Raw genomic sequence first — 230,686 nt, 5'->3', positions numbered from 1 at the left:
TTGCCCTTCCGCATAAGCTGTCGTTCGGCAACTACGAGCATGTATGGAACGTCATTAACTATCCGAAGCTGTTCTTGAACAACTTCATTATTACAGCCCTTGGCCTTGCCGGGATTGTCCTTGTATCTTCAATCGCCGCTTATAAGCTGGCGCGTACCAAATCGAGATGGAGCGGCTTGATCTACATGCTCGTCATCATGCCGATGCTGATTCCGTTCCAATCGATCATGCTCACCGTTCTCAAAATTGCTAGAGATCTGCACATTACCGAGAGCACTTGGGGACTTGGCCTTCTGTACTGGGGCTTCGGCGCACCGCTTGCCGTGTTTATCTACCATGGCTTTGTCAAAGGGATCCCGAAAGAGATCGACGAAAGCGCAACAATCGACGGCGCTTCCGGCTTCCGCCTCTTCTTCCTTGTTATCTTCCCGCTGCTGAAATCGGTAACGACAACGATCGTTATCATCGACGTAATGTGGATTTGGAACGACTTCCTGCTGCCGCTCCTTATGGTTAACGGCTCGCCGGATACGAAGACATTGACGCTTGCGGCTTACACCTTCGTTGGCCAATATACGTCGGACTGGCAATTTGCGATGACCGCGATGGTTATGGCCGTGCTGCCTTCGATCGTCGTGTTTATCTTCCTGCAAAAATATATCGTTAAAGGCGTTGTAGCCGGCGCCGTTAAAGGTTAATTTCAATAAAGTTAATTTCAATAAAGTTAATTTCAATAAAGTTAATTTCAATAAAGTTAATTTCAATAAAGTTAATTTCAATAAGCTTAAGCTTCATGCGAAATGCCCATCTGCTCTCCGCTTGTCTAACATGCGGCTGGCGGATGGGCATTTTACGGTTGCAGGCTTTTTTAGAATCATTATCGTAACTTTCGACAAAAAGTGATAAACTATGCAATAGTAAGAATTAGGAAGGACTTAGGAAGGAGCATCGCCTACTCTTTATGGTCTACACGATCCGGCCCCGCAAAGGCTTCAAGCTATCCTCTATTATTTCTTTTGTCGTTATTTTATCGGTTCTCATTACGATCTTTATCAGCACGATAATCGGGTACAAAACCGAGCGGAAATCGCTCTTTAACAATACGATTGAGATGAACGGCATCGCCGCGTCGAATCTCAGCAAGACGACGGAGTCGCTTGTGTTGTCCATGCAAAATAGTCTCCAGGTGACGGCCGATTACTTCTCCGACATCGAGCTTAGCGACGAGAATGTTCTGTCGCAGCTGGATTTCTTCATGGGGACAAGCCCTTACTTCAACTCGCTTACGATTGTGAACAGCAGCGGCGTCATCGTCTCTACCTCGCCGAACAATCTGAATTTGATCGGGAGCAAACCCGATTCCGAAGCTACGATAGATGCGCTTAAGCTGAAGAAAGCTTCGATCTCGAAGCCTTTCAAAGCCATTACGGGCCGGCTGATTGTGCTTGTGTCCAATCCAATCTTCGACCGCGAGGGCAACTACAAAGGGTTTGTCGGCGGATCGATTTATTTGCAGCAGGCGAATATTTTCCGCGATATTCTGGGCGTTCAGTCCAGCACGGCAAACGGATCTTACTTCTATGTCGTGGATTCCGCTGGCAACCTGATCTATCATCCGGACAAAGAGCGGATCTCCGAGAATGTGAGCGGCAATCCGGTCGTTCAGAAGCTGATGCATGGATTATCCGGCGCGCAGCGGATTATTAATTCGCAGGACCAGAACTTCCTGGCCGGCTTCGCGACGGTTCCGGCTGCAGGCTGGGGCATCGTATCGCAGACTCCCCAGGATCATATTGCCGACCTCTCCGAAAATGTCATTCAGGAAATGGTGAAATTCTCGGCGCCTTTCGTGCTCCTGCTCGTTATTATTTCATTCTGGTTATCTCGCATGCTGGCTCAACCGCTGAACCGGCTCGCGAATTACGCTTCCCGTCTCTCCGTTGAAGGCGAGAACGTGAAGCCGCTGACGATGGATGCCAGCTGGAATTATGAAGCGAATCAGCTCGTCGATACGGTAGCGGTTGCGTTCAACAAGCTGCGGCAGCAGAAGGAAGAGCTTCATGCGGAAGCCAATACCGATGCTCTTACCGGACTGACGAACCGCCGCACGATGGGCGCCATTACGAATCTATGGAAGCAGCAAGGTACGCCGTTCTCCGTTATTCTTATGGACCTCGACCACTTCAAGAGCGTCAATGACCGGTACGGTCACCATATGGGCGACGAGGTTCTGAAGTTTGTCGCGAGCGTGATGCTGCTTGAGAAAGGTGCGGAAGATTATTGCTGCCGGTTCGGCGGCGAGGAATTTACGATGCTGCTCCCGCATGCATCGGAGGGCGAAGCCGTGCAGGTAGCCGAGCGGATCCGGCTGCGGATCGAGCAATCGGTTACGCCGATTGGCGAATCGGTAACGATGTCGCTTGGCGTCGCGACCTTCCCCGATGTATCGGAAGAAGTATTCGAATTGTTCAAATACGCCGACGAAGCTTTGTACCAAGCCAAGCGCGACGGCCGCAACCGCACGGTTGCCTACAGCAGCCTGATGCATATGGCGCGAATATAATCTGTGGAGGCTGCCCCGGTGGAAGAAGAAGACCAGCAATCCATCCATGCTGATGTATTGGCCAATCCAGAGTTACAACAGATGATTCATAGAAGCCGAGCAGAATATAAACAAGGCCTTGGAATGACGACTTCAGAACTTATAAAATCTCTTTCTCCTCAGGATTTTGCAAAATGAATGCTCGAAATATAATCTGGCTGCCGATTGTTAGGAGTAAGCTGATACAGTAAATAAATTTAGCTTAAGTAGGCTGCCGATACAATCGGCAGCCTACTTTTTATCTAGCCGCAAAGCTCGACAAATCACTGTTCATGATACTCCCTCTCCTTCTAACCGCTCATTCCGGCACATACCTATACGTTAGAGACCGATTCTGCGGGGAAGAAGGAGGACTTGCGCCTTGAACTATTATATTGACGTCGAACCGGGAGTCAGCCTGTATGTGGAAGATACGGGCGTTGGGCAGCCGATCCTGTTCATTCACGGTTATCCGCTTGATCATCGCATGTACGAATACCAGGTCAATCAATTGCCCAAATACGGCTACCGCTGCATCCAGCTCGACCTTCGGGGGTTTGGAAAATCGGATTCCCCTTGGGAAAGCTATAGCCTAGACCGGCTTGCGGACGATGTCCGCTGTATTATTGATACGCTTGGCTACAAGGAGCTAACCCTTGCCGCGTTCTCGATGGGCGGCGCCGTAGCCGTGCGGTATATGGGGCGCCATGCCGGGCACGGCGTCAGCAAGCTGCTGCTGTTCGCCGCAGCCGCGCCTTATATCACGAAGCAACCTGGCTTTCCGCAGGGGATGCCGCCCGAAGGGCTTGATGCACTTATTGCGCTCGCGAACCGAGACCGTCCTCAGATGCTGCAGGAGTTCGCCAAGCTGTTTTTCCACAACGAGCCGTCACCAGCGTACCGGGAATGGTTCGATCTGATGCAGCTCGATCAGTCTCCCCGCGCAATTATCGCTTGCGGTTACACGTTGCGGGATGAGAATGTAATGGCCGACCTTAGAACAATCAAGGTTCCGACCTATATTTTCCACGGGGTGTATGACAAGATCTGCCCCTTCGAGCTTGCCATCATCATGAAAGAAACGATCCCGAACTCGATTCTGCTCCGTTTCGACAACAGCGGCCATGCGGTGTTCTACGAAGAGCTCGAGCTGTTTAACGTCTGCCTGCTAGAGGCGCTCAAACATTGATAATACGCGCATTTCCACAGCTTCCGCCGCATGTTGGCGGGGCTTTTTTATGCGGCGGCTCCAAGGACAAAAGTATCGTTTTTGCCGCGTATCATGGAGATTCTGTAAAAATAGGTTTACAATAAAAGAAAACGACGACCTTTTTAGGATGTGACAGACATGACCCAGCCTTACCTATGGAAACGGAATTTGATCGTTTTGTGGATTGGCGTATTTTTCTGCAGCACGGCTTATTCCGTATCCATCCCGTTTATCCCGCTGTTTCTTCATAATGATCTTGGCGTTAACTCGCATCTGGAAATGTGGTCCGGATTCGCGTTTGGCATTACGTTTCTGGCCAGTGCGCTTATCGCGCCTTATTGGGGATCGCTAGCTGACAAATATGGCCGCAAGCCGATGCTCATTCGTTCGGGCTTCAGCTTAGCGGCACTTTATTTCATTACCTTTTTTATTCATGATCCCTACTGGTTCCTGCTGCTGCGGGTGTTCCAAGGCCTGCTCGCCGGTTACGTGCCAGCGGCTATCGCGCTTGTAGCAACCAATACGCCGGAGGAAAAATCCGGTTACGCCCTTGGCATTATGGCCACGTCCGGCGCAACGGGCGGCATTATGGGACCGCTGATCGGCGGTACGGTCAGCCATTATATCGGCAACCGGGAATCGTTTATTTTCTCCGGCTGTATCGTGCTGGTCGCTGCCCTGATCGCCACCTTCTTCGCCACCGAGCATAAATTCAACCGTTCCGGCGTCCGCTCCTCCGTCTTGGATGACTTGAAGCATGCGGCGCACAACAAGGCTTTTATCACGCTGCTTGCGATGTCCGGTCTTGCGATGTTCTCGGTTATGATTCTCGAACCGCTGCTTACCGTCTATGTGCTGCAGCTCGGATCGAATGAACACGATGCTTCCTTGCAATCGGGGATTGTGTTCTCGGCTGTCGGGATCGCTACCCTGATCGCCGCTCCGCAATGGGGCAAGTTTGGTTCCAGAATCGGCTTCTCCAAAGTGCTGTTTATCGGGCTGCTTGGCGGGGGGATCGGCAACTGCCTGCAGTTCTTCGTTGGGCATATCGCGGAGTTTGGGATCTTGCGCTTTGTATACGGTTTGTTCTTCGCCGGGGTTACCCCAGCGATTAATGCCATGATCGTGAAGTCGACCGAGACAAGCTTCCGCGGACGCGCCTTCAGTCTGAACCAATCGGCTACGCAGTTCGCCACCATGCTTGGCCCGGTCATCGGCGGCGTGCTTGGCGGTATTATCCCGATCCGCGCGGTATTTATCATTAACGGCGTTATGCTGATCATGGCCGCCATTCTCGTAAAAAGGCAACATATGGAGGAGAAAATGGCCGCCTCCAAAGCTGCCGCAGAGCAATCCTAAGCCTTAGTCTAGAAGCTAGAATATTCCCCCATCCCGCATATATAATGGAAGAGTGACTTATAAATCCATTATATACACGGAGAGGATTGGTAGAATTGTTCGGAAAAGTAGCTGCCGACTTGCTCGGCCTAAGCGATATTGGGGCGGTCATCCGGCCCGAAAATTACGATAAGGTGGATTCTGATGATTATGTGATGCATGAAGACGGGGAAAAGATTTATTTTCTGATTAAATCCAAGACCGACGAATATTGCTTCACTAACTTTGCGCTTATCCATCTGGACGGTACTAGTGCCGTCAGCAAAAAACGCATGCTGCACCGTTATTCGTACGCCACGCACAAGATCACTGGCGTAGCCCTTGAGACCGCGGGCACGGTAGACCTTGATATTGAAATCAAATTCGCGATTGGATCCGTTCCATTCTCGATTGACGTGAATAAGAAACATATCGAGCAAGTGAAAGACTTGTACAAGACGCTGATCAAGATCTCCGAGATTCATCACGAGAACGACATCAGCCTTGGCTTTGCCCGCCAAAGCCTGGAGCTTGCTTCGTCGACGTTAAGCCACGCCCACAAAGGCGACTACGATGTAGCCGATACGTTCGACAAGCTGAACAAATCCGCATTCGCATGGCTCGAAGGGGCGCATAAGCAATACAAAGTGAAAGACTTCGGCCCGATCTTCGATCGCTATATTAACCTGTAAAAACGTAAAGCCGCCTCCGGAAACGGAAGCGGCTTTTGTTTGTTACATCGTTGATAGAGTCTCCACAGATGAGGCCCCACCTGTCACATTGCACCCCTACACCTGCAGCTCCATATGGCGGATGCGCGAGCTCTCGACTTGGATCGTCGAGTGGCGGATGCCGAAGCGTTCTTCGATCAGCGCGATCGCGGCTTGCAGCACCTTCTGGCAATCCATGCCGTCAGCGACCTGCAAGTGGCAGCTCAAGGAATCAAGACCAGACGTAATCGTCCAAATGTGCAGATCATGTACGTCAACGACGCCTTCCAGCCCGCCAAGCGCGGACCGAACTTCCTTCTCATCCAGATTTGCCGGGGTCCCTTCCATCAGAATATGGACGGTGTGCTTCAGCACGCTCCATGCGCTCTTCACAATTAGCACCGCAACAATAATAGAGATGATAGGATCCGCAATGTTCCAATCGAACAAGTAGATGAGCAGCCCCGCCAGCACCGCCCCCACCGAACCAAGCGCATCACCGAGTACGTGAAGATACGCGCTTCGAACGTTCAGATTGTTGTGAACATCCCCTTTGCGCAGCAGCGCCCATGCGCTTGCAAGGTTGGCCAGAAGGCCAACGGCCGCAATCAGCATCATCGAACCGCTCGCCACCGAAGGCGGATCAAACAACCGTCCGATCGCTTCCCAAATAATAAAGACCGAGATCACAACAAGAGTAACGCCGTTAAATAAGGCCGCTAATATTTCAAACCGGTGGAACCCGTACGTGCGAACCGCCGACGCCGGCCTAGCCGCGAACCAGACGGCCACCAGGCTAAGAATCAAGGCACTTACATCGCTTAACATGTGCCCGGAATCCGACAGCAGCGCAAGGCTGTTGGTGACTAATCCCCCGACAAACTCCAGCACCATAATGCCCGCCGTAATAATTAATGCTATAAACAATCCGGTCTTGTTGCCGGACATATCAAAATGATGATGATGGCCCAAATGCCCGTGATCATGATCATGACCGTGGTTATGGCCGTGGTTATGACCGTGGTTATGACCGTGGTTATGACCGTGGCTATGTCCATGATCATGACCGTGGTCATGATCACCGCTGCAGCTATGCTCAGCGGACTCCCCTGCGGCGTGGGAATGAGCCTTCGTATCCGTATGCTGATGTTTGCCTTCTTGATGATTATGCTCATGACTCATAAGTATGGCACCTCGCTTTGAACATATATGAACAACTATTCATATGTTATGATGCCGCATTTGTTACCCATTGTCAATCCATGGATAAGCTTTTTTGCTTCCCAAACAAGCAAAATCCGCCCGGAAACAGGTCAGAATCAACCAATCGACGGGCGGACCGAAAACCTCAGGTTTTAAGGATTGTTCGTGTGCTGCACATTTTGCAGCTTCTGAGACGCTTTGCCTTTGCCGTAATTTTTATTTTTCCGTTGCTTGGCTTGTGTCTCATGAACCTTCGCTACAAACTCGCTTGTTGATTCCATCGTACGAATCCCTCCTTTGCCATTAGTAGGGTATCCGCCGAGATTTCACCTTATGCGCGTGATCGGCCTGCCGTTACCATTACAACACTTTCGACAAAAACGCCCGCGTCCGCTCTTGCCGCGGCGCGTCAAACAACTGCTGAGGCGTTCCTTCCTCCACAATGACGCCTTGCTCCATAAACAATACGCGATGCCCAACTTCCCGGGCAAAACCCATCTCATGCGTCACGATCACCATCGTCATCCCTTCCGCTGCAAGCTCCTTCATGACGGTCAGCACCTCACCGACCATTTCCGGATCAAGCGCCGACGTAGGTTCATCGAACAACATAATGCGCGGTTCCATCGCCAAGGCCCGTGCGATTGCCACCCGTTGTGCCTGTCCGCCGGACAAAGAGGCTGGATATTGCCCGACCTTTTCCCGAAGTCCAACCTTGCCAAGCAGCGACATCGCCAGCTCCTCTGCCTTGCCCTTAGCCAGCTTCCGAACTTGAACGGGGGCCAGCGTAATATTCTGAAGAACATTCAGATGAGGGAATAAGTTGAACTGTTGAAATACCATCCCCATCCGGGAACGAATCTCCGTTATACCTGCCCCCGCATCCAGCAAGGACCGGTCCTCGATCCGGATCTCTCCGCTCTCCGGTCTCTCCAGCCCGTTCAAGCAGCGAAGCAGCGTCGACTTCCCCGAACCGGACGGACCGATAATGACAACAACTTCCCCTTGCGCCACCTGTACCGATACATCCTTCAATACCGTATTTGCGCCAAACGCTTTATTAACCCCGTTAACCTCAATAATCGGTCCTGCCATCGCCATCAACCCGCTACCCCCTTCTTCTCCAGCCAGCCAAGCAACTTGCTAAGGGAGTAGGTCAGAATCAGATAAATAAACGCTGCCGCCAAATACGGCTCCCATACACGCAAATATTGACCGCGCATGACGTTGCTCCAGTACATTAATTCCGGTGCCGCAATAAGCGCAACAAGCGAAGAGTCCTTGATCAGGACAACAAACTCGTTGCCAAACGCCGGAACCATCCGCCTCACCGCCTGCGGAAGAATAATAAACCGCATTGTTTGGAATCCCGTCATGCCAAGCGACTGCGCCGCCTCCGTCTGTCCTTTATCGATCGACTGGATGCCAGCCCGGTATATCTCTGCCGTATAAGCCGCCGAATTAAGCGACAGCGCGGTAATAGCCGCAATAACGGCATCGGTATGTCCAATGCAGGCGGGCACAAGACCGAAATGCACGATCAAGATTTGCACATATAGCGGCGTACCTCGAAAGAAATGAATATATCCGCTCATTGGCCAGCTAAGATACGGTCTGGAAGACATTTTGCCAAAGCCTACAGCTAACCCCAGAATCGAGCCCAGCACAATCGCCAAGGCAGAGATGCCAATCGTTAGAGCGGCGCCTTTGAGCAATAACGGTAAATAATCCACAATGATATCCCATCGAAAATGCATCGCGCTCGTCCTCCCCAGTTATGACAAAGGCATGCGCAACGGAACCTCATTACGCATGCCTTATGCTTGCTTACTTCGCGTTTAGCACATTATCGACGTTCGGCTCTTCGCCGAACCATTGTTTATAGATTTCCGTATACTTGCCGTTCTCCAGCACCTTCTTGATCGCCGGGTCCAGCTTCGCCTTCAGCTCGCTGCCCGTCGGAAGCAAAATGCCGTAGAACTCCGAACCAAAACTCGCCGTATCTAGAATCCCCTTCAGCTTGCGCTCCGGATTATTCTTCATATATTCGCGGACAATCGCAATGTCGGCTACAACGGCATCCACTCCGCCCGAGTCCAGCTCGAGCATGGCTACCGCGTTGCTGTCGAAACGCTTCAGATCCGTGTTGTCGCTGCCCATAATGCCGGACATGAGCGTATCTGCCGTCGTAGAGCCTTGCACGGCTACCTTCTTACCCTTCAAATCGGCCGCGCTCGCAATCGTGCTGTCTTCTTTCACCATAATCATATTGGTAGATTCGAAATAAGGGATTGAATAGTCATAGGATTCTTCCCGCTCAGGGGTAATCGATACGCTCGAAATACCGGCGTCATACGTGGAGCCGGATTGCACTTCCGTCAGCATCGAGTCCCAGCCGGTGTTCGTGATTGTATATTTCAGCCCCGCTTCATCCATAACCGCCTTCAGAAAATCCGCGTCAAAGCCGGTTATCTTGTCCTTATCCATGTACTCCATCGGCGCATAAGCCGCGTCCGTCGCGAACTTATACACCTTCCCGCTGTTACCGTCGCCGCCGCTGCTGTCTTCCTTGTTAGCCCCGCATGCTGCCATCGTCATGATGAGAATCCCCGCTGCCACAATTACGGATAATCGCTTCCCCATTGTCCTCTCTCCACCCTTCTCAACATTGGCCAAGCCAAAAATGAACTGTTCATGCAATCTATCAATAATCAGCTAGCAATTATCAAGAGTTTAGCAGGTGTAGAAGGGGAGAAGCAATAACTTTATGTAAATTAATCTAACATTAAAATAACATAATCGTTTAAAAGTCCATATGATTGAGCGCTGCATTAACACTCATGGCAGCTTTACTGCCGCCGGCAGCCGCAACAATTAGTTGCGCAGGGGAAATCGTAGCCGCATCGCCAGCCGAATACACATGATCAACCGTTGTTTTCCCATAGTCATCGATGGCCAGTCCTCCGCTCGCATTCAGCTGGCAGCCCAGCTTCTCGGCGAATCGGATCGGCAAATACCAATTTGATGTCACGAATCCGCCTATGCGGGCGACCTCTGTCCCGTCGGCGAACACGATTTTTTGCAGGCGATTGTTTTTCCCCTTCAAGGCGGCAATCGGCTGCTCAAATATCCGCACTCCCCGGCTCAGAAGCTTCGCCCGCTGCTGCCCGTCGAACGTTCCAACGCCATTCGTGCATACGATCAGATCCTTGCTCCAGTTGTACACCGTCGATACCATCGAGTAACGATGGGACTCGTTCTCCGAAATAACGGCAAGCGCCTTGTCCCGAAGCTCCCATCCGTCGCAATAAGGGCAACTGAACAAAGAAGTACCGTAATAATCGGTTATGCCCGTTATGGAAGGCAGCTTCTCCTTGAGCCCAATTGCCAGGATGATCGTCCGTGCCTGAAAGATATCGCCGGCGCTAGTCTGGATCAGAAACAAAGAATGCCCCCGCTTCACCATGTCCACTACCTTTGTCCGAACAAGTTGGACAGAAGGGTACTTGCTCATATCTGTATGCGCCAACCGCCTGAATTCTTCCGGCTTTATGCCGTCTCTCGTAATAAAACCATGCGATTCAAGCGTGACCGCGTTCCTCGCCTTGTTATCGTCGAACAGCACCACGCTGCGCCTTGCCCTCCCGAGCACAAGCGCCGCATTTAGTCCCGCCGGACCTCCGCCAATAATGGCGCAATCGTAAAGCTTCACCGTGCATCACTCCTAACCTTCGGTGCAATTGTTGTTGGAGATACTTGTTACGTATGAAATACCCATTACTAGGGCTTGCTATTCGTTCAGTATGGCTTCTTCACGCAAAAAACAAACCGCGCCCTTTAGGAAGTCTTGCTTCACTAAGTACGCGGTTTGTTCTGGAATTATGCTTGGTTAGGATGAAAAAGGCGGAAAGATTTTATCCTCAAACCGGGTGGAGAGCACAACGAGGGTCGACGAAAATCCGTAAGTATGGCAGGTTTCAAGGAAGCTTTCGAGCGTCTCGCTTGTTTCGGTGACCACCTTCATTAAATAATTATATTCCCCGCTTGTTCTGTAGAAATCGACGATCTCGGGCGCCGCTTCGCAGAAAGTCTCGAATTCCTTGCAGTTATTCGATTTAAACATAATAAAGGCGGTTGTATACTTCCCAAGCTTGGGCAAGGACACATCCGCCCGGTATCCCGTAATGACTCCCTGTTCTTCAAGCTTCCTCATCCGTTCCGTTACGGCAGGTTGTGACATGGCGATTACACGGCTCATCTCCGAGATCGTTATTCTCGCGTTATCGCGAAGAAGGGCTAATATTTTATAATCGATTTGGTCCATTAAGGGAGCACCTCTTTTTCAAAGGTTTAGATCGGGCAACAACTTCAAATTTAAGTTTTCAGACCTCAACTACCTTTATCCTCTTATGTAAATTGTAAGCTCCCTCCTCTAAAATGTCATTATAAACCAGTAAGGGAGAGGGATGACGATGACAGTGACCGTTACAAATGAATTGAATTTTTTCACAACGGGTGATGGCGTTAGGATTGCTTACCGAATCGACGGATCGGAAGAAAAACCGGTCCTTATGCTTGCGAACTCTATCGCGACTTCGCTGGGCATGTGGGAAGGACAAATTGCTGAATTCACGGAGCATTTCCGCGTGCTGCGTTACGATTACCGCGGACATGGCGGCTCGGATACGCCTGCCGGTCCTTATTCCTTCGACCGATTGGGAAGAGACGTTATTGAACTGCTCGACTCGCTTCGGATCGACAGAGTCCATTTCCTTGGGCTGTCGCTCGGCGGTGCCGTCGGACAATGGCTTGGTATCTACGCTCCCGAGCGGATCGACCGGCTTATACTAAGCAACACTTCCTCTTATCTCGGACCGGCTGAGCAATGGTATAGCTTAATCGACTCCGTCCTGCATACCGAGAATTTGACCGGCTTCGCCGACATGTTCGTGAAGAACTGGTTCCCCGCGCATATGCTGGAGACCGAGAATGAGATCGTCTCATCGTTCCACCGCATGGTGCTTGCTACACGCGCCGAAGGGATCGGCGGCAGCTGGGCCGCCATCCGCGACATGGATATGCGCCGGACAGCGGCTCTTATTACAAGCCCGACACTTGTTATCGGCGGTCAATACGATACGGTCACGCTACCGAGCCACAGCGAGTTGCTTGCGAAGACTGTGCCCAACGCGGAACTTAATATTTTCCCAGCGGTCCATCTGACTAATGTCGAGCTTCATGCGGAGTTTATGAGCGCTGTTCTTGCTTTTCTGCTGCAGACAGAGTAAAGAGCTATAAGTTCTTGTCGCACTCGGGAGAATGGCATGATCCGATGCCATTCCCTCACTAAGCCGGGCTTTTTAGCTACGTTGCACGAAGTGCAGCATAATGAGCCAAATTGGCTGATAGGATCAAATATAGGATATAAAATACAGCATATTCCGAGATTTCGGCCCATTTGGGCCTCTTGGAGAGAAATATCTTGCATTCCATGCAGGATATTCGTGGTTACTAGGCTGATACGCGTCCATATGCTGCATTTGGTGCAACGTAATCGATTAAGGTTCCTCGGGTAGGGTACACCTAATTAAACAAAGGCTGCCGATCGGCAGCCTTTGTTGTGCTATATTCTACTTTTATTCGCTTACTTCCAGACTTCATCTGCAATAGCTTTCACATAACGAAGCTTGTCCCACTGCTGCTCTTCCGTCAGTATATTGCCTTCTTCCGTAGAGGAGAAGCCGCATTGCGGACTTAGGCAAAGCTGCTCGAGAGGAACGTAAGCCACAGCTTCCGCAATACGCGCCTTAATCCTCTCCTTATCCTCAAGCTCACCGGATTTGGAGGTGATGAGTCCTAATACGATTTTCAAATCCTTGCGATTTACGTATCGCAACGGCTCAAATCCCCCGGAACGCTCGTCGTCGAACTCCAAGAACAAACCGTCTACATTTAAACCGCCAAACAGCACCTCGGAAGCATAATCATAACCCCCGCTTCCAAAATAATTGGATTTATAATTGCCGCGGCAAATATGCATCGTCACTACTAAGTCCTCGGGCTTGCCCGCCAACGTCTCATTAATCATATCCTGCATCACTTTCAGTTCCTCGGCCGGATCCAGACCTTTGGCGCGAAGCTTGTTATGCCCTTCCTCCGAGAACAGGTCTGCCCATGCGGTATCATCCAGCTGCAAGTAACGGCATCCGGCGTCATAGAAAGCCTGGATCGCTTTCTGATAAGCTTTTATCGTATCCCGATGGTAGGTTTCGCGATCCTTATAGATCTCTTCGTTCTGATCGGCGCGGTACACCAGCATATTAGGGCTTGGAATGGTTTGCTTCGCCACGACATCATCGCCGGCATGTTGCTTCAGAAATTCAAAATGCTGAATAAACGGATGCGACGAGAAATCGATCTTGCCCGTTATGCGAATGCCTTCCTTGCGGGTTTCCATCTTATGAAAGTTCAATCCTGCTTCTTTCTCGTAATATTCAACGCCGTCAAGGCCGCCCAAAAAGTCGAAATGCCACCAGCTTCTGCGGAACTCTCCGTCCGTAACGGCTGCTACGCCATTGTCCTTCTGTTTGTTAATGATACGAATAATCTCTTCATCTTCCACCGCTGTTAATTGCTCCGAGGAGATGATGCCCGATTTATATTGTTCACGCGCCTCTGTTAAACGCTCAGGACGCAATAAGCTGCCAACTTGATCATAGCGAAAAGGTACCATGCCATTCTCTCCTTTGTATCTCTAGGTTGTACTTAAAGTTTAGCATGATTAAATAAGACGGCTATAATAGTTAAAAAATATCGCCCGCTATAGCTATAGGCTATAACGGGCGATAGGTTTGGTTAGAGCTTTATTTTACCGCTAAGTTATCGTTGTCATTTGATCTTAATATCTATATCGCCGTGGATGCGGGTCGGGTAATCTGAGATCGTTAGCGTGAGCGGACTTTGGTAGTCCATCTGCTCCAAGTAATATTGAATCTCCTTCACCCCGTTAGTAATTGTGCTTCCTCCTCTGCTAGAATGAAACGTCTTGCCGGATGCATCCCGATAATCATTGCTAAACGATCCGTTAATTGTATTCTCATCTTTCAGCTCTGTATCTTTGAATCCAAAGAACAAAATTCCTTGATCAAACTCATTCAGAGTCAGCAGATCATCAGGGCGAGTAAGCAGCTTCTTATGCTCGAGATCCACTTTTACCTCCAGCTTATCTTTATCCAATGCCCGGATACTGCTAGCCCGCAGATAGAGTTGCTGGGGCTTGCGGAAGTAATTGCTTTGGAAGTACAAGACCTGCTGATCATCGCTTATGTTTGAACCTGTCACACCATTATTGATCGTACCAAAGGTTTCTCCATTCTCGTCCTCCAGTCGAAGATCGTCGAAGTAAAAAATCCTCTTATTATTTTCAGGATCATAATTCACCTCAACCTCGATTCTCGTCGGGTAGACAGTCATTGTGCCAAAGGTTATCTTCTGGCCTTCAACGGTAACTGTCTTATTGATGTCATGAATCTCCTTTAGTCCTTCAAACTTCGCTTTGTCTACAGGAACGGTAAGCTGCCATTCCGGACTAGTCGTAGCTGTCTCGGTCACCTTGTCTAACACAAACCTCATATTCAAATTATCGGGGATACCTGCCCCTTGGTTTGGATAAAATTCAAAAGTTCCTTGTATACTCTTCCAGCCTTCCTCACTCGGATAGAAAGAACTAGCAATTGAAATATCTTTATTGTCTACTAATTCTACTGTTTTTAGATTTATAACGCTCTTCTGTTTCTCCTCATTCTCTAGCGTGTAGAACACGACAATCCTCGAATCGTCGGCAATAACGCCGTCAATCGTCATCCTAATGCCATCCTGCACTGCAGACAATCCAACCGGCTGCATAAAATCATTTTCGAGCGCTAGTTCAAGTCCTTTATCGTAATGAATCAGTTCGACCAGAGCGCGAAGACCCGGGATCTCGCCCACATAAGCGGCCACAACCGGGGAGAACCTGACGGAAGCAACCGATACAAGAAGCAGGAGGCAAGCCGTATAAGCGGCTAATCTGGTATATATTTTACGCCTTCTGCGTGGGCGGGCGGCGCGAATGCCGTTCCATATGCTCGCGTCGATCCCGGGTGGAATCAGAATTTCATCCGTGTACTCCTTCATCGCTTCTAGCTGCGGCCATTGCCGCTCCTGTTCGTCTCGAAAATCACTCATGCGGCTCCCCCTCCTTTGCCAGTCGTTGCCTGAGTCCGCCAAGTGCTTTGTGCAGCCAGGTTTTGATCGTGCCTTCCGGCTTCTCAAGCGTCCTTGCAATCTCCGTAATCGTCAGGTCGTGATAATACTTCAGCTGAATAACGGTTCGGGCATTCTCATCCAACTGTTCAACCGCGGATTCCAGCATCACCCGCTCGATCAATGCAGCTTCACCGTCTGCGGCATGCGACTCCAAAGCGGCCGCGGCTGCTTCCTGCCCGCCCTTTCTTCGGGCTTTCTTCTTCACTTCGTCCGCGCAATAGTTCATTAGAATCCGAATCAGCCAGCTGCCGAAATAATCCGGCTCCTTCAGCTTGTGAATCTTCATATATGCCCGGCAAGTCGCTTCCTGCACGGCTTCCAGCGCATCGGTTTCATTTTTCAAATAAGAATAAGCGATCCGGTACATCTTCTCTTTGTGTTGCGATATGAGATTATAAAAGGCTGCATCGTCGCCGCGTTTGGCAGCAGCCACAAGTGATTCATTTCCCACACGCTTCCTCCCCTGCCATTAACCCTCTATATGATTAGACTCCTCCGGAAGCCAAACGGTTTTGTTGGCGACAAAAAAAAGCAGACGGATTCCGTCTGCTTGAATTATACGGCTAACCGAACCGTTAAGGAGAAACTTCTAGATGCATGCGCAGCTGCGGTTCGCCTACGGATTGGTAGGTTCCAACAACCACGAACCCCGCCGATTCGTAAAATGCCTTCGCATGTCGATTAGCGGATACTTCTATACGCAAGCCGCGGCGCGCGAGGTCGGCGATGAGCGCACTCGCCACGCCTTGGCGCATCCAGTCGGGATCGGTGAATAGATCTTCAAGCTCCAAATAATCCTCAATTGGAAGCGCCGTTGCAAAGCCGAGGGCTTTGCCGTCGTGCACCGCAACCGTCGCATACGGCAACAAAGCGTCATCCCAGACAAGCCACTCGGGATGAGCGGCGATGAGATCAATATCACCTTTATTCGAGAGCGACGACCGGCGTCTGATGTCTTGCAGCCTATCGATGTCATCTGCAACCGCATTCCGAATCAACAGCTCAGAAGATTGAATAGACGGGACCTTCACGACACGGTCTTCCAACGGATGAAACCACCTTGCTTCTCGCTTCAGCATTTCAATTCGCTCCCGGATCAGCGAAACAAACGGACTCTCGCCCTCGCCATGAACCAGCGCTTTTTCCAAAGCTTTAATCTCGATGGAAAAGATAAATCGCTTAAACTCAGCCGAATCCATATCGCCCCACGCTCCCCGTACAGGTGGACCTCACCGTATACTGGAAGTATATTAACGGGGTTAATCCCTTAGATGCCGCAAGCTCAAAAAGTTTTCTCGCAGCAAAAAACCTCTTTGCCGATATTGGCCATTTTGGTTAAAAGCTTAGTATCAACTCCATGAATCATGTATATCATATGTATATACATCAATAGGGTGGTGAGGTACAATTGGATAATAATGTGAGAAAGGACATGATCCTAATGACGACTGCAACGCTCAGTAAATGGGGTAACAGTAGCGCTGTCCGTATTCCGAACCAACTCTTAAAGCATCTTAACCTGGAAGAAGGTGCTGAACTGCAAATCATGATAACGCCGGAAAACGATATTCTGCTTCGCCCGATAACGAAACCGCCAGAGTCCAACGAGGAACTGCGTTCTCATATGAGGATGCTGCTCTCGAAAATCAAGCCGGATTCAGCGCGTCATAAAGAAATTGACTTGGGGATTGAAGGAGACGAACTGATTTGACAACTCCAGCACGCGGCGATCTGGTTTGGTTGGACTTCGATCCGCATGCGGGTCGAGAACAAGCCGGCCGCCGGCCCGCAATTGTACTATCCGAAGCAGATTTTAATGAGATTACTGGCTTTGCGCTTGTTTGTCCGATTACCAATCAAGTAAAAGATTATGCTTTTGAAGTTCCGCTTCCGGAAGGTCTGCCGTTCACCGGTGTGGTTCTCACGGATCAGTTAAAGAGCTTGGATGTGAAGAAACGCAAGATTAAAGTCGTTGGCAGCGTTCCGGTGGACTCCAATATTATGAAAGATGTCCTCCGCAATACGCGATCCATCCTGGCATAAAAGAGTTTTCGACTTTCCCTTTTACGGGAGGCTGGAGTTGGGACAACAAAAAGCACGTTGCCCCAACCTCGATACTCTCAAGCTTCTCCTCCTGCGAACTAAGCTCCTGAAGTGTGAAAGGAATTTTCTTGTTTCTATGATAATAGTCTACAGGACGCAGAGCTTAAATCTTCTTGATATACCAAGCATCGCATGCAAAATGCTCCGAGCCCGCAAGCGGCGCATCCAGCGCCTCAAAGCCGTGTTTCGCGTAGAAACGGTTAGCGGCATGCATGTTTTGCAACGTTTCCAAATAACACTGCCCATAATGAAGGCGGGCAAAAGTTAATGCCGTATCAAGAAGCTTGGCTGCAATGCCCGTACCTCGCGCAGGCGGGAGAAGGTACATTTTCTGAAGCTCGCATACTTCCGAAGATTCCGCAAACGGCGCGATCCCGCATCCGCCTACCACTTGTCCATCCTGCTCAATGACCCAATAAGCGCGGCCCTCGCGATTATAATAATCGGATAAACGACTCAAGCTGTCGTCTGCCCACGCGAGCCCCTCCCGATTGCCTCCAAATTCAATCAAACACTCTCTTATTACGCGCTCTATCGCTGCGTTATCCGCTGCTTGAAGCTCTCTGATGATCATGATGACATCCTCCGTTTCCTGATGCTAATTATAAGCGGAAAAGGAAGAAAGAAAAAACCGCGTAAAGGAGAGTATCATTCTCCATTACCCGGTTCTTCTGGCTTACGCAAAAATGATTATTTGCCTACGATTGCATTCAATTGAGCACGGCCCGCGATGATCTCTTCGCGATACTTTTGTTGCATCGGTTCAAGAATCGAAGGGTCTCCTTTGAGAGCGACAATCTGCGCGCTAGCGTCGTTCATAACCGTTTTGTACTGCGCGGTGCATTGGTTAAACGCAGCTGTACCCGTCTTGTACAGAACAGTCTTCTCATGCGTGGACGTTAACGTCGTGAATTCAACGGCAATATCCGTCAGGCCGGCTTGGCACTCGTTGCGCAGCTGGAACAGCTTCGCGGAAGTGTCATTGTACACCTTCTGGATTTTCTTCTCCTTGTTGCCGCCGTTTCCGTTGTTGCCATTGTTGCCATTGTTGCCGTTGTTTCCGTTGTTGCCATTGTTACCGTTGTTGCCGTTGTTTCCGTTGTTTCCGTTGTTGCCGTTGTTGCCGTTGTTGCCGTTGTTGCCGTTGTTGCCGTTGTTGCCATTGTTGCCGTGGTTACCGTTCTGAAGGCTCTCTACGACTTTTTGCAGCTCTTGCGCAAAGTTCTGAATCACCTTCTGAATAAACGAATTGGCAAGCGGCTGGAACGACGACTGCGAGAAAAAGCTCGACGTCGCCGCGGCTGTTGGTGCTTTGGATGCCGCTGCCGCGCTGGACGCGTTTACGATAAGCGCCGGCACGAGCAATGCCGTAGCAGCCAGCGTAATTAACGCCCGGAATTTTTTATTCATTGTTTTCTCCTCCTGCATTCCCTGTATTTTCGTGTATAAGGCAAACCTGTACGTTATCCGCCCGGCCGAAGCGGATGTCCATTCAAGCGTCACCCCCTTTCGAGATCAGGATCTGCAGGATTCTGCAGGCATGCCCTTTGGTCCCTATAGGTTCACGGACTTGCGTTCCGCACCCAACTGGTTCACCGGACGGCGGCCCACCGAGTGGTAGACGAAGCCTTGCTCCTCCATCGCTTTCGGATCAAAGCTATTCCGTCCGTCAATGATGATCGGCTGTTTCATCCGGTCCCGGACTTTCGCCAGATCCATCGTTAACACTTCGTTCCATTCGGTCAGGATAACGCAGGCGTCACAACCGGCGGTTGCGAGCTCCGCCGAGTCCATGTACGCAATATCCGCTGGCAGCATGCGGCGCGCCGCTTCCGCGGCAATCGGGTCAAACGCCCGCACAAGAGCGCCTTGCTTCAAGAGCTCCGGAATGATGGTCAGAGACGGCGCTTCGCGCATATCGTCCGTGTTTGGTTTGAACGCCAGACCTAGCACGGCGATTTGTTTGCCCGCAAGGCCGCCAAGCGTCTCGCGAAGTTTGTCCATCACGACAAAACGCTGGCGTTGGTTCGTCTTTATAACCGATTTGAGCAGCTCGAAATCATAACCAGATTTGTCCGCAATATGCGCGAGGGCATACGTATCTTTCGGGAAGCAAGAGCCGCCGTAACCGATGCCGGCCTGGAGGAATTTTTCGCCGATCCGGCTGTCCATGCCCATGCCTTTCGCTACGTCTTCCACGTCGGCGCCGACTTTCTCGCAAATGTTCGCAATGGCGTTAATGAACGAAATCTTCGTTGCGAGGAACGTATTCGCCGCGTATTTGATCATCTCCGCGCTTTCGAGATCCGTCTTGAAGATGCGAGTGTTGAAAGGCGCATGCAGCTGAGCGATCTGCTCCGCCGCCTCCGGATTGTCCGAACCGACAATGGCGCGGTCCATGTTCATGCAGTCCGACAGCGCCGTTCCTTCGCGCAAAAATTCCGGATTGGACACAACGTCAAAGCTTGTCCAAGGGTATTTCTTGTTCGCCTGCACAACCTCGCGAACCAGCTCGCCGGTACCAACCGGCACGGTGCTTTTGTTCACGATGATTTTGTGGCCGTTCAGATGCTCGCCAATCTTCTTCGCCGCCGACATGACGTAACGCATATCCGCTTCGCCGGTCTCCGACATCGGCGTGCCAACCGCAATGTAGACGATGTCCGAAGCTTCGATCGCTTCGCCTACCTCGGTCGTGAAGAGCAAGCGGCCTTCGCTTTTGTTGCGAAGCGCCATCTCTTCGAGACCCGGCTCGTAGATCGGAATAATGCCGTCGTTGAGCAGGTCGATTTTGCGCTGATCCACGTCGCAGCAGATGACCCGGTTACCTACTTCCGCGAAGCATGTACCCGAGACAAGACCGACATAACCCGTACCGATTACTGTAATTTTCCGCATATTAGTTCGCCGCCTTCGTAATAAAATGCTTCTCGTACACTTGCTGCAGGTAGCCCAGCACATCCTTTTGCAGATCGTCGCGCTGAAGCGCGAAGTCGAGTTGCGCCTTGATAAAACCAAACTTATCGCCTACGTCGTAACGAACGCCTTCAAAGTTGTAAGCAAGCACGTTGCGCTGGTCGTTCAGCTTCTTGATCGCGTCGGTCAGTTGGATTTCGTCGCCTGCGCCCGGGGATTGATGCTCGAGAATGTCGAAAATCTCCGGCGTCAGCACGTAACGGCCCATAATCGCGTAGTTGGAAGGAGCGGCTTTCTTCGAAGGTTTCTCGACCAGACCGTCCAGGAAAAAGATCGAAGGCTCAATGGCCGACCCGCGCGGCGCAATAATGCCGTATTTGGATACATCCTCATCGGCTACGCGCTGCACGCCAACAACCGAAGACTGGTAGCGGTCGTGGACTTTGATCAGCTGGCTGAGGCATGGGTCTTCGGATTGCACGATATCGTCGCCAAGCAGAACGGCAAACGGTTCGTTGCCCACAAAGCTGCGCGCGCACCAGATGGCGTGGCCGAGACCTTTTGGTTCTTTTTGACGGATGTAGTGGATGTTCGCCATCTCGGAGATGCCGCGGATTTGCTCGAGCTCCTTCGTTTTCCCTTTCTTGGCCAGCATGTCTTCGAGTTCGTACGTAATGTCGAAATGGTCCTCAATCGCCCGCTTGCCGCGGCCGCTGATGATCAGAATGTCTTCAATGCCGGAAGCAATCGCTTCTTCGATAATGTATTGGATCGTCGGCTTGTCCACGATCGGCAGCATTTCCTTCGGCTGGGCTTTTGTTGCTGGCAAGAAACGGGTGCCGAGACCCGCAGCTGGAATAATCGCTTTACGCACTTTCATGGGACATCCTCCTCGATTTCATATGAATGGTTTGCTTGATGCAGTTGATGACGCGATCCTGCTCTTCCAAGGTGAGACTGGAGCCCGACGGCAGGCAGATGCCATGCTCGAACAACGTATCGGACACGCTGCTTCCCGGCTCATGCGGGAAATAAGGATAATATTGCAAAAGCGGCTGGCGGTGCATCGGCTTCCACACCGGACGCGCTTCGATATTCGCTTCGGTTAATTTCTCTACCAGATCGGCCGGCGTGCAGCCGGTCGTGATCGGATCGATGGTCATCGTCGTTAGCCAGCGCGTTGCCTCGCCGTATTCGGCTTCCGGCATCATCGTGAGCCCCTCGATATCGGCAAAAGCCCGCTTGTAACGGTCGAATACCGCTCGTCTTGCGGCTACCCGTTCGCCCAGCAGTTCAAGCTGTCCGCGGCCAATACCCGCCAGCACGTTACTCATCCGGTAGTTGTAGCCAAGCTCGGCGTGTTCATAATGCGGCTGCGGCTCGCGGGATTGCGTCGCCCAGAAACGCGCCTTCGCCAGCGCCGCGGTATCGTCGGAGACAAGCATGCCGCCGCCGGAAGTCGTAATGATCTTGTTGCCGTTGAAAGAGTAGATGCCGAATTTGCCATGCGTTCCACTCGATTGGCCCTTGTAGGTTGTGCCGAGCGATTCGGCCGCGTCTTCGATGACGGGCACGCGGTACTTGGCGCAAATCTCGTTGATCGCGTCCATGTCGGCGTTCTGCCCGTACAGATGGACAACGATAACCGCTCTAGGCAGCTGCTTGTTGCGATGCGCCTCCTCGAAAGCCCGCTCAAGCGCCTGCGGCGACATCGTCCACGTCTCGGCGTCGCAATCGATGAAGACGGGCACGCCGCCTTCGTACAGCACCGGATTCACGCTAGCGATAAAAGTCAGCGAGGAGACGAAAACGCGGTCGCCGCGTCCAACTCCCAGCAGCTTGAGTGCCATATGGATCGCCGCGGTGCCGGAGGACAAAGCGACTGCCCCCTTCGCTCCTACCTTCTCGGCCAGTTCGCGTTCGAACTGGTCGACGTTTGGACCAAGCGGCGCGATCCAGTTGGTGCGGAAGGCGAGTTCAACATACTCGCGCTCCCGCGTCCCTAGATGCGGCGGGGATAAATAGATTCGACTGTTGTTCACGTCGTACTCAGCTCCTCTTGTGATGCCCGCCGATGTTTGCGGCGGGCTATGTGGTGCGCTCGGCGCGCGTTGGCAACGCCGCGGCGCTTAGTTTTCTTTGTTGTAAGCGGCCTTTGGCGCTTACAGAGCCCGAAGCCGGGCGCCGTGGCGGGTTTGCTGTGCTGTAAGCGGCCTTTGGCGCTTACAGGGTTGGTTTGCCGCGGCAGCGAGGGCTGTAAGCGGCTTTTGGCGCTTACAAGGCCCGAAGCCGGGCAGCGGCGGCGGGTTTACTGTACTGTAAGCGGCCTTTGGCGCTTACAGATTTGGTTTGCCGCGGCAGCGAGGGCTTGTAAGCGGCTTTTGGCGCTTACAAGGCCCGAAGCCGGGCGCCGCGGCGGGTTTGCTGTGCTGTAAGCGGCCTTTGGCGCTTACAGGTTGGTTTGCCGCGGCAGCGAGGGCTTGTAAGCGGCTTTTGGCGCTTACAGAGCCCGAAGCCGGGCGCGGCGGCGGGTTTTCCTGTGCTGTAAGCGGCCTTTGGCGCTTACAGGGTTGGTTTGCCGCGGCAGCGAGGGCTTGTAAGCGGCTTTTGGCGCTTACAGAGCCCGAAGCCGTGCAGCGGCGGCGGGTTTGCTGTGCTGTAAGCGGCCTTTGGCGCTTACAGGGTTGGTTTGCCGCGGCAGCGAGGGCTGTAAGCGGCTTTTGGCGCTTACAAGGCCCGAAGCCGTGCAGCGGCGGCGGGTTTGCTGTGCTGTAAGCGGCCTTTGGCGCTTACAGGGTTAGTTTGCCGCGGCAGCGAGGGCTGTAAGCGGCTTTTGGCGCTTACAAGGCCCGAAGCCAGGCAGCGGCGGCGGGTTTGCTGTGCTGTAAGCGGCCTTTGGAGCTTACAGGGTTGGTTTGCCGCGGCAGCGAGGGCTTGTAAGCGGCTTTTGGCGCTTACAAGGCCCGAAGCCGGGCGCCGCGGCGGGTTTTGCTGCGTATGTAAGGCTGGTTTCAGCCTTACAAAGCGCTTTTCGCCCGGCGGCGGGGCTTGTTAGGCCGATTTCGGCCTTACATGCCCCCATCCCACCTGCTGCTCGGCCGCTTCTTACAGCGCCTGCTCCACGCTGAGGCGCGGGGGCAAGACCCGCGCCGGGACGCCCACGGCGGTTTTGCCGCCGGGGATGTCCCGGACGGCGACGCCGCCGGCGCCCAGCACGGACCAGCTGCCGACGCGGATGCGCGGAATGAGCACCGCGCCGCTGCCGATGTGCGCGCCTTCTTCTGCGGCGGCGGCACCGGCCATGGTCGCGTTCGGCGATACATGCGCGAACGGACCAACCAGCGCGTCATGCTCCACGACCGCGCCGGAATTAATGATGGCGTGCGCGCCAACGACGGCGCCCGGCCCGATGACAACGCTGGGCATAACGACGGCGCCAAGCCCGATGCGAGCATCCTCCGCGACAACCGCGGAAGGATGGACAAGCACCGCGTACGAAGACTCGGGCAGCGCAAGCTTCTCTACAATGCTGCGCCGGGTACGGTTATCTCCGATTCCGATCACGACATGCATACCCGGCTCATCCGCGAGAAAATGCTTCAGCGTCGCGATTGGGCCATACGGCAATCCGCCGCGCAGCTCGACACCCGAGAAGCGGTCATCCAGGATGGCCGCCAGCCGGTAAGTCTTCGATACGCGGGCAATCTCCATCAACACCCGACCATGGCCGCCCATGCCCACAACAATGAGTGGGCGTCTTGCCGGCTCTTCCATTACCCGGTATTGCTCCGTATGTCCGCTAATCATGATGCATTCCCCATTTCTCTGCTTCCCGTAAATTTTTGAACGGTGGCTTGGCCCGCGCTTGAAATGCCGTCGCGCTTCAGCACCTTCCCGACCGTCCGAATCAGAATTCGAATATCAAACCAGACGCTTTGCCGCTCCACATAAGTCAGATCAAGCTTGAACTTGTCTTCCCAGGAGACCGCATTCCGTCCGTTCACCTGCGCCCATCCGGTAATGCCCGGGCGGACATCGTGGCGGTGAGCCTGCTCTTCCGTATATAACGGGAGATATTCCATCAGCAGAGGCCGCGGCCCCACTAGACTCATATCCCCTCGAATGACATTAAATAATTGCGGCAGCTCGTCCAGACTAAGCTTGCGAAGCAGCTTGCCGAAGGACGTCAAGCGCGCTTCGTCCGGCAACGGCTGGCCGAACCGGTCGTTCGCGTCCCGCATCGTGCGGAACTTCAGCACGTAGAACGGGTTGCCATACCTGCCCGGCCGCTGTTGCTTGAACAACACCGGCGAGCCAAGCTTCAGCTTCACGAGCAGCGCAACGACTAGCATAACCGGTGACAATAACACCGCAGCCGGCACGCTTGCCGCCAGATCAAACAACCGCTTGCCAAAGGCGTTAAGCTTAGCTCCGATCCCGCGATTGCGGTCAACCCGCAGCTTCGTGCTCCGGTACAGCCGCATCAGTCGCTCGACAACCCGGGCTTCCGTAAACGCCGCCTCAATCCGCCGGCGTCCCGCCGCACCCATGCGTTTGCGCGCTTCCGGCGTATTCATCATCGCCGCAAGAGATTCGCCAAGCTGCATCGTATCCCGGTAAGGGACGAGCAGCCCCGTCTCGGCATGAGCGACCAGCTCCCGAGTGCCAAGCACATTGGTTGCCACAATCGGCTTGCCAAGCGCCATCGCTTCCATCAGGGAGCGCGGAATGCCTTCTTTTTCCGAAGTTAGCGTTACCGCGTCCGCCATCGCGAGCCATGGAATAATCGAGGACTGCTGGCCGACAAATAACACGTCATCCGCTAGTCCCTGCTCCTCCACTTGTAGCTTCATCTGCTGCTCGAGCGGGCCCTGCCCGGCCAGCACCGTCACCCAGTTCAGAGCGCCGACGCGCTTGAGCTCCATCAAGGCATCCAATAGCAGGCTGTGATCCTTGACCGGTTCAAAACGAGCCGCCATAAACAGCACCTTTTCCTCCGGATCGATGCCATGCTTCCTGCGAAGCACCGCGATCTGTTCGGAAGTCACCTTGCTGGCCAGATGGTCCAAACGATCCAGGTCCACCCCGTTGCCCTCTACAAAAACCGGCCGCCAAGGCGCCATCTTGCGAAGCACCTCCGCGTCCTCTTCATTCTGCGAGGCGAGCGAATGGCAGCATAACGCGCCAAACTTCTCGAGCATCCGGTACAGCGTATACGTCCCTTTCGATTGTCCCTCGTAAAAAGGCAACCCGTGGCTCGTATGAATGACGACCGGAACACCGGCAAGCTTCGCTGCCATCCGTCCGATCAGACCGGCTTTGGCCGTGTGGGTATGCACGATGTCGTACCGCTCGCGGCGGAACAGCTTGTACATCGCCAGAATCGACCGCAGGTCGGCAACCGGCTGGATGGAACGCGCCATGGGCAGCAGCTTCCATTCGAACGGGTAGGCTTTTTCCTGCATCAGCCCCTCCTCTACACCTTCGGGAGAAGTGATGAACGTCACCTGAACCCCCTCCTGCTGCTGAAGCAGCCGAAGCTTGTCGCCCATAATTTTGTGGCTGATGCCGGAGGTGCAGATATGGGCTATTTTTTGAATCATTGTCCCGCCGCCTTTGCCGCCGTTTCCAGGTCGGAATGGACGCCATAATAAGACTTGAACCATTCGGCGAACTTACCGATGCCTTCCTCAATCGTAGTCTCCGGACGGAAGTCCACGTCTGCCATCAGACCGTCGACATCCGCATATGTCGCAACGACATCGCCCGGCTGCATCGGCTTGTACTCCATAAACGCCTTGCGCCCCAGCTTGTCCTCAATCGTGTTAATAAATTTCATGAGCTCAACCGGCTTGTTGTTGCCGATGTTGTACACTTTGTAAGGCGCATAACTGGTGCCGGGATCCGGCTCCATACGGTCCCACTCCGGATTCGGCTTAGGGGCGTTTCCGAGCAGTCGGTAAATGCCTTCCACGATGTCGTCGATATAGGTGAAATCGCGCTGCATTTTGCCTTGGTTAAAGACTTGGATCGGCTCTCCGGCCATAATCTTTTGCGAGAAGCTGAAGTATGCCATATCCGGGCGGCCCCAAGGACCGTACACGGTGAAGAAGCGCAGCCCCGTAGTAGGCAAGTTATATAAGTGGCTGTAGGCATGCGCCATCAGCTCGTTGGATTTTTTCGTTGCGGCGTACAGGCTGACCGGATGGTCAACGTTGTCGCTTACAGAGAAAGGCATGCTGACATTGGCGCCGTACACGGAGCTTGAGGAAGCGTAGATCAGATGCTCGATGCCCGCCTGACGCGATGCTTCCAGCACATGGCCAAAACCTTGCAGGTTCGTCTCCAGATAGGCAAAAGGATTCGTCAGGCTGTAGCGTACCCCCGCCTGCGCCGCCAGATGGACGATCGTCGTAACGCCTTCCTCCCGGATCAGCGAGAGCAGCGCATCGTAATTGACTAGGTCCTGCTCGGCCGCTCTAAAAGATGGCGAAGCCGTCAATTGCGCCCAGCGATCCCGCTTCAGCTGCACATCGTAATAGTCATTAAAGTTATCAAGGCCAACAACTCGTTTGCCTTCCTTCAGCAATCTTGCGCTCAAATGAAAGCCGATAAAACCGGCCGCTCCCGTCACCAAAATCGTCATATAGCCCCCACCCTTTCTCTGCTCTCGTTTGTGCTTGCTTCTGTATTTGTATTAGTGCTTGCGTTTGCGGTTGTGTTAGTGCTTGCGGTTGTATTTGCGTTTGCGTTTGCTGTTGTGCTTGCTGTTGTATTTGCGTTTGCTGTTGTGCTTGCTGTTGTGCTTGCTTCTACGCCTGTGCTTGTGTTCGCCGCATTAGTGCTGACAGCTGGCGTTTCGTTATGCTCGGACATTTCCTCGCGAACCGGCTCCGCCCCCGCTGCAACTTCCCGCAGAGAGATTTGGCCCACCATTTCGCCAAAAGACTGCCAGAACGCCGTCCGCTTCGCATCCAGCCGCTGCTTCGTGAACTGCTTGGACCGGCCAAAGTTACGCTCCGCCTGCTCCTTCAGCCATCTGCGGTCAAATGTCGCGCGTTTGATCTGCTCTGCCAGCTGGTTTACTTGGCCCGGACGGTGCAGGCAGCTCTCGTGGATCAGCTCGGGAATTCCGCCCGCCGTTGATCCAAGCACCGGACAAGCCCGGCTCATCGCTTCAATCGTTGCCCGCGGCAGCCCTTCCTGATAGCTCGGCTGCACATACAGATCGATATTGTCGAGCCATTCGAAGACCGCTCCGCCGCTTGGCAGCACGCCTTCGAACGAAACGAGGCTTCCGATGCCCAGCTTCTCGGCCATTGCTTGCCAGCGAGCCGGATCTCCGTCGCCAAGCACGCGGAATTTCGTTGCCGGCAGGTTCGGTTTCGCTTTCGCAATGGCGCGTAGGGCAATGTCGATTCCTTTCGTTCGGCCGTTTAGCGACCCAATCAAACCAATCGTAAGCGGCGCGTCCGTGCTCATCGCCTGCAGACGCTCCAATCTGCGGGTAAGCACCTCTTCGCCCGGCTCCGGAATTTCCACGTTGGAGCAGGATTCCGTCCGTCCTCCGATATTCGGATAACGTTGCTGCAGGAATTTTTCCGTTACATACAGCGCATAAGGGGCGTCCTTCACGATTGCCCGGGTCTGGTTCAGCGAGAACGGCGCATACAGCTTCCCTTGCAGATTGCCGTAATTCCAGAGGCCGTCCCAAGCGCAGGCTACCACTTCCACGGCGTAAGGCTTGCCCATTCGGCGAGCTACACGGATGGCTTCCGCCCCGATCTCGCTTGGCACGCGCGCAATGACGGCGTCGGCCTTGCCGATCGCCTCCTGCAGCAACTGCTCGATATAACCGCGCTTCGTCATTTTATTAACCGGATTGCTTAGCGACGGAAGCACGAGAAAATCAACATTTGGCCCGCTGGAGAGCGTTTTGCCCGCCATATCGGCATCCGAGGATGCTTTCTTGCCCCTGCCTGCCACGGTAATCTTGTCAAAAACGCCAAGGTACCGCTCCCACACCGCATATGGCAGCTTACCGCCGGAGAAAAATTTGCCCGATTCGTTAAAATAAAACGTATGGTCATGTGCCCAAAGCACGTTCATGCTGGTTCCCTCCTTTGTTTCTATTGCCCGGCCCGCAGCGGCGGTTTGCGCCGCCTCGGGCGGGTCTCTTAGTTCGTTAAGGTCCCCAGGGACCTTAACCACCTAAACTAGCTACTTTTCCCTCGGCTTAAGGTCCCTTACGGACCTTAAATCCCCGACAACTGCTGCTTTTGCTCGACTGGGGCACGTTGCGGACAACGTTAAGGCCCCTCAGGGACCTTAACTCCCCGCGCAATCCCTCAAGCGCCCTCTGGCGCCGGAACCGTTCCCGTCCCGATGCTCTTCACTGGCCGGGCCGGTACGCCGGCCGCAAGCGTGCCAGCCGCGACCGGCTTGTTCACCACGGCGCCGGCGGCGATGACCGCGCGGGCGCCAATCTCAACGCCGGCGAGGATGCGCACGCCGCAGCCGACCCATACGTCCCGGCCGATTCGAATGGCCGAGCCCAGCACGGGATTGTCGCGGATCGGCAGCGACGGATCGTTCCACGTATGCTGGAACGAGACTACCGACGACTGATGCGCGATGGATACTTCATCTTCGATGATGAGTCCTCCGTATGCATCGATGTAACATTGCTTATGGATACTCACATTTGAGCCGATAACCAGCCGTTCCGGATAACGAAGCTCAACCGATCGTCCGATCAGCACGTTATCGCCGCAACGTTTGGCTAGTCTTCTCAGCAGGACGTAACGCATCGCCACGCCCGGCAAATCCGGCAGCCAGTCGCTCAGCACCCACATCCATTGCAGAAGTGGCCTTGGCACCGGCTTCAGCACCGTCTCTGCCATACGAAGCACGCCGCGGAAACGGCCGAATTGATCTCGGCCTCTTTTTTTCGTCTTATGGACACTGCTTCGTTCCAATCGATCTCCCGTCCATTCACCTGCCCTATGTTGTTCTTGTTCCCGCATGTCCTTCAGCCCCCTTTCCTCCAGCAAGCCTTCCCTGCCAAGCCGTTGCACTCGGCTCTAACAACTCTGGCTCGCCTAGTTGATTCTCTTCCGCTAACTGAATTTTCCGATGTTTCTGAACAAACGTCTTGCGGCACCATATGAGCGCATAAGCGCCAATGGTATATAAAAGCGGCAGCACCGGGAGTTTTTTGCGGACCATGTTATCGCCGATCGTTCCGACGCCATAATCAAGTTCCCGACCGGTAATCGTCACGTAGCCGACCAATACGAGCGCGCATGCATAAGTAAAGATCAGCACCGCCGCCATCAGGTAGAACTTCCGCGTCTCCTTGTACACAATGGCCTGGTATACCGAGATCATAAGCACAAAGGCCATAAACACCGCTTCCAGCGTTCGCAGGAGCAGCTCCGGTTCCCAGTTGCCGAAGTTAATCGGATTCGGACTAATAAACAGGAAGACCGACAGCATAACGGCGTTAATGATGCCAAGCGGACCAATCTGCATGAACAATAGGCCGGCGGCGGCTGCCATGACGCAAATCGCCGTGCGAATCCGCATCGTGTACAAGAAGTAGAAGCTAAGCGTGTAAATAATCGCGTAATCCCTAAGCCCCGTCGCATACAGAATCACGAGAATGAACAAGATCCATCTCCGGCGAACCATCAGTTGCGCCCCAAGCAATCCAAGCCATACACAGGTGATATCTTTGGCGAACAAAGAGGACATGTACATCAGCGAAGGGCTCATCAACAATCCGATGACCGAGATAATGATAAACGGCGTTCTCGAGTTGTCCGCATCCGGAAGCGTATAAGCAAAGCGGCTTTCGTTCAGCCGGTAAGAGCTGTTCACGATGAGCAGGAGCAATACCGTGTTGAACAAAATAATCGCCAGCGGATCGTCCAGCTCCAGCCATTTGTAGAATGGCATATACAACAGGCCAAACACCGGGTATGCGGAAACGTTCATCCAGCCGGTCGAGATCTGCTCCATCGCATAAGGCATAAATTGCGACAGCTTCTCGAAGGTCGTTACCTGCTCGTAGTAATGAATCTCGTCCGGTCCGGCCAGCGGATTGACGGTTGCGGCGTAGATCGCCTTACCCGCCAGCGTAGCCGTAAAGCTCGCCATCAGCAGCACCGGCGCATTCGGCCAGCGCATAAGCACGAAGAACGGCAAGAGCAGTCCGGAGTACAAAATCAGCGCGAGCCTTTCATCCGCGGCAAAAGCCCACTTCGCCGTCAGTATGAGCAGAACGGAATATCCGACCAGCATGATTTTCCGCGTATCGATTAAACGGTCAGCCTGCATAGAGACGCTCCAGCTTTGCCGCGCTAACGCGGATATCATAACCGCGCTCGCCTAGCGCCGTTGCCCGTTCCTGCCATTCTCCGCCGCCATGGCCTTTGCGTTCAGAGAGCGTAACCAGCGCTTCCGCCCATCGCTCCGGCGAATCGCTCAGAGCGAGCCGCTCAATCAGACCGATTCGCAAATCCGCTTCCCGCGGCACTTCTTCCGAGATGAGACACGGCACGCCCGCCGCTTGCGCCTCAATAAGGACAATGCCAAGACCTTCGTAGAGCGACGGAAGGACAAAAGCATCAAGCGCGCCAAGCAATTCCGGCACATCCTTGCGAAGGCCGAGAAACTGAACCTTGCCTGCAATGCCTAGCGTCCGCGCCTTCTCTTCCATCTCTGCCCGCAGCGGACCGTCGCCGCATAGCAGCAGCCTCGCGTTCGGACGCAACTTGATCAGGCTTGCGAAGCTGTCCAGCAGCAGCGCATGGTTCTTCTGCTTGCTGAACCGGCCGATATGGCCGATCAGCAGCTCATCCTCAGCGGCGCCGAACCGGCGGCGCAATTCCTGGCGGTTCTCCCGCTCAAGCGACTCGTACGGAGCAAGCGTGATCGCATTCGGGAACACGTCTACGCGTCCGTCCTTCCAGCAAGTGGTGCCAAACAGCGATTCGCAAGCCGCCCGCGAGCAGCCGAGCATATTCGTCGAATAACGGCTAATCAAGCTGCGCATATACGTCCGGTACAGATTGCGAAGCACCGAGGAAGATTTGCTGTCGCTCGTGTTGTGGCTGTGGCTGATCCGCACCGGCACGTCAAGCTGTTCAGCCAGCTTAAGCACATAACCGCTGAATCCAAACACATGGCTATGCACCGCGGCGTAAGGACCGTACTTCTTCATGTTCGCCATCAGCTGCTTGCGGAAGGAGCGGATTCCGTCCTTTGGCGGCGGTTGAACGAAAATCGTTCCGCCAAGCTCGCGAATCTCGTCATCGTAGAAAGAAGGCTCCGCCGACTGCACGGCAAAATGAAACTCGTATTTGTCTCTGTCAATATTCCGGTATACATTCATCAGCAGCGTTTCAATGCCGCCGGGATGCATGCGTCCAACCACATGCAGCACTTTGATTTTGGTATGGCTCATGGCAGTATTCTCCCGATATGTTCATAGAGCTGCAATTTCTTATCGTTAATGGCCGCCTCCGAGTCCGCCATCCGTCCGTCCACCGCGGCGGCAAGCTGCTGCCTGCTATTGCGGAAGTCGATCAGCTGGCTCTTCATGCCCAGATCGGCAAAAATATTTTCAAGCTTGCGGTCCCAGATTAGCCCGTAAGTCGGCTTGCCCATCGCAAGCGACGGAATGCAGGCGTGAAGCCGCTGCGCAATAACGGTATCGCAGGCCGCAATCGAGCCGACCAGCTGTTCAACCGTCGTTGGGTACGGCGAAAACTCTACGCCAGGCAGTCCTCTAAGGCGCGGTTTCACAAACTCTTCGACAAAAGCGTTATCCGATGCCGCGCCATTGGTGAAGAAACTCACGTTAAGGCCTGCGCCAAGCGCCACCTTTGCCGCTTGTTGCCACCAATCCGCGCAAGCTTCGCGTTCCCAGCGGAGCTCGCAATGCCGGTTCATCTCATGCGGGTCCATCACGCCTAGCCCGATGGTTCGCTTCCCCGGCTTCTCTACTCCCGCGGCAGTCTCCGTAAGGCCAAAGGCTTCCGGAGTAAACAGCGCCGGATCAGCCAGCGTTACGGTCTTGCCCTTAAGGCTCGCATCGAGGCCAAGCAGGAACTTCCTAGAATCCTCGTCGCGTACCGCGATCGAAGCCGCATACCGGCAAACGTCCAGCAGCCAGCGTTTTGCTTGCGGACTCCAAGGTCCACGCGCGCCAACCAGCAAAATATGAAGCGGCTTGCCTTGGCGTTTGGCCTCTTCCGCTACTCGGCGGACCGCAAGCGGAAACGTCCAATACGTATCGATGAGCAGATGGCCGCCCCCGATAAATACCGCTTCCGACTCTTCTACCGCCTGCTTGAGCTCGCTGCCCAGCTTCTCGTTCTTGCCCCGGTGAATCCAATAAGCCTTCAGGCGCCGAAGCGCATCGGGCGTCATCTTCTTGCCGGAACCGTCGCTGTTCAGCCTCAGCGCGGGCGCCGTATCCTTCTGCATCACTGCCGAAGCCGGCGCACCCGCAAGCGCGTAATGCAGACTGCCCCGTGCCGAGTAGATCGGCATCGATTGATCGCAGCGGCCGTCCAGCAAGTCGAAATGAATAACCTGATGTTGACCGCGCATGGCGATAATCCGGTTTAACGTATAAGCGATGAGGCCATCGCCCAAATTCGGCGACTTCGGAACTCCCGCCAGCAATACTTTCTTCACGAGTCATTCCTCCTCTTTCTTGCAAATGCCAGCTTTGGCGCCCAGGCCAATGTCTGTACGCCCGGCTTGCGGCTTACGAGCAGCACGGCCGCCGAGTTCCAGACGATAATCGATAGCGTAGCGGCTAACGCTCCGCCTAGCATGCCGAGCATCGGAATAAGCAGCGCGTTAAGCGCGGCGTTCACCACCGCTGCGGCGATTAGAATTTTGGTTAACGCGTTCTGACGTCCCGTCATGGTTGCTACAGTGCCGTTCTGCCCGCAATAAGCGCTGAACAGCTGGCCGAAAGCAAGAATGAGCAAGGACGGGTAAGCCTGCGTGAACTCCGGACCAAACAATCCAAGCGTCCAATGGCCAAGAACAACGAAATAAGCAAATACGACTGCGGCAAAAGCAAACCCGATCCGCCCCGTCCGGATACATACCCGTTGAAGGCCAGCCATATCGCCCTTGGCGAATTTCTCCGATACGAGCGGCGAAGCCGTCATATTAACGGCCGTCAGCATAAACGACACCAGAACCGCCAGGCGGACGGCTGCCGAGAACAAGCCCGACTCGGTCTCTCCCCGCATAAACCCCATCATTAACACGTTTAATTGTCCAAGGATTAAATACATGCCGGCATTAACCATTAACGACGACGATAACCGCAGCCAGCCGCGAGTCTCGTAACTAGCCGCAACGGCCGCCGTCTGCGCGCCGATCCGTTTGTTCAAGACGATTGCGCCGATGACATAGGTGACCGCAGTAGCAAGAAGGTAACAGAGCAGCGCGATGGCTGCGCTAAGTTCTACTCCGGCACCGCCTAATGCCGCGACAAAAGCAATCGTCAGCACCGGACGGATGATTTTCTCCGGCATCTGCGCGAATAGCGCATCCTTCATCGCCTGCAGCGCGCTTTGGCGCAAGGTGGCCAGCGTCAGAAGCGGAATCGCGGCAAAACCCGCGATATACGCAAACGTCTTGGCATGTCCTTCGCCGCTGCCCTGACCGCCGCTTCCCCAGTCCATCCATGCCACAACGGCAATGCCGATGATAGCAGCCAGGATTGAAAGCGTTAATCCAATCTGATTGCTGCGGCGCAGAAGGCCTTTGATAAGCGGCCAATCTCCCTTCACCCGATAGGCGGACACAAGCTTCACCGTCGTTGTATCGAACCCGAGCTTCGCCGGGAACACCATAAACGTGACAACCGTAGTAACAAAAGCGTAAATCCCGTAATCTTTCACGCCGAGAATCCGGGCAAGCGCGATCTGCAGCAGCATCGCCAGTCCCATGCCAATCGAGTTGATCAGGAAGCTGGCTCCTCCGCCGCTAGTGAGCCGCGAAGTAATTAATGTCCTTATGGACCCAGCCCTTGCACTTGCGCCAACACTGGCACCAGCATTTGTACTTGCGCTTGTGCTTGTGCTTGCGGCGGCACCTGCCTCCTTACCGCTGATGTTCATGTTGCACTCTCACTTTCTATCCGGCAGCCGTAGCGCCGTTGTTGCGGTAAGTTGGAACGAGATGCTGCAGAACGGCGCGAATATCGTCCGGATGTTGTCCCAGCACCTTTTCCATCTTGCGAATTTCGAAATCAAGCTCCTTGCGGTTGAGCTGAACGGGCCTGCCGATAAAGATCCGGTTATGCATCGTGGAAGAGAGGCCTTCTTCGTTCGTCAGCAGCTCTTCATACAGCTTCTCGCCTTCGCGCATGCCGGAGAACGTAATGTCGATATCCACATGCGGCTCGTAGCCGGAGAGGCGGATCAGGTCAACCGCAAGATCGTAAATCTTCACCGGCTTGCCCATGTCGAGGATAAACACCTCGCCGCCTTTGGCGAAGGAGCCTGCTTGAATAACAAGCTGAACGGCTTCCGGAATCGTCATGAAATACCGCACCATCTCCGGATGCGTTACCGTCACCGGGCCACCCTTTGAAATTTGATCCTTGAAGCGCGGAATAACGCTGCCGCGGCTGCCAAGCACGTTGCCGAACCGTACGGCCACAAACTTCGTATTGCTATGCTTGTCGAGCGACTGGATAAACATCTCGGCGATCCGTTTGGTCGTGCCCATGACGCTGGTCGGGTTAACGGCCTTGTCCGTCGAGATCAGCACGAAGCGTTCCGCGCCGTAAGCATCCGCGCATTCGGCCACGTTTTTGGTGCCAAATACGTTGTTCTTTATCGCTTCCGCCGGATTCCGTTCCATCAGCGGCACATGTTTATGCGCAGCGGCATGGAACACCACTTGTGGTTTGAATTTAGCGAAAACAGCGTCGATCCGCGTCCGGTCCTGCACATCCGCAATGACCGTTTCTATTTGCAATTGCGGGAACATCCCGCGCATTTCCATCTCAATCGTGTAAATACTGTTCTCGCCATGTCCCAGAAGCAGCAGCTTGCTTGGAGCAAACGGCGAGATCTGGCGGCATAGCTCGGAGCCAATTGAACCGCCCGCGCCCGTTACGAGAACGACTTTATCCTGTACGTAACTAGCGATATGCTCAAGATCCGTACGGATCGGGTCGCGTCCGAGCAGGTCTTCTACGCTGACATCGCGCATGCGGCCCGCCGCTCCGCGGTTATCAATGATATCCTGCAGATCCGGTACAATCTTCAGCTTCGCTTTTGTTGTTTTGCAAAGATTCACGAGCTCGGAAATTTGAGTCTTGGATACCGAAGGCATCGCGATAATAATCTCGTCGATATGATGCGATTCCACGATGCAAGCAATCTCACGGCGGTTGCCGAGCACTTGCAGACCGAGAATATCCATTCGGTGCTTATAAGGGTCGTCATCCACAAAACCTACCGGCGTTACTTTCATGCCGTCGTTCTGCATCATTTCCTTCGCGATCAGCGTACCGCAGCTCCCTGCTCCGATAATAAGCGCGCGGCGGTTGTCGACCGGGTTGCTTACGCTGTACTTATCGCAGAAGATGCGCCATGCAAGGCGCGGTGCAGACAGCAGCAAGAAGGTACCCGCCGCTTGATGCAGCATCAGCAGGAAATGCGCGTCCCCTTGCATGACCCACCAGGCCGCAAACGGAACAACGGCGGAGACAAGCGATACCTGCAGCAAGCAAAGCATGTCGGAGATGCCGGTATATTGCCAGATCCGGCGGTGAAGACGGAGCCGGTGAAGACGCCAGAAACCTACCACTGCCGCTAATGCCCCATAAGCCAGCCATGCTGTTGCTCCGCCCTGAGGCACCGAAGGTTCAAGCGCAAACGCAATGGCGAAGCTGGCCAACACTGCTGCCAGATCCCCCGCCACAATGACTTTTGTTCGATAATGAGCCCGCATTATTAATTCCTCCTAAAAAATCTTATCTATATCTCTGTCTCACGCCGTTGTCGCTTACGTCCGTTCTACGTACTCGTAATAAGGCCCCGCATCGCGCTGGCTGGTCTGGTTAAGAGCGATGCCAACGATTCTCGCCTGCACGAACTGCAAGGCGTTTTTTGCTTTAATGACATGCTGCTTTTTGCCCGTCCGCGCATTAACGACTAGCAGTACGCCGTCGCATCTGGAGGATACGACCTGCGCATCCGCGACCGCAAGCACCGGAGGCGTATCGATCAGGACGATATCGTATTGCTCGCGAAGCTGGGCTAATAGTTCATCCATGCGGGATGAACCTAGCAGCTCCGACGGATTAGGCGGAATCGGTCCGGAAGTGAGGATATCCAATCCCCGGATCCGGCTTTCCTTCACCGCTTCGCTTAAGCCCGCCTGACCGGATAAGACATGGGATAATCCCGTCCGGTTACTAAGACCAAAGGTGTAATGGGCGGTAGGCTTCCGAAGATCGGCATCCACCAGAATGGTCCGTCTCTCCGTCTGGGCGTAAGTAACGGCCAGATTCATAATCGTTGTGGACTTGCCTTCCATCGGTCCCGCTGAAGTGACCATAAGGAGCTGCAGCGGGCGGTCCGTCTCGGCATATTGGAGGTTCGTCCGCAAGGTGCGGTACGCCTCCGAGATTGGTGATGCCGGATTCGCATCCGCGACAACCGGGCGGAAATTAGGATTGGTGCGTGACATTGTCGCCTCCACTCTCCTTTCCGATAGTTGTGGTTCTGCCTTGGGCTAACACCTTCGGCTTCAGATCGCCTTGTTTAATGTTTGGTATGGCTGCCAGCGTAGGAAGGCCAAGATAACGTTCCACATCGGCTTCCGTCCGGAGCGTATCGTCGAAGTAATTAAGAGCGAGTACCAGCGTGATCGACAACATGAATGCGGCAATAAATCCGATGACCGTATTCAGCTTCGTATTCGGCTTCACCTTAACCGGCTGATCGTTCGAATCTGCGGTATGAAGGATGTACACGTTATCCACCTTCATAATGAGCGGAATTTGCTGCTGGAACACATAAGAGACGGTGTTGACGACTTGCGCCGCACGTTTGTAATCCGTGTCCAGATAAGAGATGGTAACGACCTGCGTGCCATTTACCGAGCTGAACCGGATGTTGTGCATCAACTGATCCGTTGTTAGTCCAAGCTCGGGATGTTTCTCCACGACCAGATCCATAATGGCCGGGGTCTTGATAATTTCCTTGTACGTATTAATTAAGCTTAAATTCGTGTTGATCATATTCAGATCCAGCTTGAACGATCCCGCCTGTCCAGCTGTCGAGTTAACGATCAGCTTTGTATAGGCTTCATAGACTGGCTTCATCACCCATGCGCTGTAAGCTCCCGCCGCTGACGCACCGAGTACGGTTATGAGAATGACAAGCCAAAGCTTTTTCCGAACAAGCCACACGATTTCCTTTAAATCCAATTGGCTGCTCAAAACGACAATAACCTCCATCCCTTTCCTCAACATTCGACTCTGATTATGTCACAAGGGTAATTAGGAAACAGGGGAAGAAGGTAATATTTTGAATTAGGCGGCTGTTATCATTTTTTGACTATGATTTGTATGCTGATTTACCTAACGTTTCATATTTCTCATCAAGAATTAATCGTTTATAGATAATAATTACCAGTAATTTCATGAATTATGGAGATGAAAAACGTTAAAATCCAGTTAACTGATACACAACCATAGGCATAGAAACGGGATGACCGGGACAATAGCGTTTTGCCGCGTAACGGCGGGGCTCGCCGGATATGGAAGGGAGAGGAAATTGTGACAATCTGTCGCAAAAAACGGAGGTGCAAGGGACTTTTGCCATATCCTTGTTCAATAGTCGGGATAATACCCGGCCGGGTCCAAAGTATAAGAGTCTTCTCATATTCGCCCGCCCTCCCGGTATACGACCTGTTGACCTAGGTTTGTCGGCATTTTAGAGTCTATGGGCCCCTGAAAAGTCAGGATTATGTTAATTTTGCAAGATGGCGGATTTCTTCGGATTTTTATGAAAGCGTCGTCATTTGTCAGATTGGTCACTTTTGATCGCAAAAGAGCTCATTTTTGCATCATCCCCCCTTTTTAGCTATAAACCAATTGTAAAATAGGCTAGTCCAGCAGTAGGACGATGAGCAGCGGGCCGGCTGCCCGAACCTCGAATTCATCGGTCCCGTAGTCCGGGCGAACCTGTATGTCTGGGCTTTGTTTCGCGCGGATTTGCCGCATAAATCGCCTCTCAAACTGGCCTTTTCCGCCTGTTTGGGCATGTTGCATAGCTAGCTTTATTACCCTCCGCCGGGTACGCTGCATATCCAGTCTCTCCGCTTCCCCCCCGGGCTACGTTGGATTCGGTACAGTAAAATGGAGTTACAATCGAGGAGGCTTGATGCTACGATGGATTTAGTTCATGCTGTATAAACTCCAACGTAGCCTAAGGAGAGAAGTGAACCGGATGAATCCTATCGAGATTACACCTTTTACTCCAGCTGATCTGGACTCTGCTTACCACCTTTTCAAGCGGTCTATTCCCGATACCTTCGAGAAAGAAGGGTTAACAGCTGCTTTTACAGATGAGATCCAGCAAGAAGTTGACGGTAAAAAGCAAATGCTGCACGATGCTATAGTGGATGAGGCTAGCGTACGCTTTCTAGTCGCACGAATGGATGGGAATGTGATTGGCGCTATTTCAATCGGTCCATGCAAAGAAGACGTTATTCGCTGTACCGAAGGCAAGCTGAGTAACATTCTGGAGCTCGGTAGTTTGTATGTAATGCCTGAGTATCAAGGACAAGGAATTGGCTCCGCCTTAATTCACGAGATGATAACTTCTCTTGCTGAAAGAGGAATTGAGCATTTCTGTCTGGACTCCGGTTACCGAAACGCTCAGATGAGGTGGCTGCGCAAATTCGGAAAGCCCTACGTAACGGTCCAAGATTATTGGGGTCCGGATCTGCCCCATATGGTCTGGCACTGTAACGTGGCTGATTACTTAAGATAATTGGAGATAAAGGCAAAAACAGCGGCAGCCCGGGATCTGTCCAGACCCCGGGCTGCCGCTGTTTTTTACAAGCAGGCGATTAGTTGTTCGTATCCATTAGCGTCCCTGCAGACGATGAATCATTCATCGCTTGCGAATGTTTTCTTCTAATTAATATAGCCACAGATCCGAACCCCATTACCAGCATACCGGCCAGGACGAACAAGGCAGGAACGAGATGGTCGCCAAACGCATCCGGTGAAGTAATTGCGCCGCCGCTCTCGAATACGAGTCCGCTAATCGCTACGCCAAACACTCCGCCAAGCTCGCGGGACGCATTGCTGAGGCCGCTTGCCTCGCCAGCCGCATGGTCGGGCACCGAAGTCAGAATTCCGTGGGACAATGGAGTAAAGCTGAAGCCCATGCCTGCCCCGGCGGCGATCATTGCGGGAACCATATAGCCAAACGGGAACACCGCGCCTTGCCCGATAATCATAAACGCAAAGTAGAGCATCGCCGCGATCTGCAGGAACAGGCCAAAGAGCAAAATTTGCTTGGTACCGTAACGGCCGACTAATAGGCCAGCTAGAGGAGCGCAGATCATTGTGCAGACCGTCCATACCATCTCCCTTACTCCCGCGCCAAGAGCGGAGTAACCTTGAGCTTGCTGCAGGAACAAGGTTAGCAGGAATATCGCGCCGAAGATTCCGGCATTCATCCAAAAGCCCGCCGACAAATAAGCGCTATAGTTGCGGTTGCGGAAGTAGGCAAATTGCACAAACGGCTGCTTGCGGCTTCGTTCCCAGTAGTAGAAGGCAAGCAGCAGGATAACGCCTCCCGCCATCGACCCCCAGACGGTAAATGAATCCCAACCTTCCGAGTTGCCGCGCATTAAGCCAAACACGATACCAAACAAGGAAGCACCCAGAAGTACGATACCTAGGAGATCGAGCGGTTTGCGTTCTCCCTTCGACTCCGTCAGCCACATCGCGCCAAGAATAACGGCAACGATGCCGATCGGCACATTAATCCAGAACACCATTTCCCAAGGCGCGCCGTTGATGATAATGCCGCCAACGAGTGGCCCAATCGACAACCCAAGTCCGGATATGCCGGACCATAAGCCGATCGCCGCGGCACGTTTTTCGGGAGGGAACGCGGCATTTACAAGCGTTAGGCTGAGCGGAATGATCGCCGCGCTGCCTATTCCCTGCAACGCCCGCGATAGTGATAGCTCGATGGAGCTCGAGCTTAACGCGGAGGCAAGCGAGCCAATCGTGAACAAAACGATGCCGAGCAGGAATATTTTTTTGCGGCCAAATCGGTCTCCCAGCGCGCTAAACGGTATGAGCAGAACAGCAAACGCCAACGTGTACGCGTTAAGGAACCATTGCAGGTCGGACATACCGGCATGAAAATCCTGTTGGATGGACGGCAGCGCCACCCCGATCACCAGATTGTCGAGCATCGCCATAAAAAGCGCAATACAAGTAATAACAAGCAGCCGAACACGCGAAGCTGTTGATGGCATGTGTAACTCTCCTTTTATTGGATATTTATTTATTGATTAATAAATATAAGTTTAAAAAATTGTCTGCCTTATGGTGGTGGTGGTAGTTGCGGCGGATACGCTGCACGGCGGCGGCAGCTGGTTGCTCCTCCTTTTTCGGTAGTTTCTTTATTTATTAATAAATAAATGAATCCTCTTTAAAAAATCCGTCTGCGGCGGCGAGTACGGATTTTGGAAGAAAGCTACGGCTGCTATACTACTCGATATGACCTAGATGCCCTAAGTCTGCCAGCACGGGTAGATTAAGAATTTCAGACATGGTGATTACCATCCCGCAGGCGATGAAAGTCGAAGCTTGTTGACTCGAATTCGGCATTCCTGCCTTCTCAAAGCGTTCTGCGATCAACTGGTGGACCTCGGCGAATCGTTGTTTTACAACCTCCCGGACATTGGGCTCCGGTGTTGTGTAGGACTGCATGCAGAGCAGCGTTTCATCGCGATGATTGGCCATCAGCTCGTTGAAGGCTTCCCCCATCTGATGGTGGAGCATCTCCGGCGATGCATCTACTTGGCTGAAGGCGTGCAACAGTCTTTTTTGCGCTCGCTCCAGGACAGCCAGGTACAATACTTCCTTCGACTTGAAGAAGTGGAACACGTAAGGCTGCGTTACCCCTACCTCCGCGGCAACCATGGCGGTAGTCGTCTTGTAATACCCATTAATCGCAAACAGCGAGGCGGCTGCATCTAGGATCTGTTCTTTCCGGTTCGTTACGGCTTGGAAGTCTTTTTCTCTTGGCGTCATAGGCAACCTCGTTTATTTATTTATCAATAAATTACTGTATAGGATTGGAAATGTCAACTGGTTTTGTGCGAAAAAATCGTGGAACGGGGAAAAATGGGCTCTTCGGCGAGTGGTAGGGCGGCTGTAGCAGGCTTTTTGCCTGCTGCATGGTTTGTTCGGGCTCGCTCTCGAGCGGGGGAACAGCTGTAGCAGGCTTTTTGCCTGCTGCATGGTTTGTTCGAGCTTGCTCTCGAGCGCGAGACTAGCTGTAGCAGGCTTTTTGCCTGCTACACGGTTTGTTCGAGCTTGCTCTCGAGCACGAGACTAGCTGTAGCAGGCTTTTTGCCTGCTGCACGGTTTGTTCGGGCTCGCTCTCGAGCGACTTACAGTGTAGCAGGCTTTTTGCCTGCTACACTGTAAGTCGTTTAGCTACTTCCGCCACACGTTTGCGCATTCGGCCACCAGTAGCACGGTTTTTTCCTCTTATTGTGCTCGGTGCGGCAGTTAGACGGCTTCTTACACCTCTGTAACTCGGTTTTTTCCTCTTATTTAGCTACTTCTGCCCCACGTTTGCGCATTCGGCCACCTGTAGCATGGATTTTTCCTCTTGTAGTGCTCGGTGCAGCTTATTGCAACTCGTCGAGCAGCTGTTCGAACCAGCTGGCTCGCTCCAGCGCAGCGGGGATATCGCCGACGCCGTCTTCGTCGCACCATGCGGTGGACAGCACCGCATGAGCGAACCCCCACGCCAGTGTCCTGGCGTGGTCCAAACCAAGGGCGCCGCATAACAACTCCACGCGGCGCCGGATCACTTCCAGCTGCCCCTTCGGCGGCAGCTGGTTCAAGAGCAGCGGAATCGTTCCGTATTCCGCCTCTCCAACCACACCCTTCGGGTCAATGGCCAGCCATCCCGGCTCGCCATGACCCGAAGACAAAATATTCCCATGGTGCAAGTCACCATGGAGCAGCAACAACGGCCTGCCGCCATCAAGCAGGCGGCGAAAAACCTCCTCCGCGCGTCCGACCACGCGCTCCGGCAATGGCCCCGTGCCGCCGCCATGCCGCTGGCGCAGCCGGGCGAGGCCCGCGGCCCAGTCCGCTACGGACGGGAATTCTCCCCCGTCCGGCGCGGGAACCGCCAGCCGCCGCATCACCTCGGCGGCGGCCAACGTCCTGGCTTCGTCGCCAAGCTCCGACTCCGCCAGCGTCAACCCCGGCTCCACGCGCTCGATCAGCAGCGCGCCCCGCTCCTCATCCTCGGCGAGCAAGCGCACCGATCCGCGCCCATCGTACAACCGCAAAGCCGCAAGCTCCGTGCGGATTTCCCTGCTAGGCACGCCAAGCTTTAGCACGGCACGCGTCCCGTCCCGCATAACAACCGGGGCCACAAAATTAAAAGACAAAACAAAAGGAGACGGCATTTCTACCGTCATCCCCCATTTTTCCTCGCAATCAAGCAGCAAACGGTCGAATCCTTCCAGCCATTGCTCGCCTTTTTCGCCGTGAACCGATTTGATCGTCTGATACAAATGCTCTGGAATCCGCATCTCGCACTCTCCCCCGGCACATCTTTAATAACATTGATCTACTATTCCAGCCACTGCCCGCCTTTTTCGCCGTGAACCGATCTGATCGTCTGATACAAATGCTCTGGAATCCGCATCTCGCACTCTCCCCGGCACATCTTTAATAGTACTGATCTACTATTCCAGCCACTGCTCGCCTTTTTCGCCGTGAACCGATTTGATCGTCTGACACAAATGCTCTGGAATCCGCATCTCGCACTCTCCCCGGCTACTCGTCATGTCGCTGCCTATACGCATAGTCGACCCTCGCTCAGAAGCTCAGGCCCACCCTATGCACTCTGCACCAACTTCGTTAACGTCATTAAACCCGTACCGGAATCACGCATACCGGTTGGAAAATCTCAATCGAATAGCCCGTAAACACCGGCATACCCGACTCGCTGATCCGGAATACCGCTACATTATTGGTATCTTTGTTGGCCGTAATCGCAAACTGGCCGCCCGGCACAAGCGCAAAATGTCTCGGATGTTTTCCTTCCGTCGACACATGTCCAACCAGCGTGAGCTCACCGCTCGCCGCGTCTACGGCAAATACGGCAAGGCTGTCATGGCCGCGGTTAGAGCCGTAGAGGAAACGTCCGTCCTCGGAGATCGCAATTTCCGCCGTGCCGTTCGCTTCAGCAAATCCTTCGGGCAACGTGGATACGGTTTGCACCGCTTCAAGCGCGCCTTGGTCTGCATCATACCGGAACGAATTAATAGTAGAATCGAGCTCGTTAATAACAAAAGCAAACTGGCCATTCGGATGGAACGTCATATGACGCGGGCCTGCGCCAGGTTGAACAACGGTCTCGCCATGGCGAACCAGCTTGCGGTTTTCTTTATCCAGCGTGTACGCAACGATCCGGTCAATTCCGAGATCCGGTACAAAAATATACTTGCCGTCCGGGCTGAAGTTCGTGCTGTGCGGATGCGGCGTTTTCTGATTCGGATGCGGACCGCTTCCTTCATGCTGCTGAATGTCGAGAATCTCGCCGATCTCGCCATTATCCGTAAGCGATACAAGGCTGATACGGCCGCCATGATAGCTGCAGAGCAGAGCAAATTCACTACTCGCATCACGCTGGATGTGGCACGAAGGCGCCGTAATCGCAAGTTTCCGGTTCAACTCTGCAAGGCCGCCGCCTTCGATCGAAAAAGCAACCGCGTCGCCAACCTTCGCCCCTTCCGCATCCGCACCTTCCGCGATGGCGTATAGTCTGTTTTTCGCGGCATCAACGTTCAGGAAAGTTGGATTTTTCAGCCCCGATGCCTGCTCCTTCAAAGCAAGCGTTCCTTCTGCAGGATCAAATTCGTAGCGGTATACGCCGCTGTTCTCGCTCTCCGCGTAAGAACCGATAAATACCGTTAATTTTTCATTATGTAAAGTCATTAATGATTTCCTCCTCTTTCTATAAATCGCTCTTTATATTGTACCCGCTCGCCTTGCATAAACCAAGCTTGACGCTTCCGCATGGACAATAGCCGCAAATAAGCCTACACTGTCTTTAACGAATCCACTATGGAGGAAAGGGGTAGACAAGAACTTTGGCTATTAACCGTAAACTTTTCACCGACCCGGACTTTGAAGAGGCCGTGTTGCGCAAATATCCCGTACGCGTCTTTCAAGATGATTATATTGTGAACAACGGCGGTACCGTCATTCGGTTCGACGACAGCATCGTTGTCATTCAATCCAGCGTAAGCGACCTTGTCTATTATAACCGTTCGGATTGCGAGTTTTTTGAGGTTCGCAAACGATAACGGCAGCGCCATCCAAAGCGGATGCAATGACAACCGTCATTATTTAGCGCTATAATCATTTATTGCTAAGATAATTTGCAAGCATGATTAATCACGCTATACATTTATACCATTAAGGAGTTTGCAGCATGAGCGAAAATGGAAAAATACTCGTCATGACCGCCGTAGCGGTCGAACGGGATGCCGTTCTGCGCGGCCTAAGCGGCGACGACCGCTTCGAGGTTCTGGAAGCCGGCGTTGGTCCGGTGGAAGCCGCCGTCAGCGCGGCAACGGTTCTGGCTCAAGCGGGACCTGGCGCCTATCGCCTCGTGATTTCAGCCGGCATCGCCGGCGGATTCAAGGAGCGCGCCGAGGTAGGTTCGCTTGTTGTGTCGGATGCGATCATAGCCGCGGATCTTGGCGCGGAGACTCCGGAAGGCTTCCACAGCGTAGACAAGCTGGGGTTTGGTTCCGCTCGCATCGACGTCGATGTTGAGCTGGCGGGACGTCTAGCAGCGGCGCTTCAAGCTGCCGGCTTGCAGACTGCTCTTGGTCCCGTGCTTACTCTTTCCACAGTAACCGGATCTGCCGAGACCGCTGTCGAACTGGCCGCAAGAATTCCCGGTGCCGCCGCGGAAGCCATGGAAGGGTTTGGCGTTGCCGCTGCTGCCCGCCGCGCGGGTCTGCCGGTGCTGGAGCTTCGGGCGATCTCGAATCCGGTTGGTCCGCGTGACCGCAGCGCTTGGCGAATAAAGGATGCCCTGCAGGCTCTTGAAGCCGCAAACTCCGTATTACGGGAGGTAATCGTATGAAAATCGCTTTTTCCCCGTGTCCTAACGACACGTTTGTCTTCCATGCCCTAACGCATGGACATGTTCCCGGTGCGCCGGAGTTTGAGATCATGTATGCCGATATCGACATAACGAACAATCTTGCGGCAAGCGGCGACAGCGATCTGGATGTGCTTAAAATTTCTTACGCAGCTCTTCCTTGGGTATTGAAAGACTACGCGCTTCTGCCATGCGGCGGAGCTCTTGGCCGGGGCTGCGGCCCGCTTGTTCTCACGAAAGACAAGCTGGAAGACCCGTCTTCCTTAAGCGGCAAACGCGTTGCCGTTCCTAGCGAACGCTCGACGGCCTACCTGCTGTTCCGTCTATGGGCAGCGCAAAATGTTCCCGGCGGCGTAGGCGAAATCATCGTCATGCCGTTCCATGAGATTATGCCTGCCGTGAAGGACGGCCAGATCGACGCCGGACTTGTTATTCACGAAGCTCGCTTCACGTACCAGAATTATAACCTGTCCATGCTCGTTGACCTAGGCAGCTGGTGGGAATCCGATACCGGCCTCCCAATCCCGCTTGGCGCAATCGTTGCCCGCCGTTCGCTGGACCTTAAGGCCATTGCCGGTTGGATCGAACAATCCGTCGAATATGCCTGGAAGTATCCCGAAGCATCGAAGGAATATATCATGCTGCATGCGCAGGAGATGGATCCGGCCGTTGCGCAGCAACATATTGACCTGTACGTGAACGACTTCACGGGCAACCTCGGAAGCAGCGGTTACGCCGCAATCTCCACCTTGCTGAACCGCGCAGCCGATGAAGGCCTTGTGCCGGCAATCGACCCGGCTCTGCTCGAGTTCCCGGGCTAAACTACAAAAAGGGAGTCCCAACTGCCACCATGGCGCAGGGACTCCCTTTTTCTATGTATTCTCTTTTCTGAAAAACAAACTTATCGTCAGCATGATACCAAACGCCATCAGGAAATAACCCGTTAGCAGTGCCCCTATTGCATGATATTTGATGACAATAGCAATCCCGACCAAGGTGATTTGCAAGGCTAGAAGGGCAACCTTCCATTCTTTCTTGTCCCATAACGCGATAATAGTAGTCGGCAATACGATTACAAAAATAATAAACGCGAAAAAAAACAATAACAGCGGAGTCAGCGGTATCACCTCGCCTTATTTTTTTCTTGCTATTACAATAGGCTGGTAATAACCCGATTCCGATGGCAGAAGCCACTCGATATCCGAGAATCCAACCGTACTAAGAATATCGGTAAGTTCATCTCGCAATAAAGCTCTGTACCTTGTTGTGCTCTGTTTGGTTACCCATTGCCCATTCTCTTGCTGCATCAGAAAGTGGTTTGTCAGATACGTTTTCGAGTCGTCTGCCCAATCCCACACCTGAAAAACAATGCGCTGTCCCTTATCGAAAACACGCGGTTCGGTAGCTCTAGGCTTCGTAATTACTAACTCATCGTAATCTCTCATTGTAAGAAGAAGAATGCCGTCATCTTTAACTTTTGCATACATATTTCTTGCGGCCTGATATAAATCTTCATCCGTCAGAAGATGCGGTATTGCATTATCCGCCGAGAGAACGACATCAAACACTCCGCAAACATCATCTTCTAATGAACGAAAATCGGCCACCTTAAAGTTTATTTCAACTCCGAATGATTCGGCCTCTTTTCGGGCTCTCTCAATGGATACCGCGCTTAAATCCGATCCTGTTACTATAAATCCATGATTAGCTAAACCAATAGCTTGCGTGCCGATGCCGCAGGAGCAGTCTAGAAGCGAGACTCCCGCCATACTCGGACTCTCGAGTTTCGAATCAATGATTTGGCTCAAAACTTCTCCCTGCCATGTTATAGCATGTTTCCAATCAACAAAAATGAGATGGTACGATTCGGCTAGGTCATCGTAAAAATCAACAACAGACTCAACCATATCACTCACCGCCTATTGTTTGGGATGACTGCTGGTTAACCACGATTAAATCGTATGCATCGACGGCATTTAAAATAGATTTCCCTGCCCCGCTCCCTCCGTCTATGGACACGACCAAGGGACTGGTTCGGCTTAATAATAAGCGTTGCTTAATACCGGAGACAATTGCCTTAACGGCTTCCCTTGATTCATGGGTTAGCGTGTTCTTGTCCAAGGATATTTCTCCACCTCTTTCCCTTAAATTCTTATGTCCACTCAAGTCCTCTCCGCGCCGCAGCCAAACGAAAAAGAGCCGCCCCTTACGCTTGAGGCAGCTCTTATCTATTCCAGTACGGTCCGACTAGACGTCGGAGTCGTCCCATTTTTTCGAGTATGCTTTCTTTGTGACCCACAGGGTCATCCAGGTGAGTATAATAACAATGATGGCAGCAAAGATCCAAACTCCAACAGGAACGTTCATCTGTAACTCCCCCCTTCTCGCCTATTACTTCTATCATAACGGACAATCGGGGTGCTTATGCAGCTCAAATATTAACAATTTGCAACGGTTTCAATTGCTAAGCCTACCGGAACGCGCGAAGGAACTCCACGGCCTTGCGGATATCTTCCTCCGGACGTTGGCCCACTTCCCGCTCGATGGTCAGATAACCGTTAAACCCGATGTCCTGAAGCGCCTTCAGGTAGCGGTCAAACGGAACGCTGCCTTCGCCAAGCGGTACTTCGCGGAACAACGCGCCGTCCGTCGCCATATCGGCGATGATGTCATGGCTCATCCCCTCAAAGCCCAGGTAACCGTACACGACGCGCGGATCAATCTCCGCTGCCAGCTTTAATCCATCCTTGGCATGCGTATGTACGATATAATCCTTAAGCAGATACACGCCTTGAACCGGATCATCTCCCGTTACCATAACCATGTTCGCCGGGTCGAAGTTAACGGACACCCCGTTGGTCGACAAAGAATCCAGGAAAGACTTGAGGCGCGCAGCCGGCTCCGGCCCCGTCTCAATGGCGAAATAAGCGCCCATGTTGCTCGCATAGTTGCTTAATTCTTCGCAAGAAGATTGCATCGCGGCGTAAATCGACGATTCCGTATCTTCCGGCACGATCCCGATATGGGTCGTTACGATCTTGGTGCCAAGATCAAGCGCCAGGTCCAGAATTCGCTTCGACTTCTCGATCTTGGCCGGGTTAGCCGCACTATCCTGGAAGCCGTGTCCGCCAAGATCGCCGCATAACGCGGAGATTGTAAGTCCTAGCGATTCAATCCGGTCCTTCAGTTCGCGACGTCCCGCCGCCGTCAGATTCGCCGGATCGGTCTCGCCTTTTACCGCGTAGATTTGTACGCCTTCCGCTCCAACCTCGACCGCCTTGTTCAAGCCTTCATGCAGGCCAAGTCCAAAGCTCTCCACAATAACGCCAATCGGATTATTTACCTTTGTTCTCACCAAATCCGTCATCGATTATACGCCCTCCCGAGCTGCAGCGGCTGCAGATGCCGATGCGTCCTTGTTTAAAGTTACTTCCTTGCCAAGAGCTGCCGATTCGTAAATCGCCTGAAGCATCCGCATCAGCTCTACGCCGTCTTCCACCGGACTGATCGGCTCAGCTTTACCGTAGCAGCAATCGACGAAATGCGCAATTTCAAGATCGAAGCTGTCCTGGAACTGGAACGCCAGATGATCCAGCTGCGGCTCGACGTTAATGATTTTATTGAACTGCTCCGTTACGATCACGAGCTTCGGATCAAGCTCGGCGCCGCCTTTGGTTCCGTAGATCTTGCTGCTCATTTCGTTTTGCGCGGCATGCAGCGTATAGCTGATATCCACATACAGCGAAGCGCCGTTCTCGAACCGGATAAGCGCATTGGCCATATCCTCCACATCATTCAGGGAAGCATCGTAATCCGCCGCTCTATAAAAGCTCAGACCTTCAATATGCGAACGGTTGCCAAGCTTCTTGTACGTATTGCCGCTTACCGAAACCGGCTTTGGCTTGCCCATCAGGTACCAGCACAGGTCAATCATATGTACGCCAATATCGATCAGCGGGCCGCCGCCGGAGCGTTCGGCATCAGCGAACCAGCCGCCCGGATTGCCGAGGCGCCGGATTGCGGAAGCTTTCGCATAATAAATATCGCCGAGCAGTCCGTTATCCGCGTATTGCTTCACCAATTGCGCCTGATCGGCATACCGGCGGACGAAGCCGACAAGCAGCTTCTTGCCGGAACGCTTCACCGCTTCTTGTACCGCAAGCGCCTGCTCCACCGTTTTTGCAAGCGGCTTCTCGCATAACACGTGTTTGCCCGCGTACAGAGCCGCAACCGCAATTTCGGCATGGCTGTTATTCCATGTACAAATGCTGACCGCGTCGATCTCCGGGTTGGCCAGCAGATTAATATAGTTATCATAAACATGAGGGATGCCGTATGCTTCGGCTTTTTCCTTCGCGCGCGTTTTGTTCAGATCGGCAATCGCCGTAAGCTCCACCTCAGGATGAACCGAATAACCATGCAAATGCGAGCCCGATATCGATCCTGCGCCAATCACTCCAACCTTTAACTTCGCCATTGCCTGCATCTCCTCCATGTTTCCTATAATCAGTTGCAACCTGCCATACGTTCAATTTATCATGAGAGTAAAAAGAGAGGAATGAACAGCATGGCCCAATTCATGGATTATATGATCAGTCCCAAACCGCTTCGAATTGTCGATTTAAGGCTGGATCCGGCCAAGCTGTCCGTTCGTTCCCTCGTCATCCGAACGGCAGGGCATTTGCCAGGAAGAACGCTTTTTCGACAGGGAGCCGTATTCACCTATTGGGCCATCGTGTATATTGCGGGAGGTTCAGGGTCCTATAGGGTCAACCATGGAGAAGCGCAGCCGGTCGCGGCAGGCAGCTTGTTCCTGTTCCAGCCCGGCGACCGTTACGATTATGGTCCTGATCCCGGCGGCTATTGGGACGAGTATTATTTCACGATTGAAGGAACCAGGTCGCAGGAATGGTTCGAACATTGGCCGATTCAGCCAAATACGGTTATGCATCCCGGCGAGGACGTATCTTCGCAGAACAGGATTGACCGGATTTTCGCGCTGATGGACAGCGGTACGCCGGCCAATGCGGACCGGGCATCCCTGGTGCTGGAATCGCTCCTCTATGAATGGGTGCAGCTATGCCAGGCTTCCCCCGCTGCTCAAGGCAAAACAACCCGTCTTGCCATGCTGCTCGAAGCTTTGTCCGGCACCCTCTACGAACCGTTTGATGCGGCGGCATTTGCCGAACGCCATCATTGGGCGTTATCGACGCTCCGGCGCACGGTCAGCGAATATACCGGCTTTGCGCTGCATGAATACGTCCACCGGCTCAAAATGGCGGAAGCCAAAAACCGCCTGCTCAATACCGAGCAGACGGTCAAGGAAATCGCGGCGGCGCTTGGCTACGGCGATGTGTTTTATTTTTCTAGGCTGTTCAAGAAAATTACCGGCGAAGCGCCTCAGCTATTCCGCAAAAACATGCGGTCGTCATGAGACAACCTCTAGCGAAGCTTTGTATTACACGCCTACCGGATAACGTCTTCCCGTAGCCGCAATCTGCTGCAGATGCTTGAAGTTCGGATGAACGACCAGGTCGTCGAGGTATGCCGATTGCGTGCTGAACGGCTCGCGCATTTTGTTCAACGCGTTAATGATCTCCTCACTCGTCTCAATGCCGATGCCATGGCCGAAGAACAGATCCTCGGATAACTTCACGACATTCTCCCCTTGCCATTCCGGCGTGTCCCGGTCGTGGTCCGGATTGCGGAAGTACATGACATCGCCCGGGTACGATTCGTTCTTGTTTTGTGTCGTAATGAACCACAGGTCGCTGTCATGATTCCAGTCGCGCAAATACAGCGGATTAAACAGAGAGTTGAACATCTGCGCGCCAATCGTGTCGAGAACCGCTTTGTATAAGACGATTACTATCGCCGTTGCGCACTCGAACCCGTATAACTCGCCATTCTGAAAAATATCGTTAATCGCATCCGACGGCTGAACGCCCGGATTCATCTGGAATCCGCCGTTATCCGTTCGCGTCCAAAATTGCGGATTGCATCTGGAATTGCGGAATACCGCAAAGTCCGCCCGGCTGTTCTGCAGCATTTTCGCCGCGTTGACCGTGCGATCTCTCAGACGAAGCTCGAACCGGAGCGCGTTCATTGAGTCGTATTGGTAGACGACCGGACTACTTTGCTTGCCTTGCAGCACTTCCCGCTCCACCGGCGTTAACGCAGACGGGTCAATCTGCCCTGCGTCGCTACCCGAAATCTGAAGCATTTCCCTACCCCTCCCATGATCATGCCATGGGTTATTGTACGTGTAAGGGGCAGGTTTGGTGCTCTTCCACCGGGCAGCGCTTTATGCCGTATGGGCTAGCGACAGGGCTAGTGGCTGAAGAATCCGATCTGGATAAAGAATAGCACCGCAAACACGTAGAAAATCGGATGAACATCTTTGGCTTTGCCGCGAATGACCTTCAGAATCGGATACACGATGAAGCCAATGCCAATGCCCGTCGCAATGCTGTACGTCAGCGGCATTAGAACAACGATCAGGAACGCCGGGAACGCTTCTTCAATGTCGCTCCATTCGATCTTGCGAAGCACGTTCATCATCAGGAAACCGACGATAATAAGCGCCGGAGCCGTAATCGCCGGAATACCCGCAAGAACGGCAACCGTTGGCGAGAAGAACAACGTCAGAGCAAGCAGCGCGCATACCGTAATCGCCGTTAGGCCCGTTCTGCCGCCAATCGCAACGCCGGAGCTCGATTCGATATAAGCGGATGTCGGGCTAGTGCCAAACAAGGCGCCGGTTGTTGTGCCAATCGCGTCCGCAAGCAAAGCGCCGCGGGAACGCGGGAATTTGTTGTCCTTCAGCAAGCCCGCTTGCTCGGCAACGCCAAGCATGGTGCCGGTTGTATCGAACAAGGTAATCAGCAGGAAAGTGAAGATGACGGCATACAAGCCATTATGGAACACGCCGCCAATATCGAGCTGGAATGCTGTCGCGTTAAGGCCGGAAGGCAGCGCAGCCCAAGACTCGGGCATATGCATCTGGCCGGTAATAACCGCGATAATCGCGGTGATGATCATGCCGATGAACAGGAAACCTTTTACCCGGTAAGCCATCAGAATGAGTGAAATAACAAGACCAACAACCGTAAGCAACGTCATCGGCTGCGACAGATCGCCCATCGTAATGAGCGTAGCCGGCGAAGCCACGACGATTTTTGCGTTTTGCAGACCGATAAACGTAATAAATAAGCCAATCCCCGCCGTAATCGCATGCTTCAGGCTGGATGGAATCGCATCAAGCAGCATGTAGCGGAATGAGGTAAGCGACAGAAGAATGAAGATAACCCCCGCGACAAAAACTGCGCCAAGCGCGGTTTGCCACGATACGCCTTCTCCTCCGACGACAGAAAACGCGAAATACGCGTTAAGCCCCATACCCGGTGCCAGCGCAATCGGATAGTTCGAGAAAAGCCCCATAATAAGCGTTGCTACGATACTTGCGAGTACGGTCGCGATAAAGACGCCGTGGAAGTCCATTCCCGCTTCGCTTAGTACGCCCGGATTTACGATAACGATATAGACCATCGTCAAAAAAGTCGTAATCCCCGCAAGAATTTCGGTTGTGAACGTCGTACCCCGCTCTTTCAGTTTAAACAGGCGATCCATTGCTTGTTCCCTCCATATGGTTGTCGATAAAGTCCGGAAGCGTGCTTTTACCTATTGTCTCCTTGATTGCAGAGGATTAATAAATTTGGAAAACAAAAAAATCCTACGCCGCGAATAAGGGGAAGACGGTACACGAATCCCTTATTCGTAGTTAGGATTTTTGGCTCCTTGTAGAGACCCTCACGCCATATAGATGAGGATATACGAATGTGTTTAGGTTTAAAGTTGTTTGAAATTAACCTTCATAAGGTTACTGGACAAACCTAACCACTGTCAATCCCTTTTTTACGAAAAATATGATCTATTCACGAACTATTTAATAATGGAAATAATTAATGTTCGTTTTCTGCTCGGTTTGTCGGACACTGGCGCCGATTGATGAATATTGCCCGAATGTCCCGGCAATTGCGAATTCGATCGGATGAACACTTCTTTTAGCGATATACCACTACCTTTGTCAGGCGGGCAGGGAGAAGAGTTTGGGGGGCGAATAAGTCTCGTAATAGACAAATGAATGAGGTGATGAAATGACGTTGCTTAAGACAAAAGAGGCGGCCCAGCAGCTGGTCGTCAGCGAAACAACCGTCAGGCGTTGGGTATCCACCTTCCAGGCATCCTTCCGGAAGGATATGTTCGGGCATTATATTTTTGACGCGCCGGCTATGGACAAGCTCCGGAGGATCAAAAGCCAGCTTGATTCCGGGACCGCTTTGTACGACATCAAAATTCCGACGCTCGCGGATGAAGATGCATTGGCTGCTCTTGCCGCAGAAGTGATGAATAACGGAGCTGCGGCTGCATCCGAGAATTCGGGCAAGCTAGTCGTCGATGAAGCCGGAAATGTTCATGCGGCCGAGCAAGGCGCAATAAGCGCGGGAACTTCCGGTCTTGGCCGGGGCGGCGGCGCGGGTGCTCTTGTGGTGGATAGTTCGGGCAAGGTGCATGCCGCTGGCGGCAGCCCCGTTGCTAGAGAAGCTTCGAAAGGGAACCATGCGGGAGCTTTGATTGTGGATAGCGCCGGGAATGTCTATACCGCCGGCGGAGGTATGTTAAGCGGCGAAGCCGGGGCTTCCGAAGCGTCGGCGGAGATTACGGCCGGCATGCAGCATGCGGCGGCGACCGCCCAAGTAGCCGGCAACGATCGGCTCGCTCCTTCTCCAGCTAACCCAGTCTCCCAACCGCAACAAACTTCGCAAACGTCCGTCCCTTCCGCCGCCCCGACACACCATTCATCATCTCTATTCGACGAAACGGATCACGAGACCGACCCGATGCTCGAACGTCTTGATGCCATTGAAGCCGCCTTGTCCCAAAAAGCCGACGAAGTCGTAACCGTCCAACTGCTTCATCATCGCAAAGAGCTGGAAGAGCTCCGCAAATCGTTGACCGAACTCGCCGCTACCATCGAAGCATTGCGAACTCCACAGCAGGAATTGGCTGCCTTCAGCGAAAGTGCCTCTCCGGACAAACGCAAAAAACGCGGCCTGAGGTCGTTCTTTTTCTTCTGATACCGCCTGCCACTGAGCAGGTGGAAAAATAGGAAGGACCTAGTCCAGCTTCACCCGCACCGGGTGAAGCTGGACTAGGTCCTTTTTGGGTTTTAATGCTTTGGCCTTGTGGAGGCGGGTTTGAGCCTTACAGCCCTCAAAACGGCAGCATCCAACCGTTATAAGGCTGATTTCAGCCTTACGACGAACCAAACTACTACCTGTTAGCCTCGTTTGGCGCTTACAAGCTCAACTTTTCACACATTGCTGCCACTGTTAACCGCCTTAGATGCTTACAGCTAGCCGTTTCCACTTGATCTAGCCTTATCTACTACCTGTTAACCTCGTTTGGCGCTTACAAGCTCAACTTTTCGCACATTGCTGCCACTGTTAACCGCCTTCGATGTTTACAGCTATCCGATGCCACTTGATCTAACCTAATCTACTGCCTGTTAACCTCGTTTGGCGCTTACAGTTCAACTTTTCGCACATAGCCGCTACTGTTAACCGCCTTTGATGCTTACAGCTATCCGTTTCTACTTGATCTAGCCTAATCTACTGCCTGTTAACCTCGTTTGGCGCTTACAGATCAACTTTTCGCACATAGCTGCCACCGTTAACCGCCTTAGATGCTTACAACTATCCGATGCCACTTGTTCTAGCCTAATCTACTACCTGTTAACCTCTTTCGGCGCTTACAAGCTCAACTTTCGCACATATCCGCTACTGTTAGCCGCCTTTGATGCTTACAGCTATCCGATTCCACTTGGTCTAGCCTAATCTATACTGCCTGTTAGCCTCGTTTGGCGCTTACAGATCAACTTTTCGCACATAGCTGCCACCGTTAACCGCCTTAGATGCTTCCAACTATCAGATTCCACTTGGTCTAGCCTAATCTACTACCTGTTAGCCTCTTTTGGCGCTTACAGATCAACTTTCGCACATTGCTGCCACTGTTAACCGCCTTAGATGCTTACAGCTAGCCGATTCCAATTGATCTAGCCTAATCTACTGCCTGTTAGCCTCGTTTGGTGCTTACAAGCTCAACTTTCGCACATATCCGCTACTGTTAACCGCCTTAGATACTTACAGCTAGCCGATTCCACTTGATCTAACCTAATCTACTGCCTGTTAGCCTCTTTTGGCGCTTACAAGCTCAACTTTTCGCACATTGCTGCTACTGTTAACCGCCTTTGATGCTTACAACTATCCGTTTCCACTTGGTCTAGCCTAGTCTACTGCCTGTTAGCCTCGTTTGGCGCTTACAAGCTCAACTTTCGCACATAACTGCCACTGTTAACCGCCTTAGATGTTTACAGCTATCCGATTCCTCCTGATCTAGCCTAATCTACTGCCTGTTAGCCTCGTTTGGCGCTTACAGCTCAACTTTTCGCACATATCCACTACTGTTAACCGACTTTGATGCTTACATCTCGTTTAGTACTTCTGTTTAAGCGTAGCGCCACTTAGCTTGATTTGAGGGGGAGGGAGAGCACCCGGATCACCTAGTCCCGCCGATCGACAGCCTATCCGTGTAGTCCATTGCCGCTTGGGCGATCTGAGACAGGTCCTTCCCTTGCGCCAGCAGCTGCTCATTATTGAACAAATAATAGGCAGGATATTCTCTGCTATTGGATTCTAGCTGCTGAGCAGCTTGTTTCCCTTCTACCGTCCGCACATCGTAAACGACCGGCGTGAACCGGCCTGCCATCGCCGCCATCATATCATTGACGGTACGCGTCTCTTCCCGCACCTTGTCCTGCACCAGCACAACTAAACGCAGCTCCCCTTCTCCCGCCGTCAGAAACGGCGAATAATCCGGTGTCCGCCCAGCCCCCTGCTCCTGCTCCTGCTCCTGCTCCTGTTTCTGTTTCTGTTCCCGCTCCTGCTTCTGCTCCTGCACCTGCTCCCGCTTCTGCGCCTGCTCCTGACGCTGGCCGCAGCCAGTCAGAACGAGGACAATGATGCACATAACCATAGCAACTCGATAGAACAATCGATTCACTTCCTTGCGCCTGATCTAACAAACAAAACGGCGGCCCGCAAGACGGGCACTTAGGCGATATGCCCAAAATGTGCCTGCCTCGCGGACCGCCGTCCGGGAAACTGTATTACTCCGCCGTAACCTTCACGTCCTGCGGATGAGGATCGCTAACGAGCTGTGCGGCAAGCGCATTGGACGCTACCTGCTCCGGATCCTTGCAGCCCGGAATAACGGCCGTCACCGCCGGATGACGCAAGCACCAGGCCAGCGCCCAGCTGGCCATGTCGACGCCTTGCGGCACTTCCTCGCGGGCAATGCGCTCGACTTCCTTCAGCTTCTCCAGCGTGCTCTCCGCATCATGGCGATGGCGCACGTCCGTGCTGCTGAACACCGCGCCCGGCTTGTACTTGCCGCTCAGGTATCCGCTCGCCAGCGGTACGCGCGCTAATACGCCAAGGTCTTGCCGCTCGCAGGACGGGAATACCTGCTCCTCCGGCACGCGGTCGAGCCGGTTGTACACGACTTGAATCGCGCGGGAGCCCACTTTCGTCGAAGCTTCCGTCTGATGAATATTCGCATTGCTGCCGATTGAGGTACCGAGATAGCGGATTTTGCCCGCTTGTACCTGCTTGTCCAGCGTTGTCCATAATTCATCGTTATCGAAGACGTTGTCAGGTCCGGAATGGAACTGATACAGATCAATGTAATCCACTTTTAATGCCTTTAAAGACGCATCCAGCTGCGCGATTACACCCGCCGGATCAAAAACATCCGTACGCGTGAACCGCTCATGGAAGTGATGGCCGAACTTCGTTGCAATAATCCAGTCCTCACGATTGCGGCGGCTGATATAGTCGCCAATGAGAGATTCCGAGAGATGATCGCCGTAACATTCCGCGGTATCAATTAGATTGATGCCCAGCTCATGCCCTTTATCGAGAATCGCATCGGCTTCGCCTTGCGTATACTCTCGCCCCCATTCTCCTCCGAACTGCCATGATCCGATGCCAATGACAGATACGTTAAGCTCCGTGCTTCCGAGTCTCCGGTATTTCACAATCGCCACTCCTTCCATTACTCAAACTAAACTGCATCCTCATTTTACCACATAGCATTTATAACTTTCGAGTTGCCCAGACCGCTACACGCCCGAGTAAGCCATAAAGCCGCCGTCAACCGGAACGGTAATGCCCGTCACGAAGCCGGACACGCTGTCATCGGCCAGCCACACGAGGGTGCCAAGCAAATCTTCCGGTTTGCCGAAGCGGCGCATTGGGGTATGCGTCATGATTTTGTTCGAGCGTTCAGTGAGCGAGCCGTCTTCGTTCGTAAGCAGCTTGCGGTTCTGCTCCGTCAGGAAAAAGCCCGGCGCAATCGCGTTCACGCGGATGCCTACGTCCGCCATATGAACGGCCAGCCATTGCGTGAAGTTGTTGATCGCAGCTTTAGCCGCGCTGTAAGCAGGCACCTTCGTCATTGGACTAGGAGCGCTCATCGAAGACATATTGATTACCGTTGCGCCAGGTTTATTGATCATTTGCTGCGCGAACACTTGCGTAGGAATCAGCGTGCCGAGAAGATTCAGATCGAATACGAATCCAAAGCCTTCTTTTTTCAGATCAAAAAAGGACGTTACGTCTGGGTTCTCCAGATCATCCGGGTGGAACGTCTCTTTCGTCGTAATACCGTCCGGATGGTTGCCGCCGGCGCCATTGATCAGAATGTCGCAGCTGCCCAGCTGTTCAAGCACAACTCTGCTTGCTTCCTTCACGCTGTCCGCGTCTACCACGTTGCACGCTACCGCGATGGCCACTCCGCCTTCTTCGCGAATGTCGCGCGCGACGGCCTCTCCCTTCTCCGCTGTACGGTTCAGGATTGCTACCTTCACGCCTTGGCGGCCAAGCTCTCTAGCCATCTCCGCGCAGAGCACGCCGCTTCCTCCGGTAATAACGGCAACTTTGCCGGCTAAATTCTCATGATTCGGTACTTTCACCATGTTAGGCATTCCCCTTTCTGATTCTCTCAAGTCCGTCCCATACGCCCCACAAATACATGATGCCAAGCGCGCGGTCATACAGACCATAACCCGGACGGCATTGTTCATCCCAAATATGACGGCCGTGGTCCGGACGCACATAACCTTCAAAACCGCTCTCGTGGTAAGCGCGCACAACTTCGGCGATATCTACCGTACCGTCGTCCGATTTATGCGAAGTCTCAATGAAATCGCCATTCTCATACACGCGCACGTTACGGATATGGGCAAAAGGAATCCGGTCAGCGAATTCCCGCACCAGCGCCGGAATATCATTGTTCGGGTTCGCGCCAAGCGAACCGCTGCACAGCGTCAGACCGTTCGAAGGGCTGTCAACCAGCTTCAGCAGTCTCGCCAGGTTATCGCGATTGGTCACGATGCGCGGCAAGCCAAATACCGAGTATGGAGGATCATCCGGGTGAATCGCCATTTTGATGCCGTTCTGCTCGGCAACGGGAACAACTTGCTCCAGGAAGTATTGGAGGTTGTTGAACAGGTCTTCTTCCGTAACATCCTTATACGCTTCAAATAGCGGCGCAAGATGCTTCAGGCGCTCCGGCTCCCAGCCTGGCATCGAATAAGCGGAGTTGCCGGCGATGTTGTTCACCAATTCTTCCGCACTCATGCTGAGGACCTTCGCTTTATCGAAGAACAATGCAGTCGAGCCGTCTTCCATCTCTTTGAACAGATCCGTCCGCATCCAGTCGAAGATCGGCATGAAGTTGTAGCAGATGACTTTTACGCCAACCGTCGCAAGCTTCTCGATCGTCCGTTTGTAGTTCTCGATGTATTTGTCGCGCGATGGCAGGCCAAGCTTAATATCTTCATGCACGTTAACGCTTTCAACTACTTCCAAATGGAAGCCGTATTCATCGGCGAGACGTTTGTACTCCATGATTTTGTCCATTGGCCATTCCTCGCCCGCCGGAACGTCATGCAGTGCCCATACGAGGCCCTCTACGCCTGGAATTTGCTTGATTTGCTTCAGACTTACGGAATCATTGCCTTCCCCGTACCAACGAAAAGTCATCTTCATATTGATCGTCCTCTCCCCAATGAAATTAGTGAACAAAATAATCCGGATGCGCCGTCCGAAGTTCCGGCAACTCTTGGTCCAGCTTGCGGATATGCTGAGCCAGCAATACCGCTACCCGCTCTTCGTCTCCGCTTCGGATCGCGTCGTACAGCCGCCGATGCTCTTCTACCACTTGATCCATATGGCCAAATTGATCCATCGCCAAATATCTGGCCCGGTTCAGATGAGCGCGCATGTAATAAATCATCTGCATGAGCGTTTCGTTGCCGGCAATTTCTAGAACAGCGCGGTGAAACGCTTCGTCAAGTCTTAGGAAAAGCGCGACGTCTTTGTCTGCCGCCGCTGCTTGCTGTTGCAGGAGCAACGCTTCCAGCGAAGCGCTTTCAGCCGATCGGTCGCGGTCGCTCCATTTGGCCGCGGCTAGCCGGAATGCGCCAAGCTCCAGCTGCTCCCGGATAAACCGCGCTTCGCTAACCTTACGCGCCGATATTAAGGCGATTCGCGTACCCCGCTGCGGAAGCACCTCGAGCAGCTGTTCGCTGACGAGCAGCCGGATCGCTTCCCGCACCGGCGTGCGGCTCACCTTCATCGAGTCGGCTAACTCATTCTCGTAGATCATTGTCCCCGGCTCTAGCCGGAACGAAACGATGCTCTCGCGAATCGATTCATAAATCTGCTCGCCTAGCGACTTGCGCTGCTTCTGCGGCTCTAGCGGTGGAATGATGGTCATTCAGGTCTCCTCCTTCCGCGCTTGTTTCTTAGTTATACTTTACTTGTATTCTTGTATACAAGTAAAGCCCTAAATTAAAAAAAGGACCAATGGCTACTTCGTCCGGTGCAATGTCCCCCGGCCAAGCTCCATTGGTCCTCTATGTTTTGTGTCAGGTTAGCCGTAATACGTCACATTAACCGTTGAACCAACCGGCATCAATTCTTCGGCGTAATGCCGAATTTTGCTTTTGGCGATATCGGTGAACGGGGAGTGGCTGAACGCAGCCAAGTGGACGGTACCCGTCCGTACGTCATACCGGTTGAAGGAAACAACAACTCCTGCAAACAGGCCATTTAGTACGGCAAAGACGGCCGACTGGTCTAATCTGCCGCGCAGCGCAGTCTTGACGAGGTCTTCATCCGGCGAATCGCGGGGGACCTGATCTGCGGCTGCCTCATTGTAGGGCTTCACCGATACGCAAATGTCCGGTGACATCCATTCGCTGGCATACCGGTGCAGCTTGGCCGCATCCGCCGTGGACAACTCGAGTTGGTCGTCCCATGCATAGATCGTCGCTTTATGATGACCGCTGCTGCGAATGGTGACATACCGAATATGCGGAAAACGCTGCCTGACCGCCTGCTCCCACCAAAGACGAGTTCCCATCGCAATACCACCTTTACCCGAATATTGAGCATCCCACCATAGTTGATAGCGCTTACAATATTGTATGGCTCCCCGTTCAAACTATTCCAAGAAGAGGGGAATGGTTCGGCTAACGTTTCTTGCCCCACTAGAGAAAGGTTCGACATGCGCCTCCCCTTTCCCTTCCGTCATCTTGCTTCCTCAATATGGATTTAACAAGTGATCCCGGTTGTGGATCAAGTCCGAGACGGTTACCATCTCGTACCCTCTCCGCTGCAGCTCCGGCAATATCAGCTTAAGCGCTTCTACCGTCTGCACCGACCGCGGAACGTAGTCGTGGAGCAGAATAATATCTCCGTTTCGGGCATTGTTCAGCACCTTGTTCACAATCTTCTGCACGCCGGGCGCGCGCCAGTCATTCGTATCCTGATGCCAGGACCACAATACGGTGGTATAACCGTATTTCTTGGCGACTGCCAGCATGCGATCGTTATAAAAGCCGCCAGGAGGGCGGAACAATAAGGGCTTTTGGCCAATGACCTTCTCGAGTGCCTGCTCGGTCCGGACGATTTCGTCCTGCACCGTTTCCGTGTTTTTTTGCTGCAAAAAATAATGGTTGAACGTGTGGTTCGCGACCTCATGCCCTTCGGCAACTTCCCTCTTCACCGTCTCCGGGAACCGCTCGACCCGGGTGCCGACCACGAAAAAAGTCGCCTTCGCGTTATATTCCTTCAGCAGATCTAGAATCGGCTCCGTTGTCTCCGGGTAAGGACCGTCATCGAAGGTCAAGGCGATCCGCTTGTTCTCGCCCGGGACTTCCCAGATAATCTCGCCGCGGCTCTCGTAATACGCTCTGTCCTTCGTCTCCTCCGGAGCAGCAAAGCCGCATAACAGCGCCGATACCGTCACGCCCAATACGAATCTTCTCATAGCTGAAGTAACTCCTCCTTGGGATGGCATCACAGGTATTATTCCTCAATTGTGCCGCCGTATCCCTGTCGGAAGAATTACTTCCCTTGCTCCTTCGCGAACCGTGCCACTTCTTCGTCCGTTGGCATGCCGGTTTGCGCGCCAAACTTGGTCACCGAAAGCGCGGAGGCCATCGATGCGTAATCTACCGCTTCCCCTAGCGCCCGGCCCGATGCTAGCGCTACGGAAAGCGCTGCGTTATAGCAGTCCCCCGCGCCCGTAGTATCGATAACCGGCATGCGGTACCCTGCAATTCGCTCGAGCTCTCCAGCCTCGTTCAAATAAGCGGATCCGCTGGCGCCAAGCGTCGTTACGACATGGGAGGCACCAAGCTCCATCATCCGGCGAATAGCCGGTTCAAGGGCATCTCCGTCTGCGTCGACGCCCGTATATTCGCTCAGCTCCGTACGGTTTGGCGTTAAGTAGTCGACCAGCCCAAACAGCTCTTCCGGCAGCTGCTGCGCAGGCGCAGGATTAAGGACAACAAGCTTGCCCAGCGATTTCGCTTTGCGCGCTGCGTACAAAACCGTCTGGGCCGGAATCTCCAGCTGCAGCAGCACGATATCCGCCTCTTTCAGCTTGTCTTCGCAACGGTCAATATCGGCCGGCTCGACAAGACCGTTAGCACCCGGAACAACAACGATGCTGTTATCCCCTTCCGCCACATAAATCGAAGCAATGCCTGACGCGGTTCCGGCAACTCGCTTCACGCCGGCAATATCCACGCCATCCTTCCGAAGGGCGGAGAGAAGCTCGTCCCCAAACGCATCATCCCCAACCGCGCCAATCATCGTTGTATCCGCGCCAAGCCGCGCTCCGGCAACCGCCTGATTCGCGCCTTTGCCGCCCGGAATAAACCGGACGCGTTCGCCGGTAATCGTCTCTCCTACCTGCGGGTAAGCGTTGGTCTCCACGACAATATCCATATTCAAGCTGCCGATGACGACCAGCTTTGGTCTTTTATGCTCCATAAATGAGTCCCTTCCTTCATCCTTAATTGCGGCGAATATACCATAGCATATGGAAATTAGCAATCCAGCCTTGCCGCCCGAACCAACACTTCGGCTTCATCTCATCCGGGCTGTTTCCTCAATTACGAGACTAGTAGTCTCGAATCTAGTAACTTCTTGCTCCGGATGCATATTCTATTAACATAGTAGATTCCATTAACCTGCTTAAATAAACGAAGATTGTCGCTAGAGTGAGTGCCAAACATTCGCTATCTTGCTGGTTGATGACACTGCTTATTCCCCATAGAAAGGTAGTGATTAATCAATGGCATTTTATTACGTGTATTCCACTGGTCCCGTTGAGAACGCATTTGGCATTGCCGAACCCGGCGTTGCGACCAACGTATTTGTGAAAGCCCTGAACAACGGCTGCAAGCGAGCTAGAGTTGTGATCAAGCTGTATCGCCTGAACGGTACCAAAGTACTTGTTGAAACAAGAACATTAAGTTTGGCGGCACGCGCTTCCGGTTTCGTCGATCTGGATGTGTCGACTCTCCTCCAGTACGAAATTCAAATTACTACGTTCAGCAAAAAAGTGCTTGTCTCCGTATGGGGCAAAGACGCTGACGGCGCTCCGCTCGCTTCGCAGCGCTTCACGCAAGCCGAACTGCACAAAACCGTGAAAAAATACTGCAAAAAATAAAGCCCCTGGGGCAAAAGAAGACCCGGCACCTCCGAGCCGGGTCTTCTTCCTTGTCCAAAACGTGGACTAGCATTAAAACAGCAGCCCGGCCAATTCCTCATAGCTTGCTGCCGTATGAGTAGGTGTATGCGTGTCGGTCTCCGGATTCGCAGACCGGTGGTTGAACCAAATGACGGACCAGCCGGCGTCAAGCGCGCCAATGACGTCATTGCGCCAGGAATCGCCGATATATACGCAATTCTCGGGTCTTGTGCCGGTTGCTTCATTCACATGGCGAAATACCCGCGTATCCGGCTTGTCCCAGCCCACCTTGCCCGAGATGAACTGGCGCTCCGGCGGAATCAGATGATCCAGCTCCATCGCCCGGATTTTGCGAAGCTGATGATTCTCCGCGCCATTCGTGAGCAAACCTACGACAATACCGGCTTTCACCAGCCGCTTGATCAGCTCTTTGGCGCCGTCGAACATCGTAATGTTGAACTGGCAGCCGATATAAGCCGCCTGCATGTCCGCGGCCTGCTTCTCCGTCAGCTTCACGCCAAATTCAGCAAGGGCCAGCTCGAAGCGCTTCCGGCGCATCAGCTCCGTGCTCGAGTCGTTCTCCATGACGCCCGCCCCGCCCATCTCCAGCGACAGCTTGTCGCTATAGTACCTCATCCGGTGATACGCCTCATCGTAAGGGAAACCTTCACGCTCTCCGATGACGGCCGCAACGGCTTGCCGGAAAGGGGATAAATGATCGTACAAAGTATCGTCTACGTCAAAAAAGACGCCTTTTCGTTCCATAATCTGTGTCATGCGTAAATGTCTCCGCTCCTCTCTAGCTATGGCTACATTGTATCATCCCCGCAGCAAAAGACCCAGCCGCAAGGGCTGGGTCCGTCTTCATCCTGTTAGGACTCCGGTTCCCTGTGGTCGGGATCCGAATCGGGAGGAGCAACTTCCTTATCCTCTTCCTCTTCCTGTTCTGCTCCGTCATCCTCCGTGGCGTCGGCTTCCGACTCCTCCTCCGCCTTGGCCGAAGCATGCGGAGTAACGCTTACCTTCACCTCGGAAGGCTCCGGACGGGATCTGCCGTACAAATCCATGTAGATCTGCTCGATTTCCTCGCCGGTCAAATCGCCGCGCAGGAGCAGCTCTTCGGCAATCTTGTGCACGAAATCGGCATGATCCCGCACCAGCTTTTTCACCTGCTGCATCTGATCTTTCAATAACTCATTGATCTGCGGACGCAATGACTTCAAGGCGTCCATGCGCGAGCCGGCCGCGAGGAAGCTGTATAGCTCATCCCCCATCCCGACCATGCCGAGATAAGCGCCGGCGCTTTCGGTTGCCTGACGAAGATCGGACGTCACTCCGTTCAGTTTCTTGCCGAGGAATTCTTCCTCTACCGCGCGGGCGGCCAGACAGACCTGGATGTGGGCCAGAATTTCGCTGTCGCTCCGGTTATACCGCTCATGGGTCGGCTTCGTAGCCGCAAGCCCAAGCGATCCGCCGCGCCGGATAATGGTAACCTTCCATACCCGTTCATGCGGCTTGAGCAGGAACTGCGCCACCGCGTGCCCCGCTTCGTGATAAGCCACATTCCGCTTCTCGTCATCCTTCATGGAACGAAGCGGCTGCTTGAGACCCCATTCGTACGTCTCCATCGCGGCGCGGAAGTCCTCATAACCCGCTTCCGTTGCGCCCCGCTGATGCGCAATTACGACCGCTTCATTAACGATGTGCTTAATTTGCGCCGGGCTATACCCGATCGTATCCAGCGCTGCTTTCTCAGGTGTTAGCGTGGCGTCGCATTTCACCTTCTTAAGGTAGTAACCAAACACGTCGATCCGTCCGTCATAATCCGGCGAATCTACCCACAGCTGCCGGTCGAACCGGCCCGGGCGGAGCAAAGCCTGATCGAGGACATCGGGCAGGTTGGTTGCCGCAATGGTCAGCACGGGCGGCCGTTCCGCCTTCTTGCGCAGCATGCCCAGCTGACGAAGAAACTTTTTGAATTTCGAGCTGTCGAGGTTAGGAGGGTCCATTTGAAGGAGCAGCTCGTTAAGCAGCCCCGTGCCGCCGCCCATTCCGAACATCCCCATGCCTCCACCGCCGCCTTGCCTGCTCATGCCGATGGCATCTACTTCATCAATGAAGATAATGCAGGCGCCGTAAATATTGGCCAGCTTCCGGGCCTTCTTGTAGATGCGCATGACCTTCAGGTTGCCGACGCCAAAAAACATGTTCTGAAAGCTTGGAGCCGAAGCATACGCAAACGGCACTTGGGCTTCGTTCGCGATAACCTGGGCTAGATAGGATTTCCCCGTTCCGGGCGGTCCGCACAGCAGGAGACCCCGAATGGCCTCGCCGCCCATCTTTTTGAAATCCTTCACGCCCTTCAGCAAGCTGACGATCCGCTTGGCATTCTCGACGATCTCCGGGTTGCCCCTATAATCGTCCCAAGTGGCGCCCGTCTCTCCCGGCAGTACCCAATACGTTCGACCTCTCGCGAGGAACCAGAATAACGCAACGAATTGAATAATGATGAAGATGACGGCAAACAGCATCTGAAACAAAAAGGATGCTACAACAAGCGCAACATTCCAAGCCGTTGGTCCTCCCGACCACAATAACGTAACAAGGATGATGAGGACTACGAGCCTGAGGAGGAATCTACGCCACTTGATCCACTGATAACTCCTCATGGCTTCACTTCCTTTTAAGGTATGCCTTATTCTATGAAATGGCATACCGCCCCATGACTAACATTCTTAAGAATGCCAGCGGGCAAGAAGACTAACGCCTGTTGTGAGAAGGACGAACACAAGCTTAATAGCCAAGCTCCTTCAGAATGCGGGACAAGGTGCGAAGACGTTCGCCGTTCAGCTCATCGTCATCGCTCAGCGCTTGGCTGAACAGCTTGATGTCCTGATTGATTTTCTCGTTATCCGTACATACTTCGACGGTCATCGCATCCCCTTGCAGACCAATGCGGTCGATGACCGGCTGCTCCGGATCATACAAATTCTCGTACCGGTACGACTCCTCGCGGAAATGCTGCATCGAGCGAGCTACGAGGATCGCCAGATCAAGCACGCGGTGCAGCGGCAGCTCCTCGGATTGGCGCGACCATTTCTCCCCCGTATAACGCCATACCTTCGCCGAGATTTCAACCTTGCCCCGGTCATTCCATTGCGCAAGCCCAAGAGACAACCCCTTCGCGTCGGTATGTTCCGCGTAACGCCCGTCCACTTGCTCGTAATTCTCGGATACGATAACCGGTTTATGCTTTAATGTAGTAGGAATTCTCATCGTTATGCTCCTCCAGATTCATTCATAAATGTATATGATATAAGTTTACTAAATTACTAAATTAGTAATTCAATTATACTGCGATTGTCTTATTAGCGTCAAACAAGCCTATCGCGATCTCATCTGCCTTTTTACAAAAAACGTACAACCCTGAAGCAAGTCTGCTTAGTCTATTGGGCCCATTTGAGCATAGTTATCAGTATTTGCGTAAAAAGGAGGCCACAGCATGCCTTTTGTAAACCGATTTTTCTTAAACCGTACGGGAGGAGCAACCTTTACCGGAAACACGCTTGGCTTAAGCCGGTCAGAAACGGTCGGCGTACCGGGAACGGTGGATAGTATCGGCGGGTTTGTCACGACCAATACGGCTCTGACATTCGGTACTTATCCTGCGGGAACAACCGGCAACTATGCGCTGAACAGCTCTTCTGCCGTACTGGTGTTGCCTGCGGGAGCAACGATTCTGTACGCCGAGCTGATTTGGGGCGGTACGTACCTGAACAACGGCGTTGATTTGAGTGCATTCATTAATAATGCCGTTAGCTTCACGACCCCTGCCGGAACCTTCTCCATCAGCCCGGATCCTGCTACCTCCCAAGAAGTTGCGCTTAGCGTTGGAACCAATGCTTACGTGCGTTCGGCTACCGTTACTTCGCTTATATCGGCGGCGGGAGCCGGAACGTATACGACCGGCGGGGTAGTCGGCACGATCGTCATTCCGGATCCGACCTCCAACCATGCCGGCTGGACGCTTGCCGTCTTCTACGAAGATGCCACTCAGCCGCTTCGAAATCTCTCTTTGCGGGTAGGAGCGACCGTCATCCAAGCTTCGCAGGGTCCGGTAGATACCGTTATTACGGGATTTGCCACTCCGTTTGTCGGGGCACTGAACGGCAGAGCATTAGTTGGTGCGCAAGAAGGCGACGCGAACAAAACGGGCGACCGGATGTTGTTCGGACAAAGCGCTGGCACCCTTTCGCCATTGTCGGGTCCAAACAACTTCTCCACGAACTTCTTCGCATCGCAAATCAATAACAACGCAGGCAACCTTGATACAACAGGAACCTTTGGAACGCGCAATCAGATTAACGGAACTCCGGGCTCCAATATTATCGGCGGCCGTCAGGGCTGGGATATTACGAATGTCACCGTTTCCTCTACGCTGGTTAACGCGCAAACCGCTGCCGTATTCCGGCTAATCACAAGCGGGGACGGTTATCTGGTCGATTCCGTCGGTCTGCAGATCGATATCCAGCAGCCGCAAATTACGGTCGTCAAGTCTGCGGATTCCATAGCTACCGTCATTGGGGATACCGTGGAGTATACGGTTGTCATTACAAACACCGGAACGGTCGAAACGACCTCCGTCGTTATGTTCGATACGGCGATTGTCGGGTCGGAGCTGGTACAGGGAAGCGTCACGTTAAACGGAGTGATGGTAGATGCTGATCCTGAGATGGGCGTTCCGATCGGCACCCTTGCTGCGGGGCAAGTAGCAACCGTTAAATTCAAAGTACTTGTGACCTCGTTGCCTAATCCGCCTTTCTTGAAAGATCAGGCAACCGTAGCGTATACTTTCAAGCCGACGCCGGATGCTCCTCCAATCTCGACGGTCGTTCCTTCCGACGTCGTGGAAATCCCTGTATTCCTCCCGGCTCTCATCGTCCATAAGGAAGCCGATCTGGCTACTGCCATGGTTGGGGATATCATAACTTACACGCTTACGATTACAAATATCGGCAACATCGACTTCACGGGAATTGTTACCGATCCGCTTCCCGTCAGTACCAGCTTCGTTGCCGGCAGCGTGTTTGTTAATGGCGTGAACCAACCTGGAGACAATCCGAGGCTTGGCATTGATATCGGCGTGCTTGATATCATTCAGGTCGTCACCATTACGTATCAGCTTCTCGTGGAATCCGTTCCGCCTGAGAACATCGTTCGCAACCGCTTTGATACCGCTTATATCGTCACCTTGCCGGACGGCCGGATTATCACGGGTAACGAGCCGTCAAATCTGGTCGAGATTCCGGTCACCTCGCCGATGCTGACAACCGTAAAGGAAGCCGATCTGCCAAGCGCGGTCGTAGGCGAAATTATTACGTATACGGTGACGGTCACCAACACCAACCCTACACCTCTCACGAATGTCATCTTAACGGACAATATCCCTGTCGGCAGTTCTTTTGTGGCGGGCAGCGTTACGATTGACGGCGTACCGTTCCCAAGCGCCAGCCCAATCGCCGGCATCCCGATTGCGGTATTACCGGCTAATACTAGCGTCGTACAGACGTTCCAGGTAAGGGTCGATTCCCTGCCTAATCCTCCGGTTCTCGTCGACCAGGCCGTCGAAACGTTTACTTCAGGTACTTTTACCGGCATTTCGTACTCCGAAGAGGTTACGGTGCCCGTCGTTCAGCCCGGCATCTCTCTCGTTAAGCGGGCAGGCGTCACGGTAGCCAATGTGGGCGATATCGTCAACTACTCGGTAACGGTCACAAATACGGGTAATATCGAGATCATTCCTATCTTGTTTGATCCGCTCAACGCCTACAGCTCGTTTGTTGCCGGCACGGTAATGGTTAACGGTACAGTGAATGCCACGGCAAGCCCGATTACCGGCATTCCCGTAGGACCGGTGGCGCCTGGCGCAGCGGTCGTGGTGTCCTACAACGTTATCATGACAGCCGTGCCGCCATCCCAGTTCTATGTCAACCAGGCGAACGCGACGTTTACCTACACGCCGCCGGGCCGGACGCCATTAGCGGGAACCGGCGTATCCAATGAAGTCCTTATTAAAAATCCGATCTATACGCTCGATGTCGTGAAATCGGCTAGCGTAACGAGCGCCATCGTTGGCCAGATTGTTGATTATACGATTGAAGTGACAAATAACGGGCCTATCCCGGCTACCGATGTCATTGTCACGGACAGAGTAACCCCAGGTACTTCCGTCGTTTCGGGATCCATCCGGGTTAACGGTCTCCCTGCCATTGGGGACCTCACAACAGGCGTAAATATTGGCACGTTGGCATCAGGCGCAACCGCTACCGTTACTTTTCAATCCTTAGTCACTTCCATTCCCGATCCGTTCCCAAGAATCGACGATTTCGCGATCGTTACGTTCAATGAAGACGAGATAGATCAGACCCCAGCGGTATCCAATACGGTATCGATCAGGGTTACGCAGCCTATCATTACAGCCAGAAAAAGCGCCCTGCAATCCACTGCATTCGTGGGAGAATTTGTCTATTACACCATCGAGGTCGAGAACTCCGGTTCCTACAACGCCTTGGCTACATGGTTTGACGTACTGCCGGAAGGCTCCTCCTTCGTGGCCAATGGCTTGACGGTGAACGGATTCTCCGTACCTGGTGCCGATCATTATCAAGGGTTGTTCCTCGGCACGATGATCGCCGGAATTACCAATATCGTTACCTTTATCTTGAAGGTCGAGTCTTATCCGCCAACGGGCGTACTCGTCAACCAGGGGGATATTTTGTTCCAATTCGAGCTGCCAAATGGCCAGCTGGTCGATCAGCGGGTCCGCACGAATCCAGTGACGGTTACCATTCTGAGACCGCCAACCGTGGTTAAATCCGTCAACGTCAGCGAAGTGTTCGTTGGTGATTCCGTCATCTTCACGCTTGTCGTGAACAATCCTGAGAATACAACGCTCAGTGGAGCCGTGTTGCAGGACATTGTACCTGCCGGTCTGGCGTTTATTCCGGGCAGCGTCACTATCGACGGCGTAAGTTCGCCTGGCGCGAACCCGGCTATCGGCATTCCGCTTGGAGCGGTTGGAGCCTTCCAAACGATCCGCGTTACGTTTGCCGCCCAAGCGGTATTCGAACCGGAAAATCCGCTCACGGTTAACCGTGCTAGCCTCGCTTTCAACTATACGACTCCTCAAGGAGTGCTTATCCCGGGCAATGTCATTTCTGATCCGGTTACGGTGCTCATCAACGATCACGAAGAATAACCTATATAACAAACAAAGCGGCCTGCTATAGGCCGCTTTGTTTGTTATTAATCCTCTAAATTATTAAGCACGTTATCCTCAAGCGCGGCTGCTTTCGAGCCGTACTCTTTAATAATATGCAGCTCGCCCCAATTGCATAAGGAATCCAGGATCGGGCGAAGACTATCCCCATATGGCGTCAGCTCGTACTCAACTTTTGGCGGAACCTGATTGTAGACAATCCGGTTCACGATTCCGTCTTGCTCCAGCTCGCGCAGCTGCTGGGTCAACATTTTTTGCGTGATGGACGGCATAAGCCGTTTGAAGTCGCTTGTCCGCTTCTTGCCATGCGTAAGATGGCACAGAATCACGCATTTCCACTTACCTCCGATCACTTCGAGCGTTGCTTCTACGGAGATGTTGTATTTTTTCGCTCCCATTAAGGTCACTTCCATTCCATAGGCACTTTTTAGTGCCTATATTACTTTTTAGTATCTATATTACAAAATAGTGCGTACTGGTCATAGAGATGGATTGCCTCCATAATAGCACTTACCGGCCGATCAATACAACATTACGAAACGGAGAGTGTTAGCATTATGGTTAACAAACAGAGCCGCTCGGCACTTGCGCTGCTAGCGCTAGCCATCAGCTCTTTTGCCATCGGAACAACGGAGTTCATCAGTGTTGGACTTCTGCCCTTAATCTCGGAAGATCTGGATATATCCGTTACGACAGCGGGATTATCCGTTACTTTATATGCAGTTGGCGTTACCGTCGGAGCTCCGCTCCTTACGGCTCTTACCTCAAGAGTGCCGCGCAAAAGTCTTCTAATTGCCATCATGATTGTATTTATTCTCGGCAACGGCCTTGCCGCCAGCGCAAACACCATAACAATGCTGCTCATTGCCCGCGTGATATCATCCTTCTCGCATGGCGTATTTATGTCCATCGGTTCGACGATCGCGGCTGAGCTTGTCTCGGAGGACCGCCGGGCCAGCGCGATTGCGATGATGTTCTCCGGCCTTACGGTTGCGACCGTTACCGGCGTGCCGCTTGGCACCTTGCTGGGGCAACATGCCGGATGGCGCGCCGCATTTGTTGCCATTGCCGCGATTGGCGTTATTGCGCTTGTCACTAACCTGCTGCTCGTGCCTAATAATTTACGCAAGGGCAACCGGACGAAGTTAAGCGAGCCTTTCAAAGTATTGAAAAACACTCGGCTGCTGCTCGCTTTTGCCGTTACCATGCTCGGCTATGGAGGCACGTTTGTCGTATTTACCTATCTGTCTCCGTTACTTCACGATATCACCGGGTTTAAGGATAGTACGATTGCGGGTATTCTGGTCTTGTACGGAATCGCCATCGCAATCGGCAATCTGATCGGTGGCAAAGCGGCTAATCGCAAGCCGTTATCGGCTTTGTTAGTCATGTTTATTATGCAGGCGGTTATTTTGCTTGTTCTGACGTTCACGGCGCCTTACGCGGCCGCTGCATTAGTAACCATTACCCTGATGGGCCTCTTAGCCTTTATGAATGTACCGGGTCTTCAAATGTATGTCGTCCTGCTCGCGGAACGTTATGCGCCTAAATCCATCGATGTCGTCTCGGCTCTTAACATCTCGGCATTTAACGCCGGAATCGCAATTGGAGCCTATGTCGGCGGGATCATCACCGATGGGCTTGGCTTGATTCATACCCCTTGGATTGGCGCGATTATGGTGCTTGGCGCCGTCGTTCTGACCGCATGGAGCCGTAAGCTCGAGAAGAAAGATAGCTCAGGAAATGAGCAGTTGCAAGCTTCCGCTTAAGCGGAAATAAACTAGATGAAATTAATAAAAGAGGAGATTATCTATCATGACAACTACAGCACAACATTTAAACGATAAAGTTACTTTGCACAACGGTGTCGCTATGCCTTGGCTTGGCCTTGGCGTATTTAAAGTCGAGGACGGCAGCGTAGTCGTTAATTCCGTAAAAGACGCGATCAAAAACGGTTACCGCAGCATCGATACGGCAGCCATTTACGATAATGAAGCAGGCGTTGGCCAAGGCATCCGCGAAGCGATAGCCGAATATGGCGTAACCCGCGAAGAACTGTTTATCACATCCAAAGTATGGAACGCGGATCTGGGTTATGAATCCACCCTGGCGGCATTTGAGACAAGCTTGAACAAGCTTGGTCTGGATTATCTCGATCTGTATCTGATCCACTGGCCGGTTGAAGGCAAATACAAGGACGCATGGCGCGCGCTTGAAACTCTCTACAAAGATGGCCGCGTCAAAGCGATTGGCGTCAGCAACTTCCACGTACATCATCTGCAAGACGTAATGAAGGATGCGGAAATTGTTCCGATGGTCGATCAAGTGGAATACCATCCGATGCTTGCCCAGCGCGATCTCCGCGCTTTCACTCGCGAGCACAACATCCAGCTGGAAGCTTGGTCCCCGCTTATGCAAGGCCAGCTGCTCGAACACCCCGTACTCGGCGGGATCGCGGCGAAACACGGCAAATCGGTAGCTCAAGTGATTTTGCGCTGGGATCTGCAGAACGGCGTCGTAACGATCCCGAAATCGATCAAGGAAGCGCGTATTATCGAGAACGGCAACGTCTTTGATTTCGAGCTGTCCGCGGACGAAATGGCTGCTATCGATGCCTTGAACGAAGACAGACGCGTTGGTCCGGACCCGGACAACTTTGATTTCTAATATCGAGTTATGATTAGGATAGCTGCCCCAAAGCCATTGGCTTTGGGGCAGCTTTTTTATTTTCATTGTGGCAGATCGATGAATTTACGCTTAATTGACTTGCTTTGCAATTTATCAATTGATAAAATAACTTCCATAAAGATAATTTATCACGCGATAAATTAATAGCTAAAGTATTTTCAGACAGAAGGGAATCCTGCTCGATGGGACGCAGAAAAAAACAACCGTTAGACGAAGCCACCCGCGCCATGATCATCCATACCGCGCATGACCTGTTCATGGAGCAGGGCTACCGGTCGGTCACAACCCGTCAAATTGCCGAAGCATGCGGGTTGACGCAGCCGGCGATGTACCATTATTTTGCGGACAAAGAAGCGCTCTATACCGAGGTGCTGCGAACCGTTACCGAAGATACCAAAATCGCCATGAATAGCCTTGCCGCAAGCGAAGGCAAGTTGCGGGAACGGCTGGTTAAGCTCGTCGCGTACATTTTGCAACACATGCCCGATGATCTCAGCCAAATGGAACGGGATATTCGGCACGAGCTTAAAGAGGAGAACCGGCAGCTCATTACGCAGTGGTGGCGGGAATGTTATCTGCTCCCTCTCTCGTCTTTGTTCGTAGAGGGCCAGCAGACCGGACAAATTCGGACGGCGGAGCAACACGGGCTTGATCCTTTTGCAGCCTCCTTCACCCTGTTGAGCATGATTCAACGAAAGCCGGGAGGCCCCGGAAGCAGCGCAAGTCCGATACCGGTTGAGGCGCTTGCCACCCGGACGGTTGACGTGCTGCTGTTTGGCCTGGCTTCCGAGGCTGGAAGAGAAGAAGCAACTGTTCAAATTAAAGGAGATGAGAATGGATGAATGGATTAAAACGGATCGCCGGCGCCGTAAGCGGCAACAAAGGAAGATGGATTACGCTGGTTGTGTGGATCGTCATCGTTGGCCTCGCCAACGTCCTCTTGCCGTCTTCGAGCGATCATAAGAACGATGCGGCGGCGAATCTCGAGAGCAGCGCCCCTTCCGTGCAGGCTGATGCGCTTAATGATCATAACGGCATTCCGGCGATTATCGCCTGGCACCGCATCGCTGGTTTGACCGATGAAGATATTGCCCAGATTCAAGCGTTATCGCAAAAGCTGGCGGACGACCCGCTTCCTCATCAGACCGAACTTCCGCCGCTTCACCAAATGCCGCTGCCTGCGGTGAAGGCGATGTTGTCGGAAGACGGCACAACCATGCTGCAGACGGTTGTTTTTGACAAGGAAGCTTCCTCCGATGAGCTCAAAATCAGCCTGGAGCAGCTGCAGGCTGACGCGGAAACGATTTTTACAACCAAACCGTTTGATACCGCTCTTGATGAAGAAGGTTTGGTCGGGCGGATTACCGGACCTGCGGGCATTGGCGTGGATGCCACCTCTTTGTTCAAAGGGGCCGATGTTTCGCTCCTGATCGCAACCACCCTGCTTGTCCTCATTATTCTTCTGCTGATCTACCGTTCGCCGATTCTCGCCCTTATTCCGCTGGTGGCGGTTGGGTTCGCTTATGGCCTGACAGGCCCGATTCTCGGCTGGATGGCGGATGAAGGCTGGATTACGTATGACTCGCAAGGCTTATCCATTATGACGGTGCTGCTCTTCGGCGCGGGAACCGACTATTGCCTCTTCCTGATCGCCCGCTTCCGCAGCGTGCTGACAACAGAGTCGAATAAGCGGCAAGCTTTGCTCAAAGCGCTTAGCGATTCCGGAGGCGCGATTACGATGAGCGGCTTGACCGTTGTGATGTCATTGCTCGCCCTGCTGCTGGCGCAATATGGCGCGATTCACCGCTTTGCGGTACCGTTCAGCTTGTCGATTCTCATCATGATGATCGCAAGCGTAACGCTTGTACCTGCCCTGCTCGCGATTCTCGGACGCGTCTCCTTCTTTCCGTTTGTGCCGCGTACGCCGGAGATGCTGGCCGAACGTGCCGCACGGAAAAACAAACCGCTGCCGGCAGCGAAAACAAAGCCAAGCTTTGGCATCCGCTTAGGCGAAGCGATTGTGAAGCGTCCAAAAACGATTGCCCTTTCGACGCTTGTTGTGCTGGGGATTACGGCTGCTTTTTCCGCCCAGATCAAATTTACGTACGATACGCTATCTACTTTCCCGGAAGATATGCCATCCCGTGAAGGGTTTACCCTGATTGGCGAACACTTCTCCGAAGGCAGTCTGGCAAAAGTTCAGGTACTGGTGAAAACGGGCGGTCAGGATGTGCCGCTTGGGCAAAAGCTCGGGGAACTCGCCAACATCAGCAACGTATCCGAACCCGTAGCGAATACGCGTGATGCGGGCATTGTTTCTTATAATGTGGAGCTGGCGATGAACCCTTATTCCATTGAAGCGCTCGATATGATTCCGGTCATCCGCTCGGCAGCTGAACAGTCTCTTACGGATGCAGGCATTGCCGATGCTAAGGATAACGTCTGGATCGCGGGAGCTACGGCAGAGCAATACGATACACGCCAAGTAACCGGCGACGATGCTTATAAGATTATTCCGGTCATTATCGGCATGATTGCGTTGCTTCTGCTGATCTATCTGCGTTCTTTCGTGGCTATGCTGTATCTGATGGGAACCGTGCTGCTCTCCTACTTCAGCGCGCTTGGGATCGGCTGGCTCGTGCTGCATCACTTATTTGGCGCTGACGCCATCCAGGGACTTATTCCGCTGTATGCTTTTGTCTTCCTGGTTGCGCTTGGCGAGGATTACAACATCTTTATGGTGTCGAGCATCTGGAAAAAGAGCAAGACCATGCCACTGAACCGAGCCGTTGTAGAAGGCGTCGCTCAAACCGGCGGCGTCATCACCTCGGCCGGTCTCATCCTTGCGGGTACGTTCGCCGTTCTGGCAACGCTGCCGATCCAAGTGCTCGTCCAGTTCGGCACCGTGACGGCCATTGGCGTCCTGCTTGATACGTTTATCGTCCGCTCCTTCCTCGTACCGGCACTAACGGTCTGGATCGGCAAGTGGGTATTCTGGCCGTCGAAGCCAGAAGCTGCGTCCGCCGCTAAGGAGGATGAAAGGCCGCTGACGAGTTAAGGTCCCTCAGGGACCTTAACGGCATTACTTGACCTCGGATTTACGCAAATAAGACCCTCACGGGGTCTTATTTTGCTTTTCTCGGCCAAAACCGGTCGGATAAGACCCTGAAAGGGTCTTATCCGGTTCTGCTCTGGCGGATTCCCTCTCGGCTCAGCCAATTCCCGCTTAGCTGAAGCGCATTATCGCTCCGCTTACGCGAATGCAATCCTTCGCCGGCGCCACCGCGCCGTTCCCTATGTCGTGCCAAACGTCACGCCGAGCTCGATCAGCCAGCGGCGGTAAGCGACGGACAGCGAATCCGCCTTGTGGTTGAGCTCCAGCTGCAAGTCGAGCGGCAGCAGCTCGGGCTTTTGCGTCTCGATAATCCATTTATCCTGTTCGAAGACGGTGTCTTGGAATTGTACGAACTGTTCATCCGGCACGTCGAAGCCGTAGTTCCGGGAGACGGACATATAGACGAGGCATTCTTTCTCCTCCACGGGCAGCACCGTCAGCAAGATCCATAACGTCTGGCCGGTAGCCGCATCCCGCTTCGACAACCGGGCCGCGAGGGGACGGAATACTTCCTTCACATACACGTACGTCGTGCCTTCCTCCATCTCGGAGCCGGAATGGGCGATCGGCTGGAAGATCGGAACGTCGCTCGTATAGACGCGCCCCTTCTCCTTGAACACCTTGAAGTCCGGCAGCTCCGCGTAATCCGGATGGCCAAGCAGACCGCCGTGCACGAACATCAGATGGGCAAAATCCGTAAAGTTCTCGATCACGCGGGTTCCAGCCGCATGCACCGTATACGGGCCGCACGCAAGCGGACGGTAATCCGGATTTTCGAATTCCTCGAAATAAGGAAGATCGCTCACCGGGTCGCCAAGGCATACCCACACCAAACCATACTTCTCTACCGCATGGTATTTCGTCGCCCGCGCCCGCGCCGGGATCTTATCCGTCTTCGCCTGAGCCGGAATGCAGACGCATGCCCCGCTGCCGTCATACTTCCAGCCATGGTAAGGACAAACAAGCGTCTCTCCTTCCACTCTGCCCTTCGAGAGCATCGCGCCGCGATGAACGCACAAGTCGCGCAGCGCGTACACCTGACCGCTCGCCGCACGGTACACGGCGACCCGCTCGCCCAATACGATAACGGAGACAGGCTCTTCCTTCAGATCCTTCGCAATATAAACGGGATGCCATTCCTGAAACAAAACGGTATCTTTCACGGTTGCTGTCAGCATATGAGCCACTCTCCCTTTTCTATTGGTTGCCGATGACTTTGTCGCCGGATTTCAACGCATCGATAATGGCGTTCATCTTATCTTTAATGTCTTGCGAGATCTTATCTTCAAAGCCGTGGAACGGAGCCAGATAGATCGCGCCGTCCTTCACGCCGAGCAGCTGCGATTCCGCCTTCATCTTGCCCTGCGCAATCCGCTCCACAACAACCTTCATCGCTTCCGGATAGTCCTGAATGACGCTCGTAACGACCGTATCCGGCCCGCTGGCGTTCTGATCCTGGTTGGAGCCGATGGCAAATACGCCTTTTTGCTGCGCTGCTTCGATCCCGCCTAGTCCCGCTTGGTTCGCATTCGTCATGACGACGTCGGCGCCTTTCTCGATGAACGATATCGCGGTTTCCTTCGCTTTGGCTACATCGCTGTCGCCGCCCAGCATCGTAGACAACACTTTAATAGAAGGAACGGTTTCCTTGGCACCTAGTTCAAAGCCTTTCACCGAATTCGTAATGGGAGGGATATCCGAGCCGCCAATTGCCGCAACCGTGCCGGATTTGGACAACAGCGCCGCTATTGAACCCATGAGATAACCTTGTTCGCTGTTGTTCAAGCTGAGAGAGGTGAGGTTAGGTTCTTGGGAGATCGTGGAGCTGTTAACGAGGAACCAAGTATCCTTGTAGTCCGGAGCAATGTCCTTCATAATGTCCCCGTATTCAAAGCCATGTCCGATAATAACGTCATAACCATCATCGGCATATCCGCGAATGAACTCAGCCGCATCGGAGTTGCTTACTTTCTCGGAATAAGCCGTTTCCGCGCCAAGCTCTTCCTTAATCTTCATCAGCCCTGCGTATGCCGTTGCGTTCCAGCCGTTATCATTCACCGGACCGGGCGTTAACAGCGCTACCTTCAACGCCTTGCCGCCGCCCGCAGCCGCCGTCCCTGTACTCTCCGCCGTGCCGCCTTCCGACTTATTGCCTCCGCTGCCGCATGCCGCGAGCACCATCATCAACAAACATACGCCTACTACCGCCATCGATTTCGCCAGTTTCCCCATTCTCATCCTAACCCCTCCCAATTGGAATGATATGTTCCTTCTATATGGCACAAGAAGTATCCGGGCGGATCCCGGCCATCAGCCTGCCGATACGATCCAAATCCGCCGCTTCTCTATCCATCGTGTCCAGCAGCTCTCCCTTATACAGAACCGCAACGCGGTCCGACAAAGCCATCACTTCTTCCAGTTCCGTCGAGATAAGCAAAATCGAACAACCGCGCTCTCTCGCTTCAAGCAGCCGCTTATGGACATATTCCGCCGCGCCTACGTCCATCCCGCGAGTCGGCTGCATCGCCACGATCACCTTCGGATTCAGCATCAGCTCCCGGGCCAAAATCACCTTCTGCTGGTTGCCGCCCGACAGCCTGCCGACCGGAACCGCTGCCCCGGAAGTTCTGATGCCAAAGCTTCCAATCTGCTCTTCCGCGCATTCCCGGACCTTTCTTCGGCTGATCCAACCGCCTTGGCTGAACTTGCGCTTCCGGTATTCCTTCGCAATCAGATTCTCCTCCACGCTCATCTGCAGCATTAGCCCTTCCTTATGCCGATCTTCGGGGATATACGCGACGCCGCGCTCCGTCATCCCTCGCGGGTGCTGGCGGTGCAACTCCTCTCCGCCGAGTTCGATGACGCCCGAATCCTTCTGCCGCAGGCCAAACAACACCTCGCTAAGCTCGCGCTGTCCGTTCCCGTCAACTCCCGCTATGCCAAGAATCTCGCCTTCCCGAATGTGAAAAGCAAGCTCCCGCAGCACCCGCGCGCCGTCAACGCTGGCATGCAGCCCCTTCACGCTAAGACGGATGTTCCCGCTTGCTACTCCTGCCTTCCGGACCGGAGCAACCACATCGCGGCCAACCATCATGCGGGCCAGATCCGCCGGCGTAGTCCCGGCCAAATCTTGCGTCCCGATCAGCTTGCCAAGCCGAAGCACCGTGACCCGGTCGCAAATGTCCTGCACCTCTTGCAGCTTGTGGCTAATAAAAATAATCGTCTTCCCTTGCGCCTTAAGCGTCCGCAGCACCCGGAACAGATCTTTCACCTCGGCAGGCGTCAACACCGCCGTCGGTTCATCCAGAATAATAAATTCCGCGCCGCGCACCAGCGTCTTGACGATCTCGACGCGCTGCTGCTGGCCTACCGACAATTCGCTTACCCTTGCCTCCGGCTGGATATCAAGGCCAAACCGGTCCGACAGCTCCCGAATTTCCGCACAAGCCTTCTTGAAGCGGAACAACGGCCCGCGGCCCCGCTTCATGCCTAGCAGCACATTTTCCGCTACCGTCAACGCCGGGATCAGCATGAAATGCTGATGCACCATTCCAATCCCCGTGCTCACCGCCTGCCGGGGAGAGGCGAACGCAACCGGCTTGCCTTTGAAGAGGATCTCGCCCTCATCCGGCTCCAGCATGCCCGACAGCATATTCATGAGCGTGCTTTTGCCCGCGCCGTTCTCGCCAAGAATGGCGTGAATCTCGCCCTGCCGGATCGCCAGGTTCAGCCGGTCATTGGCCACAAACGAACCAAACCGCTTGACTAACCCGCGTATTTCCACAATCGGCTCCATCGTTTCTCCCCCTAACTAAACTAACTGCTCCGATCTGCGAGACTTTTATAGGAAGCGGCCGTTGCCGCAGGCTGTTTGCTCTTGCCCGAGAACCAGGCGAGCGCCACCATCGTAAGCAAATAGGGGAACATCAGCATGAACTGGTACGGAATCTTGATCCCAAACGACTGGAATCTTAGCTGCAGCGCGTCCGCTCCGCCGAACAACAACGAGGCGCCCATCGTGCCAAGCGGCGTCCATTTGCCGAATATGACGGCCGATAGAGCGATAAATCCGCGCCCCGCCACCATGTTTTCCGTGAATTGATTCAAGATGCCAAGCGATAACGAGCAGCCGGCTACCCCGGCCAGCATGCCGCCAATGAGGCAGCAGATATACCGGATGCGGTGAACCCGAACGCCAAGCGTATCCGCCGCGAGCGGGTTCTCGCCTACCGAACGCACTTGAAGCCCCCAATTCGTCTTGTAAAAAATAAACGCGGCAGCAGGCACGAGCAAATAAGAGACATAAGCGAGCACGTTCTGATTAAACAAAGCGTCGCCGATATACGGAATATCGCTCAGCAGCGGAATCGGCACGCTCGGAATGCCTTTTACCTGCACCGCCTCCTGTCCCATGCCAAGCAAACTCCGGCCAAACACCGTTGTAAGCCCTAAACCGAACAGATTCAGCGCCGTTCCGATCACCACCTGATCCGCCCCCGTCGTAATGACGAGGAAACCAAACAGCAGTCCAACAAGGCCGGTTACGAGAATAGCTAGCAATACGCCAGCCGGAGCGCTATCGAAATAATAAGCTCCAACGACACCCGACAATGCCCCGATAAGCACCATACCCTCCATGCCGATGTTCAAGATCCCGCTTCGCGACATGAACAAAATCCCGAGGGCGGCAAGCAGAAGCGGAACCGACAGACGGATCGCGGAGGCCAAGAAACTGACAATCACTTCCTCGTTCATCTCGCTTCCTCCCCTTTATTGAAGCTAATCTTCACCTCGGATGCCGAATGCGCCGTTTGCAGTTCTTCCGGGAGACGCCGGCTGCCGTACCGGTTCACCAGCCAAGCGATCAATTGCCGCTTCCAACCGCCGAACCAATACCGGTTGCACACGACAAGCACGATAATGGTCGCTTGGATGACGTATACGAGCGAAGTCGAGGTGCCCGTCATCCGTTGCATCGCGTTAGCGCCGCTCCGCAAGCCGCCAAACAAAATCGCAGAACCGATATTGCCAAGCGGATGCGCCCCGCCAACAAGCGCAACGGCAATGCCGTCATAGCCATAACCCGGCGAGAAGTTCTGGAACAATCGGTTCTGTACCCCGGCAATCTCCACAAATCCGCCAATCCCGGCAATTGCTCCGCTCACCAGCATCACAAGAAGCAAATTGCGGTTCACCGGAATGCCCATCACCTTCGTCGCTTGCTTATTGAAGCCCACCGACCGGATCTCATATCCCCATACCGTCCGGTTCAGCACAACGTACAGAATAATCGCGAGCACAACGGCCAAGACAAATCCATAATGCAGCCGTGAATCAAACAGCTTCGCAAGCAGTGCCGATTCCGGCAGCCTTGCGGATTGCGGCAGCGTACCGGAAGGGTCCTTCATCGGCCCGGTCACCATATAGCTGACCAGATAAATGCCTACATAATTCAGCATGATCGTGTTAATGATCTCGCTGGCGCCTTTGAATATTTTGAGCGCGCCGGCAATTCCAGCCCAGAGCGCTCCGCCAACCGCGCCGGCTACGATGCACAGCGGAAGATGTGCGTAGCCCGGCAACCCCGGCACGTAGAGGGCGGCCATCGTACCGGTCATCGCCCCGATATAAATCTGGCCTTCGGCACCGATATTAAACAACCCGCACCGGTAAGCAAACGTATAACAAAGTCCCGCGAACAATAGCGGAGTCGCTTTGACGAGCGTCTCCTTCACGCTGCCCGCGTCGCCAACAGCGCCATCCCAGATCAGCCGGTAAGCCTCCAGAGGCGAGACGCCTGCCGCCGCCATGACCAGTCCTCCGGCGAGCAGCGCAATAAACACCGCCCCGCCATAGAATAGAACTTCAATCACGGCCTTCACCCATCGTTCCGATGCCAGGTTAACCTTCCTTGCTTCCCTCATGAATAACCGCCCTCCGCCCTTTATTCCACCTTGCTGAATACCGGATAAGCCGTACCTAATCGTTGCCTTAGCACATTCACCCTCGCTTGCGCCCGGCGAATAATCTCCTCTTCATCCACAAGCGTGCATTTGCCGCGATGGACAACAAGTTCGCCGTTTACGAATACGGAGTCCACATCATTGCCGTTTGCGTTATAGACGATAGCCGAGCTTACCCGGTGGATCGGCGCAATATGGGCTTTTTGCAGATCAATGACAACGATGTCGGCTTTTTTCCCTGGCTTTAGACTGCCTAGATCATGCGCTCTTCCAATCGCTTTCGCCCCGTTAACCGTCCCCATCTTCAGCACCTGCATCGGCGGCAACAAGGTTGAATCCAGCTGATCCACCTTATGGAGGCAAGCCGTGAACTTCAGCACCTCGAGATTGTCCTGGCAGTTGTTGCTTCCCGGTCCGTCCGTGCCTAGCGCCACATTAATCCCTCTCTCCAGCATTTCCGGCACGCGCGCGACTCCGGAAGCCAAATACATATTGGATACCGGGCAATGGATGACGGTCGCCTCATGCTTTTGCAGCAAATCCAGTTCCGCATCATCCAGCCAAACCCCGTGTACCACCTGCGTATGCCGGCTTAACAGCCCTACCGCTTCCACCAACTCCAAATTCCGCAGCCCAAACCGCTCCATCGTGTTATCGATCTGGTCCCGGGTCTCCGCCACGTGAATATGGGTAATCAGCTTGTTGCGCTCGCAGTATTTGGCCGCCTGCTTCAAGAAGCTTTCCGAGCAGCCATACAGATTAAGCGGCCCGAGCGCAATGGAGATGCGGCCTTCAGCCGCTCCTTGCCAGTGGTCCAGCAGGTCATCCGTACGGTCAAAAATCTGCTCGATCGTCTCGCTAAGCCTAGGCTCATAACTGAGATCAACCCCGCCTCTAGCCATATGGCCCCGGATTCCCGATTCCCGCATAGCCCGCAGAACGCCGTTATCGTTGCCGGCGTGGGTGTGTACGTAGTGATGGTCCATGATGTAGGTCGCGCCGGATTTCAGATTCTCGATGCAGCCAATCATCGCCGCCAGATAGAAATCCTCTTCTTCCATTGCAAGCGACGCCGGCCAAATAATTTGGCGAAGCCACTCTGCAAGCGGCAGATCATCCGATACGCCGCGGATAAACGTCTGGAACAAGTGCGTATGCCCGTTCACCAGTCCGGGAATGACCGCTTTGCCCGCAGCATCCACGACAAGATCAACTTGCCCGAGCAAACTATCTTTGGAGCCGTCCGCTGGCCACTCTCCAACCTCTGAAATGAGATCTCCCTCGAGGAGAACGTAACCGCCCGGAATGACCTGCATTTCCTCATTCATCGTTATGACCGTCCCGTTACGAATCAGCTGCCTTTTCACGCGTATCACACCCTCATGTAAGTTGAATAACCGGTATTTCGAAGGTTTTCGTAACCACTTTGCATGTTTTTGGTTTACTGTGTAATGTTTTATGACATCAGTATAAGAAGGACTCCTAGGAGCGTCAACCACATCGCAACCAAAAACCCGCTTTTTGGGTTCTTTTTCATCTCTTCTATAGACCACTTTGGTTACTAATGTTATATTAAGTGACATAAAAACAACTTTTTTGAAAACCTATACCTGACATGTACTTATCGTAAAGTAGCAAAGCGTGATATTTTACAAGAATGAGGAAAAGGGAGTGGTTCGATGCATTTACCGCACATGGACGAGACGGATCAGGAGATTATTCGGCTGCTGCACGACAATGGACGGATGTCATACGCCAAGATTGGCGAACGCCTTAATCTATCGAGGGTAGCGATTCAGAAGCGCGTTGACGCCATGGTAGACAACGGCATAATCGAGAACTTCACGATACGGCTAAATACCGCAAGGCTTGGCAAATCGATCTCCGCATTCTTTGAGGTGGAGGTGGAGCCGAGGTTAGTCGAGCAGGCCGGCGCTCTGCTCTCGGATGAGCCCGAGGTGATCAGCATCTATCAGATGACGGGACCAAGCTCGCTGCACATGCATGCGTTATTGAAAGACGAAGCATCTCTGGAGCATTTTCTGTTCAAGAAAATTTATGTATTGGAAGGCATCGTAAACGTGAATACCCATATGGTGATCAAACGGTTCAAGCAAGGGACCGGACTCGAGCTGTAGACACAAAAAAAGCCTTAACCCGGCTGGCGGGCTAAGGCTTTTTGTTATTTTTTCAGATGGTACGGAACCGTTGTAATAATGACATCCTTCCGGTAGAGAAGCTGGGTACGGAGCATTAAGCTCGTTTGGTTGTGCAAAATGTTATGCCAGCCTTTCTTCGGAATAAACTGCGGGATCACGACGGTTACTTGGTAGTTGTTCTCGCTCGCCTTGCGCTGCACCGTATCGATAAACTTGAAGAGCGGATTCGAGACCGAGCGGTACGGCGAATGCAGGGTGACCAGCCGAACATCCGGCATGAACTTCTCCCATTTCTGCTCGAACACCGTTTCATCCTCTTTCTCAAAAGGAACGTAAACGGCGATGATCTGCTCAGCCTTAAGCGACTTGGCGTATAGAATCGAATGCTCGACAACATGCGTAATCCCCGAGACCGGTAAAATCATCACGTTGCCTTCAATCGGCATAACCGGCTCGCAAGTCGCAAGACGGAGCTGCTCGCCAACGGCCTCGTAATGCTTCTTGATCCGGTGGAACACAAAGATGATAAGCGGCAGGAAGATCAGAATCGACCATACCTGCTCGAATTTCGTCAGGAAGAACATCATCGAGACGATAAAGCTGATTAACGCGCCAATCGAGTTGATGATGAACTTGCCAACCCAACCCTTCGGCCGCTGGCGGAACCACTTCACGAGCATCCCCGTCTGGGACAACGTGAACGGTACGAATACGCCAACCGCGTAGAGCGGAATCAGGTGCTCGGTTTTGCCCTGGAACGCAACGATCAGAACGATCGACAGAATCCCGAGGCTGATAATCCCGTTCGAATAGCCAAGCCGGTCACCGCGTGCCGTGAACATTCTTGGGATAAATTTATCTTTGGCCAAGTTAACCGCCAGCAGCGGGAAAGCCGAGTAACCCGTGTTGGCCGCCAGAATCAAGATAAGTGCCGTAGTACCTTGGATAAAATAGTACATAATATTGCGTCCGAATATACCCTCGGCAATCTGCGATACAACCGTTACCTCATCCTTCGGCGAAACGCCGTAGTAATAAGCCAGCACCACGATACCCGAGAACAGGATCGACAACAGGATGCCCATGGCCGCCAAGGTTTTTGCCGCGTTGTTTGGCGCGGGATCCTTGAAGTTCGGAATCGCGTTCGAGATCGCCTCAACCCCGGTTAGAGCCGAGCTGCCTGACGCGAAAGCCCGAAGCAGCAAGAACAAGCTGATGCCGGCTACCGGCGTGCCTACCGCCGTATGGAGCGCAGGCGATACATCGCCGGAGGCGATTTTGTATAGCCCTACGATAATCATGATGACGATGGCCAGCACGAACAAATATACCGGATAAGCGAGTATTGACGCTGATTCCGTCACGCCGCGCAAATTCAATATCGTAATGCAGAGTACAAAAAATACGGAGATGAGAACCGAATGCTCATGCAAGCTAGGAAATGCCGAAGTGATGGCATCCGTACCCGCCGAGACGCTAACCGCTACCGTTAAAATATAATCGACCAGCAGTGAACCGCCCGATATAAGACCCGGGAATAATCCGAGATTTTCCTTCGATACCACATACGCTCCCCCGCCATGCGGGTAGGCAAATATAATTTGCCGGTAAGACAAGATAAGTGCCGTTAATAAAACCAGCACCCCGATCCCAATCGGAATGGAATACCAAAACGCTGCCGCGCTTACGGTCATCAGGACAAGCAGGATCTGCTCCGGTCCGTAAGCAACGGACGATAAAGCATCCGAGGACAAGATCGCGAGCGCTTTTGTCTTGATTAATTTTTGTTCCCCTAATTCCGTGGATTTGAGGGGACGTCCGATCAGCAATCTTTTGATAAGAGTAAACACACAGGTCACCGCCAACATTGAAGTGAAATAACATACGTCTGATCTTGGGTTACGCGGGCACTTATCAGTGCTAATGTAACCACCTTTACTTTCTTTTACGCAAAAAAAGACCGCAGAGCATCCTCCGCGGTCTTAGTAAAAAAACCGAAGTTCACCCTCTCTACACACGCTTACAAGGTTAGCTGACGGATTCGGACGTCTAGAGATTCGCCCTACAGCCGGCTGCTCATTTGTGGTTGGCGGCCTAGCTGATTCACCCCGGCGACAAGCGCATGTTGCTTGCGGCTTTATCGCAATTGGTTCCCCTGCTTTCCGATTGAATCGGAAACTCAGCGATTATCGAACGTATGATGTTAAGTTGCAGATTTGATCATAGTCTCCTCCACCCTTTTCTGTAAACCGCTATAAATTCGCATATTCAAGCGGATTTGGCTGTTTTGCGGTCATGAATGCGGATACATAGTGGATTCGCGCGGAGAATGTCCGGCAATAACCGTCATGCTTTCTTTTTTAATGCAAACGGGAGGTATCTCCTAGATTTTGGAGGAGATTGGCGAGTTCCTCTAAGACATAGCCTTACATCAGTCGCCGTTCGTAAAAAAAGCGCAAACCCGCCGTTGGCGGATTGCGCTTTTTTGAATTATTTTTGCAGGCGGAAAGCTTGGGGCTCCCCATCTCTGCTATTTGGTCCAGCAAAAACATGAAATTCGCCTGCATCGCTCTTATGTTGCAGATCCGCATGATAATAACGAAGCTGCTCTTCGGTGATGTCGAACGTAACCGTCTTGGTCTCGCCCGGCTGCAGCTTGATCTTCCGGAAGCCCTTCAGCTCCTTCAGCGGACGCACGACTTCTCCCGCGACATCCCGCACGTACAGCTGAACCACTTCTTCGCCAACTGTCGCACCGGTATTCGTCACGTTCACCGATACTTGTAGCGTATCTTCCGCGTTCAGAACGGCGGTCGACAAGCTTGCATCACTGTAGGAGAACGTTGTGTAGCTGAGGCCGTAACCAAACGGTAATAGCGGCGCGTTAGGCATATCCAAGTATTTCGAAACGTAACGTTCGTTTGCGTTCTGCGGCGTAAGCGGTCGGCCCGTATTGTAATTGTTGTAGTAGACCGGAACTTGGCCAACGGAATAAGGGAAGGACATCGTCAGACGACCGGACGGATTCACGTCGCCAAACAAGACATCGGCAATCGCATGGCCGCCTTCCGTTCCCGGGAACCAAACTTCGAGAAGCCCATCCGTCTCTTCAAGCACGCCATGCAGATCAAGCGGTCGGCCGTTAAACAGCACCACTACCATTGGTTTGCCGAGCGGCTTCAGCTTCTGGATCAAATCAAGCTGCGCTTGCGGCAGGCGGATATCGCCGCGGCTTCCCGCTTCCCCGCTCATCTCGGAGCTTTCGCCAAGGGCGAGCACAATCACATCGGATTGCTTGGCGGCAGCGATCGCTTCTTGCAGCTGCTCTTCGGTCGCGAATTCGATATCGCAGCCCCTAGCTACGATAACCGCATCTTCGCCAGCGCGCGCAGACAGGCCAGCATACACTTGCGCCGCTTCTTCCTGCTTGCCCCAAATCGACCACGGCCCCAGAATATCGCCGTTTTGGGCGAATGGCCCGATCAGCGCCAGCTTTTGCCCAACGCGAAGCGGCAGCACTTGCTCTTCATTCTTCAGTAGGACGAAAGACTTAGCCGCGATCTCGCGGGCTGCTGCCCGGTGCTCGTCGCATAACAGGACTTCTTTCTCCCGCTCCTCGCTTGCCGCGCGGTACGGATTCTCGAAGAGACCTAGCTTGTCCTTCAGCTTCAGAATGCGCAGCACGGACTCATCAATCAGCTTGATGTCCACTTCGCCAGCTTCTACGAGATCCTTCAAATGATTGGCGTAATTGGACGTCATCATCTCCATGTCAACGCCGGCTTCAATAGCTTTCTTGGCTGCCTCTGCCCCATCCGCCGCAACGCCATGCGGGATCATCTCGCTTACCGCGCCCCAGTCGGAGATCAGCATGCCGTCAAAGCCCCACTCCTCGCGAAGAAGATTGCGCATCAGCCACTTGTTGCCGGTCGCTGGGATGCCGTCCACCGTATTGAACGCCGTCATGACCATCTCGCAGCCTTCCTCCAGCGCGGCTTTGTAAGCCGGAAGATAAGTCTCGCGCAGTTGTCTCTCAGACATGTTCACCGTGTTGTAATCGCGTCCGCCTTCGGCAGCGCCGTAAGCGGCAAAATGCTTCACGCATGCCGCGATCCGGTCCATATCGCCGGCGAGATCATCCCCTTGGAAACCTCTTACGAAAGCCCGGGCATATTCGCTGTTGAGATATGGGTCTTCGCCCGTCGACTCCATCACGCGGCCCCAGCGCGGATCGCGGACCAGGTCCACCATCGGCGCGAAGGTCACATGAATGCCGGTTACCGCGGATTCTTTCGCGGCAATCGCGGCGCTTTTTTCCGCCAATTCCATGTCCCACGTGCTGCCGATTGCCAGCGTAACCGGGAATATCGTGCGGTAACCGTGGATAATGTCCGCCATAAGCAACAGAGGAATGCCTAGACGGCTGTTCTCCATGTATTGTTTCTGCAAAGCGATTGTTTCCTTCGCACCAACGGCGCTCAGGACGGAACCAACGTTGCTTGCCATGTTCTCCGTTACGCCCATCCAAGCAAGCGGCCCGGTCAGGTTTGCATCGTCTTCGCTCAGGAAATTCGGGGTCAGCTGCATGAGCTGAAATATTTTTTCTTCCAATGTCATCTTCTCGAGTAAAGCGGTCAGGTTTGGCACTTGATTAACCCTCCAATAAAATAATTTTGCTACTCTTTTATTATATCGACTGCCGCACGGCAGCAACATATCGATTGTAGCCGAAAACATCAACAATCTGGCTAAAGTGAGGGGCCGGAAGGCTTCTTCACTTTAGCCAGATTGTTGTTTTTGAGGGCTTGCTGGCCGGATCTCGCTGCGCGAAAGGCATACTCCTTCGATCGCTGTGTACCCCGGATTTCCTGGAACTTACCGCTATAGCGGTAGAAATCCGGGGCACAAAGGCGCACGCTCGCTTCGAGAGGAGCATGCCTTTCGCTCCGCTCGCCGGGCCGGCGCCCCGCCCCAAACCCCTGGCCACCTCGCCGCCATCCGGCTGGGAGGGGACCTCTTTGTTGCTCGCAGGCCCGGTGGGCCGCATAGCTCGCTGCCGCAAGAGCCCAACTAATACACCCTCATTGTTACTTCACCCTAAACAATCTGCTACATTGCACCAAGTACAGAATAATTGCCCCAATTATGCAAATAAGCCGTTTATACTGTACGGAATACAGGATATTCGCCTATTTTAGGCTCAAAATGGCCATTTTCGGCATATATCCTGCACTTTATACAGGATATATCTGGTGAATAGGCTGACAGGGTCCAACATGCTGTATTTTGTGCAACGCGGCGGTGGAGGGACTTGAGTGACTAGTTAGTTCACCACGGTTCAACACACGCAAAGCTGGTTAAAGATATGGAAGAGGCTTCTATGTTCTGCCATAATCTCGGTGCAATATACATAGGGATCGGCAGAGCCGTACATGTACAAATAAAATTATTTTAGGCCTGAAACTTTTTTATACGTTGATCCGTCTACTTGTTGTCTTCATCAATCGAACCTAGCCTAGGAGGCCACCCACCATGAAAAAACCATTCAAAATGCTTACGATCGCCGTTGCCGGCTCCTGCCTGCTTGCCTTTACGCCAGCTCTCGCAATGGCTGCCCAAGAAGCAACGCCCGTTACCGTAACTGCACAACCGATTACAGCCGTGCCAATCAGCGCGACGCTTCCCGATACGCAAGCAGTAAAAGTAACGACAAAAACAATTGACGAAACTTCCGACTTGCTCACCGTCAAAATTTCCGTACCTGTCATCAGCGGCATGCTCGACACGGCTTATCAAGATAAACTCAACGCCAGCATCGAGCAAAAAGCGACAAAAGAGGTCGACCGCCTCAAAGCGCTCGCAGCCGAAGATAAAAAATCCGCTGAAGAGAACGATTATCCGTTCCGCGCTTATGAATTTAACGTATCCTACGAGCTCAAAGCCGACGGCAGCACCGCTACCAAAGGGATTGTGTCGTTCACCGTTTCTACTTATGAATTCACCGGCGGCGCTCATGGCGGAACAGCCGTAGAAGGCTACAATATCGTCAACAGCCAGCAAGCTGCCGAGCTCACGCTTGAGCAAGCGCTTGGCGATGGCGGGTTTGCGGCCGCGAACAGCGCAGTGCGTTATACAATCAGCAAAAACCCGGATAATTTCTTCTGGGATGCGAGCACAACATTCAAGATCGACGCCGATCATACTTACTTCGTCGATGGCAAAGGCATTGTTAATCTGGTCTTCCAACAATACGAGATTGCGCCTTATGCCGGCGGCATTATCAATATCCCGGTAGACGAGACGACATCGGTTGGCCCATCCTTCACGCTATCGACCAAAGATTTGGCTGCCGGCCCGAACGGCTCGCATTTCGTACCGCTCCGCAAAGCGGCAGAGGCACTCGGCTACAAAGTGAAATGGAGCAACAAAACGCAAAGCGCGGAAATTTCCCGCGATGCGCAGTGGACATCCGTCACACAAGGCAAAAACAGCTACATCATCAATAAAATGGCTCCAATCGAGCTGTTTGCCGCTCCTAAATTCATAAAAGGTTCGCTTTATGTGCCGGATGAGTTTTTCAGCAAGATTCTTCAGCTTGATCTGAAAAACAACACCACCGACAACTCGGTTACCATTGCAGGTTAAACAAAAGAAAAGAAGGCCATCTCCCCAACCGGGCAGATGGCCTTTCCTTCTTCATAATTATCGCTTAGTCTTCTTGCTCCGCTAAGCCGTTCTCGACGAGATAATCCATCTCCATATCGAGAATTTTCTCAACGGTTAGTTCATCGAGCTTCACATCGCGCTGCTTCAGCACATAATCCACCAGCTCATCGCTGTCGATATCAACTATCTCGCCTTTGGCCGAGCTTTGCGCCTTTTCAATAAAAGCCTGCTCGTGCTTCAGCACAAGGCTAATCGTTGCAGCAGGTACCTTCGTACGCTCCGCAAGGTAACTCACTAATTCTTTTTCGTTTAATTCGCTCATTGGTATGGACAACTCCTCGAAAAATTCAATTCTTGGACTATTGTACCATTCCGGAGGTCAGATTCAAAAAAGCCCGTTACTGCGCGGTATAACCGCCGTCTACCGTCAGCGTTGTTCCCGTTACGAATGAAGCGTCATCACTCGCAAGGAAAAGCACGGATTTCGCGATTTCCTCCGCTTTGCCGAGACGGCCCATCGGATGCAGGCTCACCAGATAGTTGCGCGCTTCATCGCTTGCGTCTTTGAGAAGCGGAGTATCGATATAACCCGGACAAATCGCGTTTACGCGAATGTTTTGCTGTGCATACGCTATGCCGTTGCTTTGCGTCAGCAGCTTCACGCCGCCTTTTGCCGCCGCATAAGCCGGAATCGTATTACGCGCCACATGGCTGTGGATCGAGCCGCAGTTTACGATCGCTCCGCCTGTCCCTTGCTTCAGCATTTGAGCAATCGCATACTTGTCGCTTAAGAACACGCCGGTCAGGTTGATATCGATCATCCGCTGCCAATCCTTCAGCTCCAGCTCATGCGACTGGCCTTCGGCGCCGATGCCGGCATTCGCAAACATAATATCCAGCTTGCCGTATTTCTCAACCGTTGCATCTACCATCGCTTTGACGCTATCTTCATTCGTTACGTCCGTTTTGACGAAATAGGCATCCAGCCCTTGTTTGTTCAGCTCTTCGGCTACCTCTGTGCCACGCTCGGAAAAGTCCGCAATGACGACTTTCGCCCCTTCAGCCGCGAAAGCGCGAACGGTCGCTTCCCCAATTCCGCTAGCACCGCCCGTTACAACCGCTACTTTATCTTGAAAACGCATATCTAGTTCCTCCTCTTGTATGAGCAATATGAATTATTGAGTTATAAAAAAGACTTATCTAGCCATCGCGCCGCCGTCGATTACCATCTCGGTGCCCGTCATATAGGACGATTCGTCCGAAGCCAGGAACAGAACGAGATTCGATACTTCATCCACGTTTCCTACGCGGCCAAGAGGCGAAACGGCTTGTCCCAGTGCTTCCTTATCGCGATGCGTTGTTGCCGCCGCGTAGTCCACCATAGCCGTATTAATGTACCCCGGATGGATCGAGTTGACCCGCACGCCTTGCGTTGCAAACTCCATGGCTACGTCTTTGGTCATCGTCCGAACCGCGCCTTTGCTCGCGCCGTACAGAACATGGTTTGGAGAACCGCCAATTCCTGCGATCGACGAAGCATTAATAACCGAACCGCGCTGTTGCTTCAGCATCACCGGAATGACATGTTTCATGCCGAGGAAGACGCTCGTCACGTTGATGTTCATCAGACGGTTCCAGTCTTCTACCGTTGTATCAAACAGAGGCTTAATGACATAAATGCCCGCGTTGTTGAACAAGACATCAATCGTTCCGTACGTCTTAACGGCTTCTTCCACCACTTGAACCCAATTGTCCTCGCTGCCTACGTCATGGCGTAACGCCAGCGCCTCGCCTCCCAGCTGTACGATCTCGTCAGCGGTCTGCCGCACGCTTGCCTCATTAATATCCGTAATAACAACCTTCGCTCCTTCTTTGGCGAAACGAAGAGCCGTCGATTTGCCAATCCCGGTACCCGCACCCGTAATTACCGCAACTTTGCCTTCTAGACGCATACCAAGCACCATCCTTCTCTATATTGTCATTCGCGTGGAAATAAGAAATGTAACTTACAATTCAAGTATAGGACGGTTTAGTGTAATAATAAATTTAGTTAAATTTACGGTACGTTAAATAAAATTGAAGGAAAGAGGATCCGATTATGAATATCGACCAACTGGAGTATGTTCTCGAGGTAGCCAAAGTCAAATCCATCTCGGCCGCTTCGAACAATCTGCATGTTACGTTGCCCGCCATCAGCCAATCCATCACTCATCTGGAGACCGAGCTTGGCGTGAAGATGTTCACAAGGTCCAGGCACGGAACGTTCCCGACGGCGGAAGGCATCATTCTGATCGAGAAGGCAAGCGAGATTATCGAAAAAGTGCGAGAGCTCCGCGAAGAAGCACAAAGCTTCACCAATACGGTCAGCGGCGAGCTTCGCATCGCAACAATCCCCGGTCCGATGTCGCTGCTCGTGAAGACGGTTGCGGCATTTAAGCGGGATTTTCCGAATATCCGGATTGAAATCTCGGAGACTCATTCCCAGGAGATGATCACAAGCATCCACCAGGACAAAATCGATCTTGGTCTGCTTGTCCTCTACGAGGATCTCCAGCCAAGCGTTGAGGGACTGAAGTTCACCAAAGTAATGGATGTCAGGATGGCTTGCTGCGTTAACAAAACCAGTCCGCTTGCCCTGCGCGACCGGATCACGGCGGAAGATCTGTTGCGGTACCCGCTCGCGCTGTACAACGAGGATTATATCGACTGGTATATCAAGCACCTGAACGAACGTTACGGCTCAGCAAGCGTGCTGTTCACGACCAATAACATTGAGGCCATCCGGCAGGCGATTGACGATCAGCTCGCGATTACGCTCGGACTGAACTATTCGTTCAACTACGGCAATTATCAGAACTATCCCACCTATAAAGTGCTGGACATTGATTTGCCTACCGCCCCTCCCGTGCCGCTTGGCTGGATGCAGGCGAAGAGCAAGACCAGCTCCAAAATCATCAAAACTTTTATCCAAAGGCTGCAACTCCAGTTCCCCGCCTCCTCCAATGAATTGAAATGAAGAAATGCGCATAAGAACGACCGATTTGCTTCAACCTGTATAGAGGTAGGAAAGAACAGGAAGGAGCTGCACCATGACCGGATCGGAACCGACTGTGCTCCAGAAGCCATTGGACGATAATCTGAACGTCATCATGCAACGTTTTCACCATACGACCGATTTGAAAATACGGGATCTTCAAGTTGCCCATTTGAAGGCTTCTATTCTCTACATAGACGGTTTAATCGACAGCGTACGGCTGCAAGAATCGGTCATTCGCCCTCTTCTGCATATGTCGCCCGTGGAGCGCGAGTTGATCGACTTTATTATGGCCAGCGTGATTGAAGCTACGGATGTCTCCGCTACCTATGAGTTCCAAGAGTTATCCGATGGCCTCATACAGGGCAAAGCCGCCTTGCTCTTGGAAGGGTACTCGAAAGCCATTATCGTGGATGTCGCGGAGTGGAAGGAGAGAGGTATCGCGCAGCCGATATCCGAGCGCGCTCCCCGAGGCCCAATTCTAGGTCTCACGGAGAAAATGACCTCCAACATCAATCTGCTCCGGAGTTTCATCAAAACACCGGATTTGTGCGTAGAAACGAGTCAGCTTGGCACCTTGTCCAAAACAAATATTTCAATCCTGTACATTGACGGCGTTGTAGATCAAGAGATCTTGAAGTTCGTCCAGAAACACATCGACAGCTTGAAGGTGAAATACGTACCGGAATCCCGAATTGTTGAAGAAGCGCTGGAAGCGCGAAAAAGCTTATTTCCACTTAGCAAAACAGCGGAACGGCCGGACACCGTTGCGACTTCCCTCTATGAAGGAAGAGTCGCCATTCTTGTAGACGGCACGCCTCGCGCCATTATCGTTCCTTCGCTCTTCATGGATAACATGCAAGCTCCTGACGATTACTACACCAAATACGGCAAATTGTCTAACCGTCTGATCCGGTTTTTCGGCTTTTTTATGGCGATTTATACACCGGCCGTGTTTGTTACGATAACCATGTGGCATAGGAGCGAAATTCCGGATGCCGTGGCGAAAGCTCTTCTCCCCAAAGGAACGTTGCTTAGCCCGATATTTGAAATGCTTCTGCTCATCCTGCTGTTCAAGGTTTTGATTGATATTACGTTCCGCCTCCCGCAAAGCGTGGTGCTCTTAGTCTCTTTGGTCGGTACGATTACGATTGGCGACTCTCTGGTCAAAGCGAAGTTAACGCATCCCTTTGCCTTAATTATCGTGGCCGTCACCTTCTTGTTCACCTTCCTGATTGCCAACAAAGTATTGGCGGCCATCACCATTCTAAGGGTTGCTTTTCTGCTTATTGGAGCCTTTCTGGATTTCCCCGGAATCATCGTGGGGAGTACGCTGCTGGTCTTCTATATGGTTCAGCTCAAAAGCGCCGGCGTCCCTTATTTGTCGCCGCTCATTCCGTTTAAGCCGAGGGAACTGAAGGATACGCTATTCCGCGGGGATCTGAAGAAGCTGCTTAACAGCAAGCATTCGTATACAACCGAAGACGATTAGCCCCATGAAAAGAGGCTGCCCAGTACTCAACTGGACAACCTCTTTTTTCATACCCACTCCACGCGCGTGACAATCCGGTGTTTCATCAGCTGCAGCACGAAGTCCGTATAGTAATCCCGTCTCACAATCGCGCTATACCGGTGATCGGGAAACGAATAAAACAAAGCATCCGTGTACACTTCATTGTCCTCGAAATGCCTCCGAACCGCCTTCAGTCTCGGCACCATGTCCTCATGATCATCCAACAGCCCAAGCGTAAATTCGATATCTTCCTCGTTGGCGCTCTCCTCCATTGTCAAGATTCGAGGATCGTAATGGTAGACCAGCTTCATGCCGTTCACCCTTCCTTCATCAGATTAAATTTCCTTGATCAGATTAAATACCTTAGATAGATATACCCGCTGCATAAAACAATGGATAACAGCATTAGCGGAAATGCGATTTTGAGATAAGCGACGAACTTGATCGGATACCCTTCCTTCGCGGACATCCCCGCCGCAATGAGATTGGCGCTCGCGCCAATCAGCGTGCCGTTGCCCCCAAGGCATGCGCCAAGCGCCAGGCTCCACCAGAGCGGCTCCAGATTATCTACCCCCATGTTGCCCATCTCCTGAATCATCGGAATCATCGTTGCCACAAACGGAATATTATCGAGGAACGCCGACGCAATCGCGCTGAGCCATAAGATAAGCATCGATGTTGCGACCGGATCGCCGTCCGTTACGTCGATGGCTTTGGCAGCAAGGTCCGCAATAACTCCTGTCTCAACGAGTCCGGATACGAGGACAAACAATCCGATAAAGAAGAAGATCGTCGTCCACTCGACCTTGGTGAAAGCTTCTTCCATCCGGTGTTCACCCGTCATGAGCAACAGCAGGAACGCTCCGGCCAAAGCGACGGCCGCCGACTCCACATGAATAAGCTGATGCAGGAAAAACGTCATAATCGTCAGTCCCAATACGACCAGACATTTGATAAGCAGTTTCTTGTCATTAATTAGCCCCGTTAATTCCAGGTCCATAATATTCTGGATGCGTTCCGGGGTCGTTTGGATTTTTTTTCGGAAGATCAGAATAAAGAGCGGTATGTAGACCGCCATAATCACAACGACAATGGGAGCGAGATTGCTGATAAAAGCCGCAAACGTAAGCTCTTTGACCGCACTGCCAATCATAATGTTTGGCGGATCTCCGATCAGGGTAGCCGTCCCCCCAACGTTCGAGGCAATCACTTGCGTAATCAGAAAAGGAATTGGCGTTACTCTAAGCTGCCTCGTAATGCTGAAGGTCACCGGTACCATAAGAAGAATGGTCGTCACGTTATCCAGGAACGCCGAGCCAACAGCTGTAATAAGCGCCAACACAATCATGATTGCGACGGGTTTTCCTTTCGCTTTTTTCGCCGCCCATACGGCTATGTACTTGAACAATCCGGTATCTGCCGTAATCGAGACGATAATCATCATCCCGATCAATAATCCGAGCGTATTGAAGTCGATATGATGGAGCGCCGTTTCCTGGTCCACAATTCCGAACCCAACAACGAGCAGCCCTCCAATCATCGCAATAATGGTCCGGTGAATTTTCTCCGAAATGATAAGCGCATAGGAAACAAGAAAAATAATAATAGCCCAAACAGCCTGTTGTTCCATCGTTGACCCTCCCGTTGTAGCTCGCTACTACATTTATTATTCCCCTGTATCTCGTGTTACGTTATCGAAATTCAAATGGGATAAATTGTAAAATAAACAGCAAAAAGGAGCCTGTTGTGACAGGCTCCTCCGGTGACTTCCCTATGAAATTAGTTACCTAAGTATAGTTCATTCAGATAAAGCTGTAAAGAAAATGGAATTAGTGCGCAGCTGCCGTGGCGAGAATATCGCATTTTCTTGTTTCGCGTTCTTCATCCGTCATACGCGGGCAAGTGTAGCATTTCGTGCCGTTCTCGCGGCGGTCGTACATGCAGCAAGAGGAATGCATCAGCCATTTCTCCTCCGGATTATACGGGTTCTCCACATAACGCGGCTTCACCAGCACATACGGATTCCTCCTGCGGTTGAACAAAGCAGGGTCGAGGAATTCCGCGAGCAGCTTGCCGTCTTCCAGGAACTGTTCCGTGAGAGCAGGCATGTTCATATGCTCCGCGATAAAGTCCTGCGTCATCTTCAGATGACCGCTGAACTGCTGCCAGATCGCATCCGGCTTCAACTCTCCGGCTTCCGCAATTACTTCAATGGCAGGCGTAACGAAATTCGTGAAGAACTCCTCCCAATGCTGGAGCAGGAAAACTTTGCGCTCTTCAGGATCAGTTGGAACCGATACGAAGCGAAGCTCTTTTATTTGATAGCCGATATGGGCATGATCGTCATGCAGCTCAAGCTGGTAATTCAAATTATCCGGATACATATCCAATAACTGCTGATACATCGATACGAATAGCAGCTGTACAATGCTTACTTTGCATAACGACGTTCCGATGAACGAAGCCGGAAGCGCATTCGAGATCGCTTGCACGGAATCTCCCGTCCGCTTCAGTGCCTCTTGCAGGATGACAGGATCAAAAAAGCCCGTTGCCGGTATTTCATAAATCGGATGATCCGCCCCCTCGGGCGAAATATGATAATACATCTTCACGATTGAAAAATCGAACAACAGCTCCGACCTCCGTTTCATTAATCCCATGGGCTTAGAGCCCATAGACCTGCCTTTTCCATCCTATGTATATAATCCTCTTATATGATAACGATTCTCAAAAAAGCTGTCAATTTGTTCCGCATAAGAATGGGGACTTTGCCTCAAGCTGTTAAGAGAGGTGAACTTTCGATATGGAGATTATTATAGGCGTAGGATTAGCGATTGGTGCTGCTATTGTGGGTTGGATCAGTTACCGAAGCGATACGGGAAGGAAGCTGCTTGGCGGCCTTGCCGCAATAGCGATCTTCCTCGCGTCCACCGTCATCGCCACATCCGCTACTCGGACGATTATGGACAATACGGTGTACATGACCGAGATTCATTCGGTGCTGGAATCGCCAACTTTTATTATTAGTACCGGGTATTTGATGGTGTACGGATTGGCGCGTGTAGCTGCGGGGATCGGCCGCGGCGTGGCGGCGAGGTAGAAAAAAAAGCATCTCCTTCAGCGAAGGAGATGCTTTTGAGCAATTTATTTCTGATGGCTGAAGCTCGTATTCGCTACGACAGCCAGCATTCTTTCTTCTTTGACCATGGGGGATTGGCATAGGAAGCATACCGGCGCTTCGGACAAGGAGAAGTTATCCCTCATCCAGCCCTTGCATTCCTCGCTTGAGCATGACCATACTACTGTCAGTTCAGTAGGCAGTTCTTCAACCGTCTTTTTCCGAGAATACATCGTATCCCTCTTCCCTATGATCTGTTATCGTAATGAATGAAAAAAGCCCCAAACCTTTACGATCCGGGGCATTCTTGTGCTTGTCTTACAGTTTTACAACGTTCTCAGCTTGTGGGCCACGGTTGCCTTGAACGATGTTGAATTCTACGCGTTGACCTTCGTCAAGGGATTTGAAGCCGTCGCCTTGGATTGCGCTGAAGTGTACGAATACATCGTTGCCGCCTTCAACTTCGATGAAGCCGAAACCTTTTTCTGCGTTAAACCATTTTACTGTACCTTGTTCCATTTCTAATTACCACCTTGTATATGATTTACATGACATTCTTATTTTGTGCTAACAATAAAAAATTCACATATCGTACAGGATTATTTCCTCTGAACAAAATAACCCTCTACGTTATGTGAATTCAGGTCACGTGTTTGTATAAACCTATTGTACCACATTCAGATGGAAATAGCTAATTCCAATGGAATCCATTAGGAAAAAATATTTAATTCGCCTAACTGGCAGGCGTTTTCCCGAAAAACACAGGCGTAACGCGGGATTAGAGGCTTCTTTTATCTATATCTTAACTCCATCTTGCGGCTTCTTAGCTGTAAGTAATTAGAAAACTTCGTTAGATCCGAAAAAATTTTTTCGCCGTCCGCGTCGTCGCGCTGGCCACTTCTTCCGCCGGTTTCCCCACACACTCCGCAACCGTCCGCAAAATATGCGGAAGGATAGCTGGTTCATTCCGTCCATCGGCCGGCTTTTCCTTCAAATCCCGGGGCGTCAAGAATGGCGCATCCGTCTCGAGCATCAGTTGATCAAGCGGAATGATCCGCACCAGCTCACGGAGATGCCTGCCTCTCCGCTCATCGCAAATCCAGCCCGTAATCCCAATATGGTAACCCAGTTCAAGATAGGCTTTGAGTTCGGCTTCAGTACCCGTGAAGCAATGAACGACCGCATGTTGCACACCATGTTCCTTCAGCATCCCAACAAAGTCTCCCGATGCCTCCCGTTCATGGAGAAACAGCGGCATATCCAGCTCAAGCGCAAGACGAATCTGCTCTCCGAACCATCTCCGCTGTACGTCCCTCGGCGAGAAATCCCGGTTATAATCCAGTCCGCATTCTCCGACCGCAACCACCTGCGGCAACGCCGCCAATTCCCGCAGCTTGCCAATCGTTTCTTCATTACAGTTCTTCGCGTCATGCGGATGTACGCCTGCCGTAGAATATAACTTGCCGGAATGTTGTTTCGCATATTGCGCGGCATCTACGCTATTTCTAAGGCTTGTGCCCGTAATGATCAATGGCGTTACATGGTTCTCGGCCGCTCTCGCGACAACTTCGTCGCGATCCTGATGGAAGGAACGGTGCATCAAGTTGACGCCGATATCAATAATAGGATTGGTCATCTGTATCTACTCCTCTTTCTCCAGTTCGGCAACCGAGCAGCAATCTGCCGGAACACGGTCCGCTAGCCATACCTCGTTGCCAGCATAATAGAAGACGATACCCGCTTCTTTTACACGCGATGTATCGATCTTCAGAATGACCAACTCTCCCCTACGGCTTCCCGCAAGCGTTGCAAAACCGGTGCCCTCCGACAAATGCACATACTGGCGGTTCATCGGTTCTAGCCCTTTCAATAAGATGGATGGCAGAGCATTTTTATTCGTCCCATGATAGAGAACAGCCGGCGGATGGCCCGCCGTATATTGCACTCGATCATGACTATGCCCATATCTTGCCCGGATTCGCCCGCCTTCGATGGCAAAACGTTGCTTTTCCGAGTTGCGGACAACCTGCTCGATGTCTTCGGTTGTAATTCCAGCCCATTTGGGCTGAGCTTGTATCGCTTCTAATAGAACATCTATCGGACACGAACCATCCTCAGGGTTAAGACTAACGCCAAACTGCGCTGGCGTATGCCGGAGGATCTTCGTCATTAACTTGCTTATGCTTTGCTCCATGGCTGGATTCAGCATGGCTTTCACTTCGCTTTCTTCATTAAACTACCTCTACATTCATTATAGCCTCATCATATGGGACGCGGGCTGGATGATTTGGATTTAATTAAACGTTCCTTCGAAAAAAGCCTGAACCATTGAATGGCTCAGGCTTTCGGTTAATGCGGAGCGGTAACGGTTATTTCAAAATCGTATCGGCCTGAACCTAAAGTGACGATGATGTCGTTCTGATCCGATCTCCAAGGGATGGAATCAGGAGATTGGTCGGCATTAGATGAAGGCCATATCGTAAGGTTGTTGCCTTTTTCGAAAATGGATGAGATAAGAGCGCCGCGGCTTTGCTGCGGGAAATAGACTTCTGCCGAGCAGTTAGGCGGGATTTGAATCTCGCATGTCCAGTTGCTGCTATTTTCTCTCGACCAACTGATGGCGTACTGCCCGCGAATAGTATGAACCGATGCCGAAGCATGGTTTAAATTCGCCACTTGGAACGGTTTGAAGACCGTTTGTTTAAAGGCAATGGATTCGGGATGCGGTGCTATCCCTGCCACATGTTTGTAGAACCAAGCGCTGACGCTTCCGAACATCGGATGATTATGGGAGTCATGGCCGTCCCAGGATTCCCATAGAGTTGTGGCACCTTGCTCGATCATGTAGCCGTAGCTAGGATGATCTTTTGCCGTAACCATCTGGAGTGCCAGATCCGTCTCTCCCCGCTCGCTTAGCAGATCAAACAAGAAGAAAGTGCCGAAAATACCCGTGTCCAAATGTCCGCCAAGATCATCACGGTAATGCCTGAGCACCCGCTCCCACACTTGATCTTCATATTCAGCGGGAACGCAGCCAAGAGCAAGCGGGAACAAATCTGCTCCTTGCCGTCCAATGGAGTAAGTCGCGGTTGCGGGATCGAAAAACGCATCATTAAATGCGGCGCAAATAGGTTCAAACAGCTCCGCATAATGATTGCGATCCTCCTCATGACCTAACACGCCGGCGATTTCGGACATCATCCTAACCGTGTAGGCATAATAGAACGTACTCACCAGCGCAGGAGGAAGCTCATTGGAACCCGGAATACACCAATCCCCAAGGAACCAGCTATCCGGTTCTTCGAACTCAACTAGATAACCTCCTCCGCGATTGCGCGTACTCAGATAGGTGAGCCAGCTTTTCATCCCGTCATAATGCTCCGTTAGCAGGCGCCGATCCCCATACATGCGGTACATCGTCCACGGCATGATGATATAGGCGGAACCCCAAGCGACACCACCTCCGCCCCCATTGAACGGAGCCGTGTGCGGAACAAAGCCAGTCTGCTTATTCTGCGAGTCGCTGATGTCGCCAATCCACTTCGCATAAAAAGCAGCCATATCAAAGTTATAACTCGCCGCCTCCGCGGTCAGGTGCCCATCACCGGTGTAGCCAAGACGCTCGCGATGCGGGCAATCGCTTGGCACGCCGCCATGCATATTCGTAAGTTGCGACCACCGATAGGCGCTCTGCACTTTATTCAGTAGAGGCTCTGAGCTAGCGAAATGACCTGCCAATTCCACAGAAGTATGAACCACGACGCCCTCGAGATCAGATAAGGTGGGCACTCCGGGATAGCCGGCGACCTCTACATAACGGAGACCATGCCAGACGAATCGGGGTTCGTATTGCTCTATTCCTTGGCCTGTCATGATGTAGGTATCGGACTGAAGTTGGCCGTCTCCACCACAGCTTAGCGTATCTAGCGTTCCATTGGAGTCGAGATTTTCCGCAAACTTCAGCGTTACCTGCTGACCGGCAACATCGCTTCGAATCTGAATGCGAACCCAGCCGGAGAAATTTTGACCGAAATCAAAGATGTAAGTTTGAGGCTGGGGTTCGGATCGCGAGATTGGGGCGAGTGTGCTGATCTTTTTGTCCGGTGGAGACGTCTGAGCCGTCAGTTGCCCCTTCGGAGCACGAACCAAGCTGGTCTGTTCCCAGGACGAATCGTCGAAGTTGGTTCCCGACCAGCCAAGTTGCTCTAGCCTCGCATCATAAACTTCTCCGTAAAACACGTTATTGAACGTAATGGGTCCGGAGCTGTATTTCCAGCTGTCATCGCTACAGATGTGCTCGATTGTATCGTCTTCGTATGTAATGGCCAGTTGAAGGATGAGCTTTGGAGAGCCATATTTCATTTTTCCTTCAATCGTTCTCTCCGCCTGATTGTAGAAGCCGTTCCCGAGCATCACGCCAATCGCATTATCACCCTGCTGCAGCTGATCGGTCACCGCATACTGAAGATAGTTAACCCGCTTAGAAGTCTGATCGTCGAAAGGATACAGCAGCCCCTCAATCTGGCGATCATCATAATCCGTCCAATTTGGAACAAGGACATGGTCGCCGACTCGTTCGCTATTCATGTATAGCTCAAAGTAGCCAAGACCAGATATCGATAAAGAAGCTTGCTTGATAGGCTTATTAATGTAGAAAGACTTTCGGAATAACGGAGCGGCGATTGCCTCCTCTGCCCCAATCCATTGCGCGAGCCATTCATCAGGGCTGAGAATCCCCATCTCGAAGAAAGCTTCTTCCTCCGTTTCGTACAGCTCCCCATCCTGATCCCAACATCTAACCGTCCAATAGCAGCGTTGTCCACTGGTTAAAGGACTGCCTTCATACTCTATGTGGAAGGTTTCCGCAGACTCCACCCTGCCCGAATCCCACAACTCACCGAACCCGGCCAGCGCGCTTTCCTCGCATTCGGATACGATGATTTGATAGGCAGCTTGGTTACAATTGCGTTTGGTGGACTCCAGCTCCCAGCTGAAACGAGGCTGAGTTGTTTGTATCCCGATAGGGTTATGGTTGTATTCGCAGCGAAGTCGATTGATTTTATTCATGATCGTAGTCCCCTTTTATTGATGGATGAGTGACTATGTATTCGCTTTCAACAGTAAGTATGCAACGATTTTAGCATACGCACCTTAACCCAACAAGAGAAACGGAATAATAGTATACTAAGATAAAATCCTATATTTCCTATCATTATGAAGAAAGCACCTTGAGATATTTCTTATCGTCAACAGATAAAAGTATAATAAGCTACCAATTTGACATACGAATATATCCAAGTATCAACACGAAAAAGCCCGAATCAATTACTGATTCAGGCAGGACCCTTGGTAAAACCACTGTTCGGCTACTGTACGCTTTACTCGGTTACTTAAAATCCCTTTAATATTTCTAGCTGCTGTGTAAGATCAGATTCCTCTTCACGCAAACTCTTTAGTTTATTCTCGTATTCTATACGTTCAGAAGTAATGGCCTTAAGGCGATTTTCCAACTCTTGAATAAGCCTTTGATTCATCCCCAACATCTCCTCTCTATCTCTGCTCTCTGATCCACTCACTATCTTTCGATTCTCTCCAGGCAACCCAACCAAAGGGAAGATTGGCGAGCTTAATTAAACCCGGATCTATATCAACCATTTGTTTTAAAGATATAAGACGGGCCTCTTCTTGGATCACGTCATCACCATCTAGAAACTGCCACATTCCATCTTCTTCATCATGTGTTACGTATAGAACTGGGCTTTCACGCTTCATTATTTTATCCATGGTCATAACGGCCACACTTTTAGGATCTTCAAATGCCCATTTTCTTTTGAACATATCTTCACCCTTTTTATTAAAAATTTTGGATTTTGCATGGTTTAACCATTAATGTTCTACAGCTTAGACATATTTCCTGTAAGTCACTCCCATAAAAAAAAGCTCAACCATAAAAATATCAATGGCTAAGCTTTTAATACGAATCTCCTACACCTTATACCTCGCCGGGCCTCTAAACACCTCTCGGAAATGCCAATGAACGAAGTTATCCTTCGGCATATAGTCCGGGTTAATCGGCTCGCGAACCTTGTGACCATGGAATTTCATAAGCCACTCGTTAAAGCCATTCGTGCCATGGGCTTGTTCAGCAACAAGCAGCTCCCGCTCCTCGGTTATCGTAAATACGCCGCGGTCAAACAGCTTATGATGCAAGGAGCATAAGGCAATCCCATTATCCTCTTTGTCCGGCCCACCGGCCTGGTGCCATTGGATATGGGCAGCATCTATAGCGACCAGATTGTTACCGAGCCGTACATTGAAACCGCACACCGCGCAGCTGTATTCGTAAGCCTTCAGGATGCGATCTCTGAATTTCGGATCACGTGGCCTTTTCCGTTTAATCGAGAAGTCGAGACCAATCTCGTCCATAATATCCTGATGAATACTATCCGGAAAATGTTCCGTTAGCAAGATCTCCGAGAGCTCCTGAATAAGCGAGTTATTATTGCGAAGAAGCCGGAGCACCTCGTTGTTAAAGCCACCGGATATATGCTCCGTTAACAGCATCTTATCCGAGAAGTTCTTCTTATCTACAGGCTGACTAAGCTCCCAAATCCCGTCGGTAGAAAGCCTCACAAAAGGCTCCTCCGGATGATAAGACTTCCTCGCCGGGCCAAACTCGATGAGTAGCTTTTTCAGCTTCTCCCTCACCATCTCATAAGGCAAAGCGGTATGCTGCTGTTGGAATTGAGCCAAACTTAACAGGATTAACAATGGCTTATGCGGAGCGCGTTGCCCGTTCTTTTTCCAAATGGATAAGTTCGCGATTCTTTCCTTAAGCTCATTATCCTCCATGTGGCTTCCCTTCTTCCAACATCTCAACAAATGGGATATCCGCTGGAGCAAACGCAAACTCCCCGAGTTCTGCTGCGGTGATCCAACGGTACTCATCATGATCCACCAGCACGATCTCACCACTAACGAACGTCGCTTTATAAGCGATCAGCCGAATGTGACTTGTACCATAGTGATGATCATTAACGCCGTAGTAAGCATATGGAGCGATCTCGATATGCATCTCTTCGAGCAGCTCTCTTTTTAGGCAGGCTTCTGCCGTTTCGCCCGCTTCAATCTTCCCGCCGGGAAACTCCCACAAGCCCGCTTGAGACTTTCCTTGCTTCCTTCTCGCGATCAGAATCTGACCTTGTCCATTCTCAATAATAGCTGCCGCAACCTCGATCATGTTATTCACGTCCTAAACAATCGCTTTATTCGCCGCTGGCACGAGGGCTGGCGGCATTTCGGTCTTGAGCCTCCACACGAAGCTCATCGGCTTATTGCCTTCATGTCTAACATACTCCGCTTCGCCCAGGAAAACAAACGGAGACGTGTAGTTATTCTCCTCCTTGTATTCTCGAACAAACAAGCAAATACGAGTCCCTAATTGTCTGTGATGGATGTAGCGTTGGGCCGTCTTCGACTCTTCCGACGTACGGCTCTGCGTTTGCCAATGGAACAACCGCTCGTTAATCGCATAATCCTCATAAAGCGTTGACGGCGAAAAATCTTTATCCGACTTATTTAATGTGATGAAGAAAATATCCGTTTCTTTATCGTCGAAATATTTTACGCCTTCTCGGAAAGCCGGTGACTTCGCCTCATTCCAATATCCAAACGCAGCCAGCACCTGATCCGTCGAATAGCTGCAATGCACATCGAGCGGACAAGCATAAGGGAAGGCATTCGACTCATCCACGAAGCTAATATGCGACTCGTTATATTGCAGAATCTCTAGCAACTCTTCACGGAACTGCGGACAAGCCACAATGGCTTGAATGCCATGCTCGATGCTCTCGAAGCCATTCTTCTTAGGCTCAGACCGGTAAAACGTATAATAGAAAAGATTCAGCATAAGCCGCTCTTCTTCGCTACTTGCTTGTTTCTCTCCTGAGAGATAAGCGGTGAGGAAGCTCAGCAACCTCCGGGAATTGAGGCTTAGGAGCGCAGGAATTCGCTTCGTTAGATAATCGCCATTTTCGAACTCGAATGGTTCAAGAAGCTCCGCTTCCACCATCAGCCCTCGGAAAGTACGGTTACCCGTTCGGCCTCCGTAAAGCTCATAAATGCTCATGCTGTGATATCGCAGGAAATTCGCGAGGGTAAGCTTTTGCCCCGAATCACCTTCAAAATACTTCATCTTATGAATGAGACTACGACGATTATTTGTCGCTTGCTTCAGATTCCGCAGAATGTAGTCGCGAGCGACCTTCTCTAGCTGAATAAAGCTGCCTCTAGGCAGGCTCGAAAAGCCATGTTCCACATAGTGCTGGACGGAATGCTTGGTTTTGCCGAGCAACGCCCGCAGCTTGTCGTGGAAGTTATAATCCTTGTGAGCTTGTCCGATAAAATCGAGGACGGTCAGGCATTCTTTGCCCTCGGCTAAGCGAAGTCCCCTGCCCAATTGCTGCAGGAACACGGTCAAACTCTCCGTTGGGCGAAGGAACAGTACCGTATTCACCTCTGGAATGTCTACGCCTTCGTTGTACAGATCAACAACAAAGACCATTTTTATCTCGCCGCGAACCAGCCTGCCCTTCACTTGATCCCGATCCTCATCGCTGGAGCTGCCATGCAGGGCAATCGAAGGAATGCCGGCTTCATTGAAAACCTTAGCCATGTAGAGAGCATGCTCAACGCCAACGCAGAATCCGAGCCCTTTGACCTCATCCAAGTCGGTCACATACTTCCTCAAGCTATTGAGAATTTGCGTCGCCCGGATTTTGTTGTTCGTAAACAGATTTTCCAGCTCGGACTGGTCATATCCCCGTCTGGTCCACTTCACCTGCGAGAGATCCACATGATCACTCACGCCAAAATACTGAAAAGGACTTAACAGCTTCCGATCGATCGCATCGGTCAGCCGGATCTCAGCCGCAATCGTATCGTCGAAGTAACGCAGCACATCCTTGCCGTCCATTCGCTCCGGCGTAGCCGTTAAGCCTAGCAAGATCCGAGGCTCGTAATGAGCAAGCAGCTTCTGATAGGAAGGCGCCGCAGCATGGTGGAATTCGTCCACGATGATGAAGTCGTAGTAATTAGTTGTAGTGATTTCAGTAAGCTTCATGGAATTGAGACTCTGAATGCTTATAAAAAGATGCTCAAGCGACTTCGCCTGGTTGCCGCCAACATGGAGCTCACCAAAGTTCAAATCCTTCAGGATAAAACGGAACGTGTCCAAGCTCTGCTTCAGAATCTCTTCGCGATGAGCCACGAATAGGAGACGTGCACGTTGCGGGTTACGCTGAGCAAATCGGCGATAGTCAAAAGCCGAAATGACCGTTTTCCCGACACCTGTTGCTGCTATGAGTAAATTCTTATGCCTACCGTATAAAGTACGTTCCGCCTCCAGCTTCTCAAGAATCTCCTTCTGGTAATCATAAGGCTGGATACTGAACTTGAAGAACAGAGCGTCTTGGGCTTGGTCTTTTGAGTAGTTTTTGCCTAGAGCTTGTTTGAGTTGCTCCTCATGGGCAGGATTGTCCCCTGAGAATTCGGAAAACTCCCGGTCATTCCAATAGCTCTCGAAGGTTGCTTCGATCTTCTTGAGGACATCGTAGGAATCCTTCTCCGTTACTTTTAAATTCCACTCGAGGCCGCTCGTAAGAGCCGGGTTGGAGAGATTTGAGGAACCTACGTATGCCGTCGTAAACCCAGTGTCCCGTTTGAAAACATAGGCCTTTGCATGAAGTCTCGTCCGAGTGGAGTCGTAGGAGATTTTGATCTCCGTATTCGGCAGCTTGCTGAGCTCCATAATGGCTTTAAAGTCCGTCGCTTCCATATATGTAGTCGTGATAACCCGCAGTTGCCCACCTCTTGCCGTAAACTGTTCGAGTTGCTCGATCATACAACGGAGACCGCTCCATTTGATGAAGGACACTAGGAACTCTATGCGGTCCGAAGTTAGGATCTCGTGCTTCAGTTCACTGAGCATGTTTGGCTCAGCGTGTGAACCCGTGAAGAGTGAACTTTGGGAGAGTGGAGTCGTCGGGCGAAGCACCTTCTCTTCCTTAACAGCACGAATAGAGTTGAGCTTCGCATAAACATAGGTCAACACTTCCCCTTGTTCAGCGAGCTGCAACTCTTCATAATCTTGCTGGTCTAATGTGTTTTTGAGGGTCGAGATAATGTCGTTACACGCACGAACCTGTGCGAGCACGGCTTCTTCGTCGGTGTCGGAGTTTTCTCGAACAGCCTTCAAGGCCCGGCGTGTAACGGTAGCAATATAGTTAGACAGCAGCTTGCGTGCTTCTTCTGGATCGAGGGCCTCTTTGCCAATGTCAAAAGCAGAGGTGTCCAGTGAAGCTAGCTGCTGTAAGGTTACGTTGTTGATGAGTTGTTCGTAGAGACCTTGTTTCATGGGGGAGCACCTCTGAACTCAAGTCGATGCTATTTTCTTATAAGTGTATTCGATTCCCATATAACATCTAACACCATTTACTTAATACTCGGTTGGTACTAGTTCATGTGTTATGTTACTTCCCTTAAAAGAACTATTTTTTTTTTTATAAACATACTTGTAATTGAAGATAAGAACTAAATCAGGACAACTAGTCCTTTGCCTTAATTCTGATTGCAATTTAAGCTTTAACAATTCATATGCCTCCGTCTTTTCAGGCATATTCACTATTACTCTTTCCCTTTTGCTATTTCCCGTATTTGAGTTATTAAACGTTATATCTGCCTCATCAACATTTAATTCTACCTCAAATAAATATTGCTTAATTATTGGAATTGCTGTTTTCTTTAGTATTGAAATAGACTTACTTTCTTTAGATTCCCTAATAATTTGCACTGCATATATAACGGCAACTGGAATAAAGGCAATTGCACTTAACATAAAATACTTCTTATTGATTTCAAAGTGAATTACCCAGTAATAATTCAAAATAGAAAATAGAAGAGGGGCAAATATGAATTTGTAACCCCAAATAATAAGTTCATTAAAAAAGCCATCTTGCACTTTTAATAATATATAAATAGTCATTAATATTATAATTGAACTTGTCACTGAAGTTACATACATAATCATATTTACACCTCCCCTTAACAATGAATTACCTAATTGTAATTTCTTCTGTGGTAAGTTCTTTTGTATAATTACCCTTAACTTGTATTACTAAATCAACTGAATGAAGTAATTGAGGGGTCCAATACTCACTTAAAAACTCTCTAAGTTCAACAACATTAAATTGTCCAAAATACAAATTTGATTTTTCATCAAATGAGATTTTTATTTCTTCTTTCGAAATAAAATCATCATCATTAAACGTCGTTTTTACGAGTGCTGTTAATTGCAAATCAGTAACTTCCCGCTTTGAAAGAAGATTAATTACTTTGAACTTAAACAAATATGATTCTTCCTTTTGAACTTGAATGTCTTGAGTAAAATCATGGAATGAAACTAAATAATCGCTACTCTTATAAACATCAACGCTAATATTTCCTTTTTCCACAAAAATGTGCTTTGATTTCTGTATAGTTTCTTTTGTAATTTTTCTAAATGCACCTTTTCCTTCGTGTTTATGAAGTATTATATAGTCATATGGTGCAGTTATTCCAAGTTCATTTAGAAACTCATTAAGATTTTTATCATCCCCTCCACCTTCAAGAACTGCCCTTATAGCATTCTCATTAATAGTTGGATTATATTTATGAGTCTCTCCAAATACATCTTGATAAGACAAGCTCATAACTCTTTCTCGATCACGATACATGATTTCAAGCTCATGTAATCGATTAATAACATCATATCTGACAAAAACGTTTTCTTCATCATCAATATTTACGTTGAACCGCGGTCTAGCTATTCCTAAAGTTTCATACAATATTTCATTATTATCTTTGACAATTACATTATACTGATGGTGGAAAAATTCTAAGCTTATCTCTGGTTCTACTCGTTCAATATTATAAATAATTAATCGTTTTTTTTCACCAGTACTCCCCATGGAATCAACTGCAAGAACCTCTAGTTCATTTCTTCCAGGGCTTAATTCAAGTAATTGCTCTACCTCAGCTTTAATTAGTCTATGATCTGAATTATTCACACTATAATATAGACCACTAATAGGATACGTCCCTTTAAATATATCATTAACTATAAAGGTTACTTTACCCGAAACTATTAAGCTACCTTCTAATTGTGTAGGAATAATTTTCTCTGCACTTACAGAAAATTCGACTTCTGGAAGCACTAATTCCTCTACTTTTTCAACTGATACAACATCTGGTCGCATTGGAACATCATCTTTATCTGTTTCTTTGACTATCAAACTAACTTCCTCTAAAGATTTAGCTAAGTTTAATTCTAAACTTATTTTAGGGTTAATATTGATTGTTTCAAATGTACCTATATTACTTGTTGTACCATTAAGGTAACTTTGAATTGCTATAGAAGTTGGACCTTCATCAAAAGCCTCTACTATAACTTTTGGGGTGTTGGCTTGTTCGGTGGTACTAGCTGCACTTGGGATAAAAATGTATGTTGTGTTACCAATAGTAGAAACTTCATATATGTCATCAAACAAGTCCTCAAAGTCCTCATCGTCTACTACCTCAATATTTCCATACACAATATCTCCATTTTGATTTGTAATAGAGACAGTAACAGGACAACCGATTTTCACTATAAATCCACTAAAAGCAACATCACGAACTTCATCGAAACTGCGTTTAATTGAAACATCGTCAGGCACTGGATCAGCTAAATCATTAACAATATTTAAAACTAAATTCATAATGCCGTAATTCTTAGGCAATTTATTATGAGTTGTGTTAACAAAATATTTATTAGGTGTTTCAGAAACTGCACTTATTATGGGAACTGTTCCATCACCATTGTCAAACTCTAACCCTGGTTCATTAACAGAGAAATCCTTTATTGTATATATTGTCTTTTTTCCATATCCAATGATTTCATGGTGTTCAACATTCATTTGCCGATGGAGGAGTTCTTGAAACTCTAATACAATTTGACCATAAGGCTCTCCGCCTAAACCAGCATTAATTAATGGTACAAATAAATCACTTTCAATATCATTCCAATCTGTAACAGGAACACCATTCGATTCATAAAAGTGAGGTTTATTAAATTGAATTGTTCTTTGATGATATTGTTCATTCGGTAAAAGTTGATAAAGACTTGGAAAAGATGGCGCTACTGCTTTTGAAGTTACTGTTGTTAATAATATTGGAATTAATTCAGGTATATTAACACCATATTTAATAGCCTTATAAGCAAACGGCGCTCCATTCCAAGGAGTGCCTAAGGTAATAATTTTTTTGATTTTTTTTATAACCTCATCTTCTGAATACTGATTTATAAATAATCTTGCTAATATTCCTCCCATACTGTGTGCGACAATATATACGTCATCCCCTAGATTTTCCAGTTCACCTTTTAGAATTTCAAGATGACTTGGATTACTAGCTCTCCAATCATATGGGAATGTAGTAACTTTTAGTCCGTTTCTCTCAAGATAATTTTCAATTCTTCTGTAATACAGCCACAAACTATCGTGTGCATCTAAATTATTTTCAGGATATACTAGATCTTTGTAACTATTTACTATTGAAGCATTAGGCCAAACTGTAAGTTTCTCCTCTTTCTTTTTCAACCGACTACCCATAAGCCCGGGAAGTAAAAGTATTTCTTTTGCCACAAGTCTCTTCCTTTCTTCCTCCAACAATCGTAATTTGCATATTTATTCTATATTCTCATTAAATGACCTCCATTTTCAACAAGAATTTACACACAATATCTCTATTAGATTAATATTCCTTAGTGTGTTCTTGTACGATATATAAGCCTATAGCATAGGCCTATTATCCTAAGTAACAGACTACCGGAAGTCAATTACGGATGCTAGAGTAGACTCATTTCCACTTCATACCCGCTTCGGCAACAACTTCGCATACTTCCTCCGCAACCGATGCAGCTCCTCACTCCCAGCAAGCGCAGCTTGCTCCCGCTCTTTCCCTACCGCGACGATTAGCGCCTCTATGACGGCGATCGGCGCCACCATCGAGTGGAACTCCCAGAGCTGGCCGCGGGCGGTGAAGAGGGAGATGTCTGCTTTGGCGAGCATGGGGCTGACGGCGAGGTCGGTGATGAGCAGGGTGCGGCAGCCGCGTTCGAGGGCGAAATCCAATAAAACGGACATCTCCGGGGATTCGGAGACGAAGCCGAAGATGACGATGACGTCCTCCGGACGGATCGGCACCATGCTCTCGAATAGCTCGTGGCCACCGCGGTCCAGGCGGCGGACATCCGCTCCGAAGCGTGATAACCTAAAGTTCATTAACGCCGTTAAGCATTCGGCGGAGCCGGGGCCGTAGATGTGGACGGTGCCCGCTCCGGCGAGCATCGCAGCTGCCGCATCAAAATCCGCCTGATCGATACGATCGGCGGACTGCTGCAGGTAGTCTGCTACGCTCAGCACATTAGCGGCGGCGCCGCTCTCTCCGCCAACCTTGTCAAAGGCAGATTGCAGCTTCCGGGCAGGAGAAAGCAGCGCCTCGTCTTTGACGCGCTGCTTGAATTCCTTCAGGTTCTTCGAGCCGACCTCGGCCCAGAAGCGAGAGACGGTGGAGACGCTCACGCCGCATGCCGCTGCGATATCTTCTTCTACCATGAACGGGACATCGTCCATGTTCTTGCTTATATAATCCGCGATCCGCTGGTGACCGCGTGTCAGCTTCTCCGTCTCAACTCCGAAAACCATACGATTCTCCTCCGTCTGCACCCTGTTAGACTACAACTTCGACTTTCTTCTTGAGCAGCTTCTTCACGTAATTCGCCGCACGTACCTGCAAGTCAAGGCTTGGCGTGATGACACGCTTGTAAGCCCCTGAACGAATCGCTTCCTTCAACTCGGCTACGGTCTCGAAGTCTCCATCGAACTGGTTATATACGCAGCCCACTTGGAACATCTGGTGCGCGTCGCTTCCCGCGATAACCGGTACGCCAAGCTCGGCGCCAAGCGTTAGTACTTTCGCGATATTTTCCTGGATGCCGATCTCATGCAAGTCTTTGCCGTTCAGGTCGAACGCATCGAACCGCTTGAGCAGTTCCTTGTCGATATGGTAGAGATGGTTGGATTCGCGGTATGGGTGTCCGCCGATGACCATCAGGCCGCGCGGGTGACACAGTTCGAACAGACGCTCCAGTCCGATAAAACGATCCGCTGTCAGGTGATCTTCCAGCACTGCGCGTACTTCAAGCAGCTTAGCCTTCGGACCGCTAACGAGGATATGGCCGCCTTCAGCTACGTCGACTTCCATGCCCGTGAACAGCTTGAAGCCGTCGACATTGTAGTAGTGATTGTTGCAAGGATACATCTTATCGAGCGTGCCGTATACGTCCTCGAAGCGGTGCGTGTTGAAATGCTCGGTCAGCGTTATGGCATCGAGTCCATGTGCTTTTGCTTCATTAATCATGCTATTAAAATGTTCGATCTCAAAGTTGGTTTTCTTCGAAAGTTTAACGTGAATATGAAAGTCGATCTTCATGAGTGGATTCCCCCGGTTCATTGTTGTGTGTTACATATTGTAATTCCATTCGGATACCTGTCTTCTTATCGTAAGCGTTCATCTGCTCCTGGCGAAGCACGGCATATAGGGTGGTGCCCGGTTCATACTCGGACTCGCCGATGACGCGGGCCATCAATGACATGCCTGCGGTGTCCAACTGGACAAGCGTCTCTGCACCGGATGGGAATACCGCCGACACCGACATCGCGATGCTGCCCGGACGGCGCTCCTCGTACAGCCGGATATCCTCCGGCCTAACGGTAAGCACCACTTCCTGCCCGTCTTGCATAGTGGATCCATCACCTCCAAGAGGAATCAACACCACCGGCGTCTCCAGCCAACTGAGTCCTTCCTCGTCTGTACGGACAACTCCCTCCAGCCGGTTCATTTGCATCCCCGCGCTTCCGATAAACTCGGCGACTTGAAGCGTGTTTGGACGCTTATACAGCTCGCGCGGTTTATCTAGCTGGACGATCTGTCCGCCGAAAAAGACCGCAACCTTCGTCGACAATGTCATCGCCTCATGCTGGTCATGCGTGACGTAGATGACGGTCGTGTTCAGCTCCTGATGGAGCCGCTTCAGCTCGGCGCGCATCTCGACGCGCAGCTTGGCATCGAGGTTCGACAGCGGCTCGTCGAGCAGGAGAATATCCGGCTCGGTGACAATAGCGCGGGCGATGGCGACGCGTTGCTGCTGGCCTCCGGACAGCTCGCTTGGGTAGCGGCCGGCAAGCTCGGCGATGCGCATTTTGCCTAGCGCAGCCTCGACCTTTTCGCGTACAACCGCCTTCGCCAGCTTCCGTACTTGAAGACCAAAGGCGACATTTTCGTAGACGGTCATATGCGGCCACAACGCATAACTCTGGAAGACCAGGCTTAGCCTGCGCTTCGACGGCTCCATATGGAATTGCGTCTCGCCGTTTGCGACTTCGCGTCCACTGATCGTGATCGTTCCGGCGTCGGCTTTTTGCAGGCCGGCGATGGTGCGGAGCAGCGTGGTTTTGCCGCAACCGGATGGCCCGAGGAACGTCATGAAGTCCCCTTGCTTGATCGTTAACTCAATATTGTGAAGAACCTGCTTTCCATCCAAAGCGACATGGATGCCCTGCAGCTCGATTGCATTCATGGTTATTGCCCTCCAATCCCTTGCGTCAGGTCGGCTTTGCCGAATTTCACCGCGAGGAAATATACCGTAATGACGATCGCAATAATGATCATCAGGATGACATTCGTCAGCTGCTCATAACCCTTCTCGGCATAATAGAAGGTAATGGTCGTCAGCGTCTCCGTACGCGGAGTGATGAGCAGAATAATCAGCTCCATCTCCTTCATCGCCCCGATAAATACGAGGAGGAACGCCGACATTAAGCTTTTCTGATTCAGTGGCAGCAGTATCCTTCGGAACCTCGTAAACCACGAAGCCCCGCTAATCTGCGCCGCTTCCTCCAGCTCCTTCCCGATCTGCATCATCGAAGCGCTGCCCGCTTTGACGGTGAACGGCAGTTCTTTCACGACGGTAATTAAGATAAGTAACGTAATTGTCCCGTACAAAGCCGGAATAATTAAGGTTGGTTTCGCAAACATCGAGATGTAAATCGCAGCAAGCGAGATGCCCGGAATGAGATACGGCAGGAAAGACACCTGATCCACCATTCGCCCGATCCACGACTGTCTGCCCCTCGCTACTACATAACCGAGCACAAGCCCGATCACCGCCGCAATGACGGAAGCGACCCCCGCGATATACAGGGAATTTTTGAGCGCGAGCATAAAAATATCGTTGTGCAGGACGCCCTTCTCACCGGTGTTAATGTCCGGATCGGAGCCGCCCCACCAGTAATGCGTGGTGAAATTGCTGAGCGAATAGACGCCTTCCTTCAGCATAAAAGACTGGAACAGCAGCACGAGCAGCGGCACCACGGAGATCAGAATCATCACAACCGCCGCCGTCCCCGCCGCCGGATATCTCCACCGTCCAAGAGAAGTCAGCGTTCTGGCGCTGTCTTTGCCCGTAACCGTGACGAAGCTTTTCCTCCGCCCCACTACCCGCTGGTTCAGATAGATCGTCAGCATCGAGATGATCATCAGCGTCAGGCTAAGCACATTGGCTTCGGTCGTCAGCCGCGAGCGCATGCTGGAATAGAGCATCGTCGAGATCATATAGAAGTTGACGGGCGTACCGAGCAGAGCCGGAACCCCGTAGGAGCTGATGGCCTTGGTGAAGATCAGGATAAAACCGGATAAAATCGACGGCAACACCAGCGGAAACACAATCCGCCGCAAAATCGTCCACCGAGCCGCTCCCGTCACGCTTGCCGCCTCTTCGAGTTGGCTGTTCATCGAGCTTAGCGCCGCCCCAACGATGAGGAAGAAAAACACGCTGTCGTGAATGGACAGGGACACCACGATTGGCACAAAGCCGTAGGACAGCCAGTCCGGCGGAGACACATGCAGGAGAGCTTCCATAATGCCGGGCGTTCCGCCGATTTTGCCGTTTTTGAAGAAGGTGAGCCACGCCTGCGAAATAATCCATGATGGCAGCAGGTACGGGATGACGGCCAGGAAAGCGATCGTTTTTTTCCACGGAACATTCGTCCGCACGACCAGCCACGCCAGACCGCACCCGATCAGCATCGACAATGCCGAGACGGCGAAGCCAACGCCAAGCGAATTGAGAATCGGCTTATAAAACAAATTCATGCTCATATCGCTCGCCAGCACGCGGGTCCAGTGATACAGCGTAAAATGCCCCGGGTTCGCCTCTCCCGTCAGACGGACATCCTGCTGCCTCCATAAGAAGGTCGTATACAGGATTTTCATGACCGGCCAAGCGATCGTGTACGCCAGGAAGAGTAACGCCGCCAGCCCGATCAAATGAACGGGGCTTCTCAGCCAGTTAGTGAGCCCGTTATAGAACCGCGTGCTTCTCACGGTTAGCGCCCGTTTGTTCGCCAATTCTCTCTCCACCTTGCGTCAGTTATTTTTGCTTAATCCAGAAGTCGCGTACTTTCGGTGCGGTTTTGTACAACGCATCCCCATCGAACAGCCACAGGTTGAGCGATTCGAACGAGATATCGTTCTTCGTCTTCACGTCCGAACGCGGTACCCATGAGCCCACTTCGTTGAACGGAGCCAAGCCTTCGCCCGTGCCTTCCTTCTCGCCCATCATCCAGCGGATGAACAGCTTCGCGGCTGCTTCGTGAGGAGCTTTGTTTGCGATGAAAAAGTACCCGGAATCCGGAACCGATGTTTTCGGCTTAATGTCATAGATCGGGGCAATCGTCCAGCCCTTCTCTTCGTTCTTCGATACGTCGCCGGATACCGCCAGGCCAAGAGCGTCGCTCTTTGCTTTGCCGATGGCGTCGAGGACGTCGTCGCTTCCTTTTAACACGATAAGGCCGTTGTCGAACAACTCTTGGATGAACTCGTAGCCCGCATTGTCCGTACCGTTCAGGACGATGTCCTTGCCGAACTTCTCTTTGTAAGCCGCCGCCATGTCGTCGCTGTTAATGACCATCGTCGTGAACAGGTCCATAAACGCCGGGGAGCTAAGCGGATCGGCCGTGTACACTTTGCCTTTGAACTCCGGAGTCGTCAGATCCCACCAGTTCGTTACGGGCGCTTCCGCGTATGTAGATTTATTGTAGAAAAGAGTTCGGAACTCCACGTAGTTCGCATAAGCTTCCGCTTGCGTGCGGTAAGGCTCGTCGACCATCGGCGCGATATCCTCCGGCAAGTATTTGAGGTAGCGGCCCGTCATGACCATCTCTTCCTCAACCGCCCCGCTAACTTCCTTCGTAATAATAACGTCCGGGTTGAACTGTCCCGCGTCCTGCTCTTTGCTTACCTTGTCCATCATCTCGTCGGACTTCACCTTGCTGACCTCAACCTTAATGCCCGGGTATTGCTTCATAAAAGTTTCCGCCGCGTCGTTCGCGCGTCCGGAGGTAGAATAAACGATCAGCTTGCCATCTTCCTTCGCTTTCGCGTACAAGTCGTCGACCGACTCGGCTGCCGGAGCAGAGGATGCGTCCGCGGCAGGCGCCGTTGATGCGTTAGCGTTAGTATCCGTGCTGGCCGGCGGATCTGTCGGAACGGCGTTCGAGAGTGTATTCGAGCTGTTGTCTGCTCCGCATGCGGACATGATTGTCATAGCGGATACGGCTGTAAGTAAGACTAAGGCTGGCTTTTTCTTCGGGAAACGGTTCAACATAAGGATAGCTTCCTCCTAGATAGATGGGCTCTCCACGGCCTCATCCTCATATGTTTTTCTCTACATGTCAAATCATAGAGCCCGAATGTAAGCCGCATGTTATGGGGATATGGAGGTTTAGTAAAAAACTATTATTTTTCGTATGATGAAAGTTTTCGTTCATTTTTGAGGGGGGGGATTTGAAGGGGGAAAGCATCTTACAAATAAAGGAACTCCCTATTGTGGACCGAATATTTATATGAACTAAACCGATAAGCAGAAGGAGATAAGCGCCTGTGACTAGATCTATCATCCATATTATTTCAAGTATCGTATGCCTTTTGTTGCCGATCATCTTCTCGCTATATATGTTGTGGGATATGCATCAACCGAAAATCGGACCCGTTGGCGACGGCAAATCGCATTACTTCACTTTTCCTCAAGTAGTGCCATTAATTAGCTGCTTCCTTATGGGAGCCTTGAATTTACCCGTTGCCATTGCGCGTTATCGACAACAGAAACGGATTCAGGAAACCAACAAAGACAATGAAATCTAGAAAGGGTGCATATGCACTCCTCTCACTCATGTTTGGATTTCATCCAGCACAAACTCCACACTTGGACTGCCACCCTTCCCCACACTTGATCGGAAAGAAGCATTTCTCTTAAGCCCTATAAAGCACCCGCCCTTATTGCCTGCGTTGCACCAAATGCAGCATATGAGCGCTCGAGAGCCCAGTAACCCGGTTTATCCTGCATGGATTCCAGTATATTCCGCGTATATCGGCCAAAATGAACCAAATTCCCGATATATACTGCATTCAGTGCAGCATATTCGCTCCTCCCCCCTATTTCGGCCCATTATGCTGCACTTCGTGCAACGTAGCTCAATCTCGGTAGTTAGTTTGTTTGATAGCTAGCTCGGTTAGCTCGGTTAGCTCGGTTAGCTCAGCTTGCTCGGTTAGCTCGGTTAGCTCGACTAGCTCGGTTAGCTCAGCTAGCCCGGTCCTCATTAGCTAGTTGGCGGCAGCCGGCGCGCTAACGCAAAAAAGCCCCCGGAGAGCATCACGCTCCCCAGGGGCTTCCCGTTCTTACAAGCTCAGCTTCGGCTCATCCGTAAGGATAATCGAATCCGCAACTTTACCGTCCGATTCAAATACGATAATCTCGTTCTTGCCCACTCTCAGGATTGGTGCAGGCACGTACAGGCGCGCTTGCGGGCCAATCTCCCAGAAGCGGCCGATGTTAAAGCCGTTCACGACTACGAACCCTTTGCCCCAGCCCGTTACATCAACGAAAGTATCGCCCGCTTCTTCCACGTCAAACTCAAAACGGGAGAAGCTTGGCTGGCCTTCACTGTACCCTTTGGAGAAATCCACTTGGTCCAGGTTGTCCATCGGCAAGCTGAACATATCCCACTCGCTATGGAAAGCTCCGTTCACGATAACGCCGTCTTTGATGCCCTTATGCTGATGGTTCATCTTCACGGAATAATTGACGCGTCCCATGTTCTCAACGAGAATGCCCAGTTCATTACTAGGGGCGGTCAGTTCCAGCTCCTGCTTAACGCCGATCTCATGATCGTATTGCGTCAGCTTGAGCTCGTTATTAATGAAGGTATGCGCACGGTCCATACACGTGATCAAGCGGTAATCCTCAATGCGGCGAGCTGGACCAATGTTGCTGCGATAATAAATATAACCCGTGCTCTGGTTCAATTCTTCCATCGTCAGCGGATAAGCGGAATGCACGCCCGCGCTCAAAGTATCTAACGTTGCGAATAAAGATACCCGATTCGTTACCTTCAACTCGCCATAAGCGGCTTTCTTAATAACCGTCGACAACGGAAAATCCGGGATCTCCGCATGCTGGCTAATTACCTTTTTAAACAATTCATACTTCGGCGTAATGTCGCCCCACTCGGTCAGCAAGGCATCGTAATCATAGCTTGTTACGTCCGGAGCCAGCTTCTCGTAGTAGTTCGCGCCACTTGTGAAGCCAAAGTTCGTGCCGCCATGGAACATGTAGATATTAACCGAACCTTCTTCGAGAATATCCGCAAGCTCTTGTGCGGCACTGTCCCCGTCGGTTGTGTGATGCTTCTCGTCTCCCCAAGCGTCAAACCAACCGATCCAGAACTCCATAACCATAAGCGGTTTTTCCGTGCCGTGGAACTCCCTTAACCGCTTGAAATGCTCTTTGATCTTAGAGCCGCAGTTAATAGTAGGAAGAGCTTGATCCGGGATCGAACCGTTCTCCAGCATATCATGCCACGGACCGTCCGATGTGACCAAAGGCACGTTCACGCCTTTTTCAATCATTAAGTCCGCTAATTGTTTCATGTAAGTCTTGTCGTTCGCGTAACCGCCGTATTCATTCTCCACTTGCATCAAGATAATCGGTCCGCCATGCGTAATTTGCATGTCCAAGACTTGCGGAAGCAGATGTTCGAAGTAACGGCTCACTTTCTCCATGTAAGGCGGATAGCTGAACCGCAGCTTCATCATAGGATCCTTCAGCAGCCAATAAGGCAAACCTCCAAACTCCCATTCCGCGCAAATGTAAGGCGCCGGACGCAAAATAACGAACAACCCTACTTCTTGCGCCGTTGCGATGAACTCTCTCAGGTTAAGACCATCCTCGAAAGCGTAACTTCCCTCTTGCGGCTCGTGCATATTCCAAGGCACGTACGTTTCAACCGTGTTGCATCCCATGAGCTTCAGCTTCTCGAGACGGTCACGCCAATACTGCGGCACGACGCGGAAATAATGAATTGCTCCCGAGATGATTTTGAAAGGCTTATCGTTCAAATAAAACTGCTCTTTGATTTCAAATTTACTCGCCATAACTCCCAAATGCCCTCCTGTTAGATCGTGGATCCAAGAATCTCTACTATTGTACCAACAATATGAGCATCCAGCTTGCGGCTCTCCAAATTTCTAACGACTTTGGAGAAGTTCGGTTCCCCGCAGATCATGTTGTATAATTCCAGCTTCAGGTTAAATTCGATTTGAGCCCGATGAAGGAAATCATACACCCGCTTCAACTTGTCCCGCTCTTCTACCCGATTATGCTCTAGCGTCACTTGAATCATATCGGTATTTCGAACGTTCTTCAATAGAATGGTCAATTCTTGCTTGCTCCATTGGTATTCCGCCTCTACCAACTCGTTATTTACCGTTACCGTTACTTGCTGCTGCGGCACGTTAACGAGCACAATCCGGTAATCGCGATATTCGGGCGCAACCGCCAGCTCCCCTTGAGCCGGATGGATCGTGAAGGTCGGACGCTCTTGCCAAGCCAGCTCATACTCCGTTCCTAACCAGCTTTCTTGACCGTATTGTTCGTTATTGTGATCTTCCCACATCGTGAATTGTCCGGAAGCGCCGGCGAACACCCGCAGTTCCAACTGCGAAGGATTGTTAATGGCATTAGTAAAGGTCGTTAAATCCGCAAGAGGCACGATGCTGCCCATTCTCGCAAGCACCGGAATTTCGTTAATGCCCCGGTAGAACGTAACGCGCGTATTGCCGGAGTAGATTTGGCCCGTGAAGAAATCGACCCAATCGCCTTCCGGCAGCCAAGCGCTAACCTCGGCAACTTGCGAACGGCGTTCAACCGGTTCGGTAATTGGCGCTACGATAAGCTCCGTTCCGAAATAATATTGATTCTGAACCTGATAGGCATCTTCATTCCAAGGATTGTTATAATACATCGGCGCGACGATTGGCTTGCCTTGTTCGTGAGCACGCTTGTTCATGGAATAGAGATACGGAATCAGGCGATGTCTGAGACGCAGGAATTTCTCCATCGCTTGTTCAAACGGCGGTGCGTAATTCCATGGCTCTTTGCCGGAAAATACGTTATCCGAGCTATGCAGACGGTTAATCGGCGAGAATACGCCGAATTGAATCCAGCGGGTCACCATTTCATCGTCTTTGTAGCCGTACATATGCCCGCCGATGTCATGACTCCACCAGCCGTATCCGATATTGCTCGCGTTAGCCGTGAAATAAGGCTGGAATTGCAGCGACTCCCAGGTCGCATGCGTATCGCCCGAGAAGCCAATCGGGTAGCGATGGCTGCCCGCTCCGGCATAACGGGAGAACGTTAACGGCCGCTTGCCATGCTTCGCATTGTCGAGATAATGATAGTGGTTCAGCATCCAGAGCGGATCTAGCCCTTCGACCTTCGAATGAGCTCCTTGCTGCCAATCGATCCACCAGAAATCTACGCCCATCTCTTCGTACGGGTGATGAAGCACTTTGAAATAAGCATCCGCAAAGGTCGGATCAGTGAAATCAAATGGAATCATCGGATTCCGTTCGCCTTCGATGCCAAGCGCCGCCTTCATTTCCGGATACATCGCTTCGCTTGGACGAACGCCGTCCGCCGGATGCAAATTGAGCGTAACCTTCAGGTTCTGGTCATGCAGCCAGCCCATGAAGCCTTGCGGATCGGGGAACAATTCTTTGTTCCAGGTATAGCCGGTCCAGCCGCTTCCGTACTTCGGATCAATCTTCGTTATATGCCAGTCCATATCGATAACCGATACCGCAAAAGGAATTTCCTTGTTCTTGAATTCGGTCATTAACGTTTTGTAGTCCTGCTCGCTATATGGATGATAACGGCTCCACCAGTTGCCAAGCGCAAACCGCGGCAAGAGCGGCATCGCGCCCGTGAGATGGTAGAAATCTTTCAACGCCTGCCAGTAGTCTCTTCCGTAACCGAAGAAATATAAATCGATGGTCTGCGTCAGTCTCGGAGAAATCCAGCCGTCTTCGGTACTCTCGAGCGATTTGCTGTCGTCCAGAAGCGCGTACCCTTCCTTTGATAAAATGCCCGGCTCGAGCGGAAGTGCGCCGTTAATATCGTCAAGCGTCCGGGCGGTCCCCTTCAAATCTTTCGGTACTTCGCCGTAATGCCAAGTTTTCATATAGCGGCCCGAAATGTCGTTCACATGAACGGAAAGGCCATTGCCCGAGAAGGCTTTTTTGTCGTATTTAAGCAGCAGTTCGCTGGTTTGGATCTCCAAATACTCCTCTGTCTCGTACACTTCAAATGCCGGCGTTGCAAAATCCCGGTTAATGACCGTTTGCGAAGGCAAATCTTCGAATTTGCCCTGCTCGTTATATTCCATGCGGATCAGACGGCTTGTTAATACGGTAAAACGATACTTCTCTCCAAGGAGGATTGACTCGCTCCGCGCAATCGGAGCCGTTGTTAGACGTTGCTTCGTAATCATGATGTTCTCCTTCTCTTCTATTGAAATAGAAAGAGCTGTCCATTCAGTCATGGATTGACTAAACGGACAGCCCTTTCTCATGGCAGATCAATTTCTTCTCAAACTAAGCTACGGGTACCCAAGTGCCTGTCGCGCCGCCAGCCAAAGTTACAACCGCGCCGGACGTAACTACGCGTTCTACGCCTTCGCTAGTAAACTTCCATTCCGAGCCGTTCGGATGAACCGCGCTCAGATCAACCTCAAACGTGCGTTCTTCCGTTCCCAGGTTCGTCAGACGGAAAGCTTTCTCTTCGTATTCGTAGCTCAGCTGGTATTCGCTTTGCTCCAGCACGACTTTACCGGTCTCAACCAATCGCGGAGCGATTTGCAGGTCCGCTGCGAACGTCTGGCGAATGCCCAGGTATTCATGAATAAGTACCCACGAATAAACGCAAGGATATTCATAATAATGAGCCGCGCCATGCCAATCTTTATCGTCAATATAATAGACATAGTTCATGTCGTAACGTTCGCCCATAATGTAGCCTTCTTTGGCTGCTTGCTCGGACACGCGCTTCAGCTGCTCCAGCAGCATGTTGCCGTTTTTCTTCCATGTCCAGAACGCCGCATCCCAGCACCAGTAACGGCCAGCCGCGCACAAGTCGTATGGACCGCCATCGCCAATCTCGGAATCCGTATATTGATCGATATGGGCGGCAAGGAAGGTCGGGAAGCGTTGGAATTGGCTAAGATGCTCGTTAACGAGTGCCATTACGCTCTCTTCTTGCTCCTTGGACGTATAGCCGAACAGGACAGGCAGGATGTTGGCAAGCAGATGAATATGGTCATGCGAATCGCCGTTGCGATCTACCCAATCGACGAACCGGGAGTTTGTCTCATCCCAATAGCCCATTGGAAGAGGTTTCGCCAGACTGCTTCCAAGCAGAGCTGCCACTTCTTTGTAATGCTTCTCCCGCTCTTCGCGGCCGAGCTGCTTCTCCAGTTCAGCGAGCAAGTTGAAGGAATGTGCCGCCAGTGCCGTCGCGAACGTCTCGCGACCGTCTTTAATGACTTGATCCTCGTAATACACATCGGACCACAGGCGGCCGAAGCGGTCCATCTGGTCTTCGATGCACGAAGCAGCGCCTTCCAGCTCCGCAATATGTTGTCGCAGCCAGTCCAGATCTTTCGTCGCAGCCGTGTAGAGCCATGCCGATTCCAGAATTTCTACGTTGCCGGTAATAAGGAACATAATCGCGTTCTCGCGGCCGTCCATGCTGCTGCGGCGAACATGGTATTCCCGGTCGCCGTCCGGCTGAATCGCGCAAGGATTGCGCCACAGACCTTCCGGATCTTCTCTCATCATTCTGAACTGCAGTTCCATCATCCGGCGGACAACGTCATAGTCCAGGTTATTGCCCCAGCTCATGCGTCCTTTAATTTGGAACTCATGATCAACGTCCGGATAAGTGCCGCTATATTTCGAATGAAGCGTACTTAGTACATAACCTTCCGAATCCGGATATTGCGAAGCGCGGGTACGCTCGATGACCGATGGAAGCATCGTTCCCCAGTAGAGAGAAGCGAGGGTATGCCCCAGCTGCTCTCCATGGCCGAACTCCAAGCGGAACCGGTTGCCGAACGTATCGGCTTGCGGCCGGCTCTCGTAAGCAACCAGCTCGCATGATTCTGCATGGACACGGACTACGACGGATTCCTCCGTACGGGTAATCGCAATCTCGCCGTCCGATTTAATGAGCCAAGAGCCGTTCGCGGAATCGGGATCCGCGGGAAGCACCCATGCATAACCTTTGCCCGCAACCGTTTGATGTTCCGCGTCCATCGGCAGCACGTACCAGTCCTTATTGCCGTTGCTGTCGTCTAATACGAACGATGGCCCTTGCGCCATTTCCAGTTCGATTGTTCCTGTATCTTGCGCGGTAAGCTTGTAAGATTGGCCGTCCAATTTCTCGCTTATTGCGTTCATTCGTTTGATAATTCCGTTTACCAATGTGTCTACCGTCACTGTGTGACACCTTCCTTTATCTCATTGCCTAACGACGGGTTATTTGCCCATCCGCTCCGCATTCTTTTGATAGTTCGCCGTCCAATAAGCTTCAACCTGCGGGAGTCCCAAGGAATCTGCTTTTTTCAGGAATTCTTCGTAAATGCTCATGCTCTCTTCTTCCGATTTGGCAAAAATCATCTTAACGCCATATTGCGAGTACAAGTCGGATACGCGCTTCAGGATAATGCCTTCTTTGCTGTTTGGCATCGGATCGAGGTTCTCAAGCTCCGGCACGTATTTCACTTTGTCGCCGAACATCTTGTTGTATTCGATAAACGCAGGGTCCGTGTTGTTCCATTCCGGTTCATTCCACCAAGCCGCGTTTGTTGCGAACCAATACTCGCCAAGACCGTTCTTGGAGGATACGCCGGACCAGTCCTTTTGCTTCACTTCCCAATATTCAGGCAGATAGAGCGGTTTGCCGTCTACCATGCTGTAATGCGGGCCGTTTACGACATCGCCGCTGAACTTGTCGCCTTCTACGCCCCACTTCGCTACCATATGGCCTTGCTTGGAAGCCATGTAAGCGAGGAAACGAATCGTGCGTTCCGGATGTTTGTTGGACTTCGGAATACCAAACGCGTTCCAGCCGCCGCCCGTTCTGTATTGCGTATACGAATCAAACGGAGCCATCACTTTGTAGCTTGTATTTGGGTTGTCGGAAGGCGTCTTTGTGCCTTCGCCGATTGCCCATGCGTAGGAAATCGTTTTGCCGCTGTTGATTTTCTGAGTGAAGATGTCTTTCGTATCGATAAACGTATCTTTCGTAAGCAGATCAAGCGTGTTCAGCTTGTTCATGAACTGCAGTTCTTGCTTGAACTTGTCGCTGCGGAAGCCGGCTTCGATCTTATCGCCGTTGATGCTGTAACGATAGTTGCCGAACATGTTGTTTGTTCCGAGTTGGAAGTCCTTGTCGTTCACGAGATCTCCAACATTGGCGTAGTAACCCATTTTGTCCGGGTGCTTCGCTTTAATTTGCTCAAGAGCGGCTGTAAAAGCTTCCGGCGTGCTGATGTCCGGGTTGCCGATTTCTTCGAGGTAATCTTGGCGGATCGACCATTCCGGCTGATTCGTGCCGACCAGGGCATTGTATTTCTTCACTTCTTCTTGGTATTGCTCGCCTTCGATGAAGTCAACGTACATGTACGTATGTTTGTCGTCCGCTACATAGTTGGTGAACGCTTCTTTCGGCGCGTCCTGCAGAAGCTCCGGCGCATATTGGGCAGCCAGCTCGTCCAGCGAATACAACATGCCTTTCTCTACCATCAGATTCCAAGCCGGGCTGTTCTTGTCGGCCATAATAATATCCGGCAGCTTATCGCTCGTAATCATCAGGTTCAGCTTCTGGTCATCGTCGTTAACCGGCTTCGAAATCTTAACGGATACGCCCGTTTCCTTCGTAATCTCTTTTGCCGCTGAATCGGTCCAGTTGTTGGCGAACCAGGAGAAGTTTAAATACGCGTCAAGCGTAATCGGGGAAGTGTCCACTTCCCAGCTTTTTTTGCCGTCCGGAATAGCTGCTGCGGTCGGAGTAGCCGATGGCGTCGAAGACGCCTCGTTGCCCGCGTTATCATTTGAATTGGAGCATGCGCTAAATACCGTTGCGCTTACTACGCAAGTTGCCAATAGAGCCATACTGCTTTTCCACTTTTTCATAAAACATGTACCCTCCCTGGATGTATAAGTTCTCTGTTTATTAAGCTTTAATCGCTCCTACAAGCATGCCTTTCACGAAAAACCGCTGCAAGAACGGATAAAGAATGGTAATTGGCGCAATCGAGATAATCAACGTCGCGTATCTCATCGATTCCAGCGTTACGCTTGAACCGGTGTTGTTACCGATATACCGCTGAATCTCTTGCTGGGCTTCCGACAGCGACAACAGCCTGATTAAGATAACGGGCAGCGTCTGCAGGCTCTCGGTCGTAATAAAGAACGAGGAAATAAAGTAATCATTCCAATGGAATACCGCAACAAACAGCGATACGGTAGCAAATACCGGCATGGACAACGGGATAATGATTTTCCAATAAATCTTGAATTCGCTTGCCCCGTCAATAAGCGCCGATTCGGTAAGAGCCTCCGGGATATTCCGGAAGAACGACATGAATAACAGACAGTTGAAGAAACCAAACAGATAAGGAACGATGTATACCCAGAAGGTATCCAGCAAGTGCAATTTATTAAGCACCAAGTACAGCGGGATTAGACCACCCGAGAAATACATGGAGATAGCCCCCATCGATACATACACTTTGCGCAGCTTAAGGTTAGGTCTCTGAAGCGCATAAGCAGCCATCGAAGTGACAAATACGGTTGCCGTAGTGCCCACGATCGTGCGGAGCAAAGTGTTTTTCAGACCGGTCAGGAGCAAGTCCTGTTTGAACACCAGCTGGTAGTTCTCGAGCGAGAAGTCGCGCGGGAACCAGTAGATCGGCGCTTTCGCGGCATCCGCCCCATCATTCAACGATTGAATGAGTACGAAATAGAGCGGATAAAAGGTTGCTGCAAGAACGATTAGCGAAAGCCCCCATACAAGGGTGTCGACGATAATATCTTCTCTGCTTTTTCGAAATGAGTTGTTCATAGATGCCTCCTAGAAGATATTGCTGCCATTGATTTTTTTGGCTACCCAGTTCGTCAGCAAAAGCAGCGTTAACGAAAGGGTAGAGATGATCAGATCGGCAGCAGCGGCGAAGGAATACCGCATTTGAATGAGGCCGTTATCCAGCGTATAGTAACCTAGCGTGTACGAACGGTCCGTGTTGAACATGTTGCCGAGCAAATAACTTTGGTCGAAGTTGGAGCCGCCGTAGAACAGATTGCCGATGTTCAAGATCAGCATAACCATGATCGTGCTGCGGATCGCCGGTAGGTTAATGTGCCAAATGCAGCGAAGCCGTCCTGCTCCGTCCATTCGGGCCGCTTCGTAAACTTCTCCGTTGACGCCCGTGATAGCCGCGAGGAACACAATCGCTCCCCAGCCGGTCTCTTTCCAAAGATCCAACGCGCTGCCGAGTCCCCAGAACCATTTGGCCTCCGCCATAAATTCAATAGGCTCCTTCGTTAGATGCAGCGACATTAAGACGTGATTCACAATGCCTTGCGGATCGAGGAAGATCAGACAAAGCGTGGCCACAATAACATAAGACAAGAAATGGGGCAGCGTGCTAATCGTCTGAACCACTTTCTTGTAAGCGTTTGAGCGAATCTCATTCATAATGAGAGCGAATAATATCGGTGCGGCAAACGTAATGACCAGCTTCAAGATACTCATGCCGATCGTATTGTGCATCGCCATCCAGAAACGGTCATCTTCGAAAATCTCTTTGAAATGGGCAAAACCAACCCATTTGCCTCCGAATATCCCATCCGTGAGATCCGTTTCTTTGAAAGCAATCAACATGCCGAACATCGGCATGAAATTAAAGATAACCATCGCGAGGACAGCCGGTAACACCATCAGCTGCAATATAACCTGCGGACTAGAGAGCTTTCCGCGCAAGCTTGCAGAGCCTGGCCTCCTGTCGGTCGCCATCAAAGGTTTATTCATTCCTATCACTCCATCATGTTGTGTATGCTGGATCTGGCGGAGCTTGATCCTTTGCTAGGTTTAATGATACCAACATGCCTATTTAAATTCAGTTTCCGATCTTTCGGTTTAGTGTACGATTTTTATGAATCGGCTAAACTTACGTAAGTACCAATAAATTCCGCACTAACTACTCCTGCCGTGCTGTACTATAATTAGCCTATTGATTTTTAAAGGAGCAGAACATGAAGAAGAAACGAATAAACCTGCTGCGCAAAATGAGTTTTAAATCCAAAATATTTTCCACCTATCTGTTGCTCATCCTTATTCCGATCGTAGGGAGCAGCATCTGGATTTATCAGAATCTGATTCAGGATGTCAGCAAAGAACGCGATTATGTGAACAATCAACAGTTGTTATATGCCGAGACGGATATATCCAATAAAATCGACGAAGCGGAAAGAATCGGCTATATGATCTCCGTCAACACCACGCTTAATGATGTGCTGACCCAGCCCTATTACGATGCGGTCGATTGGATCTCCGTCATGAACAAGACGGTCAAACCGATGGCTTCCTGGATCGAAGCGACAACTTCCAACATCGGGTCCTTTCGCATCTTGGTCGCTGATGATGAAGTACCGGAAAGCGATTTTTTCACGCATGCCTCTTCTCTTCGGCAAGAGCCTTGGTTCCAGGACATGAAGACCGGTACCGAGCAAGGACAGGCTTATTGGCGGCATGATGCCTCGGGCCAATACTTTCTCTACTATCCGCTCAGCAACAGCGGGTACAACAATGGCGGAGGTTATCTGGAGCTTACGGTGCAAGGATCCTATTTGTTCGAGAGCTTTGAGACGAAGGAAACTTTGGGTTCCGGCATGCTGGTCGTCTTGAATAATCAAGGGCAGCTGCTATACGGAGGGACGGCAACCGAGCCATTCCCTAAGCAAATGGACTTGAACGCATCCGGTAGCGGAAGTTCCAACATGACGATTGAGGAAACGGACTACTCCGTAATGAGCAAGCCGATTCGGTTGCCGGATGCCGTTCTCGTCAGCTTAACGCCAAAAAGCGTCATGATGATGCATTGGATCAAATCCCGGAACGTCTTTTTTATCATTCTTGCCTGTTCCATTACGATTCTTGCCATTTCCGCCTATTGGATGGCGATCTTTCTCATGCGGAGAATCAAGCAGATTCTGATCAATATCCGCAAAATCCAAAAAGGCGACTTCAACATTCAAATTCCCGTTCATGGCGAAGACGAGATTGACATGGTCGCCCATGACATTAATATTATGGCTTTCAAAATTAACGAATTGATTGAACGCGTATATAAGACGGAAATTGCGCAACGCGAAGCGAAGCTGTATGCCCTTCAGGCTCAAATTAACCCTCACTTCCTCTTTAACGCGCTCGAAACGATGCGCATGATGGCCGAATACAACGACGAAGAAGAGTTGTCCGAAGCGATCGCCGCCCTCGGGAGCATTATGCGATACAGCATCACGCACAGCCAGAAGGACACCTTTGTATGGAAAGAGCTCGAGCATTTGAACGATTATTTGCATATTCAGAATTTGCTTCACAACGGACGCATTCAGTTGGATATCGATATTCCGGAACCGCTCCATCGCCTGCAGGTCCCTTCGTTCATCTTCCAGCCGATTGTAGAAAACGCCATTAAACACGGCTTCCGCAATCAAACCGGCATTCTTAGGATTGGGATTTCCATAGAGAACAACGACGGGATTTTATTGTGCCGAATTTCGGATAACGGTACGGGGATGGATGCGGAACGGCTGTCGATCATTGGGCAAAGGCTGAAAGAAGAAGTTGATGAAGTGTCCACGCTTCAAGCTTCGGAGAACGGCGGCGTAGGTCTCTTGAATTTACAGCAGCGGATTCAATTCAATCACGGCAAAAGCTTTGGGCTTGAAATCGACAGCGGAGCATGGGGAACGGTTGTAACCGTGCGCTTCCCTGCCCTATAGGAGGACAATCTCGTGTATAGCTTATTAATCATCGAAGATGATGACATTATTAGACGAGGCATTATTAAAATCGTATCGAAAATGGACTTGCCCATTTCCTCTATCGAAGAAGCGTCAAATGGGCAAGAAGCGCTGGAGAAAATCCGGCAGCTGGTTCCGGACATCATCATTACGGACATCATGATGCCTTTCCTTGACGGCCTTAAATTATTGAAGCAGATTCGGGAATGGGGACTCCCCTGCCGGACCATTATCATAAGCGGTTTCGACGAGTTCAGTTATGCGCAGGAAGCGATCGTCTATGGGGTTAACGCTTATTTGCTTAAGCCCGTTAAGAAAGACAAGCTGTACCAATCGATCAGCAAAATCATTCAAGAGTTGGACAAAGACGAGACGAACCGCAAGCCTTCCGTGAACCACTCCCAATTCGGGCATGATATCGGCTTTGTCACCCGTTACCTGGAGGAGCATTATGCCGAAGATATCGACTTGAACAAAGCCGCAAGCCTCGTCTTCATGAGTCCCGCCTATTTCAGCAGCTTATTCAAAAAGACGACCGGGGTCAGCTTCATTCATTATCTGCAGAAGATCCGCGTAGAAGAATCCAAGAAGCTGCTTGTTAACGAGCATTTGAAAATCTACGAGGTAGCCGAAAAAGTAGGCTTCACCGACGAAAAGTATTTCTTCCGCGTGTTCAAGAACACAACGGGACTTACTCCTAACGAATTCCGATTAATGAAATCGAAATGATTCCAACGCCGGGGAGAGTGAGCGGAATATGAACAAAACCGATCGGCACCTCGCCATCTTGCTTGAACTTCAGCGCAGCAAGGTTGTCAAAGCCGAAGATTTGGCCTCTCTATTCGAGACGAGCGTGCGAACGATCTATCGGGACATTCAAGCCTTGAGCGAAATGGGCATTCCCGTCTTTGGGGCTCCGGGTCAAGGTTACTCCTTGATGGAAGGCTATTTCCTTCCGCCAATCGGATTTTCGGCTGAGGAAGCAGTGGCCCTGCTCATGGGCGCCGACTTTATCGAGCAGCGGCTGGATGGCGACTACGCTAGTGTAGCGAAGGCCGTGAAAAGCAAGATTGAAGCCGTCCTGCCGGAAACTGTACGCGAGGAGTCCATACGCGTCCGGGAAACGATGCGTCTCCTTAGCGCCGGTGAACCAAGAACCGGATTACATGAGAAAGAGAGGCTCCGATTAGTAAGGCGCGCCATTCTGGAGCGCCGCAAAATAAGCTTCTCCTATAAGAAAAAAACGCCGGAAGCAGACGGCAACCGGGAAAGCGTCCGCGAGGTGGAGCCATACGGATTGGCTTTTGTCCAAGGCAATTGGACGCTGATCGGACATTGCGGCCTGCGCCAGGATATCCGCCATTTCCGGTTATCGAGAATGGCGGAGCTTGTAGCGTTGGATACGCCGTTTGCGATGCCGGATGGGTTCAACCTGAACCATTACCGGCCGCAGGATGACCGCAATGAGCATATATGGTTGCGGGCCAACCCCGAAATTGCCGATAAAATCGCCGAGTCCGGACAATTTTATATCGAATCGGCCGAGGAACGCGAGGACGGTCTTTGGGTACAATTGCGCGTTCGTACGCCGGAGGAAGTTCTTTCTCTTATCCTTAGCTGGGGCGGAGACGTTGAGGTCATGGAACCGGAATCTCTACGCTCGCGCGTTAGAGAAGAAGCCGAAAAAATGTTCAAACGCTACTGACACACTGTTGTCAGTAGCGTTCTTTTATAGTGGAATTATCCGAAAGATTGAAGGAGTGTTGGCAAGATGAGAAGCACAATAGAAGCCTTGCAGGCGTTTGAATCGGCGGTTGAACGGTATAGGGAGGAACTGGGTCCACTCCGCATGGAGCAATTGCTTGCTAAGCCAAGCGAGGAAGAATGGTCCGTTGGACAAATGGTTGTCCACTTGATCCGGTCAGCCCAATACATGCATCTGCGCAACGTGGATCAATGTATCGCGGGAGGCGATTTGGTACTAGCAGGCACAGGCGTCAAAACCGAGAACGGCAAAGCTGCCTTTGAGCTTGGAAGCTTCCCGCCCATTCGAATCCGGGTGCCGGCATCTCCCCAGTATACGCCTCAGCAACCGGACACTAAGGAGCAGCTGATCGAGGGACTTCGGGATGTATGGGAACGAATGAAACGTACGGAACCGGAATTAATCCGCGCGCCGTTAGAAAATACAGTTCCCCATCCGAGCTTTGGCGCTTTAAATGCCGTTGAGTGGTTTCTATTAATCGAGATGCACTACCGGCATCATTTCTTGCAGCTGGAACGGTTGAAAGATTTTTTGGAGATCTGATGATTACGCATGACAATCAGGGTTGCCCTTCTAGTAGGGCAACCCTGATTTGTTATATCGTTAGATCCCTCTACTCGCCGGCGTTTGTGGAATTGCCCTTCGCGAAGAAAGCCCTCGTGTCCTTGCGCCTCTGCGCAGGCAATACCCGATCCAGCTCCTCCTCGAGCCAAGACAATGTTTTACCTTGCAAATAACTCCGCATCGTCTCTTCGGCTTCGAGCATGACTAAATTAATCGTGCAGGAAGAGTCTGCACAGTCCGAACAATCACGGTCGCGATAGAGATAGCCCTTATCCTTGATGTTCTGGCACTGGAAAATCGGCTTCTTCCCCTCTACGGCTTCGACCACATCCCAAAAGGAAATATCGCCCGGATCGCGCGCGAGTTTGAATCCGCCTTTAACGCCGGGCACCGACGAGATGATACCCACTTTCGTAAGTTTCGTGAAGATTTTGGATAAATAGGTTTCCGGAATGCCTTGAAAAAAAGCAAGCTCCTTGATACCAATCGCGGATTCGTTGGGAATTAAGTAAACCAGGCAATGCAAGGCATATTCGACTCCGACACTATACTGCATCATAACTCCTCCCATTTTTGCATGGGTCAAATACTATAAATTTAATGATAACCAAGCCCCTTGTCAACCTGCGGTTTTCCATAAAAATGGATTTGACTTCGCCGGCATGAGGCCGTATATTATAGTCAAATCTAATCGGCGATTAATATTGTCGCCAATAAGATAATAGAGATATTATAGGAGTGGAATAATGGAAAAGCTGCTTGTTATCAATGCGCATCCTGCCGTGGACTCCCCTGCTTCTGTCAGCCTTCAAGTCGGCAATCATTTTATCGAGAATTACCGCAAGATGAATCCAAGCGAATCGATCGAGCAGATCGATCTTTATAGCGAAGAAATCCCGGAACTAAATAGCGCCGTTCTGGGTGCCTGGGACAAGTTAACGGCCGGCGGAGAGTTGACCGAAGAAGAGAAACGCATTACCGGCAGAATGAATGAAATTTTGAGGCAGTTCAAGAACGCAAAGAAATATGTCATTATCATGCCGCTTCACAACTTCAATATCCCTTCTCGGCTGAAAGACTATATGGATAACATCTTGATCCCTCGCGAAACCTTTAAATATACGGACAACGGCAGCGTAGGCTTATTGACCGACGGCCGGAGTTTGCTCGTCATTCAAGGAAGCGGCGGCATCTACACAAATAACGACTGGTATACGGAAATCGAATATTCGCACAAATACCTTCAGTCGATGTTTACCTTCCTCGGCATCGAGGATTATCAGATTATCCGCGCGCAAGGCACCAACGTGCTGGACACTACGGAAGTGCTGGACAAAGCGTTCAAAGAAGCGCACGAAGCCGCAGCGCGTTTAGCAAATAAAGCAGTAACGGTCTAACATTTGAAGCGAATGAATGGGAAGAGAGGGGATTAGTCCATGTCGACTTTTATTGCGGATATAAAGATTCCCGATAGCAAGCTGGCCGTCGAGGCAGCCGAGCTGTTGCGGGAGCATGGCGATGATTTACTGTGGAACCACTCGAATCGGGTATTTCTGTTTGCGGCTATGAAGGGCAACCTGAATCAAATCAAATATGATCCCGAATTGCTCTATATCAGTTCGCTCTTTCATGATATTGGACTTACCCCCAAATTCCGAAGCGACGACAAACGTTTTGAGGTTGACGGGGCTAACGCTGTCCGGGATTTTCTTAGCAGCCGCGGCGTTTCGGAGGAGTTTATTCGGCTGGCATGGGATGCCGTAGCCCTGCATTCCACAATCGGAATCGTCGAATATAAGGAAGCCGAAGTCGCGCTTATGAATTTTGGCGTTGGATTCGATGTTGTAGGGAAGAACTTTGATCTCATCTCAGCGGAAGCTCGGGAGCTAGTGGTCAAACATTTCCCTCGCGACAATTTCAAGCATGGGATCCTGCATGCCTTCTTGGATGGCTTCAAGCACAAACCGGAAACAACATTCGGCACCATTAACGCCGACGTTTGCGAGATGCTGCTCCCGGGATTCAAGAGACCCAACTTCTGTCATAGCGTTCTTCATTCCCCTTGGAATGAGTAGTAGATACGTCTTCCATTTAGATAAAGGACGAGGATTGCAAAGTTTTCTTTGCAGCCCTCGTCTTTTTTTGTAACGTACGATTTCGTCAGAACTCCCCCATTTTACAAATTTTGTTCAAAATCATATTGACAGGACACCAAAAGGTGTCATATACTAAAATCACAAAAGGACACTAAATGGTGTCCAATAAATGAATAGCCAATCCGCTCACAAAGTCGCAGCTTGCATAGCACAAAACCCAAATTCGAGGAGGAAATACACATGAGTAAATCAATTAGCACGGTAACAACGGTACCTGCCGGAAAAGCAACAACGAAGGTTCAAGGAAAAACAATCGCTTATTGGTCCGTCACGGCACTGCTCGCAGGAGCCCTTACGTTAAGCGGTCTCGGGCAGTTGATGAAACTTGGCGGCAACGTTGATCTCGTTGCAAACCTAGGCTATCCCTTGTACATCATGCAGATTCTAGGGGTTTGGAAGCTGCTTGGCGTCATCGCCATTCTTACGCCCCGATTCCCGCGGCTCAAGGAATGGACGCATGCCGGAATCTTCTTCTTGATGACCGGTGCCGCCGCGTCTCACCTGCTTGATCAGGACTATGGCAGTGGCGGGTTTAACGTCATCCTCCCGCTCTTCTACGCAGCGCTTAACGTTGCATCGTGGGCACTGCGTCCGGAGAGCCGCAAGCTGTAGGGACTCTTCAAGAAGCTTGAAATACCTAAACAAAACAGCCCCCGGAGAGCGTTATGCTCCCCGGGGGCTGTCATTTTCCACTTACCTATTGCAAAATTCCTATTTCAGGATTTCGTCCTGCGTCGCCTTCTGATCCTTCACGATTTGGAAGATATCGTCCGGCATAAGCGCCGTGTCTTTGTTCGCCGTGTACCATTCTTGGTAGAATGCGTCCAGCTTAGCGCCGTTAAACTTCGCCCAGAGCTTCTGTGCATCGGCAACTGCGCTGTCCGGTGTAATTTTCGAACCGCTTACGATCGCTTTCGTAATCAGGTTGTTAATTTCAGTATTGGCATTTTGGAAGTCTACCAACAGATCTTGCGGAACGGATGGCAGATGCTCAAGGTGAGTCAGGCCAGGGAACTTCGCGCCTTGATCGATCATGTTGTAGAAGATGTCCATGTTTTCCTTGAACTTGTCTTTCGCGAACTTCTCGTCCGGCTTATCCGGGTTGAAGCTGCTAGCCGTGAACGAACATTTGCCGCCGCTAACAACCGAGAAGATCATGTTGTAGTCTTGACCCAGGTAACCGAGTTCCGTCTTGTTCTTCTCTTGATCGATCGGGTTCGGACAGCTGGTTGGACCAGCTTCCCAATGCACGCCCTCAATACCATTCGTCAGCGTTCTGCCGGTAGTTGGCTCGGACAGGAAGTCAACGTATTTCATAACGGCTTCCGGATTTTTCGCGTTGCGGTTCACGACAGCCGTCAGCTGAACCGGATTGTTAATCCAGTTAATGAACTGGCCGCGCGGAGATTTCGGATATGGCATAATTTCCAGCTTAGCGCCAGGCGAATTCGTTTGCAGCGTTTTATAATCCGAAATCCACAGTTTGTTCCAGAAGCTGTAGTTCGACTGAACAAGGAACATGCCCGTCTTGCCGTTCAGGAAATCCTGATTCGCTTTGGCTCCGTTATTGTCGGTAATGTAGTCTTTATCGATCATGCCTCCGTCATAGAGACGTTTGGCGAAATCGATGTATTCCTCGAAGTTGTCCCAAGTGCGGACCAACTTGCCGTTCTCATCCGTATAGGAATTGCTCAAGTTGATGCCGCCGAAAATATCCCCAAGGCCCGGGCCCATATTCAGGCCGTACGTATCTTTCTTGCCGTTGCCGTCCGGATCTTGCTCGGTGAACGCTTTGGCCACCTGATACATCTCTTCCGTCGTTTTTGGCATCGTTAAGTGCAGCTTGTCCAGCCAGTCTTGGCGAATCACGATAATGAACTGCGGAATCGCTTCGTTCAGCTTGCCGAATTCATAGATTTTGCCGTCCGATTTCGTGGATACCTGCTTCAGAATCGGATTGTCTTCGAGCAGCTTCTTATAGGTTGTGCTGTACTGATTGATCATATCGTCAAGCGGCATCAGCTGCTTCTGATCATACAGCGGGTTCTTGATGTTCGGGTCGAATTCGAAGATCAGGTCCGGCGCGCTGCCGGAAGCAAATAGCGTATTCAGCTTCTGTTTCGACTCTGTCCGCGGAATCGCCGTGAACTTGACGTTATCCGGGCCGTTCTCGTTAATCCATTTCGTCCAGCGGTTTTTCTCCATCGTGCCTTCGGAAGCCGCAATTGTTCCGCGGTCGTAGACCGTTGCGCTAATCGTCGGCTTTTTGCCGCCGCTGCTGTCCCCGGATTGCGCGTTGTTACCCGCATTATCATTATTCCCGCATGCTGCCAGTACCCCTAGTAGCGTCAACGAAGCACCTGCAATCAAAGCATTTCTTCTCGTCATCTTCAGCATATATCTATTCCCCCATCGATCTAATGTAAAGTTACCCTTTCACAGACCCAAGCATGACACCTTTGACAAAATACTTCTGTAAGAACGGATAGATCAGAACCATCGGCAAGATCAATACGATAATACCGGCCGACTGAATACCTTCAGGTACGATATCAAGCGCTGACGTATCGTTGGCGAGCGTCTCGGTAAGCAACGACTGGCTTGAAATCATCTGCTGAATTAATACGGTGATTGTATATTTTTCGGTGGAGTTGATATAAATCAGTACGTTCATGAAATTATTCCAATATCCTACGCCGTAGAAAAGAATCAGCGTCGCAATAACCGGCATCGATAAAGGAAGGATGATTCTAAAGAGCAAGGACATCTCCTTGCACCCATCGATTCTCGCGGCTTCCTCAATCTCCGGCTCAATGCCTTCGAAATAAGAACGCATAATGAGCATATTATACGTGCTGACTGCGCCAGGCATCCAAATCGACCAATACGAGTCGATGAGGCCTAGGCTTTTGACAACTAGGTAAGTAGGAATAAGTCCGCCGGTGAACACCATCGTGAACAGCAGCATAAGCGTAAACGTTCTTCTGCCGTAGAAGTAACCCTTCGACAGCGGATAAGCCGCGCAAATCGTAAACACCATCGAGATAATGACGCCGCCTACTGTCATAACAACCCCGTTCCAAAGGGATGCCAGCACCCGCGTTCCTTCGAACAAAGTATGATAACTTTGCGTCGAGAAATCTACCGGCCAGAGTAGCACCTTGCCCGTCTCAACGGCTTGCTTGCCGCTGAAGGAAATGGACAGAATGTTAATAACGGGCGCCAGACACGAGATCGAAATGAGCAGCAGGAGAACCGAAATCACTATTCTTGTTATTTTATCTCCGTTAGATTCTCTCATGTCGTCACCTCAGAACAGATTGTTGTTGAACTTCTTGGCGATCAGATTCGCGGTCAGTATAAGAATAAAGGCCACTACCGATTCGAACAGACCAAGCGCAGTCGTGATGCTGAACTGTCCGCCTTGAATACCAAGCGTGTAAATGTAAGTACTAATAACCTCGGAAATATCCGATACCATCGCATTGCGCAAGTTGTAGATTTGATCGAAACCAACCTCTAGAACTCGTCCCATGGAGAGAATCAATACAAGGATGATTGTGCCTCGGATGCCGGGCAGCGTAACATGCCAGGTTTGTTTCCATTTCGTTGCCCCGTCGAGGGCGGCCGCTTCATACAGTGCCGGCGAGATCGACGTAAGAGCAGCCAGATAAATGATGGTACTGAAGCCCATCTCCTTCCAGACGCCCGATCCAACGAAGATCGTTACCCAGGAACCGGTTTTGTACAGGAACGGATAAGGTTCGCCGAATTTGTCGGTGATCCAATGGTTCAGGAAGCTCGATTCCATCGAGAACATCGTGATAACCATGCCGCCTACAATTACCCAAGAGAAGAAATGCGGCAAGTAAACAACCGTCTGAACGAATTTTTTATACCATGAACGTCTAACGCTATTAATCATAAGCGCCAAGATGATCGGTACCGGGAAGCCAACAACCAGATTGAGTACGCTGAGCCATAACGTGTTCCAAATAATCGTAATCGTTTTATCATTGCTGAACAGCATTTCGAAGTTTTTGAAGCCTACCCAAGGGCTGTGGAATACGCCATCGAAGAAGTTGTAGTTCTCAAATGCGATAACCAAGCCGCCTATTGGCAAGTATCTAAAAATCAAGTAATATGCAAGTGCCGGAGCAAACATCACCATAAGAGGCACGTTTTTCTTGAACAGAGCTTTCTTAGATGCTGATTTCAAGCTATTCCCTCCCTTCTGATTAACCTCTGCCTGTATCTGATTGTATCCGGTTACAACGGGTACTTTCTTTAACTTTAATTGGAGGAACTTTAGCTTAAATTAGATCTTGCAAGGAGGCTGCCATGCCATTTCACACCAAAAGTCTCGTCGTGAAGCTTATTCTCAGCTTGTCTCTTATCGTTATTCTGACCTCCTCCATAACGGGAATTATCGTGTACCGGTCGAATCAGAAGATGTTTCGCGAGGAAATCCGAAGCCAATTTCTGCAAAATAACAAGCAGGCGCTTCAGCGGATCAATCAGAATATTCACGAGGTAGAGCGAAGCTCGCAGACGATCGTGTTCCATCCGACCGTCGTGTCGATCTTGACCAAATCGTTAACGAATGAAGATAGAGTCGAGCAGCTGCAGCTCATGTACGACATGGTCTCGCAGGTCAAGCTCGATGCTCCCCATGTCCGGGCGATGTTTATCTACAACTTGCGGGGAGAAAGTTATTACAACGCCAACTTCGGCGCCGTATCGATGCTGGATCAGTCTACGCGCAGCCGCATTAATGAAGAGCTTGAAGGGACCAACGGGGCATTAACCTGGTTCCGGATGAAGCTGAAGAGCACGGCCGATCCAAGCGGTTACCGGAATATGGTCATTGCCGCGCGCCAGATGAAGAGCACCTATCAGGAAACGTACGGCACGCTGGTGCTGGTGCTGGACGAAGGGTTCTTCTCGGAGGTCATCGACGATATCGGCGAGGATAACAACATCATTTATTTGCTGGACAACAAGGACCGTCTTCTATTCAGCGAGAAGAACGAAGATGATCTCGATTACGAGCCCGATGTCATTCCGCTCCAGCATGAAGAGAATGAACAAACCTCCGTCATTCAGGCAACCGATCAGGGCAACTATTTGTTTGTCAAAAACATCTCCGATTCCGGCGTGTTTAAGCTGATTAGCGGACTTGGCCTGAATGCGCTCGACAAACGCAACGCAGACATCTTGAAGACGATCGCGATCTCCGGTCTGTCCAGCATTCTGCTGACCGGTCTGCTGTTGACGCTCACAAGCACAAGGCTTCTTCGCCCGCTTGGCAATCTCGTATCCGGGATGCGGCGGCTAAGGTCCGGGCAGATGAACGCCCGCGTTGAAGTCCGCTCGAAGGACGAGCTGGCCTTCCTTGGGGAGTCGTTTAACGATATGGCGGATCATATTCAGACGCTGATTGACGAGGTATTGCTCAAGCAGCTGCGGGAGAAGGAAGCAGAGCTGAGGGCGATCCAAGCGCAGCTTAATCCGCATTTTCTCTATAATATATTGAACGAAATCTACTGGAAGCTGTATCTCCAGAACGCGAAGGATACGGCCGGCGTCATCCAGTCGCTCTCCAAAATCCTCCAATATTCCTTGAAGCCGATCGAGCAGCCAAGTACGCTCCGGGAGGAACTGGAGCAGCTACGGAGCTACATCAATATTCAGATGGCGCTGTTCCATCCCGATCTGGAACTGGATATGCAGACGGATGAGCATTTGCTTGGCATAGACATGCAGAGGCTGCTGCTGCAGCCGGCGGTGGAGAACGTCTTCGTTCATGCGTTCGCCGATAAAACTACCGCGGACAAAAAGCTGCTGCGGATCCATGTATATCAGGAGCAGGAGCATTTGAGAGTGGATGTGACGGATAACGGAAAAGGCATTAAGCCCGAGAGGCTGCGCCAATTAGAGGCCGGCGAACGCGATCCCCACGGCAATCATCTGGGCATCCATAACGTGGAGCGGAGAATTCAGCTCGTATATGGCGCTCCTTATGGCCTTCAGTTTGTGAGCGAAGCCGATGCCGGAACGACCGTCAGCTTTATTTTACCGATCAGCAAGGAGGGCTTCATATGAAAGGAACTGTCTTAATCGTCGAGGATCAGCCGAATTTCCGCGAAGGGTTAAAGTTTTTTATTCGCGAGAATATGGCGAACTGGACTGTTATCGGAGAGGCCGAGACCGGACTTGAGGGCTGGGAGAAAGCTCTTGCGCTGAAGCCCGATCTTATCCTGATGGACATCCATATGCCCGTCATGAACGGCATTGAGCTTGCGGAGCGCATACACTCGCATGGACTCGATACGCTGTTTATTATCATTACCGGCTTCCAGGACTTCCAATATGCGCAATCGGCCATCCGTTACGGGGCTATGGATTTCTTGCTCAAGCCATGCTCCGACGAGGATATTACGCGTATTCTGGGCATTGCCTCCAAGAAGCTGCAAGCGAAACGCCGGGATCAGCAGACCGTAAGGGAGCATCTTCTACGTTCTATATTGCTGAGAGTGCAGATGAATCAGGAGTTAACATCGCATTTCCTGCGTTTGTTTGAAGACAGCCAGCTATGGCTCATTACCATCACGGATTATTGTCCGGAGGGCAAAAACTACGGGGCAGACGATCTTTATGTGCTGCAATACGGTATCTATAACATCCTTCAAGAGCTGGCGCTTGCTGAAGATGCCGGAGCCAAGCTGCTCATTCTGAAGGAAGACCAGTTCATCCTGTCGGTATCGTCCGGTCTTGCGACCACCTGCTGGAGAGATCATGCGGAGCTTGCGGTAAGCGAATATTTGGGCATCACGATCGACAGTACGCTGCTTGGCTCAAGCACCGACATTGACCAGCTTGTATCCGCCTATGCCGATTATGATGAACAACGCGTTCTTCCAGCCAAATTGATGCCACTGACGGTAGACCACACAGGGAAACCCCATACTGTCGAAGCGGTCAAAAACGAAATCATGTCGCTTATTATTTCCGGCGATCTTCCTGCTCTGCACGACTACTTCGAGAAGGTTGGCGGACAAGCCGCCTCTCTTCAACTGACAGACGGCAAAATACTCGTGATCAACCATGCCCTTGCGCTCCATCAAATCTCGGAGGTGCTAGGCTTGTTCGCCCAGCAGGGCAAGCCGGCGGAGCCGCCGTTGCAAGCGGTCGATCCGCTTACGAGCAGTCCAGAGCTGAAGAGTTGGTTCAAGGCAGCGTATCAGGATTTCGAGAACCGGATGGACCGGTGGAAGCAGCAAGCGAACCCGTACGTGAACAGCATCCAACAAGCGATCGACTATATCGAAGAGCATTATTTGGACAGCGAGCTGACGATCAAGCAAGTAGCCGAACATATCCATTTGAACCCCAGCTACTTGAGCACATTGTTCAAGAAGGAGACCGGCGAGACATTCACCGGCTTTGTGACCAAACTCAAGCTGCAAAAAGCACAGGTATTACTGCGCAATACCGATCTGAAAATCTCGGAGATCTGCCAGACCGTCGGCTTCGACGACTCCACCTATTTCTCCAGCGTGTTCAAGAAGCATTTCCAAGTCTCGCCGAGCGAATTCCGGCAACAGCATTAGCTGTGCTGCCTCGGCGAATAAGCTCCACCACAAAAAACAGCCCCCGAGGTGCTGCGTGCTCCCCGGAGGCTGTTCATTTTCTATTACCCTTATTGGGCTACAATTGAACCCATTGACGCTGAGGCCAGCGGCGAGAATCCTTCCGTTGGTTCGCCGACCGGCTGATTAACGGTGAAGAGGAAGCTTGCGCCGCCTACCGTCTTCACGATAACTTCCTTCGTTAGCTTATTGCTCGAAGCTTTGAGCATAAGGTCGAAGTCGCCTAGCATGGAATTCGAATCCTTCGGATCAATCGTCTGCACGTCGCCTACGGTTGCGAGTTCTTTTTCCGCGTCGGCTTTCACGTCATCCAGCTTGAAGCCTTCCGGCAGCTTGCTAATCTCTACGTAATAATTGTTGTCGACGTTCATGATCAGCTTGCCTGCCGACGCGTCGAATTTGAACTGCTCGAAGATGTAGAGCGCGTAACCGTCGCCTTTGGCCAGCGTACCGGTACGAGTCTCCTCATTGCCCTCCAGCTGGAACTTGAAGTCCTTCGTTGCCGGAAGCTCCGTAGCCGGGGCATCTCCGCCAGCCGACTTCTCGATCTTCGTGATCGTCAGCACTTTCGCTGCCTCGTCACCCTCTACCGCTTCCTCCGTGTAGTCGAAACTTACATTGTCGCCTTCCTTCAAGTCAGCCACGGCCGTGTCCATTCCTTCGCCCAACTGGTAAGCAGCCGCTTCGCCATCTACCGTGATTTCAACCGTATGAGAGTCGGCCAAGCCGACAAATACACCTTTGCCTTGTTTGCTCTCCGCCTCAGGCGAAGCAGATGCCGACGGACTTGGCGATGCCGATACCGTTGGACTTGGCGACGAGTTCACATTCGAATTCGAATCATTGTTGCAGGCCGACAAAAGGCAAGCCGCAAGCACCGTACTGCTCAGCAGAACCGTCCATTTCGTCGTGATGTTCTTGTTTTTCATTGTGGTACACCTCCTGGAAAGAGTAACGCAGCAATTACTCCGTAAGCATTGCCATACTTATAAACGAGACCACATCCGGAAAGGTTACATTAGTTTTATGAATAACATCACCTAATATCAGGGAAACCTTGTCATATCACGCCATTAATGGCTTCTCCTTGCATCGACAACTCTATGATTTTGGAGCATAATGAGAGAAATATGAGAAAAAGATTGTAATTCCGAGTAATCCGATGTACTATTACTAGTATCAGAAATCAGCACAGAAAAAACTGGAGGATGGCATCATGCGCAAAAGCATTCCCGCTTTACTTACCCTCATTATTTTAGCAGTAGTGATTAGTGCTTGCAGCGGTAACAACAACGGCAATAACGCAGGCAACAATTCGGCAGCATCCCCTTCGAACACGGCGGCAGCCGATCAAGCGAAGGACGGCGGCAACCTGATTCTAGGCGTACAATCGGATCCGGTTATCCTTAACCCGATCTATGCAGGCGACCGCGTCAGCCTGACGATCGACCAAGCTCTCTACGCTCCGCTGTTCCAAGTGAACAACGGCAAAAAAACATTCTACCTGGCTGACAGCCTTGAGCCTTCGGCTGACAACCTTACTTATACCCTGAAGCTGAAAAGCGGCCTGACTTGGCATGACGGACAGCCCCTTACGGCAGACGACGTTGTCTTCACGTTTGATACGATTCTCGACGAGAAGCAAAACAGCATGTTCCGCGAGAACCTGATCATCGGCGGCAAACCAATCAAAGCCGTAAAGGTTGACGACACGACGGTTGAATTCCAACTGCCGCAAGTGAACCCGGCGTTTGAAGCAACACTCGTGCAATTGACTCCGATTCCTAAGCATATTTTCGAAGGCGAAGCGAACATCGAGAAAAGCACGAAAAACAATACTCCGGTTGGTTCCGGCGCATTCAAATTCAAAGAGTACAAAACAGGCGAGTACGTAACGCTTGAGCGTTTCGATAACTACTTCGGCGGCAAGCCTCATCTGGATTCGATCACATACCGTGTAGCAAAAGATGAGAACTCAGCAAACCTGGCTCTGCAAAACGGCGAAATCAATGTGAAATACTTGACTCCGCAAGATGTATCTACCATTGAGAGCACTGGCAACTTCGATATCCAAGCATACTCCGAAGGCCGTCTGGCTTACCTGCTCTTCAATGAAGACAGCGACACAGGCGCTCTGAAGAAAAAAGAAGTTCGTCAAGCGATCTCTTACGCCCTGAACCGCGATGAGCTGATCCAAACGGTATACGGCTCCAGCGACTATGCCGATCAGGCGAAATCGTTCGTTACACCGGATGGTCTGTTCCACACCAATGACGTTACTTCTTACGATAACGATGTGGCAAAAGCAAAAGAATTGCTTGCTTCCGCTGGCGAAAGCAACCTGAAGCTCCGCTTTATCGTATCGAGCGGCAACAAGACGCAAGAAGCGGCTTCCCTGTACATTCAGCAAAAGCTGAAAGCTGTTGGCATTACCGTTGAACTGCAAAGCATGGACGCATCGGCGTACGGCCAAAAGTTTGTTGACCTGAAGTCTACGGATTATGAATTGTCCTATGCAGGTTACATCATGGGTTACGACCCGGATGCTTACCGGATTCTGTACACAACCGGTTCGAACTCCAACTATGCTCGCTACTCCAACCCTGAAGTAGACAAGCTGTTCGAACAAGGCGCTGGCGAAGCGGATGCAACAAAACGCGGCGAAGCTTACGGCCAACTGCAAAAACTGATCGCGGACGACGCGGTTATCTACCCAGTCGGCTACACAAAAACAATCGTAGCGATCGACAAGCGTTACGGCGGCCTGGATGAGGCAGTTCTGAAACCAGTCGTAATCTTCGAAGATCCATCCAAGCTTTACATGAAGTAAGAAAACCTTTATCGAGATCATGAACTAAATATGGATACAGGCAAAAAATAGCTGGGGTTAACCCAATGTCATTACATGAGGCTGAGGCTAACTTCATGACATTGGGGGTTACCAGTTATTTTTTGCCGTAATAAGCATAGGAGACAATCGCATGAGACAACTCATCGCTAGACGTTTACTGCAGACGATTCCGCTCTTGTTCTTCGTCTCGATCGCCTGCTTTGCCTTGGTTAAGCTGGCTCCCGGAGACCCTGTTCTCTCCTTCGTGACGCCGAATATGCATCCCGAAGACATTGAACGCATTCGTCACAACCTTGGGCTGGACAAGCCGGCCTATATTCAATATTTCATATGGCTTAAGGAGCTGTTCCAAGGCAACCTGGGCTATTCGCTTGTGAATCATCAGCCGGTTTTGGATCAAATCCTTGACCGTTTGCCTGCAACAGCCGGGCTGATGGCGAGCGCCATCGCACTCGCCGTTCTCATTGCTATTCCGCTTGGCCTAACCGCCGGTGCGAACCGCAACCGCTGGCAGGACAAGGTCATTAACATGATCTCCTACGTCGGCATTTCCGTACCTTTGTTTTACATGGCTATTCTACTTATATATTTATTTGCGATTAAGCTGCACTGGCTTCCGATCATGGGCATGCGGACGATAGGCGTCCATTCCGCTTGGGATGTGATCAAGCATGGAATCTTGCCGTGCGTTGTTCTTGCCTTTGGCTTCTTGTCCGTCTATGTGCGGTACATCCGTTCCAGCACAATCGGTCAGCTCAAGGAAGATTACGTTCAGATTCAATACGCTTTTGGCGCTTCGCGCAGACAAGTACTGTTCCGGCACGTGATGAAGCATGTCTTGTTGCCGGTCATTACGCTGCTTGGCATGTCGATGGCGGATCTGGTTACCGGCGCGATTGTAACCGAAACCGTCTTTTCCTGGCCCGGCATCGGGTCGCTTGGCATGACGGCCGTTAAAGGGATGGATTATCCCGTTATTATGGGCATTACGCTGTTCTCCGCCTTGTTCCTGATCCTTGGCAACTTGCTTGCGGATATCTTATACGGATTCGCCGATCCGAGAATCAAATCAACGAGGTGAGCTCATGAATCGGACCAAATGGCGAAATGCGGGCCTCGAGCTCGTACGCAGCAAAATGGGAATCGTCGCAATTGCGATTCTCGGTATTTTCATATTGGGAGCGGTCTTTGCTTTCCTCTCCCCTAAAGATCCTAACGCGCTGGATGCCTTGCAGCGACTGAAGTCGCCAAGCTCCTTGCACTGGTTCGGCACCGACGACTATGGCCGCGACTACTTCGCCCGCGCGCTCTACGGCGGTCGCGTCTCGCTGATGGTTGGCTTCTCGGCCATGATTCTGGCGACTACGATCGGCGTGATCGTCGGAGTAGTCAGCGGTTACTTCGGCGGTTGGATCGACAACCTGCTGATGCGTTTGCTGGAAGTGATTTTGTCGATCCCAAGCTTCCTCGTTATGCTGCTGCTCAGCGTATTCCTGAAGCCGAACCTGACGAGTATCGTCCTCATTATTGGACTTCTGATGTGGATGAACATGTCCCGTATTATACGGGCCGAGACCATGACGATTCTGGAGCGCGAGTACGTGCTGTACGCCAAAGCGTCCGGCCAGAATCACTTGGGCATTATTTTCCGTCATATATTCCCGAGCCTTGTTCCGGTCATCATCGTTAGCGCAACGAATAACGTGGCTTCCGCGATTATGATGGAATCGTCCCTCAGCTTCCTTGGATTTGGGGTACAAGCTCCAAACGCCACATGGGGAAGCATGCTGAACAACGCGCAAGGCTATATTGCCCAAGCGCCTTACCTTGCGTTGTTCCCGGGTTTATTTATACTGCTGACGGTGCTCAGCTTTAATATTCTAGGCGATCTATTGCGCGTTGGCTTCGAGCCGAAGCTTGGCAAGCGGTAACGCGTGCTTACTCGAAAGGAGCGAACGTTAGATGGCAGACCGACTGCTTACCGTCCATAACCTACAAGTGTCTTTCCATACCAGAAGCGGCGAAAACAAAGCGGTTCGCGGCGTCAGCTTTCATATCGATCAAGGAGAAACCATCGGTATCGTTGGCGAATCCGGCAGCGGCAAAAGCGTCACCGCCAAAGCGATTATGGCGATGAATCCGCCTCCGGGCGAGATGATCGGCGGCGATATTACGTTTGCCGGCGAAAGCCTGAAAGGCTTGTCCGAACGCAAATGGCGCCAGATCCGCGGCAACCGGATCGCGATGGTATTCCAGGATCCGATGACCTCTCTTAACCCGGTTAAGAAAATCGGCGACCAGATGACGGAAGTCATCCGCCGGCATCGCGGACTAGGCAAGGATGCCGCTTTGAAAGAAGCGGTCGAAATGCTTCGTCAGGTCGGTATCACCGAACCTGAACGCCGCGTCAAGCAATACCCGCATGAATTCAGTGGCGGCATGCGTCAGCGCGTTATGATCGCGATGGCGTTATCCTGCCAACCCGAACTCCTTATCGCCGATGAGCCAACGACGGCTCTCGACGTAACGATTCAGGCGCAAATTCTGGATTTGCTGAAAGACTTGAAAGAAAAGACAAGTGCCTCTATCGCGCTCATTACCCACGATCTGGGCGTTGTCGCCCAAGTATGCAGCCGCGTAATCGTTATGTACGGCGGTATGGTGATGGAAGAAGGCACCGTGGAAGATATATTTTTCAATTCGAAACATCCGTACACGCAAGGATTGCTGCGTTCGGTTCCGCAGCGGCAAGGCGGCTCGCGCGAGCGGCTCGTTCCGATCGAAGGCTCTCCGCCCGATCTGCTTGACCCGCCTACGGGCTGTCCGTTTATGGAACGTTGTCCGCATGCCATGCCCAAATGCGCGGAACTTCCGCCGCATTTCCAGATCAGCGAAGGCCATCGTGCCCTCTGCTGGCTGAACGATGCCGAAGTTCAGGCTGAACTTGCGCGCCATCCGGAGATTGAAGGGAGCGCTGCGCATGTCAGAGGATAAAAAAGTGCTGGTGGACGTTCAGCAGCTGAAGAAACATTTTGTGAAAAGCCGCGATACCTGGGGCCGTACTTCGGAGGTGCTGAAAGCCGTTGACGGCGTCAGCTTCCAGATCAACAAAGGCGAAACCTTTGGCCTTGTCGGGGAATCCGGCAGCGGCAAATCAACGGTTGGCCGCTGTATTCTGCGACTGTACGACTACACGGACGGGACGGTCAAGTTCGACGGCCAAGATCTTTCGAAGCTTGGCGAGAAACAACTGAAGCCGTTCCGCCGGCGGATCCAGTCGATTTTCCAAGATCCGTATTCGTCGCTTAATCCGGGTATGACCGTGCTGGACTTGATCGGCGAACCGATGAATATTCACGGTCTGTATAAGAACGTTGAGGAACGCAAAGAAGTGGTTGCTTCCCTGCTGGAGAAGGTTGGTCTGAAACGCGAGCATCTGTACCGCTACCCGCATGAATTCAGCGGCGGCCAACGCCAGCGGATCTCGATTGCCCGCGCTCTGTCGGTACGTCCGGACTTTGTCGTCTGCGACGAGCCCATCTCGGCTCTCGACGTATCCGTGCAAGCGCAGGTCGTTAACATGCTTGAAGATTTACAGGCTGAATTTGGCCTGACGTATTTGTTTATTGCCCATGACCTGTCGATGGTACGGCATATTTCCGACCGGATTGGCGTGATGTATCACGGACGCCTCGTGGAAGTCGCGGACAGCGATGAGTTGTACGACAATCCGCTTCATCCGTACACGAAGGCACTGTTGTCCGCTATTCCGGTACCGGATCCGCGCGCTCATGTTGAACGCGTGATCTACAAGCCGGATTCGGCTGCCGAGGAAGCGGCCGTATTGCGCGAAGTAAGTCCGGGACATTGGGTAGCACTGCCGTAAAGGTTTTTGAATGAGAGAGCTAAGCTAAGGGAGGCTGAAACCACATGACGGATATCGTAAAGCTGTCGCAATGGGATGCCATGCTAGTCGAATCGCTTCGCAAGGGGCATGGCTGGTCGGATGACGAGATTATTGAACGCGTGAAGGCCGGAGTCGATCTGCCGAAGGACGATAGCATGTTCCAATTCAACTATGACGATCTGGCGGCTTTCGCTCAGAAAGAGCCGGAAACGTTCGAAGCCGCGGTACGCGGCGGTTATCAGATCAAATACAACACCGTGCGCGGACTTCGCAGCTGGATTTGGGTCGCCTTCGGCGACGAGCCTCAGCTCGAGCTTGAAGCCGGGCAAGAAGCGGTAACCGCCCAGCTGACGCCAGAGCAGCTGGAGCGCACGAAGACTGCGCTTTCGTTCGGTTGGTCGATCCAGCCGGTAGAAGGCGCCGCGGGTTCGTACCGGATCGAACCGATCCAACGATAAAGGTTTGAAGGGGTATCCCGTTCACGACGACGGGATACCCCTTTTGCTTTGTTTGCTCAACTCGCCCCTTTTGCCGCCGTACGTTGGAATTACTCCAGTAACTCCTTTTACTGTACAACCTCCAAGCCCCGCTACGCGCCAGCGTAAATCCCGCGACCCGTCCACCTTGTACGAAATGCAGCATTTTGGGGCATACGAGCTCCTTCACTACCATTACCCTGCACAGACTGCAGGATAATGGTTCAAAAACGCTAAATTGAGCCCCAAACCGCCTATTATCCTGCAATTCGCGCAGTATAATTTGCTCTTAAGCTTATTTATGGCAAATATACTGCACTTCGTGCAACGCGGCAGTTTTCTCCCCATAGTCGACTAGCGATTACTCCCCATTCACGTACCTTTCGTCTCCAGCGAGAGGCTAGCACAAATTTGTCCTCCAACTCAGTCATGATATAATAACGCCAATCAGGTATTGGAGGTCGTACAATGAACGTGGAAACAACAACCGAGCAGCAAATCGCCGAATGGATGGTTCATGAGATTAAGAATCGAGGGAACTTGCGCCAGGAAGAAGCGATTGCGCATGTGAAGGAGCATTTTGGCGAGCAATACATCTTTGTGAACGAGAACGGCAATGCGTCGCTGGAGAAGGAAGTCAAAAAGGCTTTTCGCAAGCTGCATAAAGGCAGAATCGCGTGGGACCGCGACGGCTTCTTCTGGGCTTGGACGTAGGAATAGGCTTAACGAGGTGCCAGGTGCCGAATCATGAGGCCACTTGGCAAATCTATCGCCAAAACGCACAAACAGGGGCTGCCCCATAACGGGACAGCCCCTTTCTCTATTAGTCGATCAAACGGTGCCGGTACCACTTCTTGCCGCGGAAGCGCCAGAGGAAGACCGCTCCCCTTACGCCCCACTCCAAATTCATCGCAAACCAGACGCCAAGAATGCCGAAGTCAAACACGATGGCGAGCAGGTAACCAAGCACAATCCGGAACAGCCACATCGAGAGCAGCGACACGACCGAAGTGAACTTCGAGTCGCCCGCCGCCCGCAGCGCGGACGGCATAATAAAGCTGATGGACCAGAATATAACCTGCATAATCGCATTAACTAACGTAATGATAAAGATATCGTCCACAATCTCGGCCGGCGGATGGAACAATCCCACGAGCGGATAGAAGAACGGCAGCATCAGACAAGACATAATAAACAGACATGCCGTAGATAACCATAGGAATGAACGGGTGAACTTCCGCGCATCCTCTATATTCCGCTGCCCCATGCATTGCCCGATAACCGTGATGGCGGTAATCGCCAGCGCGTTCGAAGGAATTTGCAGCACGTTCGCAAGCGATCCGCTGATCGCATTGGTGGCGATGGCATAGGTGCCTAGGCTAACGACAAACGTTTGGGTAACGATTTTGCCCCCGTTGAAAAACATCTGCTCCGCCGCAAAGGGCAATCCTACGAATAGGATTTTTCGCAGCATCGCAATATTGACCGACAACATATCCCGAAGACGAATCCGCAGGCTCGTATCAATCTTAACGAGATAAACAATAGCCAGAACGGCCGCCGCATACCGCGAAATATTAACCGAAATGCTTAACCCCAGCACGCCCATATTCATCAGGTTAATAAACACGATGTTCATCGCCACGTAGGAGAAGTTCATTACCAGCGACAACATAAGAGAAGCGCGGCTTCTTCCAATCCCCCGCAGCGCCCCGCATACCGCCTCCATCATCGCAATCCCGACATAGGACAAGCCGCTGCCGATCAGATACGTTCTGCCTTCTTCCAGCACATCAGGCGATGCGGATCCGAAGAGCAGCCTCAGCATCGGATTATGGAACGCCACAACGATCAAACTGATGGCCAGCGCGACGAGCGTAACGGAAGCTACCGAGCTTGCCGCTGATTTGGATACCATCTGATGATTGCCGCTGCCTTTGTATTGCGCCACAACGACGGTCCCCCCAGTCGATACCGCAATAAATACGCTGATCAGGAAGATATTCAGCGAATCCACCATGTTAACGGCACTAACCGCATCCACGCCCGACGAGCTGACCATAGCCGTATTCAGCAGATTAAGGCCGATGATAAACGCCTGGTCGATGAGGATCGGAATAAATAGAGCAATAATCTGTCTGTAATCAATGGACACTCCGGTGAAGTGCCGTTCGAGGAAAGCCTCGTGTTTACCTTTTAGTCTGGGTCGTCCTATACCCATATCATCACATTCTTCTCGTTGAATTGGTAAAGCTTAAGCTATCTAATAAGCTACTACTATGAATCCCATTTGTCTATGTTCGTTTTCCGCCAAAAACACGAAAAAATCCACGCCTTCATACGGCTGTGGATTTCGATTCATAGATTTGCGCACGTCTGCTCTCGATGACCTGCACAAGATAAAGAACCAGCATTAGACCGAGCAGCGCCGCGCAGACGGAGAGCGGAATGGCCCATTGGTGAGGCGAATGCGAGAAAAACGGAACAAGCGACACGGCTACAATCGGCGGTGCGTTCCATTTGAATTTATTGATAAGCCACATCGTAATAATGACGTTCACGAATAGGGAGATCGGGCTGGGATAAAGGAAATGTAGCAGCGTTCCAAGTCCCGAAGAGATCACGGCGCCTAGAGTAACTTTGCCGATCTCGGATATTGTAGAGGAGCGAGTGAGGAAGAGAAAGCTGAATGCCCCAAGGGTCGGGAAAAATAAAGTATCCAAAAATGTAAAATGGAGAGATAACCAATAGATCAGCACCACGTAGAGACCAATGACGATTATTTTTAAATTCATGCGCTTCTGTTAACCTCCTGTATGCAGCCTTGCATCTTATTGCCTGATTAATTGTAAAAAGTTTTTGAAAAAGCGTCAATCACAAATGATTCTCAAATTTTCTAACCATTAATACCTACCCGAAAACTGTGAATTATTATATACTGGAACTAATATACACCCGAACGGAGGATAATCATGTCCCAGCCGGTTATTCATTTCAGTTACGAATGTATCGATGAAGTGCCCTTGCACCGCGTTCGCGGCAATCAGCTTGGCATTCTGCTCAGCATCATCGCAACGGTCCTTACCCAATCTTGGTGGATTCTTGCCCTTCCCCTTGCCGTGCAACTGATCAGCCGTACGTACGGAGTCAAATATAATTTGTTTGTTCGCTTGTTCTCGCCGTTGCTTCCGGTAAGCCAGCGGACCGAAGCACGCGAGCTGCTGCGCTTCAACAATCTGCTCGCCATTATGTTTCTTGCCGTTACGCTTGCCGCGCATTACCTGGGTCTTGCCGTATTATCTTATATTGCGCTTGGCATGCTGACGGCTGCCGTCGTTGCTGCCTTAAGCGGCTTCTGCCTCGGCTGCTTCATGTATTTCCAATACAAGCAATACCGTCTGCGCCATCGCAGAACTTAACGGTTAAGCAGCAAGAAAGCCCGCCAACGTTGGCGGGCTTTCTCTATATCGCATTATAAAACAATGTCGGAAATAAACCGTTCCAACACCGTTACATCGGTAATGTTTCGGTTGCAGGTCTCGCTGTTCACGCACATATAGTTGCCGATCGCCTTGTAGTAATCCGGCGAAGCGTTAGCGGGCTTCGACTTCGTTACAGCCGAGAACAACGCTACTTCTTCATGCCGGTTGCAGAGGAAACATACGCTTTTTTTCCCCACGGGCGTAAATCGGCCTTCTACTCCAACAAGCTTGCCGTTCAAGTGATAAGCGAGATACATCTTGTTTGTTCCGGTATCCTTCCAGCCCAGATAAGTTACGTAACGCAAATCAAGCGCCGCGAGATCGGGAACCTTCAGTTTCTTCGCTTTCGGGAACAGCTTCTTCAGCTGTTTCTCGTCCACATGGTCAAACGGCTTCGCGTATTCTTCGAGCGAACGCAAATAGCCTTGGAATTCCTGAGGCGAATTTAACGGCGCAAAACCTTCGAGCAGCTTCTGCTCGGCTTCCGTCGCTCCCGGGAAAGCTTCCTTTACCTTAAAAGGCGTATTCGACCGGACCGATTCAATCACTCTCGGATCCGATACGGTCGTGCAAGCTTTTTGCAGCTCGCCTACTTGTTTCTTAATCATATTCAGTTGATGGTTTCTAATAAATGGTGTACACATTGCTTTGTCAGCCCCTTATTGTATTTGAATGATCTTGCGCTCAAATAAGGTGCAAAGCCCATTATTAGAAACGATAGCCGGGCGACCATCTAATTAGTCCGCCCCATGCAAAGTATCGCCCCTAATTCAGGCTCTGCATGAAGCTGTTTCGTAATCCGGCAAATTGATTTGCCATTGTTACCGCCTCCTTTTACTTTACTTCTTAATTATAAAATAGACCAAGCTTAACCCGCAATCCCGCACCTTATTGTTCCAGCCATGCCCGCAGCCGCGGCATGATCCGCTTCGCATCCTCGTATCCCTGCCGGTACAAGGCATCCAGCTTGGCGGGATCGCGCTCCATTCGGCCAACGGTCAGCGCCTCTTGCGGACGAATGACAAATACGGTCCCTTCTTGCTCCTGCCGAGCAATGTCATCTAGCGTCTCGTTGTATTTGGCATGCCGTCCAAGCATCATCTCGGTGAGCTTGGGATAACGGCGGTAAGCTCTCTTCACGATCCAGCCAAACTTCCCTGCTGATTTCCGGTAATCCTCGTTCCTCGTCAGAATAAGAACATTCCGCTTATAACCGTCGCTTTCGGCTTTCTTCAGCGGAATGGGATCGGAGATCCCGCCGTCCAGTAGCTTCCGGCCACCGTATTCCACCATAGGAGCAATAAACGGAAGCGAGCTTGAAGCCCGGAGCAGCTTCAGCACATCGAAATCCGGATCGCTTTTCCGATAGTAGACCGTCTCTCCCGTCTCGCAGTCGGTTGTGCCAATGACAAATTCCTCCGGACTCCGGTCGAACGCTTCATAATCAAAGGGCACATGCTTATTCGGAATGTCATCGAAGATGAAGTCCATGCCAAACAGCTGCCGTTTTGTCCAGAAATTCTTCCACGATATATAACGGGGATCGCTCACCCATTCCACATTGACGGTCCGGTTGCGGCCAAGCTGTCTCGACAAATAACTCGCCCCCATGCACGCCCCCGCAGATACCCCGATCATGTACGGAAAATACACGTTATGCTCCGACAAATACTCCAGCACCCCGGCCGTATAAACGCCGCGCATGCCGCCGCCTTCCAAAATAAGTCCGGTCGATTGTAGGTTGTTCATTCATTCTGCCTCCCGATCAGGCTATGCTCTTTATTCATCCTTTCATTGTACTAAGGCTAAAGAAACTTAACAAACTTTCCTAAGCGCATGCCTTGAAAGAGACCAGCAACTATGTCACAATCGATAAGGATACATAAGCGGTTGTCCCATTGTTTGCAATCGTTTACAAGAAATATGGATTATTATCATAAGTCATTAGGATCAGCCATCCAGCTGTTTGGGTGACAATTCATTAAGCTCATGCTTACGAAGCATGAATCATCACAACCAGCCATCCGGCTGTTTGGGTGACAATTCATTTTAGGAGGAATTATCAATGAAAACGATCAAACTCGGAAGCACGGCGCTAGAGGTACCGGTAGTAGCGGTTGGCTGTATGCGTATTAATTCCTTGGATAAAGCAGGAGCAGAGCGTTTTGTTCAAACGGCGCTTGAGCAAGGAGCAAACTTCTTCGACCATGCGGATATTTACGGCGGCGGCAATTGCGAGGAAATTTTCGCGGATGCGATCCATATGAACGACTCTGTTCGCGAGAATATTATTTTGCAATCCAAATGCGGCATTAGACAGGGCATGTTCGACTTCTCGAAAGAACATATCCTCGCTTCCACTGACGCGATTCTGAAGCGTCTCAACACCGACTACCTCGACATCCTGCTTCTGCACCGTCCGGATGCACTGGTAGAGCCGGATGAAGTGGCTGAAGCGTTCGACCGTCTCGAAAGCTCCGGCAAAGTACGCCACTTCGGCGTATCGAACCAAAACCCTATGCAAATCGAGCTGCTTAAGAAATCGGTGAAACAACCAATCGTTGCGAACCAGCTGCAGCTGAGCATCACCAATGCGAATATGATCTCGAACGGTATCAACGTAAACATGGAGAACAGCTCCGCGATTAACCGCGACGGCAGCATTCTCGATTATTGCCGCCTGAACGACATCACGGTTCAGCCTTGGTCGCCATTCCAATACGGCTTCTTCGAAGGCGTATTCCTCGGCAGCGACAAGTTCCCTGAGCTGAACAAAGCCATCGACGAGATCGCCGGCAAATATGACGTGAGCAACACAACGATTGCGATCGCTTGGATCCTGCGTCACCCTGCGAAAATGCAGCCGGTAATCGGTTCGATGAACATCGAGCGTCTGAAAGACTGCGTAAAAGCAGCCGAAATCACTCTTACTCGCGAAGAGTGGTATACGATCTACCGCGCGGCAGGCAACATTTTGCCATAAGGTTAATTACGAATAAGAACAGCCTCCGGCCCTACGCCGGGGGCTGTTCTTCTAGTACAGCAAGAATCATCAAGAACCGGAACCACCATTCGTATACAATGGGTTCATCGGAGAACGAGGAGGCTGTTTGAGCCGGATGAAGCAGGACTATTTGATGCAGATTCAAGAGACGATCGATTACATTGAGGCCCATATTGGCGAGGAGTTGTCTTTATCGCGGCTGGCGCAAGTTGCGAAGCTCTCGGACTTTCATTTTCATCGGGTCTTTCAAACCATGGCAGGAGAGACCGTAATGGAATATGTGCGTAAACGGCGTCTTGCCCGATCTGCTTATCAGGTTGCTTTTTCCGATGCGAAGCTGCTCGATATTGCGCTCGATAACGGGTTTCAGAATCATGAGACCTTCACGCGCGCCTTCAAACGCGTCTTCGATATAACGCCTGGCGATTACCGCAAGCGGGGGATCAAGCCTCCGGCCTACTCCAGGCTGAACGTGCTTCAGCGCAAGTACAATCCCTATCTAGGAGGAATACGAATGGATTATAAAATTGTGACGAAACCGGCCTTCAAAGTGATCGGCTACGAGATCCGCACCAGAGCAAACGGCGACAACCATCGGGAGATTCCGGCGTTCTGGCAGGAATATATTCAAAAAGAGCTGTACCGAAACATTCCTAACCGCGTGCACAAAGAGTCCCCCGTCGAGCTTGGCATCTGCTACAACTTCGATATGGGTTCGGACAGCTTCTCCTATCTGATTGGCATGGAAGCCGAATCTTTTGAAGGCGTGGAGGGCGAAGGCCTCGTCTGCCAAGAGTTCGAAGGCGCCGAATACGCCGTATTCACGACGCCTAAAGTGCCGCGGGAGCAGTTCTCTTCCTCGATCCAAAGCACCTGGATGACGATCTTTGGCGAGTGGTTCCCGCATTCCGGTTACGAGCATGCCGGCAAGCCGGAGTTCGAGCTGTACGATGAGCGCAGCAACCATGAGCTGGCGGAGATTCAAATGGATATATATATTCCGATCAAGAAAAAAGCGGAATAACCGATAAAAGCTCAAAGTGGCTGCCCCTCGACGAGGGACGGCCCTTTTTTTGCGCTTAGACAGCAGCCCGCCTGTAGCAGGCTTTTTGCCTGCTATTTCCCTCCGCGCACCTGCCGCCCCTCGCCTCACTAACCTGTAACAGGTTTTTCGCCTGCTATTTCACTCCACTCACCTGTCGCACCTTGCCTCACTACTCTGTAGCAGGCTTTTTGCCTGCTATTTCGCTCCACGCACCTGTCGCACCTCGCCTCATTATTCTGTAGCAGGCTTTTTGCCTGCTATTTCACTCTACTCACCTGTTGCACCTCGACTCACTACTCTGCAGCAGGCTTTTTGCCTGCTATATCGCTTCACGCACCCGTCACCTTTCCCTCACTACCCTGTAGCAGGCTTTTTACCTGCTATTTCACTCCACTCACCTGTTGCACCTCGACTCACTACTCTGCAGCAGGCTTTTTACCTGCTATTTCGCTTCACGCACCCGTCACCTTTCCCTCACTACTCTGTAGCAGGCTTTTTGCCTGCTACTTCGCTCTGCGCACCCGTCGCACCTCTCGGCACTCTCCAGTAGCAGGCTTTTTGCCTGCTACTTCGCCCCGCGCACCTGTCGCACCTCGCCTCACTTCTCTGTAGAAGGCTTTTTGCCTGCTACTTCGCTCCACGCACCTGTCGCACCTCGCCTCACTAACCCGTAGCAGGCTTTTTGCCTGCTACAACAGATGTTGCGTGCCAGCACCCTCTTCCGTTCACCCAAATTACTTTATTACTAAAATTCCCTGCAACACTCGTCGAACATGGTTCGTCTAAGGAGAGGAAGGTTAAGCTATTACTAATAAAACATTCAGGCGGTGACATCATGATTAAAAAAATCAGCACCCTCATTCTCCTATTGACGCTCAGTGTGACTCTACTTCTTGCAGGCTGCTCGAAGTCGGACGACAATTCTACCAATACGCCGGCAACGGAAGAGACCGGGAGCAACTCCCCCTCTAACTCGAATTCTACGAATTCCGGCTCTACTACTACACCTAGCTCTTCTCCTGACGGAGAAACTTCCTCTCAGCAACCCGGCAACACGGACAATGCAGGTGGCGGCAATTCTTCCAATCCGACGCCGGTCAGCACAAACGAGCAAGAGGCGCAGATCAGCAACGTTACGGCCCTTCGGCTTGCGGACGCCAAGTCCGGCTGGGTAGCCGGCAACGGCCAAATCGCAAGAACCGACGACGGCGGCGCTCACTGGAAGGTGCAATATTCCAGCGATAAGCCGGTCAACCAGATTTTTGCGCTGAGCAGCAGCAAAGTATGGGCAACCGTTGGCGACGAGAACGCCAAATCGCTCACGCTAATCCAATCCACAAACGGTGGTAAAACATGGACAAATGCGGGAACCGTTCCTAACCGCGGTTATCTCCATTTCACAAGCGACAAAACCGCATTTAGCGGAAACGCCATGACCAAAGACGGCGGCAAAACATGGACCGAACTTCAAACGCCAGGCAAAGAAATCGACGAAGTTTACTTCCACGACGTGAACAACGGTTGGGCTGTGCAAATGGTTAACGGCAGCATGCTCTTCATGCATTCCGCTAACGGCGGAAAAACATGGGATACCGTTATGTCGCGCAAAACCGAAGTCGCACCGGGCAAAGTCATCATCCGTTCTACCGCGGACAAAGACGCATGGATCGAGCTAATTGGCGACGCCGGCATGACGCAAATTTCCTACTCCCTGTTCCATACAACGGACGGCGGGAAAACGTGGACTCCCGTTATCGTGAAGAACGGCGCCGGATCCGGACCAGCTCCCGGATTCACCATGGACGACGCGAATATCCCGAATGGCATGAAGAGCACTAGCCCCGGCACCTTGTATGTCGTAAACCCTCAAACGGCGGTTATGGGCGGACAATGCCAAGCTTGCGATACGCCTAATACCATTATGCAAACGACGGACGGCGGCAAGCATTGGTCGATCGGCAAGTCCGAGTTTGCCGGCTTCGGCACGCAATACATGGCAGCGGCTGACGCAAGCCATATCTGGTTTATTGCAACGGACGGCACAAACCCGGCTGTGTTGTACACGTCCACGGACGGCGGCAAGTCCTGGCACAAGACGTTTACGTTCAAGAAACCGCAGGCATAATAAGCCTATAAATGCTAGACGCTCGAAAAAGCCCTTCCGTGCATCCCTTATCATCGGGGTCTGCTCGGAAGGGCTTTTTTTATTCGTATGATTAATAGTTCATATCCTTAACGGCCGTAAGTTCCTTGCGGTGCGAATAAGCGAGCAGAAGAAAATTAATGATGCCAAACAACACGTACGGCCAGGAATAGCTGTCCAGCACCAGATAAATGGCAAGCAGCAGCATTCCCAATACGACATGGAAGGCATCCGTTTCCGAGGTGGTAGGCTTTCCTTTGTTCATTAGCCTCGTAGCAGATAACAATACCGCCAGAATAATGGCATAAGCCAGCGAAGCCGCAAAGCCGGTCAGCCCGCTCCATACGCCAAACGTGACGGCGATTGCTTTCCCGCCCTTCCAGCCTGTAAACGGCGAGAACATATGCCCCATAATAGCGGCCGCCGCCGGAATGAGGATGCCAAACCCCGTAACCGCGCCGCTGTGATGCATCAAGAGCATCGGCAAGTACCCTTTTGCGAAATCCAGCACTATGCCGCATACGCCATACGTGAAACCTGCTGCCTTCCACAAGTTGATCGCACCCGGATTTCCGTCGCCGTACATTTTCAAATTATGCCGTTTCATCCGCCCGATCCAATACGAGAACATGCAGGAACCTGCGAGAAAAGCGACTATCGTCCATAAGAAGATCATGGTTTCTCACGCCCCCCTACGTCAATACTTCTCCCCTTCCAGGCCACTCTCCGCAGAAAAACGACTTGATAAAGAGAATACAGCATTACGTACAAGAAGAAGATGGTGCTTAACAGATGAACGGCAGGAAGCCAGAACCCGAATCGTCCCGTATAACGGACAAAATAATAGATTTGGAGCGTGTACACCGCATAACCGATTGCCAGAGGCAGCAAAGCCGATGTTCCGATGACAAAAGGAGCCGCTTCCGCCGCGATAAGCCCAATCAGCCAGACGGCTACAAGCAGCGTCGTACCGATATGAAGCTTGCTGGTACTGAGGACGGCCCCTTTGCTGAAGCCTTGAATTTCGCTTTTGATTCCCCCCGGATACATGCGGAACGATACCATTCCTCGTCCGATATAATTGGTGACTTTTATACCTGCCGCGATAAAGCGCGCTCCCAGATTGAGATCATCAAGCACTTCCGCTTTGACGCCTTCATGCCCCTTCGCTTGTTCATAATCCTCTCTCGTCGCTAGGATGCAGGAACCGTAGAGTCCTTTTTCCGGGTTTGTCCGTTCAATTGGGGACGTAAAGGCAAATAAGCCAAGCAGATTCGGAATGAGCGCCAGCCGCTCGTAAAACTTTTCCGCCACATGAAAAGGCACAACCGAAACAACCCCGCCTTGCTCTTCCCTTGCCGCAAGAAGAGACCGCAATGCATCAGGCGCAAGCCTTACATCCGCATCCAGAAAAACAAACAGGTCGCCGCTCGCTTGCCTATAACCGTTCCACACCGCCCAATTCTTGCCTGTCCAGCCCGAAGGGAGGTCCGGATTGGCAATCACCGTTACCCCGTAGCTCTCCGCGATCGTTCTTGTCCGATCGTCCGAATGATCGTCCACAACGATGATTTCCAGCGGTTGAACCGTCTGATTCTTAAGCGAATGGAGCAGATGCGGCAGATTGCTTTCCTCATTCCTAGCCGGAATAATGACGGATACCTTATGGCTTGGCTGAGGGACTTTACTACTAATGGGAACCGTATTTCTTCGGAACAACACGAATCCCGCAACCGAGGCGCATACGAGCAGGGCTGACAGCAGTAACCCCATATCCATACCCCCTCAAGACTTGTTTATTGCTTATACAGCAAATATATGGTCTTTGCGGTTGATCTAAGAACGGATATCTTTGGATGATATAGGCTTGCACCATTAATTTTTATTAAAAGACGGATATAAGGTGGCCACCCGCATGAGTTCATCGTCTACCTGCCATTTCCGCGCCTTTTATCGCCGCCAGCGATTAATAAGACCCCCGTGGGGTCTTATCCTCTCCAATTTGACTGCCCGGACATGAAATAAGACCCTCACGGGGTCTTATTTCATGTCCGGGCTAATTGCGATCCACTTCCCGTCGAAAGGAAGCACTGCCTTGCCTTGAACGTTTATTCTCGCCAGCCAAACCTTCGGGATTGCCCACACTAATCCATCATCCGCAAAAACAATATAGCCAAACGAAGCTTCATGAAATCGTTCGGTTTTTTGAAATCCAGTCCGAGCAGCTCGCTTAGCTTCTCAAGCCGGTAGCTGACCGTATTCCGGTGCACATACAGATGTTTGGCCGTATCCCCAAGCAAACCTTCGTTAGTTACGTATGCATCCAGCGTCTGCAGCATATCCTGCGCCTGAGCGGTGTCGGAATCAATTAGCGGACCCAGCACATGCCTGCAATACTGGCGCATGCTGTCCCCCGGAACGTATTGGAATAAATGCGCCATCTGAATCGTATCAAAATGCAGGATTTTCTCCTGCGCATACAACTTCCGGCTAAGCTTGATCGTTTCCTTGCATTCGCCGTAGGCTTCCGCCAGATGGATGGCAGAATCTTTGGGCGTGCTGAAGGCGAACCGCAGCTGACCGTCCTTTGGACTTACGGCTTCAAGCGCGGAGGCGATCGCCTGAACCGTTCCCGTACCGGATACCGGATAGATCGATAATAAACCGGCGTCGGTCAGAACATGATAACCTCTCTTGTCGCGAATCGCCGGATTGAATTCAAGCTCTTGCCGGACACCCTTCAGCCGGGCGGGCTGCAAGAGATAATCCCTATTCTCTTCAGCTGCGCATAACACGCAAACAAATTTATTCTCAAGAACGTGGACACCGGCTTTCTCCGCCTGATGCAACACCGTATCCAGCGATGTTCCCTCGTCCAAATAATGATTGATCATCGTGCCAAGCTCCTGGTGCCAATACGTGTCCGAGCCGTTCTCCATCATTTTAGATAAGTAATAAGCCAGCATCTCGGAGGCTTGATGGAATAAGCCCTCTTCGGATTTAGGCATATATTCGGCGGGCAGAACAAAAATCGCGAACCCAATCCCCTCATCCTCCTGCATAAGCGGCAGCCGGTAAAATTGGCGGTTGTTCCTCGTCATGCGCCGCGGTTCCGCTTTCCAAGGCCACTCGCTCATGAGCTCCCCTTCCGAGCAAGCCGTATCGTTGTACAGGATATGGCCTCTCCCGCCTACAATCGCCATCGGGTATTCCATCACCGCGGAGATCCGCTGGAACGGATTATCGGTTTTGCTCTGGTAGAGGGCAACATTCATGAGCCTCTTCTGCTTCTCGACTACCCGCTTCAGCCAGAGAGTGCTTCTATTAATCTCTTCCTGCAGCAAGCCGTTGATCTGGTCCGAGAAAGCAAATGGATAAGGCAGCTCAATGAGCGGAAAACCAAGCGAATCCGCCTCCTCAATCAAGGCGGCGGGCATCTCCGACCAGAATCGGCCAAGCTTGATGCCAAGTCCGGCGGATTGCCGCTGATGAAGGCTGCGTATGGTGGCAATCGCTTCTTCTACGGAGTCTTTGAACACATAAGCGGTCGTAAAAAACATATCCCCTTCTTTGGCCCATTGCACAAAATCAGGCGCATCAATAATGTTAACGGCTTTGAGCGGCCTCAAGCCCCCCGCTTTACCCGCGATTAACTTGCCTTCGGACAACGGAAAAACGCGCATGGCATCTTCAACGGTTAACAGCATGGTATCCCCTCCCAACAAGAATTTCGCATGCAACCCTTACTTCGCAAGCATCATCTTATAACGTCCTTGAAACGGCTAAAGGGCTCCCCCATTTGGAGGAACCCGCCGCTTGTTATTTTTTCGGCAAAAACTCATTCGTATAAAATTCGTCCGCCTTCATATCCTTCGTCACAAGACCCGCTTCCTTCATCTGGCCCAGCAGCGTTGTCCAGCGATCCTCGGACATGTAGCCCGTTCCGTGCTCCACAGCATCGCCGCCAAACACAAAGTCCTTCGCCACGCCTTGCGCATAAGCGAGATGGTCAAGAGCGTAATCCTTGTTGTAACTGTTGATGACCTTGTTCACTTCATCGCCATGCTCGTAGTAATAATCCCAGCCTTCGGTTGTTGCCTTCAGATAAGCTTTGATGAGCTCCGGATTTTCCTTAATCATTTTCTCGGTCGTAATAACGACGTTGCCGTAAGGATTGTAGCCCAGATCCGCGTTCAGGAACCAGTCTACATCCACACCTTGCTCCTTCAACACAAACGGCTCGTTAGTCGCGTACCCTTGCTGCACGGCTTTGTCATCCGCCACAAATCCGGACAAGGAACCGTTGTACGTCTGCACCTGCACGTCATTCAGCTTATATTTGTAGGCGAGGTACTGCCAATACGGGAAGCCCGTTGCAACGTAGACGTTATGGCCGTTTAGATCTTCGATTTTGTTAATGCCGGATCCTTTATGGAAAATCAGGTTTTGAGGGTTGGTCTGCAGATCCGCGTAAATTGCCACAACCGGAATGCCTTCCTGTCTGGCCAAAATCACTTCATCCGCCTGCGACATGGCGAAGTCGACTTTACCGGACGCGACTAGCTGCACGTTGGAAATTTGGGGACCGCCTTGCTGAATCGTAACGTCCAGACCGGCGTTCTTGTAGATGTCTCCGGACAAAGCCGCAAAGTGTCCGCCCATCTCCGGCTGCGCGAACCAGCTCATTTGCTGAATGACTTTTGCGGGTTTTTCCGGCGAGAAAGCGGCGCTATTCCCACCATTGCTGGAACAAGCGGTTAAGGATACCGCTACTGCTGCGATCATTCCGGCCTTCCATACAAGCGACTTCTTCATTGTCTTTTCCCCCTATAGGATCATTTAATTGAAGCTATTCATTGTCGGAACGAATCGCCGATTCATGCCAGTGACGCAAGGAGTAATGGGAAATCGCGGCGACGGTTAAGTAAAATGCCATGCCGAGCAGCGAAGCCGCAATCGTGCAAGCGAACAGGAACGAGGTTTGCATCTGCACGGCCGCCGAGGTGATCGCCATGCCAAGTCCGCCCTTTCCGCCGCCAATGCCGGCTACGAATTCTCCGATAATGGCGCCGATGACCGCCATGCCGCTTGAGATTTTCATGCCGCCAAGCATATACGGGAGAGCGTACGGGAACCGCAGCTTCCACGTCATCGTCCAAGTACTGGACTTATACATCTGCATGAGCTGCATCAGGTTGCGGTCCGTCGACGACAATCCCAGATTCGTATTGGAGATGATCGGGAAGATCGCAACGATGAGGGAGATGAACACAATCGAATTCATTCCCGGCCCCAGCCAGATGACGACTAAAGGAGCGATCGCAACGACCGGAATCGTCTGCAGCACAACCGCGTAAGGCTGAATGCCCCATCGAATCCATTTGGACGCCATCATGAGCAGCGCAACCGCCGTACCAAGCACGACGCTAAGAAGAAAACCAAACAATGCCGCAATAAACGTGTTGCCCGCCGCCTGCATCAAATCCGGGAATCCCTTAAGGGTTGCCTTCCATATATCGGACGGTGCCGGCAGCAAATATTTCGGCGTCTCGAAGACTCGAACTCCAAGCTGCCAGAGGCCGATCAGAATTATTATAAAAGCGATTGGGGTAATCGTTTTGTACAGGAGCGAACGGTTCTTCTTCTTACGCACGGGAGAAGAAGTACCTTCCTGCGCTCGCGCCGTCACAACCGCTTTCGAAACCTGTCCGTTTGCTTGTATCATCGCTCTCCACCTCTTTCCGGTCCATTAGGTTAACGTATTGGTGATCTCCCGAACCTTCTCCCCGAATTGCGGAGAGGTCATGAAGGCATTCGTACGCGGATAAGATTCTTCAATCGGAATAATCTGCTTGATTGTTCCCGGATGCGCCTCCATGGCTACGACCCGGCCCGACAGATACACCGCCTCGAACACGCTATGCGTGACAAATACAATCGTCAGATTGGAATTCATCCAGATGTTCAGCAATTCTTCATGCAGCCGGTGGCGCGTCATCTCGTCAAGCGCGCCAAACGGTTCATCCATGAACAGCAGCTTTGGCTCCGACACTAACGCGCGGGCAATGGATACCCGCATCTTCATTCCGCCGGACAACTGCCGGGGATAGCTGTCGGCGTGAGCGGTTAATCCGACCTTCTCCAGCGCGGCAAGGGCGCGTTGCTTGCGTTCCGCGGCGGATACGCCGCTTATTTCCAAAGGTAAGGCAACGTTGGCCACCACTGTACGCCAAGGCATTAAGTTCGCTTCCTGGAACACAAAACTCGCTTGCTCGCTTTGAATTTGCACCTTACCCGAAGTAGCCTGATCAAGTCCCGCCATAATGCGCAAGAGCGTGGATTTCCCGCAGCCCGAAGGACCAACGAGGGAGACGAATTCTCCTTCATGAACGGATAGATGAATATTGCTTAGAGCCAAGGTGCCATTCTCGTATTGTTTGCCAGCGTCCTGAATTCGGATCGCCTCCGCTGCCTCGGTAGCTGTCTTTCTATCAATCGTTGTAGTCATCGGCCATTCGCTCCCCTTTCGGTATGTTCATCCAAGCGGCTCTCCTGCCGTTTTCTTGCAATAAGCTGCCGGCTACCGGCACGCCCGCTTTGCAGACCAGCTGCCGCTGTGCCATAGTCGCCAAGGCATGCGGGACATTAAGCGCCTCCACCAGAATAAAGTCCGCTGCGTCACCCGCTTGCAACTCCAGCGAGCCGCGGGACATCCACTCAAATACCGATGACATTCGCAAGTCGTCATTCCAGATGTACTTCTCGGCGAGTAGCCTGCCGCGCCGCAAAATATCCGGATTGCCGTACGGCGTCCACGCGTCCAGTCCGGTGTGATCCGTCGCCAGCGATATTTTCACCCCTTGTTTGGCAAGCAGCGGTACCGGCGGCATCGCGGTATCAAACGGGACGCTTGTTGTCAGATCCAGCTCCGCAGCGGCCATTCGGCTGCCCAGCTCGGCTACAACTGACGGGTCTACTTCGCCAAGGCCGTAAGCGTGACTGACGGTTACTTTGCCTTGCATAGACGCTTCAGCGGTATAGTCCAGCATTTTTTCAATCGTGTATACGCCAAGATGTCCGGGGTCGTGCAGATGAAGATCGATTCGCTTATCAAACTCCGCCGCCAGCTCAAACATGGTCGCGAGCGAACGTTCGACATTGCGGTCAACGCCAGCCGGGTCGACCCCGCCAACCAGATCGGCGCCCATACGGAGCGCTTCCCGGATATAAGGGGTTGAATGGGAACGGAGCAAACCTTGCTGCGGAAAGGCAACGAGCTCAATGGCCATCCGCGAGGCATATTGTTCTTTTAATTGAAGCATCAGCTCCAGATGGGATAATCCAAGATCCGGATCGATATCGACATGCACCCGCGCTTCAACGGTACCCGATGCAAGCATCGCTTCTAGCGTTTGGATCGCTAACTCCTTACGGCGATCTTTGCAGCCGGCGAGCAGCTCTTTTTCCAGCTTGAATTGCTCGAATATGGAGGAGACTGGCTTTCTTGAAATCCATCGGTCAGTCGGAAAAGCTTTATCGAGATGAACGTGCGCATCGCGGAAGGCGGGCAGCAACAGCAAACCGTTAGCGTTCCAGACCGAATCGCCGGGTTCTGGCAGAAGATCCGCTGTTCCTATTTCCGTGATGCGGCCTTCTTCAATTACTAGCGTGCATATACGGCCGTTCATAAGTACTTGTTGAATGAGTTGTCGTTCAGCCATCATGCATCCCCCTATGAAAGTTTCTTTCTCTAATTGTCGTGTTAGGTAATCGGCTAATCTCATTCGAATTATGGGGGCATTTTGCCAAAACGTCAATTGCGTATGTTAACTTTTATGACATAACATAAAGGAAGCACTTCCATTTGTGCATAGCTAAAAACCGTTCCAATCCGTCTACCCAGCCCGATTGCCCGTGTGCATAATAATAGAAAGAGTTATTTTATGTCATATAAACTAACACAAAGGATGATGGCTATGCTGGATATTTTGTTTACAAAGTCAGCCGGTTTGCATTCCAACCAATTAAGAGACGTTGGAGTAAAAGACGGAAAAATAACGTATATCGCCGATTCTTCCGAAGCAGCGCCAGAAAGCATCGAGGTTTACGATCTGGCTGGAAAGCTGTTGCTGCCCGGACTGGTAGAGCCGCATATTCACCTCGACAAAGCACTTCTATTAGAAAGAATGGCCGAAGATGTAACCGAGCTTCGCCGCGCCATAGAGGTGACTTCTCGTTTGAAGCAATCTTTTACGGCGGAAGATATTTATGAAAGATCGATGCGAGTGATCCGGCAAGCCGTCAGCAAAGGAATTACCCATATGCGATGCCATGCCGAGATCGATCCGGTTATCGGATTAACTTCTATGGAAGCTATGGTTGCGCTGAGGCAGCAACTACAAGGGATTATCGACTTGCAGGTTGTCGCTTTCCCGCAAGACGGCTTATTCCATGACGAAAGAATGCTGTCGCTCATGCAGCAAGCCGCAGCGCTCGGGCCAGATGTCATTGGCGGGATCACGTATATGGATACGGATTTGAGTGATCATCTTGCGTATGTATTTGAAATGGCGGAGCAACGCGGCTTGCCTGTGGATTTGCACGTGGATTTCTCCGATAATCCTCAGCAGCTTGCCATCAAGCAAGTTATTGAGGCAACCAAACACTATGGAATGCAAGGGAAGGTAAGCGTCGGCCATTTGACTTCGCTTGGCGCTGCCGACCGCGAGGATGCTAAGCGGATTGCCGCGGATATTGCCGAAGCAGGCATTCATGTTATCAGCTTGCCTCTTACGGATCTGTACTTGAACGGCAGAGGGGAATTTAAGGGAGACTATCGCGGCCTTACGCCAATCTCCACGCTCCTTGAGCATGGCGTTAACGTGACTTACGGAAGCAACAATGTACAAAATGCTTTTACGCCGTTTGGAACGACCGACCCGCTCGACGTTGGCCTGCTGCTTGCCCAAACTTCCCATCTCGGCAGCGCAAAAGATGCCATGCAGCTCTTGCGGATGGCTACGTTAGGCGCAGCCGACGCTCTCGGCTTGACCGAATACGGGCTCCGCATTGGAGCCGATGCGGATCTCATCGTCTGCGCCGCCAAAGACGCTCGTTCCCTCTTGTACGAGCGCCCGGAACGGGAGCGCGTCTACAAACGCGGACGCCTCGTCTCGCAAACGGAAGTGAAGCAGCATAATTGGTTAAGCATGGAGACGGTAGGGTAACCGGGGCAGCGGCTTGGCGCACTCTCCCGCCGACGTACGTTTTGGCGCTCTAGCCTGCCACTTCGGACACTTTAAGGTCCCTTAGGGCCTGCGAGGTTCTTATTCCAAACGGCGCAGTTAATCCGCCGAAAATTAACAAGCCCTTAAGGTCCCGCGGGACCTTAAGGGCTTCATCGATCCTATCTAGTTATTTCGCATAGTTAAACATGGACTGAACGGTAACTTTACCCGGTGTAGCCGGCGCGAATTGCACATTGTCAGCGGCTCTTTGCTGGAATTGCACCGTAACCGGACGTCCTGGAATCAGGTCGAAGAAGTTATCGGTGAAGATTCCTTCCTCTTCCGCTTGAACCCATACGCGCTTAGCCAACCGAGCGGCTGTCAGAACAAACGCCGTTCCTTCGCTGCCGGCTGCTTCTTCAATCGCAATCTCCGGATCGGCCAATTCAAGTTCTCTCGTATAGACATAATAATGCTCTGCACGCGCCAGCTCCGAACCGTGTTGAATAAGACGTCCCAGCAGCACAGTCCGAGTCGGAACATAATCGCCAAGCTGATCTGCCGACAGCGACAACACCAGCTTAGCGGAACGAGCGCCAATGGCAATCGTCTCGGAACCGGACTGCAGTAGCTTGCCGTCCAGCTCATGCAAGCTCCACTCCAACACGGCATCGACGGACTGGCCAAGGTCGGACACGACATGGAAGTTCGTCGCATCCCCCTGCTGATCCACGGACAGCAGCACATCCTCAAAGCTATTCTTAATTAAATATTGCGCAGCCTTCCAGCGTCCGAAGTAATCCATGCTTGCCCATGACGCAACCGGCCAGCAGTCGTTAATCTGCCAATAAAGCGAACCCATGCAATAGTCCATGCTCCGGCGATGGGCTTCAATCGCCTGCTTCATGGCTTCCGCCTGCAGCACCTGGCTAATATAAAGGAACGAAGGGAAATCTTTCGGATCTTTCATATACCGGTCCGCATAATCCTTAATCAGGAAGTTGCCTCTGCCATTCTTCTGGTGATGCAACATCACTTCCGAGTCAAGCGCCATATCCTTCTCTTCCGCATAAGCGCGGACGGTCTTATATTCGGGGAAGGACTGGAACCCGTATTCACTCATAAAACGCCCGATATTATGGTTATATTGTTCAAACGGCTCCTGCGCATGCCATACCGCCCAATAATGGATATCGCCGTGCGAAGAATTGTTCGTCGCATGCTGCTGGCTGTTTTCGGTCACGCCTTGCATTGGGGAAGAAGGCCAATAATCGATATCCGGCGCCATAGCGGCAACAACCTCCGGCAGCACCTGATGGAAGACCGCTTCGTAGTCCGCCCAAATCTGCTTGCGTTGCTCGCTTGTATATAACTTTTTCCAACCCCAGCCACCGTCTTCCACATATTGCGACCACGCCGTATCGATCTCGTTGTTGCCGCACCAAAGCGCGATGCTCGGATGATTCCGCAAACGGCGTACGTTATCTTCCGCTTCCGCCCGAACGCTGCTGAGGAACGCGTCGTCACCAGGGTACATACTGCAGGCAAACATAAAGTCCTGCCATACGAGTAAGCCGTTCTCGTCGCATAACCGGTAGAAAATATCCTGCTCGTATAGCCCTCCGCCCCAAACGCGAAGCATATTAAAGTTAGAAGCAATCGCGCTCGCAATCTCATGGCGGTACCGCTCATCCGTTACTTCCGTGAAGAAGCTGTCATTTGGAATATGGTTAGCGCCTTTCGCAAATACCGGAATACCGTTCACTTCAAAATAAAAAGAAGAACCAAGCTCGTCCGGTTTGCGGATGAGTTTAATTGAGCGAAGTCCTGTTGTAACCGAAGCTTCCGCCAGCACCTCTTGTTCTACCGACAGCTCTGCTGTAAACGCATACAAATTAGGTTCGCCGAGACCGCGCGACCACCATAACTTAGGCTGTTCGATGACAACCGGCAAGTTCACCGTCTGAACGCCTTCTTCAAGAACAATTGGACGAGCCCACTCTTGGCCGTCTGCCCGCAACGTAAGTTCAGCTTCGCCGCTCGTCTCGGACTCAATCTCGAATATGGCGGTTATGGCTGCTTTCGCCGCAGTCACCTCATCTTGCTGCAGGTACATATCTCGGATGATCGAGCCGCTCCAGCCTCTCAAATACACCGGCTTGCTAATACCGCTTGTTACAAACCGCGGACCCCAGTCCCAGCCGTAATGATACGGCGCTTTGCGCGAGAATACGCTTAACTTCTTATCCTCAAGCCCACCGGTAACGGAATCATCATTGGGAGCCGGAAGTACGGGACCGTAAGCCTCCAATTTGGCTAATCCTTCTTCAATCGGAGAACGGAAGCGGATATACAAACGATTGCCCTTCTCGAGCACATAAGGCTTCACGTCAACGGTCCAGGCTCGGAACATATTATTAACGGACAATATCGCCACATCATTCAAGTAGACATCCGCATACGTATCCAAGCCTTCAAACACCAGTTCCACCTTGGAATGGGCCATTAGCTCAGCCGGGGCATCAAATACCGATTCATACTCCCATACTTTCTTATCGATCCATTGCAGATCCTTCTCGTTTGTTCCGACAAAAGGGTCGGGAATAAGGCCGTTCTTGTACAGATCCGTATGCACGCAACCCGGCACAAAAGCCGGATTCCATTGCTGCTCTTCGCTAGCTTTGAACGTCCAATCCGAAATGTGCCATTTCAACTCGCTCATTCGAAATCCTCCTAAAATGAATTACCACCTACAAAAGGCTGGCTAATGCGCAGCCGGTTTGTGGTGATTCATGCTTCGAAAGCATAAACCATATGAATTACCACCTACAAAGGGCTATAAAAGTATATAATTCCTGTCTTCAATTGCTAACTGTAGTATCCGAATGTAGTATAACGGACGACCGAATGAATTGTATACCGCACTAATTTATACTTTTTTCAGGTTTATTTTATAGAAAATTTGAAAGGGCAGGCTACAATGGAGAAGAAATGAGGTGCTGCTTAAATGTCCATCCGAAAAAAACTGATTTTATCCTACGCCGCAATGGTTGCCGTGCCGGTTATTTTGTTTGGCCTAGCCATTGTGCTGATCGGAAATGTATTTATAAAAGACGTGGCGCCCGGCGAACAATCGGGGCATGCCTTCCCGCTCTCGTCGATTCGTGAATTGTTTATGGGACGGAGCGAGCTGTCGTCGGGACTGAAGTTCATAGCGGAGCATGATCCAAAGCTGCTCGCCGATTCGGCATTCCTCGCGAGTACGGAAACCGAGCTTCAGGAAGTTAAGGCGGGAATGATCATCATAGCAAGCGATGAAGTCTGGTATGCTTCTCCGGGTCTGTCCGTGGACGCCATTATGGCTGAAGTAAATGAAGGGCATCATGCAGCGCGTCATCCCGGTCCGCCCACCGGCGATCAATGGGAAGCCATCCCCTATTCGAGCCCGGACGGCAGCTCCGGCAAGCTCGTCATCGTCACCGATATGAAGCCGGTGGCCGGCTTCTTCAAACGGCTGTTCCCGCTCGTACTGCTTACTCTGCTGGGAGCGCTCATTCTTACGAATGGCATACTCACCTTTCTCGTTTCCCGCAGCATCATTAAGCCGCTATATGCATTAAAAAATGCAGCCGGCCATATTCGGGAAGGTGATCTAGGCCATCCTGTAGAGCTGCGGAGGCAAGATGAGATCGGACAGCTTGGGGCGGCTTTCGAGGAGATGCGACTGCGGCTGCGCGGCTCGCTCTCCGCCCAGCTGGAGCTGGAGCAAGGCCGCAAGGAACTGCTCGCCAACATCTCCCACGATCTGAAGACGCCTATTACCGCCATTCAAGGCTGCACGGAATGCTTGCGGGACGGCATTGCCGATACGGAAGAGAAACGGCAGAAATACGTGCAAATGATTGCCGGCAAAACAGCCGAAATGAACCGGATGATCGAGGAGCTTCAGCTATATTCCACGCTGGACAGCGGCCAATTGCCTTTTCATTGGGAAACCATAGATTTAACCGCGTATATGATTGAGCTCGTTAATGAATTGCAGCTGAATCCCCGCTTCAGCTCGGTCGATGTTGCGTTTAACAACGGCCAAGAGAACGAACCAGCCCTCATTCGGGCTGACCGCCAAAAGCTGCACAGGGCTCTCATGAATCTGGCGGACAACAGTCTTCAACATATGAAGAAGGCGCCTATGAAGCTGCATTTTCTACTCGATGCCAAGCAGGATGGCAGCTATCTTCTGCAAGTCGTCGACAACGGCGAAGGCATCCGGCAAGATGCTCTGCCGCGCATATTCGACCGGTTCTTCCGGGCAGAATCGTCGCGGAGTCCCGGCAAAGGCAACAGCGGACTTGGCCTCGCCATTGTGAAGCAAATCATGGAAGCGCATGGCGGTACCGCCTCGGCGCATAGCACGCCCGGTCAAGGAACAACGATTCGGCTCTTGTTCCCGGCAGCGGAAAGACAAGCCAATCTAGAGAATGGAGGATCGATCCGATCATGAAACGGCTATTGATCATCGAAGATGACCCCGTTATCGCGGAGGTACAAAAAGATTATTTGCTGGCCCACGGCTTTGAGGTAAACGTGGCCGAGCGGGGTGACGAGGGGCTGGAGATGGCCCTCCAAGGCGGGTACAATCTGATCTTGCTGGATTTGATGCTGCCGTCGATGGACGGTTACGAAGTATGCAGAAGGATCCGCGAGGCAAGCAACGTCCCCATCTTAATTGTGTCGGCCAAGAAAGAAGAGATCGATAAGATTCGGGGATTTGGATTAGGCGCGGATGATTACATCCTGAAGCCGTTTGGACTTGGCGAGCTGGTCGCACGGGTGAAGGCCCATCTGTCGCGGTATGAACGGCTTATCGGGCAAGGACAAAGCGAGCATCGCAAGGACGAGCTACGGCTGAACGGCATCCGCATCGAGAAGCAATCGCGCCGGGTGTTCGTGAATGAACGCGAGGTTCCTTTTACCGCCAAGGAATATGATCTGCTGCTCTTCCTGGTGACGAATCCGAACCGCGTATTCCGCAAAGAGGATCTGTTCGAGCGGATTTGGGGCATGGACGCGATCGGCAGCGATCATGCGACAGTGACCGTCCATATTAGCAAGCTGCGGGACAAAATCGAACGCGATCCGTCGAAGCCCCAACATGTCGAGACGGTTTGGGGTGTCGGATACCGGTTCAATATTTGAATGAGGAGGCTGGCGCTTGAAAAAAATCACCTTGCAGCAGCGGCGGATATTATTACTGCTTCATATTTTGTTTGCGGCCATTATGTTTGGCGTGCAAGTCGTATTTATCATACTTGCCCTAACCGCATCCGTTACGGATGATCCCGACGTGCTGCATGCCTGCTACTCCATTATGCATCTGCTAGCCGACTCAAGCGTACGCGCCTCGACCATTGGCACAACGGTAACCGGCATCGCGCTGTCGATGCTGACCTCCTGGGGACTATTCCGCTATTATTGGGTGATTGCCAAGGAAGCACTGACGTTTGTTGCGATCTTGATCGGCTTCATCGGGCTTCACGAGTGGACGCTGCGAGGGATCTCCGATCACGGCAGCCTCACCGTCCACCATACCTGGCTGATGGTTGGCATAACCTTGCAAACCTTGTCCATTATCATCATGTATATGTTATCCGTCTGGAAGCCCGGCGGCAAACGCAAAACCCCGGCCTAATCAGGTTCGGGGTTTTGTCCATTTATCCGATATTTTTGAAATAGATCATCGTCGCGTCCAAGCTGCCGCCCACTGATCTGGCGAAGTTAGGAATCCGGCCGGCTAGCTCGTAACCAAGCGAGGCGTACAGCAGGTTCGATGGATCTCCTTCTCTCGTGTCCAGCACAAGCAGCGAACGATTACCCTGCACGGCATCCGCCTCGGCTGCCAACATCAGACGCCGGGCAATCCCTCTTTGCCGGAATGCCGGATGCGTCATAAGCTTGGCAATCTCCGCGCGGTGGAGGCCGTTTGCCTTGCCGCATAGCTGCAACTGCACAGTAGCCGCAATCCGGCCATCCACCTTGGCGACATACAACCTCACGCTTGGATCCGGCACGCTCTTCCAGTAAGCCGTTGCCTCCTCCACGCTTAACGGCGGCAGAAACCCGATAGATGCCCCATCTTCCACCACCTGGATTAGCAGCTCCGCCATTTCTTCCAAAGAGGCTTCTAATGCCGTTAATTGTTCGATCACAAGAGATTCAGTCATTTGATTCCCTCCAGTCCAAGTCATTCCCTATGCTTCATAGCCCTATCTTAATCGCCTTCATATTATTTGTATAACGAATAATATAGGTTATAATAATCGATATTTCGAATGATGAAAGGATAGCCTCATGGATTCCTCCCAGCTTGAAGCGTTTATCGCAATCGCACGTCTGCTTAACTTTACGAAAGCGGCCGAACATCTTCATATTTCCCAATCCGCGGTTACCGCCCGTATCAAAGCGCTGGAAACGGCCGTTGGCAAAACATTGTTCGAACGGGATAACCGGAACGTCAGCCTGACCAAGGCCGGCGTTGCCTTTTACCCTTATGCGGAGCGCATGCTGCGGCTGTTTGAAGAAAGCAAATTAACTCTCTCGGACACGTTCGAGCACTCGCTTGTGCTAAGCGGGCCCGGATCGGTCTGGCATTATCGTTATTTGCCGGGCATCCTGCGTTTCAAGCGGGAGCACCCGAATGTGGCCGTCAAGTTCCTGAGCAACATTGACCCGGACTATATGATTCGCGACCTGCTGCTCGACGGCATCGTGCATCTCTCCATCAAGTTTGATCCACCGGATCATCCGAAGGTAACCAAGCAACTTCTCTTCGAGGACGAGATTGTGCTCCTAGCCAAAGAACCCCGAGACCGCCCCGTGCAAAAGGAGGATTTTCGCTCAGCCGAGTATTGCCATATTACATGGGGAGCCCCTTTCCCCGGATGGTTCGCGGAACTTGTTGGCCCGGCTTTTGTCCCCGCTCTGGAAACGGACCATTCCACGATTATGCTGACGATACTGCTGCAAGGGGCCGGATTCGGTTTTCTTCCCCGCTCCGTGGCACAGCCTTACCTCGATTCACAAACCTTGTTTGAACTGCCTTGCGCGTTTGACATTCCGTCGATCCGGGCTTATGCCGCCTACTTAACGGATCTGAGGGACCACGACAGCGTTAAGCTTGGACTTAAACTACTGCAAACAGGTGACTCCTGAGAATGCCAGAAGTCACCTGTTTTGCATTATTCGATTATTTTTTTCGCCACCAAAATCATATCCAGAATATCAATGACGCCGTCTTTGTTTACGTCGGCTCTTGCTACTTGCTGCCAGTCCGCAGCTGCGGACGTTTTGCCGTATTGGGCTGAAATAATAGCTAAGTCCCCAATGCTTACTTTTCCATCCCCGTTAATGTCATTGGCATCAGCTGCCGGTTTAGCCTGGATCGTTACCGCATGGCTTGAGACAGACGCGGCCGTTTCTTTGCCGTCTCCGTCCGATACGAGAGCGGACTTCACTGCAATATGGCCCGTACTGGTTTGCGTTACGTCACTAGCTTTAAAGGTCACTTCAATCACGTCCTCGGCACCCTTCATGCTATGGTCCGGCCCTTCGCTCGCGAGCAAGAAACGAATCTCCCCAGGCTTGCTCTCATCCGTTTCGAGCAGCTCCACGCCATCTGCGAGCGATTTCGCAGAATCGAATTCCATGAGTGCCGGATCGTAGCTGAGCGTAATGTCTTGGGCATAGACGTTGTTCTCGCCTGTGTTCAAGCCAACCCGCACGGCAAAAGAAGAGCCCGCTGTGACGGATGAACTGCCGCTTAAGCTTGTTTGCGGACCATCCGTAATCGGCGGATCCACCTCGCCGCCGTCTTCTTGCGAGGCCAACTTCAAGTTAGGCATCGTTTCCTTGCCCGCTTCGTCAGCAGCCATGGCTTGCGTCAATTGCGCGGACGCAGCACTTGCCCCAGGGGCAAGGTTCATTCGGATAATTGGCTTATTCGCCGCAATCGTCTCGTCGGATTTGAGGATTAGTCTAGCTTTTCCGTCTTCCGTTTCTTGACGGATGATTTTCACCCCGTCTTGGGCAGGGATTACGGAAGAGAAATCCAGTCCGTTTGTGTCAATCGTTACGTCCAGCGCTTTAACGTCCGCATCATCCACCGTTAACTCGTAGGCGGTTGGTTGCTGCGATGCCGGATCGGTCAGCTTCACCAATGTCAGATTACCCGCTGAAGCATCGTTTTGCTCGGTCTGCGGGACAAACATGCCGTTAATCGTCTTGGAATCGCCTATTGGCTCGTTTACGTTCAGTGCCGTCAACACGGTAGCGGCAATATCCTTCGTCGTTCCGCCTTGCAAAATCTTTTCTTTCCCTGTATCTTTCGCAACGGTACGGCCATTTGCGGCAATAAACGTCGTTTTGGCCAGCGGCGAATCTTGACCGTGCGAGGTGGAGCTGCCGAGCGTGCCGTTGGCGTTTTCCGTGCCGCCCCCGTGATCGGTAGCCATCAGGATTAGCGTGTCCTCAAGCAATCCGCGATCTTCAAGCGCCCCATAAATGTCTCCTACCAAATGATCCATGCTATTGAGCTGCTCAAAGTACTTTTTCGTGTAAAAACCGTAAGTATGGCCGGCATGGTCTAAATCATCCAATTGGAAAAAGATCAGGGATGAGTCGTCCGCTTTGCCCTCCGCCACATATTGCTTGAATGCCGCTACATCCTCTTCATCGCTTACCGAATGGCCTTCTACGCCAACGGATGGTTCAATATGGCCCGTAATAATATTGCTCCAGGTTGTAAATGCGGCAAGCTTAGCGGTTGGGATTGCCGCCCGCAGCTTTTTGAACATGGATGGATACTGCGATGTTTCGCTGTACGAATAGATACCGCTAATATCGTTGTCGATTAAATGCTTGGAATAATCGACTCCGCTGATCATGGCCCCCCAGTTCGGCGAAGAGCTCGATGGAAGGGTCGATTGCGCGGAATACGATGCAGCTCCGCCTTCGATAATTTTGCGAATGGACGGGATATTTAATAAACTGCCGACTTTGCCTTTCTGCGAGCTGCTTGTTTCCCAGTATGGAGCGTCTGGCGTAACGGAAACGCCCGCTCCGTCCATGCCAATGACCACAACGCGCTTATATGGCATAAACGCCGCATGATCCGCAATGGCTGTAAGCTCGCTTTCCGATAAGCCTTCTCCTAGCGCAACGTCTCCTACTGTAATATGGCCGTCTTTATTCAAATCTTCATCGCTTTTTGCGTTGATGGCTACGCTTTTAGGCAGGGCCGTCAAGGACTCATTGTCGTACTTCGCCCCGCCGGTATAGAACTCCGCTTTTGTTACGCTAAGGTTGCCGCTGCCGCCTTGCGCTTTGGCTTTAAACGTCAGCTTGGAGACGGCCGACTTTGCAAATTCAAGCGGATTCGCAACATTGTAGACTCCACTGCCAGGCAGAGTCAGCTTCAATACGCCCGGTACAGAGCTGTCCACGGAAGTCGCTTTGGTTGCCGAGACAAAATCAAACTTATCCGCATCATAAGCAATCTCTGCTTTGATCGTATCGATTGGACCCGTCATGTCCGGCGTCCGGAGATCCAGATTTTCCGTGAATTCAGAGCCTTGTACGGTTGCCGACGCGCCTACGAACGAAAGCGTCCCTTTAAAGGTCGTGTCCACTTCAACGGGAGGAGCTTCCTTATAAATTTCGGCTACTTCTTCAGGCGTAACAGCCCGGTTAATAAACATAACTTCATCTAGCTGAGCGTCCAAAGGTATACCGTAATTCCCCGTACCGTCATTGCCTATGTTGGTTGGCAGTCCGGAATCCAGCGTACCAGTGCGGGTTCCGATGCTCATAGCGCTTGTAATGCCGTTATAGTAATCGCCATATGCCTTGGACACCGCAACGGGCTCGCCATTTTTATAAAAATCGACTCTTCCACTCGCACGGTCATGAGAAATGACGATATGCTGCCAAGCGCCGTTCACGACTCCCGGAATATCCGCATCAACGCGGGATCCGCCTTGCGTATTATAGTTCCATTTCAGTGTTGTTCCTTTGAGCGCCAGAACGTAGCCGGCATTACTGCCGCTGGCCCAATTTTTATTAGAGATGAGAGCAGGGTCGCCCGTAACGCTTGATGCTTTGACCCAGAAAGAAATACTGAAGTTCTGAGAAGTTCCGAGCTGTACCTGGTTTCCTAAACTCAAATATTGCTTATTCGAGCTGGTGGAACTAATGGATATTGCTTGTCCAACTCTGCCTTTTACAAATGAAGGGTTGCCGACTGTGGTCACATTCAGCAGTTTCGGAGAGCTATCTTGCGTGTTGTTCTCCAAATGCAGCTGCAGCTGCTTATCGGAATCAATTACAGCCGCATAGGCATGATGATTATAAAGCCCGGAAGCAGGAAAGAGCAGTGATGCGGCCAATACAGTTGAAAGCACTTTTTTGGTTGCGGATTTCATTTACGGTTATCCTCCCTAAAATAATGGTTTAATGCATGGCAGAGCAAAACGATCGCATTCTCTTCCCTGTTCACCTCCAATTAAAAGTGTATTAAGTTGTATTGCATTGTTTTTAATCTAGTTTTAATTATAAATATGGGTTGTTTTCCTTGTGTAATTGCCACATTAAGGTTATTTGAAGCTATTACCCTCCAAGGCAGCTACAGTTTAAATAGAAGAAAGAAGTACATTTTCTTAAGGTCGACCGATTTAACAAAACAACCAAAAGCAAATAAATACAAATAAATACAAATTATTCACTTTGATTTAATAGTTAGTTAAACAACCAGGCTTATAGTGTGATGGAGATAATCTACTTAAGGATGGTGTATGGAAATGAAGGCTAGAAAGTTATTTCTTTATTTCGTGTTTTGTCTTTGTTTGGTTTATCCGATGGCAAGCTCGGCGGCGGACGCTGCAGCAACACAAACAAAACTTGTTTTATCGGCTAAACCAAACGGAGCGGCCGCAGGCGAAGAGATTCAAATTCGAGTAACCGCCAGCTCATTGAACGATGCCTATGGCTTTGAGTTAAAGCTGGCCTATGATACCGGGAAACTCCGTTTTGTGAAAGCTGATTCGAGCTGGTCCGGGATGTCGGTAACCCCCCAAGACAAAGATGGAGTCATTACTTTTGCGCACTCGCTTGTTGGTTCGGTAAATAAAGCGATCGACGGAACCTCCGTCCTTGCTACGTTTACCTTTAAGGGCATTAAAGAAGGTGCCTCCTCCATCAGCCTTCAATCTGCAAGGGTTATTAATAGCGCCGTGCAAGCAGAATCCGTTTCGGCCACAGCTCCGTTAAAGGTCGTTATCGCCTCCGGATCGAGTCATTTTACGGATATGACAGGACATTGGGCGGAAAAAGCCGCGGCAAGAGCCGCGGCACTGGGGATCGTGACGGGATATTCCGACGGCCGGTTTCATCCCAACGAGAACGTAACACGCGCACAATTCGCGGCCATGATCATTCGAATGATTGAACCGGTTGTCACGGAGAGCCCTGCCGGAACAGCCTCTTTTGCAGATGCCAAAGATATTCCGGCTTGGGCGGCAGCTGCGGTTGGACAAGCTTCCGCGAAGGGTATCGTAAATGGATACAAAGATGGCAGCTTCCGTCCGGCCAGCTTTGTCAGTCGAGCGGAAATTGCCGCAATGGTTATAAGAGCAAGCGGGGAGTCATGGGATGATTCAGCGGTGCCCGCGTTTGCCGATGCGAACCGGATACCGGAATGGGCTAAGCCTGCGGTGGCCAAAGCCTATGAGCTTGGGCTTATGCAAGGCAGAGGAGACAACCGGTTTGAACCTGATGCTTTCGCAACAAGAGCAGAAGCTGTCACTTTGCTGCTGAACTATTACGATCAGAACTAAACTAGACAAAGAAAGAGGGTGCTGCGCGAAGCAGCACCCTCTTTCTTGCTATTTTATAATTGAAACGACAACGTGCTTCTTAGAAGCGGCCAATGGCTACAAATACAGCAATCGCGAGCATCACAATGTTCATGCCGATGCTTCCGTACTCCGAACGTCTAGCATGGAATACCGCCGCGAACAACATGATGACAGCAAGACCAATAGCCGCAATTGGAGTCAGAACAGAAGCGATGTCGAGTGCCCATGGCAGTATCAAGCCCAATCCGCCAAGCAGCTCCGACAAACCAACGAAGACTACAAACCCGGTAGAAGCATCCTTCGCCCACGGCATCTTAGTTTTTACTGTACCCGGTTGGAAGGTTTTCATAACGCCTGCCGGGATAAACATTAACGCCAGCAAAGCTTGCGCAATCCATAATACAATATTCATTTTTAAATAACCTCCTTGATTCTCTCTTGTTTATAGCGCTATAATAATGCCCAAGGGTTAGACAATGGAAGTAGGCACTTGAAATAAACCTAGTATCCAAAAAGATACCTTACGCCCTGACTGGGATTGGAGGGATTACGATGGCCGATAATTGCAAGGTTGAGACCGCTTTGGAGATTCTAGTCGGCAAATGGAAGCCCGTTATTATGTATCAGCTTTTTTCCAACGGTACCATGCGATTCAGCGAGCTTCAACGGGCGCTGCCTGATATCACGAAGAAAATGCTGACTTCCCAATTACGCGAGCTGGAATATCACGATATCATTCACCGTAAAATCTATATGCAAATTCCTCCGAAAGTTGAATATTCCATTACGGAATACGCCATGAAGATGGCTCCTCTCCTTCAAGCCATGAATGACTGGGGCGTCGCGCATCTGCAGCATCTGAACGAGCTGTACGGAGAGGATTCGGGCGAAGAAGCAGCCGGTACAACGAAATAGCTTTAAATAAAGAAAATCCCCACGCGACGTGGGGATTTTCTTTATTTAAGCTGCATTTGCTTTTTGACTGCCTACCAACAGTCTCGCGCGGGGACGATGATGGAGCAAGTAATAACCGCCCGCACAAACAAGGGTAACGATGCCAGCCACGAAGTACATCATGCGGTAATCCGTGAAGGAAGCCACCATCCCCATGAAATACGAGCCTAGCCCATAACCAAGATCGAACATGAGGAAAAAGGTTCCGTTTGCGCTGCCCCGCCGGTGCTCGGGCGATAGCTTGATCGCAAGCGTCTGGAAACAAGGCAATAAAGCGCCGTATCCAATTCCCATAATAACGCCCGCGAACAAGACCATGGCGGCGGAATGGGCCTGGCTGAGAAGGAACATGCCAACCGCAAACAAACCAACGCCGGGATAATACAAATAGTGTTCCTTATAACGGTCGAATATTTTCCCGATTAACGGCCGGAACGCCACAATCATGACCGCAAACACCATGAAGAACGTCCCCGTTACTTGCGATTGATGGATTTCATCGGTAAACGAAGCCATAAAGCTGGATAACGAGCTGTAAGCAAAAGAAAGAATAAAGCCAACGAGCGAGATCGGCAGAGCTGCCGGCTCGACAAAACGGCTGAGAACCGAGCTTTTTGCAGCTGATGTAACTGTAACGGCAGGTTCCGGTTGTTCGGCTTCGGCGGCGATTGCAACCGCAGTTTCTTTTGACCGCTTCTCACCTGGCATCCGAAGCAATGCGGCAAACACAAGAGACGCAGCGGCAATCACGCAAATGGCGAGCAGCAGCACGTTAATGTTCTTGTCTTGCCACAGGAACAGCCCAAGTGCCGGCCCTACTACCATCGCGATGCTCATAAACATCGTGTAGTAACCCATCCCCTCCCCTTGCCGGGAGGTCGGAACAATCGTTGCTGCCACCGTACTCATCGCCGTTGAAGCCACCGCATAGCTCATGCCGTGAATGAATCGGACGATAAGGAACAATATAATTCCTTTTGTCCCGAAATAACTAAGACAAGCAATCAGGAAAATAACCATCCCGATGATCGCCATTTTTCTTTTTCCGAAGCGGTCGACCCATTGGCCCGAGAACGGACGGATCAGCACGCCGCCAAGCACATAAATCGTAATGACCAGCCCCATCTGCTGCTGATTGCCATGCAAGCTATCCCTTACATACAGCGGAAAAGCCGTCGTTAAGACATAAAAGGTCAGGAACATGAAAAAACTGCTCACGCAAATGGTGACGAAATTCCGCGTCCATATTTTCTCTCTAAGCAAGGTTAACGCTCTCCCATCCCTGTTTGAAGCTTTCTATATGCTGAATCATTATAAAATTAGAAATTCATAAAGTATAATACTTATTTTATAATGAAATCATCACATGAAAGTTATATAAGGAGCTTGATCCGCGTGGAATTTCTCCAGTTAAAATATTTCCAAGCCGTCGCCCGGCATGAGCATATAACAAAAGCCGCAAAGGAGCTGAACGTCTCCCAGCCCTCGCTCAGCAACTCGATCAACCGGCTCGAGAAGCGGCTTGGCGTACCGCTTTTTGAGCGGCAGGGCCGGCATGTGAAGCTCAATGCTTTTGGCAAAACGTATCTTCGCCGCGTCGAACGCGCTTTTCTCGAGCTTGAAGAAGGCGAACGCGAAATAACCGACATGGCCGGGCTGGAGCATGGCACCGTGTCGATCTCGGTTACGCTGCCTTACGTCCTGCCAACGATGCTGAAGGAATTTCTGACGTTGCATCCGCATGTCCGGATTATTCAGCATCAGCTTGGCTCCGCCCTAGAGATTAAGAACGAGCTCGACAACGCCGAGATTGATTTCTGCATCTCCTCCACGGCCATTACCGGACCGGATATCGAGTGGCTGACGTTAGCCGAGGAAGAACTATGCCTAACGGTGCCGAAGGGGCACCGGTTCGCTTCCCGATCCAGCATCGCGCTGAGCGAAGCAGCTAACGAACCGTTTATCGCCTTAGCTTCTCATTCTAATTTCCGTAAAATCACCGATGACTTCTGCCGCAAAGCCGGGTTCGAGCCGCGTATTGCCTTCGAACTGGAGGAAGCAAGCTCGGTGCAAACTCTAGTCGAGATGGGGCTTGGCATCACCTTCGCTCTTCCGCTCTCGCTAGGCAACCGTGCCTCCAGCCCCGGCACCGTCCAGCTCAAAATCGTCGATCCCGTCTGCCGCCGGACCTTCGGCATCGCTTGGAACAAGAAGCATTACCTGTCCCAAGCAGCCGTCCACTTCCGCGAGTTCGCCACCCACTTCTTCGGGAAGCTATAGCGTGCATGGGGGAACCTAACCAATTCGAAGAGGCGGCATAATCTTCCCTGCTGTTCGTCCAAATTGCCTTCCACCCTTTAACGAAAGCGAATGTATGCGAATACATTACAGTATGAACTCCGTACTGGGAAGGGGTTGTCCCTGTGAAAATTGCAGTTGCTGTCATCCATGGGATCGGTCAGAGCAGGGAAGATTTTTACGTCGATCTGGCAAAGAAGCTGTCCGAGCACATGGCTGTCGTTAATCCGGACGTCAAGCTTTATGTTGAGGGTATTTACTGGGGGGATATAGTGAACCGGCTGGAAGCGAGGTTATGGACCCGGATTCAGGGGAAAAAGCTCCGCTGGGCCAAATGGCTGCGGCTCCGCCCATTCTTCGTGAACCAGCTGGGCGAAGCGATTGCCTACCAAGCGGTACCGCGGGAACATGATCCCACTCCCGATGATTATATTTACGATGAAATTCACCGGCGCTTCGCCTGCTGTTTGCAGCGCTTATCCGAAGATGCCGGACAAGATGCCCCGTTATGCATCATCTCTCACAGCTTAGGTTCTATCATATCGAGCAATTTCTTCTATGATCTTCAGAACGGCAAACTTACTTCCAAAGCCGCTGAGGCAATCGGGGAGAATCCATCCAAGCTGGTGCGGGGAGAGACGCTGACGCATTTCTACACGCTTGGCAGTCCGCTTGCCGTATGGGCATTGCGCTTCAAGGACTTTGGCGTGCCGATCGAAGTTCCCGCCGCGCCCTTCCAAGGGCTTGGCATCGGAGAATGGGTGAACTTCTATGATACCGATGACGTTATCGCCTATCCGATTAAGCCGTTAAATGATCGATATGAGAAGGTAGTCACCGCAGACCTTGAAGTGCAATGTCCGGGCTTCTTAAGCTGGACGCCATTTTCCCATCGCAAATATTTCGAGACGGAAGCGGTCATTACCCGGATTGTTCATTCCTTAAGCACGCTGCAGGTTTATTACGAAAAAGCCCGGCCATAAGAGGCCGGGCTTTGCTTCCGATAAGGTCATTTCTGTTATCCGCAGCATTTCTTATACTTTTTCCCGCTGCCGCAAGGGCAAGGCTCGTTCCGGCCGATTTTGGTCGACACGGCTTGCTGGGGCTTAGCGGGCACCACATTGCGAAGCGGATCGGCCGACGGGCTGCCGCCCCCTAATTCAACAGGCTTGAAGCCGGCGTTAGACCACATCCGGGTGTTGTTGTATACGTTAATGACAAGATGAACGATCATCTGCAGCTGGTCTCCGGCCGGGAGCTCAATCCCATGCTCTTCGAAGCCCATCAGAATCTCTTCGATCGGCTTAGCCATCGAGCAATGGAATTGAATCTCGGAGACGAGGTTCTGGACTAGCCCTTTATCCTCGCATAGATATTGCAGAATGTATTGCTCGAGCCCCGCCAATTGAGGCGTTTCCTCATAGTATCCATATACCGCGTACTTGAGGTACTCCTGTTTGTCCGGCACATAATACGGCTTATTGGCAACGCTAGCCAGCAGCCCGTCCAATTCCTCTTGATTGTCTTCATCGAAATAATCCGCAATCAACATGCCGCCATCCACATGCCAGCTTTGCTCCCGTCTTGCGAACATGACGCAAATCCGGATCAGTTCCGCCTCGTCCAGCCCATCCTCATTCTGCTCGTTATAAATCTTGATCAGCTGTTCAAACGAACAGACGCCATATAAGTTCATAGCGGCAAGAATGTAGGCGTTAACTTGCTGGCAGCGCTCGCGTTCCTTCAGAAGCGTTGGCAGAGCAACGTCCGCGTAGGCTGTCTTTACTTCCTCCGGCAGGACGTAATAGAGCTTGTCCTCCTCATAGAACGAGTACATCAGCCCTGCATTAATCAGGAAAAAAGTAGCCCCCGGCAGAACGGTATCATCCTGCAGATAAGGAACGGACAGAAGCTTTTGAAGCAGCTCCCATTCCTTCTCGCCCGTCATTCGCAAGGCCAGCGCTAGCTCTTCCTTATCGACGATCGCGGCTTGGACGGCATCCGCCAACTCCTGCTTCTTCATCTTCGAACGGCCTTTGATCTCGTAATTGCCGGCAAGCAGATTCAGCTTGTCTTTGGTCAGCGTTGGCAAAATCTCGGCCAGCTTGGTCTTAACTTCGCCCTTCATCGCGTTCTGAACATTCAACTTCTGCAACTCTTTTATTAATAATTCCAAACCCTCACACCATTCCTTTAATCAATGTTTGCAGATCCCTGTCGTTTATTATTGCTGTTACTACCATACACGGACAGGGGATCAAGATCAAATCCGGTCGAATTCAATCCAGTCGATCTGCATACCCGGCTTCACAAAATCGAGCTTCAGCTCATACAGCCCTGCCGGCAGTTCCACCTTCACCAGCTTCTGGCGAATCCAAGCACCTTCCGTGCCGTTCGTCTGTACAGTGGTCATAAGCTCGCCATTAATCAGCACGTTGCATGCGCTTTGCGCCCATGCAAACTCCGTTGACATCAGATGTACGGTCATCCGATAAACGCCGCCGCTTTCGACTTTCATAACCGCCGGTTCACCAGCCGTAAACACCACCTTGGCGTTATCGTCCAACGACTGCGGCCGCGTACCGGACAGATCGGCACCAGGTTCGAACCGTTCCGCCTTCTCCTCGGTTACAAGCTCTCTTCTGAATATCGGCGCTTGCATGATGAAATTACAGATGTTCATCGCGCTGCGCTGCAATTCTCCGCGGGTAAGCGTACCGTTCTCAAGCGACTCCAGCGTGTTGTCTCCCCACACGTTAGACTCTGCTCCATAGTTAGAGACGACCATATATAAATCGTTCTGGGAGCGGACCATCCAATTCGTAAATTTCCGGTCAGCCGTGCCGCCATTCACAACATCGTTCATAACGGCCCACCAGTCCGTCATGACAATACCCTTGAAGCCCCATTCGCCGCGCAGAATCGTCGTGTTCAAATCATAATTGGAAGCCGCCCAATGTCCGTTAACCGGGTTATAGGAAGTCATGATCGAATTCGCTCCGCCTTCTTTCACGGCGATCTCGAAGCCTTTCAAATAGATTTCGCGCAATGCCCGCTCCGATACAACCGCGTTGACCCGGTGGCGGTATTGCTCCTGATTATTGCAGGCAAAATGCTTCAGCGTCGCATTCGAGCCGCCCTTCATAATGCCGCGCGTGCATGCCGCCGCAAAAGCGCCGGAAACAAGCGGATCCTCCGAGAAATATTCGAAGTTCCGCCCGTTCAGCGGACTGCGGCGGATATTAAGTCCCGGTCCAAGCAAAGCGTCGATGTCGTTGCTGAGCAGCTCTTGCCCTTCCAGTACATATAACTCCTCAATCAGCTCCGTATTCCATGTTGCCGCCAGCAGCGTGCCAATCGCCACCTGCGTTGCCTTATGGCCGCTGTCCATTCGGATTCCGGACGGGCCGTCAGCCGTGCAAGCCACCGGAATGCCGTAACCAAGCAGGTTCTCGCTTACGCCGCCAAAAGCCGAAGCCGTACCCGGCGTTACCTTCGGACTCGACATCCCTTCGCCGCGGACAATCGCCGCCAGATCCTCGTCGCTGAATTGCGCGACAAAAGCTTCCATGCTTGCCTTGCCGTCCGCGACATCCTGCAGGTTATAACCTTGATTGCCGGTCTGTTCAAGCGTCACCGGCAGGTTCTGCTCGATCCGCTCGGCAAGCGAAATCTTGCGAACCGGAACTTCTGCAGCCGTTAACTCATAGGTGCCGTCTTCCTTGCGTGGTCCCGGCTTCATCCGGGAGAAGCTGATCGTTGGTGCCATCGCTTCTTCCAGCTGTTCCACAACCTGAAGCGTCTCCACCGCGTAACCGTCGTTTCCTTTGATGCTCACTTCCGTTACCTGCCGTACGCTGCTTCCCGCATAGATGCGATACATGCCCGCTTCCAGCACGTAGGCCGAAGGATAGCCCGTAACACCAGCATCGTCGTAAGAAGCCATAGCTTGAACCGGAAAACTTAACACAAGCTGCTGCGATTCGCCCGGCTGAAGCTCCTTCGTCTTGGCGAAAGCCGCCAATGCTCTCGCGGGCTTCCCAAGCTCGCCTTGCGGGGCTTCGAAATAGACTTGGACGGTTTCTTTACCCGCGTACACAGCCCCCGTATTGGTTACGGTTACGCTAAGCTCAATAACTTCCTTCCCGTTCTTGACAACGGTCTTCGCTTGCTCCGGCACTTGAGTGAAGGAAGTATAAGACAGTCCGTAACCAAATTCGAATTGTACCTTCTCCGGCGCAAACGTCTCGAAATACCGGTAACCGACATAGATATCTTCTTCATACCGGTTGTCCAGCTCATTGCCATAGTTGCGTGTCGAAGGATAATCTTCAATGGAATAAGCAATCGTATCCGTTAACTTCCCGCTTGGCGTCACATCGCCAGCCAGTACGTCGGCAATCGCGTTGCCGCCCTCCATGCCGCCCTGCCAAGCGTAGACGACCGCTGGAATCGATTTCATATCCGCTCTGTTTAACCAGCTCATATCGATAATATTGGATACGTTCAGCACAACGGCGGTTTGTTCGAATTGGGAAGCAACCTGCTTCAGCATGTCCATTTCCTCATCGGTGAGCAAATAACTGCCCGGCTTCACTGCATTATCCTGATCTTCTCCAGCGGTCCGACCGATTACGACAATCGCCTTCTCCGACTGGCTTCTTGCCTCTGCGACAAGCTCGGCCGTTAACGGCATCTCCTTCTGATGCCAAGGCTCCGCCGCCCAGCCGCCTCCGCCGTTATCGAACGGGTTTTGTTCGATCCACTTCTCGTACGCCGCAGCCAAAACTTCATTCACTTGAATGCCCGCCTTGCTGCGCATGCCGTCTAGCAGATTCGTTGTATGCGTGACGTTTACGCTGCCGCCCGATCCCGTGCCGCTGCGGTAATAATTCACTTGCGTCCGGCCAAAAATCGCCACGTTGTCGCCAGTCTGTATCGGAAGCACTTGCCCCTCGTTTTTCACAAGAACCGCGCCTTCGGCAGCTACTTTCCTGCTGAATGCCGCAAAACCTTCTAATGGAATGCCATGTGTATTCATCGCTTGGTCTCCTATTCAATATGTCCTAATGATTATCATAGCAAATTCTATATCACGAAAACATAATAAAAATACAACCGATTTCCCGGCTTTATCGCATTATTATCGATAATGACTTTCATAAAAAAGAAAAAACACATATAAATTGTGCTTTTCATAACCGTTTATGACTTATCAATGATTTGTTTAACAAAATGATGTAATACGAACCCGGCATCCGGAATAAGCTACTCACAAGAGGACTTGTCCCCCCAAAATCGTTAGAACTAACTTGCCGTCTTTACATGACCATTAATTACCAGTATTTGTTGACGATCCAATAACAATTCGGTTTTATACTAGGGTTGTGCAGCTGATCACCACTACACTACACTCGAAACAAAGAAAGGATAACGCATATGGGAATCCATACGTATTTTCAGTCGCTTACCGATCTCGAGAGAATTATCCGCTGCCCCGGAAAGTTCAAATTCCAGGAGCATAGCGTATCGTCGCATTCCTGGAAGGTCGTGCAATATGCCAAAACGTTAGCCGATATCGAAGAAAGGAACGGCGTTACCGTCGATTGGAAGAAGCTTTACGAAATTACGAGCAGCCATGACTATGGCGAAATCTTTATCGGCGACATCAAGACTCCGGTTAAGCATTACTCGCTTGAGCTTCGTTCCATGCTGCAGCAGGTAGAGGAAGGCATGGTCGCCCACTTTATCGACGAGCATATACCGGAGGAATTCCAGTCGATCTTCCGCAGACAACTCCGCGAGGGCAAAGACGATTCCGTTGAAGGACTGATCCTGGAGGTTGCGGATAAAATGGATCAGATCTACGAAGCATACTTCGAACTGCAACGTGGCAATTTGGAGAAAGAATTTATCGTCATGTACCGTTCCGCTCTGATCAAAATCAAACAAATCAACCTTCATTGCGTCGATTACTTCCTGGAGCATATCCTGCCCGATCTCGTGAGAGAAGGCTCCAAATCCCCGATTGACATCGAACAAATCACGAAAGACGCTTTAGCCGCGTAATCTTCCCTCCTTAATTAATCCAAGCATGCAAACAAGCCAGCCTCGTATAGGCTGGCTTTTATATGTTCATAGCTGGCTAAATAGCGATTCTAACCGTCTCCCCGGGTTTGATCGTAATCCTCTTCCACTGCAGATGCCCGCATGCGCCTAGCGGCAGCGCCGCTTCCTCCTCGGACTCAGCAAGCAGCTTCACCTCTGCCGGGAAAGCAGACGGGTTGGTCATTGCGAGGACTCCTTCCGTTTGCTCCAGACGGCATTCGACCTGATCGATTACCGTTACCATGCCGGTCGTCGTATTGACGTAAATACCCGGCACTTCCGCGTAAGTGAGCATTAAGGATACCTCGCACCAACAGGAATACGGAATAACCTCGCCCACGTTGCCTTGACCTTCCCAATCGCTCATATTAACCCGCTCGCTCATATAACCGGGCGGCATATCCCAGCCTTCCCATCCCCGGATCGGGCGATCTTCGCGGGATAAGTATTGCGGCAGATTCCCGGCGATCTCGCGAAGCAACTCCGCGTACCTCTTATTGCCCGTTGCCCGGTACAGCTTAAGCAGCGAGTCCCCGGACAATGTGCAGATTCCCGGCGCGCTATGCTTATTCTGTACGTTTGCGATGACCGAACCCGTTGTTTGCATTCCAAGCCGCTCGAAGGTCGACCCTGCCGGAAAGCTGAAATCATACGATACGCACCAGGTCATCGCCTGAAGCGCCGCTTCTTCCGCCATCCGTAGCCATTCGCCATCCCCGCTCGTTTCGTAGAGCACCATATAAGACTCGAGCAGAGCAAAGGCGGATTCGCTATCCGGGCTTTGCAGAATCTCTCCCGGTCCGCCGGTCGTAATGCCTTTGGTCGTAAAACGCTCGTAATAATAACGCGCGGACAGCTCGGCGCAAGCGGTGTAGCTAGGCTCATCGAAATAACGGCCGCATAAGGCGAGACCCGCCGGGGCGATGCCTCCGCCCGCCGAACCGCCGATGATGAGATCTCCGGTACCCGTATGGACCCATTGCCCGAATTGACCGTATTGGTGCCATAACCGGACGAATGCGTCGGCAAGCCTTCGCGTGCCGTCCAGCCATTCAGCCGGGATTACGAAATCCGGGCGTATCTGTTCGAGGGCAAGGAGATGCTTCATTATAAAATACAAAGCGTCCGCGCTTTTGCGCAATATATGCCATTGCTCCGGATGCTTGCGTGCCGGATCGTCGTTAAATTCATCGCCGTAAAATTCGCCTTGATAACAGACGCCATGAAAAAAGCCCGATGCCGTCTGGCTGCTGAACAAGAAATGAAGCGTAGCTATAGCGCGGCTTATGGACAATTCGCTGCCCTCAAGTAGCAAAGCAAGACTAGACATGCCTCCCCCGACCCAGCCAACCTGCCAGTCCTGATGCTTCATATCGATCGTGCCAACCGCGTAATAACCAAGCTCCGCGTTCCAGTTCATCTCGTTATATTTACGCTCCTGAGTCCCCCACGCCGCGGAGAACGGCAGGCTTTGCGCCAACTCTGCCGCAGACTGCCCCTGCTGCCGGACAGCCGCAAACTTATCGAATAAAGCTTGAATGCTGGGACAGGAGAAGCGGTAGATTCGGCAACGGATGGTGACCGTTTCTCCTGCCGTGAAATCATGCCCTCTATCCGTGCTTGGTACTTTTGTCGTTGCCATCTCGTATTTCGCGGACGGGCGGACTCCCGGCGCCTGGAAGGAAATTCGAACAAAGCTCCGATCAACGCTCTCCTCTACATGGATCGAATTGTCTCCTAACGCTGTCCCTTGTTCCGTAATAAAGAGCCAGCCGGTATTGGATTCCTTGTCCATTATTCCTACAGCGGGCGTAGCCGCGTCGCCGGTCAGGAGGTGGATCGCAGACGTTTCCCCGGCTCGGTCTGCCAACCGGGGAACATCCGTAATCAGGTTTGGCACGTTCGGGCCATGGTCGTCAATTCTTGACCAGCAGGGAGCATAGGACAACTCCCGTACTTCAAACCGGTTCCCCGCGTAAACAGCACCGGGTATCAGCACATAATTGCGTTCCGACCAGCCGCTCGATAGAAACGAGACCGCAACGGCCGACTCTTCCGAGGCGCCTAGTGATTGAAATTGCACCGTCAGCCGCTGACCCTCCGGATCGTCGATATCGCCTTCGGTTCTTAATCCCGCTATCCAATTCCGATTGCCGGAACGTTCCCTCTCATCTTCAAAAGGAATATCAACCGATTCGCGTATGGTGCTGCCTTTATATTGTGTTACGCTGCCCGCATAAGTGAACGTTAACGTCATGAAATCATGCACCCCTTCCCCATAGCCGATTATGGCTTGAGGGTACGTTAACATGCGCCAGGCAGGCCGGTAAATTGTGAATTAAGCGAATCACTGTACAAATTCATAATAGCCGCAACAAAAAAACCGGCCTGCGTGGCCGGTTTCCTTTGACATCGCTTATAGCACGCCAATCGCAATCAGTATCCAGCCGACCATAAAGGACAGTCCGCCAAGCGGCGTAACCGGACCAAGCAGACGTACTCTTTTGAGACTTAATACATACAAACTGCCGGAGAACAACACGATTCCCACCAGCAGAAGCCAGCCGCCCGTCACGATAATGCCGGCATCCGGATAACGGTCAGCCAACAGGCCAACTCCAATTAGACCTAACGCATGGATAATGTGGTACTGTACGCCCGTCTCATACACTTTCAGCTTGTCCGGCTCAATCTTGCTCTTGAGCGCATGCGCGCCAAACGCGCCGATCGCAACCGCAATGGCCATCAGAATGCTTCCAAGCACAACAAAAGTCTGCATCTTCTTCCCTCTTCTCTCCTAGTCTTTTCTCTAGCATATCATGATCCACAGCATTTTCCGATTGATTTACGGATGATACGGTAGTATTGTAGATGGTTGGAATAGCATCAGGAGGCTTCTATCATCATGAAATGGCTACAATCCACGACGGCGGAGTGGAAGGGCTGGTCCCGGAACATCCGTCTCTTCTTTCTGTCGAACATGTTATATCAATTCGGTACTGGCTTGTTCTCTGTCCTTTATAATCTGTATATTCACGAGCTCGGCTACCCCGACGCCATGAGCGGCACGGTTGTCAGCATGCAGGCTCTTGCGACGGCGATCTGCTTCATACCTATCGGACTGTTTGGCGACCGTACCAGCCGCAAGAGGCTGCTCGTCATCGGAGCCTTATTTAGCGGTATTGTGTTAGCCGGTCGTTCGTTATTCGAATCCGAAAGCAGCTTGGTCGCGATGGCGCTTATGACGGGCATCTTCGCCACCGTGTTCCAAGTGCTAGCCATCCCGTTTCTGGCCGATAATGTGGACAAGGCCGATCGGCTGCGCATCTTCAGCATCTACTCGGCGTTTGTGCTTGCTGCCCAAGTGGCCGGCAGTCTGAGCGGCGGCGTCATCTCTGACGTGCTGCAGGATGCGGGCGTAAGCGAGCTGATCTCCTTTAAGATCGTATTGCTCGCCGGAAGCTTCGCTACCATCATGGCATTTGTGCCGTTGCAAGCGATGCGTGAGACGAAACGGGCGAGCCGAGCGGATAAAGCCGCCATCAGCGCTGCTGCAGCATCTGTTGAGGCTGCGCCTCAGCCCGTACTCGCAAGCAAGGAATTTCGTTTCCTTGCCGCCTTTGGAGCGGTGGAGCTGCTGATCGGAATCGGTTCGGGGCTCGTCATTCCTTACTTGAATTTGTACTTTACGAACCGTTTTGAGACTTCGCTTAGCGGCATGAGTTTCCTTCTCGCATTAGGTCAAGTGATGACCATCTTTTCGATGCTGATTGGGCCGTCGCTTGCCAGCCGGGTCGGGCAGGTGAAGGCAATCGTTATTTTCCAGACGTTGTCGCTACCGTTCCTGCTTATTACCGGCTTCACCAACATGCTGCTAGTCGCCTCGATCAGCTTTTTATTCCGGCAGGCACTCATGAACGCGGCGAACCCGCTTCTATCCGCAACGCTGATGAACCGGGTCTCCGCCCGCAATCAAAGCCTCGCCAACTCGGTCATGCAGACCGCCTTTATGCTCGGTTGGGCCACCATGGGGCCCGTGCAGTCGGGGATCATCTCCACCCACGGCTACTACTGGGGCTATGCCATTACGTTCAGCGTCACGGGCGTCTTGTACGTCACCGCTTCTCTGCTTTTCTACTTGCTATTTCGGGAGAAAAAGCAGCAACCTAGTTAGAAATGAGCCCATCTCGTCACGTTAGCGTGAGAGGTGGGCTTTATTTTTCCCGAAATGTTAAATAAGTACAGTAAGTCATTTAGTTCTTGTAGTAACTCCAAAATTAATACGGGCTATAATCTCTCTAGGAAAGGAGGGACCTCTCAACACGCAACGTTTTGTAAGCGCTTAATAAAATACTTTTTCGAAGGGGAATGCCATACATGAGTAGATCCTTGAAAAAAATTGTCTCCATCCTGCTCGCTGCAGCGCTGCTGATTCCGATAGGCAGGCTCGCGCCGGTAGTGGAAGCGGCGACTACCGAATCAACCGTATACCATGAAGACTTTGCAACGGACCAAGGGAAAGCCATTCAATCCGGCGGTGCTCATCTGAACCAAGTTGCAGACAAAGTATTTGACGGCAATCCAGACGGAAAAGCTTTGTACATAAGCAACCGCGCAAATACATGGGATGCGGCTGATTTCAAATTCGCCGACATAGGGCTCGAGAACGGTAAAACCTATACCGTAACGGTCAAAGGCTACGTAGACGCGGAGGCGACCGTGCCATCCGGCGCACAGGCTTTTCTTCAAGCTGTAGACAGCAGCCACTACGGGTTCTTGGCAAGCGCTGATTTCGCAGCGGGAGCAGCTTTTACGCTAACCAAAGAATTCACGGTTGATACTTCCGTCAGCACGCAATTGCGCGTCCAATCCAGTGAGGAAGGCAAAACCGTGCCCTTCTACATCGGAGATATCATTATTACAGCAAAACAAACCGCAACCATTAATACCGTTTACCACGAAGACTTTGCAACGGATAAAGGAAAAGCGGTACAATCCGGCGGCGCTAACCTGGCCCAGGTTGCAGACAAAGCAGTCGATGGCAATCAAGACGGAAAAGCCTTGTACGTAAGCAACCGAGCAAACACTTGGGATGCGGCCGACTTCAAATTTGCCGACATCGGGCTCGAGAACGGCAAAACCTATACCGCAACGGTCACAGGCTACGTGGACGAGGACGCGGCCGTACCGTCCGGCGCACAAGCTTTTCTTCAAGCTGTAGACAGCAGCCACTACGGGTTCTTGGCAAGCGCTAACCTCGCCGCAGGGGCGGCTTTTACGCTGACCAAAGAATTTACGGTTGATACTTCCGTCAGCACGCAATTGCGCGTCCAATCCAGCGAGGAAGGCAAAACGGTTCCCTTCTACATCGGAGATATTCTGATTACGGAGACCGTAACGGGAGGCGGCGAAGAAGAACCTGCTAGACCGCCAGCCCTGCCTTTCAACACCATTACGTTCGAAGATCAGACAACCGGAGGATTTGCGGGCCGTGCTGGCACCGAGACTCTTACGGTTACGGACGAAGCCAATCATACAACAGACGGTTCCTACGCCTTGAAGGTAGCAGGCCGGACAACAACCTGGCATGGTCCTTCCTTGCGCGTAGAGAAATACGTCGACAAGGGCTACGAGTATAAAGTAACCGCTTGGGTGAAGCTGCTCTCTCCTTCAACAAGCACCAAGCTCGAGCTTGCCTCCCAGGTCGGCGATGGAAGCAGCGCTAACTACCCAAGCCTTGCAAGCCAAACGATTACCGAGGCAGACGGCTGGGTTCAGCTCCAAGGCACCTACCGCTATAACAGCGTAGGCGGCGAATATTTGACTATTTACGTGCAAAGCTCCGACGCTACGGCATCCTACTATATTGATGACATCAGCTTTGAGAGCACCGGCTCGGGTCCTGTTGGGATCCAGAAGGATCTTGCTCCTATCAAAAACATATACGCTAACGACTTCCTAATCGGCAATGCCATTTCTGCTGAAGATCTTGAAGGAACACGCCTTGAGCTGCTGAAGATGCATCATAATGTCGTCACGGCCGGCAACGCCATGAAACCGGATGCGTTGCAGCCTACGAAAGGCAACTTCACCTTCGCCGCGGCGGACGCAATGGTCGACAAAGTACGGGCAGAAGGCATGCAAGTACACGGACACGTACTCGTCTGGCACCAGCAGTCGCCGGCATGGCTGAATACAACTACAGACGCTTCCAAAAATACGGTTCCGTTAGACCGCGCAACCGCGCTGGATAACCTGAAAACCCATATCACAACCGTCATGGAGCATTTCGGCAACAAAGTGATCTCCTGGGACGTTGTGAACGAAGCGATGAACGACAATCCGTCTAACCCTTCGGATTACAAAGCTTCCTTGCGCCAGACGCCTTGGTACCAAGCCATTGGTTCGGATTATGTTGAGCAAGCGTTCCTTGCTGCAAGAGAAGTTCTCGACGATCATCCGGAATGGGATATTAAGCTCTACTACAACGACTACAACGAAGACAATCAGAACAAAGCAACCGCCATTTACAACATGGTCAAAGACATCAACGACCGTTACGCGGCAGCCCATAACGGCAAGAAGCTGATCGACGGCGTTGGCATGCAAGGCCATTACAACATCAACACGAACCCGGACAACGTGAAGCTGTCCCTGGAGAAATTCATTTCGCTTAACGTTGAAGTAAGCGTCAGCGAGCTTGACGTTACCGCCGGCAGCAACTACTCGCTCCCTGAGAATCTCGCTACTGCGCAAGCTTATCTGTATGCGCAGCTGTTCAAGCTGTACAAAGAACACGCCGACCATATCGCGCGCGTAACCTTCTGGGGCCTTGATGACAATACAAGCTGGAGAGCCGAGAACAACCCGCTCCTGTTCGATAAGAACCTGCAGGCTAAACCGGCTTACAAGGCCGTTATTGAACCAGACAAATACTTGGCGGACAATGCTCCTAAACCTAAAGATGCCAGCCAGGCAACAGCCCCATACGGGACCCCTATTATTGACGGAACAGTAGACTCCGCATGGAGCAATGCGCAGGAAATGCCAATAAAACGTTACCAGATGGCATGGCAAGGCGCTACGGGTACAGCCAAAGCTATATGGGATGACCAGAACCTGTACGTGCTTGTTCAAGTCAGCGATACTCAGCTCAATAAAGCAAACGCAAATGCATGGGAACAGGATTCCGTTGAGATCTTCCTGGACCAGAACAACGCAAAGAAATCGTACTATCAAAGCGATGACGGACAATACCGGATTAACTTCGACAACCAGACTTCATTCAGCTCGGCAAGCATTGCTACCGGTTTTGAGTCCCAAACGAAAAAATCCGGAACCAGTTATACCGTTGAAGTAAAAATTCCGCTGACGGCCGTGACGCCGGCCAATCAGATGAAGCTCGGCTTCGACGTCCAAATCAATGACGCAACAGACGGTGCGCGTACCAGCGTGGCGGCATGGAACGATACAACCGGCTCCGGCTATCAAGACACCTCCGTTTTCGGAGAGCTTACGCTGACCGGCAAACCGACTGGCACAAGCGGCACAACCGCGCAAACGGATGTTGTTGTGAAGAACTCCGACGGCTCCGTGTCCATCAAACCCGAAGTTACCACAACAAGCGGCAATGCTGTTGGCACCATTACAAACGAGAACCTGAAAAAAGCGCTGGAGCAAGCCCCTTCAGCAAGCGGCAAAAAACAAATCGGCATTGACGTGCCTTTGCAGGCAAATGCGGTTACTTACGCCGTCCAGCTGCCGACGCAAAGCCTGAAAAGCCAAGACAGCTACGCGCTGACAGCAAAAATCGCTAACGCCTTTATCCAACTGCCAAGCAACATGTTGGCTAACACCAACGTTACGGCAGATCAAGTATCCATTCGCGTAGCCAAAGCCAACTTAGACCATGTAGACGCGGCAACCCGCGAGTTGATCGGCAACCGTCCGGTTATTGACTTAAGCCTTGTTGCAGGCGGCAATGTCATTCCTTGGAACAACCCTGCCGCGCCTGTAACCGTCGCTATTCCTTACGCACCAACAGCGGCGGAACTCCAGCATCCGGAGCATATCGTCATCTGGTATATCGACGGCAGCGGCAAGGCCGTACCGGTACCTAACAGCCATTATGACGCGGCTCTAGGAGCAGTTGTGTTCCAAACGACGCATTTCAGCACTTACGCAGCCGTATCCGTGTTTAAAACATTTGGCGACCTTGCGACAGTGCCTTGGGCCAAAGAAGCAATTGACGCTATGGCTTCCCGAGGCGTGATCCAAGGAACTAGCGAGAACAAGTTCTCCCCTGCCGCTTCGATCAAGCGGGCAGACTTCATCGCTCTTCTCGTCAGAGCGCTTGAATTGCAGGGTACCGGCACCGATTCTGCCATGTTCAGCGATGTCCCTGCCGACGCGTATTACTACAAAGAACTGGCTATTGCGAAGCAGCTTGGCATCGCAACCGGCTTTGCAGACCATACCTTCAAGCCGAATAGCAGCATCTCCCGACAAGACATGATGGTAGTAACGACCCGTGCTTTGGCCGTGCTCGGCAAGCAGCTTCCTGCAGGCGGCTCCCTTAACGCGTTCTCCGACGCGGCAAACGTAGCCGTTTATGCGAAGGAAAGCGTAGCCGCGCTTGTCAAAGCAGGCGTGGTCACCGGCAGCGGCAACAAGCTTGCGCCTAAAGACCAGCTGACCCGCGCGGAAGCAGCCGTCATCCTGTACCGCATCTGGAAGCTGCAATAAAAAAAGAGGTGCCCCATCGTCATTTTTCATGACTTTGGGGCACCCCTTTTCCGTTAAGGCCCTGAGGGCCCTTATGCATCCGATTGCAGCTTACTTCTTCCAGCTTGCGATCAGCGCTTCGGCATCCGCATTTAATACGGCTTTCGCATGATCCGATACGTTTTTCTTATCTGCCTTATTCAGCTGCTTCACAAAGTCCTGCATCTGCTTAACCGCCTGATCGCGATGTCCTTTGTCCAAGTGATGCTGAGCTTGCTTCAAGCTAGCCGACAGCTGCGCCGACAGCGATTTGCTCACTTCTCCCGAAGCCCGGTACCGGTCAACCAGCTTGCCCATGCTTCCGATACTCGTCTTCACTTCAACGGTGATCGTCTTCTTCAGCTTGTTCCCCGCTGCGTCATCGACGGCTATAACAATTGCCTTCTTGCCCAACTGGCCGGCGAGTTCAACATAAAGTTTATTCCCGTTGTAGGTTTTGCCGTCAACCGTCACGCTCGCGGATTGGATCGCCGTCTTGCCGTCGCCTGCTTGGAAGCGCAGGTAAGCATCATCTGTCAGTACCGCGCCATCCTTGAGATTAACCCCATTAACCGTTAAGGAATATACGGGGACAGCCGGAATGGCAACGGTAATTCCCTTGGATTGATTACCCGACTTATCCGCCGCGCTGATTACAAGCTTATAGCTTTGATCCGTCTCCATGCCGGCAAACACGGCTTTTTGAATTCCGCGATGTACCTTCTGCACTTCCCCGACTTGCTGGCCGTTACGAAGCAGCTTCAGAAGGACAACATCCCCATCCACCGCGTATGGGCCGTCCCATTGCACGTTCAACTGGTCATTAACGCGGTTAAATTGAACGTTCTCCACCTCTCCCGGCGCTACCCCGTCATCAACCGGATCAGGCCGTAGCGTTGGTGCCGTAAAGACAGACGCATCGCCAAACGTGAATTTGTCCAAGTTATACAGGTAGTCATTGCCCTTGAGCAGCAGATACACCAGGTGCTTGCCCGTTACTTCGGCCTTCATCTCGCCGTCAAATACTTGGAACGTTTGCCAGCCGCCCGTGCCGCTTACTTCGGCCGTTGCGATGACGGGTCCGTTAATGCCGTCAATACGGGCTTCAACCGTTCCGCCGCTTGTATCGCTGGCCGCCTGCACATGGAACTGAGCCTTGCTAACATCTCCAAAATCAACATAGTTGTACATCGCATAAGGGTTATTCGGACCGTATATGCCCGCCAGATACGTCTGATTGCCGCCATTTTCGGTACCGACGTTTACGCTGTTCGTGAAGTTTTCGGCCTCCAGCTTGCCGTAGGCATCTCTAGCCGTACCTTTGATCGTCGAGAAGGTAAACCAGTCGAGATTGCAAGGATAGTCGCTGCCGTCCTTCCCATGGAAAATGAGATATACGTCGTGTACGCCAACTGCTAACGAATCGTCCAGGATCGAGGTTACATCCACCCAATTGCTCCAGCTGCCAAGCGCGGGAATGTCGATGACTCCCGCCGTTGGACCGTCCGGAGAATCCAGCTTCACTTCAACGGTGCCGCCTTGACTGCCGCTTGCGGCATGCAGCGTAATGCCTGCAGCTCCGGAGCCAAAATCAATCCCTTCGTACGATGCAAACGCATTATTCTTAATGCCGTCAACGAATTGTCCGGTAGAGTTGATACTTAGTCCGTCGCTGTCCACGAAATGCTCCGCCTGCAACTTCGCATAAGCATCCGTCCGGGTTGGATCCGTCTTCGTGAATTTGAACCAGTTCAGATTGAACAAATACGCATCGTTTGTTTTCTTAAACACCAGATACACATCGTGTACGCCCGTCACATGGCTGGTCTGCCCCTCATCGTTTTTCAGCGGCGTAACCGCATCGATAAAGTTGTTCCATCCTCCGGTTCCTTCCACGTTTAACGTCCCTACCTTCGGTCCGTCTAGAGCATCTAGCCTAATCTCGATTTGGCCGCCGCCGGTTCCGCTGGATGCACGCGCAATGAAACCGCTTGCACCGTCTCCCGAGCCAAAATCAACATTTTTATAAGCGGCATAATTCCCGTCCTGCACGCCGCCCAGCTGAAGGGAACCTTCGATGCTGCCCTCCATGCCCGGACCATTAACGATATTAAAGCTTTCCGCTTCCATCTTGTTATACGGATCTTTGACCGCATAATCCAGCTGATCTGCATCTTGCGGCTTAAGTGACGTTAAAGCCTGAACGGCTGCCGCAGAGCTCCACGATTCAAACGTGCCGGACAGCTGTTGTCCCGCCCAGTTGCTGTCGACGAGATTGTCCGAGTTCCTGTTGTTCCATGCCATATCTGCGTTAAAGGCCAGCCATTTATTAAAGCTCTCGGCAAACGTTTTGTACTTGCTCTCGCTGCTCGCGCCTACCGCTTGCTGAAGATAACCGAGGTTGCGGACAAGAATCGTTTTGCCGCCTTTCAAGTCTCCGTTTGGACCTTCGTAACGCAGAAGCCCGTTTGCATCAACCAGCTGCTCCTTCGTAAAGGTAGCTCCCTTGAGCGCATCGTCCAAATAAACCTTGTCGCCCGTAAGCTGATAGAGACCTACGGCTGCCCCAATAAAAGTGCCTTGATTATAGTGGGTCGCGCCTTGAATCGGGCCGTTTTGCGTCTCGATCCGGTCGAACACTTTGCCGTTGCCGTCCGTCAGCATCGTTTTGCTCCAGCGATAAATCTTGGTTGCCGCATCCAGATAACGCTCGTTATGAGTGGCGTTGTACAGGAATACCGCAGCTTCGGCTGCTGGGAAGTTGATGCAGGCGTTTTTTGTCGTACGGTCATCGCTCTTCCACCAAATGCCGCCTCCGGCAAACTCGTCATCCCACTGCGTATCGTAGACGTAGTTGAAATAATATTCCGCTTTCTCGAGGTATTTCGCGTCTTTCGTAATCTGGTAAGCTCTCGTGCTGGCCATCGCCCACCACATAATATCATCGTTAAACGTGTTGTTCGTCCAGTCTGGACCGTACTTCTCGACAGCACCGTCAAATACATCATTAATTTGCGCGCGCAGCTTCGCCTTTAACTCCGAATCGGTAGCATTCTGATAAGAATCCATAACGAGCTCCCAGAGTTCGGCTTCCACCCAGAAATCCTGATAGCCGTCATGCTTGGAGGTTTTCCAGAAATATTTCGCGCTCGCATCCCAGAAAGCATTGTTGTAGGCTTCCATCGCCGTCTTGGCATCCGCCGCCTCAAAAGCATGGGCGCGAGGTGTTGCGTTTGGCAACAAGGGACTAATCGAGAGTGCAAGAGCAATTGGCAACACGATAAGCTTTGACCTTTTTTTCATTCTACTGGCCACGTACATCCCTCCTGAAATATATGGTTATGGGCAAAAAGAAAAGCCGATTCGCATGCGGGTATACGATCGGCTTCAGTCACCTATTACTATAATTTCAAGTTAGTATAAGGTCAATATATCATAAGTCTAATATAATCGACAAAACCTCCGACTAATGGAATATTAATATAACATGTTATACCAATTAAATTGTAAAAAGCGATTACCAGCGGATTCGTCGAATAATAGCCGCCATTTCATCCCGCTGCCCGTCAGCAATCGGCCATTGCTCCATTTCGCTCAATAGGCGCTCGAGGTTCAGGAACCCTTTTGCTACGCCGTTCAGTCGAGCCACTAAAGTGGAGCGCTCCATCTCCTCATCGGACGGATAGAGCCGTCTCAGCTGATCGACGGCATTCGGGAATCTCTTCAAATAATATTTCTGATGCCTTCCTTCTGCCGGGTAAAAGGTCTTAAGCTGCGCTAGTTCCGTATCAAGCGGCCCTTTGTCTTGCTCAATCCGGCTTTTGATGCCGCGGAAAAGCTCCCCCTGCTCCGCGTCCCGATAGAGCAGCAGCGACTGATATTGCCTGTCCTTATATCCGTTAATGTTGTAGGGATTATGGTTATTCCAGAACGTCTCCAGCAACTCGTCATAGGTAACGATAGCAGCATCAAATGCCAGCTCGACCGTCTCGGTATGGTCGCTCATGTTGCGGTAGACCGGCTCCGCCGTTGTTCCTCCTGCAAATCCGACGCGCGTGCGAATGACGCCGGGCATGGCGCCAAATAAAGCTTCCGGGCTCCAATAACAGCCCATGCCAAGCGTGATGGTGATTAGATCCGTCATGCGACAGCCTCCTTCCAACCTCTGTTCCAATTCGTTATATTATAATTTCCGTAAACAGTTTATCTCAAGCAGGAACGGTTACCCTTATAGAAGAACAAGTAGGATAGTCTACATTTTGGGAGGTTATTATGGGAAAAGTCGTTCATTTCGAGATTCATGTCGATGACATGGAGCGTGCCAAAAAGTTCTACGGCGAGGCATTTGACTGGACGTTTGAGGATTGGAGCGAATATGCGGGTATGCCCTATCTAGGGGCAACAACGGGCGACGCCGACGCGATGGGGATTAACGGCGCTTTGATGAAACGCATGGGTCCTCCTCCGCAGCCGGGTCAGCCGGTGAACGGCTCTGTCTGTACGATTGGCGTAGGAGACTACGATGCGACCGAGGCCAAAATTCTTAGTTTGGGCGGCCAGGTAGCCCTTCCGAAATACGCGTTACCGGGCATGGCATGGCAAGGTTATTACATCGATACCGAAAACAATGTAATCGGTATTCATCAGCCGGACGAGAACGCGAAATAATCCTTTTTAAAGAAACAGGGGCTGTCCCACCGTCATTTGTAATGACCGAGCGGACAGCCCCTTATCCAACATAAGCCTATCAGCCCCCATAAGGAGGAGATGATGTTAATTCAACCAAGTCACGCCTCGGTCCTGCAGGACTTCGTCCCATCCGGTAGGAGGCTCGCTATTGGACACGACGTAATCCACGTCGGATAGATCTGCGATTTTGGCAACGGTACGTTTGCCGATCTTGGAAGAATCCGCGACAACGATGGTCGACTGCGAGCATTGGATCAGCTTGCGGGTGAACAACGCGCGTTCGTAATCGAAGCCCGTAAGTCCATTCTCGAGCGATACGCCGTCTACGGAAACAAACGATTTGTTCACGTAGAAGTCCTCCATCATTTTCTCGGAGATTGGACCCGATACCCGAAGATGCTTCGGATTCACTTCTCCTCCGATGAAGATTGTTCTGCCGTCGTATACGCCATTCTTCTGGTAGTCCAGAAGGAGCGTTAGCGTTGGAATTGAGCAGACCAGAATCGTCAGGTTATGCTTGTCCTCCAGATGATGAATGATCTGCATGGCCGTACTACCCTCATCGATAACCAGCACGTCATTATCCTCGATCAAGCTAGCGGCAAGCACCCCGATGGCCCGCTTCTCTTCGGCATGAATGATTTCACGTTCATTGTAAGCCGGTTCAATCTCGGCTTTTAGCCTTACCGCTCCGCCGTATACTTTCTTAAGCTTATTATCTTTCTCCAGCTCATCCAGATCGCGACGGATCGTCTCCGTTGTTACCTCGAACTGCTGCGCCAGATCGTTCACATTCACTTTGCCTTTCATGCCAAGCATCTCGAGGATGCGTTTGCGTCTCTCTTCACCTGCCAAAGACATGGTGTCTCTCCCCTTTAATCATATACAGCCATTATAAAACAAAGTAAGTTTAATAGTAATAGCTCCCGGAAGCGACTTCCTGCAGGCATAACTCCAGCTGCTCAAGCGCAAACCGCATTTGCTCTTTCGTAATAACAAGGGAAGGACGGAGCGTAATAACGTTGCTCTCGATAATTTTGAATGCTACGCCTCTCTCCATCGCTTTATACATAACGGCTTCCGCTTCGTCGATCGCCTTCTCCTTCGTTGCCCGGTCCTTCACCAGCTCGACCCCGATATGAAGCCCTACGCCGTTCACATTGCCAACCAACGGGCAACGTTCTCGCAGCCCCTCCAGCCATTCCAAGGCGTAACGGCCAACCTCCTCGGCGTTCTCAACTAAGCGATGCCGTTCCAGATAATCGATCATAGCCAGGCCAGCCGAAGCGCATAGACCATTCTTCTCATGCGTGAAGTGGCCAATCGACAGATGCCCCAGAACATTGTATTCTTCCCTCGTGACGATCCCGGCAAAAGGAAGGACGCCGCCGCCAAGCGACTTGCCAAGCACAAGAATGTCCGGCGTTACGCTATGCTCTGCGGCGAACATGCGGCCCGTACGTCCAAATCCTTCAATAATCTCGTCGAAGATCAGCAGTGCCCCATGCTTCTCGCACAATGACTTCACCCGTTCCCAGAAAAGGCTGCTTGGCACGATCGGCGTCGCGGAGATCGGCTCGCCGATAACGCAGGCAATATCGCCTTCACGCTCGAAGAGAAGCTCCATCTGCCGAAGGATTTCGTTATCGACCGCTTCTTCCGAATCGAACCCCCAGGGATTGCGGTAATAGTTCGGGAATTCCACATGCAGCGCACCAGGTACCATCGGACCGTTGCCCGCTTTGAACAACCGCTCCCCGCCGATACTTGAAGCCTGGAAGCCGTTTCCGTGATAGGAATCCCAGAACGAGATCGTCTTCCACTTGCCGGTAATCTGCTTGGCCAGCATGACAGCCATCTCGATCGCTTCCGAGCCGCCAGGCGCAAACAATACGCGGTCCAGACCGTCCGGCGTAATTTCGACCAGCTTTTTCGCAAGGGCGACAGCATGCTCATTCGTATACCGTCTCGGCGAAAACGTATTTTTGCTCCGTAATGCTGCGATAACCGCCTCAATAACGTCATCATTATTAAAACCCGCGTTATGAACGCCGTTGCCATGCATATCGATATACGGTTTGCCGTCCATGTCGTAGATATAAATGCCTTCGGCTTTGGACAACACGTTCAAGACGGGCGTGGATAAGCTTTGATGCAGAAAATAACGGTTATCTTCCTCGTAAACCGCCCGTGCGGCTAGAGACAGGTTGCGGTCCCAATAGCGGCTTCGTGCGCTTGACTTGTTAATATCCCCTTGTTCGCGGCTGTATTCCATCCGGCTCACTCCATTCTCGTCAATTAACGGAACTGCATTAGGTTATGTCCGTCCTCCGTCATATCGAATATATGAAATTTGTCTTCCCGTATTTTCATCTGAATCGTATCGCCATGCCGGACGGGAGCCTCATTATCCGTTACAAAACGAATCGTGCTTTGCATCTTCTGCTCCGCATCCATCACCTTCACGAGCTTGCCGCTGCCGAGATGCTCTACCAGATCAACCTTCATGGCGATCGCGTTCGGATCGCTCCCGTCCGTCAGCATCAGATCATGCGGACGAATGCCCAGCTTCACCGGCTTGCCGATATGCTTCGCTTCGAGCTTTCTCGCTTCCGGAATGCGGAACTCGAATCCGCTCGTTACAATTGCCTGCACTCCTTTATCCTCTTGAACTACACCATCTATCAGGTTCATCGGAGGGTTGCCCAGGAAGCTCGCGACAAACAAATTAACCGGCTGGCTGAACAACTCCTCCGGCGGTGCATATTGCTGAATCTTGCCGCCGTTCAGGATCGCCACCCGGTCGGAAATCGCCAATGCTTCCTCTTGATCATGCGTAACGATAATCGTCGTTACGCCGAGCTCTCTTTGGAGCTTGCGGATTTCATCCCGCACGTCCAGCTTCAGCCGCGCGTCGAGGTTGGACATCGGTTCGTCGAGCAGCAAGATTTCCGGGTCTTTCGCCAGTGCCCGGGCCATTGCCACCCGTTGCTGCTGACCGCCGGACAGCTGGGAAGGCTTGCGGTCCAGCAGATGATCGATCTGCACGATTTTGCTCATTTCCTTGGCGCGTTCATAAGCCTGTGCTTTAGGCATCTTCCGCTCCCGCAACGGGAAAGCGATATTGTCGCGGACGGTCAGATGCGGGTACAAGGCATACGACTGGAATACCATGCCGATATTCCGGTCCTTAGGTTCAACATGGTTAACCAGACGGTCACCGAAATAGATCTCTCCGGAGGTTGGCTTAAGAAGGCCCGCGAGCATCATTAACGTTGTTGTTTTGCCGCAGCCGGACGGGCCGAGCAGGGCGACGAACTCGCCTTTGTTTATGACCAGATCAAGCCCGTCGACGGCGCGGCTGCTCTCTTTTTTGCCGTCGTAGTTTTTGACGATGTTTCTGAGCGTAATCATGATTGCTTCGCCCCTCCCATGTTAACTTTCATGAACATTTTTTGCGTGAAAATATAGAACACCACAACGGGCAACGTATAGAACAAGCCGATTGCCGTAATCAAGCCGTAATTGACGATCTGATTCTCCTTCGTCACCAGCTTGGCGAGATACCCGGCTAACGTCAGCATGTCGTCATTAAAGATCAGCAGCTTGAACAGGAACCATTCGCCGTAAGCGCCGAGGAAGGCGAATACCGAGATCGCCCCGATTCCGGACAACACATACGGGACGAGCACTTTCTTGAACGCTCCGAACCGGGTTGTCCCGTCCACCATTGCCGCCCATTCGATATCCCAAGGCACTTCGTCGAAGAAGCCTTTCATAATATAAACCAGGCCCGGCAGCGAGCCGGTTGTTGCAACCAGCATGACGCCAAGGTAAGTGTTGACGAGGCCCATCTTCACCAGAATGAAGAACGTCGCAATAATCAAGGTAATGCCGGGAAAAGAACGCATCAGGAACAGAAATTTCAATGCCGCGCCTTTCCCTTTGAAATCAAGCCTTGAGAAGGCGTACGCGGTTGGCACGGAAATCCCGACCTCGATCGCAACGATCATTAGCGAATAAACAATCGTATTTAACACAATCGGCCAGATTAAAGGCAGCTTGATCCCCGAATACTCCACTGGCTCCGTAAAGAATGAGAAGTTGTCGAGCGAAAACTCGCCCGTTGTAAAATTCATCGTTGCCGCTAGGAAATACCACACGATCATCGCAATGATCGGCAGCGTGAGCAGCGTCATATAGGTATGCGCTAGCGCTTTTTTTAACGTGCTGGTCGTCATCGGAACGGCCTCCGGTTCAGCTATTATTAGTCCTCTATTCGTGAAGGCTTGATCATTTGGTTGAAATCAAACATACGGATAAGCAGCATCGTGAGTACGAAGGAGATAAACACCACGATCAGCGACACCGCCGCGCCGTAACCATAATATTTAAGGTTAAATGCCTGTTGGAAGGCGTACAGCGATAACGTGGTTGTATCCCGCATCGGACCGCCTTGCGTTAATAGCATGATGAAGAAATAAGAGGATACGAAGCCGATCAGATCGGAAATCGTAATATACATCAGCGGCCATTTCAGCGTAGGCAATATGATTTTCATAATGACGGATTTCTCGCTTGCGCCGTCGACGCGGGCTGCCTTGTACAGATCCTCCGGAATCGAATTAATCGCGGAAGATAACAGAATCATGCCGCCGGATATCGTCGATATGATAGTCGCCAGAATAACGATCGCCATGGCCCCTTTTGTGAACCAGGACACGGGATCCGAGATGATTCCCATATTTAGCAGAAACTTATTGATAAGACCGCCTTCGGTCGGGTCGAAGATGAACTTCCAAAACGTTACGTACACGACTGAAGGAATGATACTTGGGATCAACCACAATATGCGGTACACTACGGCAAGCATCTTGCCTTTAAGAAAATATTGCGTTGCAATGGAGATAACTAGAGCAAATAGCAGGGAGATTCCGAGCGATAAAACAGCGAACACGGCCGTGTTGCCCAATATTTGCGGAAGATTGTAATCGCTGAATATCCGTTTGAAGTTCGTTAAGCCGACAAAATGCGGCTTCATCGAGGCATTTAAATCGGTAAATGCCATGCCAACCGTCGCGATCGCGGGCAAAATAAAAAACACAAGCACAAGCAAGGAAAACGGTGCAATAAACAAATAAGGATAAATGGCTTTGCGTAACGGTTTCTTGTAAGTCTTCGTCTCGTTCAATTCAAGGTTTATTTCAAGATTCATTTCCGTTTTCATTTCAAGGCGACCTCCATAAGGTGTGCGGAGTTCGGAACCGGCAAGGCGCCCCGTTCAGGTGCGAGCGCCTAGTCGATTCTCGGCTGATGCGATTATTGACCGATTACTTCTGAATCTCGACACGGTCCGCAGGTACGTTTTGTTTCACTTCTTTCTCGAAGATGTCGAATGCTTCTTCCGCCGATTTGCCCTTGGTCAGAATCGCCTCAACGCCCATTGTGTAGCCTTTCGTGAACGTTGCGTAGTCCGGAAGCGCAGGGCGTGTTTTCGTAAACTCAACGAGGTAGGCATGATCCTTATAGAAGGACATTTCTTTAAAGCGCGGATCCTCTTGAGCCTCCGGCGTTACCGGCAGCTTGCCGCTTGCGATCGTATGGTTGATCTGCAGATCCGGATCCAGCACATGCTCGATCAGTCTTTGCACGTAGGTCATTTTCTCGTCGTCCACTTTGGCACCGACAAAAATCATGGCAGGGTTGCTGTACGATACCGGCTTGCCGCCTTTTTGCGCGGAAGGAACCGGGATCCATACGACATTGTCGTTAAACCAGTTGTTGTACTCGTCCACTTTGTCTTTCATGCCGTTGGCTTCGCGCATCATTTGGTAGAACTCCGTGCGTGCGAATTCCGCGAAAATCTCGCCTTTCACGAACATCGGAGCAGCCATGTCGGTATCCACGTCGCCGATGTTTTCCGCGATAACGCCGCGTTTTTTCGCATCCGCCCAGAAGGCATATACGTCCTTCGCTTTTTGCGTCAGCTCCAGCTTGTTTTGCTCCGCATCGTAGTTGTTGAAGTCAAACGCATAATTCCAGCCTTCAAACCTTGTATCCTCGACCGCAAACCCGATTTTGACCAGGCTCTTCTTCTTTGCTTCATCCGCAAGGTTAACAAGATCATGGAACGTGAAGTCTCCGCTGTCGACTCTAGCACGAAGTCCGTCGATCTGCTCCTTCGTCCAGCCTAGTCCCTCAAGCGCTTTGCGGCTGATAAACACAGGCGAAGCATCCATATCTTGAATCGCGCCGTAGTAATGCCCGTCATAGCTCATTATGTTGGTATAAGAGGCCGGAACGTTCTTGAACACCTTGGAGTCTTTCACCCAGTCGATGTCGCGGATCAGACCCGCATCCCGCTCCCAGCCGATGTCCACGCTGGAGTTGATGAAAATGTCCGCCACTTTGCCGGCCTGGGCTTGAAGAACAAGCTCGTCATCGTCGATACCCGGCCACCAGTCCAATTTCACTTGTACGTTGTCTGGAGCGAGCTCTTCATTCAGACGTTTCTCGGCTTCGAGGAAGTTGTCCTTCCGTGCCCCCCAAGTGTTCTCGCGAACGGAGATCGTTACCACTTTTGCTTCCGGCTTGTCCGATGCGGAGGCGCCTTCCGACGTCGTAGAAGCAGAGTTTCCATTCGAACCGCATCCCGCGAGTACCCCAAGACCCATAACCATTGTCAAAGCTACGCCAGCAAACTTTTTCACTGTTACACTTCCTCCTTCAAGGCTCTAAATGATTAACCTTACAAGACTTAGTATAGGGAGTTATGTTAATTCAGGATAAAAACCACGTTAATGTTTTGTTTTGTTGTTGTTTAATCTTTTGTGTTGTTGTTTTAATCGCAAACAAAAGAAATAGCTTCATCGACTATATTCAGAGCTGCAACGAGCTGTTCTTCCGTTATAACAAGCGGCGGCACCAACGTCAGGACATTTCCGTTCGACACCTTAAAGCTTAAGCCTCGTTCCATGCACCGGTACATGACCTTCTCCGCTTCTTCGATTGCTTTTTCCTTCGTCTTGCGGTCACGGACAAGTTCAATAGCGGCGAGCATGCCCTTCACCCGCACATCGCCAATCGAAGCATGCTTTTCTTTCATCTCCGTCAGACGTTGCTCGAACACCTTCTCCATCCGGCGCGCATGCTCCAGCAGCCCGTTCTGCTCGATATATTCAATCGTAGCCAGCGCGGCCGCGCAGCCAACCGAGCTTTTCTCATGGGTATAATGGCCAAGCGAAATATCTTGCGCCACATCTAGCCCTTCCCGCACAATAATGCCGGCAATCGGGAATACGCCGCCGCCGAAGCCTTTTCCAATCGCCACAATATCCGGCACGATATCGTAATGCTCATGGACAAACATCGTTCCCGTGCGGCCAAATGCCGTTGGAATCTCGTCGAGAATGAGCAATACGCCATACTTGTCGCATAGTTCCCTCAGCCGTTTGAAGTAAGCTTTCGGCGGAATTTGAACATCCGTGCTGCGGATCGGCTCCATAATAATGGCGCCAACATCAGCTTCCCGCTCCAGCATATATTCCAAATAATCGAGGCATTTCAATCCGCAGCCGTCGCAATCGCCCATGAAACACCGGTAGCCGTTAAACGGCATCATATGCTCCGTTCCCGGCAGGAGCGGCCCCATCGAATTGCGGAACACGCCTTCGCCGCCAACCGAAATGGCATCAAGGCCCGCTCCATGGAACGAATCCCAGGTGGAGATGGTTTTGAATTTACCCGTCGCTTTGCGGGCCAGCTTCAAAGCCATGCCAATCGCGCTAGTCCCGCCCGGCGTGAACAGCACCTTATTCAAGTCGCCCGGAGCCAGTTCTGCCAGCTTCTTCGCCAGCTTAATGGCAACCGGATTCGTAAATCTCCGCGGCAGGAACGGCATTTCGTCGAGTTGATTTTTAACGGCATCAATGACATAACGGTTTTTATAACCAACCTGATGGACGCCGTTGCCGTGGAAATCCATATATCGCCGACCGTCTATGTCCTCTAAGTAGATGCCCTCTGCGTCAACGATGACGTTCAAGCATGGCGTCGACATCGATTGATGCACGAAATAGCGGCTGTCCTCGTCCAATACGTCCATCGCTTCTTCGCTTAAGTTGTCGGCTTGCCATTTCTTCCGTTCGGAGGAGAGATTAATATCCCCTTCCGTTCTCATATACGCTTTTACTTCCACTGCATTGCCCTCCTCTAGTAGTAAATCTATTCTCTATGCAGCTTTGTCCGATTCCGATCCGCTTTGCGTTAAATTGTTAGCCCACTTATTCGAGCGATAGCGGAAATAGCCGATACACGCTTTGGACACTTCCTCAAGCGCAAACATGACGTATACGACTTCAACCGGCCAATGAAACAGATAGGCACCGGCAAGCACGAGCGGCAATGCGATTAGCCATGTCGTTACGAGGATCAGCTTCAACGTATAAACGTTGTCGCCGCCGGCACGGAACATGCCTACGATCCACACATTATTGAGAAAATACGCGAGCATGAGGACCGCTTGGATCAGCATCACATGCCGGAATGCCGTCTGAACTTCCCCGCTCGTTTGGCTGAACAGCATAACGATATACGGGCTTAACGCCGCAATCGCCACGCTGACGAACAAGGAAACGACAATCGTTAATGCCGTAAACTTCCGAGCGAAGGCAATTGCTTCGTCCGGTTCCTTCCGGCTGAGCTTTTGGCCGATCAGCACGTTCGCCGCATAGGCAAAACCGTAAATGCCCATCATGAAATATCCGTTAAAGGTTCTTGCCAGCTGGAAGGTTGCGAGCGCCGTTACGCCCATATAACCAAAAGCGACGGCATACAGCATATTTCCGACCGACCAGAGCCCTTCATGAACAACAAGCGGCAGCGTGGTTCGGTACAACCTTTTCACGAATGCAAATTTCAACGAGGTTAAGGATCTGAACGTAAGATGGAAAGACACTTTGCGGACATAGACATACACAATCAACGCGGTTCCGCCGACGACGGAAGCAACAAGCGTGGCATACGCCGCTCCTGCGATTCCATATTCGGGGAAACCCAGCTTGCCGTAGATCAGCACATAGTCAAGCCCCGCATTGATCGACATCGATACAAGACCGATCATTAATGTCGCTTTAACCTGCCCGATCGCCCCGAGTGCGCTCGCGAATGTATCTTTAACCGAGTTAATCAAATAGACTAGCAGCAACAGGGTTAAATAATGGGCACCGTATTGGACGGCACCCGGATCATTAATAAACAGCCTGAGAATAGAGCTTTTGAATACAAAAACAACCGCAACAAGGACAAGCGTAACCGTTACGCTGGACAGGAGCATCAGCGCAAAAGCTTGCTGCAGCGAATGCTTGTCGCCTTTGCCGTGATACTGCGTAATAAAAGCCGTAATCCCATATACGCCGGTCAAAATCATGCTAAGAACAAAGCCGATCTGCCCGACTGCGGCCACAACGGCAATAGCGGAATCGCCAAGCCGTCCGACCATCAGCGTATTGATAAGGGAGAACGAATTGCCCACCAGCATTTGCAGGACGGACGGGATGACGAGCCTACTTACGTTTTTTCGAAATTCGCTATTTAAGTTTGATGCGTGCATGATGCGATTAGCCTTTCATTTCAGCGGGAAATACCGGATTGGACCAAGCTACGTTCCCCTCATAATCAACGCATTCCACCCGAACGTACATCATCTCGCTATCCAGCAGAAATTGTCCGCTTTGCACCGGAGCAGCGTCCTTGTTATACAAGGTACGGCCGTTAAACGGATGCGTAATAAACTTAATGAACTTTACAGGCGAACACTCTATTTTTAAATAGCCGTCTTCTACGCGCAGGTCATGAATTTCCGGTCCGTTCGAGGAATAATAGCGGCCTTCTTTCATGGCATTAATAATCCCCTGCTGGCTGAAATCTTCTGCCTCAACGTTAATCCAGCCGCCGAAAAATTCGGAGATTGCGCTGTCGAGCTCTCCGCCATGCGCGTCATCGGCAGCGATTCCGAATACTTTGCGTCCATGGCTGAGCAGGTAATCCCAATGCCGCACGCCATAACCTACCGCTTCATCCAACTCAGACTGATGGTTATAAATTTCGATTGCCGAATAATGCCGCAGCGCGAGCAGATCCTCCGGTTTGTTGCGCGACCAAGTCGGGTGATTCATGATGACCAGATTGCCTTTTGCCCGCATCTCATCGATTAAGGCTTGAATCGTCGCAAGGTCTTCGTAATCCGGCTTAGCGTGCTCCTCGTCATGTCCAAACGGAACGCTGGCGCCAAGAGACTCGTCCAACAGACCATGAATATGGTATTGCTGGCCCGTTTCTCTCCAGCTCATCTCGCATGCCATTTCATAGCCGCTGAGCAGGATATAGTCTTCCTCGTTGTACGCATCCGACTTCCAATAAATCTCGTGATCGCTAAGACACATAAAGTCATAACCTTTGTCCTTATAAGCCTGAATCACCGTCTCCGGTTCGTATTGGCCGTCGCTTCTTGTGGAATGCGTATGGATATTTCCTTTGTATTTGCGTTTGCTTCCGTTCAAATATACGCTTGCTGTCATCCCCGCTTCTCCCCCTTTTCCATCAAATCCGCAATGAACACCGGATTCGTCCAAGCAACGTTGCCCTCGTAATCGACGCATTCCACGCGCACGTAGACCATGTCTTCTTCGATCGTCATAGACGCTTCGGTGAGCGGCTCGCCCGTCTCAAAATTGCCGTAAAACGGTCCCCGTTGCGGGAATGCCTTAAACATAATAAATTTACAAGGGGAGCATTGGATTTGCAGCTGGCCATCCTCGACTCGCAAGTCATATACCTCAGGTCCGGAGCTGGAATAATACGCTCCCTTCTTCAGGCTTGTAATGATGCCGGCATGCGTCAGCTCTTCCGCTTGCACCCGAACCCAGCCGCCGCCGTATTCGGGGATTACCCAATTCGGGTCATGGGAATGCGAATCATCCGAAGCAATGCCAAAGACGCGTTTGCCGTTCTGCAAAGCATGGTCCCAATACGCTGCGCCGTAGGAGCTGCTAGTCGACCATTCCGTCGCATGATTGTAAATCTCAACCGCAAAGAACCGGTCGTATTTCACCATGTCGTCAAACCGCGTCAAATGCCATTCCGGATGGTTAAAAATAACGAGGTTGCCATGAGCACGCAATTCATCAATCAATAGCTGCGGCGAGTGATCCCCAACCCATGGCACCGGTATCGGGAACTCTTCCAGATGGCCGTAACGCTCAAGCTCCGGTTCCACCGTCGGATCGTCCAGCACGCCAAAGTGATATCCGGGGTTCTTATCCGCAACCGGATTAAGTTCTCCGCGTTCGGTTGCCGGAATCGCAATGAAATCCGGCGTATTGAATTCTTCCGTACGCGTGTAAATATCATGGTCGCTAAACGCGATGAAGTGATAACCCTTCGCCTTGAAAGCTTCCACGACTTCAGCGGCGGGCAGCCGCCCGTCCGACCAGGTTGTGTGAAGATGGAGATTACCTTTATACATGACTTTGCTGCGGTCCAGTAGAATGATGTTTTTCATAATTCCCCTCCGTTTGGGATTAATGTTGTTTCATGTGGTTTATTCAAAGAATACTACGGGTTTTTTCGTAATTCAATCCAATTACGAATATTTAACACGGCGTTAATATTGTATTTATATAATTAAACAAACTAAAACAACAACAAAACAAATGGAGGACTTTGACATGACTACACACCAATTAAAAGGGATTCTGTTTGACAAGGACGGTACCTTAATTCAATTCCATTCCTTCTGGGTTCCGATTGCGGAGGAATTAACGGACCGCTTGCTAGCGGAATTAAATGGAGGTTTACCGGCATCTTCGGGCCTTAAGGAGAAGCTGCTCCAGTCCATTGGACTAAACGCGAACGGCAAGGTCGATTCGAAAGGGTATTTGGCCGGGGGCACAACCGCCGATATTGCCGGGGCCTATGGGGAAGTACTTGAAGCCAGCGGCTATGGAATAGAGCACATGCAAAGATTGCTTCCTTGGATCACGGATGAGATCTATCGCCTTACGCAAGTTCACCGGGACCAGCTGCTGCCAACGACAGATCTGAATAGCTTGTTGCCTCTGCTAAAGGACAAAGGACTAAAGCTTGGGATCGCGACGGCGGACGATTTGGAATCCACCCTCTTCTTCTTGAACAAATATGGCATTGCCGGCTACTTCGACTTCATAGGAACCTCCGACCGTTACGAGAAAAAGCCTAGTCCCGTCATGATGAACGAATTTTGCAAGCTGACGGGGCTCCAGCCAAGCGAGGTTGCTATTGCCGGAGACACGTTAACCGATATGGGGTTCGCTCAACAATCGAATGCCGGCTTGGCCATTGGCGTATTATCCGGTACAAGCGAGCGGGAAGAACTCGCGCCTTATGCCGGACTTATCCTGCCGTCTGTTGGCGATCTGGCGTACATCGATTTCCATCGCAAGAGCGATAATAGATAAGACTGAAAATTGCCATGAAAAGGGCTGAAAATTGCCCGCTTCGCAATTGAGATAGCCATCTTTTTGTTATATGATAGGAAATGGTTTAGAACCTTGCATTTCATAAGCAAAATGACATCTTCCGCAAAGCGATATAGAGAGGAATTTCACCCAACATGAATCCAAAACAATTGAACTATACAATGCCTGCCGAGTGGACGAAGCATGAGCGCACGTTCATCTCCTGGCCGGTACAAGCTTCTATGGTTTATCCGGAGCATTACGAGCAAGTAAGCACAGGTTACGCCGAGCTGGTTACGGCCATTGCAGAATTCGAACCTATTACAGTTGTTGTAAACCCTGCGGACATGGAGAAAGTCAGCGCCTTGTTTACGGGCAATTCTGCCGTGGAATGCCTGCCGATCGAGCATAACGATGCATGGCTGCGCGACAACGGCCCAACGTTTGTTGTAGGTGAAGACGGAGGGCTTGCGGGCGTGAACTGGAAGTTCAACGCCTGGGGCGGCAAATATTCGCCATGGGATCTGGACGATGCGGTAGCACCGCAAATCCTGAAGCATGTTGACGTGAAGCAGTTTGATGCCCCGGTTGTTATGGAAGGCGGATCGATCCATACGGACGGCGAAGGTACGCTTCTGACAACGGAAGAATGCCTGCTTAATGTGAACCGCAACCCGGAGCTCACTCGCGAGCAGATTGAAGGTTACGTGAAAGAGTTCGTTAACGTAGAAAATATCGTATGGCTGAAGCGCGGCCTCAGCGGCGACGAAACCGACGGCCATGTCGATAACATCGCTTGCTTCGCGGCTCCAGGCAAAGTCATTCTGCAAGTATGCGACGATCCATCCGATGCGAACTACGAGATTACGCAAGAAAATCGCCGTATCCTGAGCGAAGCGGTAGATGCAAAAGGCCGCAAGCTCGAGATTATCGAGATTGGACAACCGCCTTACGCGGAATACGAGGACACTCGTCTGACGCTGAGCTACCTGAACTTCTACTTCGTAAACGGCGGCATTATTTTGCCGGTATTCGGCGGCGCTGCCGAAGAAGCCGACCGCAAAGCAATCGAAACGCTGCAAGCGGCATTCCCGGATCGCCGCATCCGCGCGATCGACGGCATGGCCGTTATCCGCGAAGGCGGCAACGTGCATTGCACGACACAGCAAATGCCTGCCCGCCGGGCTTAATGTTTGTTTCGCAAAACTATAAGACAATGCTTAAGAAGCAAGTTTTACGAAGTAAAACTTTTTAGGAGGATTGCCATCCATGAGAACAGTCAAAGTAGCAGCGACGCAAATGAGCTGCACATCCAATATTGAAGAGAACATCCGCAAAGCCGAAGTGCTGGTGCGCAAAGCTGCGGCAGAAGGCGCGCAAATCATCCTGCTGCAGGAGCTATTCGAGACGCCTTACTTCTGCCAGAAGGAAAAAGCAGACTACTACGTCTACGCAACCGAGCTGGAAGAAAACAAAGCGGTTAATCATTTCCGCCAAATCGCGAAAGAACTTAACGTCGTGCTTCCAATCAGCTTCTACGAGAAGAAGAACTGGGCTCGTTACAACTCGCTGGCCGTTATTGACGCCGACGGCGAAGTGCTCGGCAAATACCGCAAGAGCCACATTCCGGACGGCCCTGGTTATGAAGAGAAATTTTACTTCAATCCCGGCGACACGGGCTTTAAAGTATGGAAGACGAAATTTGCCAAAATCGGCGTTGGCGTATGCTGGGACCAATGGTATCCGGAAGCGGCGCGCAGCATGGCGCTTATGGGCGCCGAGCTGCTGTTCTACCCGACAGCTATCGGCTCCGAACCGCAGGACGGCAGCATCGATTCCAAGGATCATTGGCAAATGTGCATGAGAGGCCATGCGGCCTGCAACCTGATGCCGGTTATCGCATCCAACCGGATCGGCGAAGAAGGCGACGATGATTCGACGATTAACTTCTACGGCTCTTCGTTTATTGCCGGCCCTCAAGGCAACATGATTGCCGAAGCCGGCCGCGATGAAGAATCCGTGCTTGTTGCCGAATTCGACCTCGACCAGCTCGAGACGCAACGCATCGAGTGGGGCATCTTCCGCGACCGCCGCCCTGATCTGTATGGCGTAATCGCTTCGTACGACGGCGAGATTCGCGTACGGTAAAATGAACAGCCCTCAGACCAACTGGTCTGAGGGCTGTTATTATTTGGGCACGGATTTTTTATAAAGCATTTTGCCTCTCATCCTCTGGAAGGGGATACCATGAACCCTTGGACAATACGCCAACAACCTTTGATCTTCTGGCAATCATTTCAGCTGAGCAGCTAGCACGAACCAGTACCGCATTTGCCGCATCGCCTTCTTTTGGCCATAGCTGGTTCCCCTGTCGATCCAAAGGCGTAACTCCGCCCGTGATATATCCTAAAGTCTCGGCAAGCCCTCTCTCGTCTGACCATCCGTAACGTTCCGCCAGTTTGCTAGCCTTCTCAAGGACATTCCCTTGGCCGAAAGGATTCCAATGATCCGTAATGCTGTCATCGCCAAGCCAAACCTTCACCCCATGCTTTTTGAGCACCGGGAACGGGAAATTGCCGAGCGGGACGGTGGATGTTAACGTTATGTCTCGCGCCGCGAGCATAGCCGCCAACTCTTCCTGTTCTTGCGGCGATACGCCCGCTAATCCGAGCGCATGTGATACCGTCACACGGCCCCTCCAGCCGGCATCTTCCGCCATATCCGCAAGCCTGCGAATTGTGAACGTCCCAAGATGTCCGGGATCATGAATATGAACGTCTACATCCGCATTTGCTTCCACTGCCAAATCCATGATGGTATACAGAGACTGCTCGATATTCTGATCGACGCTTCCGGGATCAACACCGCCCATACTGGTCGCGCCTAAACGCAAAGCTTCCCGGGCATATTCCACCACTTGACTGCGAAGCAGGCCATGCTGAGGGAATACAACAATCTCCCCCGAGACTTTGTCTTTACGGTTGTCAAACGCGCGCATGACAGCTTCTACATGCTTCACGCCCGTGTATGGATCTACATTGCAATGCGAACGTATATAAGTCGTTCCATGGCTAAAAAGAAGATCAATAAGAGCTTCTGCCCGCTCCTGCGACTTAGGGAGAAGCTGATGGAGAAGCACGGCTTCCTCCTCAATTCGGGCCAATACGCTAAACGGCGGCTCAACCGCCTTCCAAGGGCCGGAATAATACGTCTTATCCAGATGGATATGCATATCCCGGAAGGCAGGAAGCATTAAGCTGTCTTCCGCATCGTAACAACTATAGTTGTCTGAAGGGAGTCCGGAGCCTGCCGGCCTAATCAAGCGAATCTTCTCGTCTTGAATAAACAAATGGTAGCTGCCAGTAATTGTCCGGGCGGGCACGCCAGCCTCCATCTGATACCCTTCTTCAAGTCGCACATTCGTCAACCAGTAACTGTTCATACGACCACCATCCGTTCTCCGGCAGACATCAGCTTGCCGGCAACGTGAGCGCCCCGGAAAAATACAGCCTTGCATGCGCGTCTTCTCGCGATCGCCTCAGAGGAGCAGGATGCATCCATCAGCACAAGATTTGCAACATCACCCGGCTGCGGCCATACCCGATTACCGCCAGCATCAAGCGGCATTACGCCGTCTGTGATGCAGCCCAAAGCACGATTAAGCGAATATTCATCCAACCAGCGAAGACGCTCCGACAACCGTCCCGCCCGCTCCAATAAATTACCGTTTCCAAACGGTTGCCAGGAATCCTGCACATTGTCGCAGCCAAGAGAGAACGGCACGCCATATCGCTGCAGCACTTGAACATGAGGCAAGGTCGCCTTATGATGGACGCTGTTAATTATGCGAATGCCAGCCTTGCGCAGTAGCCCCGCCAAATCAGCTGTAGCACCTTCCGGCACTTCTCCCAGGCAAAAAGCATGACTGACACTCACTTTCCCCTGCAAACCAGCTTCAATCGTCAATTGAGCCAACCTGCGAATCGTGTGCGTTCCCAAATAATCAGGGTCATGAAGATGCAGGTCAATGCCGCCGCCAAACTCTACGGCTATTTCGACCATCTCCTGAAGCGATCTCTCGATATCGATATCAACGGTTGCAGGATCAACCCCGCCAACCATTGTCGCTCCCTCGCGCATGGCAGCTCGCAGCAGCTCCTTGGAGCCGCTCCGCAGCAAGCCTTGCTGCGGGAAGGCTACAATGTCATAGGCAAGCTTTCCGTCATACGCTTCAAGGACAGACTGAATCTCTTTGAGATACTTGAGGCCAATCGCCGGATAGATATCAACATGAGTCCGTACGTACGTTGACCCTGCATCCATTACAGTCTGCAGCAACCTCTCCGCTCTGGCCGCCGTAGTGTGCGCATGCTCGGACAAAGTCTTATGTTCGAGCTCACTTCTCTCAACGACCCCTTTGCCGGGCGGAATGGCTTGCCACGCTTCTCCGATGAGTGTCTTGTCCAGGTGAAGATGCATCTCCGAGAATGAAGGCAATAACAGATAGGAAGAACCCTCTATAATCGGCAACGCCACTGACAGCGGTTCAGAGGCAGGAATCAGCTCCTTCACGAATCCGTCCCCAAGCCGCAAATGATAGGCCGCCGTCTCTGTTCCAATAATGCTCCCGTCTTCCTTCCGTCTAAAGCCTGTCTCCAATTTGACGTTGGATATCCAGCAATCGCCGTTCATCAGCCTCTCACTCCTCCCTATTCGCTACAATTGTTATTACTGTCTATTCTCCGATCAATTGACTCTCCTGTCTACATTGCCAATGGTACTATTTTGCTCCGCGGAGAGGTGCAGCAAGAGCAAAAACAGCACTGCAAGGGTAACCCCCTGCAGTGCTGTTTTCATAAAATACGTTTCTATTTACCTATGCGAGCCATCTTTACAGTGAGCGATCACCTTTTGAGACAACCTCTTCGGCGTTACTCCTTCACCGCTCCGAGCATAATGCCGGATACGAAATATTTTTGCAAGAACGGATATACGACAAGCATCGGTACCATCGCGATAAATACCTTAGCCGAGTTCAGCGTCCGGTTAGACAACTCCGACAGCTTCTTGTATTGCTCCGGCGTTAAGTTCGTGCCGACCGGAATGTTGACGACAAGCTGCTGGATATAAGTTTGAAGCGGATAGCTGGATTGGGTGTTGCTTAACACCAAACCATTAAAGAACTCGTTCCAGTGATAGACGCTAATGAACAGGGCAACCGCGGCCAGCACGGGGATTGAACACGGGATATATACCCGGAACAGTACCGACCATGGTCCCGCTCCGTCAACAACCGCCGCTTCATTTAGCTCTTTGGGCAGATTGCGGAAGAAGTTCATGATGAGGATAACGTCGAATACCGGTACGCCGCCGCCAAGCACTAACGCCCAGATTGAATCAATCAAGTGATAGTTCTGAATGGTCAGATACCAAGGGATTAGGCCGCCGCTAAACAACATGCAGAAGACTAGGATCCACATAAACATATTGCGCGTTTTGAATTCTTTTTTCGGCCGAGCGAGCGGGTAAGCCATTAATACGGTAATCAGCAAGGCAAAGCCCGTGCCAAGTACGGTACGCTGGATCGAAATCCAAAAGGCGTTGAAGAACATGCTGTCGTTAATAATTTCTTTGTACGGCGTCAAGGAGAAGCCGATTGGATAGATCGTTACCAAACCCGCGTTAGCGGCGGATTTTTCGGAAATGGATACACAGAAGGTATACCACAGCGGGTATACGCAACTGATGACGAGCAGCGCGAGGAGGATGATATTCGCAATATCAAACGCCCGTGAACCTAATGTTGTATTTCTGACCACAGCAGCGTCCTCCTCTTAGAAAATCGTGTAATCGGCATAACGGTAGGCAAGACGATAGGAGACATAAATCAGCACAAAGCTAATGACCGACTTGAACAAACCTGCCGCGGTCGCCAGCGAGAACTGAAGATTCTGCAAGCCTAGCCTGTAGACCCAAGTATCGAGAATATCACCGGTGGAATAAACCAATGGGTTGTACAAGTTATAGACTTGATCGAAGCCGGCGTTAAGCACGCTGCCAAGACTTAATACCCCTAACAGAACAACCGTCGTTATCAGCGCCGGCAACGTGACATGCCGAACCAGCTGCCAGCGGTTAGCCCCGTCAATCGCCGCTGCTTCGTATAGGTTAGGATTAACGCCCGTCAGCGCAGCCAGATAGATGATCGCGTTATAGCCGAATTCCTTCCACACATCCGTGCCGACGATCAGCTGCCGGAAGATCCCCGCATCCGCCATAAACAGCTGTGGATCTACTCCGAAATAACCGAAGACTGTATTTACAACGCCATAATAGCCGAAGATTCCGATAACAATGGTGGACATGATAACCCACGACAGAAAGTGCGGCAAGTAAACTACCGTCTGAACCAGCTTCTTGTAACGCAAGTTACGAAGCTCGTTAAGCAGAATAGCGAAGACAAGCGGAACGATCAGATTAAGCACGATTTTGCCCACGGCAATTATTAAAGTGTTCGTGATTACGGTCTTGCTGTCATTAAGCTGAAACATATACTTGAAGTTTTCGAGTCCAACCCACTCGGATTTGAATAGCCCCATCCCCGGATTATAATTCTGAAATGCCATCAGAATCCCAAACATAGGCACAATGCTAAACATAACAAGCCAGACCATACCCGGCAGCAGCATCAAATAATAATGCTTCTGAAGGCCTAATTTCCTCATACGGCTAACCTCCTGTCGCTTGCGTGAGATTGGAAAGCTTGCGGAAGGCAAGATGCCTTCCGCAAGCTTAACCTATCCTTATTTCTTCAAGAGTTCTGCAACTTCCGCCGTGATCTCATCTCCGCCTTGCGACTTCCAGTCCTTCACGAACTTGTCGAAGGAGTCAATCGACGCTTGGCCAAGGATGATCTTCAGAACGGTCTCGTCTTCCATCTTCTTCAGGTTCGCCCATTTGGTTTCCATCGTTGGGGTCTGGTTGTAAGTCACGCTGTAAACCTTTTTGTCGATTGGAGTTGTTGCAAAAGGACGGTCACCAATCAAGAGAGAATAGAGCCGCTGGAAGTCGCCGAAGTTAGCCGTGCTGTAATTAGTTACGCCCAGTTCGTCATACGGCGGTTTAACGACATCTCTTACTTTTTTCGCATCGGCATACATCAGTTTGTACAAGCTGTTCGGTACGTTATAAGTTTCAGGTTCCGACTCGCCTTTCAGCACTTTCGTCAACTCGGTATACTCGTATTCCGTTTCGTTCGCCGCAGCCATTACGTTACGGAGCGGATACCAGCCCACCGCAACGGACAGGTCGAAGGTTGCTTCATCGCGTACAAGGGCATTGTTCATGATCAGAATAGCTTTAACAACGTCCGGTTTGGCATTTTTGCTGATAACGGTGTACGTGCTGCCCGTTGTTTTCATATGCGTATTCCATTTGCCGTCATCGGAGTAGACCGGATAAGCCTGCCAGTTGGCCGTCGGGTCGTTCTTGAAGGAATCCCCGTTGCCGTAACCGCCTGCCCACCATGGTCCGAAGAAAATACCCGTCTGGTTCGCGTTAATCGGATCACCCGTGTTATCGCGTGTACCCACCTCAGGGTCGATAAGTCCTTTTTTGTACCAATCAGCCAGCAAAGCCAATGTTTTCTTCGTATTGTCCGATGTTGTACCGTACGATACCGTACCGTCGCCATTGTCGAGCCAGTAGCCCGGATAAGCATCCATCGCGCCGAAGATCGGGTCAAATCCAGCCATATTGTTGGAAGAAACGAGGAACGTGGAATAAGGGAACGAGTTTTTGGATGGGCCGGCTATGCCAATCGTTTTGTCCCCGCCCAGCTTGTTATCCATAAACGCTTTAGCGGTTGTCTCAAGCTCCGCCAGCGTCTTCGGTACAGGCAAACTGAGCTTATCCAGCCAATCCTTGCGGATCCACATAACGTGAACGCCGTCGGTATCAACCGTAATGTTCGGAAGCGAGACCATTTTGCCTTTGTAGCTGGCATTTTCCAGCGCGCGTCCTTCTGTACTTGCCATAATATCTTTAACCTGCTTGGAGGCGTATTGATCAAATAGATCGCCGATATCGTACAGCAGGCCCGAGCTTGCCGCTTTCGTCATAAAGGAACGGTCGTCCACCACCATGCCGTCAGGCAGTTTGCCCGATGCGATTGTCAGGCTGACTTTCTGTTTGAAGTCGTTACCCGTAGCAGCCGTCCAATCCACAATGACGTTAATGTTGTACTTTTCCTTCAGGTAACGCGTGTATTGGTTGTTGCTGACACTGTCGCCTTCCGGAAGCGTTTTGTCCGTCGGGTCCACTACCATGCCGATGTGAACATCAACGGGCTTCTCAAATTTGGAGAAAGCCAAATCGTCTCCCGACAATGCCGGGCTTTCGGAACTTGTTGCAGGACTTGAAGAAGCATTCGAATTGTTCGATGAATTGTTTGATGAATCATTTGAGGACGAACATGCTGTTAAGCTTGCACCAAGTAACGCAGTGGAAAGCAGCAATGCCACATTCTTTTTCATCTAACCCCTCCTAAAAGTTCTTACTGCTCAATAGAAGCGACCCCATTCGAGAAAGCGCTTACTTTTGTTTCTTGCCTCCTCATTGTACAATGAAAGCGCTTAAAAAAAGTCAGACAGATGTGCCGTGTTTTACGGCAGATCGCGACGCAAGGTTAGATAATTGTTCGCTCAATTGCGATCATTCTTCCCCCTTGAGGAATTGGGCACGGAACTCGGAAGGCAATAACCGGGTCTGTTCATAGAAAAGCTGGGAAAAGTATTTGGAGTCGTTATAGCCTACGGCATGTGCAACCCAAGCGATGGATTGATTCGTCTCGCACAATAGGCGTTCTGCCGATCTTATCCGCTCTTGCTTCAAATAATCGTTATAGGTTGAACCCGTAAGCTTCTTGAAGCATTGGCTGAAATAACTTCGGCTCATGTGTACGTGGTCGGCCACGTCCTCGGCATGCAAAGCATTCGAAGCCTGCTCGCGAATAAAGAGAACGGCTTTGAGAATGCTGGTCGTCGTATTTGTGAAATTAGCGGATGCCGCGACCTGCGCATACACGCGCTTCCTGTAATCCCGCATCCATTCTACCGCTAAGCGGATGTCATCTTCGCCGGATCTAGGAACTGCAGCAAGTGCCAGCTCATTCTCAAGCTGGGACAATACGCGTATGAACAACCCTTCCAGACGGCGGAAGGATATCTTTGTTTCGATCGTTTGCTTACACAACCGCTGGAATACCGATTCATTGAAGAGCCAATAGTTAGAGCGCCACTCCTGCTCCAGCCTGTTCCACTCTTCTTCTCCTTGCGTATGGAGATTTTCTTCGACAGCAGGTGCAGATTCGATTACCGCGGATGGAGAGGCAGCTGTACGCTGCTGCAGCTCTCCGGTCATCTGCTGCTCGATCCGTCTCAAAATTTGCTCATCGTCTTCCGATTCCAGTCGCACCTTGGAAATATAATCGAGTACTCCCATGCGATAAGCCGTCTGTACATTTTCGAATTCTTCATGGAACGATAAAATAACCGTTCGCAGGTCCGGATACCTTTGACGCGTAACCTGCAGCAGCTCCATCCCCGACATCACGGGCATAGAGAGATCCACGAACATGAGATCCACCTGATGCCGCTCCATAAACTCAAGCGCCTTGGCGCCATTGGCTGCTTCTCCAACCACGACCATATCATGATTTGCCCAAGGCATAATCGAGATTAGTCCTTTACGTGCAAGCTTATCGTCGTCCACGATCAATACGCGAATCACATGGCTCTCTCCTTTCGGATTTCAAGAAAAGGAAGGTTTAACGTAACCGTTGTTCCCTGATTTGGAGTGCTTTCAATCTTCATGCGAGCCTTATTTCCATAAAAGGAATCCAGCATGGAACGAACATACCGCAATCCGATTCCCCATCCCGTCTGTTGCTGATCCGGTGTATCCCGCTGCAGCAAATCCAGCGTTTCCTGACTTAAGCCCTTGCCATCGTCGCGAATTGTAATACAGACCATTTGCGCGGACTCATCCGGCAGTACGCTTATTTCCAGCTTGCCGTTATCATCAAGGCCGTGGCACACCGCATTTTCTACGATAGGCTGCAGGATGAACCTTGCAACCGGGCTATCGAGGTACGACCCTTCCGTAATAGCTAGCTCCACCTCAAAATCATGACGCATCTGCTGCAGCTCCAAATACGTACGCATCACTTGTATTTCGGCCCTGAAAGTAGCTGTTTCCTTTGATTTGCCCAAATTATAGTTGAGCAGAATAATTAACGAGGAGACAAATCTCTCGATTTCCTCCTGCTTGTGCATGGCGGCCATCCAGCGTACCGAATTTAGCGTATTCATTAGAAAATGAGGGTTGATCTGATACGCAAGCTTTTCGATTTCAAGCTGATGCCGGCGTTTTTCCTTCTGCTCCACATCAATGATCAGCTGCTGAATTTGCCGCTTCATCATATTAAACTGATCAAATAACCGGTCAAACTCGTCAATGCCCGTATGATATTGCCTAGTGCCCATATAACCTTTGCCAAATGTCCTCATTTCCTTCTCAACCAGAAGAAACGGCCGGTTAATAAGCCTCCGCAATACGATCGTGAGCAGGAACATCATCAAGAGCGCAATCGCAACAATCCAATACATATGATTTTTCCAAGTGTAAAGCTCGTGATTATAATAGGATACCGGCAGGAGCAGCGTCAGATCGTTTCCGTAATCGCCTGTCATACGGTTCCATACATAATCATCCGTCGTACCCGATTGCCCTTCTAGAAGCAGTTGGTGCCCCGGCTTATAAGCAGCTTCGCTGCTGCTATAAGTAACAACCCCCGCCGAATCCGTAAATACTAGCGAATAAGGCATATTCAAGTTTTCTGTAAGCGAATTCATATCTGCCGATATGTCGGTCTTGGATTCCACATAAACGATCAGCTTTGTTCCATCGTAGAATTCAACTTCCCTGGTAACCGACATAACCAAGTCATCGCTAAATCGGCATAACGACCTATGAGGCGACTGATAGTTTAACTCCCCCGTAGAAGCGACATTCGGCAGAGATTGTAGAGTAAAATCTGTACGAAGCGGCAAGTTCGAATACGAAGCATGTCCACTTGAGGGATTATAATACATAACCAGCTGCATCGCCGGATTAGAGAAAGTAATTAAACCAATATTATAGGAAATATCGCGAGAGAGAAGCCGCTGACTATAAATATCCTCAGTAGAAATATAGGATTCCATCAGGTGACCAACCGTACCTTCCGGCGTCATCTGCTGAGTAACCTGTAGCATGTTATTGTACATCTGATTAAGCTTAGTCGTCTGTTGGTACAGATCAAAAGCCATGGAAGTCTTGATCTTATCATGTTGCATCGTATAAATCGCATTATAAGAGACGGATGCCATCAAGATCGCGCAGCCGGCAAACCCAATAGTAAGAAGCACCATAATTCGCTTGCGAAGAGAGGAGAAAAGAAACCGATTGCGCAGCATAGACAAGATGCCTGATTTCCAACGAAGCAACACGACCACCTCACTTCAAATATGTGACATCTTATTATTCGATGCATGACGTGTATATCCTGCCGTTAATGATTTCTTCATCTTGGCAAATAAAAAACCACATCCAAGATTGGATGTGGTCATACGAGTGTTTCATTTAATTAAGTAGTGGTCGGGATGACACGATTTGAACATGCGACCCCCTGGTCCCAAACCAGGTGCTCTACCAAGCTGAGCTACATCCCGTGGTTCAAATCTAGTAAAAATAATGGAGCGGAAGACGGGAATCGAACCCGCGACCCTCGCCTTGGCAAGGCGATGCTCTACCGCTGAGCCACTTCCGCATAATGGTGCGGTCAAGAGGACTCGAACCTCCACGTCATTGCTGACACTAGAACCTGAATCTAGCGCGTCTGCCAATTCCGCCATGACCGCATATTACATATATGGTGCGGTTGAGAGGACTCGAACCTCCACGAGCATACGCCCACTACCCCCTCAAGATAGCGTGTCTGCCATTCCACCACAACCGCAAAAAAAACAAAGTGAGCCATGTAGGACTCGAACCTACGACACCCTGATTAAAAGTCAGGTGCTCTACCAACTGAGCTAATGGCTCTCAATAAAATGGTGGAGGGTGATGGATTCGAACCACCGAACCGTTAGGAAGAGATTTACAGTCTCCCGCGTTTGGCCACTTCGCTAACCCTCCAAAAAACATGGTGCCGGCGATAGGAGTCGAACCCACGACCTACTGATTACAAGTCAGTTGCTCTACCAACTGAGCTACACCGGCATATTCTTATTTTGGACTGTTGCCCATCTTGCTATCCCTACAAAAAAACAATGGTGCCGGCGATAGGAGTCGAACCCACGACCTACTGATTACAAGTCAGTTGCTCTACCAACTGAGCTACACCGGCACAATATTAAATTCCACCATCTAACATGGTGGCTCGGGACGGAATCGAACCGCCGACACGAGGATTTTCAGTCCTCTGCTCTACCGACTGAGCTACCGAGCCTGATGTTTGATGAAAATGGCGGAGCTGACGGGATTCGAACCCGCGGTCTCCTGCGTGACAGGCAGGCATGTTAGGCCTCTACACCACAGCTCCACATCGAATTCTCGGTAAAACACCGAAGATAAAGTTTTGGTTGCGGGGGCAGGATTTGAACCTGCGGCCTTCGGGTTATGAGCCCGACGAGCTACCGAGCTGCTCCACCCCGCGTCAATTAAATAAAATATGGTGGAAGCTGAGGGGATCGAACCCCCGACCCTCTGCTTGTAAGGCAGATGCTCTCCCAGCTGAGCTAAGCTTCCAAATGTGATAGGATAAATATTGGTGACCCGTAGGGGATTCGAACCCCTGTTACCTCCGTGAAAGGGAGGTGTCTTAACCCCTTGACCAACGGGCCTTAATGTAAATAGAAAAGTTATATGGCAGAGAGGAAGGGATTCGAACCCTCGAGACCCGG

193 protein-coding genes, 13 tRNA genes, 3 pseudogenes and 2 riboswitches (1 of these 211 cut by a window edge) are annotated in these 230,686 nt (G+C 51.5%); of the genes and pseudogenes, 64 read left to right on the top strand and 145 right to left on the bottom strand.

Annotated features, from left to right (window positions below; all coding sequences use genetic code 11):
• The 7 genes and pseudogenes from QQK89_RS08480 to QQK89_RS08455 form a co-directional block, all read left to right on the top strand.
• A protein-coding gene (locus QQK89_RS08480; RefSeq protein WP_284238095.1) for a carbohydrate ABC transporter permease crosses the window boundary here: on the top strand, positions 1-698 show its 3' portion. 136 nt of this gene lie to the left of the window's left edge; 698 of the gene's 834 nt are visible here — the last part of the coding sequence; the start codon falls outside the window, past its left edge; it ends in the stop codon at positions 696-698.
• 10 nt (positions 699-708) lie between these two features.
• Positions 709-903 (top strand): annotated as a pseudogene (locus tag QQK89_RS29640) (pentapeptide repeat-containing protein); the annotation flags it as partial.
• A gap of 58 nt (positions 904-961) precedes the next feature.
• Positions 962-2,563 carry a sensor domain-containing diguanylate cyclase gene (locus QQK89_RS08475; RefSeq protein ID WP_284238094.1) on the top strand — a complete coding sequence of 534 codons (1,602 nt, stop codon included), beginning with the start codon at positions 962-964 and terminating at the stop codon, positions 2,561-2,563.
• Positions 2,564-2,581: 18 nt separating this feature from the next.
• Positions 2,582-2,740: a hypothetical protein gene (locus tag QQK89_RS08470; RefSeq protein WP_284238093.1), complete on the top strand. Its 159-nt coding sequence runs from the start codon at positions 2,582-2,584 to the stop codon at positions 2,738-2,740.
• 223 nt (positions 2,741-2,963) lie between these two features.
• Positions 2,964-3,770: an alpha/beta fold hydrolase gene (locus tag QQK89_RS08465; protein WP_284238092.1), complete on the top strand. Its 807-nt coding sequence runs from the start codon at positions 2,964-2,966 to the stop codon at positions 3,768-3,770.
• A 159-nt stretch (positions 3,771-3,929) separates the two neighbouring features.
• Positions 3,930-5,150: an MFS transporter gene (locus QQK89_RS08460; protein ID WP_284238091.1), complete on the top strand. Its 1,221-nt coding sequence runs from the start codon at positions 3,930-3,932 to the stop codon at positions 5,148-5,150.
• A 95-nt stretch (positions 5,151-5,245) separates the two neighbouring features.
• Positions 5,246-5,860, top strand: coding sequence for a PH domain-containing protein (locus QQK89_RS08455; RefSeq protein ID WP_284238090.1), 615 nt, complete (start codon positions 5,246-5,248; stop codon positions 5,858-5,860).
• Between the two features lie 96 nt (positions 5,861-5,956).
• Here QQK89_RS08455 and QQK89_RS08450 read toward each other — a convergent pair whose 3' ends face one another.
• From QQK89_RS08450 to QQK89_RS08420, 7 genes are all read right to left on the bottom strand, one after another.
• A complete protein-coding gene (locus tag QQK89_RS08450) occupies positions 5,957-7,060 on the bottom strand; it encodes a cation diffusion facilitator family transporter (protein WP_284238089.1) in 1,104 nt (367 codons plus the stop codon).
• Positions 7,061-7,233: 173 nt separating this feature from the next.
• Positions 7,234-7,362, bottom strand: a complete 129-nt coding sequence (locus QQK89_RS08445; RefSeq protein ID WP_284238088.1) for a DUF4023 family protein — start codon at positions 7,360-7,362, stop codon at positions 7,234-7,236.
• A 79-nt stretch (positions 7,363-7,441) separates the two neighbouring features.
• Complete coding sequence (locus QQK89_RS08440) at positions 7,442-8,164, bottom strand: amino acid ABC transporter ATP-binding protein (RefSeq protein WP_284238221.1); 723 nt, start codon at positions 8,162-8,164, stop codon at positions 7,442-7,444.
• 17 nt (positions 8,165-8,181) lie between these two features.
• The gene (locus QQK89_RS08435) at positions 8,182-8,838 is read right to left on the bottom strand and encodes an amino acid ABC transporter permease (protein ID WP_284238087.1); all 657 of its coding nucleotides are present in this window, start codon (positions 8,836-8,838) and stop codon (positions 8,182-8,184) included.
• 70 nt (positions 8,839-8,908) lie between these two features.
• Complete coding sequence (locus QQK89_RS08430; RefSeq protein WP_284238086.1) at positions 8,909-9,724, bottom strand: basic amino acid ABC transporter substrate-binding protein; 816 nt, start codon at positions 9,722-9,724, stop codon at positions 8,909-8,911.
• 160 nt (positions 9,725-9,884) lie between these two features.
• Positions 9,885-10,793, bottom strand: coding sequence for an NAD(P)/FAD-dependent oxidoreductase (locus tag QQK89_RS08425; RefSeq protein ID WP_284238085.1), 909 nt, complete (start codon positions 10,791-10,793; stop codon positions 9,885-9,887).
• A gap of 177 nt (positions 10,794-10,970) precedes the next feature.
• The gene (locus QQK89_RS08420) at positions 10,971-11,405 is read right to left on the bottom strand and encodes an Lrp/AsnC family transcriptional regulator (protein ID WP_284238084.1); all 435 of its coding nucleotides are present in this window, start codon (positions 11,403-11,405) and stop codon (positions 10,971-10,973) included.
• A 148-nt stretch (positions 11,406-11,553) separates the two neighbouring features.
• On the opposite strand from QQK89_RS08420, the gene QQK89_RS08415 reads away from it, so the two are divergent.
• The gene (locus tag QQK89_RS08415; protein WP_284238083.1) at positions 11,554-12,369 is read left to right on the top strand and encodes an alpha/beta fold hydrolase; all 816 of its coding nucleotides are present in this window, start codon (positions 11,554-11,556) and stop codon (positions 12,367-12,369) included.
• Positions 12,370-12,725: 356 nt separating this feature from the next.
• On the opposite strand, the gene QQK89_RS08410 is transcribed toward QQK89_RS08415, so the two are convergent.
• The 4 genes from QQK89_RS08410 to QQK89_RS08395 form a co-directional block, all read right to left on the bottom strand.
• A complete protein-coding gene (locus QQK89_RS08410) occupies positions 12,726-13,814 on the bottom strand; it encodes a 5-methyltetrahydropteroyltriglutamate--homocysteine S-methyltransferase (RefSeq protein ID WP_284238082.1) in 1,089 nt (362 codons plus the stop codon).
• 155 nt (positions 13,815-13,969) lie between these two features.
• On the bottom strand, positions 13,970-15,307 hold the full coding sequence (locus QQK89_RS08405) for a DUF4179 domain-containing protein (protein ID WP_284238081.1): 1,338 nt from the start codon (positions 15,305-15,307) through the stop codon (positions 13,970-13,972).
• On the bottom strand, positions 15,300-15,839 hold the full coding sequence (locus QQK89_RS08400) for a sigma-70 family RNA polymerase sigma factor (protein ID WP_284238080.1): 540 nt from the start codon (positions 15,837-15,839) through the stop codon (positions 15,300-15,302). Before QQK89_RS08400 ends, QQK89_RS08405 begins: the two co-directional genes overlap by 8 nt.
• Positions 15,840-15,963: 124 nt before the next feature.
• The gene (locus QQK89_RS08395; protein WP_284238079.1) at positions 15,964-16,587 is read right to left on the bottom strand and encodes a GNAT family N-acetyltransferase; all 624 of its coding nucleotides are present in this window, start codon (positions 16,585-16,587) and stop codon (positions 15,964-15,966) included.
• A 242-nt stretch (positions 16,588-16,829) separates the two neighbouring features.
• Between QQK89_RS08395 and QQK89_RS08390 the strand changes: the two genes are divergently transcribed.
• Positions 16,830-17,099 (top strand): AbrB/MazE/SpoVT family DNA-binding domain-containing protein, encoded by a 270-nt coding sequence (locus tag QQK89_RS08390; RefSeq protein ID WP_284238078.1) that lies wholly within the window; start codon positions 16,830-16,832, stop codon positions 17,097-17,099.
• Positions 17,096-17,431 carry a type II toxin-antitoxin system PemK/MazF family toxin gene (locus QQK89_RS08385; protein ID WP_284238077.1) on the top strand — a complete coding sequence of 112 codons (336 nt, stop codon included), beginning with the start codon at positions 17,096-17,098 and terminating at the stop codon, positions 17,429-17,431. The genes QQK89_RS08390 and QQK89_RS08385 overlap by 4 nt, the downstream gene beginning before the upstream one ends.
• A 163-nt stretch (positions 17,432-17,594) precedes the next feature.
• On the opposite strand, the gene QQK89_RS08380 is transcribed toward QQK89_RS08385, so the two are convergent.
• The 18 genes and pseudogenes from QQK89_RS08380 to QQK89_RS08295 form a co-directional block, all read right to left on the bottom strand.
• The gene (locus QQK89_RS08380) at positions 17,595-18,065 is read right to left on the bottom strand and encodes a GNAT family N-acetyltransferase (RefSeq protein WP_284238076.1); all 471 of its coding nucleotides are present in this window, start codon (positions 18,063-18,065) and stop codon (positions 17,595-17,597) included.
• A gap of 116 nt (positions 18,066-18,181) precedes the next feature.
• Positions 18,182-18,901, bottom strand: a complete 720-nt coding sequence (locus QQK89_RS08375) for a hypothetical protein (protein ID WP_284238075.1) — start codon at positions 18,899-18,901, stop codon at positions 18,182-18,184.
• Between the two features lie 144 nt (positions 18,902-19,045).
• Positions 19,046-20,389: a UDP-glucose 6-dehydrogenase TuaD gene (gene tuaD, locus QQK89_RS08370; RefSeq protein ID WP_284238074.1), complete on the bottom strand. Its 1,344-nt coding sequence runs from the start codon at positions 20,387-20,389 to the stop codon at positions 19,046-19,048.
• Position 20,390: 1 nt separating this feature from the next.
• Positions 20,391-21,287: a UTP--glucose-1-phosphate uridylyltransferase GalU gene (gene galU / locus QQK89_RS08365; protein ID WP_284238073.1), complete on the bottom strand. Its 897-nt coding sequence runs from the start codon at positions 21,285-21,287 to the stop codon at positions 20,391-20,393.
• Entirely contained in the window at positions 21,274-22,449 is a 1,176-nt protein-coding gene (locus QQK89_RS08360; protein WP_284238072.1) for a DegT/DnrJ/EryC1/StrS family aminotransferase, read from the bottom strand. The genes galU and QQK89_RS08360 overlap by 14 nt, the downstream gene beginning before the upstream one ends.
• Before the next feature lie 1,063 nt (positions 22,450-23,512).
• Entirely contained in the window at positions 23,513-24,214 is a 702-nt protein-coding gene (locus QQK89_RS08355; protein WP_284238071.1) for an acetyltransferase, read from the bottom strand.
• On the bottom strand, positions 24,211-24,843 hold the full coding sequence (locus QQK89_RS08350; RefSeq protein ID WP_434481637.1) for a sugar transferase: 633 nt from the start codon (positions 24,841-24,843) through the stop codon (positions 24,211-24,213). The genes QQK89_RS08355 and QQK89_RS08350 overlap by 4 nt, the downstream gene beginning before the upstream one ends.
• Before the next feature lie 57 nt (positions 24,844-24,900).
• Positions 24,901-25,959, bottom strand: a pseudogene (locus QQK89_RS08345) (glycosyltransferase family 4 protein); the annotation flags it as partial.
• A 47-nt stretch (positions 25,960-26,006) separates the two neighbouring features.
• The gene (locus QQK89_RS08340) at positions 26,007-27,053 is read right to left on the bottom strand and encodes an NAD-dependent epimerase (RefSeq protein ID WP_284238070.1); all 1,047 of its coding nucleotides are present in this window, start codon (positions 27,051-27,053) and stop codon (positions 26,007-26,009) included.
• A complete protein-coding gene (locus QQK89_RS08335; protein ID WP_284238069.1) occupies positions 27,050-28,516 on the bottom strand; it encodes a glycosyltransferase family 4 protein in 1,467 nt (488 codons plus the stop codon). The genes QQK89_RS08340 and QQK89_RS08335 overlap by 4 nt, the downstream gene beginning before the upstream one ends.
• A 239-nt stretch (positions 28,517-28,755) precedes the next feature.
• Positions 28,756-29,433: an acyltransferase gene (locus QQK89_RS08330; protein WP_284238068.1), complete on the bottom strand. Its 678-nt coding sequence runs from the start codon at positions 29,431-29,433 to the stop codon at positions 28,756-28,758.
• Positions 29,411-30,787, bottom strand: a complete 1,377-nt coding sequence (locus QQK89_RS08325; RefSeq protein WP_284238067.1) for a hypothetical protein — start codon at positions 30,785-30,787, stop codon at positions 29,411-29,413. Before QQK89_RS08325 ends, QQK89_RS08330 begins: the two co-directional genes overlap by 23 nt.
• A complete protein-coding gene (locus QQK89_RS08320; RefSeq protein ID WP_284238066.1) occupies positions 30,738-31,877 on the bottom strand; it encodes a glycosyltransferase family 1 protein in 1,140 nt (379 codons plus the stop codon). The genes QQK89_RS08325 and QQK89_RS08320 overlap by 50 nt, the downstream gene beginning before the upstream one ends.
• Entirely contained in the window at positions 31,874-33,115 is a 1,242-nt protein-coding gene (locus QQK89_RS08315; protein WP_284238065.1) for a polysaccharide pyruvyl transferase family protein, read from the bottom strand. The genes QQK89_RS08320 and QQK89_RS08315 overlap by 4 nt, the downstream gene beginning before the upstream one ends.
• On the bottom strand, positions 33,112-34,563 hold the full coding sequence (locus QQK89_RS08310; protein WP_284238064.1) for an oligosaccharide flippase family protein: 1,452 nt from the start codon (positions 34,561-34,563) through the stop codon (positions 33,112-33,114). Before QQK89_RS08310 ends, QQK89_RS08315 begins: the two co-directional genes overlap by 4 nt.
• Before the next feature lie 16 nt (positions 34,564-34,579).
• Positions 34,580-36,409 carry a polysaccharide biosynthesis protein gene (locus QQK89_RS08305; RefSeq protein WP_284238063.1) on the bottom strand — a complete coding sequence of 610 codons (1,830 nt, stop codon included), beginning with the start codon at positions 36,407-36,409 and terminating at the stop codon, positions 34,580-34,582.
• 54 nt (positions 36,410-36,463) lie between these two features.
• A complete protein-coding gene (locus QQK89_RS08300) occupies positions 36,464-37,150 on the bottom strand; it encodes a CpsD/CapB family tyrosine-protein kinase (RefSeq protein ID WP_284238062.1) in 687 nt (228 codons plus the stop codon).
• Positions 37,131-37,904: a YveK family protein gene (locus QQK89_RS08295; RefSeq protein ID WP_284238061.1), complete on the bottom strand. Its 774-nt coding sequence runs from the start codon at positions 37,902-37,904 to the stop codon at positions 37,131-37,133. The genes QQK89_RS08300 and QQK89_RS08295 overlap by 20 nt, the downstream gene beginning before the upstream one ends.
• A gap of 1,012 nt (positions 37,905-38,916) precedes the next feature.
• Between QQK89_RS08295 and QQK89_RS08290 the strand changes: the two genes are divergently transcribed.
• A complete protein-coding gene (locus QQK89_RS08290; RefSeq protein ID WP_434481634.1) occupies positions 38,917-39,462 on the top strand; it encodes a GNAT family N-acetyltransferase in 546 nt (181 codons plus the stop codon).
• 79 nt (positions 39,463-39,541) lie between these two features.
• Here QQK89_RS08290 and QQK89_RS08285 read toward each other — a convergent pair whose 3' ends face one another.
• The 4 genes from QQK89_RS08285 to QQK89_RS08270 form a co-directional block, all read right to left on the bottom strand.
• Positions 39,542-40,972: an MFS transporter gene (locus QQK89_RS08285; RefSeq protein WP_284238059.1), complete on the bottom strand. Its 1,431-nt coding sequence runs from the start codon at positions 40,970-40,972 to the stop codon at positions 39,542-39,544.
• Positions 40,973-41,207: 235 nt separating this feature from the next.
• Positions 41,208-41,753, bottom strand: coding sequence for a TetR/AcrR family transcriptional regulator (locus tag QQK89_RS08280; protein ID WP_284238058.1), 546 nt, complete (start codon positions 41,751-41,753; stop codon positions 41,208-41,210).
• Between the two features lie 605 nt (positions 41,754-42,358).
• On the bottom strand, positions 42,359-43,279 hold the full coding sequence (locus QQK89_RS08275) for an aminoglycoside phosphotransferase family protein (RefSeq protein WP_284238057.1): 921 nt from the start codon (positions 43,277-43,279) through the stop codon (positions 42,359-42,361).
• A 340-nt stretch (positions 43,280-43,619) separates the two neighbouring features.
• Positions 43,620-44,690 carry a lactonase family protein gene (locus tag QQK89_RS08270; protein WP_284238055.1) on the bottom strand — a complete coding sequence of 357 codons (1,071 nt, stop codon included), beginning with the start codon at positions 44,688-44,690 and terminating at the stop codon, positions 43,620-43,622.
• A 155-nt stretch (positions 44,691-44,845) separates the two neighbouring features.
• Here QQK89_RS08270 and QQK89_RS08265 point away from each other — a divergent pair, with 155 nt between their 5' ends.
• The 3 genes from QQK89_RS08265 to QQK89_RS08255 all read left to right on the top strand — a co-directional run bounded on the left by QQK89_RS08265 (position 44,846) and on the right by QQK89_RS08255 (position 46,691).
• A complete protein-coding gene (locus QQK89_RS08265; protein WP_284238054.1) occupies positions 44,846-45,061 on the top strand; it encodes a hypothetical protein in 216 nt (71 codons plus the stop codon).
• A 128-nt stretch (positions 45,062-45,189) separates the two neighbouring features.
• Positions 45,190-45,852: a futalosine hydrolase gene (locus tag QQK89_RS08260; protein WP_284238053.1), complete on the top strand. Its 663-nt coding sequence runs from the start codon at positions 45,190-45,192 to the stop codon at positions 45,850-45,852.
• Entirely contained in the window at positions 45,849-46,691 is an 843-nt protein-coding gene (locus QQK89_RS08255; protein ID WP_284238052.1) for a 1,4-dihydroxy-6-naphthoate synthase, read from the top strand. Before QQK89_RS08260 ends, QQK89_RS08255 begins: the two co-directional genes overlap by 4 nt.
• Before the next feature lie 51 nt (positions 46,692-46,742).
• Here QQK89_RS08255 and QQK89_RS08250 read toward each other — a convergent pair whose 3' ends face one another.
• The 4 genes from QQK89_RS08250 to QQK89_RS08235 all read right to left on the bottom strand — a co-directional run bounded on the left by QQK89_RS08250 (position 46,743) and on the right by QQK89_RS08235 (position 50,347).
• A complete protein-coding gene (locus tag QQK89_RS08250; RefSeq protein WP_284238051.1) occupies positions 46,743-46,997 on the bottom strand; it encodes a hypothetical protein in 255 nt (84 codons plus the stop codon).
• A 6-nt stretch (positions 46,998-47,003) separates the two neighbouring features.
• Entirely contained in the window at positions 47,004-47,777 is a 774-nt protein-coding gene (locus tag QQK89_RS08245; RefSeq protein ID WP_284238050.1) for a class I SAM-dependent DNA methyltransferase, read from the bottom strand.
• 563 nt (positions 47,778-48,340) lie between these two features.
• Complete coding sequence (locus QQK89_RS08240; RefSeq protein ID WP_284238049.1) at positions 48,341-49,237, bottom strand: sugar phosphate isomerase/epimerase family protein; 897 nt, start codon at positions 49,235-49,237, stop codon at positions 48,341-48,343.
• A gap of 3 nt (positions 49,238-49,240) precedes the next feature.
• Complete coding sequence (locus QQK89_RS08235) at positions 49,241-50,347, bottom strand: Gfo/Idh/MocA family protein (RefSeq protein ID WP_284238048.1); 1,107 nt, start codon at positions 50,345-50,347, stop codon at positions 49,241-49,243.
• A gap of 90 nt (positions 50,348-50,437) precedes the next feature.
• Between QQK89_RS08235 and QQK89_RS08230 the strand changes: the two genes are divergently transcribed.
• Positions 50,438-51,304 (top strand): helix-turn-helix domain-containing protein, encoded by an 867-nt coding sequence (locus QQK89_RS08230; RefSeq protein ID WP_284238047.1) that lies wholly within the window; start codon positions 50,438-50,440, stop codon positions 51,302-51,304.
• Positions 51,305-51,328: 24 nt separating this feature from the next.
• On the opposite strand, the gene QQK89_RS08225 is transcribed toward QQK89_RS08230, so the two are convergent.
• Together QQK89_RS08225 and QQK89_RS08220 are read right to left on the bottom strand one after the other, a co-directional pair.
• Positions 51,329-52,093, bottom strand: a complete 765-nt coding sequence (locus QQK89_RS08225; RefSeq protein ID WP_284238046.1) for a protein-glutamine gamma-glutamyltransferase — start codon at positions 52,091-52,093, stop codon at positions 51,329-51,331.
• 107 nt (positions 52,094-52,200) lie between these two features.
• Positions 52,201-53,499: an NCS2 family permease gene (locus QQK89_RS08220; protein WP_284238045.1), complete on the bottom strand. Its 1,299-nt coding sequence runs from the start codon at positions 53,497-53,499 to the stop codon at positions 52,201-52,203.
• Positions 53,500-53,627: 128 nt separating this feature from the next.
• A riboswitch (purine riboswitch) is annotated at positions 53,628-53,726 on the bottom strand.
• 300 nt (positions 53,727-54,026) lie between these two features.
• Here QQK89_RS08220 and QQK89_RS08215 point away from each other — a divergent pair.
• Positions 54,027-55,007, top strand: coding sequence for a MerR family transcriptional regulator (locus QQK89_RS08215; RefSeq protein ID WP_284238044.1), 981 nt, complete (start codon positions 54,027-54,029; stop codon positions 55,005-55,007).
• 1,480 nt (positions 55,008-56,487) lie between these two features.
• Here the strand turns inward: QQK89_RS08215 and QQK89_RS08210 are convergent.
• The 8 genes from QQK89_RS08210 to rbsK form a co-directional block, all read right to left on the bottom strand.
• Complete coding sequence (locus QQK89_RS08210; protein ID WP_284238043.1) at positions 56,488-56,982, bottom strand: hypothetical protein; 495 nt, start codon at positions 56,980-56,982, stop codon at positions 56,488-56,490.
• Positions 56,983-57,097: 115 nt separating this feature from the next.
• Positions 57,098-58,027, bottom strand: coding sequence for an aldo/keto reductase (locus QQK89_RS08205; protein ID WP_284238042.1), 930 nt, complete (start codon positions 58,025-58,027; stop codon positions 57,098-57,100).
• Positions 58,028-58,111: 84 nt separating this feature from the next.
• On the bottom strand, positions 58,112-58,966 hold the full coding sequence (locus tag QQK89_RS08200) for an SDR family oxidoreductase (RefSeq protein WP_284238040.1): 855 nt from the start codon (positions 58,964-58,966) through the stop codon (positions 58,112-58,114).
• A gap of 1 nt (position 58,967) precedes the next feature.
• Complete coding sequence (gene uxuA / locus QQK89_RS08195) at positions 58,968-60,041, bottom strand: mannonate dehydratase (RefSeq protein ID WP_284238039.1); 1,074 nt, start codon at positions 60,039-60,041, stop codon at positions 58,968-58,970.
• A 25-nt stretch (positions 60,042-60,066) separates the two neighbouring features.
• Positions 60,067-60,771 (bottom strand): GntR family transcriptional regulator, encoded by a 705-nt coding sequence (locus tag QQK89_RS08190; RefSeq protein WP_284238037.1) that lies wholly within the window; start codon positions 60,769-60,771, stop codon positions 60,067-60,069.
• A 156-nt stretch (positions 60,772-60,927) separates the two neighbouring features.
• The gene (locus QQK89_RS08185; RefSeq protein WP_284238036.1) at positions 60,928-61,419 is read right to left on the bottom strand and encodes a hypothetical protein; all 492 of its coding nucleotides are present in this window, start codon (positions 61,417-61,419) and stop codon (positions 60,928-60,930) included.
• A 180-nt stretch (positions 61,420-61,599) separates the two neighbouring features.
• A complete protein-coding gene (locus QQK89_RS08180) occupies positions 61,600-62,328 on the bottom strand; it encodes a polysaccharide deacetylase family protein (RefSeq protein ID WP_284238035.1) in 729 nt (242 codons plus the stop codon).
• A 77-nt stretch (positions 62,329-62,405) separates the two neighbouring features.
• On the bottom strand, positions 62,406-63,338 hold the full coding sequence (gene rbsK / locus QQK89_RS08175; RefSeq protein ID WP_284238034.1) for a ribokinase: 933 nt from the start codon (positions 63,336-63,338) through the stop codon (positions 62,406-62,408).
• A 304-nt stretch (positions 63,339-63,642) separates the two neighbouring features.
• Between rbsK and QQK89_RS08170 the strand changes: the two genes are divergently transcribed.
• Positions 63,643-64,020, top strand: coding sequence for a hypothetical protein (locus QQK89_RS08170; protein ID WP_284238033.1), 378 nt, complete (start codon positions 63,643-63,645; stop codon positions 64,018-64,020).
• Positions 64,021-64,092: 72 nt separating this feature from the next.
• Here the strand turns inward: QQK89_RS08170 and QQK89_RS08165 are convergent, their stop codons facing one another.
• The 3 genes from QQK89_RS08165 to QQK89_RS08155 all read right to left on the bottom strand — a co-directional run bounded on the left by QQK89_RS08165 (position 64,093) and on the right by QQK89_RS08155 (position 67,317).
• Positions 64,093-64,818: an HAD family hydrolase gene (locus QQK89_RS08165; protein WP_284238032.1), complete on the bottom strand. Its 726-nt coding sequence runs from the start codon at positions 64,816-64,818 to the stop codon at positions 64,093-64,095.
• A gap of 95 nt (positions 64,819-64,913) precedes the next feature.
• On the bottom strand, positions 64,914-66,710 hold the full coding sequence (locus QQK89_RS08160; RefSeq protein WP_284238031.1) for an AAA family ATPase: 1,797 nt from the start codon (positions 66,708-66,710) through the stop codon (positions 64,914-64,916).
• A 124-nt stretch (positions 66,711-66,834) separates the two neighbouring features.
• Positions 66,835-67,317, bottom strand: coding sequence for a DUF6530 family protein (locus QQK89_RS08155; protein WP_284238030.1), 483 nt, complete (start codon positions 67,315-67,317; stop codon positions 66,835-66,837).
• 226 nt (positions 67,318-67,543) lie between these two features.
• Here QQK89_RS08155 and QQK89_RS08150 point away from each other — a divergent pair, with 226 nt between their 5' ends.
• On the top strand, positions 67,544-71,299 hold the full coding sequence (locus QQK89_RS08150) for a hypothetical protein (RefSeq protein ID WP_284238029.1): 3,756 nt from the start codon (positions 67,544-67,546) through the stop codon (positions 71,297-71,299).
• A gap of 47 nt (positions 71,300-71,346) precedes the next feature.
• Here QQK89_RS08150 and QQK89_RS08145 read toward each other — a convergent pair whose 3' ends face one another.
• On the bottom strand, positions 71,347-71,718 hold the full coding sequence (locus QQK89_RS08145; protein ID WP_284238028.1) for a winged helix-turn-helix transcriptional regulator: 372 nt from the start codon (positions 71,716-71,718) through the stop codon (positions 71,347-71,349).
• Positions 71,719-71,877: 159 nt separating this feature from the next.
• Here QQK89_RS08145 and QQK89_RS08140 point away from each other — a divergent pair, with 159 nt between their 5' ends.
• The 4 genes from QQK89_RS08140 (at position 71,878) to QQK89_RS08125 (ending at position 77,066) form a co-directional block, all read left to right on the top strand.
• Positions 71,878-73,089 carry an MFS transporter gene (locus tag QQK89_RS08140; protein WP_284238027.1) on the top strand — a complete coding sequence of 404 codons (1,212 nt, stop codon included), beginning with the start codon at positions 71,878-71,880 and terminating at the stop codon, positions 73,087-73,089.
• A gap of 46 nt (positions 73,090-73,135) precedes the next feature.
• On the top strand, positions 73,136-73,987 hold the full coding sequence (locus QQK89_RS08135; RefSeq protein WP_284238026.1) for an aldo/keto reductase: 852 nt from the start codon (positions 73,136-73,138) through the stop codon (positions 73,985-73,987).
• A 203-nt stretch (positions 73,988-74,190) separates the two neighbouring features.
• Positions 74,191-74,850, top strand: a complete 660-nt coding sequence (locus QQK89_RS08130; protein WP_284238025.1) for a TetR/AcrR family transcriptional regulator — start codon at positions 74,191-74,193, stop codon at positions 74,848-74,850.
• Positions 74,847-77,066, top strand: coding sequence for an MMPL family transporter (locus QQK89_RS08125; RefSeq protein ID WP_284238024.1), 2,220 nt, complete (start codon positions 74,847-74,849; stop codon positions 77,064-77,066). Before QQK89_RS08130 ends, QQK89_RS08125 begins: the two co-directional genes overlap by 4 nt.
• Before the next feature lie 236 nt (positions 77,067-77,302).
• On the opposite strand, the gene QQK89_RS08120 is transcribed toward QQK89_RS08125, so the two are convergent.
• The 6 genes from QQK89_RS08120 to QQK89_RS08095 are packed head-to-tail and all read right to left on the bottom strand — an operon-like array spanning position 77,303 to position 84,453.
• A complete protein-coding gene (locus QQK89_RS08120) occupies positions 77,303-78,301 on the bottom strand; it encodes an aromatic ring-hydroxylating oxygenase subunit alpha (RefSeq protein ID WP_284238023.1) in 999 nt (332 codons plus the stop codon).
• 19 nt (positions 78,302-78,320) lie between these two features.
• The gene (locus QQK89_RS08115; RefSeq protein WP_284238022.1) at positions 78,321-79,361 is read right to left on the bottom strand and encodes a BMP family protein; all 1,041 of its coding nucleotides are present in this window, start codon (positions 79,359-79,361) and stop codon (positions 78,321-78,323) included.
• 34 nt (positions 79,362-79,395) lie between these two features.
• Complete coding sequence (locus QQK89_RS08110) at positions 79,396-80,919, bottom strand: ABC transporter ATP-binding protein (protein ID WP_284238021.1); 1,524 nt, start codon at positions 80,917-80,919, stop codon at positions 79,396-79,398.
• Positions 80,920-80,939: 20 nt separating this feature from the next.
• Positions 80,940-81,878, bottom strand: a complete 939-nt coding sequence (locus tag QQK89_RS08105; RefSeq protein WP_284238020.1) for an ABC transporter permease — start codon at positions 81,876-81,878, stop codon at positions 80,940-80,942.
• The gene (locus tag QQK89_RS08100) at positions 81,875-83,047 is read right to left on the bottom strand and encodes an ABC transporter permease (protein ID WP_284238019.1); all 1,173 of its coding nucleotides are present in this window, start codon (positions 83,045-83,047) and stop codon (positions 81,875-81,877) included. The genes QQK89_RS08105 and QQK89_RS08100 overlap by 4 nt, the downstream gene beginning before the upstream one ends.
• 20 nt (positions 83,048-83,067) lie before the next feature.
• Complete coding sequence (locus tag QQK89_RS08095) at positions 83,068-84,453, bottom strand: amidohydrolase family protein (RefSeq protein ID WP_284238018.1); 1,386 nt, start codon at positions 84,451-84,453, stop codon at positions 83,068-83,070.
• A gap of 312 nt (positions 84,454-84,765) precedes the next feature.
• Between QQK89_RS08095 and QQK89_RS08090 the strand changes: the two genes are divergently transcribed.
• A complete protein-coding gene (locus QQK89_RS08090; RefSeq protein WP_284238017.1) occupies positions 84,766-85,224 on the top strand; it encodes an Lrp/AsnC family transcriptional regulator in 459 nt (152 codons plus the stop codon).
• Between the two features lie 44 nt (positions 85,225-85,268).
• Here the strand turns inward: QQK89_RS08090 and QQK89_RS08085 are convergent, their stop codons facing one another.
• Both QQK89_RS08085 and bglX read right to left on the bottom strand, forming a co-directional pair.
• Entirely contained in the window at positions 85,269-87,095 is a 1,827-nt protein-coding gene (locus QQK89_RS08085) for an APC family permease (protein ID WP_284238016.1), read from the bottom strand.
• A gap of 151 nt (positions 87,096-87,246) precedes the next feature.
• A riboswitch (cyclic di-AMP (ydaO/yuaA leader) is annotated at positions 87,247-87,440 on the bottom strand.
• Between the two features lie 295 nt (positions 87,441-87,735).
• Complete coding sequence (bglX, locus tag QQK89_RS08080) at positions 87,736-89,961, bottom strand: beta-glucosidase BglX (RefSeq protein ID WP_434481636.1); 2,226 nt, start codon at positions 89,959-89,961, stop codon at positions 87,736-87,738.
• 816 nt (positions 89,962-90,777) lie between these two features.
• Between bglX and QQK89_RS08075 the strand changes: the two genes are divergently transcribed.
• Positions 90,778-91,890, top strand: a complete 1,113-nt coding sequence (locus QQK89_RS08075; protein WP_284238014.1) for a PdaC/SigV domain-containing protein — start codon at positions 90,778-90,780, stop codon at positions 91,888-91,890.
• A 64-nt stretch (positions 91,891-91,954) separates the two neighbouring features.
• Here the strand turns inward: QQK89_RS08075 and QQK89_RS08070 are convergent, their stop codons facing one another.
• The 3 genes from QQK89_RS08070 to QQK89_RS08060 all read right to left on the bottom strand — a co-directional run bounded on the left by QQK89_RS08070 (position 91,955) and on the right by QQK89_RS08060 (position 93,863).
• Positions 91,955-92,233 carry a hypothetical protein gene (locus tag QQK89_RS08070; RefSeq protein WP_284238013.1) on the bottom strand — a complete coding sequence of 93 codons (279 nt, stop codon included), beginning with the start codon at positions 92,231-92,233 and terminating at the stop codon, positions 91,955-91,957.
• Between the two features lie 76 nt (positions 92,234-92,309).
• Positions 92,310-93,053: an SDR family NAD(P)-dependent oxidoreductase gene (locus QQK89_RS08065; RefSeq protein WP_284238012.1), complete on the bottom strand. Its 744-nt coding sequence runs from the start codon at positions 93,051-93,053 to the stop codon at positions 92,310-92,312.
• Positions 93,054-93,107: 54 nt separating this feature from the next.
• Entirely contained in the window at positions 93,108-93,863 is a 756-nt protein-coding gene (locus QQK89_RS08060) for an SDR family NAD(P)-dependent oxidoreductase (RefSeq protein WP_284238011.1), read from the bottom strand.
• Between the two features lie 146 nt (positions 93,864-94,009).
• Here QQK89_RS08060 and QQK89_RS08055 point away from each other — a divergent pair, with 146 nt between their 5' ends.
• Both QQK89_RS08055 and QQK89_RS08050 read left to right on the top strand, forming a co-directional pair.
• Entirely contained in the window at positions 94,010-94,927 is a 918-nt protein-coding gene (locus QQK89_RS08055; RefSeq protein WP_284238010.1) for a LysR family transcriptional regulator, read from the top strand.
• A gap of 73 nt (positions 94,928-95,000) precedes the next feature.
• On the top strand, positions 95,001-96,437 hold the full coding sequence (locus QQK89_RS08050; RefSeq protein ID WP_284238009.1) for a spore germination protein: 1,437 nt from the start codon (positions 95,001-95,003) through the stop codon (positions 96,435-96,437).
• A 47-nt stretch (positions 96,438-96,484) separates the two neighbouring features.
• On the opposite strand, the gene QQK89_RS08045 is transcribed toward QQK89_RS08050, so the two are convergent.
• From QQK89_RS08045 to QQK89_RS08035, 3 genes are all read right to left on the bottom strand, one after another.
• Positions 96,485-96,769, bottom strand: a complete 285-nt coding sequence (locus QQK89_RS08045) for a hypothetical protein (RefSeq protein WP_284238007.1) — start codon at positions 96,767-96,769, stop codon at positions 96,485-96,487.
• Positions 96,770-96,807: 38 nt separating this feature from the next.
• On the bottom strand, positions 96,808-98,088 hold the full coding sequence (locus QQK89_RS08040) for an ArsB/NhaD family transporter (RefSeq protein ID WP_284238006.1): 1,281 nt from the start codon (positions 98,086-98,088) through the stop codon (positions 96,808-96,810).
• 199 nt (positions 98,089-98,287) lie between these two features.
• Complete coding sequence (locus QQK89_RS08035) at positions 98,288-99,088, bottom strand: (2Fe-2S)-binding protein (RefSeq protein WP_284238005.1); 801 nt, start codon at positions 99,086-99,088, stop codon at positions 98,288-98,290.
• A gap of 173 nt (positions 99,089-99,261) precedes the next feature.
• Here QQK89_RS08035 and QQK89_RS08030 point away from each other — a divergent pair, with 173 nt between their 5' ends.
• The gene (locus QQK89_RS08030; RefSeq protein WP_284238004.1) at positions 99,262-99,558 is read left to right on the top strand and encodes a hypothetical protein; all 297 of its coding nucleotides are present in this window, start codon (positions 99,262-99,264) and stop codon (positions 99,556-99,558) included.
• 44 nt (positions 99,559-99,602) lie between these two features.
• Here the strand turns inward: QQK89_RS08030 and QQK89_RS08025 are convergent, their stop codons facing one another.
• From QQK89_RS08025 to QQK89_RS07945, 17 genes are all read right to left on the bottom strand, one after another.
• Positions 99,603-99,809, bottom strand: coding sequence for a cold-shock protein (locus QQK89_RS08025; RefSeq protein ID WP_284238003.1), 207 nt, complete (start codon positions 99,807-99,809; stop codon positions 99,603-99,605).
• An 85-nt stretch (positions 99,810-99,894) separates the two neighbouring features.
• Entirely contained in the window at positions 99,895-100,095 is a 201-nt protein-coding gene (locus tag QQK89_RS08020; protein WP_012772304.1) for a cold-shock protein, read from the bottom strand.
• A gap of 331 nt (positions 100,096-100,426) precedes the next feature.
• Positions 100,427-101,212 (bottom strand): TatD family hydrolase, encoded by a 786-nt coding sequence (locus QQK89_RS08015; protein WP_284238001.1) that lies wholly within the window; start codon positions 101,210-101,212, stop codon positions 100,427-100,429.
• Between the two features lie 6 nt (positions 101,213-101,218).
• Entirely contained in the window at positions 101,219-101,785 is a 567-nt protein-coding gene (locus tag QQK89_RS08010; RefSeq protein WP_284238219.1) for an RNA 2'-phosphotransferase, read from the bottom strand.
• Positions 101,786-101,925: 140 nt separating this feature from the next.
• Positions 101,926-104,643, bottom strand: a complete 2,718-nt coding sequence (locus QQK89_RS08005; protein ID WP_284238000.1) for an alpha-L-rhamnosidase — start codon at positions 104,641-104,643, stop codon at positions 101,926-101,928.
• A 323-nt stretch (positions 104,644-104,966) separates the two neighbouring features.
• Positions 104,967-105,110 carry a hypothetical protein gene (locus QQK89_RS08000; RefSeq protein WP_284237999.1) on the bottom strand — a complete coding sequence of 48 codons (144 nt, stop codon included), beginning with the start codon at positions 105,108-105,110 and terminating at the stop codon, positions 104,967-104,969.
• Positions 105,111-105,126: 16 nt separating this feature from the next.
• Positions 105,127-105,414 carry a hypothetical protein gene (locus QQK89_RS07995; protein WP_284237998.1) on the bottom strand — a complete coding sequence of 96 codons (288 nt, stop codon included), beginning with the start codon at positions 105,412-105,414 and terminating at the stop codon, positions 105,127-105,129.
• 147 nt (positions 105,415-105,561) lie between these two features.
• Entirely contained in the window at positions 105,562-106,428 is an 867-nt protein-coding gene (locus QQK89_RS07990) for a phosphorothioated DNA-binding restriction endonuclease (RefSeq protein WP_284237997.1), read from the bottom strand.
• The gene (gene mutT, locus QQK89_RS07985) at positions 106,418-106,816 is read right to left on the bottom strand and encodes an 8-oxo-dGTP diphosphatase MutT (protein WP_284237996.1); all 399 of its coding nucleotides are present in this window, start codon (positions 106,814-106,816) and stop codon (positions 106,418-106,420) included. Before mutT ends, QQK89_RS07990 begins: the two co-directional genes overlap by 11 nt.
• Positions 106,817-106,828: 12 nt before the next feature.
• Complete coding sequence (locus tag QQK89_RS07980) at positions 106,829-109,990, bottom strand: DUF3427 domain-containing protein (RefSeq protein WP_284237995.1); 3,162 nt, start codon at positions 109,988-109,990, stop codon at positions 106,829-106,831.
• An 81-nt stretch (positions 109,991-110,071) separates the two neighbouring features.
• On the bottom strand, positions 110,072-110,662 hold the full coding sequence (locus QQK89_RS07975; RefSeq protein ID WP_284237994.1) for a hypothetical protein: 591 nt from the start codon (positions 110,660-110,662) through the stop codon (positions 110,072-110,074).
• Positions 110,663-110,687: 25 nt separating this feature from the next.
• Entirely contained in the window at positions 110,688-113,294 is a 2,607-nt protein-coding gene (locus QQK89_RS07970) for a lipase/acyltransferase domain-containing protein (RefSeq protein WP_284237993.1), read from the bottom strand.
• Positions 113,295-113,519: 225 nt separating this feature from the next.
• Positions 113,520-114,356, bottom strand: coding sequence for a MurR/RpiR family transcriptional regulator (locus QQK89_RS07965; RefSeq protein ID WP_284237992.1), 837 nt, complete (start codon positions 114,354-114,356; stop codon positions 113,520-113,522).
• A 25-nt stretch (positions 114,357-114,381) separates the two neighbouring features.
• A complete protein-coding gene (locus QQK89_RS07960) occupies positions 114,382-115,143 on the bottom strand; it encodes a PHP domain-containing protein (RefSeq protein ID WP_284237991.1) in 762 nt (253 codons plus the stop codon).
• Positions 115,115-116,290, bottom strand: a complete 1,176-nt coding sequence (locus QQK89_RS07955; protein WP_284237990.1) for an ABC transporter ATP-binding protein — start codon at positions 116,288-116,290, stop codon at positions 115,115-115,117. Before QQK89_RS07955 ends, QQK89_RS07960 begins: the two co-directional genes overlap by 29 nt.
• Before the next feature lie 2 nt (positions 116,291-116,292).
• A complete protein-coding gene (locus QQK89_RS07950) occupies positions 116,293-118,119 on the bottom strand; it encodes an ABC transporter permease (protein ID WP_284237989.1) in 1,827 nt (608 codons plus the stop codon).
• A 22-nt stretch (positions 118,120-118,141) separates the two neighbouring features.
• Positions 118,142-119,377, bottom strand: coding sequence for an ABC transporter substrate-binding protein (locus QQK89_RS07945; RefSeq protein WP_284237988.1), 1,236 nt, complete (start codon positions 119,375-119,377; stop codon positions 118,142-118,144).
• A gap of 275 nt (positions 119,378-119,652) precedes the next feature.
• On the opposite strand from QQK89_RS07945, the gene QQK89_RS07940 reads away from it, so the two are divergent.
• A complete protein-coding gene (locus tag QQK89_RS07940; protein ID WP_284237987.1) occupies positions 119,653-119,913 on the top strand; it encodes a hypothetical protein in 261 nt (86 codons plus the stop codon).
• A 534-nt stretch (positions 119,914-120,447) separates the two neighbouring features.
• Here the strand turns inward: QQK89_RS07940 and QQK89_RS07935 are convergent.
• The 6 genes from QQK89_RS07935 to QQK89_RS07910 form a co-directional block, all read right to left on the bottom strand.
• A complete protein-coding gene (locus QQK89_RS07935; RefSeq protein ID WP_284237986.1) occupies positions 120,448-122,202 on the bottom strand; it encodes a glycoside hydrolase family 35 protein in 1,755 nt (584 codons plus the stop codon).
• Between the two features lie 20 nt (positions 122,203-122,222).
• Positions 122,223-124,601, bottom strand: coding sequence for a glycoside hydrolase family 31 protein (locus QQK89_RS07930; protein ID WP_284237985.1), 2,379 nt, complete (start codon positions 124,599-124,601; stop codon positions 122,223-122,225).
• Positions 124,602-124,704: 103 nt separating this feature from the next.
• Entirely contained in the window at positions 124,705-126,606 is a 1,902-nt protein-coding gene (locus QQK89_RS07925) for a hypothetical protein (protein WP_284237984.1), read from the bottom strand.
• Between the two features lie 39 nt (positions 126,607-126,645).
• The gene (locus tag QQK89_RS07920; protein ID WP_284237983.1) at positions 126,646-128,304 is read right to left on the bottom strand and encodes an extracellular solute-binding protein; all 1,659 of its coding nucleotides are present in this window, start codon (positions 128,302-128,304) and stop codon (positions 126,646-126,648) included.
• A 40-nt stretch (positions 128,305-128,344) separates the two neighbouring features.
• Complete coding sequence (locus tag QQK89_RS07915; RefSeq protein WP_284237982.1) at positions 128,345-129,235, bottom strand: carbohydrate ABC transporter permease; 891 nt, start codon at positions 129,233-129,235, stop codon at positions 128,345-128,347.
• A 9-nt stretch (positions 129,236-129,244) separates the two neighbouring features.
• Positions 129,245-130,201, bottom strand: coding sequence for an ABC transporter permease (locus QQK89_RS07910; protein ID WP_284237981.1), 957 nt, complete (start codon positions 130,199-130,201; stop codon positions 129,245-129,247).
• Between the two features lie 224 nt (positions 130,202-130,425).
• Between QQK89_RS07910 and QQK89_RS07905 the strand changes: the two genes are divergently transcribed.
• The 4 genes from QQK89_RS07905 to QQK89_RS07890 all read left to right on the top strand — a co-directional run bounded on the left by QQK89_RS07905 (position 130,426) and on the right by QQK89_RS07890 (position 134,506).
• The gene (locus tag QQK89_RS07905) at positions 130,426-132,177 is read left to right on the top strand and encodes a cache domain-containing sensor histidine kinase (RefSeq protein ID WP_284237980.1); all 1,752 of its coding nucleotides are present in this window, start codon (positions 130,426-130,428) and stop codon (positions 132,175-132,177) included.
• Between the two features lie 12 nt (positions 132,178-132,189).
• Positions 132,190-132,927, top strand: coding sequence for a response regulator transcription factor (locus QQK89_RS07900; RefSeq protein WP_284237979.1), 738 nt, complete (start codon positions 132,190-132,192; stop codon positions 132,925-132,927).
• A gap of 28 nt (positions 132,928-132,955) precedes the next feature.
• Positions 132,956-133,903 (top strand): helix-turn-helix transcriptional regulator, encoded by a 948-nt coding sequence (locus QQK89_RS07895; RefSeq protein ID WP_284237978.1) that lies wholly within the window; start codon positions 132,956-132,958, stop codon positions 133,901-133,903.
• Between the two features lie 66 nt (positions 133,904-133,969).
• Positions 133,970-134,506, top strand: coding sequence for a DinB family protein (locus tag QQK89_RS07890; RefSeq protein ID WP_284237977.1), 537 nt, complete (start codon positions 133,970-133,972; stop codon positions 134,504-134,506).
• Positions 134,507-134,576: 70 nt separating this feature from the next.
• On the opposite strand, the gene QQK89_RS07885 is transcribed toward QQK89_RS07890, so the two are convergent.
• Positions 134,577-135,083: an Rrf2 family transcriptional regulator gene (locus tag QQK89_RS07885; protein ID WP_284238218.1), complete on the bottom strand. Its 507-nt coding sequence runs from the start codon at positions 135,081-135,083 to the stop codon at positions 134,577-134,579.
• A 190-nt stretch (positions 135,084-135,273) separates the two neighbouring features.
• On the opposite strand from QQK89_RS07885, the gene QQK89_RS07880 reads away from it, so the two are divergent.
• The 3 genes from QQK89_RS07880 (at position 135,274) to QQK89_RS07870 (ending at position 137,295) form a co-directional block, all read left to right on the top strand.
• Positions 135,274-135,924 (top strand): FMN-dependent NADH-azoreductase, encoded by a 651-nt coding sequence (locus tag QQK89_RS07880; RefSeq protein WP_284237976.1) that lies wholly within the window; start codon positions 135,274-135,276, stop codon positions 135,922-135,924.
• Positions 135,925-135,963: 39 nt separating this feature from the next.
• Positions 135,964-136,602, top strand: coding sequence for an HD domain-containing protein (locus tag QQK89_RS07875; protein WP_284237975.1), 639 nt, complete (start codon positions 135,964-135,966; stop codon positions 136,600-136,602).
• 261 nt (positions 136,603-136,863) lie between these two features.
• Positions 136,864-137,295 (top strand): DoxX family protein, encoded by a 432-nt coding sequence (locus QQK89_RS07870; protein WP_284237974.1) that lies wholly within the window; start codon positions 136,864-136,866, stop codon positions 137,293-137,295.
• A 99-nt stretch (positions 137,296-137,394) separates the two neighbouring features.
• Here QQK89_RS07870 and QQK89_RS07865 read toward each other — a convergent pair whose 3' ends face one another.
• Genes QQK89_RS07865 through QQK89_RS07855 form a run of 3 tightly spaced genes read right to left on the bottom strand, consistent with a single transcriptional unit; the run spans position 137,395 to position 140,902 of the window.
• Complete coding sequence (locus tag QQK89_RS07865) at positions 137,395-139,080, bottom strand: extracellular solute-binding protein (protein ID WP_284237973.1); 1,686 nt, start codon at positions 139,078-139,080, stop codon at positions 137,395-137,397.
• A gap of 31 nt (positions 139,081-139,111) precedes the next feature.
• Positions 139,112-139,984 (bottom strand): carbohydrate ABC transporter permease, encoded by an 873-nt coding sequence (locus QQK89_RS07860; protein WP_284237972.1) that lies wholly within the window; start codon positions 139,982-139,984, stop codon positions 139,112-139,114.
• A 9-nt stretch (positions 139,985-139,993) separates the two neighbouring features.
• Complete coding sequence (locus tag QQK89_RS07855; RefSeq protein WP_284237971.1) at positions 139,994-140,902, bottom strand: ABC transporter permease; 909 nt, start codon at positions 140,900-140,902, stop codon at positions 139,994-139,996.
• Between the two features lie 122 nt (positions 140,903-141,024).
• Between QQK89_RS07855 and QQK89_RS07850 the strand changes: the two genes are divergently transcribed.
• Both QQK89_RS07850 and QQK89_RS07845 read left to right on the top strand, forming a co-directional pair.
• Positions 141,025-142,788: a sensor histidine kinase gene (locus QQK89_RS07850; protein ID WP_284237970.1), complete on the top strand. Its 1,764-nt coding sequence runs from the start codon at positions 141,025-141,027 to the stop codon at positions 142,786-142,788.
• A complete protein-coding gene (locus QQK89_RS07845; protein WP_284237969.1) occupies positions 142,785-144,296 on the top strand; it encodes a response regulator in 1,512 nt (503 codons plus the stop codon). The genes QQK89_RS07850 and QQK89_RS07845 overlap by 4 nt, the downstream gene beginning before the upstream one ends.
• Positions 144,297-144,385: 89 nt before the next feature.
• Here QQK89_RS07845 and QQK89_RS07840 read toward each other — a convergent pair whose 3' ends face one another.
• Complete coding sequence (locus QQK89_RS07840) at positions 144,386-145,264, bottom strand: hypothetical protein (protein WP_284237968.1); 879 nt, start codon at positions 145,262-145,264, stop codon at positions 144,386-144,388.
• Positions 145,265-145,551: 287 nt separating this feature from the next.
• Between QQK89_RS07840 and QQK89_RS07835 the strand changes: the two genes are divergently transcribed.
• The 7 genes from QQK89_RS07835 to QQK89_RS07805 all read left to right on the top strand — a co-directional run bounded on the left by QQK89_RS07835 (position 145,552) and on the right by QQK89_RS07805 (position 152,283).
• Positions 145,552-147,165: an ABC transporter substrate-binding protein gene (locus QQK89_RS07835; protein ID WP_284237967.1), complete on the top strand. Its 1,614-nt coding sequence runs from the start codon at positions 145,552-145,554 to the stop codon at positions 147,163-147,165.
• A gap of 151 nt (positions 147,166-147,316) precedes the next feature.
• The gene (locus QQK89_RS07830) at positions 147,317-148,267 is read left to right on the top strand and encodes an ABC transporter permease (protein WP_284237966.1); all 951 of its coding nucleotides are present in this window, start codon (positions 147,317-147,319) and stop codon (positions 148,265-148,267) included.
• A 4-nt stretch (positions 148,268-148,271) separates the two neighbouring features.
• On the top strand, positions 148,272-149,117 hold the full coding sequence (locus QQK89_RS07825) for an ABC transporter permease (RefSeq protein ID WP_284237965.1): 846 nt from the start codon (positions 148,272-148,274) through the stop codon (positions 149,115-149,117).
• Between the two features lie 31 nt (positions 149,118-149,148).
• A complete protein-coding gene (locus QQK89_RS07820) occupies positions 149,149-150,180 on the top strand; it encodes an ABC transporter ATP-binding protein (protein ID WP_284237964.1) in 1,032 nt (343 codons plus the stop codon).
• On the top strand, positions 150,167-151,072 hold the full coding sequence (locus tag QQK89_RS07815) for an ABC transporter ATP-binding protein (protein ID WP_284237963.1): 906 nt from the start codon (positions 150,167-150,169) through the stop codon (positions 151,070-151,072). Before QQK89_RS07820 ends, QQK89_RS07815 begins: the two co-directional genes overlap by 14 nt.
• A 44-nt stretch (positions 151,073-151,116) precedes the next feature.
• Positions 151,117-151,551 carry a hypothetical protein gene (locus tag QQK89_RS07810; protein ID WP_284237962.1) on the top strand — a complete coding sequence of 145 codons (435 nt, stop codon included), beginning with the start codon at positions 151,117-151,119 and terminating at the stop codon, positions 151,549-151,551.
• A 486-nt stretch (positions 151,552-152,037) separates the two neighbouring features.
• Positions 152,038-152,283: a DUF6953 family protein gene (locus QQK89_RS07805; protein WP_284237961.1), complete on the top strand. Its 246-nt coding sequence runs from the start codon at positions 152,038-152,040 to the stop codon at positions 152,281-152,283.
• Positions 152,284-152,392: 109 nt separating this feature from the next.
• On the opposite strand, the gene QQK89_RS07800 is transcribed toward QQK89_RS07805, so the two are convergent.
• Both QQK89_RS07800 and QQK89_RS07795 read right to left on the bottom strand, forming a co-directional pair.
• Positions 152,393-153,790 carry an MATE family efflux transporter gene (locus QQK89_RS07800; RefSeq protein WP_284237960.1) on the bottom strand — a complete coding sequence of 466 codons (1,398 nt, stop codon included), beginning with the start codon at positions 153,788-153,790 and terminating at the stop codon, positions 152,393-152,395.
• 115 nt (positions 153,791-153,905) lie between these two features.
• The gene (locus tag QQK89_RS07795) at positions 153,906-154,364 is read right to left on the bottom strand and encodes an HPP family protein (RefSeq protein ID WP_284237959.1); all 459 of its coding nucleotides are present in this window, start codon (positions 154,362-154,364) and stop codon (positions 153,906-153,908) included.
• Between the two features lie 177 nt (positions 154,365-154,541).
• On the opposite strand from QQK89_RS07795, the gene QQK89_RS07790 reads away from it, so the two are divergent.
• A complete protein-coding gene (locus tag QQK89_RS07790; RefSeq protein WP_284237958.1) occupies positions 154,542-154,988 on the top strand; it encodes a DUF4395 domain-containing protein in 447 nt (148 codons plus the stop codon).
• Positions 154,989-155,041: 53 nt separating this feature from the next.
• Here the strand turns inward: QQK89_RS07790 and QQK89_RS07785 are convergent, their stop codons facing one another.
• Together QQK89_RS07785 and QQK89_RS07780 are read right to left on the bottom strand one after the other, a co-directional pair.
• Complete coding sequence (locus QQK89_RS07785) at positions 155,042-155,695, bottom strand: FusB/FusC family EF-G-binding protein (protein ID WP_284237957.1); 654 nt, start codon at positions 155,693-155,695, stop codon at positions 155,042-155,044.
• Between the two features lie 244 nt (positions 155,696-155,939).
• Positions 155,940-156,800: a patatin-like phospholipase family protein gene (locus QQK89_RS07780; RefSeq protein WP_284237956.1), complete on the bottom strand. Its 861-nt coding sequence runs from the start codon at positions 156,798-156,800 to the stop codon at positions 155,940-155,942.
• A gap of 316 nt (positions 156,801-157,116) precedes the next feature.
• Here QQK89_RS07780 and QQK89_RS07775 point away from each other — a divergent pair, with 316 nt between their 5' ends.
• The 3 genes from QQK89_RS07775 to QQK89_RS07765 all read left to right on the top strand — a co-directional run bounded on the left by QQK89_RS07775 (position 157,117) and on the right by QQK89_RS07765 (position 161,225).
• A complete protein-coding gene (locus tag QQK89_RS07775; protein ID WP_284237955.1) occupies positions 157,117-158,034 on the top strand; it encodes an aldo/keto reductase in 918 nt (305 codons plus the stop codon).
• 136 nt (positions 158,035-158,170) lie between these two features.
• Positions 158,171-159,079, top strand: coding sequence for an AraC family transcriptional regulator (locus QQK89_RS07770; RefSeq protein ID WP_284238217.1), 909 nt, complete (start codon positions 158,171-158,173; stop codon positions 159,077-159,079).
• Positions 159,080-159,935: 856 nt separating this feature from the next.
• Entirely contained in the window at positions 159,936-161,225 is a 1,290-nt protein-coding gene (locus QQK89_RS07765) for a WD40/YVTN/BNR-like repeat-containing protein (RefSeq protein ID WP_284237954.1), read from the top strand.
• A 91-nt stretch (positions 161,226-161,316) separates the two neighbouring features.
• Here the strand turns inward: QQK89_RS07765 and QQK89_RS07760 are convergent, their stop codons facing one another.
• The 7 genes from QQK89_RS07760 to QQK89_RS07730 form a co-directional block, all read right to left on the bottom strand.
• Positions 161,317-161,919, bottom strand: a complete 603-nt coding sequence (locus QQK89_RS07760) for a glycerol-3-phosphate acyltransferase (protein WP_284237953.1) — start codon at positions 161,917-161,919, stop codon at positions 161,317-161,319.
• A complete protein-coding gene (locus tag QQK89_RS07755; RefSeq protein ID WP_284237952.1) occupies positions 161,916-163,016 on the bottom strand; it encodes a glycosyltransferase in 1,101 nt (366 codons plus the stop codon). Before QQK89_RS07755 ends, QQK89_RS07760 begins: the two co-directional genes overlap by 4 nt.
• A 371-nt stretch (positions 163,017-163,387) precedes the next feature.
• Positions 163,388-164,950 (bottom strand): PucR family transcriptional regulator, encoded by a 1,563-nt coding sequence (locus QQK89_RS07750; RefSeq protein ID WP_284237951.1) that lies wholly within the window; start codon positions 164,948-164,950, stop codon positions 163,388-163,390.
• A 112-nt stretch (positions 164,951-165,062) separates the two neighbouring features.
• A complete protein-coding gene (locus QQK89_RS07745; RefSeq protein WP_284237950.1) occupies positions 165,063-166,058 on the bottom strand; it encodes an ABC transporter substrate-binding protein in 996 nt (331 codons plus the stop codon).
• Between the two features lie 34 nt (positions 166,059-166,092).
• The gene (locus QQK89_RS07740) at positions 166,093-166,968 is read right to left on the bottom strand and encodes an ABC transporter permease (protein ID WP_284237949.1); all 876 of its coding nucleotides are present in this window, start codon (positions 166,966-166,968) and stop codon (positions 166,093-166,095) included.
• Between the two features lie 24 nt (positions 166,969-166,992).
• The gene (locus QQK89_RS07735) at positions 166,993-167,751 is read right to left on the bottom strand and encodes an ABC transporter ATP-binding protein (RefSeq protein WP_284237948.1); all 759 of its coding nucleotides are present in this window, start codon (positions 167,749-167,751) and stop codon (positions 166,993-166,995) included.
• Positions 167,735-168,964 (bottom strand): amidohydrolase family protein, encoded by a 1,230-nt coding sequence (locus QQK89_RS07730; RefSeq protein ID WP_284237947.1) that lies wholly within the window; start codon positions 168,962-168,964, stop codon positions 167,735-167,737. Before QQK89_RS07730 ends, QQK89_RS07735 begins: the two co-directional genes overlap by 17 nt.
• 222 nt (positions 168,965-169,186) lie before the next feature.
• On the opposite strand from QQK89_RS07730, the gene QQK89_RS07725 reads away from it, so the two are divergent.
• Positions 169,187-170,470, top strand: coding sequence for an amidohydrolase family protein (locus QQK89_RS07725; RefSeq protein ID WP_284237946.1), 1,284 nt, complete (start codon positions 169,187-169,189; stop codon positions 170,468-170,470).
• A gap of 187 nt (positions 170,471-170,657) precedes the next feature.
• On the opposite strand, the gene QQK89_RS07720 is transcribed toward QQK89_RS07725, so the two are convergent.
• Positions 170,658-173,192 (bottom strand): beta-mannosidase, encoded by a 2,535-nt coding sequence (locus QQK89_RS07720; RefSeq protein ID WP_284237945.1) that lies wholly within the window; start codon positions 173,190-173,192, stop codon positions 170,658-170,660.
• 285 nt (positions 173,193-173,477) lie between these two features.
• Between QQK89_RS07720 and QQK89_RS07715 the strand changes: the two genes are divergently transcribed.
• Genes QQK89_RS07715 through QQK89_RS07705 form a run of 3 tightly spaced genes read left to right on the top strand, consistent with a single transcriptional unit; the run spans position 173,478 to position 176,159 of the window.
• Complete coding sequence (locus QQK89_RS07715; protein ID WP_284237944.1) at positions 173,478-174,971, top strand: sensor histidine kinase; 1,494 nt, start codon at positions 173,478-173,480, stop codon at positions 174,969-174,971.
• Entirely contained in the window at positions 174,968-175,666 is a 699-nt protein-coding gene (locus tag QQK89_RS07710) for a response regulator transcription factor (RefSeq protein WP_284237943.1), read from the top strand. The genes QQK89_RS07715 and QQK89_RS07710 overlap by 4 nt, the downstream gene beginning before the upstream one ends.
• A 16-nt stretch (positions 175,667-175,682) precedes the next feature.
• Complete coding sequence (locus QQK89_RS07705; RefSeq protein ID WP_284237942.1) at positions 175,683-176,159, top strand: hypothetical protein; 477 nt, start codon at positions 175,683-175,685, stop codon at positions 176,157-176,159.
• A 22-nt stretch (positions 176,160-176,181) separates the two neighbouring features.
• Here QQK89_RS07705 and QQK89_RS07700 read toward each other — a convergent pair whose 3' ends face one another.
• Positions 176,182-176,691, bottom strand: a complete 510-nt coding sequence (locus QQK89_RS07700) for a GNAT family N-acetyltransferase (RefSeq protein ID WP_284237941.1) — start codon at positions 176,689-176,691, stop codon at positions 176,182-176,184.
• 127 nt (positions 176,692-176,818) lie between these two features.
• Here QQK89_RS07700 and QQK89_RS07695 point away from each other — a divergent pair, with 127 nt between their 5' ends.
• Complete coding sequence (locus QQK89_RS07695; RefSeq protein WP_284237940.1) at positions 176,819-177,679, top strand: LysR family transcriptional regulator; 861 nt, start codon at positions 176,819-176,821, stop codon at positions 177,677-177,679.
• A 26-nt stretch (positions 177,680-177,705) separates the two neighbouring features.
• On the opposite strand, the gene QQK89_RS07690 is transcribed toward QQK89_RS07695, so the two are convergent.
• Positions 177,706-180,945 (bottom strand): LamG-like jellyroll fold domain-containing protein, encoded by a 3,240-nt coding sequence (locus QQK89_RS07690; RefSeq protein WP_284237939.1) that lies wholly within the window; start codon positions 180,943-180,945, stop codon positions 177,706-177,708.
• A gap of 375 nt (positions 180,946-181,320) precedes the next feature.
• Here QQK89_RS07690 and QQK89_RS07685 point away from each other — a divergent pair, with 375 nt between their 5' ends.
• Positions 181,321-182,355 carry an S-layer homology domain-containing protein gene (locus QQK89_RS07685; RefSeq protein ID WP_284237938.1) on the top strand — a complete coding sequence of 345 codons (1,035 nt, stop codon included), beginning with the start codon at positions 181,321-181,323 and terminating at the stop codon, positions 182,353-182,355.
• A 79-nt stretch (positions 182,356-182,434) separates the two neighbouring features.
• On the opposite strand, the gene QQK89_RS07680 is transcribed toward QQK89_RS07685, so the two are convergent.
• Positions 182,435-182,788 carry a DoxX family protein gene (locus QQK89_RS07680; protein WP_284237937.1) on the bottom strand — a complete coding sequence of 118 codons (354 nt, stop codon included), beginning with the start codon at positions 182,786-182,788 and terminating at the stop codon, positions 182,435-182,437.
• A 140-nt stretch (positions 182,789-182,928) separates the two neighbouring features.
• On the opposite strand from QQK89_RS07680, the gene QQK89_RS07675 reads away from it, so the two are divergent.
• Complete coding sequence (locus tag QQK89_RS07675; protein ID WP_284237936.1) at positions 182,929-183,291, top strand: winged helix-turn-helix transcriptional regulator; 363 nt, start codon at positions 182,929-182,931, stop codon at positions 183,289-183,291.
• Between the two features lie 45 nt (positions 183,292-183,336).
• On the opposite strand, the pseudogene QQK89_RS07670 reads toward QQK89_RS07675, so the two are convergent.
• Positions 183,337-184,596 (bottom strand): annotated as a pseudogene (locus QQK89_RS07670) (MFS transporter); the annotation flags it as partial.
• 129 nt (positions 184,597-184,725) lie between these two features.
• On the opposite strand from QQK89_RS07670, the gene QQK89_RS07665 reads away from it, so the two are divergent.
• The gene (locus tag QQK89_RS07665; RefSeq protein ID WP_284237933.1) at positions 184,726-185,610 is read left to right on the top strand and encodes a LysR family transcriptional regulator; all 885 of its coding nucleotides are present in this window, start codon (positions 184,726-184,728) and stop codon (positions 185,608-185,610) included.
• A 143-nt stretch (positions 185,611-185,753) separates the two neighbouring features.
• A complete protein-coding gene (locus QQK89_RS07660; protein ID WP_284237932.1) occupies positions 185,754-186,611 on the top strand; it encodes a chemotaxis protein in 858 nt (285 codons plus the stop codon).
• Between the two features lie 35 nt (positions 186,612-186,646).
• On the opposite strand, the gene QQK89_RS07655 is transcribed toward QQK89_RS07660, so the two are convergent.
• Complete coding sequence (locus tag QQK89_RS07655) at positions 186,647-187,774, bottom strand: YecA family protein (protein ID WP_284237931.1); 1,128 nt, start codon at positions 187,772-187,774, stop codon at positions 186,647-186,649.
• Positions 187,775-187,891: 117 nt separating this feature from the next.
• Complete coding sequence (locus QQK89_RS07650; RefSeq protein ID WP_284237930.1) at positions 187,892-190,669, bottom strand: glycoside hydrolase family 3 C-terminal domain-containing protein; 2,778 nt, start codon at positions 190,667-190,669, stop codon at positions 187,892-187,894.
• 398 nt (positions 190,670-191,067) lie between these two features.
• Between QQK89_RS07650 and QQK89_RS07645 the strand changes: the two genes are divergently transcribed.
• Positions 191,068-191,697 (top strand): HD domain-containing protein, encoded by a 630-nt coding sequence (locus tag QQK89_RS07645; protein ID WP_284237929.1) that lies wholly within the window; start codon positions 191,068-191,070, stop codon positions 191,695-191,697.
• Between the two features lie 76 nt (positions 191,698-191,773).
• Here QQK89_RS07645 and QQK89_RS07640 read toward each other — a convergent pair whose 3' ends face one another.
• On the bottom strand, positions 191,774-193,993 hold the full coding sequence (locus QQK89_RS07640) for a hypothetical protein (protein WP_284237928.1): 2,220 nt from the start codon (positions 193,991-193,993) through the stop codon (positions 191,774-191,776).
• 159 nt (positions 193,994-194,152) lie between these two features.
• Entirely contained in the window at positions 194,153-194,515 is a 363-nt protein-coding gene (locus tag QQK89_RS07635) for a DUF423 domain-containing protein (protein WP_284237927.1), read from the bottom strand.
• Positions 194,516-194,641: 126 nt separating this feature from the next.
• On the opposite strand from QQK89_RS07635, the gene QQK89_RS07630 reads away from it, so the two are divergent.
• Together QQK89_RS07630 and QQK89_RS07625 are read left to right on the top strand one after the other, a co-directional pair.
• A complete protein-coding gene (locus QQK89_RS07630) occupies positions 194,642-195,910 on the top strand; it encodes an MFS transporter (RefSeq protein ID WP_284237925.1) in 1,269 nt (422 codons plus the stop codon).
• 203 nt (positions 195,911-196,113) lie between these two features.
• Complete coding sequence (locus QQK89_RS07625; RefSeq protein WP_284237923.1) at positions 196,114-200,481, top strand: endo-1,4-beta-xylanase; 4,368 nt, start codon at positions 196,114-196,116, stop codon at positions 200,479-200,481.
• Between the two features lie 90 nt (positions 200,482-200,571).
• Here the strand turns inward: QQK89_RS07625 and QQK89_RS07620 are convergent, their stop codons facing one another.
• Both QQK89_RS07620 and QQK89_RS07615 read right to left on the bottom strand, forming a co-directional pair.
• Positions 200,572-203,814, bottom strand: coding sequence for a carbohydrate-binding protein (locus tag QQK89_RS07620; RefSeq protein ID WP_434481633.1), 3,243 nt, complete (start codon positions 203,812-203,814; stop codon positions 200,572-200,574).
• Positions 203,815-204,016: 202 nt separating this feature from the next.
• Positions 204,017-204,643 (bottom strand): peptide-methionine (S)-S-oxide reductase MsrA, encoded by a 627-nt coding sequence (locus tag QQK89_RS07615; protein ID WP_284237921.1) that lies wholly within the window; start codon positions 204,641-204,643, stop codon positions 204,017-204,019.
• A gap of 128 nt (positions 204,644-204,771) precedes the next feature.
• Between QQK89_RS07615 and QQK89_RS07610 the strand changes: the two genes are divergently transcribed.
• A complete protein-coding gene (locus QQK89_RS07610) occupies positions 204,772-205,167 on the top strand; it encodes a VOC family protein (protein ID WP_284237920.1) in 396 nt (131 codons plus the stop codon).
• Positions 205,168-205,272: 105 nt separating this feature from the next.
• Here the strand turns inward: QQK89_RS07610 and QQK89_RS07605 are convergent, their stop codons facing one another.
• The 10 genes from QQK89_RS07605 to QQK89_RS07560 all read right to left on the bottom strand — a co-directional run bounded on the left by QQK89_RS07605 (position 205,273) and on the right by QQK89_RS07560 (position 216,748).
• Positions 205,273-206,049, bottom strand: a complete 777-nt coding sequence (locus QQK89_RS07605) for a DeoR/GlpR family DNA-binding transcription regulator (RefSeq protein WP_284237918.1) — start codon at positions 206,047-206,049, stop codon at positions 205,273-205,275.
• A 49-nt stretch (positions 206,050-206,098) separates the two neighbouring features.
• Entirely contained in the window at positions 206,099-207,463 is a 1,365-nt protein-coding gene (pbfA, locus tag QQK89_RS07600) for a (R)-1-hydroxy-2-aminoethylphosphonate ammonia-lyase (protein WP_284237916.1), read from the bottom strand.
• A 23-nt stretch (positions 207,464-207,486) separates the two neighbouring features.
• Positions 207,487-208,602, bottom strand: a complete 1,116-nt coding sequence (locus QQK89_RS07595; RefSeq protein WP_284237914.1) for an ABC transporter ATP-binding protein — start codon at positions 208,600-208,602, stop codon at positions 207,487-207,489.
• Entirely contained in the window at positions 208,599-209,429 is an 831-nt protein-coding gene (locus QQK89_RS07590) for a carbohydrate ABC transporter permease (protein ID WP_284237912.1), read from the bottom strand. The genes QQK89_RS07595 and QQK89_RS07590 overlap by 4 nt, the downstream gene beginning before the upstream one ends.
• Positions 209,430-209,455: 26 nt before the next feature.
• Positions 209,456-210,415: a carbohydrate ABC transporter permease gene (locus QQK89_RS07585; RefSeq protein ID WP_284237911.1), complete on the bottom strand. Its 960-nt coding sequence runs from the start codon at positions 210,413-210,415 to the stop codon at positions 209,456-209,458.
• Between the two features lie 103 nt (positions 210,416-210,518).
• A complete protein-coding gene (locus tag QQK89_RS07580) occupies positions 210,519-211,898 on the bottom strand; it encodes an extracellular solute-binding protein (protein ID WP_284237910.1) in 1,380 nt (459 codons plus the stop codon).
• A 131-nt stretch (positions 211,899-212,029) separates the two neighbouring features.
• Positions 212,030-213,385 carry an aspartate aminotransferase family protein gene (locus tag QQK89_RS07575; RefSeq protein WP_284237908.1) on the bottom strand — a complete coding sequence of 452 codons (1,356 nt, stop codon included), beginning with the start codon at positions 213,383-213,385 and terminating at the stop codon, positions 212,030-212,032.
• Positions 213,386-213,418: 33 nt separating this feature from the next.
• Positions 213,419-214,798 (bottom strand): MATE family efflux transporter, encoded by a 1,380-nt coding sequence (locus QQK89_RS07570; protein WP_284237907.1) that lies wholly within the window; start codon positions 214,796-214,798, stop codon positions 213,419-213,421.
• Positions 214,799-214,805: 7 nt separating this feature from the next.
• Positions 214,806-215,765 (bottom strand): hypothetical protein, encoded by a 960-nt coding sequence (locus QQK89_RS07565; RefSeq protein WP_284237906.1) that lies wholly within the window; start codon positions 215,763-215,765, stop codon positions 214,806-214,808.
• Complete coding sequence (locus tag QQK89_RS07560) at positions 215,762-216,748, bottom strand: CehA/McbA family metallohydrolase (protein ID WP_284237904.1); 987 nt, start codon at positions 216,746-216,748, stop codon at positions 215,762-215,764. The genes QQK89_RS07565 and QQK89_RS07560 overlap by 4 nt, the downstream gene beginning before the upstream one ends.
• 166 nt (positions 216,749-216,914) lie before the next feature.
• Here QQK89_RS07560 and QQK89_RS07555 point away from each other — a divergent pair, with 166 nt between their 5' ends.
• From QQK89_RS07555 to aguB, 3 genes are all read left to right on the top strand, one after another.
• Positions 216,915-217,682: an HAD family hydrolase gene (locus QQK89_RS07555; protein ID WP_284237902.1), complete on the top strand. Its 768-nt coding sequence runs from the start codon at positions 216,915-216,917 to the stop codon at positions 217,680-217,682.
• A gap of 155 nt (positions 217,683-217,837) precedes the next feature.
• Positions 217,838-218,872, top strand: a complete 1,035-nt coding sequence (locus QQK89_RS07550; protein WP_284237901.1) for an agmatine deiminase family protein — start codon at positions 217,838-217,840, stop codon at positions 218,870-218,872.
• A 79-nt stretch (positions 218,873-218,951) separates the two neighbouring features.
• Complete coding sequence (aguB, locus tag QQK89_RS07545) at positions 218,952-219,830, top strand: N-carbamoylputrescine amidase (RefSeq protein WP_284237900.1); 879 nt, start codon at positions 218,952-218,954, stop codon at positions 219,828-219,830.
• 58 nt (positions 219,831-219,888) lie between these two features.
• Here the strand turns inward: aguB and QQK89_RS07540 are convergent, their stop codons facing one another.
• From QQK89_RS07540 to QQK89_RS07445, 20 genes are all read right to left on the bottom strand, one after another.
• Positions 219,889-221,124 carry an amidohydrolase gene (locus QQK89_RS07540; RefSeq protein ID WP_284237899.1) on the bottom strand — a complete coding sequence of 412 codons (1,236 nt, stop codon included), beginning with the start codon at positions 221,122-221,124 and terminating at the stop codon, positions 219,889-219,891.
• Positions 221,121-222,374: an amidohydrolase gene (locus QQK89_RS07535; protein WP_284237898.1), complete on the bottom strand. Its 1,254-nt coding sequence runs from the start codon at positions 222,372-222,374 to the stop codon at positions 221,121-221,123. The genes QQK89_RS07540 and QQK89_RS07535 overlap by 4 nt, the downstream gene beginning before the upstream one ends.
• 239 nt (positions 222,375-222,613) lie before the next feature.
• Positions 222,614-223,501 (bottom strand): carbohydrate ABC transporter permease, encoded by an 888-nt coding sequence (locus QQK89_RS07530; protein WP_284237897.1) that lies wholly within the window; start codon positions 223,499-223,501, stop codon positions 222,614-222,616.
• A 15-nt stretch (positions 223,502-223,516) separates the two neighbouring features.
• Positions 223,517-224,407: an ABC transporter permease gene (locus QQK89_RS07525; protein WP_284237896.1), complete on the bottom strand. Its 891-nt coding sequence runs from the start codon at positions 224,405-224,407 to the stop codon at positions 223,517-223,519.
• Positions 224,408-224,485: 78 nt separating this feature from the next.
• Positions 224,486-226,216, bottom strand: coding sequence for an extracellular solute-binding protein (locus tag QQK89_RS07520; RefSeq protein ID WP_284237895.1), 1,731 nt, complete (start codon positions 226,214-226,216; stop codon positions 224,486-224,488).
• Positions 226,217-226,394: 178 nt separating this feature from the next.
• Positions 226,395-227,471, bottom strand: a complete 1,077-nt coding sequence (locus QQK89_RS07515) for a response regulator (RefSeq protein WP_284237894.1) — start codon at positions 227,469-227,471, stop codon at positions 226,395-226,397.
• Positions 227,468-229,228: a sensor histidine kinase gene (locus tag QQK89_RS07510; protein ID WP_284237893.1), complete on the bottom strand. Its 1,761-nt coding sequence runs from the start codon at positions 229,226-229,228 to the stop codon at positions 227,468-227,470. The genes QQK89_RS07515 and QQK89_RS07510 overlap by 4 nt, the downstream gene beginning before the upstream one ends.
• A 148-nt stretch (positions 229,229-229,376) precedes the next feature.
• A tRNA-Pro gene (locus tag QQK89_RS07505) sits at positions 229,377-229,453 on the bottom strand.
• Between the two features lie 23 nt (positions 229,454-229,476).
• Positions 229,477-229,551, bottom strand: a tRNA-Gly gene (locus tag QQK89_RS07500).
• Positions 229,552-229,555: 4 nt separating this feature from the next.
• Positions 229,556-229,642 (bottom strand) — tRNA-Leu (locus QQK89_RS07495).
• A gap of 12 nt (positions 229,643-229,654) precedes the next feature.
• Positions 229,655-229,740: transfer RNA gene (locus QQK89_RS07490), tRNA-Leu, on the bottom strand.
• Between the two features lie 13 nt (positions 229,741-229,753).
• A tRNA-Lys gene (locus QQK89_RS07485) sits at positions 229,754-229,826 on the bottom strand.
• A 9-nt stretch (positions 229,827-229,835) separates the two neighbouring features.
• Positions 229,836-229,919 (bottom strand) — tRNA-Tyr (locus QQK89_RS07480).
• Between the two features lie 8 nt (positions 229,920-229,927).
• Positions 229,928-230,003, bottom strand: a tRNA-Thr gene (locus QQK89_RS07475).
• Positions 230,004-230,054: 51 nt separating this feature from the next.
• Positions 230,055-230,130: transfer RNA gene (locus QQK89_RS07470), tRNA-Thr, on the bottom strand.
• 26 nt (positions 230,131-230,156) lie between these two features.
• Positions 230,157-230,232, bottom strand: a tRNA-Phe gene (locus QQK89_RS07465).
• A 16-nt stretch (positions 230,233-230,248) separates the two neighbouring features.
• Positions 230,249-230,325: transfer RNA gene (locus tag QQK89_RS07460), tRNA-Asp, on the bottom strand.
• A gap of 37 nt (positions 230,326-230,362) precedes the next feature.
• Positions 230,363-230,439: transfer RNA gene (locus QQK89_RS07455), tRNA-Met, on the bottom strand.
• A gap of 16 nt (positions 230,440-230,455) precedes the next feature.
• A tRNA-Val gene (locus QQK89_RS07450) sits at positions 230,456-230,531 on the bottom strand.
• Between the two features lie 20 nt (positions 230,532-230,551).
• Positions 230,552-230,626, bottom strand: a tRNA-Glu gene (locus QQK89_RS07445).
• Positions 230,627-230,686 lie beyond the last annotated feature (60 nt).

Source organism: Paenibacillus glycanilyticus (genome assembly GCF_030161375.1).
In the GTDB taxonomy this organism is placed as follows: domain Bacteria; phylum Bacillota; class Bacilli; order Paenibacillales; family Paenibacillaceae; genus Pristimantibacillus; species Pristimantibacillus glycanilyticus_B.
The sequence above is the reverse complement of the archived record's forward strand: the minus strand, read 5'-3'. Positions and strand labels throughout refer to the sequence as shown.

Bases quoted from the DNA above. Each gene is read 5' to 3' on its own strand.
- QQK89_RS08475 (WP_284238094.1), top strand. From the start codon at position 962: ATGGTCTACACGATCCGGCCCCGCAAAGGCTTCAAGCTATCCTCTATT.
- QQK89_RS08460 (WP_284238091.1), top strand. From the start codon at position 3,930: ATGACCCAGCCTTACCTATGGAAACGGAATTTGATCGTTTTGTGGATT.
- QQK89_RS08450 (WP_284238089.1), bottom strand. From the start codon at position 7,060: ATGAGTCATGAGCATAATCATCAAGAAGGCAAACATCAGCATACGGAT.
- QQK89_RS08445 (WP_284238088.1), bottom strand. From the start codon at position 7,362: ATGGAATCAACAAGCGAGTTTGTAGCGAAGGTTCATGAGACACAAGCC.
- QQK89_RS08435 (WP_284238087.1), bottom strand. From the start codon at position 8,838: ATGCATTTTCGATGGGATATCATTGTGGATTATTTACCGTTATTGCTC.
- QQK89_RS08430 (WP_284238086.1), bottom strand. From the start codon at position 9,724: ATGGGGAAGCGATTATCCGTAATTGTGGCAGCGGGGATTCTCATCATG.
- QQK89_RS08420 (WP_284238084.1), bottom strand. From the start codon at position 11,405: ATGGACCAAATCGATTATAAAATATTAGCCCTTCTTCGCGATAACGCG.
- QQK89_RS08415 (WP_284238083.1), top strand. From the start codon at position 11,554: ATGACAGTGACCGTTACAAATGAATTGAATTTTTTCACAACGGGTGAT.
- QQK89_RS08410 (WP_284238082.1), bottom strand. From the start codon at position 13,814: ATGGTACCTTTTCGCTATGATCAAGTTGGCAGCTTATTGCGTCCTGAG.
- QQK89_RS08405 (WP_284238081.1), bottom strand. From the start codon at position 15,307: ATGAGTGATTTTCGAGACGAACAGGAGCGGCAATGGCCGCAGCTAGAA.
- QQK89_RS08395 (WP_284238079.1), bottom strand. From the start codon at position 16,587: ATGGATTCGGCTGAGTTTAAGCGATTTATCTTTTCCATCGAGATTAAA.
- QQK89_RS08390 (WP_284238078.1), top strand. From the start codon at position 16,830: ATGACGACTGCAACGCTCAGTAAATGGGGTAACAGTAGCGCTGTCCGT.
- QQK89_RS08380 (WP_284238076.1), bottom strand. From the start codon at position 18,065: ATGATCATCAGAGAGCTTCAAGCAGCGGATAACGCAGCGATAGAGCGC.
- QQK89_RS08375 (WP_284238075.1), bottom strand. From the start codon at position 18,901: ATGAATAAAAAATTCCGGGCGTTAATTACGCTGGCTGCTACGGCATTG.
- tuaD (WP_284238074.1), bottom strand. From the start codon at position 20,389: ATGCGGAAAATTACAGTAATCGGTACGGGTTATGTCGGTCTTGTCTCG.
- galU (WP_284238073.1), bottom strand. From the start codon at position 21,287: ATGAAAGTGCGTAAAGCGATTATTCCAGCTGCGGGTCTCGGCACCCGT.
- QQK89_RS08355 (WP_284238071.1), bottom strand. From the start codon at position 24,214: ATGATTAGCGGACATACGGAGCAATACCGGGTAATGGAAGAGCCGGCA.
- QQK89_RS08340 (WP_284238070.1), bottom strand. From the start codon at position 27,053: ATGACGATTTTGGTGACGGGAGCGGCCGGTTTTATCGGCTTTCATTTG.
- QQK89_RS08335 (WP_284238069.1), bottom strand. From the start codon at position 28,516: ATGAACGTGCTTTGGGCACATGACCATACGTTTTATTTTAACGAATCG.
- QQK89_RS08330 (WP_284238068.1), bottom strand. From the start codon at position 29,433: ATGCGGGAACAAGAACAACATAGGGCAGGTGAATGGACGGGAGATCGA.
- QQK89_RS08325 (WP_284238067.1), bottom strand. From the start codon at position 30,787: ATGATATCCGCGTTAGCGCGGCAAAGCTGGAGCGTCTCTATGCAGGCT.
- QQK89_RS08320 (WP_284238066.1), bottom strand. From the start codon at position 31,877: ATGAGCCATACCAAAATCAAAGTGCTGCATGTGGTTGGACGCATGCAT.
- QQK89_RS08310 (WP_284238064.1), bottom strand. From the start codon at position 34,563: ATGAACATCAGCGGTAAGGAGGCAGGTGCCGCCGCAAGCACAAGCACA.
- QQK89_RS08305 (WP_284238063.1), bottom strand. From the start codon at position 36,409: ATGCGGGCTCATTATCGAACAAAAGTCATTGTGGCGGGGGATCTGGCA.
- QQK89_RS08300 (WP_284238062.1), bottom strand. From the start codon at position 37,150: ATGTCACGCACCAATCCTAATTTCCGCCCGGTTGTCGCGGATGCGAAT.
- QQK89_RS08290 (WP_434481634.1), top strand. From the start codon at position 38,917: ATGAATCCTATCGAGATTACACCTTTTACTCCAGCTGATCTGGACTCT.
- QQK89_RS08285 (WP_284238059.1), bottom strand. From the start codon at position 40,972: ATGCCATCAACAGCTTCGCGTGTTCGGCTGCTTGTTATTACTTGTATT.
- QQK89_RS08280 (WP_284238058.1), bottom strand. From the start codon at position 41,753: ATGACGCCAAGAGAAAAAGACTTCCAAGCCGTAACGAACCGGAAAGAA.
- QQK89_RS08275 (WP_284238057.1), bottom strand. From the start codon at position 43,279: ATGCGGATTCCAGAGCATTTGTATCAGACGATCAAATCGGTTCACGGC.
- QQK89_RS08270 (WP_284238055.1), bottom strand. From the start codon at position 44,690: ATGACTTTACATAATGAAAAATTAACGGTATTTATCGGTTCTTACGCG.
- QQK89_RS08260 (WP_284238053.1), top strand. From the start codon at position 45,190: ATGAGCGAAAATGGAAAAATACTCGTCATGACCGCCGTAGCGGTCGAA.
- QQK89_RS08255 (WP_284238052.1), top strand. From the start codon at position 45,849: ATGAAAATCGCTTTTTCCCCGTGTCCTAACGACACGTTTGTCTTCCAT.
- QQK89_RS08245 (WP_284238050.1), bottom strand. From the start codon at position 47,777: ATGGTTGAGTCTGTTGTTGATTTTTACGATGACCTAGCCGAATCGTAC.
- QQK89_RS08240 (WP_284238049.1), bottom strand. From the start codon at position 49,237: ATGACGGATTTGGTGAGAACAAAGGTAAATAATCCGATTGGCGTTATT.
- QQK89_RS08235 (WP_284238048.1), bottom strand. From the start codon at position 50,347: ATGGCGAAGTTAAAGGTTGGAGTGATTGGCGCAGGATCGATATCGGGC.
- QQK89_RS08230 (WP_284238047.1), top strand. From the start codon at position 50,438: ATGGCCCAATTCATGGATTATATGATCAGTCCCAAACCGCTTCGAATT.
- QQK89_RS08225 (WP_284238046.1), bottom strand. From the start codon at position 52,093: ATGCTTCAGATTTCGGGTAGCGACGCAGGGCAGATTGACCCGTCTGCG.
- QQK89_RS08220 (WP_284238045.1), bottom strand. From the start codon at position 53,499: ATGGATCGCCTGTTTAAACTGAAAGAGCGGGGTACGACGTTCACAACC.
- QQK89_RS08215 (WP_284238044.1), top strand. From the start codon at position 54,027: ATGACGTTGCTTAAGACAAAAGAGGCGGCCCAGCAGCTGGTCGTCAGC.
- QQK89_RS08200 (WP_284238040.1), bottom strand. From the start codon at position 58,966: ATGGTGAAAGTACCGAATCATGAGAATTTAGCCGGCAAAGTTGCCGTT.
- uxuA (WP_284238039.1), bottom strand. From the start codon at position 60,041: ATGAAGATGACTTTTCGTTGGTACGGGGAAGGCAATGATTCCGTAAGT.
- QQK89_RS08190 (WP_284238037.1), bottom strand. From the start codon at position 60,771: ATGACCATCATTCCACCGCTAGAGCCGCAGAAGCAGCGCAAGTCGCTA.
- QQK89_RS08185 (WP_284238036.1), bottom strand. From the start codon at position 61,419: ATGGGAACTCGTCTTTGGTGGGAGCAGGCGGTCAGGCAGCGTTTTCCG.
- QQK89_RS08180 (WP_284238035.1), bottom strand. From the start codon at position 62,328: ATGAGAAGATTCGTATTGGGCGTGACGGTATCGGCGCTGTTATGCGGC.
- rbsK (WP_284238034.1), bottom strand. From the start codon at position 63,338: ATGGAGCATAAAAGACCAAAGCTGGTCGTCATCGGCAGCTTGAATATG.
- QQK89_RS08170 (WP_284238033.1), top strand. From the start codon at position 63,643: ATGGCATTTTATTACGTGTATTCCACTGGTCCCGTTGAGAACGCATTT.
- QQK89_RS08165 (WP_284238032.1), bottom strand. From the start codon at position 64,818: ATGACACAGATTATGGAACGAAAAGGCGTCTTTTTTGACGTAGACGAT.
- QQK89_RS08160 (WP_284238031.1), bottom strand. From the start codon at position 66,710: ATGAGGAGTTATCAGTGGATCAAGTGGCGTAGATTCCTCCTCAGGCTC.
- QQK89_RS08155 (WP_284238030.1), bottom strand. From the start codon at position 67,317: ATGAGAATTCCTACTACATTAAAGCATAAACCGGTTATCGTATCCGAG.
- QQK89_RS08150 (WP_284238029.1), top strand. From the start codon at position 67,544: ATGCCTTTTGTAAACCGATTTTTCTTAAACCGTACGGGAGGAGCAACC.
- QQK89_RS08145 (WP_284238028.1), bottom strand. From the start codon at position 71,718: ATGGGAGCGAAAAAATACAACATCTCCGTAGAAGCAACGCTCGAAGTG.
- QQK89_RS08140 (WP_284238027.1), top strand. From the start codon at position 71,878: ATGGTTAACAAACAGAGCCGCTCGGCACTTGCGCTGCTAGCGCTAGCC.
- QQK89_RS08135 (WP_284238026.1), top strand. From the start codon at position 73,136: ATGACAACTACAGCACAACATTTAAACGATAAAGTTACTTTGCACAAC.
- QQK89_RS08130 (WP_284238025.1), top strand. From the start codon at position 74,191: ATGGGACGCAGAAAAAAACAACCGTTAGACGAAGCCACCCGCGCCATG.
- QQK89_RS08125 (WP_284238024.1), top strand. From the start codon at position 74,847: ATGAATGGATTAAAACGGATCGCCGGCGCCGTAAGCGGCAACAAAGGA.
- QQK89_RS08120 (WP_284238023.1), bottom strand. From the start codon at position 78,301: ATGCTGACAGCAACCGTGAAAGATACCGTTTTGTTTCAGGAATGGCAT.
- QQK89_RS08115 (WP_284238022.1), bottom strand. From the start codon at position 79,361: ATGAGAATGGGGAAACTGGCGAAATCGATGGCGGTAGTAGGCGTATGT.
- QQK89_RS08110 (WP_284238021.1), bottom strand. From the start codon at position 80,919: ATGGAGCCGATTGTGGAAATACGCGGGTTAGTCAAGCGGTTTGGTTCG.
- QQK89_RS08105 (WP_284238020.1), bottom strand. From the start codon at position 81,878: ATGAACGAGGAAGTGATTGTCAGTTTCTTGGCCTCCGCGATCCGTCTG.
- QQK89_RS08100 (WP_284238019.1), bottom strand. From the start codon at position 83,047: ATGAGGGAAGCAAGGAAGGTTAACCTGGCATCGGAACGATGGGTGAAG.
- QQK89_RS08090 (WP_284238017.1), top strand. From the start codon at position 84,766: ATGCATTTACCGCACATGGACGAGACGGATCAGGAGATTATTCGGCTG.
- bglX (WP_434481636.1), bottom strand. From the start codon at position 89,961: ATGTTGCTGCCGTGCGGCAGTCGATATAATAAAAGAGTAGCAAAATTA.
- QQK89_RS08075 (WP_284238014.1), top strand. From the start codon at position 90,778: ATGAAAAAACCATTCAAAATGCTTACGATCGCCGTTGCCGGCTCCTGC.
- QQK89_RS08070 (WP_284238013.1), bottom strand. From the start codon at position 92,233: ATGAGCGAATTAAACGAAAAAGAATTAGTGAGTTACCTTGCGGAGCGT.
- QQK89_RS08065 (WP_284238012.1), bottom strand. From the start codon at position 93,053: ATGCGTTTTCAAGATAAAGTAGCGGTTGTAACGGGCGGTGCTAGCGGA.
- QQK89_RS08060 (WP_284238011.1), bottom strand. From the start codon at position 93,863: ATGCGTCTAGAAGGCAAAGTTGCGGTAATTACGGGTGCGGGTACCGGG.
- QQK89_RS08055 (WP_284238010.1), top strand. From the start codon at position 94,010: ATGAATATCGACCAACTGGAGTATGTTCTCGAGGTAGCCAAAGTCAAA.
- QQK89_RS08050 (WP_284238009.1), top strand. From the start codon at position 95,001: ATGACCGGATCGGAACCGACTGTGCTCCAGAAGCCATTGGACGATAAT.
- QQK89_RS08045 (WP_284238007.1), bottom strand. From the start codon at position 96,769: ATGAAGCTGGTCTACCATTACGATCCTCGAATCTTGACAATGGAGGAG.
- QQK89_RS08040 (WP_284238006.1), bottom strand. From the start codon at position 98,088: ATGGAACAACAGGCTGTTTGGGCTATTATTATTTTTCTTGTTTCCTAT.
- QQK89_RS08030 (WP_284238004.1), top strand. From the start codon at position 99,262: ATGGAGATTATTATAGGCGTAGGATTAGCGATTGGTGCTGCTATTGTG.
- QQK89_RS08025 (WP_284238003.1), bottom strand. From the start codon at position 99,809: ATGTATTCTCGGAAAAAGACGGTTGAAGAACTGCCTACTGAACTGACA.
- QQK89_RS08020 (WP_012772304.1), bottom strand. From the start codon at position 100,095: ATGGAACAAGGTACAGTAAAATGGTTTAACGCAGAAAAAGGTTTCGGC.
- QQK89_RS08015 (WP_284238001.1), bottom strand. From the start codon at position 101,212: ATGACCAATCCTATTATTGATATCGGCGTCAACTTGATGCACCGTTCC.
- QQK89_RS08010 (WP_284238219.1), bottom strand. From the start codon at position 101,785: ATGCTGAATCCAGCCATGGAGCAAAGCATAAGCAAGTTAATGACGAAG.
- QQK89_RS08005 (WP_284238000.1), bottom strand. From the start codon at position 104,643: ATGAATAAAATCAATCGACTTCGCTGCGAATACAACCATAACCCTATC.
- QQK89_RS08000 (WP_284237999.1), bottom strand. From the start codon at position 105,110: ATGAATCAAAGGCTTATTCAAGAGTTGGAAAATCGCCTTAAGGCCATT.
- QQK89_RS07995 (WP_284237998.1), bottom strand. From the start codon at position 105,414: ATGTTCAAAAGAAAATGGGCATTTGAAGATCCTAAAAGTGTGGCCGTT.
- QQK89_RS07990 (WP_284237997.1), bottom strand. From the start codon at position 106,428: ATGGAGGATAATGAGCTTAAGGAAAGAATCGCGAACTTATCCATTTGG.
- mutT (WP_284237996.1), bottom strand. From the start codon at position 106,816: ATGATCGAGGTTGCGGCAGCTATTATTGAGAATGGACAAGGTCAGATT.
- QQK89_RS07980 (WP_284237995.1), bottom strand. From the start codon at position 109,990: ATGAAACAAGGTCTCTACGAACAACTCATCAACAACGTAACCTTACAG.
- QQK89_RS07975 (WP_284237994.1), bottom strand. From the start codon at position 110,662: ATGATTATGTATGTAACTTCAGTGACAAGTTCAATTATAATATTAATG.
- QQK89_RS07965 (WP_284237992.1), bottom strand. From the start codon at position 114,356: ATGGTTTTCGGAGTTGAGACGGAGAAGCTGACACGCGGTCACCAGCGG.
- QQK89_RS07960 (WP_284237991.1), bottom strand. From the start codon at position 115,143: ATGAAGATCGACTTTCATATTCACGTTAAACTTTCGAAGAAAACCAAC.
- QQK89_RS07955 (WP_284237990.1), bottom strand. From the start codon at position 116,290: ATGAATGCAATCGAGCTGCAGGGCATCCATGTCGCTTTGGATGGAAAG.
- QQK89_RS07945 (WP_284237988.1), bottom strand. From the start codon at position 119,377: ATGTTGAACCGTTTCCCGAAGAAAAAGCCAGCCTTAGTCTTACTTACA.
- QQK89_RS07935 (WP_284237986.1), bottom strand. From the start codon at position 122,202: ATGGCGAGTAAATTTGAAATCAAAGAGCAGTTTTATTTGAACGATAAG.
- QQK89_RS07930 (WP_284237985.1), bottom strand. From the start codon at position 124,601: ATGATTACGAAGCAACGTCTAACAACGGCTCCGATTGCGCGGAGCGAG.
- QQK89_RS07920 (WP_284237983.1), bottom strand. From the start codon at position 128,304: ATGAAAAAGTGGAAAAGCAGTATGGCTCTATTGGCAACTTGCGTAGTA.
- QQK89_RS07915 (WP_284237982.1), bottom strand. From the start codon at position 129,235: ATGAACAACTCATTTCGAAAAAGCAGAGAAGATATTATCGTCGACACC.
- QQK89_RS07910 (WP_284237981.1), bottom strand. From the start codon at position 130,201: ATGAATAAACCTTTGATGGCGACCGACAGGAGGCCAGGCTCTGCAAGC.
- QQK89_RS07905 (WP_284237980.1), top strand. From the start codon at position 130,426: ATGAAGAAGAAACGAATAAACCTGCTGCGCAAAATGAGTTTTAAATCC.
- QQK89_RS07895 (WP_284237978.1), top strand. From the start codon at position 132,956: ATGAACAAAACCGATCGGCACCTCGCCATCTTGCTTGAACTTCAGCGC.
- QQK89_RS07890 (WP_284237977.1), top strand. From the start codon at position 133,970: ATGAGAAGCACAATAGAAGCCTTGCAGGCGTTTGAATCGGCGGTTGAA.
- QQK89_RS07885 (WP_284238218.1), bottom strand. From the start codon at position 135,083: ATGCAGTATAGTGTCGGAGTCGAATATGCCTTGCATTGCCTGGTTTAC.
- QQK89_RS07880 (WP_284237976.1), top strand. From the start codon at position 135,274: ATGGAAAAGCTGCTTGTTATCAATGCGCATCCTGCCGTGGACTCCCCT.
- QQK89_RS07875 (WP_284237975.1), top strand. From the start codon at position 135,964: ATGTCGACTTTTATTGCGGATATAAAGATTCCCGATAGCAAGCTGGCC.
- QQK89_RS07870 (WP_284237974.1), top strand. From the start codon at position 136,864: ATGAGTAAATCAATTAGCACGGTAACAACGGTACCTGCCGGAAAAGCA.
- QQK89_RS07865 (WP_284237973.1), bottom strand. From the start codon at position 139,080: ATGCTGAAGATGACGAGAAGAAATGCTTTGATTGCAGGTGCTTCGTTG.
- QQK89_RS07860 (WP_284237972.1), bottom strand. From the start codon at position 139,984: ATGAGAGAATCTAACGGAGATAAAATAACAAGAATAGTGATTTCGGTT.
- QQK89_RS07850 (WP_284237970.1), top strand. From the start codon at position 141,025: ATGCCATTTCACACCAAAAGTCTCGTCGTGAAGCTTATTCTCAGCTTG.
- QQK89_RS07845 (WP_284237969.1), top strand. From the start codon at position 142,785: ATGAAAGGAACTGTCTTAATCGTCGAGGATCAGCCGAATTTCCGCGAA.
- QQK89_RS07840 (WP_284237968.1), bottom strand. From the start codon at position 145,264: ATGAAAAACAAGAACATCACGACGAAATGGACGGTTCTGCTGAGCAGT.
- QQK89_RS07835 (WP_284237967.1), top strand. From the start codon at position 145,552: ATGCGCAAAAGCATTCCCGCTTTACTTACCCTCATTATTTTAGCAGTA.
- QQK89_RS07830 (WP_284237966.1), top strand. From the start codon at position 147,317: ATGAGACAACTCATCGCTAGACGTTTACTGCAGACGATTCCGCTCTTG.
- QQK89_RS07825 (WP_284237965.1), top strand. From the start codon at position 148,272: ATGAATCGGACCAAATGGCGAAATGCGGGCCTCGAGCTCGTACGCAGC.
- QQK89_RS07820 (WP_284237964.1), top strand. From the start codon at position 149,149: ATGGCAGACCGACTGCTTACCGTCCATAACCTACAAGTGTCTTTCCAT.
- QQK89_RS07815 (WP_284237963.1), top strand. From the start codon at position 150,167: ATGTCAGAGGATAAAAAAGTGCTGGTGGACGTTCAGCAGCTGAAGAAA.
- QQK89_RS07810 (WP_284237962.1), top strand. From the start codon at position 151,117: ATGACGGATATCGTAAAGCTGTCGCAATGGGATGCCATGCTAGTCGAA.
- QQK89_RS07805 (WP_284237961.1), top strand. From the start codon at position 152,038: ATGAACGTGGAAACAACAACCGAGCAGCAAATCGCCGAATGGATGGTT.
- QQK89_RS07800 (WP_284237960.1), bottom strand. From the start codon at position 153,790: ATGGGTATAGGACGACCCAGACTAAAAGGTAAACACGAGGCTTTCCTC.
- QQK89_RS07795 (WP_284237959.1), bottom strand. From the start codon at position 154,364: ATGAATTTAAAAATAATCGTCATTGGTCTCTACGTGGTGCTGATCTAT.
- QQK89_RS07790 (WP_284237958.1), top strand. From the start codon at position 154,542: ATGTCCCAGCCGGTTATTCATTTCAGTTACGAATGTATCGATGAAGTG.
- QQK89_RS07785 (WP_284237957.1), bottom strand. From the start codon at position 155,695: ATGTGTACACCATTTATTAGAAACCATCAACTGAATATGATTAAGAAA.
- QQK89_RS07780 (WP_284237956.1), bottom strand. From the start codon at position 156,800: ATGAACAACCTACAATCGACCGGACTTATTTTGGAAGGCGGCGGCATG.
- QQK89_RS07775 (WP_284237955.1), top strand. From the start codon at position 157,117: ATGAAAACGATCAAACTCGGAAGCACGGCGCTAGAGGTACCGGTAGTA.
- QQK89_RS07770 (WP_284238217.1), top strand. From the start codon at position 158,171: ATGAAGCAGGACTATTTGATGCAGATTCAAGAGACGATCGATTACATT.
- QQK89_RS07765 (WP_284237954.1), top strand. From the start codon at position 159,936: ATGATTAAAAAAATCAGCACCCTCATTCTCCTATTGACGCTCAGTGTG.
- QQK89_RS07760 (WP_284237953.1), bottom strand. From the start codon at position 161,919: ATGATCTTCTTATGGACGATAGTCGCTTTTCTCGCAGGTTCCTGCATG.
- QQK89_RS07755 (WP_284237952.1), bottom strand. From the start codon at position 163,016: ATGGGGTTACTGCTGTCAGCCCTGCTCGTATGCGCCTCGGTTGCGGGA.
- QQK89_RS07750 (WP_284237951.1), bottom strand. From the start codon at position 164,950: ATGCTGTTAACCGTTGAAGATGCCATGCGCGTTTTTCCGTTGTCCGAA.
- QQK89_RS07745 (WP_284237950.1), bottom strand. From the start codon at position 166,058: ATGAAGAAGTCGCTTGTATGGAAGGCCGGAATGATCGCAGCAGTAGCG.
- QQK89_RS07740 (WP_284237949.1), bottom strand. From the start codon at position 166,968: ATGATACAAGCAAACGGACAGGTTTCGAAAGCGGTTGTGACGGCGCGA.
- QQK89_RS07735 (WP_284237948.1), bottom strand. From the start codon at position 167,751: ATGACTACAACGATTGATAGAAAGACAGCTACCGAGGCAGCGGAGGCG.
- QQK89_RS07730 (WP_284237947.1), bottom strand. From the start codon at position 168,964: ATGGCTGAACGACAACTCATTCAACAAGTACTTATGAACGGCCGTATA.
- QQK89_RS07725 (WP_284237946.1), top strand. From the start codon at position 169,187: ATGTCATATAAACTAACACAAAGGATGATGGCTATGCTGGATATTTTG.
- QQK89_RS07720 (WP_284237945.1), bottom strand. From the start codon at position 173,192: ATGAGCGAGTTGAAATGGCACATTTCGGATTGGACGTTCAAAGCTAGC.
- QQK89_RS07715 (WP_284237944.1), top strand. From the start codon at position 173,478: ATGTCCATCCGAAAAAAACTGATTTTATCCTACGCCGCAATGGTTGCC.
- QQK89_RS07710 (WP_284237943.1), top strand. From the start codon at position 174,968: ATGAAACGGCTATTGATCATCGAAGATGACCCCGTTATCGCGGAGGTA.
- QQK89_RS07700 (WP_284237941.1), bottom strand. From the start codon at position 176,691: ATGACTGAATCTCTTGTGATCGAACAATTAACGGCATTAGAAGCCTCT.
- QQK89_RS07695 (WP_284237940.1), top strand. From the start codon at position 176,819: ATGGATTCCTCCCAGCTTGAAGCGTTTATCGCAATCGCACGTCTGCTT.
- QQK89_RS07690 (WP_284237939.1), bottom strand. From the start codon at position 180,945: ATGAAATCCGCAACCAAAAAAGTGCTTTCAACTGTATTGGCCGCATCA.
- QQK89_RS07685 (WP_284237938.1), top strand. From the start codon at position 181,321: ATGAAGGCTAGAAAGTTATTTCTTTATTTCGTGTTTTGTCTTTGTTTG.
- QQK89_RS07680 (WP_284237937.1), bottom strand. From the start codon at position 182,788: ATGAATATTGTATTATGGATTGCGCAAGCTTTGCTGGCGTTAATGTTT.
- QQK89_RS07675 (WP_284237936.1), top strand. From the start codon at position 182,929: ATGGCCGATAATTGCAAGGTTGAGACCGCTTTGGAGATTCTAGTCGGC.
- QQK89_RS07650 (WP_284237930.1), bottom strand. From the start codon at position 190,669: ATGAATACACATGGCATTCCATTAGAAGGTTTTGCGGCATTCAGCAGG.
- QQK89_RS07645 (WP_284237929.1), top strand. From the start codon at position 191,068: ATGGGAATCCATACGTATTTTCAGTCGCTTACCGATCTCGAGAGAATT.
- QQK89_RS07640 (WP_284237928.1), bottom strand. From the start codon at position 193,993: ATGACGTTAACGTTCACTTATGCGGGCAGCGTAACACAATATAAAGGC.
- QQK89_RS07635 (WP_284237927.1), bottom strand. From the start codon at position 194,515: ATGCAGACTTTTGTTGTGCTTGGAAGCATTCTGATGGCCATTGCGGTT.
- QQK89_RS07630 (WP_284237925.1), top strand. From the start codon at position 194,642: ATGAAATGGCTACAATCCACGACGGCGGAGTGGAAGGGCTGGTCCCGG.
- QQK89_RS07625 (WP_284237923.1), top strand. From the start codon at position 196,114: ATGAGTAGATCCTTGAAAAAAATTGTCTCCATCCTGCTCGCTGCAGCG.
- QQK89_RS07615 (WP_284237921.1), bottom strand. From the start codon at position 204,643: ATGACGGATCTAATCACCATCACGCTTGGCATGGGCTGTTATTGGAGC.
- QQK89_RS07610 (WP_284237920.1), top strand. From the start codon at position 204,772: ATGGGAAAAGTCGTTCATTTCGAGATTCATGTCGATGACATGGAGCGT.
- QQK89_RS07605 (WP_284237918.1), bottom strand. From the start codon at position 206,049: ATGTCTTTGGCAGGTGAAGAGAGACGCAAACGCATCCTCGAGATGCTT.
- pbfA (WP_284237916.1), bottom strand. From the start codon at position 207,463: ATGGAATACAGCCGCGAACAAGGGGATATTAACAAGTCAAGCGCACGA.
- QQK89_RS07595 (WP_284237914.1), bottom strand. From the start codon at position 208,602: ATGATTACGCTCAGAAACATCGTCAAAAACTACGACGGCAAAAAAGAG.
- QQK89_RS07590 (WP_284237912.1), bottom strand. From the start codon at position 209,429: ATGACGACCAGCACGTTAAAAAAAGCGCTAGCGCATACCTATATGACG.
- QQK89_RS07585 (WP_284237911.1), bottom strand. From the start codon at position 210,415: ATGAAAACGGAAATGAATCTTGAAATAAACCTTGAATTGAACGAGACG.
- QQK89_RS07570 (WP_284237907.1), bottom strand. From the start codon at position 214,798: ATGCACGCATCAAACTTAAATAGCGAATTTCGAAAAAACGTAAGTAGG.
- QQK89_RS07565 (WP_284237906.1), bottom strand. From the start codon at position 215,765: ATGACAGCAAGCGTATATTTGAACGGAAGCAAACGCAAATACAAAGGA.
- QQK89_RS07560 (WP_284237904.1), bottom strand. From the start codon at position 216,748: ATGAAAAACATCATTCTACTGGACCGCAGCAAAGTCATGTATAAAGGT.
- QQK89_RS07555 (WP_284237902.1), top strand. From the start codon at position 216,915: ATGACTACACACCAATTAAAAGGGATTCTGTTTGACAAGGACGGTACC.
- QQK89_RS07550 (WP_284237901.1), top strand. From the start codon at position 217,838: ATGAATCCAAAACAATTGAACTATACAATGCCTGCCGAGTGGACGAAG.
- aguB (WP_284237900.1), top strand. From the start codon at position 218,952: ATGAGAACAGTCAAAGTAGCAGCGACGCAAATGAGCTGCACATCCAAT.
- QQK89_RS07540 (WP_284237899.1), bottom strand. From the start codon at position 221,124: ATGAACAGTTACTGGTTGACGAATGTGCGACTTGAAGAAGGGTATCAG.
- QQK89_RS07535 (WP_284237898.1), bottom strand. From the start codon at position 222,374: ATGAACGGCGATTGCTGGATATCCAACGTCAAATTGGAGACAGGCTTT.
- QQK89_RS07525 (WP_284237896.1), bottom strand. From the start codon at position 224,407: ATGAGGAAATTAGGCCTTCAGAAGCATTATTATTTGATGCTGCTGCCG.
- QQK89_RS07520 (WP_284237895.1), bottom strand. From the start codon at position 226,216: ATGAAAAAGAATGTGGCATTGCTGCTTTCCACTGCGTTACTTGGTGCA.